The sequence below is a fragment of the Pseudomonas sp. GL-B-26 genome, from assembly GCF_019947405.1.
Taxonomy (GTDB): Bacteria; Pseudomonadota; Gammaproteobacteria; order Pseudomonadales; family Pseudomonadaceae; genus Aquipseudomonas.
This window is the reverse complement of sequence record NZ_JAGYGJ010000002.1, coordinates 1-229,248: the sequence shown is the minus strand read 5'-3', so window position 1 is coordinate 229,248 and position 229,248 is coordinate 1. Positions and strand designations below refer to the sequence as shown.

Sequence of the window (229,248 nt, the reverse complement as noted above, 5' to 3'; positions counted from 1 at the left end):
CGGCGATGCCTCCCTGCGGTTGATCGCCGGCAAGCGTGTGCAGCCGATCAACACGGCGTTGATCCCGAACTGGAAGAGCATTGACCCTCGCCTCAAGGATGGCCCGTGGTACGTCGTCAACAAGCAAACCTACGGCACCCCGTACCAATGGGGCCCGAACGTGTTGATGTACAACACCAATATCTTCAAAACGGCGCCGGACAGCTGGAGTGTGGTGTTCGAAGAACAGACCCTGCCGGACGGCAAGTCCAACAAGGGTCGGGTCCAGGCCTACGACGGCCCGATCTACATCGCCGATGCGGCGCTTTATCTCAAATCGAAACAGCCGGAACTGGGCATCAAAGACCCGTACCAGCTCAACGAAGCGCAATACAAAGCGGCGCTGGAACTGCTTCGCAAGCAACAGCCCTTGATCCACCGCTACTGGCATGACGCAACGGTCCAGATGAGTGACGTCAAAAACGAAGGCGTGGCGGCGTCCAGCACGTGGGGTTACATGGTCAACGGCCTGGTGGCGGACAAGCAGCCGGTTGCCTCGGTGATTCCAAAAGAAGGTGCAACGGGTTGGGCCGACACCACCATGCTCCACGCCGAAGCCAAGCACCCCAACTGCGCTTACAAATGGATGGACTGGTCGCTGCAACCGAAAGTCCAGGGTGACCTAGCGGCATGGTTCGGTTCGTTGCCGGCGGTTCCGGCGGGGTGCAAGGAAAGCGAATTGCTCGGCGCCGAAGGTTGCAAGACCAACGGTTACGACCAATTCGAGAACCTGGCCTTCTGGAAAACCCCGCAGGCTGAAGGCGGAAAATTCGTGCCGTACAGCCGCTGGACCCAGGACTACATCGCGATCATGGGCGGTCGCTGAGCCCACCGTAGCAGCTGCCGAGGCACGAGGCTGCGTTGCGTGTCCGCAGGACCGCCCTCGGGGCCGCTGCGCAGCCCGACGCAGCCTCGTACCTCGACAGCTGCTACGACGCTGTTCATTAAGTTTCAGTTTTTCAGAAGTCCAGGCAGGGGCCGCTGTGAGGCCCTCGCCTTTTTGGAGCACCGCACCATGACGCTTGCAGTCCAGTTCACCAACGTTTCCCGTCAGTTCGGCGAAGTGAAGGCCGTTGACCGGGTTTCCATCGATATCCAGGACGGCGAGTTCTTTTCCATGCTGGGCCCTTCCGGCTCGGGCAAAACCACCTGTCTGCGCCTGATCGCCGGTTTCGAACAGCCGAGTGCAGGCTCTATCCATATTCACGGCGAAGAAGCCACCGGGCTCCCGCCATATCAGCGTGACGTGAACACCGTGTTCCAGGATTACGCGCTGTTCCCGCACATGAACGTACTCGACAACGTCGCTTACGGTTTGAAGGTCAAAGGCGTCGGCAAGTCCGAACGCCAGAAACGCGCCGAAGAAGCCCTCGACATGGTCGCCCTCGGCGGTTACGGCGAGCGTAAACCGGTGCAACTGTCCGGCGGTCAGCGCCAGCGTGTGGCCCTGGCCCGCGCCCTGGTCAATCGTCCGCGCGTGCTGCTGCTCGATGAACCGTTGGGCGCGCTCGACTTGAAGCTGCGCGAGCAAATGCAGGGTGAATTGAAGAAGCTGCAACGCCAGCTCGGCATCACCTTCATCTTCGTCACTCATGACCAGACCGAAGCGCTGTCGATGTCGGATCGTGTGGCAGTGTTCAACAAGGGGCGCATCGAGCAGGTCGACACGCCGCGCAACCTCTACATGAAACCGGCTACAACCTTTGTGGCGGAATTCGTCGGCACCTCCAACGTGATTCGCGGCGACCTGGCGAAACAATTGAGCGGCAATCCACAGCCGTTTTCGATTCGCCCGGAACACGTGCGTTTCGCCGAAGGGCCGCTGGCCAGCCATGAAATCGAAGTCAGCGGTTTGCTCCATGACATTCAGTACCAGGGCAGCGCCACGCGCTATGAACTGAAACTGGAAAACGGCCAGACCCTGAACATCAGCCAGGCCAACGTCCAGTGGCTGGACGTCAGCGCGCAACATCAGACCGGGCAACGCATCAGCGCGCGCTGGGCACGGGAAGCGATGATCCCGCTGCACGACACCGTTGTCGGTGGGGTGTGAGATGAACAGCGTGGCTCTCCCTCAAACCCCGGCCGGCGGCTCGCCGTTGCGCAGGTTTTCCAACCTGCTGTATCGCCGGCCGAACTTTTACCTGTCACTGCTGCTGGTGCCGCCGCTGCTGTGGTTCGGCGCGATCTACCTCGGTTCGCTGCTGGTTCTGCTGTGGCAAGGCTTCTACACCTTCGATGACTTCACCATGGCGGTCACGCCCGACCTGACCCTGGCGAACTTCGCTGCGCTGTTCCAGCCGTCGAACTTCGACATCATCCTGCGCACCTTGAGCATGGCCGTCGTCGTCTCGATCGCCAGCGCCATCGTCGCGTTCCCGATCGCCTACTACATGGCGCGCTATACCACCGGCAAAACCAAGGCGTTTTTCTACATCGCGGTGATGATGCCGATGTGGGCCAGTTACATCGTCAAGGCGTATGCCTGGACCTTGCTGCTGGCCAAGGGCGGTGTGGCGCAGTGGTTCGTTCAACACCTGGGGCTTGAGCCGGTTTTGCAGTTCATTCTGGGCATTCCGGGCGTCGGCGGCAGCACCTTGTCGACCTCGCACCTGGGCCGCTTCATGGTGTTCGTCTACATCTGGCTGCCGTTCATGATCCTGCCGATCCAGGCCTCGCTGGAACGTCTGCCGCCGTCGTTGCTGCAAGCGTCGGCCGACCTCGGTGCCAAGCCACGCCAGACCTTCATGCAAGTGACGCTGCCGCTGTCGATTCCGGGCATCGCGGCCGGTTCGATCTTCACCTTTTCACTGACCCTGGGCGACTTCATCGTGCCGCAACTGGTGGGCCCGCCGGGCTACTTCGTCGGCAGCATGGTGTACGCCCAGCAAGGCGCGATCGGCAACATGCCGATGGCCGCGGCCTTCACGTTGGTGCCGATTGTGTTGATCGCCATTTACCTGACTGTCGTGAAACGACTGGGGGCCTTCGATGCGCTCTGATGCAAAAAAACCAAGGCCAGAAACGCACGGGGAGAAAGCCTCGCTCGGCCTGCGCATCGCCGCCTGGGGCGGGTTGGTGTTTCTGCACTTTCCGATCCTGATCATCTTCCTGTACGCCTTCAACACCGAAGACGCAGCGTTCAGCTTCCCGCCCAAGGGCTTCACCCTGAAGTGGATCGGCGTGGCGTTCTCGCGACCGGACGTGCTGGAAGCAATCAAGCTGTCGCTGCAAATCGCTTCCGTCGCGACGTTGATTGCGTTGGTCCTCGGCACACTGGCATCGGCGGCGTTGTACCGCCGGGATTTCTTCGGCAAGCAAGGCATCTCGCTGATGCTGATCCTGCCGATTGCCTTGCCGGGGATCATCACCGGCATCGCATTGCTGGCGACCTTCAAGACGCTGGGGATCGAGCCGGGAATGTTCACCATCATCGTCGGTCACGCGACCTTCTGTGTGGTGATCGTCTACAACAACGTCATCGCCCGGTTGCGTCGCACTTCTCACAGTTTGATCGAAGCTTCGATGGACCTTGGCGCCGATGGCTGGCAGACCTTCCGCTACATCGTCCTGCCGAACCTCGGCTCGGCGTTGCTGGCCGGCGGCATGTTGGCGTTTGCACTGTCGTTCGACGAAATCATCGTCACCACCTTCACCGCCGGCCATGAACGCACCCTGCCGCTGTGGCTGCTCAACCAGCTCAGCCGCCCACGGGACGTGCCGGTGACCAACGTCGTCGCGATGCTGGTGATGATGGTGACCATGCTGCCGATCCTCGGCGCCTATTACCTGACCCGTGGCGGCGAAAGCGTTGCGGGCAGTGGTGGCAAGTGATTTTCCTGACAATTCCAATAATGAATTTGCGGTAGAAAGAGGACAAAGCCATGCAAACCAAACTCTTGATCAATGGCCAACTGATCGACGGCGAAGGCCCCGCCCAACCGGTGTTCAACCCGGCCCTCGGTCGTGTGTTGGTGGAAATCAACGAAGCCAGTGAAGCCCAGGTCGATGCCGCCGTGCGTGCCGCCGACAGCGCCTTCGAAGGCTGGTCGCAAACCACGCCGAAAGAACGTTCGCTGCTGCTGCTCAAACTCGCCGACGCCATCGAAGCACACGGCGAAGAGCTGGCCAAACTGGAATCGGACAACTGCGGTAAACCTTACAGCGCTGCACTGAACGACGAGATCCCGGCGATTGCCGACGTGTTCCGTTTCTTCGCCGGCGCCAGCCGTTGCATGAGCGGTTCGGCGGGCGGTGAATACCTGCACGGCCACACCTCGATGATCCGCCGCGACCCGGTCGGCGTGATCGCCTCCATCGCACCGTGGAACTACCCATTGATGATGGTCGCCTGGAAAATCGCCCCGGCCCTCGCGGCGGGTAATACCGTGGTGCTCAAGCCGTCGGAACAAACCCCGCTGACCGCGCTGCGTCTGGCAGAACTGGCGTCGGATATTTTCCCGGCCGGTGTGCTTAACCTGGTGTTCGGTCGCGGTCCTACAGTCGGTAGCCCGCTGGTCACACACCCGAAAGTGCGCATGGTCTCGTTGACCGGCTCGATTGCCACCGGGTCGAACATCATTTCCAGCACCGCCGACAGCGTCAAACGCATGCACATGGAACTGGGCGGCAAAGCCCCGGTGATCATCTTCGACGACGCCGACATCGACGCCGCCGTGGAAGGCATCCGTACTTTCGGTTTCTACAACGCCGGCCAGGACTGCACCGCCGCCTGCCGCATCTATGCGCAGGAAGGCATCTACGACAAATTCGTCGAGAAGCTCGGCGAAGCGGTCAGCAGCATCAAGTACGGTTTGCAGGACGATCCGTCGACCGAGCTGGGCCCGTTGATCACCGCGCAACATCGCGACCGCGTGGCCGGATTTGTCGAGCGTGCTTTGGCGCAGCCGCATATCCGATTGATCACCGGCGGCAAAGCGGTTGAAGGCAATGGCTTCTTCTTCGAACCAACGGTGTTGGCCGACGCACAACAGGACGATGAAATCGTCCGTCGTGAAGTGTTCGGGCCGGTGGTATCGGTGACCAAATTCGCCGATGAAGCACAGGTGCTGGGCTGGGCCAACGATTCTAACTACGGCCTGGCCTCGTCGGTCTGGACCTCGGACGTCGGTCGTGCGCATCGCTTGTCCGCACGCTTGCAGTACGGCTGCACCTGGGTGAATACACACTTCATGCTGGTCAGCGAAATGCCGCACGGCGGTCAGAAACTGTCCGGTTATGGCAAGGACATGTCCATGTACGGGCTGGAGGACTACACCGTCGTTCGGCATGTGATGTTCAAGCATTAAAAAAGCTTCGCGAGCAGGCGCATTCCCCTGCTCGCGATGGCCTCACCGCAACACAAAACAATAACCACCGATCCGGGCAGCGCCGTCATGGCCCTGCCACGGTTTCGGACATCCGAAATCTGCCGATTTTCCGGAGCTAACACCATGGATTCAACACCCGAACTCGCTGTACCCGTCGCTGACAGCGACGCCGAGCAACTGCGCAAGCTGGGCTACACCTCGAACTTCAATCGCAGCATGAGCCTATGGGAAAACTTCGCCCTGGGCTTCACTTATCTCTCTCCGGTCGTAGGGGTTTATACCCTGTTCGGCCTGTGCCTCGCCGCCGGTGGGCCACCGATGTTCTGGGCCTATTTGCTGGTCGGCTGCGGCCAGTTGCTGGTGTGCCTGATCTTCGGTGAAGTGGTCTCGCAGTTCCCGATTTCCGGCGGCGTGTACCCGTGGGCTCGTCGCTTGGTGGGCAAGCGCTGGGCGTGGATGGTCGGCTGGATCTACTCCATCGCCCTGTGCGTCACCATCGCGGCTGTTGCGGTGGGCGCCGGTCCATACCTGGCCGCCATGATGGGCTTTGAACCGAGCAACAACACCAACATCGTCATCGCACTGTTCCTGACGTTGTTCGCCACGCTGGTCAACCTCAGCGGCACCAAGGTGCTGGCACGGATCGCCATGTTCGGCTTCCTCTGCGAACTGGTCGGTGCGGTGATCGTCGGCCTTTATTTGCTGATCTTCGAGCGTCATCAATCGATCAGTGTGTTGTTCAACACCTTCGATATCAGCGTCGACGGCTCGTATCTGCCGGCGTTCCTCACCGCCTCGCTGGCGGGGATGTTCCTGTACTACGGCTTCGAGGCCTGCGGCGATGTGGCCGAAGAAACCCCGAACCCGAGCAAACAGATCCCGGTGGCCATGCGCATGACCATCTACATCGGCGGCATCGCGGCGATGTTCGCCTGCCTGGCGCTGATCCTCGCCGTGCCAGACATGCAAGCAGTGATCAACGGCACCGACAAGGATCCGGTCACCACCATTCTCAACAACGCCTTCGGCCCGGTCGGTTCGAAAGTGGTGATGGGCGTGGTCATGATTTCCTTCATCTCCTGCGTCATCAGCCTGCAAGCGGCGGCGAGTCGTCTGCTGTATTCCTACGCTCGGGATGAAATGATCATCGGCAGCTCACTGCTGAAGAAGATTTCCCCTACGACTCAGGTTCCGGTTGCTGCGCTGTTCGTGTCCGGCGTCCTGCCAGCACTGATCATTGTGCTGGGCTTCTTCCTGCAGGATGCGGTGGCAACCATCGTCAGCTTCGCGGCCATCGGTATCTACCTGGCGTTCCAGATGATCGTGCTCGCCGCGTTGTATGCGCGTATGAAGGGCTGGAAACCTAGTGGCAAGTTCACCCTCGGTGCCTGGGGCTGGGCAGTGAACATCGGCGCACTGGTTTATGGCGTCGGCGCGATCATCAACATGGCCTGGCCGCGTACGCCGGATGCGGCGTGGTACATCAACTACGCGATGGTGTTGAGTACTGCGATCGTGATTGGGTTGGGGCTGGTTTACATGTGGCTTGCCAAGCCGTATGACCATGGGACTGCGCCGGCGGGGGATGCTTGGAAGGTTAGTCGATAAGTTTTTTTGCTCCCTCGGCACCGCTAGTGGTGCCGTCGCTGAAATATCCCCTTTCTCACACGCCTAGAGAAAGGGGAGTTAATGACAACTATTGACTGAAGAGAAAACCATCAAAGCAACAGTTCTGCTTGATCGTGCTTCAGCAAAGATATGCGATCGAAAAGCTTGATTTTTTCATCTGCCTTTTGTTTAGCGTAATCCGACATAAACGCAACAAGTTCCTCAAGCTGACTCACATTCCCTACCACCTTAAAAGCTTTTTCTTTATTAACGAAAACGAGAGACTTTTTCTTTCTAGACAACAGCTCAATTACGTTACTCAGTGTTCCAGTACTTTTTGCATCCCATATCATCAAGCCGTAATCCGCGGCCTCGGCCATGACAACATCCTTCGCCGTAAAAAAAGCTCGCGACCCTTTGGAGTGCTTGGTTTCCACTGTTCTAGCCGGCCATTCTCCGAGATTGTTTCGCGGGGCCACGCCACTGCAATAAATAGTAGTTTTAGATCGAGCCAGGCTCAACAGATACTCTTGAATAGAAGTATCGGCTCCGCCTGCGTCACCCACCACGACATCAAACTCTGAATCAACGATATTATTGATACGCTCTTTAACCTTCGGATCAAGGTGTTTGATATTAATAGAGCCCGCAATGAATACAGTTGTCATCTATCTCATTTCCAAGTTAATGCCGCGACGTAGATTTTTCCCACTTTGGGATATTTACGTAAAGCAGCGCAGGCGGCATCCATTGACGCCCCACTGTCAAACAAATCATCAACGACCAAAATATTCCAGCAGCCTGTATTGGTAATTTCATCATTCACACTGAAGCTAGCTCCGATAGCAGCAACCTTTTCAGCCTTAGAATGCAAATCTTTAAGCGATTGCCCCGTAGCGGCCTTTCGGAGTAAATCCGAGAATACAGGCTTCCCTATTATTCGTCCTAACTCCATGGCAACCTCAGTAACGGGTTGTCGTGCACGTACATTCGAAGCCGGCATAGGAACTACGAACCCTACTTGAGTAAGTTTAGGTAAAACATTCGTAGCTACAGCTTGAGCAAGAGGGCCCACTTGACTCCAATCCTTCTGGTATTTGAGCTGGTAGGTTGCCTGTCCTACCTCGGTACGGTGGTTATCGAAACGTGGTTTTCCATGCTCATCTTCCCCTAGAAAGGTACTACTTATCATGTGCTTGTCCAGCACCCATCCCAGGTCCCAAGGACCGTTTATCTGTTTGAGGGATACTTTCAAGGCATTCTCCATTTTTAAACCCTGTCCATAAGCACCGAAATTTCCTTGGCGCTTTTTGACCATAGGCAATGAAAAACAGAGATTCCAGTCAAATGCCGTGTGGCGCTGACTCTCATGCAAAAACAGGAAATTCCTACAGACCGAACTTTCCGGTAAAAGCCCCAATTCCTACAGCATGCGGCGGCAGAGTAGACTTGGCGCCGCGAGCGCCTGAACGATAGGCTTTACCTCGTCGCTGCCAAATCAGCGACCCGGGGTCGAAGCCGGAACACAATCAATATGGCGCAACCGCGCTCCTCTGAGTGGCGGCTCCCTTTTCAACTTGGAGTCGAAAAAATGCTTGAACACACGCTAAATCCGTCTGAAACCCATCCTCATTTCACCCCAACCGTCTTCACCCGCCACAACCGCTTCCTCCACGCCTTCATGCAGGACAACCAAGCCTGGTTCTGCGTCCAGGATCTCGGTCGCTTGATGGGCCGCCCGATGGATCAACGTCTCACCCTAAAACTCGATCCCGATCAGCGTCGATACGTCTGGTTGCTCAAGAATGGGAAAACAGTCGAATCACTGATGGTCCGCGAATCAGGGATGTACGCCCTTTTGGTACACCATTTCGTCCCGGAAAACCGAAACCTGCGCCAATGGCTGAGTAACGTAGTCATCCCAATGCTGCGTGATTCGAAAACGGCTCCTGTGGATAACATTCCAAGCCTGAGTTCATTGCAGTGGGCAGGCATCTCGGTGCCGCTGCTGCATTGGCAGCATCAGGCCTGGATCAAGTGGCGGGACATGCCTGATCTGATGCAGGCACAACGGCCGTTCACGATCGTGGGCACTTGCAGTTGAAGGTAGAGTGAAAAAATGAAAAAGGGGCAGACTTCACAGTCTGCCCCCTTTTGTTAGCCTCCCCCTCAAAACCTCCACGAATAACCATCTCGGCAGGTTTATCCGTTGAGACACAAAGGTCTCAGGCCGGCACTATCAATTCAACCGAAGGAAAATAGCTGCGGTAACGCTTGGCATCCCGAGTCAGTAGCGGCAGCTTTTTCACTGCGGCATGCGCACCGATGAAAAAATCCGCCAAAACGTTACTTTTTCCGCCGCCTACTTTCCGGTAACGAACAAAGGCCTTTCCGGCCAAAAACAAGGCGGGACGCGGGACTTCCCGCATCGCCAAACCGAGCTGTGTAACCGCATCATCCAGCGCTTCAAACGTGGTGAATGTATGGGACAGTTCGGCGTAAATAATCGGATTGATGGCCAATTCATGAATCTGGGATTGAGCACGTAGCTGTTGAATGGACCAGTCAGCCCAGACGGGGTCGTCTTCCAGAACATCAATCAACACATTCGTGTCGACCAATATCATCAGTCCTCACCTCGCAGCAATGCCATCAAATCGTCGGTTCGCCATTTGATATCCGCTTTACCACGCGCAGCCTCAAATCGGTCGAGTGTGGCTGTCTTGTCGGCTACTGCCTTATGGCTGTGCAGCACCACCTCGCCTTGCGCGTTGACACTAAACTCTATGGCCGAACCTGGTGTCAGGTGCAGCGCGTCGCGAATAGGCTTGGGAATAGTGACCTGCCCTTTGCTGGTCATGGTTGTCGTCATGATGCTCTCCTCGAGTATTACTCTGCCGTGAAACGTAATACTTGGCGTGCAAGTCTGCAACCGCCGCTCATCGTAGTCGGGTTCCTACCGCTCTGTAGGATCTGACCGCGACACCTGTGTCACGGCCAAAGCCTTCTCCTTTTCAAAACCGCGAAACACTCCTCATCGCATCCACCAGATATCGCATCGCAATCTGGTCGCTTTCCGACAGCTCCCGATAGCGCTCCAACAACTTCATCTCGTCCGAACTGACCCGACGCCTTCGGCGCACAGTGGTCAGGCAAGGAAGGATTCCCAGCAACTGGGTGATGCCTTGTACTTTCGTCATGGACGATGTCCTTCTATAAGCCCGAGAAAACTTCAAAAACCGCATCGCCCTCTCCTTTTTGTCAGTCGCCGGCCTGAAGGGCAGAAACCGGTCATGACCACAGAATAGAAACTATCCGGGCGCTGAAAAGCGGTTTTTAGAGTAATTAGTCAAAAAAAGCAGAAATGCCCTATAAATCAGAAAGTACTGTCGGAAAACTTAACCGACATTTCTTGTTTCATTGCCACGAAGCCAAAGTGCTACCAATCATTTTTTCTACGCAACCGAACGGTTTAAGCTATTTGTTATCTGTTAAATGACCGTTGCGTTTGGCCGAAGGCATGTCCGAACCTTTTATTTTTGATCCAGCACGTGCCAGGAACGGCGCGGGATTGTTCACGACAGGTTGAACTTATGCACCGCAGGAATTTGCTCAAAGCATCCATGGCCATCGCTGCCTACACCGGATTATCAGCCACCGGTCTGCTGGCTTCGCGGGCCTGGGCCGGTAATGGCGCGGCGGACGGCGAAGCTCAGGCTTTCGACTTTGAAGCGCTGAAAATCCAGGCCAAGCAGCTCGCCGGCAATCGCTATCAGGACACCAAGCAGGTGTTGCCGCCGACCCTGGCGACCATGACGCCGCAAAATTTCAACGCGATCCGCTACGACGGCAACCACTCGCTGTGGAATGACCTCAACGGTCAGCTGGATGTGCAGTTCTTCCACGTCGGCATGGGTTTCAAGCAACCGGTGCGCATGTACAGCGTCGACCCCAAGACGCGTCAGGCGCGAGAGGTGCATTTCCGCCCGTCCCTGTTCAACTATGAGAAAACCACGGTCGATACCAAACAGCTCACGGGCGACCTGGGGTTTTCCGGGTTCAAGCTGTTCAAGGCCCCGGAGCTGGACCAGCACGACGTGCTGTCCTTCCTCGGCGCCAGCTATTTCCGTGCGGTCGATGCCTCGGGCCAATACGGTCTGTCGGCACGCGGCCTGGCGATCGATACCTATGCCAAGAAGCGTGAAGAATTCCCGGACTTCACCAAGTTCTGGTTCGAGACCCCGGACAAGGACAGCACCCGCTTCGTGGTCTACGCCCTGCTGGATTCACCGAGCGCGACCGGCGCTTACCGTTTCGACATCGACTGTCAGGCCAGCCAGGTCGTCATGGGCATCGATGCCCACATCAATGCGCGTACCGCCATCGAACAATTGGGCATCGCGCCGATGACCAGCATGTTCAGCTGCGGCACCCATGAACGGCGCATGTGCGACACGATTCACCCGCAAATCCACGACTCGGATCGCCTGGCCATGTGGCGTGGCAACGGCGAGTGGATCTGCCGCCCGCTGAACAACCCGGCCACCCTGCAATTCAATGCCTTCGCCGACACCGATCCGAAAGGTTTCGGCCTGGTGCAGACCGATCACGAGTTCGACAGCTATCAAGACACCGTCGACTGGTACAGCAAGCGTCCGAGCCTGTGGGTAGAACCTACGACCGCGTGGGGCGAAGGCTCTATCGATCTGCTGGAAATTCCTACAACCGGCGAAACCCTGGATAACATCGTCGCGTTCTGGACCCCGAAGAAACCGGTCGCGGCCGGCGACTCCCTGAACTACGGCTACAAGCTGTACTGGAGCGCACTGCCTCCGGTCGGCACGCCGTTGGCGCGGGTCAACGCCACTCGTTCGGGCATGGGCGGCTTCATCGAAGGCTGGGCGCCGGGCGAACATTACCCGGAGGTCTGGGCGCGACGGTTTGCCGTGGACTTCACGGGCGGCGGTCTGGACCGCTTGCCGGAAGGCGCGGGGATCGAGCCGGTGGTCACGTGCTCGAATGGGCAAGTGAAGGATTTCAACGTGCTGGTGCTGGATGACATCAAGGGTTACCGCATTACCTTTGACTGGTACCCGACCAATGACAGCGTGGCGCCGGTGGAACTGCGGTTGTTCATTCGTACCAATGACCGGACGTTGAGTGAAACCTGGTTGTATCAGTACTTCCCGCCTGCGCCGGATAAGCGTAAGTACACCTGACAGCTGTAGAAACGCAAAAGCCCCGATCACAACGACCGGGGCTTTTTGGTTTTACTGCATCACTCAGTCGCGCAAATCCGACTCATGAATCGGCTGTTCACGATGGGTGGCCCGCTGATACTGCGCCGGCCAGATGGCCTTGCGTCCACCCAGGTCATCATCGGCATGCAGCGGCCAGTACGGATCACGCAGCAGCTCACGGGCGAGAAAGATGATGTCGGCCTGGCAGGTGCGCAGAATGTGCTCGGCCTGCGCCGGCTCGGTAATCATTCCTACCGTGCCCGTGGCAATGCCTGACTCTTTGCGCACACGTTCAGCGAAGCGGGTCTGATAACCGGGACCTGTTGGAATCTCTGCGTTGGCCGCCGTACCGCCCGAAGAGACGTCAATCAGGTCTACGCCCAACGCGTGGAGGCGTCGCGCCAGCTCCACGGTTTCATCCGGGTTCCAGCCGTCTTCCACCCAATCGGTGGCCGACACCCGCACGAACAGCGGCAGCTCTTCAGGCCACACCGCACGCACCGCTTCGGTGACTTGCAGCACCAGCCGGATGCGATTCTCGAACGAACCACCATATTGATCGCGCCGCTGATTGCTCAGGGGCGAAAGAAACTGATGCAACAGGTAACCGTGGGCGGCGTGTATTTCCACCACTTTGAAACCGGCGGTCAGTGCTCGCTGAGCCGAAGCGACAAAGGCCTGAATGACCTCAGCGATCTCGCTTTCATCAAGCGGCTTGGGATGTGTGTGCTGCGGGTCGAAAGCAATCGGCGATGGGCCCACCGGGATCCAGCCACCGTCTTCGGGTTTGACGCTGCCATGTTTACCGATCCACGGCCGATGGGTGCTGGCCTTGCGCCCGGCGTGAGCCAACTGAATGCCGGCCACAGCGCCTTGTGCCGCAATGAAGCGCGTGATGCGTTGCAACGGTTCGATCTGTTCATCGTTCCACAGACCGAGGTCCTCGGCCGTGATGCGCCCGTCGGCGGTGACCGCCGTGGCTTCGGTAAATACCAGGCCGGCGCCGCCGACAGCGCGGCTGCCAAGGTGGACCAGGTGCCAGTCATTGGCCAGTCCATCAACGCTGGAGTACTGGCACATCGGCGACACCGCAATGCGGTTGAGCAGGGTCAATTGACGAAGGGTATAGGGTTCAAGCAGCAGACTCATGGGGCACCTCTCGAATCAGTGGGCAGGCTCCAGGGTTCTGTTTGAAAAGTCGACGAGTGACAGGAAAAAGGTGCAGCACCCGCCCCCGCGGGCAAAAAATTCGACAAGACGTCACAAGGATAATCAAGCAGTGCTTAGAGACTAGTCGACATCGGGGGATGAGGGAGGGTTCAGATGGATTGGGTGCCAGAAGATCGCTTCAACGCGGTTCGATGTGGGCAATCATCAACTGCACCGTCTCGTTGCCACGGAACTCGTTGAGGTCGAGTTTGTAGGCCAATTCCACCCACTTGATGGTCGGATTCGGCCAGATGTCGCGGTCGATTCCGAAGGCAATGCCATCCAGTTTTACCGAACCACATTCACTCTTCAGCACCACTTTGAGGTGTCGCTCGCCGACCACCCGCTGCTCGACCAGCTGGAACACACCGTGGAACAATGGCTCCGGGAAATGTTGCCCCCATGGACCGGCATGGCGCAGGGCGCGGGCCAGTTCCAGGTGGAATTCCTCGACCGCCAGCGTGCCGTCCGACAGCAATCGCCCGGTCAGGTCTTCTTCGCGCATTTGCCTACGCACTTCCGCATCAAAGGCTTCGGCGAACAACGGAAAATTCGCTTCCGGCAGCGTCAGGCCGGCGGCCATTGCATGGCCGCCGTACTTGCTGATCAGGTTCGGATGCTGCGCGGCCACCACGCTCAGCGCGTCGCGAATATGAAAACCCTGAACCGAACGCCCCGAGCCCTTGAGCAAGCCATCGCCGGCATCGGCAAAGGCAATGGTCGGACGGAAATAGCGTTCTTTCATACGCGATGCGAGGATGCCGATGACACCCTGGTGCCACTCGGGATCGAACAGGCACAAGCCGAACGGCATCGACTCGACCGGCAAATCCTTCAGTTGAGCCAGCGCTTCACGCTGCATGCCCTGCTCGATGGATTTGCGGTCCTGGTTCATACCGTCAAGTTGAGCCGCCATTTCACGCGCCAGACCGGCGTCTTCGGTGAGCAGGCATTCGATCCCCAGGCTCATGTCATCCAGACGCCCCGCCGCGTTCAGACGCGGGCCAACAATGAAACCCAGGTCGGTAGAGGTGATGCGCGCGTGGTCACGTTTGGCGACTTCGAGGATCGCCTTGATCCCCGGCCGAGCACGCCCGGCGCGAATCCGTTCCAGGCCTTGGTGCACCAAAATCCGGTTGTTGGCATCCAGCGGTACCACGTCGGCGACGCTGCCCAGGGCCACAAGGTCCAGCAACTCGCCGATGTTCGGCTGCGGCTTGCTCTCGTACCAACCGAGGCTGCGCAAGCGCGCACGCAGGGCCATCAGCACATAGAAAATCACCCCGACGCCGGCCAGCGCCTTGCTCGGGAACTCGCAACCTGGCTGGTTGGGATTGACGATGGCATCGGCCAACGGCAACTCTTCACCGGGCAAGTGGTGATCGGTGACCAACACCTGGAGCCCGGCCTTTTTCGCCGCCGCCACGCCTTCAACGCTGGAGATGCCGTTGTCCACAGTGATCAGCAACTGTGGTGTACGAGTCAGCGCCACTTCAACGATTTCCGGCGTCAGGCCGTAGCCGTACTCGAATCGGTTCGGCACCAAATAGTCGACGTGCGCCGCGCCAAGCAGGCGCAAGCCCAACATGCCCACGGTACTGGCTGTCGCGCCATCGGCGTCGAAGTCACCGACGATCAGAATCCGCTGACGCTGCTCCAGTGCCGTCACCAGCAAATCCACCGCGGAATCGATGCCTTTGAGTTGCTGGTACGGAATCAACCGCGCCAGGCTCTTGTCCAGTTCAGCCTCCGACAGCACGCCCCGCGCCGCGTACAGACGGGTCAGCAGCGGCGGCAGATCACCGAGGAATGGCAGGGTGTCGGGCAACAGGCGAGGTTCGATGCGCATGGGGTGACAGGTGCTTCTCTTGAATACGTAGGATAAAAACGGGTAACGCTGACCAGCAGCGAGTAATCAGCCGCGTTCGCCGCTCAGCCACTGCAACTGGACTTCGTGCTGACCACGGTCGTCGGTGACGAAAATCGTCCCTTCGCTGATCATCACATCCCACTTGATAACCCGCGGCATGTCTTTGGCCAGGGTTTCCAACACTTCCTGCGGAACAGCAGCGATGTGCACGTTTTTCAGGTTCTTGATCGCCGGGATCACTTTGGTCTCCCAGACGCGCAGGCTGCCGTAAGCCAGCAGGCTGGTGCGTTCGGTGCGACGCGAGCACCACGTCAGGCGATCGGCGTCTGGCTGGCCGACTTCGATCCAGTGCAGGACACGGTCGTCCAGGCTCTTTTCCCACAGGGCAGGTTCGTCCACGTCTGACAGACCGCGACCGAACGACAACTGCTCGTTGTACCAGAAGGCGTAGGCCAGCAGCCGCACGGTCATGCGCTCTTCGGTTTCCGAAGGGTGGCGGGCGATGGTCTGCTTCACGCTCTCGTACACGCTGCGATCGAGGTCGGTAAGGTTCAGTTCAAACTTGTAGGTCGTGGACGGCTGGGCCATGAACGGGCTTCTTGATACGGGGAAAGGCGGCAAGTCTAACCGATGCGGTAGGCAATCCACGAATTGAAGGCGATCAACCTTGGTCGTCTGACGTTCGGCTATGTTAAAACCCTGTATCCGCTCAACCTTTGTCCTACAGGATCCAGCATGCCGCTCACCGGAAAACCGCTCTCAGGTCTGAAAGTCATTGAATTGGGAACGCTGATCGCCGGGCCGTTTGCCTCGCGCATTTGCGGCGAGTTCGGTGCCGAGGTGATCAAAATCGAGTCCCCGGATGGCGGCGATCCGTTGCGCAAATGGCGAAAACTGTATGAAGGCACCTCGCTGTGGTGGTTCGTCCAGGCGCGCAACAAAAAATCCCTGACCCTGAACCTCAAACACCCCGAGGGCCTGGCGATCCTGAAAAAACTGCTCAGCGAAGCGGACATTCTGATCGAGAATTTTCGCCCGGGCGTGTTGGAAAAACTCGGTCTGGGCTGGGACGTCTTGCACGCTCTGAACCCGAAACTGGTGATGGTGCGTCTCTCGGGTTTCGGTCAGACCGGACCGATGAAGGATCAGCCAGGCTTTGGTGCCGTCGGTGAATCCATGGGCGGTCTGCGTTACATCACCGGGTTCGAAGACAGACCACCGGTGCGCACCGGGATTTCCATTGGTGACTCGATTGCCGCGCTCTGGGGCGTGATCGGCGCATTAATGGCCCTGCGTCATCGCGAGGTTAACGGTGGCCTCGGCCAAGTCGTGGATGTGGCGCTGTATGAAGCGATCTTCGCCATGATGGAAAGCATGGTCCCCGAGTTCGACGTGTTCGGCTTCATCCGCGAGCGCACCGGCAACATCATGCCGGGCATCACGCCCTCCTCGATCCACACCAGTGCCGACGGCAAACATGTGCAGATCGGCGCCAATGGCGACGCGATCTTCAAACGCTTCATGCTGATCATTGGTCGCGAGGACTTGGCCAATGACCCTGTATTGGCGAGCAACGACGGACGCGATAGCCGTCGCGACGAGATTTATGGGGTGATTGATCGCTGGGTCAATTCGCTGCCGCTGGACACCATCATCGAGCAGTTGAATCAGGCCGACGTACCGGCCAGCCGGATCTTCAGTGCTGAAGATATGTTCAGTGATCCGCAGTACCTGGCTCGGGAAATGTTCCTGAAGGCCAAGTTGCCGGACGGCAAAGATTTCAAGATGCCGGGAATCGTGCCGAAACTATCAGAGACACCCGGCACTTCGGAATGGGTCGGGCCGCAGTTGGGCGAACACAATGCGCAGGTACTCAACGATCTTGGTTACGACAAGGAACAGATCGCAAAACTGCGTGAAGACGGGGCCATCTAAGCTGAGGCGCCTGCTTGCGCGGCCCATCAACCACTGCCTGACACGCGACGGACGAGCATTGTGCGCGTTCGCCTTTTTCCTGTTGCTCGCCGGCCAGGCTCAGCCAACGTTGGCGCAACCGAAGGAAACCCTGGTCTGGCTGTTGCGCGACCTTCCACCGCTGATGATTTTCGAAGGATCGAAAAAGGGCCAGGGCGTCATCGATCAACTGTTACCGCTGCTGATCGCCCGCATGCCGCAATATGAACACTCCCTGATGCGAGTCAATCGCGCTCGTGGCTTGCAAATGCTCCACGAGCCATCCCTCACGTGCGATGCAGCGCTGAACTGGAGCAAGGAGCGCGATAGCTGGATCGCGTTTTCCATTCCAGTGTTTCGGGCCATGAGTAATGGCCTGGCCGTGCGGCGTGTTGATCGCGAGGTGCTGGCGCCCTTTATCAAGGACGGCGAAGTGGACCTGGCGGCCCTGCTGGCCAGTGGCCGCGAGAAACTGGGCATAATTGCCGAGCGCAACTACGGCGAATATCTCGACGCGCTACTCAAACAAGCGCCAGCCAACTCACTGACCCTCCACTACGGTAACGATGCCTTGGGCAGCCTGTTGCAAATGCAACGCCTGGGGCGCTTGCGGATGCTGCTGGGGTACCGCTCGGAGATCCGCTACCAGGCCCAGCAGCAAGGGATCGCGGAAGATGAATTGCAGTTCTACCCGATTAGCGGCACGGGCAAATACCTGTCCGGTTACATCGGCTGTACCGACACCCCCCAGGGCAGGCAGGCAATCATCGAGATCAACCAACTGCTGCGCACCCTGCCCCACGATCATTTGAGCGAGGCATATGCCGCCTGGCTGGACCCCGAAAGTCGCAGCGACTACCTGGAAGCCAGTCGTGCATTTTTCCTGCAGCAGGCCGAGCAATGACAAATCGCAGGCAAAAAGAAACCCCGAGAAGTGGGGAGACGACTCGGGGTTAAACGTGGCCTATATAAAGACCAGTAACAGCAAGCTACAAGCACCGGAGCACAATGCTTGATCCTGCTGTTACATGGTCTGACTGACCTAAGCGCAGGAAGGTTCCCACAAAAAACAATTCAATTTCGGTTGGCCAGGATCTTGTCCTGAGCAGCATTACGTAACGCCGCGATGACGCAGGGCTCCAGCCGACCTTCGGCGATCAGCACGTCGCGATGCAATCCGTCGACGACATCCGTCAACAGACGTTTGCTGGTCAACTGGGCCTGATTGAACGCCCGCTCGACCACGATCGCACCGGTCGCATTCTTAAGTGTCACCAGGCATTCGCCATGGGTCCCCGACGGGGTCAACGTTACCTGATACGGGCTCAGAGCTTCACCGAGCAATAGACTGATACTTTCCATCTCGATCACCACTCAATAGTCCGAAAACAAAGTGCCTGGGGCGTGCCTACAGTAAATGACCACTGGCTCGAGAATAAAGTTCTGGATACCGATTGCTGGTGAACCTGCGCCGCGGGTCAATAGAGCATGCACGGCCAAGATGACAGATAAAAAACAGCCGCGTCACGCCTGCGTCTTACGCTTGCCAATATCGGTCCATCCTCCCAGCAGGCCCCGCAATTGTCCGTCGGCACCGTAAAAAGGCACCGTCCACTGATAGACATGCCTGACGCCGTTGTTGAACATCAATTGACGCTCAGTGAAGCGCGTCTTGCGCGTACCGAGTTGGGCCATGAACTCTGCATGCAGCAGTTCAGCGGTTTCTTTGGGCAAGACGTCCAGCTCAATCAGCTGTCGTCCCTGAACCTGGTCGAAACGGGTCGACAAGCCCTCCTCATAACTTTTGTTGCACATGATCAAACGCCCCTCCAGATCACGAACAAACATCGGATCGGGCATGGCGTCCATCAACGCATGCTGGAAGGCAAGCTGATCACTCAGACTTTTCTCGGCATCCAGGCGCTGCTGGATCAATACCGTGAGCCGTCGGTTCCAGAGCAGGGACATCAGGCCGAACAGACTGACGATTACCATTCCCCAGCAGCCCCACTCGGCGAGTCGGTGCCAGACGCCGGACACCTTGACCGGGGCAATCCCATTGAGCCATTTCAGGCGAATGGCGCGCAATTCGGCAGGATCAAGCGCCTCAAGCGCCTTGTTGAGGATGCTCGACAGCTGAGGCTGACCTTTGCGTACGGCCAAGTGGTCCGCCTCCCATTTGCCCTCCACCGTATACCCGACCTTGAGCTGCCCGGACGGATAGAGTTGTGCTCCGGTTTCGTTTTCGATGGTGGCATAGGCCTCACCGCTCTCGACCAGCGCCCGGGCCTCCGCGTAGGTTTTAACCGAGCGCAGCTCAATGTCGGGATAGTCGCGGCGAATCGTGGCCTCCAGCGCATGCCGGGTTGGCAACACCAGAACCCTTCCCGACAGCTGCTCCAGGGATTGCACCTCTGGCGCCCCGGCCCGCCCAACGAACACCCAGCCAGCGCCACCGAACGCATGACTGAAATCCAGAAACGTCTTGCGTTCGTCATTCATCGCCAGCGTCGTGCTCATGTCCGCTACGCCACTTTCCAGTCGCCCGAGCAACTGATCGGTGGAAAACGATTCTTCGTGAACAAACTGCAATCCCGTCATCACGCTGATGCGGTTGAGCAGATCATTGTTCAAGCCGCTCCATTGGCCGTGCTTATCCTTGAACAGGTACAGCGGGTATTGCACCGATGCGACGATGACTTTTGAATGCTCGGCAATCCATTTCAACTCTTGAGCATCCAGCTCGATCCTTAGGCCAGCAACCGATCCTTTGGAATCGGTCGCCGCCAATTGCGACGCGCTCCCCCATTGAGCAAAGCCCAGGGCGCCGACTAAAAAAAACATCCAGCACGCGGCTGGTTTTAACCCTCTGAAAAACAGCATTGCCACTTCCTTCGTGATCAACTCGCCCGTCCTTCATGGGGCGAAAACCCGACAAGTGTGGCACGCAGAAATGAGAAAGCCCGTCAGGAGACGGGCTTCAAAATGTGACAGTTTTAATCGGTTACAAAGGCTTGCCGCGGTTGCCATGCTTGCTGACAAAGGCCTGCACGGCTTTCAGATCATTTGGCAGCACGGTGCAGCGCTCATCTCGCTCAAACAAATCAGAAAGATGTGCAGGTAGTTCGAGCGCTTTTCCTACGCCAGCTTTTTCCACTGCGTCCGGGAATTTGACCGGATGCGCCGTACCGAGGATCACCATCGGGATATCCAGGCTGCGACGGCACTCGCGCGCCGCCTTCACGCCGATAGCGGTGTGCGGATCCAGCAGTTCGCCGGTTTGCTCAAAAACTTCGGCAATGGTTTCGCAGGTTTGAGCGTCATCCACGGCCAGCGAATCGAACAGCTTGCGGGCTTCGGTCCAGCGCTCCTCTTCGACGCTGAAACCGCCACCTTGCTTGAAGGTGTCCATCAAGCCGGCAATCGCTGCGCCGTTGCGACCGTGCAGGTCGAACAGCAGGCGTTCGAAGTTCGACGACACCATGATGTCCATCGACGGCGACAGCGTGGCGTGCAGGGTGTCCTTGACGTACTGATTGCCGCTCATGAAACGGTGCAGGATGTCGTTGCGGTTGGTGGCGACGATCAACTGGTTGATCGGCAGGCCCATGTTGCGCGCCAGGTAACCGGCGAAAATGTCGCCGAAGTTGCCGGTCGGCACCGAGAACGATACCGAACGTGCCGGGCCGCCCAACTGCAGCGCTGCGTGGAAGTAGTAAACGATCTGGGCCATGATCCGCGCCCAGTTGATCGAGTTCACGGCCACCAGACGCGTGCCTTTGAGGAAGCTCTGGTCGGCGAAGCTGGCCTTGACCATTTCCTGGCAATCATCGAAGTTGCCTTCGATGGCGATGTTATGGATGTTCTCGCCAAAGATGGTGGTCATCTGGCGACGCTGCACTTCGGACACGCGGTTGTGCGGGTGCAGGATGAAGATGTCGACGTTTTCGCAGTGCTTGCAGCCTTCGATGGCCGCCGAACCGGTGTCGCCGGAGGTGGCGCCGACAATCACTACGCGCTCACCGCGTTTTTCCAGCACGTAGTCAAGCAGACGACCCAGCAGCTGCAAAGCGAAGTCTTTGAACGCGAGAGTCGGGCCGTGGAACAGCTCCAGCACCCATTCGTTGCCGTTCAGCTGACGCAGCGGTGCCACGGCGTTGTGGGAAAACACGCCGTGCTCTGAAGAAGAGTAGGTCTCTTCCAGAATCTTTTTGAAATCGGCGTCAGGGATGCTGCCGCCAACGAACGGGCGCATCACCCGGAAGGCCAACTCGTGATACGGCAGGCCGGCCCAGGAGGCGATTTCTTCCTGGGTGAAACGTGGCAGGTTTTCCGGGACGTACAGACCGCCGTCGGTGGCGAGACCGGCCAGCAGGACATCTTCGAAATTCAGGGCCGGTGCCTGGCCGCGGGTACTGATATAACGCATGACTGGCTCCAATAGACAGTGTTCGCAATGCCGGGCCCGCGTGCGAGCCCGGTGAACGATAACGGCTTAGTTCAGGTGCTCGACGCGGATCCGTACGACCGGGCCGACCACGCCTTCCAAGGCCTCCAGGGCGGTGATCGCGTCGTTCATGTGCTGTTCCAGCACACGGTGCGTCAGCAGGATCATCGGCACCAGGCCGTCGTGTTCTTCGACTTCCTTCTGCATGATCGATTCGATGTTGATGCCGCGCTCCGACAGGATGCTCGCCACCTGCGCCAACACGCCCGGATGGTCCTTGGCCTGGATGCGCAGGTAATAGGAGCTTTCGCAGGCCTCGATCGGCAGGATCGGGTGAGCCGACAGCGAATCCGGCTGAAAGGCCAGGTGCGGTACGCGGTTTTCCGGGTCGGAAGTCATGGCGCGAACCACGTCCACCAGGTCGGCGATCACCGACGAAGCGGTCGGCTCCATACCAGCGCCAGCGCCGTAGTACAGGGTCGAACCCGCGGCATCACCGTTGACCATCACCGCGTTCATCACGCCGTTGACGTTGGCGATCAGGCGATCGGCAGGAATCAGCGTCGGGTGCACGCGCAACTCGATACCGGCCGCCGTGCTGCGCGCCACGCCCAGGTGCTTGATGCGATAGCCCAGCGCTTCGGCGTAGTTCACGTCAGCGGTGGTCAGCTTGGTGATGCCTTCGGTGTAGGCCTTGTCGAACTGCAGCGGAATGCCGAACGCGATCGACGCCAGGATCGTCAGCTTGTGGGCCGCGTCGATGCCTTCAACGTCGAAGGTCGGATCGGCCTCGGCGTAACCCAGGGCTTGCGCCTCGGCGAGTACGTCTTCGAAGGTGCGACCCTTCTCACGCATTTCGGTAAGGATGAAGTTACCGGTGCCGTTGATGATGCCGGCGACCCAGTTGATGCGGTTGGCCGACAGGCCTTCACGGATCGCCTTGATCACCGGAATGCCACCGGCCACGGCGGCTTCGAACGCAACAATCACGCCCTTCTCCCGGGCCTTGGCGAAAATTTCATTACCGTGAACGGCGATCAACGCCTTGTTCGCGGTCACAACATGCTTTCCGTTCTCGATCGCTTTGAGTACCAGCTCGCGGGCAACGGTGTAGCCGCCCATCAGCTCTATGACGATGTCGATCTCAGGGTTCGTGGCCACTTCGAAGACATCGTTGGTAATCGCAATACCGGTCGTCTGGAACTGAGGCTTTGGCGTGCGCATGGCAATTTGTGCCACTTCGATTCCACGCCCGGCACGACGAGCAATTTCCTCGGCGTTACGCTGAAGTACGTTGAAGGTACCGCCACCGACGGTCCCTAACCCACAGATGCCTACTTTGACCGGTTTCACTGTGAACTCCCCATAAAACGGCCGACTCAAGGCCGGCCGTGAAAACAACCGCATACTCGCGGTTCTCTATTAATGGCCCGGCGAATGCTGCCGCCGAACCATGATCGTCAATGGCTGACCGTGACGATGCGAATTTACTTCGCGCCCAGTGCCAGTTTGGCGACTTGTGGCGCAGGCTGGTAGCCCGGAATGACTTGGCCGTCGGCCAAAACGATGGCCGGTGTACCGTTCACGCCGATCGACTGACCGAGGGAGAACTGCTTGGAAACCGGGTTATCGCACTTGGCGGCCTTGATTTCCTTGCCGTCGACCATCTTGTCCATGGCGGCTTTCTTGTCTTTCGAGCACCAGACCGCTTGCAGCTGTTCATCACCCGGCGAGCCAAGGCCCTGACGCGGGAATGCGACGTAACGCACTTCGATGCCGCGCTTGTTCAGCTCAGGCACTTCGGCGTGCAGCTTGTGGCAGTACGGGCAGGTGGTATCGGTAAACACGGTGATGTGCGATTTGGTTTCGCCGATCGCCGGGTAGACCACGGTTTCAGCCACTGGAATTTCGTTGATCAGTTTGGAAATGCCCAGGCGTTCGGTCTTTTCGGTCAGGTTGACCGGTTTGCCGTCCTTGAGCTGGAACAGGTAACCCTGAACGACGTACTGGCCGTCGGCACTGGCATAGAGTACGCGACTGCCCTTGAGTTTGACTTCGTACAGACCTGGCAACGGGCTGGCAGTGATGGTTTCTACCGGCACGTCGAGCTGGAGGTTTTCCAGGCTTTTACGAATGGCTTTGTCGGCCGCGTCATCGGCGACGGCAAAGGTGCTGACCAACGCAATGGCTGCGGCGGCGAAAGTCTGGGTCAGACGCATGAGAACTCCTGAAGGCGGACAAATGGGACGATCAGAACGCCCGTGCCGAAACACCGGGTCATAAACGCCCATCGTGCAAACTGGCAAAGCCTACCACATAAGGCCCTCGTGGCGAGGGGGCTTGTCGGAACGCCGCACCGCCCCGTTGGGTTGCGAAGCAGCCCCATTTTGACGATCTCAAGCAGCCAGATAGACCGGGGTGTGAGACTTGACGACTGCTGCGCAGCCGAACGGGGGCAAGCCCCCTCGCCACAGGTCAGCATTTTCATTCCTGGAGCTGCGCTTATCCGCGCGGGTGGTGTTTGGCGTGCAGGTCCTGCAAACGGGCGCGGGCGACGTGGGTGTAGATCTGCGTGGTCGACAGATCGCTGTGGCCGAGCAGCATTTGCACCACCCGCAAGTCCGCGCCATGGTTGAGCAAGTGCGTGGCGAAGGCATGGCGCAAGGTGTGCGGCGAGAGCGACTTGCCGATCCCGGCAACCTTGGCCTGGTGCTTGATGCGATGCCAGAAGGTCTGCCGAGTCATCTGCTCGCCGCGCTGGCTGGGGAACATGACATCGCTGGGACGCCCGCCGAGCAGCTCCTGGCGGCCATCGCGCAGGTAACGCTCGACCCAGACAATCGCCTCCTCGCCCATCGGCACCAGCCGCTCCTTGCTGCCCTTGCCCATCACTCGCAGCACACCTTGGCGCAGATTGACCTGCTCCAGCGTCAGGCTGATCAGCTCCGTCACACGCAAGCCACAGGCATAAAGCACTTCGAGCATGGCGCGGTCGCGTTGGCCGATGGCTTCGCTCAGGTCAGGTGCTTTTAACAAGGCCTCCACATCCGCTTCCGACAAGGACTTAGGCAATGGCCTACCCAGCTGCGGCATGTCGACACGCAAGGTCGGATCGACGGCAATCAGCTTTTCCCGCAGCAAATAGCGATAGAAGCCACGCACGCCGGAGAGAAATCGCGCCGTCGAGCGGGGTTTGTAGTTTTGCTCCAGACGCCAGGCCAAGTGATCGAGGATCAATTCGCGGCCGGCATTGATCAACTCCAGCCCTTTTTCCTGCAGCCAGCCGTTGAACAGGGCCAAGTCGCTGCGATAGGCATCGCGGGTGTTATCGGAAAGACCTTTCTCCAGCCACAGAGCGTCGAGGAATTGGTCTATCAGTGGATGATCGATGGCGGGCATAAAGGCTCAGGCAAGACCGACAGTACGGCCAGGGAAGATAAATCGCAGGCAACAAAAAAGCAGCCCGTAGGCTGCTTTTTTCTGCATCGGAAGCTGGACTTAAGCCAGTTTTTCCTTGATGCGAGCTGCTTTACCGGACAGGTCACGCAGGTAGTACAGCTTGGCTTTACGTACGTCACCGCGACGTTTAACGGCCATGCTGTCGATTTGCGGGCTGTAGGTCTGGAAAGTACGCTCTACGCCAACACCGTTGGAGATTTTACGAACGGTGAAAGCACTGTTTACGCCGCGGTTACGCTTGGCGATAACAACACCTTCGAACGCTTGCAGACGCGAACGGTCGCCTTCCTTCACTTTCACCTGAACGACAATGGTGTCGCCCGGGGCAAAGGTAGGGATCTCTTTGGTCATCTGCTCTGCTTCGAGTGCAAGGATGATTTTGTTAGTCATGCTGTGCTCCTAAGGTAAATCGTCGGATCTACCATCGATACGTTGTTAACTATCGTCCCGCTCGCGGATGTATTCCTCGAGCAGCTTCTTCTCTTCTCCAGAAAGCGAGCGGCTTTCCAGAAGATCGGCGCGTCGTTCAAAGGTCCTACCAAGGGACTGCTGTAAACGCCAACGCCGGATATGCGCGTGATTGCCACTTAGCAACACGTCGGGAACACGCTGATCCGCATACACCTCCGGTCGGGTGTAGTGCGGGCAATCCAGCAAACCATCCGTAAAGGAATCTTCCTCGGCGGAGTCCGCATGCCCTAAAGCTCCAGGCAGCAGTCGTGTAACCGCATCGATCAGGACCATCGCCGGCAGCTCGCCGCCAGACAGTACATAGTCACCAATCGACCACTCTTCATCGACATGAGCCTCTATAAAACGCTCGTCAATGCCTTCATAGCGGCCGGCAATCAGGATCAATGCATCCAGATTCGCCAACTCGCGTACCGCCGACTGAGTCAGTTGACGGCCTTGGGGGGACAGGTAAATTACCTTCGCCGCCTCCCCGGCTGCTGCCTTGGCCTGAACCAACGCATCTTCCAGGGGCTTGATCTTCATCACCATGCCCGGACCACCGCCAAATGGGCGATCGTCCACAGTGTGATGTCGATCCGTCGTGTAGTCTCGCGGATTCCAACAGGTGAGCTGCAAGAGCCCCTGTTTCACCGCACGACTGGTGATGCCGTACTCGCTGATGGCGGAGAACATCTCGGGAAACAAACTGATCACTTCTACGCGCAAGTTAGCCACGCTTAGAAGTCCGCATCCCATTCCACCTTCATCTCGCCTGCGGCAAGGTCGACGGCCAACACGCATTGCTCCGTATAGGGCAACAGGCGTTCGCGATCATCCAGGCTGCCAGCGCAAGGCTTGACCACCATTACATCATTGGCGCCGGTTTCCAGAAGATGATCGATTTTCCCAAGCAATTGCCCGAGTTGATCAATGACCTTCAGACCTTCCAGCTGGTACCAGTAGTACTCGCCGTCGGTCAATTCAGGGAACAGGTTGCGCGGCACGCAGATCTCATAACCGGCCAGAAGACGCGCTTCTTCACGATCATCAAGACCCTTGAGCTTTGCGACCAGGAACTTGTCGTTCCCACGTCCGCTGACCAGCTCAACCTGTTTCACATTACCTTCGCGCTTGAGCGTCCAGGTTTTGTACTGCAACAGGTTTTCAGTCGGATCAGTAAAGGAATACACCTTCACTTCGCCGCGAACGCCATGAACCGAATAAATTTTGCCGATAACGATCAAATCATCAGCAACAGCTGGCGTCGCGTTCATATTGCTCAGGCCGCAGCCTTAGCCGCGTCCTTCAACAACTGAGCAACACGCTCAGATGGTTGTGCACCAACGCTCAGCCAGTAGGCTACGCGCTCTTGGTTCACGGACAGACGGACTTCTTGACCACGAGCAACAGGGTTGAAGAAACCAACCTGTTCTTTGTGCGAACCGTCGCGCGGGTTGCGGCTGTCGGTTACGGTCAAGTGGTAAAACGGGCGCTTTTTGGAGCCGCCAAGGGCAAGACGGATTGTTAGCATGTGAACATCGTTCCTGTAGTCGGTGCTGCAAATCTAAAGGCACAGCGGGCATAGGTGCCCGAAAGGCCGCATATTCTAAGGAATATCCGGACTTTTGCAAATGACTTTTTCCGGCGGCCTTTCAGTCGCCATCAAGATTTGCTATAGAGCCGTCGTTGAAAACGGCCAGTCAGCTCCCGCCAAGCGCGGGTTTGCTGGAGATCCCACTTCCGTGTGAGAGGTGCAAGGGCAAGCCCTTGCGTGAATTCTTTACATTCTCGGCATGCCGCCGCCGGGCAACATACCGCCCATGCCGCGCATCATTTTGGCCATTCCGCCTTTCGCGGAGAACTTCTTCATCATCTTCTGCATCTGCTTGTGCTGCTTGATCAAGCGGCCGATGTCCTGCACCTGAGTGCCGGAACCCATGGCGATCCGGCGTTTGCGCGAACCGCTGATCATCTCAGGGTCGCGGCGCTCGGCCGGGGTCATGGAATTGATGATGGCTTCCATCTGCTTGAATTGTTTCTCTGCCGCGCCTTGGGCGTTGCCCATCTGCGCCAGGTTCATACCGGGCATGTTTGGCAGTTTATCCATGAGGCCGCCGAGGCCGCCCATGTTTTTCATCTGTTGCAGCTGATCGCGGAAGTCTTCGAGGTCGAAGCCCTTGCCCTTCTTCAGCTTCTTGGCCAGTTTGTCGGCCTTGTCCTTGTCGAGGGTCTGCTCGGCCTGCTCGATCAGGCTGAGTACGTCGCCCATACCAAGGATGCGCGAAGCAATACGCTCCGGGTGGAACGGTTCAAGCGCGTCGCTCTTCTCGCCCATACCGATGAACTTGATCGGCTTGCCGGTGATGGCGCGAACCGACAGCGCGGCACCGCCACGGGCATCGCCGTCGACCTTGGTCAGGATCACACCGGTCAGCGGCAGCGCGTCGCCGAAGGCCTTGGCCGTGTTGGCAGCGTCCTGACCGGTCATGGCGTCAACCACGAACAGCGTTTCGACTGGGTTGATCGCGGCATGCAGAGCCTTGATCTCGCCCATCATCTCTTCATCGATGTGCAGGCGACCGGCGGTATCGACGATGACCACGTCGATGAATTTCAGTTTTGCTTCTTTAATAGCTGCTTGCGCGATGTCGACCGGCTTCTGGCTCAGGTCGGACGGGAAGAAGGTAACGCCGACTTCACCCGCGAGCATTTCCAGCTGCTTGATCGCTGCCGGACGGTAAACGTCCGCAGACACGACCATGACCGACTTCTTCTTGCGCTCTTTAAGGAAGCGCGCGAGTTTGCCGGCGGTGGTGGTTTTACCCGCACCCTGCAAACCGGCCATCAGCACGACGGCGGGAGGAACGGCGCTCAGGTTCAAGTCTTCGTTGGCCGCACCCATCAGGCTTTCGAGTTCGGCCTGGACGATCTTCACGAAGGCCTGGCCCGGCGTCAGGCTGCGCGACACCTCGGTGCCGACGGCGCGTTCCTTGACCGAATTGACGAAGTCTTTCACCACCGGCAAGGCGACGTCGGCTTCGAGCAACGCCATGCGCACTTCGCGCAGGGTGTCTTTGATGTTGTCTTCGGTCAGCTTGGCCTTGCCGGTGACATGGCGCAGCGTCTGCGAGAGACGGTCGGTTAAGTTTTCAAACATTGCGCGATCCTTTCAGGCCCTGTGTAGACCGGGATAATGGCGGCCCAGACCGGAATAAACATGTGCTCGGCGAGCCTGCGGCGTGGGCAGGTCGCGGATTATAGCGAAGACTGCGTCTGGCGGACACCTCGTCGTCAGGTTGCATGGTCTTTCGTGCTGCGGGGGTTCTATGCCAAACTCAGCGCCTTTCGGGCTTGCCTAACAGGATTTATGCTCCCCTTGTCACCCAGTTTGCTAGCTACCCTCGCCGCCGCCTGCTTATATGCCGCTGCGACCCTCTATCAGGGCACTCGTCTGGCCACCGGCGCCAAGGCGAACAAACGCCTGCTGGTCACGCTCGGCGTGCTCGCCGTGCTGGCTCATAGCGCCAGTCTGTTCACCCACCTGCTGACACCGATTGGCCTGGGCCTGGATTTTTTCAGCGCCGCCAGCCTGATTGCCGCGGCGGTGATTGCCCTGACCCTGCTGGCCTGCTCGCGGATCCCGGTGGAAAACCTGCTTGTATTGCTGTTCCCGCTCGGCGCCGCCACCGTGCTGCTCGCACAGTTCGCCCCCGCCGGCACCGTGCAGATCATCGACGAAGAACCGGGCATCCTCGCCCACATCCTGCTGTCGATCCTCGCCTATGGCATGTTCACCATCGCGGTATTCCAGGCGTTGCTGCTGCTGGTTCAAGACCATCAGCTCAAGCACAAACACCCGTCGGGCCTGATCAAGAACTTCCCGCCGCTGCAAACCATGGAAAGCCTGCTGTTCGGTTTCCTCTGGGCCGGCTGGACCCTGCTGTCGCTGTCGCTGATCTCCGGCTGGCTGTTCGTCGACAACCTGTTCGCCCAGCACCTGGTGCACAAAACCTTGCTGGCGTGCATCGCCTGGATCGTCTTCAGCGTGCTGCTATGGGGCCGTAATCGCCTCGGCTGGCGCGGACACAAGGCCATTCGCTGGACCCTCGCCGGTTTCTGCCTGCTGATGCTGGCGTATTTCGGCAGTAAGCTGGTTCGTGAATACATCCTGCATATCTGACGGGCGGCATTAATGGACGACTTGCCCATAGGGCCGATGCTCGCGGTAGTGGCCCTGCTGATTTTATGGTCGGGGCTGTTTACCGCCATCGAAGCTGCGCAACAGCACTTGCTCGCCCAGCGAACCGCTTCGCGTTCGAGCGACAAACCGGTGGCAAAGCTGAGCTTTTCGCTCAATAGCCTGATCTTTTGCAACACCCTGTGCCGCGCACTGGTCGTGGTCATCAGCACCTTGCTGGCGATTTTCACTTGGGCGGAAAACGGTCCATGGGTGGCCTGCCTGGGGGCTGGCGCCGTGCTTCTGGTGTTCGCCGACTACCTGCCGCGTACCCTCGCCGTCCGTTATCCGGACGCCGTCCTGGCCCTGGGCAACACCTTGCTTGGCGCACCACTGAAAATCATCTATCCCGCCGCCTGGTTGCTCAATGGCATAAGCCAGCTGCTGATGCGACCGTTCGCCCGCAAAGTCAACGTGGTGCAGCAGAGCGAAGACGAGGCCCCGAACGATCGGCACGACGATCACGAACACGCCGTCTGCCGCCCACACCCGCTGTCAGGCATCCATGCGCTGGACAACATCACGGTCAACGACATTCTGGTGCCACGCAGTGACGTCGACGGGGTCAACCTGGACGACTCCCTCGAGGAAATCATCGAGCAGCTTCGCGCCAATAAACGCACGCGCTTGCCGGTTTTCCACAGCGACATCAATCAGGTCGAGGCGGTACTCAATACCCGGCAGATCCGCCATCTGCTGTCCGACGCCAGCCTGACCCGAGAGGCACTGCTGGCAGCCTGTCACGACCCCTACTTCGTGCCGGAAAGCACCCCGCTGCAACTGCAGCTGTTGAATTTCCACAAACAACAGCGACGCCTGGGCATGGTGGTCGACGAGTATGGCGAAGTGCTCGGTGTCGTGACTCTGGAAGACATTCTCGAAGAAATCGTCGGCGAGTTCGAAAGCCAGCACAGCCTGGACAACCCGCACATCCATCCACAGGCCGATGGCCGCCTGGTGATCGAAGGGGCGGCGTCGATTCGCGAACTGAACAAGAGCCTGGGCTGGCACTTGCCGAGCGACGGTCCGAAAACCCTCAACGGGTTGGTGACCGAGGCGCTGGAAACGATTCCGGACAGTGCGGTATGCCTGAAGATCGGGCGTTATCGGCTGGAGATTCTGGAGACCGAGGAGAATCGCGTTACTCGGGTGTTGATCTGGCATACCAGTTCGACGCCTGCGATTGCTTCTATCCGTTAGACAGTTAAAAGATCGCAGCCTCGCTTCGCTCGACAACTTGTAGGAGCTGTCGAGCGAAGCGAGGCTGCGATCTTTTTCAAAACTATGCCCTTGTTCGATCGATAGCTGCCTTCCTATAATCGAGCCGCTTACCCAAGCCCCGCCGCACCACGTGCTTACCCCGCACGCAGCAGGTTCCGGCCAGACCATCGGCAATATCCGCACCACACCGACGACTGTTCCTACCTTGAACAGCGGCCGCGCCTCACTCCCACATCCCTGGGTGTTCGACCATAATAATTCGCTCCACTGGGGCACATGACTGTCAGGGATAACCGCATGACGACCAGCACGACTTATAACGACACCGCGCCTGCGCATCCGACGAACTCCGCCACCCGCGTGGCGACCGCGAGTTTCATCGGCACCGCCATCGAGTTCTACGACTTCTACGTCTATGCCACTGCCGCTGCACTGGTGATCGGTCCGGTGTTCTTTCCGCAAACCTCCGGCACGGCCCAGATGCTGTCGGCGTTTCTCACCTTCGGCATCGCCTTCCTGGCTCGACCGCTGGGATCGGCGCTTTTCGGCCACTTCGGTGACCGTATCGGGCGCAAATCGACACTGGTTGCCTCGCTGCTGCTGATGGGCGTGTGCACCACACTGATCGGCGTGCTCCCGGGTTACGACAGCATTGGGGCCTGGGCGCCGATCCTGCTCTGCGTGCTGCGCTTCGGCCAAGGCCTGGGACTCGGCGGTGAATGGGGCGGCGCGGCGCTGCTGGCGACGGAGAATGCGCCGAAGGGCAAACGCGCCTGGTTCGGCATGTTCCCGCAGCTTGGCCCCTCGATCGGCTTCCTCGCGGCCAACGGCCTGTTTCTTACGCTGGCAATGACCCTGAACGACGAGCAGTTCCGCTCGTGGGGCTGGCGGATTCCGTTCCTGCTCAGTGCCGCGCTGGTGATGGTCGGTCTGTACGTGCGCCTCAAGCTTCACGAAACCCCGGTGTTTGCCAACGCAATGGCTCGCCAGGAGCGGGTAAAGATCCCGTTGGTCGAGCTGTTCAGCCAATACTGGGCGCCGATGTTGCTGGGTGCCGGGGCGATGGTGGTGTGCTACGCGCTGTTCTATATCTCGACGGTGTTTTCGCTGAGTTATGGCGTAACGACGCTCGGCTACACCCGCGAAACCTTCCTCGCGCTGCTGTGCTTCGCCGTGCTGTTCATGGCCGCCGCTACGCCGCTGTCGGCTTGGGCCAGCGATCGTTACGGGCGTAAACCGGTGCTGATCATCGGCGGTGTACTGGCGATTCTGTCCGGCTTCCTGATGGAGCCGCTGCTGACCCAAGGTTCGACCTGGGGCGTGGCGCTGTTCCTGTGCATCGAGCTGTTTCTGATGGGCGTAACGTTTGCGCCGATGGGCGCGCTGCTGCCGGAGTTGTTTCCAACCCACGTGCGTTATACCGGTGCGTCGGCGGCCTACAACCTGGGCGGCATTGTCGGAGCCTCGGCGGCGCCGTTCTTCGCACAGAAGCTGGTGGCGATGGGTGGCTTGAGTTATGTCGGCGGGTATGTGTCGGGGGCGGCGGTGCTGAGCTTGATTGCCGTGCTGTGCCTGAAGGAAACGCGCGATAACGATCTGAATCGGGTGGCCTGAAGAAAAAGCAAAAACTTCGCGAGCAAGCCCGCTCCCACAGGGGATCGCGTTCTAACAGAAAGAATGCGTTCCAATGTGGGAGCGGGCTTGCTCGCGAATGGCGCGACTCGGTTACAGCTCTACAACAACAGCCTGGGAAGCGCGGGTCGCTTTAGCGCGAGCAGCGTCAATCGACTCATCACGCGCCAACGCCACACCCATCCGACGCTGACCATTGACCTCAGGCTTGCCGAACAGACGCAATGCCGTATCCGGCTCGCTCAACGCAGCACCAAGATTGGCGAAAGCCGTCTGAGTCGACTGCCCTTCCACCAGAATCACCGCCGAAGCCGATGGACCGAACTGACGGATCAATGGAATCGGCAGGCCCAGAATCGCCCGTGCGTGCAGCGCGAACTGCGACAGGTCCTGGGAAATCAACGTCACCAGACCGGTGTCATGTGGACGCGGCGAGACTTCGCTGAACCAGACTTGATCGCCTTTGATGAACAGCTCAACACCAAACAGACCTCGGCCACCCAAGGCTTCAGTGACGGCTTTGGCAACGCGCTCGGATTCGGCCAGGGCAATCGGGCTCATGGCTTGTGGCTGCCAGGATTCCTGATAGTCGCCCTTCTCCTGACGGTGGCCGACTGGCGCGCAGAACGTAGTGCCACCAACGTGACGCACGGTCAACAGGGTGATTTCGTAGTCGAAGTCGATAAAGCCTTCGATGATCACGCGGCCTTTACCGGCACGGCCGCCTTCTTGAGCGTAATCCCAGGCTTTCTGCACGTCATCGATGCTACGCAGCAGGCTCTGGCCTTTACCCGAGGAACTCATCACGGGCTTGACCACGCACGGGAAGCCCAGGTCCTGAACGGCCTTGCTGTAATCCTCGAAGGAGTCGGCGAAGTGGTACGGCGAGGTCGGCAGGTCCAGCTCTTCAGCGGCCAGGCGACGGATGCCTTCACGGTTCATGGTCAACTGCGCGGCGCGAGCAGTCGGGATCACGGTGAAGCCTTCGGCTTCCAGTTCCACGAGGGTCGCGGTGGCAATGGCTTCGATTTCCGGCACGATGAAATGCGGCTTTTCGGCTTCGATTACCGCACGCAGGGCAGCGCCGTCGAGCATGTTGATCACATGGCTGCGATGGGCAACCTGCATGGCAGGCGCATTGGCGTAGCGGTCCACGGCAATCACTTCAACACCCAGCCGTTGCAGCTCGATCACCACTTCCTTGCCCAACTCGCCACAGCCACACAGCAATACGCGGGTCGCGGTTGGCGACAATGGAGTTCCGATACGGGTCATCTCAGGTCCTCAAGAAGCGGATCATCGAGGGTCGCTGCGCCTGGCACGCGCCCCATGGGGAGAAAGCGCGGCATTTTACATGAACCTGCGGGTTTGGCTTCAGCTGACGACGGCCTGTTTGCGTATGCGCCAGGCCATGAGCAACCATACGGCCGTCACGCCGGCGAACTTCGAGCCCATGGCGGTGAGGATCACGCCTGGAGTGAACGCATCGATCATGCCGAAGAAAATGAAGGTATCGAGAGGAATGCTCAGGGCCGAACTTATCCACAAGCGGTCGTGCAAGGGACGCTTGGTGATGCTGAACACCAGCCAATCGATGCATTCGGACACCGCGAACGCCGTAGCGCTGGCCAGCGCGATGGAGGGATCGGACGTCACGTAGGACAACACCAGCGCTGCCAGCATCGCCACGATCGCGCCATGGCCGAAACGGATTTGCACCATGTCGCGCAAAACGAACACCAAACCACCCCAGGCCGACCAGATGATGTCCAGGTGCGGAGCGGTGGAAAAGGCATAGTTGATCAGCACGACGCTGCTGATGTAAGCGATCAGGAAGAGCATGGGGCGGCGGGATACCTGTCAATTTGGCGCACAGGGTACCTACAGGTCTGGTGTTTTGCCTAGCATCCAGAGAATGCCACTCGATTTGGCCCGCTCATGACACAACCCCAACACCTTGCGGCGCTCTTCGTTGTCCATCCGGCTCCAGCGCGTGATCTCTTCCACCGTGCGCTGACACCCGGTGCAAATGTCATCGTCGTCCAACGCGCAAATGTTCACGCAGGGCGATAGCACCGGCCGTTCAGTGGCGCTCATTCTTCCTGCTCAACCAGATCGCGGGCATAGCGCTGCGAGTTATGCACATAGTGACGGGCGCTGGCCTCCAGCATTTTTTTCTGCGGTTCGGTCAGCTCGCGCACCACTTTGCCGGGGGAGCCCATGACCAGCGAACCGTCTGGAATCTCCTTGCCCTCCCCGATCAGTGAGTTGGCGCCGATGATGCAGTTCTTGCCGATTTTCGCGCCGTTGAGGATCACCGCATTAATCCCGATCAAGCTGTAATCGCCCACCGTGCAGCCATGAAGCATGGCGTTATGGCCGATAGTCACGCCGGTGCCGATCGTCAGCGGGTAACCCATGTCGGTGTGCATCACCGTGCCGTCCTGGACGTTGCTGTTCTTGCCGATCAGGATCAGTTCGTTGTCGCCACGCAGCACAGCGTTGAACCAGACGTTGGCGCCCTCCTCCAGTTTGACCTTACCCACCAGCACGGCATTGGGTGCGACCCAGCTCTGCGGATGGGTTTCGACGCGGGCGTCGCCCAGGCGATATTTCATCTTATTGTCCTCAAGGCCAGGCTGGCTCACTTGCAAAAAGCGGGGTTCACGCCATACGGGCGATGGCTTCAGGTGTTGATAAACGTCTTGGGTGGCTGGTGCAGGCTGATTTTGGCGTCATAGAGCAGGTTGATCAACTCGACGATCATAATCGCCGTCAGGCCCCAGATTTTGTACTCGCCATAACGATAGCTCGGCACGTACCAACTGCGACCCTGGTAATCGATGCGATGGGTGTGTTCGCGTGGGTCCTTGCGGAAGAACTCCAGCGGTACGCTGAAGACTGCGGCAATCTCGGCATCGTTGGCCCGGTACTCGACAAAGTCCGGAATCACACCGACATAGGGTGTGACCTTGATGCCGTGCAGGGAGATCAATGGGCTCAGCGGGCCGATCACTTCGACCAGCCCGGGCGGCAGGCCGATTTCTTCTTCGGCTTCGCGCAGGGCGGTGAAAATAAGATCAGGGTCTTCCGGGTCGCGTCGCCCGCCGGGAAAGGCGACTTCGCCGCCATGGGTCGAGAGCCCGCTGGCGCGCAGGGTCAGAACCAGTTCCGGTTCGTCACTGCGAGTGATGGGCACCAGTACCGCGGCTTCAGGGAAACGCTTGTCGGTTTCCAGTGTGCGAGGGGTGTGGTTGCTTACTCGATGCAGTAGCTCGTCCAGCATGAGTCTTCTCGATTTGTTCTCTATCTCGCATCATGCACCAATCGAACCGACCGCCCAACCCCATAACCACTGCATGTCGCTAAACGACAACTTGCCGACAGACACCGCCGCACGCCAAGATAGGCGCAGCATTCAGGAACCCAAGCATGAAATTTTGCAGTCAGTGCGGCAACCCGGTGACCCAGCGTATTCCAGAGGGCGATTCGCGCCTGCGTTTTGTCTGTGACAGCTGTCACGCGATTCACTACCAGAACCCCAATATCGTCGCCGGTTGCGTGGCGACCTGGGGCTCCAGGGTCTTGTTGTGCCGACGCGCCATCGAGCCTCGGCTCGGTTATTGGACCCTGCCCGCCGGCTTCATGGAAAACGGTGAAACCATCGAGCAGGCGGCCATTCGCGAGACGGCCGAAGAAGCCTGCGCGCGGGTGCGTAACCTGAGCATCTATACGTTGATCGACGTGCCGCACATCAGCCAGGTGCATGTGTTCTTCCGCGCCGAGCTGGCGGACCTGGACTTTTGCGCCGGTCCCGAGAGCCTTGAAGTGGCGCTTTTCGACGAAGCCGACATCCCGTGGTCCGAGTTGGCTTTCCGCACAGTGGGCCGTACCTTAGAATGCTTCTTTGCTGACCGGCGGACCGAGGTCTACCCCGTGCGGTCCGAGTCGATCCCGCCGCTTGCGCAGCCTGCCAACACATAAAGCTCCTGGCTCTAAAATCACCTATAACTTAATAGTCGCGACACCTCTTAGGGATATCGTTTCAATGCGCTGGTTGCTTGCCCTGTTTTGCTTGTCGTTCGTCGCTGTCTCCCAGGCTTCCGTTGCGGAAACGCTGGACGGCAAAGTCATCGAAAAAGTTCTGGTGCTCAAGTCCGCCCACCAATTGCAATTGATCAATGACGGCAAGCCGTTCAAGACCTATCGAATCTCCTTGGGCAAACGCCCCATCGGCCCGAAACTCATGGAAGGCGACAAACGCACGCCTGAAGGTTTCTATTGGCTGGACTGGCGCAAGGTCAGCGATAAATTCAATCTGGCGATGCACATCTCCTACCCGAACATCAGTGACTCTGCGCGCTCCCGACGTGAAGGCGTCGAACCCGGCAGCATGATCATGATCCACGGCACCCCGGACACCGAAGAAAACCCCGAAGACCTGTTCCATACGCTGGACTGGACCGACGGTTGCATTGCCATGCGCAACATGGACATGCGCGAGGTTTGGGGTTTGGTGCCGGACGGCACGATGATCGAAATCCGCCCGTAATCCTGTGGCGAGGGAGCTTGCTCCCGCTGGGCTGCGAAGCAGCCCTGAAATCAGCGAATGCGGTGTCAGATCATTTTTGGGGCCGCTTCGCGACCCAGCGGGAGCAAGCGCCCTCGCCACAAAAACACCGAGTAGCTTCTGATCTCTCTCTTCCGAGCGCTACCTTTGGTCGCTCATCAAAAAATAAATTCAAAAGATCGCAGCCTTCGGCAGCTCCTACCGGGTAGATACCACTCCCATCGGTAGGAGCTGCCGCAGGCTGCGATCTTTACTTTCAAAATCCCCATCTCTAATACCACTTCAAACCAGCGACCCTATTACCCATCAATCAGGGCAGGCTTTCCCGCGCCAACAGCAAAGTGGTCTCATTGACATGGTATTTAAGTGGTATTAGGTTTCACCCCACCACCGGGCGACAACACTCCAATATCCGCATCGGAACAAACCTACATGAATGACCTCCAGGCCCTACGTCCTGACGACACCCAGCCCACGCCGTTGTACTTGCAACTGGCGCGCAATCTGGAAGCGGCGATCCATGCCGGCCAGTGGAAAGCTGAACAGGCCATGCCGTCGGAGCGCAACCTCAGCGAAATGCTGGGCATCTCCCGCGTCACCGCCCGCAAGGCGCTGGAAGTTCTGTTCGAGCAAGGCCTGATCCGCCGCAACCAGGGTTCCGGCACCTTCATCACTCCACGCCTGGAACAACCGCTGTCGCGCCTCTCGGGTTTCAGCGAGATGTTGCGGCTGAAGGGCTTCGTCCCCGGCTCGCAATGGCTGGAGCGTGAAATCACTCCGCCAACCCATGAAGAACTGATCCGCCTGGGCCTCTCGCCGAACGACAAGGTCGCGCGGCTCAAACGCCTGCGTAAAGCCGACGACACGGTGATGGCGATCGAGATGAGCACCCTGCCCGCCTCGATCATTCCCAAGCCACAAGCGGTGGGCGACTCCCTGTACGAATACCTCGACGGCATCGGCAAGCCGATCGTCCGTGCCCTGCAGCACATTCAGGCGATCAACGCCTCGGACGAATTCGCCGCCCTGGTGGGCATCGCCCCCGGCACCGCCATGCTGCTGATGACCCGGGTCGGGTACCTGGAAGACAACACGCCGATCGAAGTCACCGACACCTATTGCCGCAACGACTACTACGACTTTGTCGCAGAGCTTCGTCGATAACCTGCTTCGCCGCTAAAGAACCGAGAACCGATCATGTCCGAAGACAACATCCTCACCGCCCGCGGCTGGGTTCGCGGCCGGCTGATTCACGAACACGGCAAGGTCGTGTCGATCGAAGGCCAACCGTGCGATCCGGCCGACAACGACCTGCCTTACCTGCTGCCGGGTTTCATCGACCTGCACGTTCACGGTGGCGGCGGCAAAGACATCATGGAAGGTGCGCCAGCCTTCGAGACCATCACCAAAACCCACGTGCGTTTCGGCACCACGTCGCTGCTGGCGACCACCATGACTGCGCCGAACGAAGAGATTTCGCGAGTACTCAAGGACGTCGGCGAGTTCTGCGAGCAGCGCCCGAAAGGCAGCGCCCGAGTCCTCGGCGTGCACCTCGAGGGCCCGTACATCAACCCCGGCAAACTCGGTGCTCAACCGAATTTCGCCCACACCGCGTTGATGGCCGAAGTCGAAGAATATCTGGCACTGGCGCCGATCCGGGTGATCACCATCGCCCCGGAAATCGCCGGCCACGATGCCTTGATCCGCGCCCTCAGCGCCCGTGGCGTGCGCATGCAAATCGGCCACACCCTCGGCAGTTACGAGGAAGGCGTTGCCGCGCTTGAAGCCGGCGCCAGCAGTTTCACCCACCTCTACAACGCCATGAGCCCGCTGCATCACCGAGAGCCGGGCATCGTCGGCGCAGCTCTGGCTCACGCCAAATACGCCGAACTGATTCCCGACTTGCTGCACGTGCACCCCGGCGCCATCCGTGTGGCCCTGCGCTCGATCCCGTGCCTGTATTGCGTCACCGATTCCACCGCCGCCGCTGGTATGCCCGACGGTGAATACAAACTCGGCAGCCACACGGTGACCAAATGTCTGGGCGGTGTGCGCTTGTCCGACGGCACGCTGGCCGGCAGCACGCTGACCATGGATCAGGCCCTGCGCAATCTGGTGAAGATCGGTTTGCCGATCGCCGAGGCCTCGCAACGTCTTTCGCAATTCCCCGCCGACTACCTCGGTCTCAACGAACGCGGGCGCCTGCAACCCGGCAGCTGGGCCGACTGCGTGCGGCTCGATCGCTCACTCACACTGACCGCCGTCATGGTCGAAGGAGAAGACATTGACTTCAAAAATGCTTGAAGAGGCGCTGTCCTCATTCGAGGCCGTGCAAGCCCAATTGCAGCAACTCGACCCGCAGATGATCGAGATCGCCGGGCGCCTGCGCCGTCAGCCACCGCAAGTGGTGATGACCGTCGCTCGCGGCAGCTCCGATCATGCCGCCAGTTACTTCGCCTACCTGACCATGCAGCAATTGGGCTTCCCGGTGGCGTCGCTGCCGATGTCGGTGGTGACCATGCTGCAAGCGCCGTTGAAGGTCAGCGGCCAAGTGGCGTTCGCCTTCTCGCAGTCCGGGCAAAGTCCCGATCTGGTGAACAGCATGCGTCTGCTGCGCAAGCGTGGCGCCCTGAGCGTCTCGATGGTCAACGCCGAGAGTTCGCCGCTGGAGGCCGCGTGTGAGTTCAGCCTGCCGCTGTGTGCCGGCACCGAAAACAGCGTCGCCGCGACCAAGAGTTTTATCGCCACCCTCAGCGCCAGTGCCCGTCTGATCGCCCACTGGAAAGAGGATGCGCAATTACTGGAGGCCGGTCTCGCACTGCCGGAAGGTTTGCGCGAGGCGGCGAAACAGGACTGGAGCCTGGCCATCGATGCCTTGCGCGATTGCCAACGCCTGATGGTGATTGGCCGTGGCGCGGGTTTCGCCATCGCCCAGGAAGCCGCGTTGAAATTCAAGGAAACCTCGGCGATCCAGGCGGAAGCCTTCAGCAGCGCCGAGGTCCGTCACGGCCCGATGGCGTTGATCGATGAAAATTATCCACTGCTGATCTTCGCCCCGCGCGGCGCCGAGCAGGCGGGTTTGCTGAGCCTCGCCGCCGACATGCGCCAACGCGGTGCCCGCGTATTGCTGGCCGCACCGGATGATGTTGCCGAACGCGACCTCACCCTGACCCGCGCCGAGCACCCGGCCCTCGACCCGATTCTGGCAATCCAGAGTTTCTACGTCATGGCCGCCGGTTTGGCCGTCGCCCGAGGCATGGACCCGGACCAGCCGCGGCACTTGAGCAAAGTGACCCGCACGCACTGAGTGGAGAACCCTGTAGCAGCTGTCGAGTGAAACGAGGCTGCGATCTTTTGATCCTGCGTTGAAAAGATCGCAGCCTCGTTTCACTCGACAGCTGCTACAGGGCGGGTTGATCCGAACCGTAGTTTTTACTGATGAGACCGAGCCATGCACAACAATAATAAAGAGCTGACCCTCAGCGCCCCGCTCAGCGGCCCGGTGCTCACGCTCGCCAAAGTCCCGGACCCGGTGTTCGCCAGCGGCGCCATGGGCGACGGGATCGCCATCGATCCGCTGAACGACACCCTCCACGCCCCATGCGCCGGCATCGTGGTGCACGTCGCGCGCACCGGCCACGCCGTCACCTTGCGTGCCGACAACGGCGCCGAATTGCTGCTGCACCTGGGCCTCGACACGGTCGAGTTGCAGGGCGAAGGCTTCTCGATGCTGGTCAAGGAAGGGGCGCGGGTCAGCAACGGCCAACCGTTGTTGCGCTATGACCTGGACAAGGTCGCGCAGCAGTGCAAAAGCCTGGTCAGCCTGATGATCCTGACCAACAGCCAGGACTTTCAGGCGCGACCGATCACGCTGAAGTCGGTAAAAGTTGGCGAGCCATTGCTGCACATCATTCGTCGGCACGCACCTGGAGCGCAGGCTGAAGCGGAGCTCTCCGGGGAAGAAATTGTCGGCCACATTCGCATCGCCCATCGTGGCGGGCTGCATGCTCGTCCGGCAGCACTGATTCGTCAGACGGCGCAAGGTTTCAAGAGCAAATCGCAGCTGCATTTCGCTGGCAAATCGGCGACCTGCGACAGCTTGATCGGGTTGATGGGCTTGGCCATCGGCGAGCAGGACGAAGTTCAGGTCAGCTGCCAGGGCCCGGACGCCGAAGCAGCGTTGCAGGCGTTGCTGATCGCGTTATCCACAGCGCTGGCCGAAGACAGCCACGCCGCCGCGCCGACACCGATTGCCCGACGCACTCGAGCTGCAGAAGCGGGCGTGCTGCACGGTGTTTGTGCCGCGCCCGGTTTGGTTGGCGGGCCGTTGTTCCGCTTGAGCGCAATCAGCCTGCCGGTGGACGCCGGCAACCATGATCCCGAGCAACAACTGCAAACCCTCGACACCGCGCTGACCGTTGTGCGCAGCGAAATCGACCACACGCTGGCCCAAGCCAGGAAACATAAAAACACCGACGAAGAAGCGATCTTCGCCGCGCACCTCGCCCTGCTCGAAGACCCGGCGCTGCTGAACGCAGCGAACACCTCCATCGACCAGGGCATGGCCGCGACCCACGCCTGGAGCCAATCGATCGACGTGCAGTGCGAGGTGCTCCAGCAACTCGGCAGCCCGTTGTTGGCAGAACGCGCCAACGATCTGCGCGACCTCAAACAACGCGTGCTACGCGCCCTGCTCGGCGAAGCCTGGCACTACGACGTGCCGGCCGGCGCCATCGTCGCCGCGCATGAACTGACGCCATCCGATCTGCTGCAACTCAGTCAGCAAGGTGTTGCCGGGTTGTGCATGGCCGAGGGTGGCGCAACGTCTCACGTCGCCATTCTCGCTCGCGGCAAAGGTTTACCGTGCATGGTCGCGCTAGGTTCTACGCTGCTGGATCAGCAGCAAGGCCAAGCGGTCGTGCTGGATGCCGATGGTGGTCGCCTCGAACTGATGCCAAATGCCGAACGTTTGGCCGAAGTGCATCAGGCACAACTCGATCATCAACAGCGTCGCGCCGAACAACAGGCTCAGGCTCACACACCGGCGCTGACGCTCGACGGTTTGCAGATTGAAGTCGCCGCCAATGTGGCCTCCAGCGCTGAAGCGGCCGAGGCGTTGGGCAATGGTGCAGACGGCGTCGGCTTGCTGCGTACCGAGTTTCTCTTCGTCGACCGCAACACCGCGCCGGACGAGGAGGAACAGCGCGCCGCCTATCAAGCCGTGCTCGACGCCATGGGCGACAAGTCGGTGATCATCCGCACCATCGACGTCGGCGGCGACAAACAACTCGACTATCTGCCGCTGCCGGCTGAGGCCAATCCGGTGCTCGGCCTGCGCGGTATTCGCCTGGCTCAGGTCCGTCCGGAATTGCTGGATCAGCAACTGCGCGCCTTGCTGCATGTCAGCCCGCTGTCGCGTTGCCGGATCCTGTTGCCGATGGTGACCGAGGTCGATGAGTTGCTGCACATCCGCCAGCGTCTCGACGCGTTGTGCACTGAACTCGGTGTGCCTGAGCGCCCGGAGCTGGGCGTGATGATCGAAGTCCCCGCCGCCGCCCTGCTGGCCGAGCAGCTTGCAGAGCATGCGGACTTCCTGTCCATCGGCACCAATGACTTATCGCAATACACCCTGGCCATGGACCGCGACCACGCCGGTCTCGCTTCGCGGGTCGACGCCATGCACCCGGCGCTGCTGCGGTTGATCGCTCAGACCTGCGCCGGCGCTGCGGTGCACAACCGTTGGGTCGGTGTCTGCGGCGCGCTCGCCTCCGATCCGCTGGCCACGCCGGTACTGATTGGCCTGGGCGTCAGCGAGTTGTCGGTCAGCCCGGTGCAGATCGGTGAAATCAAGGACCGCGTCCGTCACCTGGACGCGAGCGAATGCCGACGCCTCAGCCAGGACCTGCTCAAGTTGAGCAGCGCCGCTGCAGTGCGTCACGCCTGTCACCAGCAATGGCCTCTGAACTGAGCTCACAACAACAAAAAAACAAAAATCCAGGGAGTTCCGCCATGTACCAATACTTCATCGAAGGCCTGCAACGCCTCGGCCGCGCGCTGATGCTGCCGATCGCGATCCTGCCGATCGCCGGCCTGTTGCTGCGCCTGGGCGACACCGACCTGCTGAACATCGCGATCATTCACGACGCCGGCCAAGTCATCTTCGCCAACCTGGCAATGATCTTCGCCATCGGCATCGCCGTCGGTTTCGCCAAGGACAACAACGGCACCGCAGGCCTCGCCGGCGTCATTGGCTACCTGGTGATGATCTCCACCCTCAAGGTGCTCGACGCGAGCATCAACATGGGCATGCTCGCCGGGATCGTCAGCGGCTTGATGGCGGGCGCGCTGTACAACCGTTTCAAGGACATCAAGCTCCCGGAGTACCTGGCGTTCTTTGGCGGCCGGCGCTTCGTGCCGATTGTCACCGGGTTCGCCGCCGTCGGCCTGGGCGTGATCTTTGGCTTGATCTGGCCGCCGATCCAACACGGCATCAACAGCTTCGGTGTGTTGATGCTGGAAAGCGGCAGCATCGGGGCCTTCATTTTCGGCGTGCTCAACCGCCTACTGATCGTCACCGGTCTGCACCACATCATCAACAACATGGCGTGGTTCGTCTTCGGCAACTTCACCGACCCGACCACGGGCGCCCTCGTGACCGGCGATATCTCGCGCTACTTTGCCGGCGACCCCAAGGGCGGCCAATTCACCACCGGCATGTTCCCGATGATGCTCTTCGGCCTGCCCGCCGCGTGCCTGGCGATGTACCGCAATGCCCTGCCGGAACGCCGAAAAGTCATGGGCGGGATCTTCCTGTCGATGGCGCTCACCTCGTTCCTCACCGGCGTCACCGAACCCGTCGAATTCGCCTTCATGTTCCTCGCACCGCTGCTCTTTTTACTGCACGCACTGCTGACGGGTTTGTCGATGGCCGTCACCAACCTGTTGAACATCCACCTCGGATTTACCTTCTCCGGTGGCTTTATCGACATGATCCTCGGCTGGGGTAAATCCACCAATGGCTGGCTCGTGGTGCCAGTGGGGCTGGCATATGCGGTGATCTACTACGTGGTGTTTGATTTCTGCATTCGCCGCTTCAACCTCAAGACGCCGGGGCGTGAAGACATTCCTGCGGGCGACAAAGTCGTCGTGACCGACAACGAACGGGCCGGTGCTTACATCAAGGCGCTGGGTGGTGCGCAGAATTTGATCACGGTGGGTGCGTGCACCACTCGGTTGCGGTTGGACATGGTGGATCGCAACAAGGCGAACGATGCGGAGTTGAAAGCACTGGGGGCGATGGCGGTTGTGCGTCCGGGCAAGGGTGGGAGTTTGCAGGTCGTGGTCGGGCCGATGGCAGACAGCATTGCCGATGAGATTCGCTTGGCGATGCCTGCTTTGGGGCGCGCGATCATTTCCTCCCCCGCTGCGGTGATCGATACGCCGAAACCTGCTCCGGTGGCGAATTCAGAAGCACAGCAATGGCTGAAGGCATTGGGTGGCGGTGAGAACGTATTGCAGATGGATTGCATCGCCATGACCCGGATCCGGTTGCAACTGGCGGATGGCAAGGCGTTGTCGGAATGTGATTTGAAGGCGCTGGGTTGCCAGGGTGTCAGTCAGTTGGACGGTGGGATTTGGCATCTGCTGATTGGCGACAAGGCATCGAGTTTGAATGATGCGCTGGATGCGTTGGTGAATCGCAGCGAGGTGAGTGCCAAGGTTTAACCCACGCCCTCTGTAGGGGTGTGTGCATTCATTGATTGTTCAGGCAACAAAAAACCCGCTGAACGCAAATTCAGCGGGTTTTTCATTTCAGCGGCCCGGAAGACTAGAAATCTTCCAACCGCCACACCTCATAAGCCGGCGTCTCATAGGGATGGCTCTGCTTCAAAGCCACCACCACAGAACGAATCAACTCATCCGCCACGACAAACTCAACCTTCCATTCCTCAACCTGCTCGACCTGCCCCGCTTCCCCAATGAATGGCTGACTGCCATCCAACGGGCGAAACTGGCCAAGGCCGAGCACTTGCCAGGCGCAATGGTCGTACGTGCCGATCCGTCCGCCACCGGCGGCGAATACGGCACTTTTGACCTGTTCCACATGACTGGCCGGAACAAAAAAGGAAAGCTTGTACATAGCCTTCAGTTAACCCGCTCTTAGTTAACCCAAACCCGCGCGTTACGGAACATACGCATCCAAGGTGCGTCTTCGTTCCAGTCTTCCGAACGCCACGAGTTCTGCACCGCGCGGAACACACGCTCCGGGTGCGGCATCATGATCGTTACGCGACCGTCGCGGCTGGTCAAACCGGTGATCCCGCGCGGCGAGCCGTTCGGGTTGGCCGGGTAGCTTTCGGTGACCTTGCCGTGGTTGTCGACAAAACGCATCGCCACACAACCCGACAGATCAGCTTCCAGCAACGCTTCTTCGCTGGCGAACTCGGCATGACCTTCACCGTGAGCAATAGCGATCGGCATACGCGAACCGGCCATGCCTTGCAGGAAGATCGAGTTCGATTCCTGAACCTGAACCATCGCCACACGGGCTTCGAACTGCTCGGAACGGTTGCGCACGAAGTGCGGCCAGAACTCGCTGCCCGGGATCAGCTCGTGCAGGTTGGACATCATCTGGCAACCGTTGCACACGCCGAGGGTGAAGCTGTCGTTACGTTCGAAGAAACCCTGGAACGCATCGCGAGCACGGCTGTTGAACAGCGCGGACTTGGCCCAGCCTTCGCCGGCACCCAGTACGTCGCCGTAGGAGAAACCGCCGCAAGCGACCAGACCTTTGAACTCGTTCAGGTCGACACGGCCGGCCAGAATGTCGCTCATGTGCACGTCGATCGCGTTGAAACCGGCGCGGTCGAACGCGGCCGCCATTTCCACCTGACCGTTGACGCCCTGCTCACGCAGCACGGCAACCTGTGGGCGGATGCCTTTCTTGATATAAGGCGCTGCGACGTCCTGGTTGACGTCGTAGCTCAGCTTGACGCTCAGGCCCGGGTTGTCTTCTTCCAGCAGCACGTCGAACTCTTGTTCGGCGCAGTCGGCGTTATCACGCAGACGCTGGATCTGGTAGCTGGTTTCAGCCCACTGACGTTGCAGCAGACGACGCTGACCTTCGAACACGGTTTCGCCGTTGAAGGTAATGCTGATCTGGCCGTTGTTCATCGGCTGACCGATCACCGACACGCAGTCACCCAAACCGGCAGCGCTGAACTGCGCGAGGATGTCTGGAGTAGCGTCCTGGCGAACCTGGATCACGGCGCCCAGTTCTTCGTTGAACAGGATTGCAGCGATGTCGGCAGAGGTTTCTGCCAGACCGTCGAGGTTCAGGCTCAGACCGCAATGACCGGCGAAGGCCATTTCCACGGTGCTGGTCAGCAGACCACCGTCGGAACGGTCGTGGTAAGCCAGCAGGTGACCGTCGGCGTTGAGGCCCTGGATCACGGCGAAGAAGGCTTTGAGGTCTTCGGCGTCGTCGACATCCGGTGCTTGCGAGCCGAGTTTGCCGTGAACCTGGGCGAGGATCGAGGCGCCCATGCGGTTCTGGCCACGGCCCAGATCGATCAGGATCAGGTCGGTGGTGCCCTTGTCCATACGCAGTTCCGGCGTCAGGGTCTGACGGATGTCAGCCACAGGCGCGAAACCGGTCACGATCAGGGACATCGGCGAGGTCACGGTCTTGTCGACGCCTTCGTCGTTCCAGCGCGTGGCCATGGACATGGAGTCCTTGCCCACCGGAATGGTAATACCCAGATCAGGGCACAGTTCCATGCCGACTGCTTTCACGGTGTCGTACAGACGCGCGTCTTCGCCTGGGTGACCGGCAGCGGACATCCAGTTGGCCGACAGTTTGATGTCGGAGATCTTGTTGATGCGCGAAGCCGCGATGTTGGTCAGGGTTTCGCCGATGGCCATGCGGCCCGACGCCGGAGCGTCCAGCAGAGCCAGCGGAGTACGCTCGCCCATGGCCATGGCTTCACCGGTGTAAACGTCGAAGCTGGTGGCGGTGACGGCAACGTCGGCTACCGGAACCTGCCACGGGCCGACCATCTGATCACGGGCCACGAGGCCGGTGATGGTGCGGTCGCCGATGGTGATCAGGAAGCTTTTGCTCGCAACGGCCGGGTGATGCAGAACGCGCTCGACGCAGTCTGCGATCTCCAGGGTCGACGGATCGAAATCGTCGCCCATTTCGTTTTCGCGAACGGCCGAACGGTGCATGCGCGGGGCTTTACCCAGCAGCACTTCCAGTGGCATGTCCACCGGGCTGTTGCCGAAGTGACTGTCGGTGACCGTCAGTTGCGGCTCGGCAGTGGCTTCGCCGACGACGGCAAACGGGCAACGCTCGCGCTCGCAGATCGCCTGGAAGCGTTCGAAGTCAGCCGGGCCGACCGCCAGAACGTAGCGTTCCTGGGATTCGTTACTCCAGATTTCGTGCGGGGCCATGCCCGGCTCGTCGTTTGGAATGTTGCGCAGTTCGAAGCGACCGCCACGGTTGCCATCGTTGACCAGTTCCGGGAAGGCGTTGGACAGACCGCCCGCGCCGACGTCGTGGATGAAGCTGATCGGGTTTTTATCACCCAACTGCCAGCAACGGTCGATGACTTCCTGGCAGCGACGCTCCATTTCCGGGTTTTCGCGCTGTACGGAAGCGAAGTCCAGGTCTGCCGAGCTGGTGCCGGTGGCCATGGAGGAAGCCGCGCCGCCGCCCAGACCGATCAGCATTGCCGGGCCACCGAGTACGATCAGCTTGGAGCCAACGGTGATTTCAGCTTTTTGTACGTGTTCGGCACGGATGTTACCCATACCGCCGGCCAGCATGATTGGCTTGTGGTAACCGCGAACTTCTTCGCCACGCGGGGTGGTGATCGACTGTTCGAAGGTACGGAAGTAACCGGTCAGGGCCGGACGACCGAATTCGTTGTTGAACGCAGCGCCACCCAGTGGGCCTTCGATCATGATGTCCAGCGCAGTGACGATGCGCTCAGGCTTGCCATACGGCACTTCCCACGGCTGTTCGAAGCCCGGGATTTGCAGGTTGGACACGGTGAAACCGGTCAGGCCAGCCTTTGGCTTGGCGCCGCGACCGGTGGCGCCTTCGTCGCGAATCTCGCCACCGGAACCCGTGGATGCACCCGGGAACGGGGCAATCGCGGTCGGGTGGTTGTGCGTTTCGACTTTCATCAGGATGTGCACCGGTTCCTGCACCGCACCGTATTGGCGGGTTTCAGGGTCCGGGAAGAAACGACCGGCGACGTTGCCGACGATCACCGAAGCGTTGTCCTTATAAGCCGACAGAACGCCTTCGCTGTGCATCACGTAGGTGTTCTTGATCATGCCGAACAGGCTTTTTTCCTGGCTCTGACCGTCGATGTCCCAACTGGCGTTGAAGATCTTGTGACGGCAGTGCTCGGAGTTCGCCTGGGCGAACATCATCAGTTCGATGTCGTGCGGGTTGCGCTTCAGGCCGACGAAGGCGTTGACCAGGTAGTCGATTTCGTCTTCGGCCAGGGCCAGGCCCAGCTCGGTGTTGGCTTTTTCCAGCGCGGCGCGGCCGCCACCCAGCACGTCGATCGCGGTCAGCGGTTTCGGCTCGGCGTGGCTGAACAGGCCGGCGGCTTGTTCAAGGTTGGCCAGAACGATCTGCGTCATGCGGTCGTGCAAGGTGTCGGAAATCAACTGTGCTTCGGCGTCGCTGAACTGGCCGGCAACGTAGAAGGCGATGCCGCGTTCAAGACGCTGGATTTTCGTCAGGCCGCAGTTGCGAGCGATGTCGCTGGCTTTACTGGACCATGGCGAGATGGTGCCGAACCGCGGCAACACCAGGAACAGACGACCGGTCGGCTCTTGTACCGGAACACTTGGGCCGTACTTCAGAAGGCGCGCGAGCACCTGCTGTTCGTCGCCGGTCAGGACGCCGGTAACTTCGGCGAAGTGAGCGAATTCAGCATACAAGCCGCTGACAGCCGGGACCTTCTGGCTCAGTTGCTCAAGGAGTTTGCTGTGGCGAAAGGCAGAAAGGGCAGGAGCGCCGCGCAGGATCAACATCTTCGGGACAGCCTCGGGAAGGGGTGTGCTTTGAGGCCGTGCATTCTAGCCTAAACAGGCCGCGACATCACCCGAAACGGTACGGGCGGCTGCACCCGGGCGTCGGGCCGGGTGTTCGGACCTCAAACAGGCGCGCGCCAAGCGTTATTTTTTCTGTCACAAAATGCTGCTCGGGCCCATTCCTGCGGGCTCCGGAGCGGTTTTCAGTTGCCTAGCAGACAAGCCCTTCGCTGTCGAGATATGGCGCTCGTGGTCCTTTGCGTATACTGCGCAGATGTTTTCCCCAACGGCTTTGCGTCCGCGGTTCGCCAAATGGCTGATCGCAACCGGACTCTTCCTGGTGCTCAGTGGCTGTGTTGATAAACCCAACACGCTGGAGCGCGTAAAGGAGGATGGCGTGCTGCGGGTGGTTACCCGTAACAGCCCCGCCACCTACTTTCAGGATCGCAACGGTGAAACCGGCTTCGAATACGAGCTGGTGAAGCGCTTCGCCGACGATCTGGGGGTGGAACTCAAAATCGAAACCGCCGACAACCTCGACGACCTGTTTAACCAGGTGGGCAAGCCCAACGGCCCGGTGATCGCTGCTGCCGGCCTGGTCAGCAGCGAAGCACGTAAAAAGCAGGTGCGGTTTTCCCACTCCTATCTCGAAGTCACCCCACAGATCATCTATCGCAACGGCCAATCGCGGCCGACCGACGCGAAGGATCTGGTGGGCAAGAAGATCATAGTGCTCAAGGGCAGCACCCACGCCGAGCAATTGGCGGAGCTGAAAAAGAAATATCCCGGCATTGATTACGAAGAGTCCGACGCGGTTGAAGTCGTCGACTTGCTGCGGATGGTCGATGAAGGTCAGATCGATCTGACCCTGGTCGATTCAAACGAAGTCGCGATGAACCAGGTCTACTTCCCTAACGTGCGGGTAGCCTTCGACCTCGGTGACGCCAGCAACCAGAGCTGGGCGGTGGCCGCCGGCGACGACAACAGCTTGCTCAACGAGATCAACACCTACCTCGACAAGGTGAAGAAAAACGGCACCCTGCAACGCCTGAAAGACCGCTATTACGGGCACGTCGATGTGCTCGGCTACATGGGCGCCTATACCTTCGCCCAGCACCTGCAGCAACGGCTGCCCAAGTATGAGAAGCATTTCAAGGCTTATGCCAAGGAAGAGAAAGTCGACTGGCGCCTGCTGGCAGCGGTCGGTTATCAGGAATCCCTGTGGCAACCGGCCGTCACGTCGAAGACCGGCGTGCGCGGCCTGATGATGCTGACCCAGAACACCGCGCAGGCCATGGGTGTGTCCAACCGACTGGACCCCAAACAAAGCATCATGGGTGGCGCCAAGTACCTGGCCTACATGAAGGAACAGCTGGATGAGTCGATCCAGGAGCCGGATCGCACATGGTTTGCGCTGGCGGCCTACAACGTTGGCAGCGGTCACCTGGATGATGCGCGCAAACTGGCGGCCAAGGAAGGACTGAACCCGGACAAGTGGCTGGACGTGAAAAAGATCCTGCCGCGCCTGTCCGAGAAGAAGTGGTTCAGCAAAACCCGTTACGGCTATGCCCGTGGCGGCGAACCCGTTCACTTCGTGGCGAACATCCGCCGCTATTACGACATCCTGACGTGGGTGACGCAGCCGCAACTTGAAGGCAATCAGGTCGCCGAAGGCAACCTGCATGTGCCGGGGGTCGACAAGACCAAGCCGAATCAGGAAACCCCTCAACTTTAACAGCCACCACATTTTGGTTTTGTGTTTGGCTTTAGGCTTTTGCGGCGGCCAGGATCAGTGCTTTCATCTCCGACACCGCCGACTTGAACCCGACGAACAACGCATGAGCCACCAGCGCATGACCGATGTTCAGTTCGTTGATGCCCTTGATCGCCGCGACGGCTTCAACGTTGTGATAGTGCAGGCCGTGGCCAGCGTTGACGATCAAACCTTGAGCCAGACCAAACGCCACGCCATCCGCCACACGCTTGAGCTCTTCAGCCACATCGGTCGGCGTCTCGGCATCGGCATAACGACCGGTATGCAACTCAATAGCCGGCGCACCAACACGACGGGACGCTTCGATCTGCCGCTCGTCAGCGTCGATGAACAGCGACACTTCACAGCCGATTTTCGCCAGGCGATCCACCGCCGCCTTGATCCGTGCTTCTTGCCCCGCCACGTCCAGACCACCTTCGGTCGTCAGCTCCTGACGGGTTTCCGGCACCAGGCAAATGTGCGCCGGACGAATGCGTTCGGCGAACGCCATCATCTCTTCGGTGACGCCCATTTCGAAGTTCATGCGGGTTTGCAGCACATCCTTGAGTAGCAACACGTCGCGCTCCTGGATGTGCCGACGGTCTTCGCGCAGGTGCACGGTAATGCCGTCAGCGCCCGCCTCTTCCGCGTCCAGTGCTGCCTTGACCGGATCCGGATAGCGCGTGCCCCGGGCCTGACGCAGGGTGGCAACGTGGTCGATGTTCACGCCAAGAAGAATGCGATTGCTGGTGGTCACGGAAGCGCTCCTGAAAATGGAAAAGTTCGGCGCACAGCATACGGGGTGATCAGGGCTTGCGAAACAACTCGCGACTCACCAAGGGACGACCGCCCAGATGAACGGCCAGTGCCTGGCGCATCAAGCGCTTGGCTGCCGAGAGTGCGCCAGGGGCAGACCAATCTGCATCGGCCATCGCCAGCAGCTCGGTGCCATTGAACAGACCGGGTTGCAGCAGGTAGACCCGCTCGAGCCCCGCATCCACTTGCAGACGGTAGAGACCGTCCGGCGCGATGGGATCGCCATGGATATCGGTGGTCAGAGCGAAGCCGTAACCCAAGTCATCCAGCAGCCGCCATTCGAAGGATCGCAACAAAGGCTCCAGCGGACGACCTTCGGCAAGTGCGAGCAAGGTCGCGGCGTAGTGATCGAAGACGGCGGGATGGGGATCTTCGGAGGGCAGCAGACGGATCAATAACTCGTTGAGGTAGAGACCGCTGAACAGCGCTTCACCGTTGAGCCAGGTTGAAACACCGGCGCTTTCCATGCGACCGACATTCTTCAGCTCACCACGCCCACGGAACTCGACTTCCAGCGGCACGAACGGCCGTGCCAATGTCCCGGCCTTGCCCCGAGCACTGCGCAACACCGCTCGCAGCCGACCTTGCGGCGTGAGGAAATCCACCAGCGCGCTGTTTTCGCGGTAGGCGCGACTGTGGAGCACGAAGGCGGGTTGGCCGATGGGCTGGGACATAAAGCTCTCGATGAAGGATTGCAGTTTTTCAGACAACCCAAAACCAATGTGGGAGCGGGCTTGCTCGCGAAGGCGGTGTGACAGTCAACATCAATGCTGAATGTTACATCCTCTTCGCGAGCAAGCCCGCTCCCACAGTGGATCTATGTGCTGCCAGACGATTTACAGGTCGCCGTAACCCAGTGAACGCAAGGCGCGTTCATCGTCGGACCAGCCGCCTTTCACCTTGACCCAGAGGTTGAGCATGATCTTGGAGTCGAACAGCAACTCCATGTCCTTGCGCGCCTCGGTGCCGATGCGTTTGATCCGCTCGCCCTTGTCGCCAATGATGATTTTCTTCTGGCCGTCGCGCTCGACGAGGATCAAGGCATGAATGTGCAGGGTTTTGCCCTGCTGCTTGAACTCTTCGATTTCGACGGTGATCTGGTACGGCAGCTCGGCGCCCATCTGGCGCATGATTTTCTCGCGTACCAGTTCAGCGGCGAGGAAGCGGCTGCTGCGGTCGGTGATCTGGTCTTCCGGGAAGAAGTGATCGTTTTCCGGCAGGTAACCGGCAATCACGCGCTCCAGCGTTTCGAGGTTATGCCCGTGCTGGGCCGAGATCGGCATGATCTGCGCGTTCGGCAACTGTTCCTGCAACCAGGTCAGGTGCGGCATCAGCTCGGCTTTATCTTCGATGCGGTCAGTCTTGTTCAGCGCCACGATCAGCGGGCCGGTCACGTATTGAACGCGCTCGAGGACCATCTGGTCTTCGTCGGTCCACTTGGTGCGGTCAACCACGAAGATCACCACGTCGACGTCTTTCAACGCCGCCGAAGCGGTCTTGTTCATGTAGCGGTTCAGGGCTTTCTCGCCACCTTTGTGCATGCCGGGGGTGTCGACGTAGATCGCCTGCACGGCGCCTTCGGTCTTGATGCCGAGCATGTTGTGGCGAGTGGTCTGAGGCTTGCGCGAGGTAATCGCCAGCTTCTGACCGAGGATGTGGTTCAGCAGCGTGGACTTGCCCACGTTGGGACGGCCGACGATGGCGACATAGCCACAGCGAGTTGCAGTTGAATCAGTCATGGCCATTCTCCACGCCCAGGGCAATCAGTGCTGCAGCGGCCGCTACCTGTTCGGCAATACGACGGCTCACACCCTGACCTCGGCTTTTTTCGTTCAGTAAGGTGATTTCACATTCGACGAAGAACGTCCGGCAATGCGGCTCACCCTGGATATCCACCACTTCGTAACGCGGCAGTTCACAACCCCGCGACTGCAGGAACTCTTGCAGGCGGGTTTTTGGATCTTTGTTGGTGTCGACCAGCGTCAGGCCTTCGAACTCCCCGGCCAGCCAGGCCAGCACGCGTTCGCGTGCCATGTCCATGCCGGCGTCCAGGTAGATCGCGCCAATCAGCGCTTCAAGGGCATCGGCCAGAATCGACTCGCGACGGAAACCGCCGCTTTTCAATTCACCGGAACCCAGGCGCAGGTATTCGCCCAGATCGAAACCGCGGGCCAGTACGGCCAGGGTCTCGCCTTTCACCAGGCGTGCGCGCAAGCGCGACAACTGACCTTCGCGGGCCAGCGGGAAGCGATCGAACAGCGCCTCGCCAGCGACAAAGTTAAGGATGGCATCACCGAGGAATTCCAGGCGTTCGTTGTTACGCCCGGCAAAGCTGCGGTGAGTCAGGGCCAGGACCATCAGCTCCTGATCCTTGAAGGTGTAGCCGAGCTGACGCTCGAGACGGCTTAAGGAGACGCTCACGGTTTACCCACGCTGAGTTCGTGGTTGGGTTCCACCGCCATCGCCGTGATGCGGCGCAGGCTTGGGACAATTAACGCTGTGTTCAAAAATAACGTCCTGAATATCGTTGTTTTCATGCTTCTGTCGCCGATTATGCCGACTCCAGAAATGCATTCGGCGCTGTGTTCAACAGCGCCGTGTGTGATTACTTGATCAGGCCAACCCGCGAGAAATTCGGCAGGTGACTGAGTTTAGGTTCCGGCCAGCTCATCCAGACTGCGAAGGCCTTGCCGACGATATTCTTGTCGGGAACCATGCCCAGCAGATCCTTGGGAATGCTCGGATCATCCCAGTAGCGACTGTCGTTCGAGTTGTCGCGGTTGTCGCCCATCATGAAGTAGTGCCCGGCAGGCACGGTCCACGAATGGTCCGGCGTTGCGCGGTAACGGCTCATTTCCTTGCGGATCAGGTGCTCGGCGACGCCGAGTTTTTCCTTGTAGAGCTCAGCGCTGCCCAACGTGCCCGGCTCGGAGCCGACCAGTTGTTCGGCAATCGACTCACCGTTGACGAACAGACGCTTGTCGGCGGTGTAACGAATCTGGTCACCCGGCAGGCCCACCACACGTTTAATGTAGTTGACGTTCGGATCGCTCGGGTAGCGGAACACCATCACATCGCCGCGCTGTGGATCACCAACTTTGATGACTTTCTTGTCGATCACCGGCAAGCGGATCCCGTAAGAAAACTTGTTCACCAGAATGAAGTCGCCAACGTCCAGGGTCGGTTTCATCGAGCCGGAAGGAATCTGGAACGGTTCCACCAGGAACGAACGCAGTACCAGCACGATGAACAACACCGGGAAGAACGACTTGCCGTATTCGACCAGCAGCGGCTCTTTATTCAGTTTCTCGACCACCACCCCATCAGGCTGGCTGACGCTGCCCTGATAGGAGGTAATGGCGGCACGCCGACGCGGCGCCAGGAAAACCAGATCGAGCAACGCCAACAGGCCGCAGACGAACACGGCGATGACCAGCAACAGCGGGAAATTTAGTGACATAGGACCTAACTATCCAACCTGAGCACTGCAAGGAAGGCTTCTTGTGGAATTTCCACGTTACCGACTTGCTTCATGCGTTTCTTACCGGCCTTTTGCTTCTCAAGCAGTTTCTTCTTACGGCTAACGTCACCGCCGTAGCATTTGGCCAATACGTTCTTTCTGAGTGCCTTGACGGAGGTTCGCGCAATAATCTGCCCGCCAATGGCGGCCTGGATCGCGACGTCGAACATCTGACGTGGAATCAGTTCTTTCATCTTCTCGGTCAACTGGCGACCTTTGTAGTGCGCGTTATCCTTGTGCACGATCAACGCCAGGGCGTCGACCTTGTCACCGTTGATCAGCACATCCAGTTTCACCAGATTAGCCGATTGATAACGATCGAAATGGTAATCCAGCGAAGCATAACCACGGCTGGTGGATTTCAGACGGTCGAAGAAGTCCAGGACCACTTCGTTCATCGGCAAATCGTAGGTCACTTGAACCTGGGTACCGAGGAACAGCATGTCGTGCTGTACGCCACGCTTCTCGATGCACAGGGTAATGACGTTACCCAGGTGCTCTTGCGGCACAAGAATATTGGCCCGCACGATCGGCTCGCGCATGTCTTCGATCGAGGACAGGTCTGGCAGCTTCGAAGGGTTGTCGACGTAAATCGTTTCACCGGTTTTCAGCAGCAGCTCGAAAATTACCGTCGGCGCCGTGGTGATCAGGTCCAGGTCGTACTCGCGCTCCAGGCGCTCCTGGATGATTTCCATGTGCAGCATGCCGAGGAACCCGCAACGGAAGCCGAAGCCCAGGGCATCGGAGCTTTCCGGGGTGTATTGCAGGGACGAGTCGTTGAGCGTGAGCTTTTGCAAGGCTTCACGGAAATCTTCGAAATCGTCGGAGCTGACCGGGAACAGGCCGGCGTACACCTGCGGCTGAATGCGTTTGAAGCCTGGCAGCACGTCGACGTCCGGCGTGGAGCTCAAGGTCAGGGTGTCACCGACCGGTGCACCGTGAATGTCCTTGATGCCGGCGATGATGAAGCCCACTTCGCCGGCCTTCAGGTCAACGGTGGCGGTGTGTTTCGGGTTGAAGACACCGACGCTGTCCACCAGGTGGATCTTGCCGGTGGACTTGACCAGGATCTTGTCGCCCTTCTTCACACGACCGTGGCGCACGCGAACCAGGGAAACAACGCCCAGGTAGTTGTCGAACCAGGAGTCGATGATCAACGCTTGCAGCGGATCTTCATAGTTGCCGGTCGGCGCAGGAATGGTCTTGACCAGACGCTCCAGCACTTCGTCGACGCCCAGACCGGTCTTGGCACTGCACTCGACCGCATCGGTGGCATCGATGCCGATGATTTTTTCGATTTCTTCTTTCACGCGGTCCGGGTCGGCCTGAGGCAGGTCGATCTTGTTCAGGACCGGCATCACTTCCAGGCCCTGCTCAATCGCGGTGTAGCAGTTGGCTACCGACTGCGCTTCAACGCCCTGACCGGCATCGACCACCAGCAACGCGCCTTCACAGGCCGCCAGTGACCGGCTGACTTCGTAGGTGAAGTCAACGTGGCCCGGGGTGTCAATGAAGTTCAGCTGGTACTTGATGCCATCGCGAGCGGTGTAATACAGGGTGACGCTGTGGGCCTTGATGGTGATCCCGCGTTCACGTTCCAGGTCCATGGAGTCCAGAACCTGGGCTTCCATTTCGCGCTCGGCAAGGCCGCCACACATCTGGATGAAGCGATCGGCCAGCGTCGACTTGCCATGGTCAATGTGGGCGATGATGGAGAAATTGCGGATATGACTCAAATCACTCACGGATCAACACTCAAAAAGGCTGCAGGCATAGCCCGCCGAAAAATAGCCGGGAATTGTACCTGATCCACGGCGCAAGCGTCACGTTCGCAGGTCAGACGGCGCCTACAAAAACGCCCCGGTCTTGCGACAGGGGCGTTTTGAGTGACCTGCAAGGTCAGGAGAAACCCTTGATCAACCGGCCCGGCGCAACAACCAGACCCCGGCCAAGGCACAAACACCCGCCGGAACAAGCACCGCAAACAGTGGCGAGAAACCGAAGACCTGGCTCGAAGGACCGAGTAAATCCTGAACGATACGGAAGGTGAAACCCACCAGCACGCCGGTGAATACTCGCTGACCGAGGGTCACCGAGCGCAATGGACCGAAGATGAAGGAAATCGCCATCAGTACCAGAGCGGCGGTGACCAGCGGTTGCAACACCTTGACCCAAAATGCCAGCCAATAACGACCATTGCTCAGGCCCTGGTCAGCCAGGTAGTGGATGTAACCCCACAGACCGCTAATCGACAGCGTGTCAGGCGACATGACCACCGTACTCAACAGCTGCGGACTCAAGGCGACATTCCAGCGCTCGACCGGGGCGGTGACCACTTCGGTGCTCTTCTCATGGAACAGCGTGGTGGTGACGTCGCTCAACTGCCAGTGATCCTGATCGAACTTCGCCCGTTTGGCGAAGCTGGAAGACAGCATATGACGCTCATTGTCAAAACGATAACGGGTGACGCCGTACAGCAGACCGTCGGGTTGTACCGAGTTGACGTGAATGAACTCATCACCCTGGCGATGCCACAAACCATGCTTGGCGCTCTGCGCATCGCCGCCGCCCTGAGCCAGGGAGCGATTGGCCTGAGCGGTGACTTCGGTGGCCGGCGCGACGTACTCGCCGATCAGCACACCCACCACCATCAGGATCAGCATTGGCTTCATGACCGCCCAGACGATTCGCCCGATCGACACGCCCGCAGCGCGCATGATGGTCAGCTCGCTGTGACTGGCCAGACTGCCGAGGCCGATCAGGCAACCGATCAGTGCCGCCATCGGCAACATGTCGTAAAGACGACGCGGCGCGGTCAGCAGGACATAACTCAACACGTCGACCAGGGTGTAGGTATCGCTGACCTCACTCATTTCATCGATGAACGCGAACAGCGTTGCCAGACCGAGAATGATCCCCAGTACCGCCAGAATGGCCACGAACACGCTGCTACCAATGTACCGATCGAGCTTATCCACGAGCCACCTCCAGTGCGCTACGGCGACTCGCCAGCTTCAACTGAAAGGATTCCCAATAGAGCAAGCCCAGGCCGATGGCCAGGAAGATTGCATGCACCCACCACAACCCCAGAGCTGGCGGGATTTTGCCCTTTTCAAGGGCGCCGCGGGCGGCAATCAGGATGGACAGGTAAGCCATATATAGAAGAATCGCCGGCAGCAGCTTGAGGAAACGGCCCTGACGCGGATTGACCCGCGACAGCGGCACCGCCATCAGGGTCACGATGAAGACCAGCAACGGCAGGGATAGACGCCATTGCAGTTCGGTGCGGGAGCGAATGTCATCACTGCCGATCAGGAAACTGGTGGTCATCGCGTCACGGTCGGTCACTTCGTCGCTGACGTCCGGCTTGGGCAGCAATACGCCGTACTCCTCGTACTTGATCGCCCGGTAGTCGGCCTGACCCGGATTGCCGTCATAGCGATAGCCGTTGTCGAGAATCAGGTAACGGTTACCGTCGGGGCGAATTTCCTGACGGCCCTTCTCGGCCACCAGCACGGAGATCCCGCGATCCTTTTCATCAGACGATACGTTCTTTTGCGAAATGAATACGCCGCCGAGGTTGATGCGGTCATCCGACAGCGTTTCGGTGTAGGTCACCCGCGTTCCGTCACGCAGTGCCTGGAAACGACCCGGCTCGAGGGTGTCGAACTCGGTCAGGGCATCCTGCTTGTTCAACAGCAACTGGAACTGATTGGCACCTTGCGGCGCCAGGCTCAGGCTCAGCCATGCCACCACCAGTGCGACCAGGGTGGCTGGAAAAAGGGTCATGGCAAACAGACGCTGCTGGCTCATGCCGGTGGCAGACAGCACGGTCATTTCGCTTTCAAGGTACAGGCGACCGTAGGACAGCAGGATTCCTAGAAACAGGCCCAAAGGCAAAATCAACTGCAGGAAGCCCGGCAGACGGAAGCCCATGATCAGGAATAGCGAGCCCGGATCCAGGAGGCCAGAGGCCGCCTGGGCGAGGTATTTGATGAAGCGACCGCTCATGATGATGACCAGCAGCACGGCGCTGACGGCGCTCAAGGTCAACAGGACTTCGCGGGATAGATAACGGAAGACGATCAAACCAGACACTCCAGGGTTGTCAGGCTAAGGCGGCCAAACAAGCAAACGTATCAGACAGCCCGCAGGGCAGAGCCGCCGAAAAAGATGGCGCATTATCCTGTGATTGGGTGCGCCTGTCACTGCGCATGCTCAAGCAGGCGGGTAAAGCGCTGAAGATCGTACGACCGAGGGTTGTCAGGCTCAGGGCACGAGGTTCAAACTGCGGCCTTTGTCGCGGGCCGTGACCTGCGTCTTTCTATCTATAAGCAAGTTCGAACGCAAGCCGTCGAACACTTGCGTGTTGACCATTAATTCAGGGACCCGGACATGGAACTGGTTGTAAAAAGCGTTAGCCCAGAAACGTTGAAAACCGCCACTCTGGTAGTCGCCGTCGGCGAAGGCCGCAAGCTCGGCGCCGTCGCCAAACAACTCGACGAACTGAGCGGTGGCGCCATCAGCGCTGTGCTCAAGCGCGGCGACCTGGCTGGCAAAGTCGGTCAGAGCCTGTTGCTGCACAGCCTGCCGAACCTCAAGGCCGAGCGCGTGCTGCTGGTCGGCGTGGGCAAGGACGAAGAGCTGGGCGACCGCCCGTTCCGCAAAATCATCGCCGGCATCCTCAATACCCTTAAAGGCCTGGGCGGCAGCGATGCAGTGCTGGCCCTGGACGAAGTCGTGGTCAAAGGCCGCGACAGCTACGGCAAGACCCGCCTGCTGGCCGAAACCCTGGTGGACGGCGAATACACGTTCGACCAGTTCAAAAGCCAGAAAGCCGAGCCTCGCGCCCTGAAGAAAGTCACCCTGGTGACCATCAAGGCTGCCCAGGCTGAAGTCGAGCGCGCCGTGGCCCACGCCACCGCCATCGCCAACGGCATGGCGTTTACCCGCGACCTGGGTAACCTGCCGCCGAACATCTGCCACCCGACGTTCCTCGGTGAGCAAGCGAAGAACCTGGGCAAAGAATTCAAGAGCCTGAAAGTCGAAGTCCTTGATGAGAAGAAGATCAAGGACCTGGGCATGGGCTCGTTCTACGCCGTCGGCCAGGGCAGCGCCCAGCCGCCGCGTCTGATCGTCATGCAATACAACGGCGGCAAGAAATCCGAGAAGCCGTATGCACTGGTCGGCAAAGGCATCACCTTTGACACGGGTGGCATCAGCCTGAAACCGGGCGCCGGCATGGATGAAATGAAATACGACATGGGCGGCGCTGCCAGCGTATTCGGCACCCTGCGTGCCGTGCTCGAATTGAAACTGCCGATCAACCTGGTGTGCATCCTGGCCTGCGCCGAGAACATGCCGAGCGGCAATGCTTCGCGTCCTGGCGACATCGTCACCACCATGAGCGGCCAGACCGTGGAAATCCTCAACACCGACGCCGAAGGCCGTCTGGTGCTGTGCGACGCCCTGACCTACTCCGAGCGCTTTAAGCCGCAAGCGGTAATCGACATCGCTACCCTGACCGGCGCTTGCGTCGTTGCTCTGGGCTCCCACACGTCGGGCCTGCTGGGCAACAACGACGAACTGATCGGCCAACTGCTGAGCGCCGGCCAATCGGCTGACGATCGCGCCTGGCAACTGCCGCTGTTCGATGAGTACCAGGAACAGCTGGACAGCCCGTTCGCCGACATCGCCAACATTGGCGGCCCGAAAGCCGGCACCATCACCGCTGCCTGCTTCCTGTCGCGCTTCACCAAGAACCTCAACTGGGCGCATCTGGACATCGCCGGCACGGCCTGGACCAGCGGCGGCAAGGACAAGGGCGCCACTGGCCGCCCGGTTCCATTGCTGACCCAATACCTGCTGGACCGCGCCAAAGCCTGAAACCGATGACCTTGGGCGACGTCACTTTCGGGGGACGCCACCCAAGGCTCAGGAACCGCAATGACCAAAGTCGACTTCTATATCCTGCCCAGCGCCGATCCTTCGGCACGGCTGGACTTTGCCTGCAAGCTCACCGAAAAAGCCTGGCGCATGGGCCACCGCATCTACCTGCATTGCAGCGATGCAGCCCAACGCGACGATCTCGATGCGCGCCTGTGGGCCTTCAAGGGCGAAAGCTTTGTGCCTCACGGCCCCGCTGAAAATGAGCCGGACGGTTTGATTGTGTTGGGTCTTGGCGATGACTGCGGCCCGCATCAGGATCTGTTGGTCAATCTCACCCTGAAAGTCCCGGCATTCGCCAAAAAGTTCGCCCGCGTGGCGGAAGTGGTGGTGGAAGATCCGACGATTCGTACGGCTGCGCGGGAGAGTTTCCGTTTCTACCGCGAACAGGGCTATCCTCTGCAAGATCACCGTTTACAGCGACTCTGAGCATTCCGATGGACACTCCAAAACCGCAGCAAAAGTCCGCGCACCTGCTGGATGACCTTGAGTCGATCCGCCAACTGCTCGGCGATGACAACCTGCAACCGCCCTTGCTCACCGACACGGTCGAGGAAGGTGATCAGGAACAGATTCCGATGCTGTTCGATACAGTCGGCGCCAGCCCGCCCATTCTCGAACCGTCGCCACCCGCCCCTGCTGCCCCTGCTACCCAACCGGCACCCGCCGCCAGCAAAGGCCCCGACGACCTGCTGCACCTGGATGACGAACTGCGCGCCGCCGCGCAATTGATCATGCAAGACGTGATCGACGACTTCGCCCCGCACATCGAAACCGAAATCAAACGCCGCCTGGCCGCGCGGATGGAACGGTTGTTGAGCCAGTACGAGTAACCCCGAGCCCGGCGGACTACTGTGGCGAGGGAGCTTGCTCCCGCTCGGTTGCGCAGCAGCCGCAAAGCCGGAACACGCGGCGTCCCTGACAAACCGAACTTGCTGATGTCGGGGCCGCTTCGCACCCCAGCGGGAGCAAGCTCCCTCGCCACAGGTTCATTCCACAGTTTGATTTGCGCCCTGTCCGCCCCTGCTCGCCCTACGCCCCATGCCCCGCTATACTTGCCGGCTTTTCCTGAATAAATGCCAATAGGGTCCCGCCGCGCATGGATAAGACCTACCAGCCGCACGCCATTGAAACTTCCTGGTACAACACCTGGGAGTCAGAGAATTACTTCGCCCCGCAAGGCGCGGGCGAGTCCTACACCATCATGATCCCGCCGCCGAACGTCACCGGCAGCCTGCACATGGGTCACGGCTTCAACAACGCGATCATGGACGCCCTGATCCGTTTCCGCCGCATGCAAGGTCGTAACACCCTGTGGCAGCCGGGTACCGACCACGCCGGTATCGCCACGCAAATGCTGGTGGAGCGTCAACTCGAAGCCCAGGGCCAGAATCGTCACGATCTGGGCCGTGAGAAATTCCTCGAGAAAGTCTGGGAATGGAAGGATCAGTCCGGCGGCAACATCAGCCGTCAAATCCGCCGTCTCGGCTCGTCCGTGGACTGGGGCCGCGAGCGCTTCACCATGGACGACGGCCTCTCGGAAGCCGTTAAAGAAGCCTTTGTGCGCCTGCACGAAGACGGCCTGATCTACCGCGGCAAGCGCCTGGTCAACTGGGACACCAAGTTGCACACGGCGATTTCCGATCTCGAAGTGGAAAACCACGACGAGAAAGGTTTCCTGTGGAATCTGAAATACCCGCTGGCCGACGGCGCCAAGACCGCTGAAGGCAACGATTACCTGATCGTGGCGACCACTCGCCCGGAAACCATGCTCGGCGACGCCGCCGTAGCGGTTAACCCGAACGATGAACGCTACCAGGCCCTGATCGGAAAATTCGTCGAGCTGCCGCTGGTCGGCCGCCGTATCCCGATCATCGCCGACGATTACTGCGACCCTGAATTCGGCACCGGCTGCGTGAAAATCACCCCGGCCCACGATTTCAACGACTACGAAGTCGGCAAGCGCCACAACCTGCCGCTGCTGAACATCTTTGACAAGAACGCTGCCGTATTGCCGGCCTGTCAGGTGTTCAACCTCGACGGCACGCTCAACGAAAGCATCGACGGCAAGATCCCGGCCGAATACGCCGGCCTTGACCGCTTCGAAGCGCGCAAACAGATCGTTGCTGCATTCGATGCTGCCGGCCTGTTGGTCAGCGTCAACGACCACGCGCTGAAAGTGCCGAAAGGCGACCGCTCCGGCACCATCATCGAGCCGTGGTTGACCGACCAGTGGTACGTGTCGACCAAGCCATTGGCTGAACCAGCCATCGCTGCCGTTGAAGACGGCCGCATCGCGTTCGTGCCGAAACAGTACGAAAACATGTACTTCTCGTGGATGCGCGACATCCAGGACTGGTGCATCAGCCGTCAGCTGTGGTGGGGCCACCGGATTCCGGCCTGGTACGACGAGTCGGGCAAGGTCTATGTCGGTCGCGACGAAGCCGAAGTACGCGCCAAGCACAACCTCGGCCCGGACGTTGCGCTGCAACAGGACAACGACGTTCTCGACACCTGGTTCAGTTCGGGCCTGTGGACCTTCTCCACGCTCGGCTGGCCTGAGCAGACCGAATTCCTGAAGAAATTCCACTCCACCGACGTGCTGGTGACTGGCTTCGACATCATTTTCTTCTGGGTTGCCCGGATGATCATGCTCACCATGCACTTGGTGAAGAACGAAGACGGCACGCCGCAGGTTCCGTTCAAGACCGTTTATGTTCATGGCCTGGTGCGAGATGGCCAGGGCCAGAAGATGTCCAAATCCAAGGGCAACGTCCTGGACCCGCTGGACATCATCGACGGCATCGAGCTCGAAGACCTGGTGCAGAAACGCACCTCGGGCATGATGCAGCCGAAACTGGCGAAGAAGATCGAGAAGCAGACCCGCGACGAGTTCGCCGACGGCATTGCCAGCTACGGCACCGACGCCCTGCGTTTCACCTTCTGCTCGCTGGCGTCCACCGGTCGCGACATCAAGTTCGACATGGGCCGCGTCGAGGGCTACCGCAACTTCTGCAACAAGATCTGGAACGCCGCGCGCTACGTGCTGGACAAGGGCGAAGACTGCGGTCAGAACGGCGAAGCTTACGAGCTGTCGCTGGCGGATCGCTGGATCATTTCGCAACTGCAACGCACCGAAGCCGAAGTGACCCGTCAACTCGATCAGTTCCGTTTCGACCTGGCCGCACAAGCCTTGTACGAGTTCATCTGGAACCAGTATTGCGACTGGTACCTGGAGCTCTCCAAGCCTGTGCTGTGGGACGAAAATGCGCCGGTCGAACGTCAGCGCGGCACCCGCCGCACGCTGGTTCGGGTATTGGAAGTCGCGCTACGTCTGGCACATCCGTTCATGCCGTTCATCACCGAAGAAATCTGGCAGCGCATCGCGCCGCTGGCCGGTATCGAAGGCAAGACGATCATGCTGCAACCGTGGCCAGTGGCCAATGAAGAGCGCATCGATCCGGCCGCCGAAAACGATATCGAATGGCTCAAGGGCCTGATGCTCGGCACGCGTAACATCCGTGGCGAAATGAACATCGGTCCAGGCAAGCCGCTGAACCTGTTCCTGAAAAACGTCAGCGCCGAAGATCAGCGTCGCCTGACCGAGAACGAAGCCCTGCTGAAGAAGCTGGCTCGCCTCGAATCGATCACGGTGTTGGCTGCCGGCGAAGAAGCACCGCTGTCTGCCACCGCACTGGTCGGCGAGATGGAAGTGCTGGTGCCGATGGCCGGTCTGATCGACAAAGATGCTGAGTTGGCGCGTCTGGACAAGGAAATCCTGCGTCTGCAGGGCGAAGTTCAGCGCGTGGGCGGCAAGCTGTCCAACGCCGGTTTCGTCGACAAGGCCCCGGCCGAAGTCATCGAGAAGGAACGCGCCAAACTGGCTGAAGCTGAACAGGCTTTGGGCAAATTGGCCGAGCAGCATGCGCGGATTGCCAGCCTGTAACGGCACATCGCAATGAAAGAGGGAGGCCCGAAACGGCCTCCCTTTTTTGTGCCCGACGCTTTATCCCAAACACCTCAAACCTAATGTGGGAGCGGCGGTGCGACGATTCGACTTGCTCGCGAAAGCGGAATGTCAGCCTATATCCATGCTGAATGTTAAACCGCCTTCGCGAGCAAGCCCGCTCCCACATTGGCCCCTCATCGATCATCAGATCGCAGGCAACACCGATCAAGTGTGGGACAATACCCACCACTTTTAGCCATACCCGAATCGACAACGCCCATGAACGCCCCCCGCACACCAAGACCTGCGCGCAAAAAGCCTGATTCCGCGACCCCGGCCAAAGCCGTGGAGCCCCGCGAGAAGGCCAGCCTTCACCCGCGCAACCGCCATCAGGGTCGTTACGACTTCCCGGCGCTGATCAAAACCACGCCGGAACTGGCGAAGTTCGTGATCATCAATCCGTACGGCAAGGAAAGTATCGACTTCGCCAGCCCGGACGCCGTGCGGGTGTTCAACCGTGCGTTGCTCAAGTCGTTCTACGGCGTCGCCCATTGGGACATCCCGGCCGACTACCTCTGCCCACCGGTTCCGGGCCGTGCCGACTACGTGCACTTCCTGGCCGACTTATTGGCCAGCGTCAACGACGGCGAGATCCCGCGCGGCGCGCCGGTCAAGGTGCTCGATATCGGCATGGGCGCCAACTGCGTTTATCCGTTGATCGGCTACAGCGACTACCGCTGGCACTTTCTCGGCTCGGAAATCGACCCGACGGCCGTGGCCGCCGCCAAAGCCATCGTGCAGTCCAACGGGCTGAACAAAGCCATCCAGTTGCGCCAACAAAGCAATCCCAAGCACATTCTGCTGGGCCTGCTCGAACCCGGCGAACGCTTTGACCTGACCATGTGCAACCCGCCGTTCCACGCATCGATGGACGAAGCGACCAAGGGCAGCGAGCGTAAATGGCGCGCCCTGGGCCGCGCCGATCCAAAACGCAAACTGCCAGTGCTGAACTTTGGCGGTCAATCGGCAGAATTGTGGTGTGAAGGTGGCGAAGCACGGTTTGTGACGCAACTGATCGCCGAGAGCGCACATTTCCAACACAAAGTGCTTTGGTTCAGCACCCTGGTCTCGAAAGCCTCAAACCTGCCGGCGATTCAGACGGCCCTGAAAAAGGCCGGTGTATTGGAAAGCCAGGTCGTGGAAATGTCTCAGGGGCAGAAGCAAAGCCGCTTCGTCGCCTGGACCTTCCAGACCAAGTCCGAGCAGCAGGTCTGGCGCGAACGCTGGGCTCGCAAGAGCTGAGTAACTGACCGACACAGATCAAAATGTGGGAGCGGGCTTGCTCGCGAATGCGGTGTGTCAGTCGACTTAAATGGTGACTGATACACCGCATTCGCGAGCAAGCCCGCTCCCACATTGGTTTAGAGGTGTTTTCAGGACAGTCGCTGAATCGCAGACACAAAAAAGCCGTGCCCGGATCACTCCGGAGCACGGCTTTTTTTACTGCGTCTTACTTGTTAACAGCGTCGGTCAGGCCTTTGGCCACAACCAGCTTGATAACTTTCTTGGCAGCGATTTCGATGGCAGCGCCAGTCGAAGGGTTGCGGCCGGTACGGGCAGGACGCTCAGTCACTTTCAGCTTGCCGATACCTGGCAGGGTGATTTCGCCGCCGTTTTCCAGCTGATCAGCAACGATTTGGCCCAGTTGGTCCAGAGCGTTACGCGCGGTGGTTTTTGGCGCGTCGATAGCTTCAGCGATGTCGGCGATCAGTTGGTCTTTAGTAAGAGCCATGTAATGTTCCTTCCCTATCAAATTCATATGGATTGCAGAGTGCAGTGTCAGCCATCGAGCCCGATCTTCTGGATCTGGCACCCTCGGCCATAACCGCGACGAGTCGGGGTTATAGATACCGAAATCAGGGTTTGGTTCGACCTGACAAATGCTGAATGCACGCTTAACGCAGTGACTTCGCGTAAGACCGGGCAAAACTAGCACAGAGACGGGGAAATATCCGCCTCTAGCTACCCATTTGGTCAGCTTTATTGCTCTAAAACTGTAAAAAACAGCATAAGCGCCATCGGACACCTGCGAATTGCCCTTGGTGCCGCGCCAAAACCAGTGGTTGCGGTACACTTGGCACTTTTTGGGGGAGCACGCCCTCCTCTCTTCAATCAGCCGAGAAGCCCATGCCGATCCGTCATTGCATCGTCCACTTGATCGACAAAAAACCCGACGGCACGCCCGCAGTTCTCCACGCTCGCGATTCCGAATTGGCCGAGTCGAGCGCCATCGAGTACATGCTTGCCGACCTCAATGAGAGCTACAACGCCAAACAAGGCAAGGCCTGGGGTTTCTTCCATGCCGAGTCCGGGGCGCATCCGTTCAGCGGCTGGCTGAAGGAATACCTCGATGGCGGCAAGGATTTCACCGCGTTCAGCCGGGTGGCGGTGGAGCATCTGCAAAAGCTGATGGAAGAGTCGAACCTCTCTGTGGGCGGCCACGTGCTGTTTGCGCATTATCAGCAAGGCATGACCGACTACCTGGCGATCGCGCTGCTGCACCACAGTGAAGGCGTTGCAGTGACCGATCAGCTGGACGTGACCCCGTCCCGGCACCTGGACCTGGGCCAACTGCACTTGGCGGCGCGGATCAACGTTTCCGAGTGGCAGAACAACAAGCAGTCCAAGCAGTACATTTCGTTCATCAAAGGCAAGAACGGCAAAAAGGTTTCGGAGTATTTCCGCGACTTCATCGGCTGCCAGGAAGGCGTCGACGGCCCCGGCGAGACCCGCACCCTGCTCAAGGCCTTCAGTGACTTCGTCGAAAGCGAAGACCTGCCGGAAGAGTCCGCCCGCGAGAAGACCAAGACCCTGGTGGATTACGCCAGCAGCCAGGCTAAATTGGGCGAACCCATGGGCCTGGAAGAACTCTCGGAACTGATCGACGAAGAGCGCCCAAAAGCCTTCTACGACCACATCCGCAACAAGGACTACGGCCTGTCGCCGGAGATTCCGGCAGATAAACGTACCCTCAACCAGTTCCGCCGCTTCACCGGTCGCGCCGAAGGCTTGTCCATCAGCTTTGAAGCCCACTTGCTCGGCTCGAAGATCGAATACGACGAAGAAGCCGGCACGCTGATCATCAAAGGTCTGCCGACCCAGCTCACCGATCAGCTCAAGCGACGTAACTGATGCTCGGCGGCGTACTGAAGAAGTTCCTGCTGATCCTGTTGGTGGTCGTGATCTACCAGAACTGGGGCAAGATCGAGCGGGTGATCCATCCGGCACAGGTGGTGTCGGAGCAGACTCAGGCGAAGGCCAATGTTGTGCTCTATGCCACCGAATGGTGTGGCTACTGCAAACTGACCCGGCGCTTTCTCGATCAGAAGGGCATTCCGTACAAGGAGTTCGATATCGAGAAGGATGCCAAGTCGCGCAAGGCCTATGAAGCATTGGGTGGCGGCGGAATTCCGATCATCGATGTGAACGGGACGTTGATTCGCGGGTATGACCCGGATGCCATTCTTGCAGCCCTTAAGTAATCCCTCAGGGTTATCAATACCTGTGGCGAGGGGATTTATCCCCGTTGGACTGCGTAGCAGTCCCTTTTCTTTGGGGCCGCTTCGCAGCCCAACGGGGATAAATCCCCTCGCCACAGGGTGTGTGTTTATCAGCGCTTTTCGATTCGGAAGCCAAATCGCGGAAAGTGCACATGCACCACGCCACCCCGCTCGTCCTCGCGACGCAGAATCAATTCTTCACTGCCCGCAAACAGCAACTCACCCGCCACCGGGTCAACGCCGTAATCGATGGCGGCAATGACCACCTGCTGACCCGCCTCAAAACCATTCGGCTCGTCGAATTGCTCATCCGGCAATGCGGCCGGTGTGGCATTGCGCGCAACCTCCAGCGCCTCTTCGGAGGTCATCTCGCTGAACGCGCCATGACCGAAGCCCAACACGCGACCCAGCCACGCAGAAACCGCTGGATAAGCATCGACCAGCGGCGCAGTGACCGGCGTCGCCTTGAGGAACCACAACGAGTGAGCCAGGGCGAAGTCGGCAATCGACGGCTCGCCGAACAGGAAGTCGCCCTGCTCGCGCTGAAGCTGTTGCTCCAGACGCGTCATGATGGTCGGCCATTGATGCCGGGCCTGCTCTGCCGACAGCCGTGTGGCGCTGCCACCGCTGAACAACTCCGCGCGATCGGCAATGAACGCCTTGATCGCCTCCGGCGGCATATTGCCGAAGCGCACGGCGATCGATTCCGGTTGAAACACCAGGCTGACCGCGTGCTGGAACACCACCGAATCCGCCCACGCGGCGAAGGTCGCAGCGATCATTTCCTGACCTTCCGGGAAGAATGCAGGCAAGGCTTTTTCCTGCTCCAGACGACGGGCGATCAACGACGTGTCGCAATAGATATCCGCGCCAATCTGCAACACCGGCGTCTTGCGGTAGCCGCCGGTCAGCGCGGTCAGATCGGGTTTGGGCATCACCGGCGAGATCTTCACCGAGCGCCAGGACAACCCTTTGAAGCCCAGCAGCAAGCGGGCCTTTTCGGCGAAAAGGGACGTCGGGTAATGATGAAGAATTAACTCTGACATGCTCGGCTCCGCCGCACGGATAAGGAATCCGCAGCTTAGCGCGCATTCCCTGAGCAGCCCAGCCATCTGCCTGATGGGCACTTATCAGTCAGATTGATAAGCCCGCAGCAGCACTCGCCACCAAGCATTCCTTGGCGCTTTTCTTGAGTTTTTTGATCAGCCGTTCCTGACGCAGCGCTTCGCTTTTATCGCGGCAGGCTTCGGTGTAGACCAGTGCCACGGCAGGGCTGGAGAGAAAAAAGCGCGCGCCCTTGCCACTCTGGTGGGTGGCGAAGCGGCGCGCGGGATCATCGCTGATCCCGCAGTAGAGCGAACCATTGGCCGCGCGAACGAGGTAAACGAACCAGGGCTTGCTGACAGGCAGCGTCGGTTCGGCGGCAGTGACGGAAAATTCGCTGGCGGTGTTCACGTGACGATCAAGGCTTGAAAGGAAACAAGCCGCGATCTTATCAGCGACTGGCCTGGAATGCCTTCAGCCCCTTCAAGGCTTGAGCGCGCACGGCGTTTCTCACCGCCGGCGTCCAGCCCAACAACAGCCCTTTGAAACCCAGCGCCTGTCGGGACCAGGCCCACAGATCGAAGCTGTCGTGATGCTCGCAAATCTTGCCGTCGCGAAAAACAAACCGCGCCTGAATGTCGTTGACCACGGTGTTACCGGTCTGGCTGAACAGGTACGTCGCCACCCAATGGGCGCCGCCCGTGCGCTCATCGCTGCGCACGTTATCGAACGTCAGGGAAAAATCCTTGGCCCGGGTGGTGAGCATCCGCCACATGTCGCCGGCCTCTTGACCGCGCAGCTCGCCGAACGCCGGATCACTGAACACCACGTCGTCGGTATAGCAGGCACTCATGGCCTCGGCATCCAGCCGCTGGAAGGCTTGGTAGAACTGGGTGATCAATGCGTTGTGGGCATCACTCATGGACAGGCTCCCTCTGGATGTGCAAATAGATGCGCAAAGTGGTTTCAAAAGATTGCCTGCACGATAGTCAACAAAGGCACGAAACACTATCGGCATTCGTGAGCCGAATACCGACAGTGTGCGGGTGTCAGACCTTTTCGCTTTCGACCTGGACGTACAGCGAACGTCCGGCGCCGAGGCCGGCGATGATCGCCCCCAGGCCGATGATGCCGAAAATCCAGCCCAAGGCGTTCCAGCCGCCGGTCCAGTCATGCACGATGCCGACCGCGAACGGCCCCATGGACGCCAGGGTGTACCCGAAGCCCTGGGCCATGCTCGACAGGTTCGCCGCAACATGGGCGTCCCGCGAACGCAGCACGATCAGGGTCAACGCCAGACTGAACGTGCCGCCCTGCCCCAGACCCAGCAGGATCGCCCAGCCCCACAAGCCTTCGATCGGTGCGTAGAGGCAACCGAACAACCCGCCAAGGGTCAGCAGCATGACGATGACGATCGCCAGACGCTGATCCTTGCCACGCGTCGCCAGCCATGGCGCCGCCAGTGAACTCGCCAACTGAACAATGACCGAGCCTGACAGCACCAGACCCGCCTGGGTCGGCGTCAGGCCGCGACCGATCAGGATCGATGGCAACCAGCCGAACACAATGTAGGCCAGTGAAGATTGCAGGCCCATGTAGAGCGTCACTTGCCAGGCCAGCGGATCACGCAACAGACCGCGAACCCGATACGCGACGTTGTGCGCGCCGTGTTTCTGGCCGACTTGTGGCAACCAGAAAATCGCCGCGACCAATGCCGGAACCACCCAGAAACCGAGGCCCAAGGCCCAGCTCTTGTCGAAATGCTCGCTCAACGGCACGGTCGCGCCCGCAGCCATCGCCGCCCCAAGGCACAGAGCCATGGTGTAGACGCCGGTCATGGTGCCCGCGTGCTTTGCGAAGTCGCGTTTAACGATGCCGGGCAGCAATACGCCGATCACACCGATGCTGGCACCGGCCAATACGCTGCCGGCAAACAGGCCGATCTCGCCGAACGAACTGCGCAGGATGATCCCGCCGGCCAACATCAAGAGAATGCCCAACACCACTCGCTCGGCGCCGAAACGTCGTGCCAGCACGGGCGCCAGCGGTGCAAACAAGCCGAGGCACAGCACCGGCAACGTCGTCAGCAAACCGGCCTGGGCTGCCGACAAACCGAGGGTTTTCGAAACCTCGCTGAGCATCGGCGCCATGCTCGACAGCGCCGGGCGCAGGTTCAGCGCCACCAGAATCAGACCCAGCAACAACAGCCACGGCCGCCGCAGGATCGGGTGACTTTGCTGGACCTGTTCGTCATCCGCCTCGGCGTCGATCAGCAGCTCTTCGAGCTCCGCCGTGCGCTTGGCCTGGGGAATGCTGCTGTTGTTGACCTGCTGGCTGGACATGGGGTTCTCGGTTTCAAGGTTCATTGATCAACTGCCTCGACAGGGCTTTAGCCCGTTCCGGGTCGCGTTGTTCGACTGCATCAAGCAGTGCGATATGAAGGTCGAACACCTCTTGGCGTCGAGGGGAAATGTTCAGGGTCTCGCGCAGTTGCGCACCGATGACGCTGGAAAAATAGCGATACAACTCGCTGAGGGTCGGGTTGTGCGCGGCGTCAACCAGTCGACGGTGAAACACCAGATCGCAGGCGATATAGGTGTCGAGATCGCCGTGGTAGTGACTGCCACTGACACCCAACGCCTCGCGCAATGCCACCAGGTCTTCGTCGGTACGACGCAATGCGGCCAGGCCGATGGCCTCGACTTCCAGAATGTGCCGAGTCTCCCGGGCTTGTTCGTGGGAGCAGCGGGACAACGCCTTCAGGGTGTCGAGCGGATCGACCACCGCCCGCAAATAGCTGCCGTCGCCCTGACGGATTTCGATCAACCCGGAAAACGCCAGTACGCGCATGGCTTCACGCACGGTATTGCGGCTGATGCCCAGCTCGGCGGACAGCTCGGGTTCGGTGGGCAGGCGCTGGCCGACCGTCCACACGCCTTCTGTGATGCGCAGGCGTAACTGGTCCAGTGCCTGGTCGACCAGGGACCGTTTAACTAGCGGAGAAATGTCTGACATAGGATTCGCCCTTTCATCCAATCATAGGATGAATTTTCTGACATGTTAGTCAGCTTCGTCCGAGAGGACAACCGCCTAGGGTTAAAGGGCGGGAAAAGGAGCGGGTTTTTCGATTGTTAAAATTACCCTTTAAGGGTAATTTTTATCTCAGAGTTGAAGTGTCTTATGGAAAAGAACACACCTCATTACGACTTGGCGGTGGTCAAGGCGGAGGTTGCCAGGATGGGGGTCCATGCTTTCACTAACAAAGCGCTGGAGACAGGCAGGAGCATGGGACTCAATTACAAGAGCATGCAAAAGGTCATTTATGCGCTGGAGAGAAGGATGCTCTACAGATCCATGACCACTTATTTGGATCACCGAACCTGGCAGGACGTTTACCACGCAAAACTTAATGATCAGGAGATTTACATTAAAGTGACCTACTGCCCCGGTGGTGGCGCCCCAGTGATCTCCTTCAAGGAGAAAAACCTATGAAGATACGGCAATGCATGAGCTGTGGCGCCCGCGACGGCATGCATCACTTCGTCGATCGCAGTCTCACCGTCAATTACAAGCAAATGTCGCGACTGGTACACGATCTAGCCGGTTGGGAGTGCAAGCTGTGCGGTGAAATCATCTTCGATGACACTACAGACAGCGCCGAACGATACGTCGATGCAGGCGATCAACTGCTGGAAGACTGCTTTCAAGTCATGGGATCCGAGATAAAACGTATCCGCCGCAAATTGCACCTCACGCAGAAAGACGCGGTGAAGCTACTCTCCGGCGGCGGGCACAATGCGTTTTCCCGCTATGAGCGCGGTGAACTTGCCCCTCCTCAACCGCTATTTACCCTGATGCGCTTGCTGGATCGTCACCCGCATCTGATGGCCGAGGTGCATGCGCTCAGCGAGGGCGCCGATTTAAAGCAGCTGTTGGCGACACGTCATCCAGAACAAGAAACCGTTCTGACGCAATAACCTCAGAAAAAAATAAACCCGGAACACTGTCCGGGTTTATTTCACTGCCAAGCGCCAATCAATGCAGGATCTGGCTCAAGAACAGCTTGGTACGCTCATTCTGCGGGTTATCGAAGAAGTCGTTCGGCGCAGCCTGTTCGACGATTTCGCCCTTGTCCATGAAGATCACACGGTTGGCCACGGTGCGGGCGAAGCCCATTTCGTGGGTCACGCAGAGCATGGTCATGCCGTCTTCGGCCAGGCCGATCATGGTGTCCAGCACCTCTTTCACCATTTCCGGGTCGAGTGCCGAGGTCGGTTCGTCGAACAGCATGATTTTCGGTTTCATGCACAGAGCACGGGCAATCGCCACGCGCTGTTGCTGACCGCCGGACAGTTGCCCCGGGAATTTATGCGCCTGCTCTGGAATGCGGACGCGTTCCAGGTAGTGCATGGCGATTTCTTCGGCCTTGCGCTTGGGCATCTTGCGCACCCACATCGGTGCCAGCGTGCAGTTCTGCAGGATGGTCAGGTGCGGGAACAGGTTGAAGTGCTGGAACACCATGCCGACTTCACGGCGGACCGATTCGATCTGCTTGAGGTCGTTGGTCAGCTCCACGCCATCGACCACGATGCGGCCCTGCTGGTGTTCTTCCAGACGGTTGAGGCAACGAATGGTGGTGGATTTGCCGGAACCCGACGGGCCGCAGAGGACGATACGCTCGCCCTGTTTAACGTTCAGGTTGATGTCTTTCAACACGTGGAACTGGCCGTACCACTTGTTCACGCCCTGCATCTGAATAATGCCTTCAGGGCTCACAGGCTTTTTGATTGCTTCGCTCATTACAGAACTCCTAACGCTTGTGGCCAGTGTCGAGCTTGCGTTCCAGATGCATGGAATAGCGCGACATACCAAAACAGAAAATCCAGAACACCAGGGCCGCGAACACATAGCCTTCGGTGGCCATGCCCAACCATTTCGGGTCGGCGGCGGCTTGTTTGACGCTGTTGAGCAAGTCGAACAGGCCGATGATGATCACCAGGCTCGTGTCCTTGAACAGCGCGATGAAGGTGTTGACGATGCCGGGGATCACCAGCTTCAGGGCTTGCGGCAGAATCACCAGACCCATGCTGCGCCAGTAGCCGAGGCCCATCGCTGCAGCCGCTTCGTACTGACCTTTGGGAATCGCTTGCAGACCGCCACGCACCACTTCGGCCACGTAGGCCGACTGGAACAGGATCACGCCGATCAGTGCCCGCAGCAGCTTGTCGAAGTTCATGCCTTCAGGCAGGAACAACGGCAGCATCACCGAGGACATGAACAGCACCGTGATCAACGGCACGCCGCGCCAGAACTCGATGAAGGTCACGCAGACCACTCGAATCGCCGGCATGTTCGAACGACGGCCCAGCGCCAGGACGATACCCAGCGGCAACGCACCGGCAATACCGACGGTGGCGATCACCAGAGTCAGCATCAGCCCGCCCCATTGGCTGGTCGCCACGGTGCTCAGACCGAAGAGGCCGCCATGCAGCAGGAAGTAGGCAATGATCGGGTACAAGAAGAGAAAGCTCAGGCCATACACCGCTTTACGGTGAAAGCGCGAGATAAACAACGGTGCCACGCCGATGACCGCCAGCCACACGGTCAGGTCCACGCGCCAGCGCAGGTCTGCCGGGTAGTAGCCGTACATGAACTGGCCGAATCGCTGTTGGATGAACACCCAGCAGGCGCCCTCCTTCGTGCAGTCGGCGCGCGTGGTGCCGACCCAGTTGGCATCGAGGATCGCCCAGCTCAGGATCGGCGGAACCACCAGGTAAATCAGATAGAACGCGAACAGGGTCAGCAGGGTGTTGAGCCAGCTGGAGAACATGTTCGCGCGCATCCACGCCACCACACCGATGCTTCTGTTCGGTGGAGGCATGTCAGGCTTGAAAGTATGAGTCGTCATGCGCTTTTCCTTACCGCTCGATCAGCGCAATGCGCTTGTTGTACCAGTTCATCAGCAGGGAAATGCTGATACTGATCGCCAGGTACACGCTCATGGTGATGGCAATCACCTCGATCGCCTGCCCGGTCTGGTTCAGCACCGTACCGGCAAACAACGAGACCATTTCCGGATAACCGATACCGGCCGCCAGCGAGGAGTTCTTCGCCAGGTTCAGGTATTGGCTGGTCAGCGGTGGAATGATCACGCGCAGGGCTTGCGGGATGATCACCTTGCGCAGGGTCGGACCGTTGCGCAACCCCAACGAGTGCGCCGCTTCCGTCTGGCCGTGGCTGACCGACTTGATGCCCGAACGCACGATCTCGGCAATGAACGCCGCGGTGTACACCGTCAGGGCCAGGGTCAGCGCCAGCAGTTCCGGGATCAGCACCCAGCCACCGACGAAGTTGAAGCCTTGCAGCTTCGGCATTTCCCAGTGCACGGGCGCGCCAAAGATCAATGCGCACAGCGCAGGGATCGCAAAGAACAGCGCCAGACCGACCCAGAATTTGTGGAACGGTACACCGGTCGCTTCGAAGCGTTTGGTCGCCCAGCGGCTCATCAGCACGATGGCGACAATGGCCACGACGATGCTGACCACAAACGGCCAGAAACCGTCCGCCGTCAACGCGGCCGGCATGTTCAGGCCGCGACTGCTGACAAAGAAGGTGTCACCGAAGTTATGGCTGTTGCGTGGCCCCGGCATGGTCAGGAACACCGCGAAGTACCAGAACAGGATTTGCAGCAGCGGCGGAATGTTACGGAAAACCTCTACATACACCGTCGCCAGCTTGGCAATGATCCAGTTCTTCGACAGCCGTGACACACCAACGATGAACCCGAGGATCGTCGCCAGGATCACGCCGATGAAGGTCACCAGCAGCGTGTTGAGCAGGCCGATGACAAACACCCGGGCATACGTGTCCGATTCGGTGTAGTCGATCAGGTGCTGAGCGATGCCGAAACCGGCACTGCGCTCCAGAAAGCTGAAGCCGGAGGTAATGCCCCGGTGTTGAAGGTTGGTCTGCGTATTGTCGAACAGATACCAGCCCATCGAGACCACCGCCACAATGGTGATGATCTGAAATAGCCACGCACGCACTTTTGGATCGCTGAGGCTGAGCCTCTGCTTTGGTGCGCCGATTGAATTTTGCATGAAGTGCCCCGCAAATAATGGAACAGAACATCACCCGGTGGTTGGCCCACCGGGTGATAGAACCATCAGCGCACTGGTGGTGCGTATTGAATGCCGCCGTTGTTCCACAGGCCGTTCAGCCCGCGGTCGATGGCCAGTGGAGTGCCCTTGCCGAGGTTTTTCTCGAACACTTCACCGTAGTTACCCACTTGCTTGACGATCTGAACGACCCAGTCCTTCTTCACTTTCAGGTCTTTGCCGTATTCACCGTCAGCGCCCAGCAGACGAGCAACGTCCGGGTTCTTGGTGGCTTTGGCTTCAGCTTCAACGTTTTTCTGGGTGATACCCATTTCTTCAGCGTTGAGCATCGCGAACAGGGTCCACTTGACGATGCTGAACCACTCTTCGTCGCCTTTACGCACGACCGGGCCCAGAGGCTCCTTGGAGATGGTTTCCGGCAGAACGACGTAGTCGGTCGGGGTCGCCAGCTTGCTGCGTTGTGCGTAGAGCTGGGATTTGTCGGAGGTCAGCACGTCGCAACGACCGGATTCCAGCGACTTGGCGCTTTCATCGGAGGTGTCGAAGGTGATCGGGGTGTATTTCAGACCGTTGCCGCGGAAGTAGTCGGAAACGTTCAGCTCGGTGGTGGTACCGGCTTGAATGCAGATGGTGGCGCCGTCGAGCTCTTTCGCGCTCTTCACGCCCAGCTTGTTGTTCACCAGGAAGCCGATGCCGTCGTAGTACGTCACGCCGGCAAACACCAGGCCCATGCCCGAATCGCGGGAGCTGGTCCAGGTGGTGTTACGCGACAGCACGTCGATTTCGCCGGACTGCAGCGCGGTGAAGCGCTCTTTGGCGTTCAACTGGCTGAATTTGACCTTGGTCGCATCGCCGAAAACGGCAGCGGCCACAGCGCGGCAGACGTCAGCATCGATGCCGATGATCTTGCCAGTCGAGTCCGGTACCGAGAAGCCAGGCAGACCGTCACTGACGCCGCACTGTACGAAACCTTTCTTCTGCACTGCATCCAGGGTTGCACCCGCCTGAGCGAACCCGCTGACACCGAGTACTGCGGCTGCAGTCACGATAGCCAGGGTGGATTTCAACATCTTCATTCAAACCTCCAGTTTTGCTCTTGTTGTGTCGGAGCTTGAGTCCAGTCGCACCCTTATGAGGCGTTGTTGACCCGTGTTGGCTTTTTTTGGGGTCAACCGACGTAAGACCTGCGCTATGAGTCTAGTAGGAGAAAATCCACATCATGGACAACTCACTTCTCACCAATCGGCCGAACGGGCGGTAGCCCTTTCACGTTCGCGAAGCCCGTAGCGGCCACTGGCGAACATCCATCACCGGATTCTTTGCTATCCCACCGCCAGCAGTACACTGATAGTGTTACCGCAAGGCGCGAGATGGGTTGCACCATTTCCCCATAGCAAAGCCCGTACCAGACCGCTCGCTGAAGCGATTTAGCGACAGGTCAATAGCAAAACTTGTAGCCTTGCGACATCTTATTAACTGATCAACCAGACGTGCACTCGGGCCTCGCACCCAATGAGAGCGTCTGCACAAAATTGGAGCAACCATGACCGAGCCCTTGATTCTTCAGCCCGTCAAGCCCGCAGATGCCTGCGTTATCTGGCTGCACGGCCTGGGCGCCGATCGCTACGACTTCTTGCCGGTGGCCGAAGCGTTGCAGGAAAGCCTGCTGACCACCCGCTTCGTTCTCCCTCAGGCACCGACCTGCGCCGTGACCATCAATGGTGGTTACGAGATGCCGAGCTGGTACGACATATTGGCCATGAGCCCCGCGCGCGCGATCAACCGTGAGCAGCTGGAAACGTCCGCGCAACGGGTCTTTGATTTGATCGAAGAGCAGAAGGCCGGCGGAATAGACGCCTCGCGCATCTTTCTTGCCGGTTTTTCCCAAGGTGGCGCGGTGGTATTGCACACAGCCTTTCTGAAATGGCAGGGGCCGTTGGGTGGCGTACTTGCCCTCTCGACCTATGCACCGACCTTCAGCGATGAACTGGAGCTTTCCGCCAGCCAGCAGCGCATTCCCGTGCTGTCTTTACACGGCCAGTACGATGACGTAGTTCAAAACTCCATGGGCCGCACCGCCTACGAGTATTTAAAGCAGCATGGTGTCACCGTGACATGGCAGGAATACCCAATGGGTCACGAAGTGTTACCCGAGGAAATTCGCGACATTGGTGTCTGGCTCGCCGAGCGCTTGCGTTAACTGTTTAGGTGAAAAGCAGCCCATTGATCCATCCCACTACGCCGCGCCCGATTCTTGCATTACACTGGCCGGCGTATATTCCTTAACCAATTGATGAGATGACCGTGCTCAAAGCACTCAAGAAAATGTTCGGTAAAAGCGAGACTGAGCAGCTCGCGCCAGTCTCCAGCGCTCCGTCTCACCATCCCAGCCACCGCACCGACGGTAATCAGTCTGGCCGGACCGCAACCGTAGCGGTACCGAAGCACGAGCCGATGACCACACCGGCCGTCCAACCCGTTGAGGCTCAGGCCTCTGAAGAACCGAGCAGCGAAGCTGCGAAACCTGCCCGACCGCGTCGCGAACCGAAGCCAAAAGCACCGGTTATCCCCTGGAAACTCGAAGACTTCGCCGTCGAACCCCAGGAAGGCAAAACCCGATTCCACGATTTCAAACTCGCCCCCGAACTGATGCACGCCATCCAGGACCTGGGCTTCCCGTATTGCACGCCGATCCAGGCTCAGGTGTTGGGCTTTACCCTCGCGGGCAAAGACGCCATCGGTCGCGCCCAGACCGGCACCGGCAAAACCGCAGCGTTCCTGATTTCGATCATCACCCAGTTGCTGGAAACCCCGCCGCCGAAAGAGCGTTACATGGGCGAGCCGCGGGCGCTGATCATTGCACCGACCCGTGAACTGGTGGTGCAGATTGCCAAGGACGCAGCCGACCTGACCAAATACACCGGCCTCAACGTCATGACGTTTGTCGGCGGCATGGACTTCGACAAGCAACTCAAGCACCTCGAAGCCCGTCATTGCGACATCCTCGTGGCCACACCGGGCCGCCTGCTCGACTTCAACCAGCGCGGCGACGTGCACCTGGACATGGTCGAAGTCATGGTCCTGGACGAAGCCGACCGGATGCTCGACATGGGTTTCATCCCACAAGTGCGTCAGATCATTCGCCAGACCCCGCCGAAAAACGAGCGTCAGACGCTGCTGTTCTCCGCGACCTTCACCGAAGACGTGATGAACCTGGCCAAGCAATGGACCACCGACCCGTCGATCGTCGAGATCGAGTCGCAGAACGTGGCCAGCGAAAACGTCGAGCAACATATCTACGCCGTCGCCGGTGCCGACAAATACAAACTGCTCTACAACCTGGTCAACGACAACGGTTGGGAGCGGGTGATGGTGTTCGCCAACCGCAAGGATGAAGTGCGGCGCATCGAAGAGCGTCTGGTGCGTGACGGCGTCAACGCCGCGCAACTCTCCGGCGACGTGCCGCAGCACAAGCGCATCAAGACCCTGGAAGGTTTCCGCGAAGGCAAGATCCGCGTCCTGGTCGCCACCGATGTGGCCGGTCGCGGCATTCACATCGACGGCATCAGCCACGTGATCAACTTCACCCTGCCGGAAGTCCCGGACGACTACGTGCATCGCATCGGTCGTACCGGTCGTGCCGGCGCCGATGGTGTGTCCATCAGTTTTGCCGGTGAAGACGACTCCTACCAGCTACCGTCCATCGAGGCGCTGCTGGGTCGCAAGATCAGCTGCGAAACGCCACCGACGCATCTGTTGCGGGCGGTTGAGCGCAAGCGCCCGTAACGCGGGTCGCACTAAAAGAGGCGCAGCCGGAAACGGACTGCGCTTTTTTTTCGTCCGGACATTGATCGAGACAACTAAAAGTCCATAATGGACAAATTAGTTTACTTCCAGCTCCCGGAGCCGACCATGTCCAGTACGCCTTACGTGATCACCCAACCTCAGGCCCGCGAGCTGCTGGCGCAGGTCGACGTGCCGCAGATCCTGCGCAAACTGTTCCGCGACCTGGCCGCCGGGCAAGCCGTGCAACCGGCGCAGCAGCTGGTGGAGTTTCCACAGGGCGCTGGCGATTTCATCAACTACTTGGGCGTGCTGGCCGAAGACGGCGTTTACGGGGTCAAGACTTCGCCATACATCGTGCGTGAACAAGGCCCGCTGGTGACCGCCTGGACGCTGCTGATGTCGATGCAGACCGGCCAGCCGCTGTTGCTCTGCGACGCCGGTGAACTGACCACGGCACGCACCGCCGCAACAACCGCAGTGGCGGTCGACGCCCTCGCCCCGCTCAAGGCCGAACGCCTGGCAATCATCGGCAGCGGCAAGGTCGCCCAGGCGCACCTGCACTACGTCAAAGGTCTGCGCGACTGGCAGAGCATCAGGCTCTACTCGCCGAGCCTGAGCGACAAGAATCCCGAGGTATTGGCGCAGCTCCAAAGTCTCGATCATCGGCTGACCATCGTCGACAGTCGTGAAGCAGCGGTTCAAGACGCCGACGTAATCATGCTCTGCACCTCGTCCGCAGGACCGGTGATCGACCCGTCTAGCTTGAGCAAACCGGCGCTGATCACCTCCATCAGCACCAACGCGCCGCGTGCCCACGAAGTGCCGCCGCAGAGCCTCAATGACATGCAAGTGTTCTGCGATTATCGCCTGACCACCCCGGGCTCGGCCGGCGAGATGCTGATTGCCGGTGAACAACATGGCTGGGACAAAAACGCGATCATCGGCGACCTGCCCGATCTGCTCAGCGAAAAAGTGCAGCGCCCTGGCTACGACCGTCATGTGTTCTTCCGCTCCATTGGTCTGGGCCTGGAAGACATCGCGCTGGCCAATGCCATCTACCGCCTACAGCACTAACACCACAAACCCTGTAGGAGCGGGCTTGCTCGCGAAAGCGGTCTGACATTCACCGATGATGTCGACTGACACACCGCTTTCGCGAGCAAGCCCGCTCCCACAAGGATCATCTACACATTTGGCATTTGCGCCCATCAGGAGACGTTCATGAGCCAGGCAGATTTCATCATCATCGGCGGCGGGATTGCCGGTGCTTCCACCGGTTTCTGGTTGTCGCAGCACGCCCGAGTGATCGTGCTCGAACGCGAATCCCATCCGGCTTACCACTCCACCGGACGTTCAGCCGCACTGTTCACCGCCGCCTATGGCACACCGCAGGTTCGGGCGCTGACCCAAGCCAGCCGCGACTTCTTCGACGCCCCTCCCGCCGGTTTCTGCGAACACCCGCTGCTGACCCCGCGTGGCGAGATGACCGTGGATTTCACCGGCGATCCGGCCGAGCTGAACAATCAATACCTGAGCGCCAAAGCCACGGTGCCGGAGATGCAGCTAATCAGCGCCGACGAGGCCTGCGTGCGCCTGCCGATTCTGCGCCGGGAAAAAGTCCATGGTGCGATTTACGACCCTACCGCCAGCGACATCGACACCGATGCCTTGCACCAGGGTTACCTGCGCGGTATCCGACGCAACAAAGGTGAAGTTCATACCGACAGCGAAGTCCTGAGCCTGACCCGTGACGCCGTAGGTGTGTGGCACGTGCAAACCAGCGGTCAGACCTTCAGCGCCCCGATCATCATCAACGCGGCAGGCGCCTGGGCCGACAAAATCGGCGAGCTGGCCGGTGCCAAACCTCTGGGCCTGCAACCCAAGCGCCGTGCGGCGTTTATCTTCGCCGGCCCCGAAGGCGTGGACATCCACCACTGGCCAATGCTGGTCAGCCTCGATGAATCCTTCTACATGAAGCCCGACGCCGGAATGTTCCTCGGCTCGCCAGCCAACGCCGACCCGGTGGAACCGCACGACGTTCAACCTGAAGAGCTGGACATCGCGATGGGTATCTACCAGATCGAAGAAGCCACCACCCTGACCATCCGCCGTCCGACCCGCACCTGGGCCGGCTTGCGCAGTTTCGTGAGCGACGGTGATTTGCTGTCCGGTTTCGATCCGCAGGTGCCGGGGTTATTCTGGGTAGCGGCACAAGGCGGTTATGGTATTCAGACCTCGCCAGCCATGGGCCAGGCCAGCGCTGCACTGGTGCGCGGTGAAGCCTTGCCCGAGCAACTGACTCGCTTCGGTCTGAACACCCAGATGCTCTCCCCGACACGACTGGGCTGACTTTCGGACCCAGGTGACGTGTCGACACGATTGCGGCAAACTTCCAGCGCCCTTTTTTGACGGGGCGCTGATGCTGTCTGGAGCTCCACTTTATGAACGCCCAAGAACAAGAACCAGCCGGTGATGACTCTGCATTGAAGAGCTCGCCGCTGGACAACTTCCGCGCGATCGCCGATGCCATCGCCACGTTGTTCTTTCCTCACGCCGAGGTGGTGCTGCACGATCTGCGCACACAGAAGGTCGACTACATCGCCAACAACCTGTCCAAACGGGAAATCGGTGACGACTCGGCGCTGGAGGACATGCTCAGCGAAGAGATCAACGAACGAAACATCGGGCCGTACGAAAAGCTCAATTGGGATGGCCAGAAGATTCGCAGCCTGAGCAGTGTGCTGCGCGACAGCGAAGGTCATCCGCTGGCGGTGCTGTGCATTAATCTGAATATTTCGTTGTTCGAAAATGCCAAGGCTGCACTGGATCTATTCCTGTCGCCGAGCAAGTTGATTCCGCAACCGGAATCGCTGTTTCGCGATGACTGGCAGGAGCGGATCAATACCTTCCTCCACGCCTGGCTACGCGAGCGTCAGCTGAGCCTGAACCTGCTGACCCGTGACCATAAGCGCGAACTGGTGCTGGCACTGCACGCCGAAGGCGCCTTCAAAGGTAAAAGCGCCTCCAACTATGTGGCGAACGTGCTGAACATGGGGCGGGCAACGGTGTACAAACATTTGAAAGAACTGAAGGGCTGAAACCTGTGGCGAGGGAGTTTGCTCCCGCTGGACTGCGCAGCAGTCCCCTTCTTTTCAGTTAGAGAGTGGGGCCGCTTCGCGCCCCAGCGGGAGCAAGCTCCCTCGCCACAGCGTTACTCCAGTGCCGAAGCCGGCCCGAAGAATTCGTAACGGCTTTGCTTCTCCGGTACACCCAGCGCTTTCAGGTGACGCTTGACCGCCGCCATGAAGCCTTTAGGTCCGAGGAAGTAAGCGTCCAGGTCGCGTTGCTGCGGCAACCACTCGCCCAGTTGCTCCTGGCTCAACAGGCCAACCTTGTGCGCCGCCGGGCTCACGCCATCATCTTCGTCGTAGCAATAGAAGCGCTTGAGTTGCGGGTGACGCTCGGCCAAGCCATCGATCCAGTCGCGGAAAGCATGAACGCTACCGTTACGCGCGCAGTGGATAAAGTGCACCGGCCGTTCGGTCGCCAGCGCCGCTTCGAGCATCGCCAGCGTCGGAGTGATGCCCACGCCGCCGCTGATCAGCACCAGCGGTTTATCGCTGTCGGTCAGGGTGAATTCGCCCGATGGCGGGAACAACTCAATTTTTGCGCCAACATGCAGTTGATCGTGCAGATGGTTGGAGGCGCGGCCACCGGTTTCACGTTTAACGCTGATCCGGTACTGGCCCTTGTTGGCCAGGGCCGACAGCGAATAGTTACGACGAATCTCTTCGCCATCGAGGATCAGTTTCATACCGATGTACTGGCCAGGTTCTGCCGCCAGAATCGGGCCTTTGTCCGCTGGTTCGAAGTAGAACGAAATAATTTCCGCACTTTCCTCGACCTTGGCCACCACGATGAATTCCCGCGCCCCGCGCCAGCCGCCCGGTGCCTGCTCCTTCTGGTCGTAGATGCTGGTTTCGGCGCCGATCAGGATGTCGGCCAATTGACCGTAAGCAGCCCCCCAGGCGGCCATCACTTCAGGTGTGGCGATCTCGTCGCCCAGCACTTCGGAGATGGCTCGCAGCAGGCAGGCGCCGACAATCGGGTAGTGTTCCGGGAGGATTTGCAGGGCCACGTGCTTGTTGATGATCTTGGCCACCAGGTCGCCCAACTGGTCGAGTTGGTCGATGTGACGCGCATACATCAAAACACCGTTGGCCAAAGCGCGCGGCTGATCACCGCTGGCTTGGTGAGCCTGGTTGAACAGCGGACGGACTTCCGGGTACTCGGACAGCATCATGCGGTAGAAATGAGTGATCAACGCTTCGCCACCGCTTTCCAGCAAGGGCACGGTGGATTTGACGATTGCACGGTCTTGAACGCTAAGCATAAGGCGACTCCTGAACTACTTGGATTGCTAACTGACTACCTTGTACTTATCAGTTTCCGTGCCAGAAAATAAAACCTTATAAATCAATATTTTAAATTCTTTATAGTCATATCGACACACCCTGACTTATAGTCATACCGACTACACGGAGTCACTATGACTGCAAAAGCCTTGCTCACCACCCTGCTGCCACTGGTCGCCGACCTGTCCCGCGAACTCCCCGAAGGCGAGCGTTATCGGCGCTTGCTTGAAGCCATGCGCGCCCTGCTCCCCTGCGATGCTGCCGCACTGCTGCGCCTCGATGGCGAATGGCTGGTGCCACTGGCCGTCGACGGGTTGAGTACCGACACCCTCGGCCGACGCTTCAAAGTCAGCGAACACCCGCGTTTCGAAGCGCTGCTCAGCAGCCACGGTCCGACCCGTTTCGCCGCCGACAGCGACTTGCCCGACCCTTACGACGGACTGGTCGATGGCCTCGATGATCATCTGGAAGTCCACGACTGCATGGGTTGCCCGCTGTTTATCGATGAGCGTCCGTGGGGTTTGCTGACCCTCGACGCACTCGATCCGGAGCGCTTCGAACCGATCGAACTGGACGCCCTGGAAGCCTTCGCCAGCCTCGCCGCCGCAACGGTCAACGCCGCCGAGCGCATCGAACGCCTGGCCAATCGTGTCGAAGACGAACACCAGCGTGCCGAGGTTTACCGACAAGCCAGCGGCCAGCAAAACCGCGAGATGATTGGCCAGAGCAAGGCCCACAAACGGCTGGTGGAAGAAATCAATCTGGTGGGCGGCAGCGATCTGACCGTGCTGATCACCGGCGAAACCGGGGTCGGCAAAGAACTGGTCGCCCAAGCCATCCACGCCGCATCGCCTCGGGCCGACAAGCCGATCATCAGCCTCAACTGCGCCGCGCTACCAGACACGCTGGTGGAGAGCGAACTGTTCGGCCACGTCCGCGGCGCCTTCACCGGTGCGATGAACGATCGACGCGGCAAGTTTGAACTGGCCAATGGCGGCACGCTGTTTCTCGATGAAGTCGGTGAGCTGTCCCTGACCGTCCAGGCCAAATTGCTGCGAGTCCTGCAAAGCGGTCAATTGCAGCGATTGGGCTCGGATAAAGAGCATCTGGTCGACGTACGTCTGATCGCCGCGACCAACCGCGACCTGGCCGAAGAAGTGCGCAGCGGCCGCTACCGTGCCGACTTCTATCACCGCCTGAGCGTTTATCCGTTGCTGGTGCCAGCACTGCGTGACCGTGGGCGGGATGTGCTGTTGCTCAGCGGCTACTTCCTGGAGCAAAACCGCTCCCGCATGGGCCTCAACAGCCTGCGCCTGAACAGCGATGCGCAGGCTGCATTGCTGGCGTATGCATGGCCGGGAAATGTGCGGGAGCTGGAGCATTTGATTGGCCGCAGTGCCTTGAAGGCGCTGGGTAATTGCAAGGAACGGCCGAAGATTCTGAGTTTGAGCGCGGCGGATCTGGATTTGCCCACTGGCAGCGTTGAGCTTACAACCGAGCCAGCCCCTGTCAGCCCTGCTGCTTTGGTCTCGGGAGACTTGCGGGCGGCGACCGAGGATTATCAGCGTCGACTGATCGACGCCTGTCTGGAACGGCACCATAACAATTGGGCGAGCGCGGCGCGTGAGCTAGGCTTGGATCGGGCGAATCTTGGGCGGATGGCCAAACGCCTCGGCATGAAGTAACCCGGTTATTGTGGCGAGGGAGCTTGCTCCCGCTCGGTTGCGCAGCAGCCGCACTACCAGCGATTGCGTACTGCCAGATATAACACGATGCCTATTTTGGGAGTGCTTCGCACTCCAACGGGAGCAAGCTCCCTCGCCACAGGGTTCACCGTTTGACCAGGGGGTAGGCATTTGGCCTAAAGCCTGCCCACAACAAGTCGATAACCCGGCATCGATAGCTGCTGGCGATCCTCGCGGTCGCCCATCACCTTTTTCCACAGAAGGTTTTTATGTCTTCAAACAAAGCCCGCGCAGATTCACTTTCGCTTCTGCTGTTTACCTTGCGCAGCGGCAAGCTGATGGCGATCAACCTGCTGAAAGTCAGTGAAATCATTCCCTGCCCGCCGCTGACCAAGCTGCCGGAGTCGCACCCACACGTCAAAGGCATCGCCACCCTGCGCGGTGCCTCGTTGTCGGTGATCGACCTCAGCCGTGCCATCGGCGAACGACCGCTGGAAGACCCGAACGGTGGCTGCCTGATCGTCACCGATGTCAGCCGCTCCAAGCAGGGTTTGCACGTTCAAGCCGTGAGCAAGATCGTCCACTGCCTGACCACCGACATCCGTCCGCCGCCCTTTGGCTCTGGCGGCGTGCGTTCGTACATCACGGGCGTGACCTCGGTCGACGGCACGTTGGTACAGGTCCTGGACATCGAAAAAGTCATCCATGGCATCGCCCCGGCGCAGATCGAAACGGCCCCGACCGAACTGAGCATGGAAGACGCTGAAGTACTCGGCAACGCGCGGATTCTGGTGGTCGATGACAGCCAGGTGGCGTTGCAGCAATCGGTGCATACCCTGCGCAACCTCGGCCTGCAATGCCACACCGCCCGCAGTGCAAAGGAAGCCATCGACTGCCTGTTGGATCTGCAAGGCACGGCCCAGCAGATCAACCTGATCGTCTCGGACATCGAAATGTCGGAGATGGACGGCTACGCCTTCACCCGAACCTTGCGTGAAACCCCGGATTTCTCGCACCTCTATGTGTTGCTCCACACTTCTTTGGACAGCGCGATGAACAGCGAAAAGGCCCGTCTTGCCGGCGCGAACGCGGTGTTGACCAAGTTCTCCTCGCCAGAACTGACCAAGTGCCTGATCGAAGCGGCCAAGGCGGTCGCTGAACAAGGTCATTGAGGCTTGAGCAAGGACTTCTGCTTTCTGATGCGGCGCAACCTCGCTGAAGTTGTGCCTGCGATCACTTGGCCTCAGGGAATCGTCCTCAGCGACTACCGCCCCGATCTGGCTGAAGCCGTTCATCGTTTGATGGAACTGGGTTATCAGCAAGGTGGCGGTCGCGTGCCGGCACTGGACGTCTGGCAACAGCGTTTTGAAACCGATCCTGAATATGATCCGAGCCTGTGCTTCATTGCCCTGGATGCCGAAGGTATCGTCGGCGTGTGCCAGTGCTGGACCAGTGCCTACATCAAAAACCTGGTGGTGCATCCACGAGCTCAGGGGCAAGGATTAGGACGTGCGTTGCTGCTACATGCTTTCAAGATATTTCAGCAACGACGCGAAGGTTTTGTGGATTTGAAGGTGTTGGAAGACAACCTTCGGGCGCGGCGTTTGTATGAAAACGCCGGAATGCGTGTGATCCGTCGGGAACCGGTTCCGGCCTGACATCGGCCAATCCAAACCTCTTGAGGCATACTCCAACCTCGGCCAACACAAGCCCAAGGATGCCTGTCCCATGAAAGCTGTCACCCTGACTTTCTTCTGCCTCGCCGCCCTCGCCACCCAGGCCCACGCCTCCAGCTCCGACGCCTGGGCCGCTTACGACAAAGCGGTGCTCGCCAGTTGCACCAAGGCGCAGTGACTGGCGCATAACTTGCTTCGATAGCGGCCATTGCGGCGGCATTCTGTCGCCGTTTCATGTCCTTTTATGCGACTGGCCGTTCAATGAATACGACGTTTTCCTGCGTAGGCTGTGGCAAATGCTGCAACGACCACCACGTGCCCCTGACCCTGCCCGAAGCCCGGATGTGGGCGGCTGATGGCGGTCAGGTGATCGTGTTGGTGGAAGGTTTCCTGGGCAATGGCCTGGGCCTGCCAGTGCAGCAACGCGAACACGCCGAACGCCGTTCGGTGAGGGTTCGAAGCGGCGCATCCGAGGCGTACATATCCATCACCTTTGCCGCCTACAACGTCGGTCCTTGCCGGAATCTTGACGAAGACAACCTCTGCCGCATCTACGAACGCCGGCCGCTGGTGTGCCGCATCTACCCGATGGAAATCAATCCGCACATTCCCCTGAACACCGCCGTAAAGGAATGTCCTCCCGAGTCGTGGGAAAAGGGACCGGATCTGATTGTGGGTGGTGAATTGGTGGATCAGGAACTGGTCGGATTAATCCAGCGCTCCCGTCAGGCGGATCGCGATGACATTCGGACCAAGGATGCGATTTGCGCGCTGCTGGGGATTCGGACTACAGCGTTGAAGGGTGATGGGTTCACCGCTTATCTGCCGGACATGACGGCGTTTGCGAGGGTCATCGACCAAGTTGCGACGCAGCCTGTGGTCGGGTCAGGCGCTGACTGGTTGTTTCATGTGTCGGGCGAGGACATCGCCGGGCAAGTGCAGGCGGCCGGTGCGCAAGTGGTGACAGATACGCCAGTGAACTATGCGTTTATTTCGTTGCGGGCAGCCTAAGACGCAAGGCTTCGGAACCACTGCGCAATCCCGTTGCGCAGTGGCTCGTCGTCAAAAGAATTAGCTGGCCGTCACCGCCAGACATTCCACTTCTACCTGCGCGTTCTCGACCAACTTGCCAGCAAACGTTGTACGTGCGGGCAAACGATCCGCTGGAAAGAAACTGCGATACACAGCATTCATGGCGGAAAAATCCCTTATGTCGGCAAGGATGACCGTGCATTTGGCCACTTGAGCCAGGGACGAACCGCTGCGTTGCAGCGCGGTACGCAAGTTCTCCATGACCTGGGTCGTCTGCGGGCCGATGCCGCCCTTCACCAGTTCACCATCAGCCCCCAGGCCGAGCACCCCGGAAAGGTAAATGGTCTCGCCGACCTGCACCGCATCGGAGAATGCCAGACCTTCCTCATTCGGAAAGTAGCGTGGTGAGTCTGGCGCTGCGGGCGGCAAATAACGTTGGGTAATCGCCTGGTACTGGCCATTTTGCTTAAGACGCTCAAGCGCCGCATTCAGGTTATCGCGCAGCAGGGTGTCGGTTTTTCGCACAGCCATGGCCACACCGCTGCCCAGCATGGGGTCCTTGAGCGCCGGACCGACAAAATCGAAACCTTGCCCCTGAGGCTGACTTAAAAGCGCCTGGGTGATTTCAATCGAGTCTTGCAGGGTCGCGTCGAGCTCACCCGCCAGCAGGCTGGCGACCAATTGGTTGTTGAAATTGAAACTGTGCACCGTCACCCCGGCCGCCGCCCAGCGAGCCTTGGCGAAAGCCTCGCGACTTGTGCCCGCAAGGACGCCGACACGCTTGCCCTTGAGTGATTGCGCATCCGGCTGCAGATTCGAGCCCACACGAGCCACCAGACGGTTACTCAAGGGATACAGGTCTTCGGTGAAATCAACCCGCTCGCGACGCGAAGAGGTGGCGGTCATCGGCATGATCACGTCGAAACGGTTGGCTTCAAGGGCATGAATGTTGGTCGCGTAATCCTGATCAACCCAGACACAGCGGGATTTGAGTTCGGCACACAGCGCGTTGCCCAACTCGACGTTCAATCCGACCAGCTCACCCTTGTCGTTACGGCTCTCGAACGGCGGAACCAGCGCTTCGACACCGAAACGGATCTGTGGATCGGGCACAGACGACATGCAGCCAGTGGTCAGGGCCACCAGCGACAGTAGAGAGAGGGTTTTTACCAGAGACATTTTGGCGGCCTTCATCGAAAATTCATGGGCATGAATCTTCGACGAGTGGCCACCGACTTACCCAGAGGACGAATCGCCCATCTTTGTAGGAACTATCTCAATGACAGGAAGAACAATTACCGCTCAACAAAATGCCTGACAGTCAGCGTTTACCCATTGAGCGACGAGTGCCGGGAGGCGCGGCGCCGGGGGTCTTGGTATGGCCATTCTTGGCGCCATTCTTGTACCAGGGCTGGCTGGCGTTCTTCGCTCCAGCCAACTCACCCGGTTTGAACGGGAACTTGAACGCCGGGATCGCGGCCTTGGTTTCGCTGTCTGCGCTGGAGTCGACGCTGTCTGGCAGGTCTGCCTGGTCGTCGCTCAAAGCGTCGGCAACCGGCGGTTGTGTCGGGGAAGTCATGAAAGCTCCGGGTGATGCCATAGAGTCGGGCCCGGTCAGCGAGCCGCGAAAGGCGGCAGTATACCTGTGTCGGAAGCAGCAAGCTTCAAGCCGTAAGCGAGTCCGTCGGGTTTTGTGTCTTGGTCGGCTACCTGTCGCCAAGATCAAAAGATCGCAGCCTCCGGCAGCTCCTACTGGGGATCGACGCCGATCCGCAGAGGTCCAAACTGACAGCGCCGTCAGTTAGCAGTCACCTTCCTGACGGGCGAACAGGTTTATAAAGGAAGGTATAAACCTGAAAAAGCTCCAACCACCCAGCCCCGGCGCCCCACTCGCATGCGAATTCAGAAAAACCCCGCCCTGCTCGCAGCCCTTCTGATCGTTCTGGCAGCGCTGGGCCTGTGGTACGCCATCAAGCCCGCTACCACCAAACTGACCGCGCCCTCTGCGATCCCCGTTCGGGTAGTGAACGTCGTCGAAAAAGACGTCCCCCGCTACGTCAGCGGCATCGGCTCGGTGCTGTCGCTGCACAGCGTGGTAGTGCGTCCGCAAATCGACGGCATCCTCACCAAAATCCTGGTCAAGGAAGGCCAACTGGTGAACAAAGGCGACCTGCTGGCCACCATCGATGACCGCTCGATCCGCGCCAGCCTCGATCAGGCCCGGGCGCAACTCGGCGAAAGTCAGGCGCAATTGCAAGTCGCGTTGGTCAACCTCAAGCGTTACAAGCTATTGAGCGTGGACGACGGCGTTTCCAAACAGACTTATGACCAGCAACAAGCCCTGGTCAACCAACTCAAAGCCACCGCCCAAGGTAACCAGGCCTCGATCGACGCCGCACAGGTGCAGCTCTCCTACACACAGATTCGCTCTCCAGTCACCGGCCGCGTCGGTATTCGCACGGTGGATGAAGGCAACTTCCTGCGCATGACCGACGCTCAAGGCCTGTTCACGGTGACCCAGATCGACCCGATCGCCGTGGAGTTCTCCCTGCCACAGCAAATGCTGCCGACCTTGCAGGGTCTGATCGGCGACCCACAACGTGCACAAGTGAAGGCCTACATCGGCGCCGACACTGACGGCGAAACCGGCAATCTGCTCGGCGAAGGTCATTTGACCCTGATCGACAACCAGATCAACGCCAACACCGGGACCATCCGCGCCAAGGCTGAATTCGCCAACCCCGCACAGAAACTCTGGCCGGGCCTGCTGGTAACGGTAAAGATTCAAACAGCACTGGATAAAGATGCGCTGGTGGTGCCGCCCACTGTCGTACAACGCGGGCTCGATCAACATTTCGTCTACCGGGTCAATGGCGACAAGGTCGAAGCCGTTCAGGTGCAGATGGTTTATCAAGGCAGCGGCCAGGACCTCATCAAAGGCGTGAAACCGGGTGATGTGCTGGTCAGCGACGGCCAGTCGCGGCTCAAACCTGGCTCGACCGTGCAGGTAGTGACCGACCCACCGCAAGTGGTGCAATCGGAGCCGAAACCATGAAGGGACATGGCTCGGTTTCCGCGTGGTGCATCGATCATCCGGTGGCGACGGTCCTGCTGACCTTTGCCTTGGTGCTGCTGGGGGTGATCGCGTTTCCGCGACTGCCGATTGCGCCGCTGCCGGAAGCGGAATTCCCGACCATCCAGGTGGCCGCACAACTGCCCGGCGCCAACCCCGAAACCATGGCCTCGTCGGTGGCCACGCCGCTTGAAGTGCAATTCAGCGCCATCCCCGGCATGACCCAGATGACCTCGAGCAGCGCCTTGGGCTCGACCATTCTGACCCTGCAATTCACCCTCGACAAAAGCATCGACACCGCCGCGCAGGAAGTCCAGGCCGCGATTAACACCGCCGCCGGCAAACTGCCCAAAGACATGCCGAACCTGCCGAACTGGAGGAAGGTCAACCCGGCCGACAGTCCGGTGCTGATCCTCAGCATCAACTCGCCGCAAATGCCCGGCACCGAAGTCAGTGACCTGGTGGAAACTCTGCTCGCCCGTCAAATCAGCCAGATCGACGGCGTAGGCAATATCAACATCACCGGTCAGCAACGTCCGGCGATTCGCGTGCAGGCGTCGGCGGACAAACTCGCCGCCATTGGCCTGACCCTGGCGGACATTCGCCTGGCGATCCAGCAGACCAGCCTCAACCTGGCCAAGGGTGCGCTGTACGGCGAGTCGAGCATTTCGACCTTGTCCACCAACGACCAATTGTTCCACCCCCAGGAATACGGTCAGCTGATTGTTTCCTACAAGGACGGCGCACCGGTTCATCTCAAGGATGTGGCCAAAGTCGTCGACGGTTCGGAAGATGCCTACATCCAGGCCTGGGCTGACGGTCAGCCGGGGGTGAACCTGGTGATTTTCCGGCAACCGGGGGCCAACATCGTCGAGACCGTGGACCGTATTCAAGCGGCCCTGCCGACGCTGGAGGCCATGCTGCCGGCCTCGGTGCAGGTCAAAGTGTTGATCGACCGCACCCAGACCATCCGCGCTTCGCTGCATGAAGTGGAAGTCACCCTGCTGATCGCGATCCTGCTGGTGGTGGCGGTGATGGCGCTGTTCCTGCGGCAGTTGTCGGCGACCCTGATCGTGGCGTCGGTGCTCGGTGTGTCGCTGATCGCCAGTTTTGCCCTGATGTACATCATGGGCTTCAGCCTGAATAACCTGACACTGGTAGCAATCGTGGTGTCCGTCGGGTTTGTGGTGGACGATGCGATTGTGGTGGTGGAAAACATTCACCGTCACCTGGAGGCTGGCGACGGCATGCGCGAGGCGGCGATCAAGGGTGCCGGCGAGATCGGCTTTACCGTGGTCTCGATCAGCTTCTCGCTGGTAGCGGCGTTTATTCCGTTGCTGTTCATGGGTGGCGTGGTCGGGCGGCTGTTCAAGGAGTTCGCCCTGACCGCCACCTCGACCATCATGATTTCCGTGGTGGTGTCCCTGACGCTGGCGCCGACTCTGGCCGCGCTATTCATGCGCGCGCCGGTGCATCACGCCCACGGTAAACCTGGTTTCGGCGAACGCTTGCTGGCGCTGTATGAGAAAGGCTTGCGCCGCGCCCTCGCCCATCAGAAATTGATGATCGGTGTGTTCGGCCTGTCCCTCGGACTGGCGGTCGCCGGGTACATTTTCATTCCGAAGGGTTTCTTCCCGGTACAGGACACCGGTTTCGTCCTTGGCACCACCGAAGCAGCTGCTGATATTTCCTACGGCGACATGGTGAAAAAACACCTGGCGATGGCCGAGATCGTCGCCGCCGATCCCGCCGTCGAGACGTTCTCCCATTCGGTCGGTGTTTCGGGCAGCAACCAGACCATCGCCAACGGCCGCTTCTGGATTTCGCTGAAAAAACGCGGCGACCGCGACGTCTCCGCCAGCCAGTTCATTGATCGGATTCGCCCGCAATTGATGAAAGTCCCGGGCATCGTGCTGTACCTGCGCGCCGGACAAGACATCAACCTCAGCTCCGGCCCGAGTCGCGCGCAGTACCAATACGTGCTCAAGAGCAACGACGGCGCGATCCTCAGCACCTGGACCCAGCGCCTCACGGAAAAACTGCGCGCCAACCCGGCGTTCCGTGACATTTCCAACGACCTGCAACTGGGTGGCAGCATCACCCACATCAGCATTGACCGCAGCGCCGCCGCGCGTTTCGGCCTGACCGCCAGCGATGTCGACGAAGCGTTGTACGACGCCTTCGGCCAGCGGCAGATCAATGAGTTCCAGACCCAGACCAACCAGTACAACGTGATTCTGGAACTGGACACCAAGCAGCGCGGCAAGGCCGAAAGTCTCAATTATTTCTACCTGCGTTCGCCGCTGAGCGGGGAAATGGTGCCACTGTCGGCCCTGGCGAAATTCGATGCGCCAACCATCGGCCCGTTGTCCATCGCTCACGACGGGATGTTCCCGGCGGCCAACCTGTCGTTCAACCTGGCACCCGGCGTCGCGTTGGGCGATGCGGTGATCATGCTCAATCAGGCCAAGACCGACATCGGCATGCCGGCGGCCATCAGCGGTAATTTCCAGGGCGCGGCCCAGGCGTTCCAGAGTTCGCTGGCCAGCCAGCCATGGCTGATTCTGGCGGCACTAGTGGCGGTGTACATCATTCTTGGCGTGCTCTACGAGAGCTTCGTGCATCCGCTGACCATCATCTCGACGCTGCCGTCGGCGGGGCTCGGCGCGGTGATCATGTTGTGGATTTGCGGGCAGGACTTTTCGATCATGGTGCTGATCGGGTTGGTGCTGCTGATCGGCATCGTCAAGAAGAACGGCATCCTGATGATCGACTTCGCGCTGGACGCCCAACGTAACCGTGGCTTGCCTCCCGAAGAGGCGATCTTTGAGGCGTGTATGACGCGGTTCCGGCCGATCATCATGACCACCCTCGCCGCCCTGCTCGGCGCCCTGCCGCTGATGCTCGGTTACGGCACCGGCGCCGAATTGCGCCAGCCCTTGGGGATCGCGGTGGTCGGCGGCTTGCTGGTGAGCCAGGCGCTGACGCTGTTCACCACTCCGGTCATATACTTGTGGCTTGAGCGGCTATTCCATAGGCCCAAACCTGCGCCCGTACCGGCGCTGGCGACCACAGACTGAGGCGGGGTCATGCGCGTTCTGATTATCGAAGACGAGGAAAAAACCGCGGACTATCTGCACCGCGGCCTGACGGAACAGGGTTACACCGTGGACCTGGCGCGCGACGGCGTCGAAGGCCTGCACCTGGCGCTGGAAAGCGACTATGCGGTGATCGTCCTCGACGTCATGCTGCCGGGCCTCGACGGCTTCGGCGTACTGCGCGCATTGCGTGCGCGCAAGCAAACCCCGGTGATCATGCTCACCGCCCGCGAGCGTGTGGAAGATCGCATCAAAGGCCTGCGCGACGGTGCCGACGATTACCTCGGCAAACCGTTTTCCTTTCTCGAACTGGTGGCGCGCCTGCAAGCGCTAACCCGTCGCAGCGGCGGTCACGAACCGGTGCAAGTGAGCATCGCCGACCTGTGGATAGATTTGATCAGCCGCAAAGCCACCCGCGCCGGCACGCGCCTGGACCTGACCGCCAAGGAGTTCTCGCTGCTGAGTGTCCTGGCCCGCCGCCAGGGTGAAATTCTTTCGAAAACCGCCATCGCCGAAATGGTCTGGGACATCAATTTCGACAGCGACGCCAACGTCGTCGAAGTCGCGATCAAACGCTTGCGAGCGAAGCTCGACGGGCCGTTCGACGAGAAACTGCTGCACACGATTCGTGGCATGGGTTATGTGCTGGAGAGCCGTGGTGTCCAGTAACTCGATTGCCCTGCGCCTCAGCGGGATGTTCACGCTGGTGGCGCTTTTGGTGTTTTTGTTGATCGGCTGGGCGTTGTACCAGCAGGTCGATAAAGGCTTGGGTTTGTTGCCCGAGGCTGAACTGGACGCGCGCTACAGCGTGCTCGAATCCACGGTCGGCCGTTATGGCACACCCGAACACTGGGTGAAGATCAACAACAAGCTCAAGCTGCTCGGTGAAGAAGACAAGCGCATCAGTTTCTGGATTATCAGCGGTGATCCGCACTACGAATACGGCAACCTGACGCCGCAGATCCGCGCCTTTGCCGAAGGCCCGCTGGGCATGCGCGACTTGAATCTGCCGGATCAGCCATATCCGCTGAAAGTGCTGGTCAGTCAGTTCCCGGCCAAAGATCAACGCCCGCCGTTGCGCTTCATGATCGGCATCGACACCGAGACGTTTCTGCAGACTCAACATCATCTGCTGATTGCCCTGATCAGCCTGGCAATCATCGGCGTGTTGCTGGCGTCGGCCCTCGGTTATTGGGTGGCACGAATCGGCCTCAAGCCCCTGATCAAGTTGTCCCAGGAAGCCCAGCGGCTGGCACCGCCGTTGTTGTCCGGCCGCCTGCAATTGTCGCCGCTGCCGCCGGAACTGAATCAGTTCGTCAACTCGTTCAATTCGACACTGGCGCGGGTCGAACAGGCTTATTCGCGCCTTGAGTCGTTCAACGCGGACGTGGCCCATGAACTGCGCTCGCCGCTGACCAACCTGATCGGCCAGACCCAAGTTGCGCTGACTCGCGGGCGATCCGCCGAACACTATTTTGAAGTGCTGCAATCGAACCTTGAAGAGCTTGAGCGACTGCGCTCGATCATCAACGACATGCTGTTCCTCGCCAGCGCGGATCAGGGCAGCAAAGCTACCAAACTGACCTCCACCTCGCTGGCCGATGAAGTGGCGACGACGCTGGAGTACCTGGATTTCATTCTTGAAGACGCGCAGGTTCAGGTGCAGGTCAGTGGTGACGCGCAGGTGCGGATCGAGATCGCTCATCTGCGCCGGGCCTTGATTAATCTGCTAAGCAATGCGGTGCAGCACACCGAGCCTGGGCAAGTGATTGAGGTGCGGATCGAAGTTGAGGAGCATCAGGTGAGCATCGGGGTTGCGAACCCTGGATCGCCAATTGCCAGCGAGCATTTGCCGCGATTGTTTGAGCGTTTTTATCGGGTCGATGCGTCGCGCAGCAACAGTGGCAACAACCATGGGTTGGGGTTGGCGATCGTCAAGGCGATTGCGCTGATGCATGGCGGGGATGTGTTTGTGCGCAGTGATCACGGTATGAATACCTTCGGTATCCACCTCCCGGTCTGACGATCTTTGCTCTTTGCGTAACAGTCCTTTCTGCAACCCGCTCTTTTTCCCCTCGCCCAAGCCCCTTATCTTTGCCGCACCAAACAGCACTTGCCAAGCAAGAAGGTTTTAAAGATGTCCAACACTATGGGTATTGCCAGCGCTTTCGTTTTGTCCTCTTTGTTTCTGTCTCCGTTCGCCATCGCTGAAGAGTCGCAGACGTTCGTCGCGCAAAATTCCGCACGCGCTGCTGCATTCGAACAATATCAGAACGAAATGACGGCCAAGGCTCAGGAAGCTGCGCAAACCCCTCAAGCGTCGACCACTCAAGCCCGGTCACGGGTTGAGAAAGACAGCTGATTGCCAAGTATCACTCTGTTTCCCTCGACACTTTTCATCGGCTCTTCCCATTGAAAAGTTGTCTTCAAAGCCGCTGCTATCAGCGGCTTTTTTTCGTTGTGGTTTTAAACAGCTTAAGTTCGTCTTCCCTAACAAGAAACATCCGGAGTCTCAAAACAACGAGGCTCTTAGTTGACCCAAGGCGCTTTACCGCTAGTGCGTTTCCCTCTTGGATTCAGCCCGTTATTCATTGCAATTGCTGCAACGGTGGCGCCTGCTGCTCACGCTGATGGCAAAAACGCCAGGCACTGGGAACGCGACAATCGATCTCAAGTATGTGGTTCAGGGCGGCAAGGCCAAAAACCTGGCGCTGCGCCTGCAATGGGCGTCCAACCGTGGAGGCAACGGCTACGACGCGCTGGATCAGGACACTGATGAATACCGGGTGATCGTCGACTACCCGCTCAATGTCTTCTAAGCTTCAATAAGCAAAAGGCCAGCATGTTTTGCTGGTCTTTTTTTTATCCGGGATTTATACAGGCGCTCCGAACGCAAACGGTTTCTGGGATTCTGCCTGAGTCTTGCAAAACACTTTCATAACGCCTCATTAGCAGAAGTCAGAACCATGAGTGTGAGCAGTCCAACATCTCACCATCCGATCCGGTCGACGCGATCGGAGCGGCTTCTGGTTCTTGGCAGTTTGCTGCTGGTGATTGCGATATTGAGCATCGTGGCGTTCCTGCTCATTCGCGAACGCGCCAATGCTGAACAATCTGCCACTCGCGCAGCAACCAATATCGTGCAACTGATCGACGCAGACGTGTTACGCAACGTCGAACTCTATGACCTGTCCTTGCAAGGCTTGATCGCAGCCTCGCAGCGTGAAGACCTCAAGAACGTTTCCCCTGCCATCCGCCATCTGGCCTTGTTTGACCGTGCCACTGCCGCGCCGTACAAGGGCGACATTTTGTTGCTGGACAACAAGGGCGACGTGATCGCCGACTCGGCCTCGGTGGAGCCTAGAAAGGGCAATTTCGCTGACCGCGAGTACTTTCAGTCACACGTGACCAATCGTGATCCGAGCATGCTCATCAGCCGCCCCTTCCGTTCCAGGCAGGCTGAACATGAATGGCGAATCAGCTTCAGTCGCCGGGTCAGCGGCTCACAGGGCGAATTCCTCGGTGTGGCCGAAGCCGCCATGCGCTTGAGTTATTTCGATCAGCTGTTCAACAGTTTGAGCATCGGGCGTGACAGCTCGGTCAACCTGATCAGCTCGGACGGGATTCTTCTGGCCCAGGAACCCCGCCTGGCCGAAGAGCTGATTGGCAAGGACTTCAGCAACCGTCCCAACTTTCAGCGCATCGTCAAAGAAGGCAACGGCAGCTTCACCGGTGATTCAAGCCGCTATAAGGACAAACGCCTGTACACGTTCTCCAAGGTGGGCAACTTGCCGTTGATCGTCATCGTTGCACTGTCCAGTGATGAAGTATTTGCCTCGTGGAAGCGCACTGCAGTGGTGGTTAGCGTTGCGACTATTGCGCTGTGCATCAGCTTGCTCTGGCTGACTTGGCTGCTCAGCCGGGAATTGCGCCTTCGCCACAATGCCGAACAGGAACTGGCGCAACTGGCGGCCACCGATGCCTTGACCGGCCTGGCCAACCGCCGAACGCTGGATCAGGTCCTGCGTCATGAGTGGTTTCGCGCTCAACGTTCCGGCCAGCCATTGTCGCTGTTGATGATTGATGCCGACCACTTCAAGGCGTTCAACGATCGTCATGGGCATCAGGCTGGCGATGATGCCTTGCGCTCGTTGGCCAAGGTGACCTCCGACAATGTAAGGCGACCAGCCGATCTGGTCGCCCGTTACGGCGGTGAGGAGTTTTCGGTGATTCTCGCGGAAACCGACAGCCAGGGTGCGCAACAGATTGCCGAACACATCCGAGCGACAGTGGAGCAATTGCCGCTGGTTGCAGGTGCCGAGTCGCCGATTACTGTCAGTATCGGTATCAGTACCTGGACCACCTCCGCTGAGATCAGTCTGGAACAGCTATTGTTTGCAGCGGACAAGGCGCTGTATCAGGCCAAGGAAAGTGGGCGTAATCGGGTGGTCGCTGCGGATTGAGGCCTTTCCCGCAGGCATAAAAAAAGGCCACCCGAAGGTAGCCTTTAAAAAACTAGAGAGGTTTTTTACTTACACGGCCGCAACGGGACGCATGTAAGAGATCGGTGCAGTGCTGGCGTCTTCGAAAGTCACGACTTCCCAAGCATCTGTCTGCTCAATCAACTTGCGCAGCAGCTGGTTGTTCAATGCATGTCCGGACTTGAAGCCCTTGAACTCACCAATCAGGCTATTGCCCAGCAGGTAGAGGTCACCAATTGCATCGAGGATCTTGTGCTTCACGAATTCGTCTTCATAGCGAAGGCCGTCTTCGTTCAGTACACCATCCGCGTCGACCACAATAGCGTTTTCAACGCTGCCGCCGAGTGCGAGATTGTGCTTGCGCAGGTACTCGATATCACTCATGAAACCAAAGGTACGGGCGCGGCTGACTTCTTTTACAAACGAAGTGCTGGAAAAATCCACGCTTGCACTTTGTGTGCGGTCACGGAAAACCGGGTGATCGAAATCGATCTCGAAGCTCACTTTGAAACCTTCGAAAGGGACGAAAGTGGCGCGCTTGTCGCCGTCTTCCACTGTCACTTCCCGCAGGATCCGGATGAACTTCTTGGCGGCGTCCTGTTCTTCCAGGCCGGCCGATTGGATCAGGAATACGAAAGGTCCAGCGCTACCATCCATGATCGGAACTTCAGACGCGGAGAGCTCGACGTAGGCGTTATCGATGCCCAGGCCAGCCATGGCCGAGAGCAAGTGCTCCACCGTATCAACTTTGGTGTCACCACTGACCAATGTGGTCGACATCGTGGTTTCACCAACGTTTTCCGCGCGGGCAGGAATCTGCACCACAGGGTCGAGATCGGCACGAACAAACACAATGCCGGTGTCGATAGGTGCGGGCTTGAGGGTCAGGTATACCTTCTCCCCGGAGTGCAGGCCTACACCTGTAGCACGGATAATATTTTTCAGTGTGCGTTGTTTAATCATGGCTTGGGCCGCTTCAGCGCAAATTGCGAACTGGTATCAACAAAGGCTGGCGATGATAGCAGACCAGACCTTTGCTGAACACCAATCACCTTCATAGCCCTGATACATTCCATTAATCGGCCTGACGACGCAGGAAAGCCGGGATGTCCAGGTAGTCCAGATCATCTTGCGGATTCATCTTCGCGGCAGTCGCAGCACCGGCCTGAGCCTGGTTGCGCATGACGGTCGGACGGTCCAGGTCACGGTAGTTTACCGCAGGCGCTTCCTGACGCGAAGGCGCTTGCTGTTGCGGCTGCGATGCCACGGACGTGTGCATGGTGTTGTCGATGACCTTTACAGGCTTCTCGATTTTCGCGCCTAAACCTGTGGCAACCACGGTCACGTGCAGCTCGTCGCGCATGTCCGGATCGATAACGGTACCGACCTTGACCATCGCGTGCTCGGAAGCAAAGGCTTCGATGATGCTACCCACGTCGGAGTACTCACCCAGGGACAGGTCAGGACCGGCGGTGATGTTCACCAGGATGCCGCGTGCACCTTGCAGGTTCACGTCTTCCAGCAACGGGTTGCGAATGGCCGCTTCAGTAGCCTCACGTGCACGGTTCGGACCGCTGGCGCAGCCAGTGCCCATCATCGCCATGCCCATTTCGCTCATCACGGTGCGTACGTCGGCAAAGTCGACGTTGATCATGCCCGGGCGCTTGATGATGTCGGAGATACCGCGAACGGCACCGGCCAGTACATCGTCGGCCTTGGCGAATGCGGACAGCAGGCTTGCGTCCTTGCCAAGGATGGTCAGCAGCTTCTCGTTGGGAATGGTGATCAACGAGTCGACGCTTTCAGACAGCAGACGGATACCTTCGTCGGCGATCTGCATGCGCTTGCGGCCTTCGAACGGGAACGGACGAGTCACCACCGCAACGGTGAGAATCCCCATTTCCTTGGCCACTTCAGCAATGATCGGCGCAGCACCGGTACCGGTACCACCGCCCATGCCGGTGGTGATGAACACCATATTGGTGCCCTGCAGGACTTCGGCAATGCGCTCACGATCTTCGAGAGCGGCCTGACGACCTACTTCAGGGTTGGCGCCAGCGCCAAGACCTTTGGTCACGCCGGTGCCCAGTTGCAGGATGGTCCGCGCGCCGATGGATTTCAGCGCCTGGGCATCAGTGTTGGCGCAGATGAATTCAACGCCTTCAATGTTGCTCTTGACCATGTGGTTGACGGCGTTGCCGCCGCCTCCGCCAACACCGATAACTTTAATAACCGGGCTTGCGGGGATGTTGTCTACGAGTTCGAACATTTTCCCTCTCCTTTCATTTCTCTAGTTTTTTCGCCTACTGCCTGTATCTACAACGGTGCTGCGGTATATCTTTAGAAGTTGCCTTGTACCCAGCTCTTGAAGCGATCGAGCAAGGCGACTTTCGGTTCTTCATTGCTGTAGCTGTCGCGGCTGCTGATGCCCGAGAACGAAATCCCGTCGGACTGCTTTTGCAGGCCGTACATCAACAGGCCAACGCCGGTGGAATAAATCGGGTTGCGAACCACATCGTCCAGGCCCTTGACGCCATGCGGCACGCCCAGGCGGACCGGCATGTGGAAGATTTCTTCGGCCAGTTCGACTGCGCCTTCCATCTTCGACGTACCACCGGTCAGCACGATGCCGGCCGGGATCAGGTCTTCGTAGCCGCTGCGACGCAGTTCGGCCTGGATCAGCGTGAACAGCTCGTCGTAACGCGGCTCGACCACTTCGGCCAGGGCCTGGCGGGACAGCTCGCGCGGTGGACGGTCGCCAACGCTTGGAACCTTGATGGTTTCACCGGCACCGGCCAGTTTGGCCAAGGCGCAGGCGTAGCGAATCTTGATTTCTTCGGCGTACTGGGTCGGGGTGCGCAACGCCATGGCGATGTCGTTGGTTACCTGATCGCCCGCAATCGGGATCACCGCGGTGTGACGGATCGCGCCTTCGGTGAAGATCGCGATGTCGGTGGTGCCGCCACCGATGTCCACCAGGCACACGCCCAGCTCTTTCTCGTCGTCGGTCAGGACCGAATACGCGGAAGCAAGCTGCTCGAGAATGATGTCGTCGATTTCCAGGCCGCAGCGACGCACGCATTTTTCAATGTTCTGTGCGGCGTTGACGGCGCAGGTGACCACGTGAACCTTGGCTTCCAGACGTACGCCCGACATGCCCAGAGGCTCACGAACACCTTCCTGGTTATCGATCACGTAATCCTGCGGCAGGGTGTGCAGAACGCGCTGGTCAGCCGGGATTGCCACGGCCTGGGCGGCGTCGAGCACGCGCTCGAGGTCGGCGGAGCTGACTTCGCGATCACGAATCGCCACGATGCCGTGGGAGTTCAGGCTGCGGATGTGATTGCCGGCCACGCCGACGAACGCCGAGTGAATGCGGCAACCAGCCATCAGCTGCGCCTCTTCGATCGCGCGCTGGATCGATTGCACGGTGGACTCGATGTTCACCACCACGCCTTTCTTCAGGCCACGGGACGGATGGGTACCGATCCCGACGATTTCCAGCGTGCCGTCGTCCGAGACCTCGCCGACCAGCGCCACCACCTTGGAGGTGCCGATATCGAGACCGACGATCATTTTGCCGCTTTGCACGTTTGCCATGGTCCTGCCTCTTCTTAATTCTTCGCGACAGCGGGTTGGGCTGTCGTGGGCGCTACAGGTTCCCGCCAGCCAACAGCGAGGCCGTTGGCGTAGCGCAGATCGATGCGCGCAATGTTCGTAATCTGTTCTTTAAGCGTCTTGTCATAGATGGCAATGAAGCGGCGCATCTTTTCCAGCAGGTTGCCGCGTCCCAGCAACAGTTCGATTCCCGGGCCCGCGCTACCGGCGCCGGTGGTCAGGAACCAGCTACCTCGATCACGCAACTCCAGGCGTGCAATCGAGAAGCCCAACGGCCTGAGCATCTGGCTCAGCACCTGATATTGCTGCATCACTTGCTGTTGGGCCCGTTGTGGGCCGAACAGCTGTGGCAAGTGTTCGTAATTCGCCAACTCACGCGGGGTGAACGCCTGACCCTGGTTGTTCAACAGCGACTCATCGCCCCAACGGGCCACCGGCAGTTGTTCTTCCAGGCGGATCACCACTTGATCCGGCCACACCCGACGCACTTCGGCGTGGGCAATCCATGGCATCGTTTCAAGCTCGGTACGCATGCTCGCAAGATCGATGGTGAAGAAGCTCGACGCCACGTACGGGGCGATCCGCTGCTGCACCGCTTGCTGGCTGATGTAACTCAAGTCGCCCTGCACGTTGATCTTGGTGATCGGCCGGTCGGCGTACGGCAACAAACGCTGCGCGCCTTCGTAAGTACCGAAACCCAGTGCGACCAGCAGCACCGGCCAGAACAGGCTTTTCAGAAAACCAAAATTGGCTTTCGGCAGGCGCGCAGACATCGGCTCTTTGGCCACCATTCGGCTGGCACCCCGCGGTACCGGCTTGCGGCCGGGTGGTGCGGAGGGCTGATGTCTCAGCTGTGCGCCTTGCATGCTCTTAACCTCGCGGCTCGATACTTGCGGCCAGAATCGCCAGAACCAGTTGCTGGAAATCCAGACCGGCAGCACGAGCCGCCATCGGCACCAGACTGTGATCGGTCATGCCCGGTGCGGTATTGACTTCCAGGAACCAGAACTGCCCGTCGGCGTCCTGCATCACGTCAGCCCTGCCCCAACCGGCGATACCCAGCGCCTCACAGGCTTTCGCCGTGAGGTCCATCAGTTCTTTTTCTTTGTTGCTGTCCAGGCCACACGGGATCCGGTACTGGGTATCGGAAGCCACGTACTTGGCGTCGTAGTCGTAGAAACTGTGCGTCGTGCCCAGGGCAATCGGTGGCAACACCTGGTCACGCAGGGTGGCGATGGTGAACTCCGGACCTTGAATCCATTGCTCGACCAACACTTGCGAATCGTAGGTACTGGCCGCTTTCCACGCGTCGATCAACTCCGGCGCGGAGGTCACTTTGGCCATCCCGATACTTGAACCTTCATGGGCCGGTTTGACGATCAAAGGGAAGCCCAGTTCCGTCGCCGCCGAAATACAATCGGCCTCGGAGCTCAGTACGGCATGGCGTGGCGTCGGAATACCGAGGCTGTGCCAGACCTGTTTGGTCCGCAGCTTGTCCATGGCCAGCGCGGAAGCAAGGATGCCGCTGCCGGTGTACGGAATACCCAGGCACTCCAGCAGGCCCTGCATGCTGCCGTCTTCACCGCCACGACCGTGGAGAATGATGAAGGCGCGATCGATTTTTTCGTTCAGCAGACGCTGCAAAAGGTCATCGCCCACGTCGAGACCAAACGCGTCCACACCGGCGCTTAGCAGCGCGTCGAGAACCGCGTTACCCGACTTGAGAGAAACCTCACGCTCGGCACTCTTGCCGCCGAAGAGCACGGCGACGCGGCCGAAATCTTTCGGCGCAATAGTGGAGACGAGGTTGGCGTAAGCAGCAGTCATTTCAACTTCCCCACACTCGGCGCAGCAACGGCGCCTGCGAACAACGGACTTTTCAACAGTTTCGGTGCGAGACCACCGATGTCACCGGCGCCCTGGCACAGCAGGATGTCGCCAGCACGCAGCAGCGGCTTGACCACCGGCGCGAGGTCAACACCGCGCTCGATGTAGATCGGGTCGAGCTGACCGCGCTGACGGATGCTGTTGCACAGCTTGCGGCTGTCGGCCCCAGGGATCGGTTCTTCACCGGCCGGGTAGACTTCCATCAGCAGCAGGACGTTAGCGTCGGCCAATACATTGACGAAATCGTCGTACAGGTCGCGGGTGCGGCTGTAACGGTGCGGCTGGTAGACCATCACCAGACGGCGTTCCGGCCAGCCACCGCGCACGGCCTTGATGACCGCGGCGACTTCGGTCGGGTGGTGACCGTAGTCGTCGACCAGCATCACGCTGCCACCGTCTACCGGCAGTTCGCCGTAGACCTGGAAGCGTCGGCCGACACCCTGGAACCCGGACAGGCCCTGGACGATGGCTTCATCGCTGACACCTTCATCGGTAGCGATGCAGATGGTTGCCAGTGCGTTCAACACGTTGTGGTTGCCCGGCATGTTCACCGAGACATCCAGCGGATCGCGATCAGGGCGCAGCACGGTGAAGAAGGTCTGCATGCCCTGCTGACGCACATTGATCGCGCGCACGTCGCAGTCGTCGCCGAAGCCGTAAGTGACCGTCGGACGTTTCACCTGCGGCAGGATTTCACGCACCACCGGATCGTCCAGGCACACCACCGCCAGACCGTAGAACGGCAGGTTGTGCAGGAACTCGACGAAGGTTTTCTTCAGTTTGTTGAAGTCACCGTCGTAGGTCGCCATGTGGTCGGCGTCAATGTTGGTGACTACGGCCACCAGCGGCTGCAAATGCAGGAAGCTGGCGTCGCTTTCGTCGGCTTCGGCGATCAGGTAACGGCTGGTGCCGAGCTGGGCATTGGTGCCCGCGGCATTCAGACGGCCACCGATGACAAATGTCGGGTCGAGCCCACCGGCGGCAAACACCGAAGCGATCAGGCTGGTGGTGGTGGTTTTGCCATGGGTACCGGCGACGGCGATGCCGTGGCGGTAGCGCATCAGCTCAGCCAGCATTTCAGCGCGAGGCACCACCGGAATGCGGCGTTCCAGGGCGGTGGCGACTTCCGGGTTGGAGGTGTTCACGGCACTGGAGGTGACCAGCACATCGGCGGTCGCGGCGTTCTCGGCACGGTGGCCGATAAAGATCTGGGCACCGAAGGACTCGAGACGCTCGGTCACCGGCGAAGCTTTCAGGTCGGAACCGGACACTTCATAGCCCAGGTTCAACAACACTTCGGCGATACCGCACATGCCCACGCCGCCGATTCCGACGAAGTGGATGCGACGGATGCGGCGCATTTCCGGTTGCGGCATGGCTTTCTGATTCTCAACCATGGGCCACCTCCAGGCAGGTATCGACCACGTTACGGGTTGCATCGGGTTTGGCCAGGCGGCGTGCCGCGGTAGCCATGTCGGTCAGTCGTTGTGGTTGCATCAGGACCTCTGTCAGGCGTGCGGCAAGATCCGCTGCGCCAGTCGTTCTTTGCGGCATCAGGAAGGCAGCGCCTTCACGGGCCAAATAATCGGCGTTGCGGGTCTGGTGATCGTCGATCGCGTGGGGCAAAGGCACCAGCATCGAGGGCAGACCGGCGGCGGCCAGTTCACTGATGGTCAACGCGCCTGCGCGGCACACCACCAGGTCGGCCCAGCCATAGGCTTGGGCCATGTCTTTGATGAAAGGCTGCACTTGCGCCTCGACGCCAGCCGCGCGGTAGCGCTCTGCAGTCACTTCATCGTGGTTTTTACCGGCCTGATGAAACACTTCCGGGCGCAGGTCGGGGGCGACTTGCGACAGGGCTTCAGGCAGCAACTTGTTCAACGGTTCTGCGCCCAGGCTTCCGCCCAGGATCAGCAAACGCGCCTTGCGACCGGCCAGAGCCTGCCGCGGTGTGTCGAGGAACAGCTCGGTGCGCACCGGGTTACCGGTGGTCCGACGGCTGCCCGACAGGGTAAAGGTGTCGGGGAACGCTTCACAGACTCGGGCGGCCAACGGCACCAGCAACCGATTGGCGGTACCGGCCACGGCGTTCTGTTCATGAACGATCACCGGCACGCCGGCCAGTTTGGCTGCAACGCCACCAGGACCGGTCACATAACCACCAAAGCCGACGACACACACCGGCCGCAGCTGACGAATGATCGTCCGCGCCTGCCAGATCGACTTGAGCAACATGAACGGCGCCTTGAGCAGGGACAGCTTGCCCTTGCCACGCAGACCACTGGCATTGATTCGATGCAGTTCGATGCCGGCCACCGGGACCAGATCGTTCTCGATGCCACGCGGTGTCCCGAGCCAATGCACGGTGTAACCACGGGCCTGGAATTCGCGGGCACACGCCAGCGCCGGAAACACGTGACCACCGGTGCCGCCCGCCATGATCAATACGTTAGCGCCCATGGGTCGGCTCCTCGGCGAAGTCGCTTTCATGGAACTCCATCTCTTCGCTGCCCAAGTGGGTTCGACTTTCCCATTCGATGCGCAGCAACAAGCCGAGACAGGCACAGCAGATCACCAACGAGCTACCGCCGTAACTGAGGAACGGCAGAGTCAGACCTTTAGTTGGCAGCAGACCGACGTTCACCCCGATGTTGATCAGGAACTGACCAATCCACAGGAACGACAAGCCGTACGCGATGTAGGCGGCGAAAAATTGCTTGGCCTTCTCGGCCCAATAACCGATGTACATGCCACGAATACAGACAAAGACGAACAGCGCCACCGTGCACAAAGAACCCACGGCACCCAGCTCTTCGGCCAGGACCGAGAACACGAAGTCGGTGTGGGCTTCCGGCAGGTAGAACTGTTTCTGCACGCTGTTGCCCAGGCCAACGCCCAGCCATTCGCCGCGACCAAACGCGATCAACGCTTGAGACAACTGATAGCCGGCACCGAACTGGTCGGCCCACGGATCCGCGAAGTTGGTCAGGCGCGCCATTCGATACGGCTGCACTTGAATCAACAACACCACCGCCGCGACCGCCAGGACAACCATCAAGGAAAAACGGAACAGCCCGACCCCGCCGAGGAACAGCATCGCCGCAGCAGCCCCCATCATCACGACGGTGGCACCGAAGTCCGGCTCCATCAGCAACAGACCCGCCATTGGCAGCAGAACGATGAACGGCTTGAAGAAGCCCATCCAGCTTTCACGCACTTCTTTCTGGCGACGCACCAGGTAACCGGCAAGGTAAATAACGACAAATACCTTGGCAATTTCCGACGGCTGAACGTTGAAGAAACTGAAGCCGATCCAGCGCATCGAACCGTTCACTTCACGGCCGATCCCCGGGATGATCACCATCACCAGCAGACCGAACGCACCGATCAGCATCAGCCAGCCCAGGCGTTGCCAGGTGGCGATCGGAATCATCATGGTGACGATGCAGGCACCCAGGCCCAGCACAACGTAGATAAGGTGGCGAATCATGTAGTACAGGGCGCTGCCCGACTGCACAGCCGCCACTTCGGTCGATGCCGATGCAATCATGACCAGCCCGAGGCCGATCAATGCCAGGCAGCCGGCGAGCATCGGGAAGTCGAGGTCGATGCCGCGCCCGGTGATGATCGGCGACGGATAGGGCTTGATGATGTTCATCAGGCTCATGCCAGATCCTCCACGGCGCGGACGAACTGGTGACCACGGTCTTCGTAATTCTTGAACATGTCGAAACTGGCGCACGCAGGCGACAACAACACGGCGTCGCCCGTCTCTGCGATGGCGCGGCATTGCTCGACCGCTTCGATCAGCGAGTTGACGCGAATCAGTGGCACGGCATCGCCGATGGCCTGAGCGATCAGCTCGGAATCTCGGCCCATCAGCACCACGGCGCGGCAGTTGGCCGCCACCGGATCACGCAGGTCCTTGAACTCGGCACCCTTGCCGTCGCCACCGGCGATCAGCACGAGCTTGCCGTCGATGTCCGCGCCCAGGCCTTCTATGGCAGCCAGTGCGGCGCCGACGTTGGTGGCTTTGGAATCGTTGTAGTAGCTCACGCCATTCAGGTCGCGGACCCACTGGCAGCGATGCTCAAGTCCGGCGAAGGTGCGCAGGCTCGAGAGCATGGCGTCGAACGGCAGGCCGACGGCGTGGCCCAGGGCCAATGCCGCCAGGGCGTTGGACTGGTTGTGGGCGCCGCGAATTTTCAACTCGCGCACCGGCATCAGGTTCTGGAATTCGAAGGCCAGGTACTTCTCGCCGTCTTCTTCGCGGATACCAAAGGCCTTGAAATCGGGCTTGCTCAAACCGAAGGTCCAGCATGGCTGACCTTCGCCTATCAGCGGACGGCTGAGGGCATCCTGACGGTTGACCACAAACTGCTTGGCACCCCGGAAGATCCGGTGCTTGGCCAGGTGATAAGCCGGCAGACCGCTGTAGCGGTCCATGTGGTCTTCGCTGACGTTGAGCACGGTCGCCACTTCGGCGTTGAGCTGATCGGTGGTTTCGAGCTGGAAGCTCGACAGTTCCATCACGTACAGCTCGACGTCGTCGCTGAGCAGGTCCAGCGCCGGCGTACCGAGGTTGCCACCAACGGCGACACGCTTGCCGGCCGCCGCAGCCATCTCGCCGACCAGTGTGGTGACGGTGCTTTTCGCGTTGGAACCGCTGATGGCGACAATCGGCGCCTTCGCGTTACGCGCGAACAGCTCGATGTCGCCGGACAATTTCACGCCACGGGCGGCGGCAGCCTGCAGGGCCGGGGTCGCCAGCGCCAGGCCGGGGCTCACGTAGAGCTCGTCGGCGCGGCACAGGAATTCGACGTCCAGCTCGCCACAACGCACTTCCACGTGCGGATAGTCACGCTTGAGCGTGGCCAGTTCCGGTGGATTTTCCCGCGTATCGGCGACAGCAAACGACGTGCCCCGGTTCGCCAGGAAGCGAACCAGGGACATGCCGCTCTTGCCGAGGCCGACAACGATGCGGAAGTGGTCAGAAGCGATCAGAGACACTCGTTCTACCTCAGCTTCAGGGTGGCAAGGCCAACCAGCACGAGAATCACGGTGATGATCCAGAAACGGACGATCACGCGTGGCTCGGGCCAGCCCTTGAGTTCAAAGTGGTGGTGAATCGGTGCCATGCGGAACACACGGCGACCGGTGAGCTTAAAGGACGCGACCTGAATGACGACTGACAGGGTCTCCATCACGAACACGCCGCCCATGATGAACAGGACGATTTCCTGACGGACGATCACCGCGATGGTGCCCAGTGCCGCGCCCAGCGCCAGTGCGCCGACGTCGCCCATGAACACCTGAGCCGGATACGTGTTGAACCAGAGGAACCCGAGGCCCGCGCCGATCAAGGCGCCGCAGAAAACGATCAACTCGCCTGCGCCCGGTACATACGGGATCAGCAGGTATTCAGCGAATTTCACGTTACCCGACAGGTAGCAGAAGATCCCCAACCCGCCGCCGACCATTACGGTAGGCATGATCGCCAGACCGTCGAGGCCGTCGGTCAGGTTGACCGCGTTGCTCGACCCGACAATCACGAAGTAAGTCAGGACAATGAAACCTATGCCCAGCGGAATGCTGTGGTCCTTGAGCATCGGCAGGATCAGGGTGGTTTCCACCGGCGTCGCTGCGGTCATATAAAGGAAGATCGCCGCGCCCAGGCCGAACACCGATTGCCAGAAGTACTTCCAGCGGCTCGGCAAGCCACGGGAGTTCTTCTCGATCACTTTGCGGTAGTCGTCGACCCAGCCGATGGCGCCGAACAGCAAAGTCACCAGCAACACAGTCCAGACATAACGGTTGGTCAGGTCAGCCCAAAGCAACGTGCTGACGCCGATGGATGACAGAATCAGCGCACCACCCATGGTCGGGGTGCCGGACTTGGACAGGTGCGATTGTGGACCGTCGTTACGAACGGATTGACCGATCTGACGGTTCTGTAAAGTGCGGATCATCCACGGGCCATAGCACAGCGACAAAACCAGCGCGGTCAGCACACCGAGAATCCCGCGCAGGGTCAGGTACTGAAAGACCGCGAAGCCTTTGTAGAACTGTTGCAGATACTCCGCTAGCAGCAGCAGCATTAATGTTTCTCCAGGCTGGTCCCGCACAAAGCGGCGACGATGTTTTCCATCGCAGCGCTGCGCGAGCCCTTGATCAAAATGGTGGTGTTTGTGTCTTGCTCGGCGCCCAAGGCCTTGATCAGCTCAGCCTGAGTGGCAAAGTGATAAGCCTGCTCGCCGAAAGCGTTCACGGCGTGAGCCATCATTGGCCCGACAGCGTAAAGCGCGGAAACCTTGCCGCGGGCGTACTCGCCCACATCGCGGTGCCCCTGCTCCGCCCAATCGCCCAACTCGCCGATATCTCCGAGCACCAGAACGGTGCGGCCGGAAAAGCCGGCGAGTATATCAACGGCGGCGCACATGGAGGTGGGGTTCGCGTTGTATGTGTCATCGATTACGCGCATGCCATTGGTGGCCAGTTGCGCGACGGTGCGGCCCTTGACCGGCTGCACCGCGCCGAGGCCGGTGGCGATGCCGAACAGCGACACGCCCAGCGCGTGGGCAGCGGCGGCGGCGGCCATGGCATTGGCGACGTTATGGGTGCCGAGCAGGTTCAGTTGAACGCGCTCCATACCTTCAGGAGTGTGCAGGTTGAACGCCGGGCAACCGCGAGCGTCGCGGTCCAGATCGCTGCCGTAGAAATCGGCACTGACATTGCTCAGGGCGAAGGTCAGCACTTTGCGACCGGCAGCGCGGGTCTTCCAGATGTCGAACGCTTTGTCGTCAAGATTGAGAACGGCGACGCCATCGGCATCGAGCCCTTCAATAATCTCGCCCTTGGCTTCAACGATTTTTTCCGGCCCGCCGAACTCGCCGACGTGGGCGGTCCCGGCGTTGTTGAGCACGGCCACATGAGGCTTGGTCATACCTACGGTGTAGGCGATTTCGCCGAGACGCGAAGCACCCAGTTCGATCACCGCAGCGGTATGTTCCGGTGCGAGCTCGAGCAGGGTCAGCGGAACGCCGAGATCATTGTTCAGGTTGCCACGGGTCGCCAACACCGGACCGCGCGTGCGCAGGATGCTGGCGAGCATTTCCTTGACCGTGGTCTTGCCGCTGGAACCGGTGATGGCCGCAACGGGATGGGTGTAAGCCGCACGGTTCAACGCGCCGAGTTGCCCCAGCGCCTGACGAGTATCTTTCACCAGCAATTGCGGCAGTGCGCTGTCGGCGACTTCGCGTTCGACCAGCGCTGCAACGGCGCCTTTTGCGGCGACGTCATTGAGATAGTCATGACCATCGAAGCGCGGGCCGGTCAGGGCGATAAAGAGCTGGCCTGGCTTGATCGCGCGGCTGTCGATGCTGACGCCGTCGAAGCTGGCATCGGCAGTGACCAGGCGAGCATTCAGCGCGCCGGTCAGTTCGCTCAGTTTCAAGGCTTTAAGCATGGGCCACCTCCCACGCGGTCAAGGCGTGATCGGCCTCGACCAGATCGGAGAAAGCGTGACGCTGGCCGTTGATTTCCTGATAGTCCTCGTGACCTTTACCGGCCAGGACAATCACGTCATCCGCCGAAGCGCTGGCGATCAATTGCGCAATCGCCTGGCCACGGCCAGCGACGAAGGTGACTTTATCCACAGCGGTAAAACCGGCGCGGATGTCGTCGAAAATCACTGCCGGGTCTTCGGTGCGCGGGTTGTCATCGGTCACCAGCACGCCGTCAGCCAGACGCTCGACCACTTCAGCCATTAGCGGACGTTTGCCGCGATCGCGATCACCACCGCAACCGAACAGGCACAGCAAACGGCCTTTGGCGTGAGGACGCAGGGCCATCAAGACTTTTTCCAGCGCATCCGGCGTGTGGGCGTAATCGACCACGACCAGCGGCTGAGTACCGCCGCCGAGGCGCTGCATGCGTCCGGCCGGGCCTTCGAGTTTCGGCAGCACGTTGAGTATTTCGTCCAGCGCATAGTCCAGACCGAGCAAGGCGCCGACCGCGGCCAACACGTTGCTCAGGTTGAAACGACCGAGCAAGGTGCTGCGCAGATGATGCTCACCCTGCGGCGTGACCAACGTGGCGCGCACACCTTCGTCATCGAACTGCGCTTCACGGCAATAAAGGTAGGCGCTGGCATCTTCCAGGCTGTAGGTGATCAATCGCGACTCGCGTTTATCGGCTGCCAGTTGGCGGCCGAATGCGTCGTCGAGGTTAACCACCCGGCACTTCAAATCGTTCCAGGCAAACAGCTTGGCCTTGGCTTCGCCGTAGGCTTGCATGGTGCCGTGGTAATCCAGGTGATCGCGGGACAGGTTGGTCATCACCGCCACATCGAACGCCAGTGCGGTCACGCGGCCCTGATCCAGACCGTGGGAAGAAACTTCCATGGCGACGGCTTTGGCACCGGCCTTTTTCAGGTCAGCGAGGGTTGCCTGCACGGCGATCGGGTTCGGCGTGGTGTGCAAGCCGCTTTCGAGCGTGCCGTAAAAACCGGTGCCCAACGTGCCGACGATGCCGCAGTGCTGGCCGAGCAAGTCCAATGCTTGCGCAACTAACTGCGTCACGCTGGTTTTGCCGTTAGTGCCGGTCACGCCGATCAGGTTCAGGTGACGACTAGGGTCACCGTAAAAACGCCCGGCGATGTCCGACAGCTGCGCCGCCAGGCCTTTGACCGGAATCAGTGGAACATCGGTAATCGGCAATACGGTCGCGCCTTCGACTTCATACGCCACAGCGGCAGCACCGCGTTGCAGGGCATCGGCAATGTGCGCGCGACCGTCGAACTTGCCGCCAGGGACGGCGAGAAACAGATCGCCAGCCCGCACGTTGCGGCTGTCCAGGGTCAGTTCGCGGATCAACAGATCGCGGCCGGCATGGGCGAAAATCTTGTTCAGACTCAGAGACATCAGCCGCGCCCTCCATTGGCTTTCAGCGGAACGACTGGTGTTGCGTTCGCTTGTTGAGTGGGTGGCAGGTTGTCCGGGGTGATGTTCATCAGACGCAAGGTCCCGGACATCACTTTGCTGAACACCGGGGCCGATACCAGACCACCGAAGTAACCGGCCTTGGTCGGCTCATCGATCACCACCACGATGGCGTAGCGCGGATCGTTCATTGGGCCGAAGCCGGCGAACAGCGAGCGGTAGGAATTCTCGGCGTAGCCTTTGGTGCCGACCGACGTTTTACGTGCGGTACCCGACTTGCCGCCCACGTGATACGCCGGCACTTGCGCACGGAATACACCGCGCGGGGCTTCGATCACTTGTTGCAGCATGGTTTGCATGGTTTTCGCGACAGCTTCCGGCAATACCTGTGTGGTTTGCGGCGCCTTGTCGGTTTTGATCAGGGTCAGCGGCGCGAGGCGACCATTGTTGGCCAGGGCCGAGAAGGCGTGGACCAACTGGATCGCGGTCACCGAGATACCGTAGCCGTAAGACAGCGTGGCGGTTTCAGCCTTGCGCCATTCGCGGTAGTTCGGCAGGTTGCCGACGCGCTCGCCCGGGAAGCCCAGGCCGGTGTCCTGACCGAGGCCGACTTTTTGCGCCAGACGGAAAATCGTTTCGCCGCCGATATCGAACGCGACCTTACTCATGCCGACGTTACTGGAGTTGATCAGGATGCCAGTCAGGTCGAGCACCGGACCTTCGCTCTTGGATACGTCCTTGATGGTGTATTTACCAATCTGCAAAGTGCCCGGGTACACCTCGACGGTATCGGTTGGCTTCCAGCGCCCGGTTTCAATCGCGGCGCTCATGGAAATCGCTTTCATGGTCGAACCCGGTTCGAACACGTCGATCATCGCGCGGTTACGCATCATCGCCGGTTGCAGGTTGCGACGGTTGTTCGGGTTGTAGGTCGGCTGGTTGACCATGGCGAGGATCTCGCCGCTCTTCACGTCCATGATCACCAGACTGCCGGCCTTGGCGCCGTTCTCGATGATCGCGTTACGCAATTCACGGTTGGCGAGGTATTGCAGACGCAGGTCAATGGACAACGCCAAGGGCTTTCCGGCCTTGGCGTTTTTGGTGACCTGAACATCCTTGATAAGTCGGCCACGCCGATCCTTGATCACCTGTCGCTTGCCGGGGACCCCGGCCAGCCATTCGTCGTAGGCCAGCTCGACGCCTTCACGACCGTGGTCATCGATGTCGGTAAAACCGACCATATGGGCAGTGACTTCACCGGCCGGGTAGAAACGCCGGAACTCTTCAATGCCATAAACGCCCGGCACTTTCAGATCGAGCACAGACTGGCCCTGCTCGGGGGTCAGCCCGCGCACCAGATAAATGAATTCTTTGTTGGCCTGGGCCTCGAGACGTTCGGCCAGGGCTTTCGGGTCCTGCCCCAAGGCAGCCGCCAGCGCAGGCCACTTTTCTTTGGCCGTTTGCATTTCCTTGGCATTGGCCCAAAGGGTGGTGACTGGAGTACTCACGGCCAAAGGCTCGCCGTTACGGTCGGTGATCAGACCACGGTGAGCCGGAATCGGGATATGACGAACGCTGCGCGCATCGCCCTGACCTTTTAGAAAGGCACGGTCGACTACTTGCAGATCGATAATGCGCCAGGCAATCGCCGCGACCATGACGCCGAGCAAACCCACCACCAGGCGGAACCGCCATGGAAAGAGTGCGCCCTCGAGTTTCATCATGGCGCCACCATCTGCACTTCAGCGGCGCCAGGAATGCGCATCTTCAGTTGCTCGGTCGCCAGGACTTCGATACGGCTGTGGGCGGTCCAGGTGCTCTGTTCGAGAATCAAGCGGCCCCACTCCGCTTGCGCCTTGTCGCGCACGCTCAACTCGTTGTACAGCGAATTCAGCAGTTGACGGTTCCAGTGGGCGCTGTAGGAAACGCCGATGGCCGACACGAGCACGCCAATAAACAGCAGAAACATGAAAAAGCTTCCGCCGGGAAGTGGCTTGGCGAAAAGCTTGCTCACCGCAGCTTCTCCGCGACGCGCATGACGGCGCTACGGGAACGTGGGTTGGCTTTGAGTTCGGCCTCGGAGGCGGACTGCGCTTTGCCATGGATTTTGATTATTGGTTCGAAGGCGACGTGACGTACCGGCAGGTTACGCGGCAGATTGTCGGCTTCGCCTTTCACCAGTTTGCGCATGAACAGTTTGACGATGCGGTCTTCCAGCGAGTGGAAGCTGATGACAACCAGACGGCCGCCGACTTCCAGGCATTCCAGCGCGGCTTCGAGGCCGGCTTCCAGATCACCCAGTTCGTTGTTGACGTGAATACGCAAGCCCTGGAACGCACGGGTCGCCGGGTTTTTGCCCTTTTCCCATGCCGGGTTGGCGACTTTCAGGACTTCAGCCAGATCGGCAGTGCGCTCGAACGGCTTGATGTCACGACGCTCGGCCACGGCACGGGCCATGCGGCCGGAGAAACGTTCTTCGCCGTATTGCTTGAACACCCGGGCGATTTCTTCCACCGGGGCGGTGTTGACGAATTCGGCAGCGCTGATCCCGCGGGACGGGTCCATGCGCATGTCCAGCGGGCCATCATTGAGGAAACTGAAGCCGCGCTCAGGATCGTCGAGCTGCGGCGAGGACACGCCGAGGTCGAGCAAAACGCCGCTGACCTTGCCGTCCAGGCCACGTTCGGCGACTTCCGAACCGAGCTCGGCAAAGCTGCGCTGCACAACGACAAAGCGGCCGTCTTCGGCCGCTAGCGTTTGCCCGGTGGCAATCGCTTGAGGATCTTTATCGAATCCGAGCACCCGCCCCTCGGGACCGAGCTGGCTGAGGATCAACCGGCTGTGTCCGCCGCGCCCGAACGTACCGTCCAGATAGCAGCCATCAGGGCGTACGGCGAGAGCCTCCACGGCTTCGTCAAGCAGTACGGTGATGTGGTTAAAGCCGCTATCAATAGTCACAGGATCAAATCACGCAGTTCATCAGGCATAGAGCCCGGTTGTTGAATAGCAGCCAGGTCTGCGGCAGAAACCGCATCCCAGGCATCCTCGTCCCACAATTGGAACTTGTTCAGTTGGCCTACCAACATCGCGCGCTTATCCAACCTGGCATATTCACGAAGACGCGGCGGAACCAGAAAACGACCACTGCCATCGAGCTCAAGGTCGACGGCATTACCAATCAGTAAACGTTGCAGGCGGCGGTTCTCTTCGCGAAGCGAAGGCAGTGCGCGCAGTTTGGTTTCAATAATTTCCCACTCATCGAGGGGGTAAACACACAAACACGGATCAACGGCATCAATTGTGACGATTAACTGACCGGAACTACGCGAAACGAGCTCGTCACGGTACCGGCTCGGCATAGCGAGACGGCCCTTTGCGTCGAGACTGATAGCGTTAGCTCCGCGAAACACGTCAGCGCTTCTCCAAATATTAGCGTTTTGAGCTCAAAAAACCCACTTCATGCCACTTTCCGCCACTTGCGCACACTATAGGAATGCGGCCACCGCACCGTCAAGGCGCGGATTAAAGGAAAAGCCTTACAGAACTGAGATTTAGGAGCGCAAAAGGAGGGGTAGCGAGAATCTGACGTGTCATCCTGTTCAATAACTTGAACCAGCACTGAAGGCTGCGCTCGAAAGTTAAAGTAGTTTGTTAAGAGTAAGATTTTTTTGGTATTACGAAAGTGCTTCTGCTGTTGATTCTGTAAGGAGGGAAATTGCTACTACAGGCGCCCTGCTCAATGATTAAAGCAGGGAGGGGAAAAAGGTGGAGAGTCGATCTGTAAGCCGGGTTCTGTCTTGAACAGTCATTCGTCTACGATGGCCATCACTGGACATCTTTAGCAACCTACCCGGTCCCAGCGCGGGCCACGCCTTGGGACCCTATTTGGTCTTGCTCCAAGTGGGGTTTACCTAGCCACGAACTGTTGCCAGACGTGCGGTGCGCTCTTACCGCACCTTTTCACCCTTACCGGCGCCGAAGCGCTTAGGCGGTTATTTTCTGTGGCACTTTCCGTAGGCTCACGCCTCCCAGGCATTACCTGGCACTTCGCCCTATGGAGCCCGGACTTTCCTCCCCCCCCTAATTTTCATAGAGGGCAGCGACTGTCCGATCGACTCTCCGCCGCGAAGATTAACGGCAGAGCGGCCGAAGGACAAGCGCTAAACGCCTTGGGCCACGCCTGCACGTCGGTTTTTACTCGCCCTTCTGTTTATCCAGCGCGACCTGATAGAGCACATTCTTGCGCTCGCCGGTAATTTGCGCCGCCAACGCCGCGGCTCGCTTGAGCGGCATTTCTTCAAGCAACAGATTCAGAATGCGCATCGCTTCACTGCTGACGGCGTCTTCGGTCTCGGGGGCAGACCAACCCGCCACCAACACCACGCACTCACCGCGCTGCTGATTGCTGTCTGACTCGACGAACTCGCGCAACTCGGCCAGCGGCAAGCCTTTAAGGGTTTCGAAAGTCTTGGTCAGCTCGCGCGCCAGCAACGCTGGACGCTCACCACCAAACACCAACTCCATGTCTTGAAGGCACTCAAGGATCCGGTGTGGGGCTTCATAAAAGATCAGCGTGCGCGGCTCTTCTTTTACCAGTTCAAGTCGAGCGCGCCGACCGACAGCCTTGGCCGGCAGAAAGCCTTCGAAGATGAAACGGTCCGACGGCAACCCCGCCGCCGACAACGCTGCGATCAACGCGCAGGCGCCCGGAACCGGCACCACATTGATACCCGCAGCACGAGCCTGACGCACGAGGTGATAACCCGGATCGGAAATCAACGGCGTGCCCGCATCGGAAATCAGCGCCACATCGTCGCCGGCGAGCAAGCGTGTGATAAAGCGGCTACCTTCATCCCGCTCATTGTGTTCATGGCAAGCTGCCAGCGGTGTAGGAATGCCGAAATGCTGCATCAATCGCTGTGAGTGACGGGTGTCTTCGGCGGCGATCAGGGCGACCTCGCGCAGGATTTTCAGCGCACGCGCGCTGATGTCGTCCAGGTTGCCGATGGGCGTCGCCACCACATAAAGCGAGCCAGCAGCGGAATTCAAAGCACCTGGAGCAGTCAAAGCGCACACCTCATGATCGGTAAAAACCGCCATTGTAGCGCGTCGTGAGGTTCGCGATACGCGCAAGCAACCCTCGGTTTTGCAGCCTTTTGTGCAGTGCTGCAACATTTGCACGAGCTAAATTGATCGATTCACACCAGTAACATCGCGCCCCGGCCAGTGCTTGGGTACAATTCCACGCTAATTTGATCGAGTATCAGGAACACTTACATGATCGCTTGCCTGCGGCTGCTCACTGCCCTCTGCCTCGCTGCCTTGCTGGCGGCTTGCGCCAGCTCGCCCTCCTCCAGCCTTGGCGAACTTCCTCGGACCCCGGATGCCAGTATCGAGCAATTGCTCGCACAGGCAGCTCAAAGCAAAGACCCGGAAAAAGCCTCCCTGTTGCGCCTGAGCGCAGCAGACCTGGCCTATCGTCAGGGGAATGCCGGCCAGTCCGCGCAAATCCTGCAACAAGTCCCCGTCGAAACACTCAAGCCTGGCCAACAGGTTTTCGCCAGTACCCTGGCGGCTGAACTGGCCATGGTTCGCAATCAGCCCAAAGCGGCGCTGACAGCCTTGAGTCATCCGAGCCTGCAACGCCTGAGTGAACTGCCGGTCGAGCAACAGGTTCGCACCGGCACCGTCCATGCCCGCGCCCTTGAAGCCGATGGCCAGACGCTGGCCGCCGCACGGGAGCGCATCTTCATCGCGCCAATGCTTGAAGGTGAAGCCGCGAGCAAAAACCACGAAGCTATCTGGACCCTGATCGCCTCGCTGCCGACCGACCAGTTGCAGCCAACCACTACCGACGACCTCGGCGGCTGGATGGGCCTGGCGCTGGCTGTGAAAACTGCCGGCACCCTGGAACAGCAGCAAGCCGCAATCGACAACTGGCGCGCACAGAATCCAAAGCACCCGGCCGCCATTCAATTGCCGCTGCCACTGACCAAGCTCAAGGAACTGGCCAGCCAGCCCCTGAGCAAAATCGCCCTGCTGCTGCCACAGGACGGCCCGCTGGCGTCGGTCGGCAAAGCACTGCGCGAAGGTTTCATGGCTGCTCACTACCAGGCCCAACAAGCCGGGCAGAAGCCGCCAGCCATCGAGTTCTATGACAGCTCGCGCCTGACGTCCCTTGATGAGTTCTATCGCAAGGCTCAGGCCGACGGCGTGCAACTGGTGGTCGGCCCGCTGGAGAAACCGCTGGTCAAACAGCTCAGCGCTCGCCCGCAACTGCCGATCACCACCCTGGCGCTGAATTACAGCGAAGGCGCACAAGGTCCGGCCCAACTGTTCCAGTTCGGTCTTGCGGCTGAAGACGAAGCCCGCGAAGTGTCCCGCCGCGCTCGCGCCGATGGCCTGCATCGCGCAGCCATCATGGTGCCGAAAGGCGAATGGGGCGATCGCGTGTTGAGAGCGTTCAGCCAGGATTGGCAGGCTAACGGTGGCAGCATCGTCGCCACCGAACGCGTCGACCAACCGGTTCAACTGGCCCAGCAAATTGCCGACATGTTCCAGCTGCGTCAGAGCGAAGGTCGTGCCAAGAGCCTGCAAAGCACCGTTGGCGGGCAGGTAGCTGCGCAGCCTTCGCGTCGCCAGGACATCGAGTTCATCTTCCTGGCCGCAACGCCTCAGCAAGCCCAGCAGATCAAGCCGACCCTGAACTTCCAGTACGCCGGCGACGTGCCGGTTTATGCCACCTCCCACGTGTTCAGCGCCAGCGGCGATGTAAATCAGTACAACGACATGAACGGCATTCGCTTCTGCGAAACCCCATGGTTGCTGGAGGCCAATGATCCACTGCGCAAACAGGTCACTGCACAATGGCCACAGGCTGCTGGCAGCCTGGGTCGTCTGTACGCGATGGGTGTTGATGCCTATCGCCTGGCACCACGCCTGGGTCAACTCAAGGCTCTGCCGGACAGCCGCATCGAAGGTCAATCGGGCAGCCTGGGCATGACTCAGAACCAACGTGTGGTCCGCCAGTTGCCGTGGGCACAGTTCGTCAGCGGCCAGGTTCAACGCCTGCCGGACACCCCGCGCTGATGCCCGACAGATCACGCCAGCAAAGCGGTAAAGATGCCGAGCGCCATGCGCTCGAGCATCTTCAACAACAAGGTCTGCGCCTGCTGGCGCAGAACTGGTTGTGTAAACGCGGTGAGCTTGATCTGGTCATGCTTGATGGCGATACAGTAGTATTCGTAGAAGTCCGCTATAGAAAAAACACTCAATGGGGTGGCGCGCTCGATAGCATTGATGAGCGCAAACGGCAGAAGCTGATATTTGCCGCGCAGTATTTTCTTCAGCGCGAGTCGCGCTGGGCCAATTCCCCTTGCCGTTTCGACGTGGTTGCCATCGACAGCAACCTCGATCAGTTGAACTGGTTGCAGAATGCCTTCGACAGCTGATCGCGTGCGCCCCGAACCGGACACTTTCACCCAACACTTTTGCTCTTTGCTTTGCGGGCTGCACATTCATGTGCCGAGTAGCCGCGCTAATTAAGGTCACACAGATGGACATGCAATCCCGAATTCGCCAGCTTTTTCAGGCCAGTATCGATACCAAGCAAATGGCGATGGACGTACTTGCACCGCACATCGAGCAAGCCAGCCAAGTGATGGTCAACGCCCTGCTCAACGAAGGCAAAATGCTGTCCTGCGGCAACGGCGGCTCTGCCGGTGATGCCCAGCACTTCTCGTCCGAGCTGCTCAACCGTTTCGAGCGCGAGCGTCCGAGCCTGCCAGCGATTGCGCTGACCACCGACAGCTCGACGATCACCTCGATCGCCAACGACTACAGCTACAACGAAATCTTCTCCAAACAGATCCGCGCCCTCGGCCAGCCGGGTGACGTATTGCTGGCGATTTCCACCAGCGGCAACTCGGCAAACATTATTCAAGCGATCCAGGCCGCACATGATCGCGAAATGATTGTCGTAGCATTGACCGGTCGCGATGGCGGCGGCATGGCGTCGCTGCTATTGCCCGAGGACGTCGAGATTCGCGTACCGGCCAACGTCACCGCACGTATTCAGGAAGTCCACCTGCTGGCGATCCATTGCCTTTGCGATTTGATCGACAGCCAACTGTTCGGGAGTGAAGAATGACCCCTAATCGCCTAGGCCTTCTGGCCTTGACCCTGTGCCTCGGCATCAGCGGCTGCACCTCGGTGGTTAACGCCAGCCGTGAAGCACCGATTGAAGATGACCGCGGCACCCGCACCTTCGGCAGCAAGATCGACGACTCTCTGATCGACACCAAGGTCGGCGTGAACATCGCCAAGGCCGATCCAGCCCTGGATAACGACTCGCACATCGTCGTCACCAGCTTCAACGGTGTCGTGCTGCTCGCCGGGCAAACCCCGCGCGCCGACCTCAAGGCCAAGGCCGAACAGGCCGCTGCGGCTGTTCAGCGGGTGAAGACAGTCCACAACGAACTGCAAATCTTGCCACCTTCCGGATTCCTTGCCCGCCAGAACGACACCTGGCTGACCTCCAAGATCAAGACCCAGATGCTCACCGATCCGAACATTCCGGGCTCGCGCATCAAGGTTGTCACCGAGAACGGCATCGTCTACCTGCTGGGCCTGCTGACCAAGCAGGAAGCTGCCCAAGCCACCAACCTGGTGCAAGGCGTTTCCGGGGTGCAGAAGATTGTGAAGTTGTTTGAATACATCGACTGACACGCAACACGCAGGCACAAAAAAGGCGATCCTTGCGGATCGCCTTTTTTATTACTTCACCACCTTCAAACTCGGTCGACCGCTGGGACGCGGCGGCTCGCTGTCGGGTGGCGGAATATCGTCATCCGGCTCGATCTCTTCCTCGTCTTCCATAGGCGATTCCAGATCGAACACCATGCCCTGACCGTTCTCCCGGGCGTAAATACCCAGGATCGATGCGATAGGCACGTACAGGGTGTGCGGCACGCCACCGAAGCGCCCTTCGAAGCTGACCGCTTCGTTGTCCATGTGCAGATGACGCACGGCTGCCGGCGATACGTTCAGGACAATCTGTCCGTCACTGGCAAAACCCTGAGGCACCTGCACCGACGGATACTCGGAATTGACCAGCATGTGCGGGGTGCAATCGTTGTCCACAATCCACTCATAGAGCGCGCGGACCAGATAAGGTCGACTGGAGTTCATAGCGGCTCCTTAAGCCTTAGCGCATATCGCGTTCGACACCAGACAGACTCGCCTGGAAAGCCTCACGCGCAAACGAGCGCTCCATGTAATCAAGCAGCGGCTTGGCAGGCCGCGGCAGTTCAATACCCAGAATCGGCAATCGCCAGAGTATTGGCAATAGGCAGCAATCCACCAGACTTTGTTCCTCACTGAGGAAAAACGGCTTGTCGGCGAACAACGGCGACACGCCGGTCAGGCTTTCGCGCAGCTCTTTACGAGCCACGACACGGGCTGCTTCCTTGGACCGGGAATCCAGGATCAGATCCACCAGACCACACCAGTCACGCTGAATACGATGAATCAGCAGACGGCTGTTGGCACGCGCCACTGGATAAACCGGCAGTAAAGGCGGGTGCGGGTAACGCTCATCCAGATATTCCATCACCACGGTCGACTCCCACAACGCCAGGTCACGATCGACCAGGGTGGGCAAGCTGCCGTAAGGGTTCACTTCAATCAGTTTAGGCGGCTGGCGACCAGCCTCCACGTAAATGATCTCGGCGCTGACACCCTTCTCTGCAAGTACGATACGCACTCGGTGGGAATAGTGGTCGGCGGGGTCGGAGTAACAGGCCAACCGATTGGTCACGCCCATGGCGGTCCTCCTCGCTTGTTGAAATTATCGGAAACGGAAAAACGCGCGCGCCCAGAGGGCGCCTCCCGTAACGCCTGGATCACCAGGCTCGTTACACCTTCAGAGACGCCCTTGGGCGCGCGCGATTGACAGCAATTTTACAGCAATATCAATGGACGTCTTTCCAGTATTCACGCTTGAGCAAGTATGCGAATACGAAGAAGAACGCCAGGTACAGCAACACATAGGTACCGATGCGCTGATGCTGCAGCTTCACCGGGTTGGCCGAGTAGGCCAGGAAGGTCACCAGATTCTTGACCTTCTCGTCGAACTGCTCTTCGTTCAGCGTGCCGGTTTTCGGCAGTACGGTCAGCTGGTCGCAGGCTTCATGAGTCAAAGCCGTGCCCGTCAGCGGATCGTATTGCTTCTTGCCGCCTTCGACGATTTGAACTTGTTTACAGCCTACCACCTGACGACCCTGCAGGCCGACCAGAACGTTAGGCATCCCGACGTTCGGGAACACCTTGTTGTTCACGCCCCAAGGACGCGATGGGTCTTCGTAGAAAGACTTCAGGTAACCGTAGAGCCAGTCAGTTCCACGAACGCGGGCGACCAGGGTCAGGTCGGGCGGCGCCGCACCGAACCAGGTCTTGGCGTCAGCCGGCTGCATGCCGATGCTCATGTGGTCGCCAATCTTGGCGCCGGTGAACACCAGCTTCGAGAGCATCAGGTCGTGCGGAATGCCCAAGTCATCGGCGACACGCTCGTAACGCTGGAACTTGGCGCTGTGACAGCCCATGCAGTAGTTGGCGAATGTACGCGCGCCATCCTGCATGGCAGCCTTGTCGGAAACGTCGATGTCGACCTTTTCGAGCTCAGGACCACCGTGTTCGGCCGCGAAGGACAGCACAGGCAAAACAGCAAGAATCAGTACAGCAAATAGCTTTTTCATCAGCCAGTCACCCTTTCCGGAACCGGTTTGGTCTTCTCGAGCCTGGTGTAGAACGGCATCAGAATGAAGTAGGCGAAGTACAGGAAGGTACATACCTGCGACAGCAACGTCCGCTCAGGGGTTGGGGCCAGTACGCCCAGCACGCCCAGGATCACGAACGAGATGCAGAACACCCAGAGCCAGATCTTGCTCATCCACCCTTTGTAGCGCATCGACTTGACCGGACTACGATCGAGCCATGGCAGGACAAACAGCACAGCGATGGCCGCACCCATGGCGATAACGCCCAGGAGCTTGTCCGGAATCGCCCGCAGAATCGCGTAGAACGGTGTGAAGTACCAGACCGGAGCGATGTGCTCTGGTGTCTTGAAGGCGTTCGCCACTTCAAAGTTCGGCTTCTCGAGGAAGTAGCCGCCCATTTCCGGGAAGAAGAACACGATCGAGCAGAAGATGAACAGGAACACCACCACGCCGACGATATCTTTCACGGTGTAGTACGGGTGGAAAGCAATGCCGTCCAGCGGTACGCCGTTTTCGTCTTTGAATTTCTTGATGTCCACGCCGTCCGGGTTGTTCGAACCGACTTCGTGCAGCGCCAGAACGTGCAGCACCACCAGACCGAGGATCACGATCGGCAAGGCCACAACGTGCAGGGCGAAGAAGCGGTTCAGAGTGATACCGGAAATCAGGTAGTCACCACGGATCCACTGAGTCAGATCGTTGCCGATGACCGGGATCGCACCGAACAGCGAGATGATCACCTGGGCACCCCAGTAGGACATCTGCCCCCACGGCAGCAGGTAACCCATGAAGGCTTCAGCCATCAGCGCCAGATAGATCAGCATACCGAAGACCCACACCAGCTCACGCGGCTTCTGGTACGAACCGTAGAGCAAGCCACGGAACATGTGCAGATAGACCACGATGAAGAACGCCGAGGCGCCGGTGGAGTGCAGCAGACGCAGGATCGAGCCGTACTCGACGTCGCGCATGATGTATTCGACGGAAGCAAATGCCTCTTCCGCCGACGGGGTGTAGCTCATGGTCAGCCAGACACCGGTAACGATCTGGTTGACCAGAACGAGCAGTGCGAGGGAACCAAAGAAATAGAAGAAGTTGAAGTTCTTCGGGGCGTAGTACTTGCTGAGATGGTCTTCCCACATTTTGGTCGCGGGAAAGCGCGCATCAACCCAATCCATGAACTTGCTCATCACGCTTTCTCCGTATCGACGCCAATGACAATGATGTCATCGGTCTCATAGGAATGCGGGGGAACTGGCAGGTTCAAAGGCGCAGGTTGCGACTTGTAGACGCGGCCAGCCAGATCGTAGTGGGAACCGTGGCAAGGGCAGAAATAACCACCTACCCAGTCCTTGCCCAGATCCGCAGGTGCCACTTCTGGACGGAAGGTCGGCGAGCAACCCAGGTGCGTGCAGATACCGATCAGCAGCAGAACCTCTGGCTTGATCGACCGCGTTTCTGGATCGACGTAGGTCGGTTGTGTCGAGTTCTTGGAGGTCGGGTCAGACAACTGGCCCTCGATCTTTTTCAGATTCCCCAGGATTTCCTCGGTACGGCGGACAATGAACACCGGCTGACCGCGCCACTCAGCAATCATCTGCTGACCTGGCTCGATTTTGCTGACATTCACCTTCACCGGTGCACCTGCGGCTTTCGCCTTGGCACTGGGAAACCATGACCCCACGAACGGGACCGCAGCCCCCACCGCTCCTGCAGCACCCACCACGGATGTGGCTGCTACCAAGAAGCGACGCCGGCCTGCATTCACGCCGTCATTGCTCATTCAGTCCTCTCCCATCAGCTTTGTGGCCTGTTAAATCAGGCGTCTACTAAGTAAAAATCTGAACTTATAAAAATTTTGCCGAATGGTAATGAAAAGCCCCAATTCTGACAAGGTAATTACCGAGGGGCTCCACTGCCAAGCCTTGCAGTATAGGGCTTCTACGGCTGTGGCAAGTTGTCACAGAGCAATTCTTTGATAAATCGCGCCCATAAAAAAACGCCCAGCTTCGCGAGGAAACTGGGCGTTCTTTTTGAACGTAAAAGCGAATTAACGCTTCGAGTACTGCGGACGCTTACGCGCTTTACGCAGACCAACTTTCTTACGTTCAACTTCACGTGCATCGCGAGTAACGAAGCCAGCTTTGCGCAGAGCGCCACGCAGGGTTTCGTCGTACTGCATCAGTGCGCGAGTGATACCGTGGCGGATTGCGCCAGCTTGACCACTTACACCACCACCGATCACGGTGACGTAGATGTCGAATTTCTCGACAGTCTCAGTCAGTTCCAGCGGCTGACGAACTACCATGCGGGCAGTTTCGCGGCCGAAGAAATTTTCCAGGGTGCGGTTGTTGATGGAGATGTTACCAGTACCCGGACGCAGGAAAACGCGTGCGGTTGCGGTCTTGCGACGGCCAGTGCCGTAATTTTGAGTCGCCGACATAATGAACTATTCCGTTAAAACTTCAGTTCTTGGGGCTGCTGAGCAGTATGAGGGTGTACAGCGCCCGCATAGACTTTCAGCTTACGATACATGTCGCGACCCAGTGGGTTCTTAGGCAGCATGCCTTTAACCGCGGTCTCGATCACGCGCTCAGGGGCTTTAGCGATCAGCTTTTCGAAGTTGATCGACTTGATGCCGCCCGGGAAACCGGAGTGGGAGTAGTAGATTTTGTCGGTGGTTTTAGCACCGGTTACACGAATCTGCTCGGCATTGATAACGACGATGTAATCGCCGGTGTCAACGTGAGGAGTGTACTCAGCTTTATGCTTGCCACGCAGACGGCTCGCGATTTCGGTGGCCAGACGACCCAGGGTCTGACCTGCAGCGTCGACGACAAACCAGTCGCGCTGTACTGTTTCCGGTTTAGCAGTAAAAGTTTTCATTCTTTATAGCCTCAGGGGCCGCCCTGTAAATTAGACGGCGGATCTTACTGAATAGTGCGTACTTTGACAAGTCAAAGGCAGCCGGATACAGACGCTTTCGGGGGCTCGGGTCGGCGCGTCCGTTCAACGGCAAGATTCTTCGGCGGCGGCGCATCACTTCCACTGCAGAAAGAGGTGCGCAATTATGCAGATTGCGAAAAATAATTCAACCTGCTTTTATGATTGTTTTGCCCAAGGAGCACCCGATGGACTATCGCCAGCTAGGCCGAACCAATCTGAACGTGAGCGCCATCTGCCTCGGAACCATGACCTGGGGCGAGCAAAACAGCGAGGCTGAAGCCTTCGCCCAGATTGAACGGGCCAAGAGTGCCGGGATCAATTTCATCGATACCGCCGAGATGTACCCGGTGCCGCCCAAGGCCGAAACCTACGCCACCACCGAGCGCTACATCGGCAATTACTTCAAAAGCCGCGGTGATCGCGCTGACTGGATCCTCGCGAGCAAGATCGCCGGCCCCGGCAACACCATCGACTACATCCGCGACAAAAACCTGCGACACAACCGCCAGCACATCACCGAAGCCGTGGACGCCAGCCTCAAGCGCTTGCAGACCGACTACATCGACCTCTACCAGCTGCATTGGCCGGAGCGCAGCACCAATTTCTTTGGTCAGCTCGGTTACAAACACCAGACCGAAGCCAACCTCACGCCTCTGGAGGACACCCTCGAAGCGCTGGACGAACAGGTCAAGGCCGGCAAGATCCGCCACATCGGCCTGTCCAACGAAACTCCGTGGGGCACCATGCGCTTCCTCGCCCTGGCCGAAGCCCGTGGCTGGCCGCGCGCCGTGTCGATCCAGAACCCGTACAACCTGCTCAACCGCAGCTTCGAAGTCGGACTGGCAGAAATCGCCATCCGCGAACAGTGCGGCCTGCTCGCCTATTCGCCGCTGGCGTTCGGTTTCCTGTCGGGCAAGTACGAAGGTGGCGCGCGTCCGCCCAAAGGCCGCCTGAGCCTCTACAGCCGCTTCAGCCGCTATTTCAACCCGCAGTCGGAAGCCGCGTGCAGTCGTTATGTGGCACTGGCGCGTGAACACGGCCTGGATCCGGCGCAAATGGCGTTGGCGTTTGTCACTCAGCAGCCATTTGTGACCAGCAACATCATTGGCGCGACGACGATGGAGCAACTGGAGAGCAACATCGCCAGTTTTGATCTGAAATTGTCGGAAGAGGTACTGGAAGGGATCGAGGCGATTCACAAGGATCACCCGAATCCTGCACCTTGATTGATTCATAGACCCATTCGCGAGCAAGCCCGCTCCCACATTTAATCGAGTTCTACTGGAAGAATACGGTCGAATGTGGGAGCGGGCTTGCTCGCGAAGGCGTCAACCCAGTCACAGCAAAATCAAAGCGACCGCGCAATAATCTCCTTCATGATTTCATTGGTCCCCGCATAAATTCGCTGCACCCGCGCATCCGCCCACGCCCGGGCGATCGGGTATTCCCACATGAAACCGTAACCGCCATGCAACTGCACGCACTCGTCGAGCACCTTGCATTGCAGGTCAGTGCCCCAGTACTTGGCCATCGCCGCGGTTGGCACGTCGAGCTTGCCTTGCAGGTGCAGTTCCAGACAGCGATCGACGAAGACCCGACCGATCTGAATCTCGGTCGCCATCTCCGCCAGTTTGAAGCGGGTGTTCTGGAAGTCGGCGATCGCCTTGCCGAATGCCTTGCGCTCGCGGGTGTAATCCAGCGTCCATTGCAGCGCAGCTTCAGCCGAAGCAAGCCCGCCGATGGCAACGGTAAGACGCTCTTGAGGCAATTCCTGCATCAGGTACGCGAAGCCCATCCCGGCCTGCCCCAACAGGTTTTCCTTGGGTACCCGAACGTCCTGGAAGAACAGTTCCGAGGTGTCCTGAGCCTTCATGCCGACTTTTTCCAGACGCTTGCCCTTGGCGAAGCCTGGGGTGTTGGCTTCCACCAGAAACAGGCTGGTGCCTTTCGCGCCAGCCTTCGGATCGGTCTTGGCCACGACAATCACCAGGTCAGCGAGAAAGCCGTTGGTGATGAATGTCTTCGAACCGTTGATCACATACTCGTCGCCATCGAGCACCGCGGTGGTTTTCACCCCTTGCAGGTCGGAACCGGCACCCGGCTCGGTCATGGCAATCGCCGTGACCATCTCGCCAGACACCAGTTTCGGCAGGTATTTGTGTTTCAGCGCTTCACTGCCGTAATGCAGGATGTACGGCGCGACGATGTCCGAATGCAGGGAAAAACCGATACCGGTCAGGCCGAGACGACCGATCTCTTCGATCACCACTGTGCTGTAGAGAAAGTCCGCCCCCAGGCCGCCGTACTCTTCCGGCAGATGCGAACACAGCATCCCCGCCTCCCCTGCCTTGTTCCAGAGTTTGCGGTCGATATAGCCTTGTTTTTCCCATTGCCCATGGAACGGCACGGCCTCTTTTTCGAGGAACGTTCGCACGCTGTCGCGAAAAAGTTCGTGCTCGGAGCTGAACAAGGTTCTGGGGATCATGCGGCACCTGTCGTTATTGTTAGCCGGAATTGACCTTCAGAGACTATGCCCCGCACCCGATACAGGACACTGGACACATCAGACAAAAAATAAGACGATCCAGCCGTCTGGTGACCACTTTCCCCTATAAGAATAAAGTTGAATTATGTCTAACCAAGTCTCCACGCCTTTGCGGCGCGTCAGCATCCTGGCTATCGACCGGGTTTTCGCTTCCACCCTCATGCAAGCCAAGGATTTCTTCCACCTGGCCAGCCTGCGTTACGGCAAACAACTGGGCCAAGGCCTGACGCCGGCGTTCGAAACCCGCCTGGTCAGCCCCGACGGCAAACCGGTGAACAGCTTCAGCGATGTAATCATGCCGGTGGACGGCGGCCTGGAAAACGCGGACATCATTGTCCTTCCAGCCTTCTGGGACGATTTCGATACCCTTTGCCAACGTTATCCACAGGTCCTGCCTTGGCTGCGCCAGCAACATGCTCGCGGCGCAGTACTCTGCGGCGAAGCTACCGGGGTGTTCTGGCTGGCCGAGGCCGGGCTGCTCGACGGCAAGGAAGCGACCACTTACTGGCGCTTCTTCAATGCGTTTGCCGAACGCTTCCCGCGGGTTCAGCTCAATCAGGACAAGCACCTGACCGACGCCGACAACCTGTATTGCGCCGGCGGAACCACCTCGGCCTGCGACCTTTACATTTACCTGATCGAACGCTTCTGCGGCGCCAACGTGTCCCAGGCCGTGGCGCGGGACATTCTTTATGAAGTGCAGCGCAGCTACTCGCCAGGACGAATCGGTTTCGGCGGCCAGAAGCTGCACCAGGATGTGATCATCCTGCAGATCCAGCACTGGCTCGAAGAACACTTCGCCGACAAATTCCGCTTCGAAGACGTGGCTCGCGAACACGGCATGAGCATCCGCAATTTCATGCGGCGCTTCCAGACCGCCACCGGCGACAAGCCGCTGCATTACCTGCAACGACTGCGCATCGAAACCGCCAAGGGTCTGCTCTCCGGCAGCCGCAAGAGCATCAAGACCATCAGCTATGAAGTCGGTTACGACGATGCGAGTTTCTTTGCGCGCTTGTTCCGCCAGCACACCGAGCTGTCGCCGAACCAGTATCGGCAGCAGTTTCAACAGGCAGCATAACTGTTGATACACGCGCCGCCACGGAATTGCCAAGCGGCGCCTGTTTCAGAATTAAACTGCAAACACCAACGGTGTTTAAAGATAACGATCGCGTGATTATTTCCCTTACATGAAAAACGGAATACAGAGTACCGAACAAGTCCTTTGTGCTCTTGCGAGCCGCTTACCGAGAACCCCAATATATTCTTCCCGCCAGCTGAACTGCACTTCAGGGAAGATCATCAATGACCACAGAAACAAGTTCCCAGCCTCTCTCATTTAACGACAAGACCGAAAACCTCCAGGCTAAAAATAAATGGTCAGGCCGATTCCCAAATCCGCCGGACTTATGCTTTGACTACCGAGCGTTAATTGAACAGGAACACGGCGTAGCAAAAGCAACTGATCCCACCCATAAAATATGCATCATTGGCGCAGGCGTTACCGGACTCACTGCTGCCCGAGAACTTTATCGTTGCGGTTTTACCGACGTGACACTGATAGAACAATCGACACGCATTGGCGGCAGGCACCTGACCGTCCATGGCCGCCATCCAACAAAAGAAAGTCATACACCTTTCGAGATGGGCGCCATGCGTCTGCCATTTTTCAATAGAGAAAACGAGCCACCCAAAGAGGGGCGATCGCTGATGGCTTACTACGCCAAGGCATTTGACCTCGCGCTATCGGACTTCCCCAATCCGGGAAGTCAGTGGGTGAGTTCGACAGGCATTTATCTTCAGGAAGGCAGCCTGGGTGGTCGCGCGGATCCGCACATGTTGATCTGGACAAATGAAGACGGCTTGACGCCTCCACCCGACGAGGCGCTGCAAACGGTTTATGCCAAGTGGAAAGCCTTTGCCGCCAGGATGACTCGCCAGATTGCGCTGATCTACGCCACACAGGAGTGGGAAGCCGTCTGGGCGGCCATCGTCGACAGGTACGAGCGTGTTTCGTTTCGCGACCTGGTCTGCATGCCGGTGCTGGAAACCTGGAGCAAGGACAAAACTGGAGATTTCGGCGGAGTCGGAATGACCTCGTACGAATCCACCCTGTTCTATTCGATTGGCATCGGCGATGGTAGCTGGGGCGCTTTTTATGACGTGTGCGCGCTCTACCCACTGCGTACCGCCATTTTCGGATTCAGCAGTCGCCTGCAACTGGTTCACGGTCGGGTCGATTCGTGCGGCGAACCGCTTCCCGCGCCTTACTTGCACAACGACGCTGTTCTCGATGCGAAGGGTCTGCCTTTCGACAGCCCTCGCTACATCGGCCTCGCGGCGCTGGACGAATGCCTGCTGTTCATGAACACCGACAGCGCGCACACGTCGTTCTACGAACATTGTCTTGAAAGAGGCGACGGATTTTTCACCGATTCATCCGTCAACAAACTGAAGAAGCTGGACGATCAAAAAGTACGCGTCTACTACACATGGAAATTCAGCCAGCCCTGTCAATCGCAGGAACTGTTCGATGACTTTGACGCTGTCATCATGACCCTGCCTTCATGGCTGATTGAAACAGGTATCCGACTCGAAAACTTCAATCAGCAGATGTTGCCATTCGCGATGATCAACGCTTACAAAACAGCGCACTGGGAAACAAGTTGCAAAGTGTACGCCCCCTTAAACAAATCATTCCTTTCAAGCCAAACCCGAATCCCCCAAGCGATTGTGACCGACAGTTTCATTCATGACGTATACAGCTATCGCTATAACGAGAATTATCCATACGACTGCATATTATTAAGTTACACATGGGAGGATGACGCCACCAAACTGGCGTTGTTTAACGACCAGGAACTGGTGGCGAAGTGCGTAGAGGAACTCGACCGGATACTGATGAATTCCGCCAATATCCAACAGAAGATTTCTCCCTACATTCAAACTGAACAGGCCGTGGTCCAACGCTGGATGACGGACAGAAACGCTTTGGGCTGTGCAAAGTTATACAGGCCCGGCACTTATTACGACGCGGTGAGCCTGATGAAGTACAACCGGGATTTCTCGCCTGTGTCCGGTCTGTATTTCTCCGGCGAATCGTTTTCAGTCGATGCCGGCTGGACAGAGCCCTGCTTTCGCGGCGCCGTGGATGCCGTAATTCATATCTGCAATAAAACCGCAGCGGTATTCAACGGCGGATTCTGCATGAGCGACTACCCGCAATACCGCGTCCGCAACTGACATCCGGCGCCATCTCCCAGAACCAATGCGCCCTGCGCATTGGTTCTGTCTCTGCGCAACCGCTCTATTACGCCATCTTGCGCCCCGACAGAAGCATTCGGGCGCCCTGCCCTGCGCGATCTTCGGACACGGACTACAGCTCAAACGGAAGCCGCTGACTTACGCAAAAACGCCATTTCAACTCTCATAAACACGCAGCTAAACAGCGTGAATAACAATAAAAAGAGGTCATCGAAAATGAGCGAGCCAACAAGTCCTGTTCGTATAGCAGTCGTGCAATTCGATCCACAAGTCGGCAAAGAGAAACGTGCAGGTAATCTGCGTCATGGTCTGGAGTTGGCCCTGGAGGCGGTAAACGGCGGCGCGAATCTCATCGTGCTGCCCGAGCTTTGCAGCACAGGTTATTTCTTCAGCAATCGGCAAGACGCGTTCGACCATTCGGAGGTGATTCCCGACGGGCCAAGTGTGCAAATCTGGGTGGACTTCGCCCGTCAGTACAAGGTTTACCTGGTGGCTGGCTTGACTGAGCGCGATGGCATGCGGCTGTTCAACACCGGCGTTCTGGTCGGGCCTGACGGTTTTATCGGCAAGTATCGCAAAGCCCATTTGTGGAACCTGGAGAAGCTGTGGTTCACGCCGGGAGATTTGGGCTTTCCGGTTTTCGACACGCCTATTGGCCGTATCGGATTGTTGATCTGCTGGGATATCTGGTTCCCGGAAGTGCCGCGAATCCTCAGTCAGCAAGGCGCAGACATCATTTGCAGCCTGAACAACTGGGTGTGGACGCCTCCGCCGCTGTTCGATGACGCCGGCAAGTGCATGGCGTCGTACCTGACCATGACGGCTGCCCACGTAAACAACGTGTTCATCGCCGCCGCCAGCCGGATCGGCGAAGAGCGAGGGGCTCGTTACCTGGGTTGTTCACTGATTGCCGGCACCAATGGCTGGCCGATTGGCGCGGTGGCTTCAGCGGACCAGGAAGAAATCCTGTTTGCCGATATTGACCTGACCAGCTCCCGCAGTGCGCCGATCTGGAACAGCCTGAACGATCTGCATCGCGATCGTCGCACCGATCTCTACGATCAAATGCTCGGTTACACCCAACACCCTTGTCTGCCGCGCTGATAAGGGGACATGACTGATGGAAACCACAACCGAAAGAAACCGGCTTGCCGGCAGGTCGCCGCTGGATCTTGCGATCATCCTGCTGATGATCGGCACGACACTGCTGATTGTCTGGCTTTCATTCACCTACCGTTCCGCCTGGGAAGCGCATTGGCCAAGTTACAGTGACATGGTCTCGAGTCTCCCCGAACCCAGTGCCTGGTTGCGCTGGGTACTGGGCGACATCAGCGAAGTTGCGTTCTACAAACACGAGTTCGCTTCAATAGGGCTGTTGGCCGGCGCCTATCTGGCTTATTGGGCGAATCGAACGGGAAAAGCCTGGCAAGGCTTTGCCATCTCCTACGGGACGGGATTATGGCCGTGGCTGGTGACCAGTTCGTTGCTTGGGCTGTTGTTGAGCAACCTGCTGTGGGGCTGGACGGTCACGGCCTCCAGTTGGCAACCGACGTTTGCGGCGTTTGTTTCGTTGCCGGCGGCGATGGTGCTGATGTTTGGCGGCGGCTGGAAGGTCACAATCAATGGCGCAATCATGGGCGCCGTGTTCGTCACTCCGATGTGCTTGTTGATCGTCAATTACGTCTGCAACCCCCTCGGATTGCCGGCGGTGATCGGCAATGTCACGGGCATGGCGGTCGCCAGCGTCGGCGCTTTTCTGCTCTGTCGTTACCTGCCGAGCCTGGTGAAATCCGACCCACCCAAGAAACCGCCCTCCCCTGTGCCCGTACCCGCCATCACCAAAACGCCCGATTATGGTGTCGTGTGGAGCCTGCGCCGGGTGTTGGCCGACTTTTCGGAAGCGCCGTTCTTTGGCAATGAATGGGCCAGTCTCGGTTTGATCGCGGGCGCCTTGATGGCTTACACCTTGAACCCCACAAGCCCGGTGTATGGCACGGGCTTGCTGCCCCAACTGATCGCCGCGCAAGCGTTGACCTCGGCGTTAGGCGTAGTGATCTGGCGTCAGCAATGGATATTGCGCGGCTGGTATCCCACCTACGTTCCGTTGGTGTCAGTCGTACCGGCGGCCGTTCTGACGTACGGCGGCAGCTGGCAGGTGATCACCGCGAGCGCACTGCTGGGCGCACTGATTGCGCCACCCCTGGCCTGCGCCATTGCCCAGCGGGTGCCGGCCTACATGCATGCCTACATCGGTAATGTCCTGTCCATGGCCATCAGCACCTTGCTGATCATTCCGATTATCGGACTCCTGATAGCCAACTGACGCACGCTGTCATCCGGCTGTGGCCAAGCAAACGGGGTTTTTTCAGCGCACAAAAAAGGCCTGCAATGCAGGCCTTTCTCATTTACCGAAATGTCCTACGGCTTATGCGCCCGGGACAGGAATTCGTGGGACTGCATTTCCAGCAGACGACTCAGGGTGCGCTGGAACTCGAAGTTCAGGCGACCGCCAGTGTAGAGGTCTTTGAGCTCGACTTCAGCGGAAATGATCAGCTTCACGTTGCGGTCGTAGAACTCGTCGACCATGTTGATAAAGCGTCGGGCGATGTCGTCGGTGGTGACGCTCATCTGCTCGACACCGCTGAGCAACACGGCGTGGAAGATCTTGCCCAGTTCGATGTAATCGTTCTGGCTGCGCGGGCCGTCGCAGAGTTCGCGGAAGTCGAACCAGGCCACGTCATCGCAGGTGCGCACGGCACGGATTTCGCGGTTCTCGATCATCAGCACGTCGTTCTCGATGGCTGCCGTGCATTCCGGCGTCAGGGCGCGGAAGCTCTTGCGCAGACTTTCGTGGGACGCATCATCCAGCGGAAAGTGGAACAGCTCCGCTTGCTCAAGGTGACGCAGACGATAATCGACGCCGCTGTCGACGTTGACGATCTCGGTGTTCTGCTTGATCAGCGCAATGGCTGGCAGGAAGCGCGCACGTTGCAGACCGTCCTTGTACAGACCGTCCGGGACGATGTTCGAGGTCGCGACCAGGGTCACGCCGTTCTTGAACAGCTCTTCCATCAGCGTGCCGAGGATCATCGCGTCGGTGATGTCGGACACGAAGAACTCATCGAAACAAATCACCCGGGCTTCATCGGAGAAGCGCTTGGCGATGATGGTCAGCGGGTTTTTCTCGCCGCCGAGGGTCTTCATCTCTTCGTGCACGCGCTTCATGAAGCGGTGGAAGTGAGTGCGGACCTTTTCCTTGAACGGCAGCGCTTCGAAGAAGGTGTCGACCAGATAGGTCTTGCCCCGGCCGACGCCGCCCCAGAAGTACAGACCCTTGACCGGTGCCGCGTCTTTCTTGCCAAACAGTTTGCCGAACAGACCCGGTTTGCTGTGCGAGGCCGCGACCAGATCGTCGTACAGGCGCTGCAAATGGCGCACCGCAGTTTCCTGCGCGGCGTCATGAAAGAATTCCGGGCGTTTCAGATCAGCTTGATATCGTTCTAGGGGCGTCATAATTCGTTAGCAAGGCAACAAAAACGGGCCGTCACTGTAGCGACGGCCCGTGGGAATGGCAATCGGCCCTTGGTCGGGCCGAGCCGTTGATTTATTCCTGAACCGGCGTCAGAGCAACCCGCAGGGTCTCGATGGCAGCATCGCGAGCGGCGCTGTCAGCAAAGGCCGGGCTGTCGGCAACGCACTCGCCTTCCAGCCAGACGCTGAAGCTCAGGTCTTCGTTGCGCACGTCCAATGGCTGACCCGATTGCAATTGCTTGGTCACCTGGCCTGCGGTTTTACCGTCGGCGAAGTTGCGCGACAGCAGCAGTTGATCGCCGTCGGCCGCCAGCAGACGGAAGCGAAAACTGCCGTCGTCTTCACGAAAGCTGACGAAACGCGCGGCTTTCGCGGCTTTCTTCTTGGTGGTGGTCGCGACCTGAGCCTGAGCGACGAAAGAGCGCAGGCCAACCGCTTCACGCAGTTCATGGAGGAACGGTGTCGCTACCGAGCGGGCCTTTTTGGCGCCGATCTGCAGGATGTCTTCCAGGTCTGCAGGGCGTTCGATCAGTTGGTGATAACGCTCGCGGGACTCGCCCAGCTCGCTGTCCAGCAGCTGGAACAGACGATTCTTCGCCTCGCCCCAGCCCAGGCCTTGCAACAGTTCGCTGCGGAATTCGTCGGACTGCGCCGGGGTGGCGAAGGCCTGGAACAAGGTGAACAGGTGCGAGTTGTCTGGATCTTTCGCCTCGCCCGGTGCACGGGAGTCGGTAACGATCCGCGAAATGGCGTCCTTCATTTCCTTGGCGCTGCTGAACAACGGAATGGTGTTGTCGTAGCTCTTCGACATCTTGCGACCGTCGAGGCCTGGCAGCGTGGCAACGCTTTCTTCAATCAGCGCCTCGGGCATGGTGAAGAATTCTTTGCCCTGGCCGAACAGGTGGTTGAAGCGCTGGCCGATGTCACGGGCCATTTCCACGTGCTGGATCTGATCACGACCGACCGGCACCTTGTGGGCGTTGAACATCAGAATGTCCGCGGCCATCAGCACCGGGTAGCTGTACAAGCCCATGGTGATGCCGGCGTCCGGGTCTTCGCCGGTTTCGACGTTCTTGTCCACCGAGGCCTTGTAGGCGTGGGCGCGATTGAGCAGGCCCTTGGCGGCGACGCAGGTCAGCAGCCAGGTCAGCTCGGGGATTTCCGGGATGTCGGACTGGCGATAGAAGGTTACACGGTCCACATCCAGGCCACCGGCCAGCCAGGTCGCGGCGATTTCCAGACGCGAGCGCTGGATGCGCAGCGGGTCATCGCATTTGATCAGGGCGTGGTAGTCGGCCAGGAAGTAGAACGAATCGGCATTGCTGTCACGGCTGGCGATGATCGCCGGGCGGATGGCGCCGGCGTAGTTGCCAAGGTGCGGCGTGCCGGTGGTGGTGATGCCGGTGAGGATACGGGTACGAGTCGTCATGGGTAATCGCTTGTCAGACTGCAATCAATTCGAAAGACGCGGCAGGATCAGATCCTTGAGATCGGTCAGCTTGCCATGAAAAAAGTGTCCGCATTCTGCCACTTTCAGCAGCTCATGGGGGCGCTCGAGTTTCGAGGACCAGTCGTAGACGGCTTGCGGATCGATGACTTCGTCGGTTTCCGGCTGGATCAGGGTCAACGGGCAGTTGACCGGCAACAGGTCATAACCATTGAGGCGAGTGACAGCAGCCGCGACCATGAACAAATGTTTCAGCTGTTCGCTCTTCGCTTCCAGGCGTCCGCCGAGACTGGCGGCAACAAAACCGCCGAAGGAGAAACCGAACAGCGTCAGCGGCAAGTCCGGGTGTTTGGCCCGCAGCCACTCGGCGGCCGCTTGAGCATCGTCGACTTCGCCAGTGCCCATGTCGTGGCTGCCTTCGCTGGCGCCGACGCCACGATAATTGAAACGCAAAGTAATCAAACCGGCATCGCGCGCGGTGCGCTGCAGGGTCGAGACCACTTTGTTGAGCATGGTGCCGCCCTGCACCGGGTTCGGATGGCAGATCAGCGCAATGCCGCGTGGCTGCTCATTGTCCAGGCCCTTGTTTTCCAAATACAGGGCTTCCAGTTGGCCGACCGGGCCATCAATCACTACAGGGGTTTCGCGCATAAGCAAGGAAGGAACTCCGTGACCTCAAATCGGGTCGACTCGTCTAGCAAATTGTCTGTGCCAATCTATTGCGAGTGAATCGCGGTATACAGCGCAGGTTCGAGCCGTTAACGTAAAGCAAAGCCGTTTATAGAGGAAGGACTCGTGGAACACTCGCTCTTAGTTTGGTTGTTGCCGACTCTTGCCCTGGTTGTGGGTGTCGCCATTGGTTTCCTGATCGCTCGCCTGGTGCCGAATGCCGCGCCTAGCAGCACACAACGTCAGCTGGATGACATTCAGGAACGTTTCGACAGTTATCAGAACGAGGTGGTTACCCACTTCAACAGCACTGCAACACTGGTCAAGAAGCTGACTGCGAGCTATCAGGAAGTGCAGGATCATCTCGCCGAGGGTGCCAACCGCCTGGCCCTGGACGAGCAAACCCGCCAACGCCTGCTGGCCTCGCTGCACGCCGATGCGGCAACCGCCCCACGGGAACGCCTGACGCCACCGCGCAATCAGGAGCCGCCTCGCGACTACGCCCCCAAAGCCCCGAACGCGCCGGGCATGCTCGATGAGCATTACGGCCTGAAAAAGTAATCAGGTTTCGCGCGACACAAAAAGCCCCCGGATGAGTGATTATCCGGGGGCTTTTTAATTGCTGATGGTTTTTTGTTGCCTAGGGTTCAGTCAGGCTATTACTGGTACTGCTGAGTCGGTTGCTCATACTGCTGACCGGGAATCGCCTTCAGGTTGACCTCGACCCGACGGTTCTGCGCCCGACCATTGACGTCACCGTTGCTGGCAATCGGGTTATCCGGCCCGGCACCGCGAGCCGACAGGTTGGCACCGCTCACTCCCTGAGAGGTCAGGTAAGTTGCCACGCTCTGGGCGCGACGCTGCGACAGGTCCATGTTGTGCTGGCGGCTGCCGGTGCTGTCGGTGTAGCCGACGATCTCGATCTGGTTCTGGCTGAACTCCTTGAGCGAGCCCGCCAGATTGTTCAGCGGCTGATAGAAACCCGACGCGATGTTCGCCGAATCGGTGGCGAAGGTGATGTTACCCGGCATGATCAGTTTGATCTGATCACCCTGGCGCTGCACTTCCACCCCGGTGTTGGCCATGCTGGCGCGCAGCTTTTTCTCTTGCTGGTCGGCGTAATAACCGTAACCGGCAGCCGAAGCACCCACCACCGCAGCGCCAATCAGCGCGCCCTTGCCACGGTTATCGTGACTGATGGCGGCACCGGCCAAAGCACCGGCCAGCGCGCCGAGGCCACCGTATTTAGCGGTTTTGCTCATGCCCGTGGAACCACCGTCGGCCTGACCCTGGTTGTCGTAAGGGTTAGGCGAGGCACAGCCAGACAGCAAGGCCACAGCCGTAGCGACAATAATCAAACGCTGCTTGGTGAACATGAAGAGCTCCTACTTTTTGCATTCTGTGGTGCAACGGACCAAGGCATTAAACCTTTGCGGGCGTTGGATCATTGCGGATGAAAATAATTCCGCCACGCCCCTCACAACGTTAGATATCACGCCCGCACAAAAGGGTTCTCGCGCATTTCATCACCCAGACGTGTGTCCGGACCATGCCCGGTCACCACCGTCGCCTCTTCATCGAGGGTGTACAGCCGCTGCTTTATCGACCGCACGATGGTCGCCTGATCGCCACCCCACAAATCCGTGCGCCCTACCCCGCGACGAAACAACGTGTCACCGGCAATCAGCAGCTTAGCCTCTGAAAACCAAAAGCTCATGGAACCCGGCGTATGACCCGGCGTGTGCAACGCCACGCCGCAGCCGCAGGCCAGTTCTTCATCATCGGCCAACCAGCGATCCGGCGGCGGCACCGGCGTGTAGGGCACACCGAACATCTGGCACTGCATCTCCAGGTTGTCCCACAAAAATTGATCTTCTTTATGCAGATGCAGGGTTGCGCCAGTTTTCTCCTTCAACTGACCGGAAGCCAGGAAGTGATCGAGGTGCGCATGGGTATGAATGATGCTGACCACCTTCAGGCCCAGTGCGTCGAGCCGCGCGAGGATCAGTTCGTGATTACCGCCCGGATCGACCACGATGGCCTTTTTGGTGATCGGATCGCCAATGATCGTGCAGTTGCACTGCAACGGACCTACGGGGAAGGTTTCGCGGATCAGCGCTGGGCTTGGGGCATTCATGGGAGGTCCTGACGAGTCGATTTTGAACAGGATACCAGCCGCCTTTTCTTCAGGTTCAACGCGGCGAGCCGATACACCTCTGCATGCCAGTTATTTGACGTCAATCGCACAAAAAACAGTGGCCCTATGATATCAATTGGCGCTATTTCTAGTGCAAAATCGCCTTCTTGTAGCGACCACTTTCAGGACGGTCGCATTCCACTCAGGATATCCAGATGTCGTCTCCTCTTGGTTACGTGTTAACAAAGCCTTCCTTTTTTACCGGTAACCACCAGATCGACAGTCTGATCGACGGCACCTCCTGGTTGAGTCCTGACTGGGGCAATGACATCTTCGCGACACGGTTGACCTATAGTTTCGTCAATCCTGGCCAGTCGTACTTCGCCATCAAGTACAGCGCCGAAAATGAGTACCTGAATAGTTTCGCCCTGACCTCAGCCCAACAAAACGCCGTGACCAGCGCACTGGGCGCGTGGAGCGCCGTGGCCAATATCAAGTTCACCCAGGTCGGTGACAATGACAGCAGCGCGGGCGACTTGCGTTTCGGCGGCTATTGGGACATGGATGCCGGAGCCGCTGCCTGGGCGTACTCCCCAGACACAACGCCGCTGGGCGGAGATGTCTGGATCTCGCCGACGACGAATAACCCGACGCCCGTCAAAGGCACCTACGACTTCATGACGTTTGTGCATGAAATCGGTCATGCCCTGGGTCTCAAGCATCCTTTCGAGGCAAGCAACTCCAACACCCAGGTGATCGCTCCCGAGTTCGACGATTCGCATTACACGATCATGAGTTACCACAACGCGTATTCCTACCAGCCGACGACGCCGATGCTGCTGGATATTCTCGCCATGCAACAGCTCTACGGAGCCAACAATCTCTGGCAAACCGGCAACAACATCTATAGCTGGGCACCTGACAAATCAATATTCGAGACAATCTGGGATGCTGGCGGCAACGATACAATTAATGCCAGCAACCAGCTGGACTCGGTCCTGCTGGACCTCAACGAGGGCGCGTTCAGCAATATCGGCAAGGCATTCATCGATGGAGCCAATCAGACGCTCATCAATAACGGATTGGCGATTGCCTATGGCGCAAAAATCGAGAACGCAACAGGCTCGGCCTTTGACGATGTGCTGATCGGCAACGCGCTGAACAACGTGCTGAACGGCATGGGCGGCGCTGACACAATGGCTGCTGGCGCAGGCAACGATGTCTATGTGGTGGACAACGTCGGCGATGACGTCATCGAACTCGGTACGTCGCTGAGCGAGATCGACACCGTCGTGTCGTCCATCGACTACACCCTGGGCGACAAAGTCGAGTACCTGACCCTCACCGGTACGGCCAACCTCAACGGCACCGGCAATGCCCTGAACAACCGCCTCGTCGGCAACACCGGCAACAACGTCCTCGACGGCGGCCTTGGCGCCGACGTGATGATCGGTGGCACCGGAAACGACACCTACATCGTCGAGAACTTCAGCGACGTCGTCACCGAGACCAGCACCCTGATCACCGAGATCGATACCGTGATGTCCTCACGCAGCTATATCCTCGGCGCCAACCTGGAAAACCTGACGCTCACCGGTACCGACAGCCTCAGCGGCACCGGTAATGCGCTGCGCAACGTACTGACCGGTAACGACGCCGGCAACACCCTCAACGGGGGGGCGGGTGTCGACACCCTGATCGGAGGGGGTGGCAATGACACTTATATCCTTGATCAGGCCGGGGAACTGGCCCTGCTGCAAGAAGACGCCGACAAGGGCACCGACCTGCTCAACATCACCTACGCCGCCACTGCGCTGACCGGCGTGGTCGATCTGAGGCTGACCAATCTGGCCAACGTGGAGAACGTCACCCTTACCGGGGCCGGCACCTTCAGCGTGATCGGCAACGATCTGGACAACAGCGTGATCGGCAACGCCGTCGCCAACACCCTGCAAGGCGGCGCCGGCAATGACGTGCTGAACGGCGGCGGCGGCGCCGACACCCTGAACGGGGGCTTGGGCGACGACACCTACATCGTCGACAACGTCGGCGACAACGTTGTCGAAGCGGCCGATGAAGGCCACGACCTGATCAAGACCTCGGTCAGCTATACCCTGTCGGACAACGTCGAAGATGCGCTGTTGCTGGGTGTGGCGGCACTGAATCTGACCGGCAATAGCCTGGGCAACACCTTGACCGGTAACGCTGCCGCCAACGTGCTGAACGGCATGGCCGGCGCTGACACAATGGCTGCTGGCGCAGGCAACGATGTCTATGTGGTGGACAACGTCGGCGATGACGTCATCGAACTCGGTACGTCGCTGAGCGAGATCGACACCGTCATGTCGTCCATCGACTACACCCTGGGCAACAACGTCGAGTACCTGACTCTCACCGGCACCGCCAACCTCAACGGTACCGGCAACGCCCTGAACAACCGCCTCATCGGCAACGCCGGCAACAACGTCCTCGACGGCGGTCTCGGCGCCGACACCCTGATCGGCGGCACCGGCAACGACACCTACCTCGTCGATAACATCAAAGACATCGTCAGCGAAACCAGCACGGTGGCCGGCGAAATTGACACCGTGGTGTCCTCGATCAACTACGCCCTGAGTGCCAACGTCGAAAAACTGACCCTGGCCGGCACTGCCAACCTCAACGGGACCGGCAATACCCTGAACAACGTGCTGACCGGCAACGACGGCAACAACCTGCTGGACGGCGGCATCGGCGCAGATACCTTGAGCGGTGGCTTGGGTGACGACGTTTACATCGTCGACAACATCGGCGACAACGTTATCGAAGCGGTGGACGAAGGCCGCGACCTGATCAAGACCTCGGTCAGCTACACCCTGTCGGACAACGTCGAAGATGCGCTGTTGCTGGGTGTGGCGGCACTGAACCTGACCGGCAATAGCCTGGGCAATACCTTGACCGGTAACACTGCCGCCAACGTACTGAACGGCATGGCCGGCGCGGACACCCTGAACGGTGGTGCCGGTAACGACACTTATATCGTCGACAATATCGGCGATAGCGTCATCGAAAGCGGCACATCGCTGAGCGAGATCGACACCGTCGTGTCGTCCATCGATTACACCCTGGGCAACAATGTCGAGTACCTGACCCTCGCCGGCACCGCTAATCTCAACGGCACCGGTAATGCCCTGAACAACCGCCTCGTCGGCAATGCCGGCGACAACATCCTCAACGGTGGCGTCGGCGCCGACACCCTGATCGGTGGCAGCGGTAACGACACCTACATCGTCGACAACGTGAAAGACGTCGTCACCGAGACCAGCACCGTGGCCAGCGAAATCGACACCGTGGTGTCCTCGCTCAATTACACCCTCGGTGCGAATCTGGAAAACCTGACCCTCACCGGCGCAGCCCACCTCAGTGCCACCGGTAACGCCCTGAACAACGTGCTGACCGGTAACGACGGCAACAACCTGCTCAACGGTGGTGCCGGGGTCGACACGCTGATCGGTGGTGCAGGCAATGACACTTATATCCTTGATCAGGCCGGGGAACTGGCCCTGCTGCAAGAAGACGCCGACAAGGGCACCGACCTGCTCAACATCACCTACGCCGCCACAGTGCTGACCAACGTGGTCGATCTGAGCCAGCCCAATCTGGCCAACATGGAAAACGTCACCCTCACCGGGGTCGGCACCTTCAGCGTGATCGGCAACGATCTGGACAACAACCTGATCGGCAACGCCGTCGCCAACACCCTGCAAGGCGGCGCCGGCAATGACGTGCTGAACGGCGGCGCCGGCGCCGACACCCTGATCGGTGGAGAGGGCAATGACGCCTACATCCTTGATCAATTTGCTGAGTTGGCCCTGGTGCAAGAAGACACCGACAAGGGCACTGACCTGCTCAACATCACCTACGCCGCCACTGCGCTGACCGGCGTGGTCGATCTGAGGCTGACCAATCTGGCCAACGTGGAAAACGTCACCCTCACCGGGGCCGGTGCCTTCAGCGTGATCGGCAACGATCTGGACAACAGCCTGATCGGCAATGCCTTCGCCAACACCCTGCAAGGCGGGGCCGGCAATGACGTGCTGGACGGCGGCGTCGGCACAGACACCCTCACCGGTAACACCGGCGACGACACCTACACCGTCGACAACATCGGCGACAAAGTCATCGAACAAGCCGGCGAAGGCCACGACCGGGTCAATACGTCCATCAGCTACACCCTTGGCGCCAACGTCGAGGATGCTCGACTGACAGGTATTGCAGCGCTCAATCTCACCGGCAACGAGCTGGACAATGTGCTCACCGGCAATGCCGGCGCGAACGTGCTCAATGGTGGCACCGGGGCGGACACGCTGGACGGCGGCGCCGGCAACGACACCTATGTCGTCGACAATATCGGCGATACGGTGACCGAAAGCGGCACATCGCTGACCGAGATCGACACCGTCATGGCCTCGATCAACTACACCCTGGGCAACAACGTCGAGTACCTGACCCTCACGGGTACGGCCGGTATTAACGGCACCGGTAACGCCCTGAACAACCGCCTCGTCGGCAACGCTGGCAACAACATCCTCGACGGCGGCCTCGGCGCCGACGTAATGATCGGCGGCACCGGCAACGACACCTACATCGTCGATAACATCAAAGACGTCGTCACCGAGACCAGCATTCTGGCCAGCGAAATTGACACCGTGGTCGCCTCGTTCAATTACACCCTCGGTGCGAATCTGGAAAACCTGACCCTCACCGGCAGCGGCAATCTGATTGGCACCGGCAATGCCCTGCGCAACGTGCTGATCGGCAACGATGGCAACAACCTGCTGGATGGCGGCGTCGGCGCAGACACCCTGAGCGGTGGTCTCGGCGATGATATTTATATCGTCGATAACGTTGCCGACACCATCATCGAACGGGCCGATGAAGGCCTCGATTTGATCAAGACGTCGGTCAGCTACACCTTGTCGAGCCATGTCGAAGACGCGCAGTTGTTGGGGGTGGCGGCATTGAACCTGACCGGTAACGAGCTGAACAACACCCTGACCGGTAACGCAGCGGCCAACACCCTGAATGGCGGCACGGGCGCGGACGTCATGATTGGCGGTGCAGGCAATGATGTTTACGTCGTCGATAACGTCAATGACCTGGTCACAGAAACCAGCGCCCTGGCCACCGAGATCGACACCGTGATGTCGTCCATCGACTACATCCTGGGCACCAACCTTGAGTACCTGAGCCTGACCGGGACGGCTGGCATCAACGGCACCGGTAACGCCCTGAACAACCGCCTCGTCGGTAACGCCGGCGACAACATTCTCGACGGTGGTATCGGGGCGGACACCCTGATCGGTGGCAGCGGTAACGACACTTACATCGTCGACAACGTGAAAGACGTCGTCACCGAGACCAGCACCCTGTCCAGCGAAATCGACACCGTGGTGTCCTCGCTCAGCTACACCTTGGGTGCGAATCTGGAAAACTTGACCCTCACCGGCAGCGGCAATCTCATTGGCACCGGTAATGCCCTGAACAACGCGCTGACCGGTAACGACGGCAATAACCTGCTCAACGGTGGTGCCGGGGACGATTTACTGGACGGCGGTGCTGGTAATGACACGCTGATCGGCGGGCTGGGGACCGACACCCTGACGGGTGGTGCGGGCGCCGATCTGTTCGTGTTCAACGCTCTGAACGAACTGGGTAAAGGCGGTTTGCGCGACATCATCACCGACTTCAGCACCCTGGACGGCGATAAAATCGACTTCTCGAAATTCGATGCCAATCTCTTGAATGCCGGGATAAACAAGTTCAGCTTCATTGACTCGAACGACTTCACGGCGGCAGGACAATTGCGCTTCGTCGACCATGTGCTCTATGGCAACGTCAATGGCGACTTGGGCGCGGACTTCGAAATCCAGTTGGTGGGCGTCAACAGCTTCAGCACCCACGATTTGGTCGCGTGACAACGACAACACAATGAAAAACGCCCCGACTGGTTCGGGGCGTTTTGCTGTGGTGAGCGCAGTCGGGTTTCAGCTACCCCAACACCCCCAACTCCTTCGCCCGCGCCACCGCCTGCGTGCGCCGTTCAACCCCAAGCTTGCTGTTGATATGGCTGGCATGGGTTTTCACCGTGTGCAGCGAGATAAACAGCTGATCACTGATTTCCTGATTCGAGCAGCCTTGGGCGATCAGGCGCAGGACTGCCATTTCCCGAGTACTCAGTTGTTCCGCCACGGCAGTTGACTCCACTGCAGGACGGGCTGCCACTGTCGGAAGTTTTTCTGCAAGGCTCTGAGACACAGGCGTCGGCGCACCGAATTGAAGTTGGTTACGCAGCCAGTCCGAATGTTCAGCCAACAACCTGTCAAACGGTTGCAGCACTCCACCGGCCGCCGCTTCCAGCGCCTGACTCAGGGCCTTGCGGGCCTCGGGTTCGCGTCCGCACCCCAGCAATAACGTCACTTTCTGAGTCAGTGCCATCACGCTGAGCAGCTGCCTGCCGGTTTGCTGCCCATGCTCAAGCAACGCGTTCAATCGTCCTTCGGCCAGCATCGGCTGCCCCTGAATGACCTCCAGCAAGGCTTGCTGCAACTCGATATGCAGCGGCAGTTGCGGATGGAACTCCGGAGGGGCTGCCGCGTGTTCGCCGTTGTAGGTCTGGCCCAAGCGAGCGAGCCAGGCTTCGGCCAGATCGGTACGCCCCTGAGCCAGCCAAAGTTCACATTTGACCAGGGTGATCATCGCCAGGTAGTAGATCGGTGGCACGTCCCAGATGTGCATCAGGCGCTCGGCTTCGGCGAGTTCAGCGAAGGCTTTGGCGAATTCGCCGCTGATGCCCTCAAGCCTGGCGATCACACAGTGGCCGATCAATACGCTGATATCGCGACAGGCGCGTGCTTCATTCAAACCGGCTTGCAAGCGTGCCCGTGCGGCTTGGGGCTGCAAGCGCAGGGCTAACAAAAAGCCTTCGTACAAGGTCAGTCGGGCGCGTACCGCATAGAGCCGTTGCGGGGATAACGGTTGCAGGCGTTGCAGCCCCTGGCGCACTTCATCCAGCGCACGAAGGATTTCCCCTCGCGCTTGCAGCACGCGAGCGCGGTCGTAATGGGCCAGCGCTTCGAACAGCGGGTTGCCAACCCGTTGCGCCAACTCCAGAGATTCACGGTTCAACCCGCGGGCACGCCACAAGTCGCCGTCGGCAATGGCCAGGTTGGACAGGGTCGAGAGGCACATCAGGCGTTGCCCGTAGCGTTTGGCGGGCAGGCTCTGCTGCGCTTCAGTGCAATAGAGCAGCGTCAGCTCGCGATTGCCGCGCCCGCGAGCGATGATCCCGCTCAGGGCCAGCCATTGCGCCAGCATGGATTTCTGCGCAGTGGCCGATGGGGCCGGCAGGAAGCGACTCAAATGACTGGCCAGCTCCTCGGCGGCATCCAGCTGACAGGCCAGCCCCAACGCCCAGCTGTACAGCACGATCAGCCGTGGCGTGCTGATCAGCAGGCTGTCGGGCAAGTCCATTTTCCAGCGCAGCAACATGCCGACGTTCTGTTCGGCCAGCAGTTGTTCTTCGGACAGGTTCTGCACCAGGTTCGCCGCGACGTCCAGGTGCCCGGCACGCAATGCCTGCTCAACCGCCTCGTCGAGCAGCCCCTGGGCATTGAACCAGCGACAGGCGCGCAGGTGCAGGCTGGCCGCCGGTACCATCGCTTGCGCGGTGGGCCGGGTGCGCAACAGGTCGGAAAACAAATGGTGGTAGCGATACCAGTGACCGTTTTCATCCAGTGGTACCAGGAACACCTGATGGGCCAGCAGAAAACGCAGGATCTCGGCACTGTCATGGGCTTCGCGAACGGCGTCGCACAGTTCGCTGCAAAAGCGTTCCTGAGGTGCTGTGTCGTAAAGGAATGACTGCACCTCGGCGGGCAGACAATCGATGACTTCTTCGAGCAGATAATCGCGGATCAGCCCTTCCCCGCCATGCAAGGCCTGCGGCAAAGCACCCTGGGAGCCCGCTTCAGACGCCGCCAGCAGCCAGAAACGCAGCCCGGCAACCCAACCTTCGCTGCGCTGGATGAGGCTCTCCAGCGCTTCGCCACGCAAGGAGCTGCTGTGCCGATCAAGCAGGGTCAGGGCTTCGTCGTGAGTCAGGCGCAAGTCCTGTTCATTCAACTCGAGCAGTTGCCGCGACAGCCGCAGGCGCGCCAGATGCCAGTCCGGCCGCTGCCGACTGGTGACCATGACCAGCAAGCCGTCAGGCAGGTGATTGAGGAAAAATTGCAGGCAGCGATCGAGAACCGGACCCTGCGCCAGATGGTAGTCATCCAGCACCAACAGCAGGGGCGTACTCGCGGACAGGTGCACGGCCAACTCATCGAGCAAACCGTCCAGCCATTCTTCAAAGGCAAACGGCTGGTGCCGCTGGCGCATTTTCAGCAGGCCCAGGGACTTGCTGCCCAATTGCGGAAAAAAGTCCTGCAGGCCTTCGAGCAACCGCTCGAGAAAACGTCCGGGATCGCTGTCTCTCGGACTCAACCCCAGCCACAGACTTTGCCAGTGAGCCGGCAAGCCCTGACAGAACTCCACCGCCAACGAACTCTTGCCAAACCCCGCCGGTGCGCTGACCAGCAACAGCCTGCCACCGAGACCCGCACTCAGGCGCTCGCACAGACGAGGCCGCAGCACATGGCCGTCGGGCAACGGAGGCCGAAAAAAACGCCCGTCCAGTGCCGCGACGGCAACGCTTGCAGGGCCCGGGGGTGGGGACAGATCAGTCATGGCCGGCTCTTGTTTGAATGGCGGTTGGCGGCGTTGCAGATGTCCGCAGCCTAGCGGTAAACGAAGAGGGATTGAAGGTTATTGCTACAAATGGCTACAAAAAGAATACAAGCAAAGGTGTCCGCCTGATCTGAGCTCACCTTGTAGCAGCTGTCGAGCTTGCGAGGCTGCGTCCGGCTGCGCAGCAGTCGTAAAACCTGAATGCAAGGTTGTCCTGAAACATCGCTGCGTTTGACTTCACGACTGCTGCGCAGCCGGACGCAGCCTCGCAGGCTCGACAGCTGCTACAACGGATTGTTATGGCCAAAAAAAAAACGCCCCGAACCAGTCGGGGCGTTTCTCGAGGATGCGGCCTCTGTTCAGGGCAGCTTAGCGAACACCATCCTGGCGCAGAGCGGCCGGAGTGAAGTCGCTGGTGGTGGCGGTGAAGCCGAAGTCATACGCCGATTTCTCTTCGTTCTTCATGCCCAGCGCCAGGTAGCGGCCCGATTGCAGGTCGTACAAGGTTTCCAGGGTGTACCACGGCACTTGAACGTTGTAGTAGTTCTGGGCGTGAGCTTCCGCCACACGCCACAGTTGATTACGACCGTCGTAGTGGTCGATCACGGCCGCTTGCCAGGTATCTTCGTCGATGTAGAAGTCACGCTTGGCATAGATGTGGCGCTGACCTTCCTTCAAGGTAGCCACCACATGCCAGACCCGGCGCAGCTCGTAACGCGCCAGGTCCTGGTTGATGTGACCGGCCTTGATGATGTCGTCGTACTTGAGTTGCGGCGAGTCGAGTTTGTAGGCGTCGGAGGCGATGTACATCTCTTTCTTGCCTTCGAGCTTCCAGTCGTAACGATCCGGTGCACCGTTGTACATGTCCAGGTTGTCAGAGGTACGCAGGCCATCGGCTGCGGTACCCGGCCCGTCATAGGACACTTGTGGTGCGCGACGCACACGACGCTGACCAGCGTTGTAGACCCACGCCGAACGTGGTTCTTTCACCTGGTCGAGGGTTTCGTGCACCAGCAGCACACCACCGGCCAGACGTGCCGGCGCGGTCACTTTCTGCTTGAAGTAGAACAGGATGTTGCCCGGGTTCGCCGGATCGTAATCCTTCATCTTGTCGCGGAACACGAACTGATCCTGGAAGTACACCAGGCTGTACGAGCCGTTCGGCTGCGGCGTGGCCTGGGTCACCAGACGGGTCACGCTGCCACCGCGATAGCGGGTGATGTGGTTCCAGATGACTTCGACGCCGGTCTTCGGAATCGGGAATGGGATTGCGGTTTCGAAGTTCTCCAGACCGTTGCCGCCGGACACCAGGTTAGTGGCGGTGGCGTTTTTCTTGATGGAGGCAAACACGGCATCCGGCACGGTCGCGCCGCGATGGGACGGGTAGACCAGCATCTTGAAGGTTTCCGGGTAGCGCTTGAACATCGCGTACTGGCCCGGTGCGAGTTTGTCCTTGTACTGGTCGACGTTCTGCGCCGTGATGGTGAACAGTGGTTTTTCACTGGCGAACGGGTCGGACAGGAAACCTTTGCTGTCGACGGTGCCGGCGTTTTTCGCCATCGGCTTCCAGGCCGGGATCGATCCGTCAGCGTTGCCCGCCATCTCGGCGCCCATCGGGGTCAGGCTCTTGCCCAGTTTGTCCGCTTCGGCCGCAGGGACCGCCGCCATGACGCCGGTCGCCAGCAGCGAAAGCCCCAGAACACCGACGTGGAACAGACTCTTTGTTATTTTCATAGGTGTGTTCGTCCTGATAATGCAGTGCTTAGAAGTTCACGCCGAAGCTGAGCGCAACGAAATCGCGGTCATCGACGGTGGTGTACTTGCCATCAAAGAAGTTGGTGTAAGCCAGGCTCGCGGTGTAGGTGTTCTGGTACTCGGCATCGACGCCCAGGCTCACCGCTTTGCGACCTTCCTCGAAGTTGCCGCCAGGGCCAGGCGAGTAGCCTTCCACGTCATGAGACCAGGCGACGTTCGGTTTGAGGTTCACACCGGCGAATACGTCGTTGTATTCCCAGATGGCACGACCGCGGTAACCCCAGGAGTTTGCAGTGGTGAACCCGTCGTTTTCGCAGTAGCGACTGACGTTGTTTTGCGGTCCGCCTGCCAGGGTTGAGGTGTTCAATGCCACGCACTGGCCACTCGGCAATGGGCCAGGGCCGTAGCTCGGGTCACGGCCGTAACGCGCTTTGTTACTGCTTTCCAGACCGCCAACGTGAGTAAAGCCGACCTCGCCAACCAGCGTCAGTCGCTCGGCGCCCATCACCTGGTCGAAGAAGTGAGTAAGGGTGGTCTGGAGCTGGGTCACTTCCTTGCGGCGATAGCCTTGTTGATCCTGCCCTGGCGTCCCCTGGAGCACGGAAACGTTACGGTTCAGAGGCGTCAGACCGGAAAACAGGATGTCGGTGGTGTTGAGCTGAACCGGAGCATTCGGCCGATAGCTGACTTCACCACTCCACGCAGTACCTGTAGGTAACGTGGTGGAGAAGCTCAAGCCATACAGGCGAATATCTTCAGGGTACTCGACGTAGTAGCTGGAGTTACCCGCCACCACCAACGGCAGCAAGGTCGGGGCCAGGCCTGCCGCGACACCGGCCGGAACACCCGCAGCCCTCAGTGAACCCACCAGGCCCGCCGCGCTGTAAGCGCTCGCCGGAGCACCTTGGCCGCTGAAAATCGGCGCACGGCTGTGGTAGTTCATGAAGTAGGCACCGAACTCGGTGTCCAGCGGATCGAACATGTATTTGAAGGACACGCCGAATTGACCGCTGTCACGGGCATCGCGATCCGGACCGCGACGAACGATTACACCTTCATCCGGGTTGCCCCAGGTCACGCCTTTGGCAGCCAGGGTGTTGATGCTGGCGTTACGCAGCGAAGCCGGCAGCCCCGCAGCCGTCAATGCGCTGTTGAGTCCGTTACGGGTGCGCAGTACGGCCAGGTTGTTGTCGCAACCATCGGCAATCACGTCCGGTTGCGAGAAGAAGGTGCCGCAGTTGTCGACAACGGTCTGGTCCCATTCGAGCTGGTAGAAGGCTTCGGTCGAGAGGTTCTCGGTGAGGCTCTGGGACACGTAGAACATGTTGACCGGGATCAGGCCTTCCTTGATCTCGGCACCGGGACGACGGAACGCGGACACGTCGATCGGGTTGATCGAGTTGATGCCGCCGCCGATGAAGGTACTTTCGCCCCAACTCACTACTTGCTTGCCCAGACGCACGGAGCCCGGCTGATCGGCAACGGAATAGTTGTGGTAGACGAAGGCGTCGAGGATCTGGCCGCCGGAGGACTTGGCGCCTTCCTTGCGGTTGCTGTCGCTGATGTCCTTGAACGGACGACTTTCGTCCTTGAGTTCGAAGTCGTACCAGTATTTGCCTCGGACGAAAACACCGGTGTCGCCATATTTCAATTCAAGGTCATGGATGCCCTTGAAGATCTTGGAGAACGTTTCGCCGCTCTTGAAGTTCAGATGACCGTCGTCGGAAGTCTGGGACAGTCCGCGGCCGCCGTTGTTGACGCCGATGAGGTTCTTGTTGGCATTTTCAGTAGACCAACTGGCACCGATCGACAGGGACGAGTCGAACTGACCTTCGATTTCACCAACGTTGAAACTGACGCCGAATGCTGGCCCGGCGAGCGTAGAGGCAAGACTGACCGCCAGGGGCAGTTTTGCCCGGCGCCAGAACTGGTTTACTGATGTCATCGACGCTACTCCATGTGCATTATTGTTATGGCAGTGAGTACTTCTAAAAACGCTGTGGATGACTGGGAGCCAAGGTGTCCCTAAGTCATGCCAAAGTTGCATCGCCCCGGTGTGTGCGTTTGCTCCGTTCTTAAAAATCCTTGAGCGGACTATAGCCAGCAGGTAGTACTGCTTGATCCCTCTAAAGTGTGATTTGTAGCTGCCAGCCACTCTGGAACAGTCCTTTGCCAAGCCGACACCCGTCGGCCCGTCTAGGATGGCTGAAAATTCGGATTTGACAAGCCAAGCGCTTGCTTGGTGGGGCTGGCGTGCCCTTTTGGGCACGCCAGGTGACGCTTAAAGCGTCGAGAGGAAAGTGCTGTTGTTGGCTTGCCATTCGGTGATGTCGACGCGAATGCGCTTCTTGTCGAGTTTGCCGACACTGGTCTTGGGAATTTCAGTAACAAGGGCGATCTGGCTCGGGATGGCCCACTTGCTCAGGTGCCCCAGTTCCACGAACGGCTTGAGGTGTTCCTTCAGTTCCTTGGCCCCGATCACATGGCCTTCGCGGACCACCAGCAATGCGAACGGACGTTCGCCCCACTGCGGATCGGCGATGCCCACAACTGCTACTTCGCGTACCGCAGGGTGGCGGCTGATCAAGTCTTCAAGGTCCAGGGAGGAGATCCACTCGCCGCCGGTCTTGATCACATCCTTGATCCGGTCGCGAATGTCGATCACACCCATGCTGTCCAGGGTCGCTACGTCACCGGTGTGCAGCCAACCCCCGGCCCAGAGCTCGGCGCCCTTTTGCGGTTCGTTGAAATAGCCCTCGGTGAGCCACGGCGCACGCAGCACCAGTTCGCCCTGGGTCTCGCCATCGGCGGGCAGGAAGTTGCCGTCGGTGTCGACGATCGCCGCCTCCACCAATGGTCCCGGCACACCGGCCTTGATCCGGTACGTGGTGCGTTCGTCTTCGGTGCCGGCCATCAGCTCATCGTTGAGGTGGGCACACGACACCAACGGCCCGGTTTCCGACATGCCGTAAGCGGCGGTCAGTTGAATGCCCTTGGCCTTGGCCGCGTCGTACAGCGCACGGTTCAGCGCACTGCCGCCGATGACGATTTTCCAGCCACCGAAATCCGTGCCTTGCGCTGCTTTGGAATTGAGGACCATTTGCAGGATGGTCGGCACGCAATGGGAAAAGGTGACCTTCTCCTTGCGCCACAGCTCCACAAGGTACTCAGGGTCATAGCGACCGGGATAGACCTGCTTGAGCCCGAGCATGGTCGCCACATACGGCAAGCCCCAGGCGTGCACATGGAACATCGGGGTGATCGGCATGTACACGTCGTTGGTGCCCAACAACCGCACGCTGTCGATGGCGCCCATGATGGTCGACACACCCATGGTGTGCAGCACCAGTTGCCGATGGGTGAAGTACACACCTTTGGGATTACCGGTGGTGCCGGTGGTGTAGAACGTGGTCGCGACCGAGTTTTCGTCGAAGTCCTGGAAGTCGTACTGCGTGCTCGCCGCCGCCAGCAACTGCTCGTACTCGCCGATGAGGTTCGGCAAGTCGGCGGTTTTTTCCGGCAGGTCGGTCAGCAGCAGGGTTTTCTCCACCGTGGTCAGGTGCCCGGCAATGGCCTGGTACAACCCGACGAACTCGCTGTTGACCAGCACAAAGCGGTCCTCGGCGTGGTTCATGGTGTAGAGGATCTGTTCCGGCGACAGGCGCACGTTGATGGTGTGGATCACCGCGCCGATCATCGGGATGGCGAACATGCATTCCAGATAACGATGGCTGTCCCAGTCCATCACCGCCACGGTATCCCCGGCCTTGACGCCGGCCGCCGTGAGCACGTTGGCCAGCCTGGCGACCCGTTCGATCAGGGTCGGGTAGCTGTAGCGCAACTGGTCGCGGTAAATGATCTCGCGGGTTTTTTCATAACGAGCGCCGGACATCAGCAGCCGTTTAATCAGCAGCGGATACTGGTAAGCGCCTTCGGCTGGGGGGATAACGCGAGTCTGCAACATAAGAGTCCCTTTTCTGACTGCACGGTCGTGGCTGAAAGTAAGCACTTTAGTGCCCTTGGACGCCAGCCAAATCAGCCAAAGGAATGATTTGCAGAACCGGACAAATGCTAGCTTTGCGCCACTACCCGGCGTGTTTCGTCGGGAATTCGGGATCTGCGCTGTAAAACTTTGAAACGCATGCACGCAACACTTGTCTGTGACCCTACATACGATACGGACACGATGAGCCGATCGGTTGGCAGCCAAACAGTTGCCCAGGTCGCCCAACCCTCCACCTCATCTTCAAGAGAAGGATCTTGTCACTGGACCTGTCTGGTCACACGCCATCGGTATCGCATACAACTATGAGTATTGAACTGACCGCCCCCGAGAACTCCCCATCGACACAAGCGCCCCTGGTTTCCATCGTGGCGCCCTGCTTCAACATGCAAAGATTTCTGGAAGACGCCATCAAGAGCATCTTCGCCCAGGACTACCCGAACTTCGAAGTCATCATCGTGGATGACGGGTCCAGCGACGACAGCCGCGCCATACTCAAGCGATTACAACAAACCTATGACTTCCAGCTGTATTCGCAACCGAACCGGGGCGTGAGCGCGGCGCTCAACCACGGCTTGCGATACGCCAAAGGCACCTATGTGTCGACGCCGGACCTGGATGACATCATGCTGCCGGAGTCAGTGCGTATTCGCGCCGAATACCTGGGCAAGCACCCGAATGTCGGCTGCGTGGGTGCGCTGATCAGCTACATGGACAGCGATGGCAACACCATCAAGCAGCAACAACGCGACAAGATCCACACCTACAACTTCGATCAGGTCCTCAGAGGTGCCGTCGTGATCGGCGCCCCTGTTGCGCTCTATCGCATGAAAGCGATGCGAAGTGCCGACTTCTACGCGCCGAAGCTGCGGGTTCAGGACTTTCAGATGACGTTGCGGATTGCCTGGCTGGGTTATGAGATCCATGAATTGCCGATCTGCATGACCCGCTATCGCCGCCATGCCAACAACCTGTCGAGAAAATACCGGATGTTGCTCCAGGCGGACCTTGCGGCCATCGAACCGTACGTGAACCATCCCGGCTATCAGAGCGCCCGCACCAAACTGGTAAACAAGGCCCTCAAATATGCCGTGGTCGAAGACAAGAAAGAAGCCTGGCAGCTGTTGCGCTCGATTCCCTGGCGGCACCTCAATAGAACCAGCTTCAAACGCTTCAAGCGGCTGGTACTACATCGCTAGCCGCCTCACAGGGCCTCAGTGCATCTCGGTAAACGCGAGTTTCACACCGATGGCGATCAGTACCGCACCCATCGTCCGATCGAACCAGTGGCCCATCCGGGCAAAACCTGCGCGCACGCGCTGCTGGCTGAACAGCATCGCCACCAGGCAGAACCACACAGCGGTGGCCACCGCGAGGTAGATGCCGTAGCCCGCCTGTACCGCCAGCGGCGTGTGCGGATTGATCACCACGGTGAACAGCGAAAGGAAGAACAGCGTCGCTTTCGGGTTCAGGCCGTTGGTCACGAAACCCGAAGTGAAAGCGCCGCGAGCAGTGCGCTCGCCCGCTTCCTTGTGCAGATCGTCAGCCGCAGGTTGGGCCGGCTGTGCTCGCAAGGCCTTGAAGCCGATGTATAGCAGGTACGCGGCGGCCGCCCATTTCAGGGCATTAAACAACACGATCGACTGGGACACGATCAGGCCAATGCCGAGCAACGAATAGCCGACGTGCAGGAAAATCGCCGTGCCGACACCCAGCGCCGTCCAGGTGCCAGCGCGACGACCATGGGTCACGCTCTCACGCACTACCACCGCAAAGTCCGGGCCGGGGCTGGCCACGGCCAGCAAGTGAATCAGGGCAACGGTCAAAAACTCTGTCCAGTACATGGGGGATCCTTTTTGGGCAGGGCGATCAATAAAAAGCTCTGAGGTCGACTTCACTTCTGTGCCAACTCTCAAATCTGTGGCATCCGCCAAACATGTGGCGAGGGAGCTTGCTCCCGCTGGGCTGCGCAGCGGCCCCAACCCAGGCGACCACGTTTTGCCAGACATACCGTGTCATCCGGTTTACGACTGCTTCGCAGCCGAGCGGGAGCAAGCTCCCTCGCCACAGGTGTTTCATCTGGTAGGCTCGGCAGATTACGCCTTCAGTTCATTGCACAAAAGGTACAGTTGATGACGAACACTCACCGCGCCGTTTTCCTCGACCACCCGTCCCTGGACCTGGGCGACCTCGACCTCAGCCCGCTGCAAGAGTGTTTCAGCAACTTACAGCTTTTCGCCCAGACCACGCCGGACCAGGTGATCGAACGCCTCAAGGGCGCCACCGTTGCCATCAGCAACAAAATCCTGATCGACGCCGCCGCCATCGCTGCCAGCCCCGAGCTGAAGCTGATCCTGATCACCGCCACCGGCACCAACAACGTTGACCTCGCCGCCGCCCGCGCCCACGGGATTACCGTCTGCAACTGCCAGGGTTACGGTACGCCGTCGGTGGCGCAGCACACGATCATGTTGCTGCTCAATCTGGCAACGCGCCTGGCCGATTATCAAAAGGCTGTCGGCGAAGGTCGCTGGCAGCAGGCGAAACAGTTCTGCCTGCTGGATTACCCGATTGTCGAACTGGAAGGCAAAACCCTCGGCCTGCTCGGTCACGGCGAACTGGGCGGCGCGGTCGCACGACTCGCCGAAGCCTTTGGCATGCGTGTACTGCTCGGTCAGATTCCCGGGCGCCCTGCCCGGCCGGATCGTTTGCCACTGGAGGAGCTGCTGCCGCAGATCGACGCGCTGACCCTGCACTGTCCGCTCAACGAACACACCCGCCACTTTATCGGAGCCCGTGAGCTGGCCTCGATGAAACCCGGTGCGTTCGTGGTCAACACCGCACGCGGCGGCCTGATCGACGAACAGGCCCTGGCCGACGCCTTGCGCAACGGTCACCTGGGTGGCGCGGCCACCGACGTGTTGAGTGTCGAACCACCGACCGCTGGCAATCCGCTGCTGGCCCATGACATTCCACGGTTGATTGTCACCCCGCACAACGCCTGGGGCAGTCGCGAGGCACGCCAGCGGATCGTGGGCCAGTTGACCGAAAACGCGCAGGGATACTTCGGTGGTAAAGCGCTGCGGGTCGTCAGTTGATAGACTGCGGCACTTTTTTTCACAGGAGCAGAGTATGGATCCGCGCAGTGAAGTACTGCTTCGTCAGGCCGAGTTATTCCAGGGTTCGGTGCTGCTGGCCGGTTTGCCCGCCGATGACCTGCTGGGCCGTCTGCCCGACGCTCATGGCTGGTGCTGGCATGCCGGCGATCAAGCAGCGCTGGACGCCCGCTTCGCCGAGCGCAGCCATTTCGGTGTGACTGTAACGGAGCGCGCGTTCGACACCGCCGTGGTGTTTCTGCCCAAGTCCAAGGACCTGACCGACTACATCCTCAACGCCCTCGCCTCCAGACTGGCCGGTCGTGAACTGTATCTGGTGGGTGAAAAACGCAGCGGCATTGAAGGCGCAGCCAAGCAACTGAACCCCTTCGGCAAACCGCGCAAGCTCGACAGCGCGCGTCATTGCCAACTCTGGCTGGTTACCGTCGCCACTGCGCCAGAAGCCAAGTCGCTGGAAAGCCTGGCCCAGACGTATGAGTTGCCGCTGGCCGAAGGTCCGCTAAAAGTCATCAGTCTGCCGGGCGTGTTCAGCCACGGTCGGCTGGATCGCGGCAGCGCGCTGTTGCTGGAGCATCTGGACAAATTGCCGAGCGGCCATTTGCTGGACTTCGGTTGCGGCGCCGGTGTGTTGGGAGCAGCGGTGAAACGTCGTTATCCACACAACCAGGTCACCTTGCTTGATGTGGATGCGTTTGCCGCTGCCAGTAGTCGCCTGACATTGGCTGCCAACGGTCTGGAAGCTGATGTGATTACCGGTGACGGCATCGACGCAGCACCGATGGGTTTGAGTGCGATTTTGAGCAACCCACCGTTCCATGTCGGCGTACACACCGATTACTTCGCCACCGAGAACTTGCTGCGAAAAGCAGCCAAACATCTGAAAAACGGCGGCGAACTTCGCCTGGTGGCGAACAGCTTCCTGAAGTATCAACCGCTGATCGAAGAGCACCTCGGCGTGTGTGCAATCAAGGCCGAAGGACAGGGTTTCAGAATCTATCGGGCCAAACGCGGCTGATAAATAAGTGCTTGCCTAACGGATTTTGCCTAGGCAGAATCCGCTCCGTCCTAGGGGAGTAGTCTCCCACGAGCGCCATGCTCGTCCGGCATACGTCAACATACTTGGTCAACAGACCATGGCGTATGCGACCCAAGCGTCCGCATCAGACGGATCGCAGGGTTTGACAAGACCTATGACACGAACACCTTACCCGGGGCGGGAAGGCTGTACGTGTCATAGCCGTGTCGACCCGCCCCTTAGGAAAACCCTGATGCTGGATTCACTTCTCGTTCCCACCGCAATCGTTGCCTTGGCCGAAATCGGCGACAAGACGCAACTGCTCGCGCTCATTCTCGCCGCTCGCTTTCGCAAACCCTGGCCGATCATCGCCGGTATCGTCGCTGCAACCCTGGCCAACCACGCTGCAGCCGGCGCGGTAGGCGCCTGGGTCGGTAGTTTCTTCTCGAATGCGACGCTGCACTGGATCCTCGCCGCGAGCTTCACCGCGACCGCATTGTGGACCCTGGTGCCAGACAAGATGGATGACGACGAAGCCAGCACCGCCCGCAAGTTCGGACCGTTCCTGACCACGCTGATTGCGTTTTTCCTTGCAGAGATGGGCGACAAGACTCAAGTCGCCACGGTGATGCTCGCTGCGCAGTACCCGGAGTTGTGGCTGGTGATCATCGGCACTACCGCCGGCATGTTGATTGCCAACGTGCCAGTGGTTTTGGCGGGTAACTTTGCCGCGGATAAATTGCCGTTGACGTTAATTCGTCGCCTGGCGGCATCGGCATTCTTCATCCTCGCCATTGTCGCGGTGTACAAGGCGATGCAGAGCAGCGGGTGGGTTTGATGGTGTAGGTCGGTAGACCGCGTTATCGTTCTTCGCGAGCAAGCCCGCTCCCACATTCGACCGCATATGCTCTGGAAGAACTCGGTCAAATGTGGGAGCGGGCTTGCTCCGGGCGGCGTTCCGACGAAGGCGTCAGTGGCAGCACCGCATGTGCATCAGGATTTCCTGGCTTTCTCGTACAACGGCATGACTTTCGGAATCGCCGCCTGCAACGAAGCAATACGACTCGACGACGCCGGGTGAGTGCTCATGAACTCTGGCGGCGAGCCTTCCGAGGCCTTGGTCATCTTGTTCCACAGGGTGATCGCGGCGTTCGGGTTGTAACCGGCGCGAGCGGCCAGTTCCAGACCGATCAGGTCCGCCTCGTTTTCATTGGCGCGACTGTTGGGCAAGGTCATGCCGTAGTTGGCCACGGTATCCGCCAGCGCCAGACTGTCCTGACCCAGACCGAACAAGGCACCGGCGCCCTGCTTGGCCATTTCGATGCCGTAAGCCTTGGACATCGCTTCACGACCATGCTCGCGCAGGGCGTGGGCGATTTCGTGACCCATGATCGCGGCGATTTCGTCATCGGTCAGTTGCAGGCTGTCGATCAGCCCCGTGTAGAAAATGATCTTGCCGCCAGGCCCGCAGTTGGCGTTGAGTTCATCGCTCTTGATCAGGTTGACTTCCCACTTCCATTGGGCCGAATCCGGACGGAAAATCGGCGCCTGGGCAATCAGCCGGTCGGCAATGACCTGGACACGTTTGGCCTCGTTACTGGTCTTGTCCAGCACGCCTTTGGTGTTCGCCTCGCCGACAGTCTTTTGATAAGACTGGGCGTACATCTGGTTGACCTCGTCGGTCGACAACATACTGAACATGTACTGCTTGCGCTCAACGCCCACCGCGCCGCCGCTGGTGGTATTGACCGACTGACAACCGGCGAGCAGCAGACCTGCGCTCAGTGCACACACAACCAATGTCTTGTTCATCAAAAAAACCCCTGAAAACATGCCGCGTATCCTAGGCGTGGAATTGTATCGACGCCAGATACCACAGAGGTGTAGACGCTCATTTCAGATAAAGCTCTCATGGACGTAGGAAAAAATTCACATAACGGTGCCCACTGTGGTCGATAACGGCCCGCAGTGATTTGTTTGCGACATCAATCCCTCCAAAACAGCCAATTCGCCAACCTCCACTCATGGCCATCGCCCCCCCTGCCGATACAGCACCGCAGACGTCCTCTTGCGTGCGGAGCACCCATGAAATTCAAGTCGATCCAGTTTTCCGTGGCGGCCCTCGCCGGCGCCATCGTTCTTAGTGTCGTGGCAGCCCTGGTGCTGTACGCACTGTTTTCCGGCGCACGGACACAAGACATGGTCCAGCAGCGGACCCAGGCACAATTCGAGCAAGTCATCGAACAACGCCTGACATCACTGGCGCAAACCCAGGTCAGCCAGATCCAGCGTGAGCTTGAAGCGCCACTGCTGATTGCCGGCGGACTGGTGCGAGTCAACGCATTGATCGGCACACCGGGTGCCGATGGCCAGCCACAGTTGAACCTGAGCCGTGAGCAATTGATCAGTCTGATCAAGGAAAACGTCGTCAAGAACCCGAAAATTCTCGGCACCTATATTGGCTGGGAAAAAAACGCCCTCGATCACAACGACGCGGCCTACGTCGACACCCAGGTAGTCGGCATCGACGCCAGCAACGGCCGCTTCCTGCCGTGGTGGTTCCGCAACGAAGACGGCAGCCTGGGCCTGGACAAACTGGTGGACGTCGACGACCAGAAAACCCTGTCCACCGGCGTACGCGCCAGCGAGTACTATCTGTGTTCGAAAGAAACCAAAAAATCCTGCGTGATCGATCCGGCGCCCTACAAGGTCGGCGACAAGATCGTCATGCTCGCCTCCTTTATAGAGCCGATCATGCTCAACGGGGCCTTCCAGGGCATCGTCGGCGCCGACCTCTCGGTGAACTTCATCCAGGAGATGCTCCTCGGCGCGAATCAGAAGTTGTACCGCGGCGCTGGTGAAATGGCCTTGATCGGCGGTAATGGCCGGATCGTTGCCTACACCAAGGACCCGAGCAAATTCGGCGAGAAGGTCAGTGACATCCTCGACAGCCAGCAAATCGCCAACATGGCCAATCTCAAGCGAGGCGAAGTCACCTACACCGTCGACAAGGCCCAGGGCCGGATCGAGTTGTACCTGCCGTTCGGCATCGGCCAGACCGACGCTCGCTGGACCCTCATGCTGCAATTGCCGCTGAACGCAGTGATGGCCGATCTGCAAAAACTTCAGGGCGATCTGGACGCCCAGCGCAAGTCCGACACCTTCGGCATGGCCATGGTCGGCTTGTTGATTGCCGGTATCGGCTTGCTGGTGATCTGGCTGGTGGGCCACGGCATTGCCCGGCCGCTGAAGCAGATGGTCGCGATGCTCGACGACATCGCTCAGGGCGAAGGTGACCTGACTCGCCGCCTGACCAGCGACCGCACCGACGAACTGGGCTCGATCGCCAAGGGCTTCAACACCTTCCTGGCCAAGTTGCAGGTGATGATCACCCAGGTGGTGACTTCGGTGCAGAGCGTCAGTGATTCATCGGAACACACTGCCGACATCGCCATCCGCACCAACATCGGCGTGCACAAGCAAATGGCCGAGATTGATCAAGTCGCCACGGCAGTGCATGAAATGACCGCCACCGCCCAGGACGTGGCGCGCAACGCGACCCAGGCTGCGCAAGCCGCCAGTCATGCGGATCAGGCAGCGGCGCAAGGCATGCAAATCGTCCGCGATACGTCTAACTCGATTGGCGTGCTAGCGATCGAAATCGGCAAGGCTGTCGGCGTGGTGCAGACCTTGGCCAAGGACAGCGAGAACATCAATGCGATCCTGACGGCCATTCGCGGGATCGCCGAACAGACCAACCTGCTGGCCTTGAACGCGGCCATCGAAGCGGCCCGCGCCGGCGAACAGGGGCGCGGTTTTGCGGTGGTAGCCGATGAAGTGCGCAACCTGGCGCAGAAGACTCAGAAAGCCACTGAAGAAATTCAGACCATGATTCAGCAACTGCAACAAGGCACGCGCGATGTGGTGCGTGTGATGGAGGACAGTCAGAACCGTACCGATGAAAGCGTGCAGCATGCGGCGAAAGCGGCCGAGGCACTGGAGACGATTACGCAGGCGGTGTCGGTGATCAACGACATGAACACGCAGATTGCCAGTGCGGCTGAGGAACAGAGTGCGGTGGCTGATGACATCAATCGTAACGTGATCAACATTGGGCAAGTGGCCAATGAAGTGGCGGGCGGGGCGGATGAGTCGAGTGCGGCGAGTGCGGATTTGACCAAGTTGGCGGAACAGCAGCGGCGGTTGATCAATCAGTTCAAGGTCTGAAGAGACCCCTCACCCTAACCCTCCCGAAACGTCGGACCGCCCGTAGGGAGAGGGGACTGATCGAGGTGCTCTTAGAGCTACATCGACCTGAATTACCGAGTCGAACTCAGGTTCTGAAAGCAACCGAGATCGGCTCCCTTTCCCCTCTCCCCTGTGGGGAGAGGGCTGGGGTGAGGGGTGGCTTTTAAACAACACCAAGGTCTCAACCCGGAGTAAGACACTCCGGCCCATTGAGCTTCGGATCATTCACCAGATTCGCCAACACCCGCTCGCGCAACGCCGCGGGTTCACTGGCGAGCAATGCCTGCAAGGCATGCAACGGTGTCTCGGGATTGAGCCACGCATCCTGCCCCGCCGCATCGAGAATCAACGGCCGGCGCTGACTCGCCGCCGGCTGCGTGATCACTGCCGTGCTCAGCCACACCTGCTCCTGCACCGGATACGCTTCCCAAATCGCCGCAAAGAACAGCGTCGAGCCCTCCCCCGGCGTCAGCCAGTACGGCCGTTTGCGCGTCGTGCCGCGCCATTCGTAAAAACCGTTGGCCGGCAGCAGGCAACGGCGTTCGCGCAGAGCCTGGCGAAACATCGGTTGTTCCGCGACGGTTTCGGCCCGGGCATGGGCTGGCGTACGGGACAAGTCGGTCAGCCACGGCGGCGTCAACCCCCAACGCGCGCGGGCCAACTCACGCTGGCCATCGACACCTGCACGCAGCATCAACACCGAATCATTGGGAGAAATATTCCACTGGGCCTGCTGATCGGCGGGGAAGCCAGGCAGGGCCGCGAAGGCGGGGTTCCAGCGAAACAGGGCATAACGTCCACACATGGGGCAACACGACTCTAGATAAAACGAACGTCAGCCTAACAGACCAGCGTGCCGGGAAAACTCTCCGGTTCATCACCGGGCATCGGCAGCGCGGCATTGTACGCGGTGATCAACTCGCGGGCGTAATCGGCCTCGTCGTTATCGACCGACAGGCCCAACAGGCCAAAGATCGGCAATTCGCCGCTGCCACCGAGCAAATCGCGCCCCACCAAATGCGCTTCGATGCCCTCGCTGGCCAACATGCTTTGCAGCAACTCACCTTCCATGAGGTTTTCCGGCTCGTAGATTCGCTGCATGGGGCGCCCCTTTCATTCGTTTTCGCTGTGAACTTCGAGCAACCATTCCTGACCGTCAGTCTGCAGAACAAACGTGATGGGGCGACAACACACCGGACAGTCTTCGATATAGGTCTGATCGCCACCGGACAAGTCCAGAACGGCCTCAGCCTCTTCACCACAATACGGACATTCGTAGCGCTCGGTTTCCAGCATCGCGGTCTCCCAGGTGACTTGTGCGTATAATCGCCGGTCTATTTGCAGGGCTATTTTTGTCTGGCTAACTCTTCAGACCGTGCCCCGTTGGTTTTCGATCAAAACCTTTACTTACCCTAGCCGTTTCTAACAAGAGAGCATGATGGGCGAATTCGATGCCATCCGACCTTACGACGACAGCGAAGTCCCAGCGGTACTGGACAGGCTGCTCGGCGACAAGGCGTTTCTAGATATCCTCACCCACTTCCGCTTCCCGCGCTTTGCCGGTGCTTTCGGCTGGATGCTTAAACCTCTTATAGCTCATCGGCTGCGCCGTGAGTTCGCCGGCGTTCACTCGGTGGCCACGTTGCAGGACAAGGTCGAAATGTACGTCGACCACACCATCGAACGCGCAACCGACGGCGTCACGTACACCGGCGTCGAGCAGTTCAAGTCCGGCAGCGCCTACCTTTTCATCGCCAACCACCGCGACATCGTGATGGACCCGGCCTTCGTCAACTACGCCGTGTACCACGCGGGCCTGCCGACACCGCGCATCGCGATCGGCGACAACCTGCTGCAAAAGCCCTTCGTCAGCGATCTGATGCGCCTGAACAAGAGCTTCATCGTGCACCGTTCGATCACCGGTCGCCGCGAGAAGATGGCCGCGTATCAACTGCTGTCGGCCTACATCAACCACTCTATCCGCAACGATTGCGCCTCGATCTGGATCGCCCAGGCCGAGGGCCGGGCGAAAGACGGCGACGACCGCACCGAGTCGGCCATCCTCAAAATGTTCCACATGAGCCGCAAGGACGAGCCGTTCGGCGAAGTCATTCAGTCGTTGAACCTCACCCCTGTGTCGATCAGCTACGAATATGACCCGTGCGATCAAGCCAAGGCTCGCGAGCTGTTCATCCGCGCCACCACCGGCAGCTACACCAAAGTACCGGGCGAGGACGATGCGAGCATCGCCAAGGGCATCACCGGCTACAAGGGCCGAGTGCATGTGAACTTCGCCTCGCCGATCACCGAGCTGTTCGATGACACCAAACAATTGGCGATCGAGATGGACCGGCAGATCCTCGGCGGCTACCGCCTGTTCCCGGTGCACTACCTGGCCTACGCCCAGTGGAAAGACGCCGACCCGCAATTGCAGGTGCCGAAAGCCGCTGAGGTGTTTGCGGCCGACGAACTGGCCAAGGCTCAGGAGCAATGGCAACAGCGTCTGGACGCGTGCCCTGAGGAGCATCGTCCGTTCATGGTCCTGCAATACGCGACGCCGGTGCGCAATCAGTACCGTGTGAAAGCAGGTTTGCCGTTGTAAGGTTTTTTTGAAGCAAGATCAAAAGATCGCAGCCTCGTTTCACTCGACAGCTCCTACAGGGCGAACGCTATCCCCTGTAGGAGCTGTCGAGTGAAACGAGGCTGCGATCTTTTGCTTTTTAGCGATTCAAACCCGAGTGCTGATCCACGACACCAGCAGCGCCAACCCCAGGCAGGCAAAACCGAATCCATAGAAAAACCGGTTCATGCGCAAGGTCGCCCCATCCAGCATCAACGTCGGTTCATCGATACGACGGCTCTGGCTTTGCGCTTCGAGAGTGGCCAACGCGCGCTGTTCGCGGCGACGAGTGGCATGCAGCAACCAGCCGCCCGGAAAGGCAAACAACAAGGCCAACAGGTTGATCAACTTGGCGGGATGGTTGGTAAACAGCGAAATCAAATGCAACGACATCACGGACCTCAGCAAAACAGGTGTGGCAGACGCCGAACCGGCGACCGCGGCGCGGATTCTACCGAAAGCCTCGCCACCTGCCCTTGCTTTCCGACAAATAACGATTCGCAAGCGGCATGAAAAAGCCCGGGGCCATTGCTGGCACCGGGCTTTTTGTATCCAGCGAAGGCTTATTCGCCGAGAATCTGACCAATCGTCGGATCCTTGAACAGACGCGTCAACGCATCGCTCAGCACATCACTGACCAGCTTGGTATTGGTTTCCTGATTCGGCGCCATACCAAAACGCTGATCCAGGGACGCACCATAACGACCGCTGTAACGACGATTGGCATTCTGCACATCGGAGCGGAATGTCGCGCCAATGGTGGCCTCAGTCACATACATGCCTTCTTTAGGCGACTGATACTTCAGCTCGGCCAGGGTCACGGTTATTTGCGGTGCATTCGGTGCATTGTTGGTTGGCGTAAAACCCAGCAACCGCACGGCCGCTTCGGCCTGAGCCTGCAACTTCGGCAGAATCTGCGCGCCCTGCACGGTGATCGCGCTGGTCTCAGGGTACAGGCCACCACGGGTGCCCAGCGTTGGCGATGGACGACCGTCCACCACCCGCACCACCACCGGTTGACCATGACCGACCGGTGCCAGCTGAGCCGTCAGCTTGGGTTCCGGGTTCAGTTGTTGCGGGCTGTGGGCGCAGCCAACCAGGGTCAAACTGGTCACAGTGATCAAACCGAACAACAGGCGTTGCAACATGCTCTTCTCTCCAGAATCAGGCACAAACAGGCCCGCAGTATAGCGGTGGGCCACTGTGGGTAACTAGCACCTCACAGTGATTACTGAAATCTCTGACAAACCCTTCAGACCGCGGCTCCTGTCACAGAGATGTCACCACCCATACACTTGCTCGTCACGGCTCGCTGGCAACCTTCACTGCAGTCACCCCACAAGGTACTTCGCCATGCGCTATCTCATCTCGCTGTTCAACCCACGTCCTCTGCATCGCTGCTTCGCCCTGCTCGACCGCAACGGCCATTGCCAGGCATTCAAACAGTGCAGCCTCCAGCCGATGGGTGATGACTGGGTCGAAATCGAAGAAATCCGTCTCAACTGGTTACACCATCCCCTGCCCCCTAGCGCCCGTGTCAGCCAGCGCCAGCCACGTGCGCGGGCTCAACACCTGTTGACCACCTGACCGAACACCTAATAAAAGTCATTAAACACGACCATTTCCCTGCGTTTCTTCGCTACAATCTCCCCCCGATTATAAGGACGTCTCCTGATCGGGCCTCGCAGCATCGTCAATGCGCTTGTATTGACACCCCGCACCGCCCACAGAGAGCCGCCCACACAGATCGAGTGAAGCTGGCGCGCTTGCTGTTCCTTGAGCAAAACCCCCACTTTTCGCGAATCTGCAGAGCTGTCATTACGCTCGGTCACTGAGCTGTTTGCCCGTTTTGCCTGTCATGTATCCCATGGCGGCAATCCATCCGGGCACAGTGCCAGGCTGGGGCAGCCCTTTTTTGAGGTTCACGTCTTCAAAAGAGCGTGAAAAAAACGGGTTTTCACAACTTCACAAGAGTGTGGCGAGCAAATGAATAGTTTTGCGTCTGAATATGCACCATTAGCGTCTGAAACAGCCCAACGACACAGGCCCGAGTACGCCTCGAACACCGGAGCCTGAAGCCTGTCCTCTACGGATTTGGTTGCACAAACGGATGTATCGACCATAAGTCGAATTGCCAGCCGCGCGTTGAAGTGAGTTCATGTAACTCTTTTAGACCCGGCCGGTAGCGTCCGTCGAAGTTGCGAAAAATTGCGAAGATTCGGACATGGCGATTACTGCCATGGGTACTTGGGGCATCACTGACACGCCCCTGAACGCCTGGCAGCCATGCCGACAATTTGGTGCTGCAGATTTTGGAGACGCGTTAAATGGCGCATAACGAAGCAGTCGACGTAGTACTGGTTGGGGCCGGCATCATGAGTGCCACCCTCGCTGTACTGCTCAAAGAGCTCGACCCCGCGATCAAGCTGGAAGTCGTCGAGCTGATGGATTCCGGTGCCGCGGAGAGTTCGAACCCGTGGAACAACGCCGGTACCGGTCACGCCGGGCTGTGTGAGCTCAACTACACGCCGCAGGCCGCCGACGGCACCGTCGACATCAAGAAAGCCGTGCACATCAACACCCAGTTCGAGGTGTCGAAGCAGTTCTGGTCCTACCTGACCAGGAAAAGCACCTTCGGCTCGTGCAAGACGTTCATCAGCCCGGTGCCGCACCTGAGCTTCGTCCAGAGTGACGATGGCGTTTCCTTCCTCAAGGAACGCTTCAAGACGCTGAGCAAGCACCACGCCTTCTCGGACATGGAATACACCGAAGACAAGGCCACCATGGCCGAGTGGATGCCGCTGATGATGCCTGGCCGGCCGGCCGACGAAGTCGTCGCCGCCACCCGCGTCATGAACGGCACCGACGTCAACTTCGGCGCCCTGACCAATCAACTGCTCAAGCACCTGACCAGCGCACCCGATGCACAGGTCAAGTACTGCAAGCGCGTGACCGGCCTCAAGCGTAACGGCAGCGGCTGGACCGTCAGCATCAAGGACGTCAACAGCGGCAATTCCCGTGACGTCGACGCGAAATTCGTGTTCCTCGGCGCTGGCGGCGCGGCACTGCCGCTGCTGCAAGCTTCGGGCATCGAAGAAAGCAAAGGCTTCGGCGGTTTCCCGATCAGCGGCCAGTGGCTGCGTTGCGACAACCCGGAAGTGGTCAAACACCACCAGGCCAAGGTTTACAGCCAGGCGGCCGTGGGTTCGCCACCGATGTCGGTGCCGCACCTGGACACCCGCGTAGTCGATGGCAAGAAGTCCCTGCTGTTCGGACCTTACGCCGGCTTCACCACCAAGTTCCTCAAGCACGGCTCCTTCATGGACCTGCCGATGTCGGTTCGCGCCGGCAACATCGGCCCGATGCTGGCCGTGGCGAAAAACAACATGGACCTGACCAAGTATCTGGTCAGCGAAGTGATGCAGTCGATGGAGCAGCGCCTGGATTCCCTGCGTCGCTTCTACCCTGAAGCGAAAGCCGAAGACTGGCGCCTGGAAGTGGCCGGCCAACGGGTGCAGATCATCAAGAAAGACCCGAAAAAGGGCGGCGTTCTGCAGTTCGGTACCGAACTGGTCGCGGCCAAGGACGGTACCCTTGCTGCTCTGCTCGGCGCTTCGCCAGGTGCGTCGGTGACTGTTTCGATCATGCTTGAGCTGATCGAGAAATGCTTCCCGAACAAAACTTCTGGTGAATGGGCTGCCAAGCTCGCGGAAATTTTCCCGGCCCGCGAAAAGGTTCTGGAAACCGACGCTGCGCTGTATCGCAAGATCAATGTGCAGAACAACGTCGCGCTGGAACTGGTTGAAGCCAGCAACGAGACCGAAAGCTACGCTTGATTCGGCCGCATAAAAAACGCCCCGTTCTCATTGAGAGCGGGGCGTTTTTTTGTGTGCGGTGAAACAATCTTTGTGGCGAGGGAGCTTGCTCCCGCTGGGCTGCGCAGCGGCCCCAAAATTCTGCGAACGGCGGAGATTTTTGTGAGCGCTGCGCACTCAAGCGGGAGCAAGCTCCCTCGCCACAAATGCCTACGTTAGCCGCGAGCCTTTTCGATCAGTTCGATGTACTCGGCCGCGTTGCGCTGATCCTTGATCAGGGCGACGAAGTCATTGCCGTGCTCATCCTTGCCGTCCAGATCCAGACCGGCTTCGACGAAGAACGTCAGAAAGCGCCCGAAGTCATCGATGCGCAGGCCGCGATAGGCCTTGATCAGTTTGTGCAGCGACGGCGACGTGGCGTCGACCGGTTCGAAATCGAGGAACAGCTTGATCTGCTCATCGCCGATCTCGTCACCAATCACTTGCTTCTTATCTTTACGCATTGCCGACTCCAGCTCGCAGACATTTCACGGGGCGGGCAGTTTACCCCTCCCTTGCCACCGGGCTCAACGCGGACGAACGCTGCCGGTGTGCAGATCGGCCCAGACATGGCCGTTGGCGTAGCTGAGGAACTGGCAATACACCGTGTCATTGCGCAACAAGTCGATCACCACCCGGTACTGGGCCATCGGGTAAAACAGCGTCAGGGTTTTGTTCTTGTCGTCGTAGATCGGCTTTTTCAGGCTTTTGCTTTCGCCATCGAAATTGACCAGCACCTGGCTGATGGTCGCGCCCTTGTTCAAGGATTTGCCCTTGAGACGGATCAGCAACGGTGAGGTCACCGGAATCGGCTGCTGGTTGGACTGGCGCTGGCTGCCGACCACCACCGAGTACTCGGTAACCTGCAACAGCTGTTGCTGCTCGGGTTCCGCGTCACGCAGGGTCAGGTCATCCGGGGGCAGGAACTGCGCGTGCATCGGCGCCGGGGCGGCAGCCAGAGGCAGGCTGACGGTCAGCAACAGGGCGGCGCAGCTGCGGATCAAAAGGCTCATGACAGGCTCCCAAGGCGAGGCCGAGCACTGTAGCAGCTGCCGAAGGCTGCGTCCGGCTGCGAAGCAGTCGTAAAACAGGCGATGCGGCTTTTCAGTTAAACCGCGGGGCAGGGTTTACGACTGCTGCGCAGCCGGACGCAGGCTGCGCCAGCTGCTACAGATTGTGTCCGGCTTACATGCCTTTAACAGCAAAAATCCCGTTGGCGTTACGCCAGTAGCCTTTGTAGTCCATGCCGTAACCGAAGATGTAACGGTCGATGCATGGCAGGCCGACGAAATCGGCTTTCAGGTCCGGGCGAGCCTTGCGGTCGTGGTCCTTGTCGATCAGCACGGCGGTGTGCACAGCACGGGCGCCGGCGTGTTTGCAGAAGTCGATGATCGCGCCCAGGGTGTGACCCTCGTCGAGGATGTCGTCGATGATCAGCACGTCACGGTCGATGAACGACACTTCCGGCTTGGCTTTCCAGAACAGGTCGCCGCCGCTGGTTTCGTTGCGATAACGGGTGGCGTGCAGGTAGGACGCTTCCAGCGGGAAGTTCAGATAGGTCAGCAGCTTGCCGGAGAAAATCAGCCCGCCGTTCATCACGCAGAACACCACCGGATTGCTTTCAGCCAGCTGGTCGTTGATTTGTGCACCGACGCGGGCGATGGCCGCCTCGACTTCAGCTTCGGTGTACAGGCAGTCAGCCTCTCGCATGATTTGACGGATATGCTCGAGATCAGCGGACATAGCGCTCTCCAGGGGGTGGCGGATTCAGGAAAAGCGGGCAAAGGTACGCATCAAGCGAGGCCAGATCAAGCGTTTGTGGACTAACGTACTTCATGTCTATAGGACAACACCCTCGGATAGATTAATCTAGGCCGGTTTTTTTGCCCGCCGCCGGAGCCTTTCCCATGCCCATCCTCGAGATCCGCCATCCGCTGATCCGCCATAAACTCGGCCTTATGCGCCGCGCCGACATCAGCACGAAGAATTTCCGTGAGCTCGCTCAGGAAGTCGGTGCCCTGCTGACCTATGAAGCCACCAAAGACCTGCCGCTGGAAAGCTACGACATCGAAGGCTGGTGCGGCACGGTGTCGGTCGAGAAAATCGCCGGCAAGAAAATTACTGTAGTACCGATCCTGCGCGCCGGTATCGGCATGCTCGAAGGCGTGCTGAGCCTGATCCCGGGCGCCAAAGTCAGCGCCGTCGGTGTAGCCCGCAACGAACAGACCCTGCAGGCCCACACCTACCTGGAAAAACTGGTTCCGGAAATCAACGAGCGCCTGGCGATGATCATCGACCCGATGCTCGCTACCGGCAGCTCCATGGTCGCTACCATCGACCTGCTGAAAAAGGCCGGTTGCCGGGATATCCGCGCGATGGTGCTGGTGGCGGCCCCTGAAGGCATTGCCGCCGTAGAGAAGGCTCACCCGGACGTGACCATCTACACCGCTTCCATTGACGAGAAACTCAACGAACACGGTTACATCATCCCAGGCCTGGGCGATGCCGGTGACAAGATCTTCGGCACCAAGCAGAAGGACGCTTGAGCATGCAGCAAGAGTTCAACGATCCGCTCTGGCGCACGGTGCTGTCGGGTGCGCAGATGCTGTTCGTGGCCTTCGGCGCCCTGGTGTTGATGCCGCTGATTACCGGCCTCGACCCGAACGTGGCGCTGTTCACCGCTGGCCTGGGGACGATTCTGTTCCAGATTGTCACCGGGCGTCAGGTGCCGGTGTTCCTGGCGTCGAGCTTTGCCTTCATCACCCCGATCATTCTCGCCAAAGGCCAGTTCGGCCTCGCGGCGACCATGGGCGGCGTGATGGCGGCGGGTTTCGTCTACACCTTCCTCGGCCTTGCCGTGAAGATCAAAGGCACCGGTTTCATTGACCGCCTGCTGCCACCGGTGGTGATTGGCCCGGTGATCATCTCCATCGGCCTGGCCATGGCGCCAATCGCCGCCAACATGGCGATGGGCAAGGCTGGCGACGGCACCGAGCTGATTCATTATCAGACGGCGATGCTGATCTCGATGCCAGCGCTGCTGACCACCCTGATCGTCGCGGTGTTCGGTAAAGGTATCTTCCGCCTGGTGCCAATCATCTCCGGTGTGCTGGTGGGTTTTGCGATGGCGTTCTACTTTGGCGTCGTTGATACCGCGAAAATCGCCGCCGCACCGTGGTTTGCGATCCCGCACTTCACCGCGCCGGAATTCAACTGGCAGGCGATTCTGTTCATCGTTCCGGTGGCCCTGGCTCCGGCCATCGAGCACATCGGCGGCGTGATCGCTGTCGGTAGCGTGACCGGTCGCGATTACCTGAAGAAACCCGGCCTGCACCGCACCCTGCTCGGCGATGGCATTGCCACTACCGCCGCAGGCCTGTTTGGCGGCCCACCCAACACCACCTATGCCGAAGTGACGGGCGCGGTGATGCTGACCAAGAACTACAACCCGAAGATCATGACCTGGGCGGCGATTTTCGCCATCACCCTGGCGTTCATCGGCAAGTTCGGCGCGCTGCTGCAAAGCATTCCGGTACCGGTGATGGGCGGGATTCTGTGCCTGTTGTTCGGTTCGATTGCGGCGGTGGGCATGAACACGCTGATTCGCCACAAGATCGACCTGGGCGAAGCGCGCAATCTGGTGATCGTCTCGGTGACCCTGGTGTTCGGGATTGGCGGCGTACTGGTCGGCACCGGCACTGGGCCGGACGACTTCGGCCTCAAAGGCATCGCGCTGTGCGCGGTGACGGCGATTGCGCTGAACCTATTGCTGCCGGGTAATGACAGCTGGAAGCACAAGAAGGCGAATGAGCCGGTGCTGTAACAGACGACTCAACCCCCTGTGGCGAGGGAGCTTGCTCCCGCTTGAGTGCGCAGCACTCACAAAATATTCATCGACTGCAAAGATTTTGGGGCCGCTTCGCGCCCCAGCGGGAGCAAGCTCCCTCGCCACAACAAGCCCACCTTCACTTCAAGGTGTATTCCTACAGCGCCAACGGCGCTCTTTCGCACAAGGTGCTCAACGCCCGCGCCCACTGCGGATCGTCGTTGAGGCACGGCACCAGCACCAACTCCTCCCCTCCCGCCTCGCGGAACAGCTCTTTGCCGCGATCCCCGATCTCTTCCAGCGTCTCGATGCAATCGGCAACGAACGCCGGGCACATCACCAGCACTTTCTTCACGCCCATTCCAGCCAACTCATCAAGGCGCGCTTCGGTGTAGGGTTCGATCCATTTGGCCCGCCCCAGACGCGACTGAAACGACACCGACCACTTGCCGTCCGGCAAGCCCATGCGTTTGGAAAACTCCGCCGCAGTTCGCAGACACTGACCGCGATAACAGGTCGCGACCACTTCCGGTGGTGCACCCGCGCAGCAATCGCCGCCGCCCTCAAAACTGTGACCCGGATTGAGCTTCTTCAAGTGCCGTTCCGGCAAACCGTGGAAGCTCAACAGCAAGTGATCGTAATCCTGCTGCAAATGCGGCTTGGCGCTGGCCACCAGCGCATCGAGGTATTCCGGTTCATCGTAGAACGGCTGGAGAATCGAAAACTGCACATCCAGCTGCTTATCGCGCACCACCCGTTTGGCCTCCTCGATCACTGTGGTCACAGTGCTGTCAGCGAACTGTGGATAGAGCGGCGCGATCGTGATCCTCTTGTGACCCTGAGCCGCCAGGCGCACCAGCGCCGATTCAATAGACGGCTCACCGTAACGCATCGCCAACTCCACCGGACCGTGGGTCCACTGGGCCGTCATGGCCTGTTGCAAGCGACGGCTGAGCACCACCAACGGCGAGCCCTCCTCCCACCAGATCGAGGCGTAGGCATGGGCAGACTGCTCCGGGCGCCTGAACAGGATCAGCGACACCAGCAAACGTCGCACCGGCCATGGCAGGTCGATCACATACGGGTCCATCAGAAATTGATTGAGGTAACTGCGCACATCCGCCACCGAGGTGGAGGCCGGAGAGCCCAGATTGACCAGAAGCAATGCGTGATCGGTCATGCAACGTCCTATTTCAAAGGCGGCTGGAAAGGTCGTCCAGAGCCGCGCGCAAATCAGTGAACTGGAAAGTGAAACCCGCTTCCAGCAAGCGAACCGGTACGGCCTTCTGGCCGCCCAGCAACAGCAATGACAATTCGCCCAGACACACCTTCAACGCAAGGGCCGGCATGGGCATGAACGTCGGGCGGTGCAGCACGCTGCCCAATGTCTTGGCAAACTCGCGGTTGCGCACAGGCTTGGGTGCGCAGGCATTATAAGGACCACTGGCGTCTTCCTGACGCAGAAGAAAATCAATCAGGGCGATTTGATCGTTGATATGGATCCACGGCATCCACTGCCGGCCACTGCCAATAGGCCCGCCCAGCCCCACTTTGAACGGCAACAACAGCCGCGACAAAAAGCCGCCCTCGGCCGATAACACCAGCCCGGTACGAATGAAGATCACGCGAATGCCCATGCCTTCGGCACGCTGGGCGGTTTCTTCCCAGGCGATGCACAACTGGCTGGCGAAATCATCGATAACCGGTGGAGACTTCTCGGTCAATTCCCGTTCGCCCCCGTCACCGTACCAACCGACCGCAGACCCGGAAATCAACACCTGCGGTTTTTGTTCGCGGGCTTCGAGCCAGGCCAGCAGGGTTTCGGTCAGGGTGATGCGGCTGCTCCACAACAGCGCTTTGCGTCTGGTTGTCCAGGGACGATCGGCAATCGGTGCACCTGCGAGGTTGATAATCGCATCCACTGGCTCCTGGCCGATGTCCTCGAGGCGGGCCACTCCGCGCACTTGGGCACCACAGATTTTCGCGACTTTTTCAGGCTTGCGACTCCAGACCGTCAGGCGATGACCCTGACTCAACCAGAGGCGGCAGAGTTGACGTCCTATCAAACCAGTACCGCCGGTCAGCAATATGTGCATGACTACTTCCTCGCGTAGCGTTTTACCCTGATCACTAGTCTATTTTTATAAGCAGGGATCTTTGGTATCGGGCAGGCTCTGTGATTAACAATAGGCCAAGCTGTCAGAACGAGAACGCTAAAAGTTATACCAAAAAACAATATTGTACAGGTTTCAACCACGGCGTAGTCTGTACAGAAAGGTAAACGAGGCCCCTATGACTGTACCTATCGCGATCATCGGCACCGGCATCGCCGGACTCTCCGCCGCCCAGGCCCTGACAGAGGTCGGGCATGTCGTTCAACTTTTCGATAAAAGCCGCGGCAGTGGCGGACGCATGTCAAGCAAGCGCAGCGATGCGGGTGCTCTGGACTTGGGCGCGCAATATTTCACCGCCCGCGATCGCCGCTTCGTCACTGAAGTCCAGCGCTGGCAAGGCAACGGCTGGGTCGCCGAGTGGATGCCGCAGCTCTACACCTACCACGGTGGCCAGCTCAGCCTGTCGCCGGACGAACAGACGCGCTGGGTCGGCACGCCGCGCATGAGCGCCATCACCCGCGGCCTGCTCGGCGACCTGGAAGTGCATTTCGCCTGCCGCATTACCGAGGTCTATCGCGGCGAGGAGCACTGGCATCTGCAAGACGCCGAAGGCTTCACCCACGGCCCGTTCAGTCATGTGATTATTGCCACGCCAGCGCCTCAGGCGACTGCATTGCTGGCCTCCGCGCCGAAACTCGCCGGTGCCGCCGCCGGGGTGAAAATGGACCCGACCTGGGCTGTCGCGCTGGCGTTCGAGACACCGCTGGATACGCCCATGGAAGGCTGCTTCGTACAGGACAGCCCGCTCGACTGGCTGGCTCGCAACCGCAGCAAACCGGGACGTGACAACACGCTGGACACTTGGGTCCTGCACGCCACCAGCGCCTGGAGCCGGCAACATATCGACTTGTCCAAGGAAGCAGTGATCGAGCAATTGCACGGCGCATTTGCCGAGTTGCTGCACGACGCCATGCCCGCCCCGACCTTCAGCCTCGCCCACCGCTGGCTCTACGCCCGGCCCGCCAGCAGCCATGAATGGGGAGCCCTGGCCGATGCCGATCTGGGCCTCTATGTGTGTGGCGACTGGTGCTTGTCCGGTCGTGTCGAAGGCGCCTGGCTCAGCGGCCAGGAAGCCGCCCGCCGCTTGCATGCGCATCTGCAGTGAACCGCATCGATCCGGTAGAAGGCCGACGATAAAACCTATACAAATAATTTGACTTGTATACCTTTGAATCTATGATGAAGTTATGTTGTACAGACCGAGCAGTCTGTACAGGTTTAGATTCGAGGTGCTCCGATGCCCCACGTCACCGTGAAACCGAAGATCGCCATCAGCGCCTGCCTGATGGGCGCAGAAGTGCGTTTTAACGGCGGGCACAAGGCGTCGCGGCTGTGCAGTCGCACCCTCACGGACTATTTCGATTTCATCCCGGTCTGCCCGGAAGTCGCCATCGGTCTCGGCATTCCCCGTGAACCGATCCGTCTGGTGGGCGATCCACAACATCCAGAAGCCATCGGTACCGTTAACCCAACACTCAATGTCACCCGGCCGCTGACCGAGTACGGTCAGAAAATGGCCGCGGAACTGGGCGATCTCTGCGGCTACATCTTCATGCAGAAATCCCCGTCATGCGGCCTGGATCGGGTCAAGGTCTACCACGCCAACGGGGCGCCGGTGGACGGTGGTGGCCGTGGCATCTACGCGCAGGCGTTCTGCGCGCTGCATCCGGATTTACCGGTGGAAGAAGACGGCCGACTCAACGACCCGGTGCTGCGAGAAAACTTCCTCACCCGCGTGTTCGCCTATAGCGCCTGGCAGCAGTTGCTGCGCGACGGCCTGACTCGCCGTGGCCTCACGGACTTTCACTCGCGCTACAAATACCTGCTGATGGCTCACAACCCGGTGCAATACAAAACCCTGGGCAACCTGTTGGGCAACAGGGGGCAGACCGATCCGAATGAACTCGGCCCACGCTATTTCAGCGAGCTGATGGCGGCCTTGAAAAAATGCGCCACACGCCGCACCCACACCAACGTCCTGCAACACATCAGTGGCTATCTCAAACAGACGATCAGCCCTGAAGACAAACAGGAAGTGCAGCACGTCATCGGTCAGTACCGCCATGGCATCGTGCCGCTGGTGGTGCCGTTGACGCTGCTCAAACACTACTTCCGTCAACACCCGGATCCGTACATTGCGCAACAGGTTTACCTGCAACCGCATCCGGAAAATCTCAGTCTGCGAAACGCGATCTAATGAAAACCCTACTCGACACCAGCGCCAGCGAAGACCTCGGCGCCGACTTCAAGAAAGCCCTCGACGAAGGCTGGCTGCCGATCCGCGAGGTCGCGCGGCAGACCGGCGTCAACGCCGTCACCTTGCGGGCCTGGGAACGGCGTTATGGCCTGATCGTGCCGCAACGCACGCCCAAGGGGCATCGGCTGTTCTCTGCCGAACACGTTCAACGCATCCTGACGATTCTCACCTGGCTCAACCGTGGCGTGGCCGTCAGTCAGGTCAAGCAACTGCTCAACACCCCGCAGGCCTTTACCGAATCTGTCGAAAACGATTGGCAAGTGATGCGTCATACGCTGCTGCAAGCGGTCACTCAACTGAACGAACGCACCCTCGATGACACCATCAATCAGGCCATGGCGTTGTATCCACCACGGACCTTGTGCGCACAACTGCTGATGCCATTGCTGGCTGAACTGGAGCAACGCTGGCAAGGCCAGTTCGGTGCGCAGATGGAGCGGGTGTTTTTTTACTCCTGGTTACGCAGCAAATTTGGCGCACGCATCTACCATAACAACCGTCAGTTACGCACCGCGCCACTGTTGTTGATCAATCAATCGGACCTGCCACTGGAACCTCACCTGTGGCTGACCGCCTGGCTGATCAGCAGCGCCGATTGCCCGGTTGAAGTGTTCGACTGGCCACTCCCCGCCGGCGAACTCGCGCTGGCGGTCGATCATCTGCAAGCCCGCGTCGTACTGCTGTATTCCAGCAAAGCCATGAACCTTTCGCAGCTGCCGAAACTTTTGAATGGTGTCAGTTGCCCAAAAATGATTGCCGGCCCCACGGTATGCATCCACCACGCCGAGTTGTCCGCACGAACGTTCAAGATTACTGATTTGTTCCTGGCTGAAGATCCGTTAGCGGCGCATCAGGGCCTGGTTCAACGTGGGCTCATTTAATGGCGAATTTTTAATGAATCGTGCGGACTCCTCTCTGCAATTGATCTGGTTGCGCAGCGACTTGCGCCTCCATGACAACACCGCCCTCTCGGCCGCCGCAGCCCGCGGCCCGACTGTGGCGGTGTATCTGCTAAGCCCGGAGCAATGGCTGGAGCACGATGACGCGCCGTGCAAAGTGGATTTCTGGCTGCGCAACCTGAGCGAGTTACGCAGCGCGTTGGATGAGCTGAACATTCCCTTGTTGATCCGCAAGGCATCTCGCTGGGAGGACGCACCCAAGGTGCTGCTCGATCTTTGCCAACAGTTGAAGATCGACGCGGTGCACGTCAACGAGGAGTACGGCATTCATGAAAGCCGTCGTGATACCGCGGTGGCTCAAGCCCTGAAAGCCCAAGGCATAGACTTTTACCGCTACCTCGATCAACTGCTGTTCAAGCCTGGCACCGTGCTGACCAGAACCGGCACCTATTACCAGGTTTTCAGCCAGTTCCGCAAGGTCTGCTACGAACGCTTGCATGCATCATTGCCGAGATTGGTTACCGCCCCCGCCATCCAGGCTCCGCTGGGTATCGCCAGTGACGAACCGCCCTCTCGCGCCGAGGGTTTCGACACGCCCAGCGATAGTTTGCGTGCTCTCTGGCCGGCCGGCGAAGCCGAAGCCCGACGCCGCCTTGAGACCTTTACCGACGCACAGATCGACTATTACCACAGCGAGCGCGATTTCCCGGCAAAACCCGGCACCAGCCGGCTCTCGGCCTATCTCACCGCCGGGGTCATCTCCCCTCGTCAGTGTCTGCACGCCGCGCTGCAAAGCAATCAGAGCGAGTTTGAAAGTGGCAAGGTCGGCGCCGTCACCTGGATCAACGAATTGCTGTGGCGCGAATTCTACAAACACATTCTGGTGGGCTACCCACGGGTCTCGCGTCATCGCGCCTTCCGCCCGGAAACCGAAGCCCTCGCCTGGCGCGATGCACCCGAAGATCTCCTGGCCTGGCAAGAAGCCCGTACCGGCCTGCCGATCATCGACGCGGCCATGCGCCAATTGCTCGAAACCGGCTGGATGCATAATCGCCTGCGCATGGTGGTGGCGATGTTCCTGACCAAGAACCTTTTGATCGACTGGCGTGAAGGTGAGCGTTTTTTCATGCGTCATCTGATCGATGGCGACCTGGCGGCGAACAACGGTGGCTGGCAGTGGAGTTCCTCCACTGGCACCGATTCGGCGCCCTACTTCCGGATTTTCAACCCACTGAGCCAGTCGGAAAAGTTCGACGCCGAAGGGGTTTTCATCAGGCATTGGTTGCCGCAGATCAATGGAATGAACAAAAAAGACCTGCACAATCGCGCGAGACTCGACGGATTATTCGGTGTGATGGATTATCCATCGCCGATCGTCAACCTGAGCACTTCCCGCGAACGGGCCTTGGCCGCGTTCAAGAACCTGCCATCCCGACAGGGTTTATCCCCCCCGGAATTAAATTGATGCCGCCGCATGCGTTATAAATACGGTATTGAGCCGGGAAATTATCTGGTTAAAAAGGGAATTTGGATGAGTCGTACACCCCCAAGGCGATACTGGTTGACCGGCGCCAGCAACGGCATTGGTGCCGCTTTGGCCGAAGAAATACTGAAAAACGGTGCCCACCTGGCTGTCAGCTCCCGCTCATTGGCGCCATTGAAAGCCTTATCTCAGCGCTATCCCGGACAAGTGCTGGTGGTCGCGGGTGATTTGACCAACGGCCAGCGGGTGCGCGAAATCGGCGAGCAGATTGCCAAGGAGTGGGGTTCTCTGGACACCATGATCCTCAACGCGGGTACCTGCGAATACGTCGACCCCAATCAGTTCGACTCGTCAATCATCGAGCACATCGTGCGTACCAACCTGCTTGCCAGCAGCTATTGCATCGAAGCCGCCCGGCCCCTGCTGCAGGCGGGCACTGCGCCGCATCTGGTGGGCATGGCCAGCTCGGTGACCTACCTGCCCCTGCCACGGGCCGAATCCTATGGCGACTCAAAGGCCGGGTTGCGTCACCTTTTCGAGTCCTTGCGCATCGACGTGGCGCCGGAAAACATCGAAATGACCATAGTCAGCCCAGGACTTATCGATATACCCCTGAGCAATGACGTTGCAGAACACCTCGACTGGTCGGCGGACAAAGCTGCGCGATACCTCTTCGACATGCTCAAGCATCGTCCCCTGGAGCTCCCTTTACCGGAACTGCTCATGCCTGTCCTTTGGCCTCTGCCACAAAAGCCCGGCCAGACGGGACTGGAAATTGGCAAGCGCATGGAGCGAAACAATCCGCCGACCGAGGATCTGCCGTGAAGCCTGAGCGTCCGTCAGACCTTTCACACAGCGTGGGCCTACTGCCTTACACTGAGCGCCATGAAAACCATTCCCCATACGCAAATCGCCGAGCCTGCGGTCACATGCTCGACCTGCGCAGCTTGCTGCTGTCAGCTCGAAGTCATGCTGATCACGGACACGGGCGTGCCCGAACGTTTTATCGATACCGATGACTGGGGCGGGGAAGTCATGCTGCGTCTGGATGACGGCTGGTGCGCCGCACTGGATCGCAACACGATGATGTGCACCATCTACGAAAAACGCCCGTTGATCTGCCGGGAGTTCGAGATGGGCGCACCGGAGTGCATCGACGAACGCCAAGGGATTACCACGGCGTATCGCTGATCGAGAAAACACCGAAGATCTAATGTGGGATCGCCGCACCGCCGCTCCCACATTTACCAAGTGCAGGCTTACAACGGCATCGTGTAGTGCAGCGCGTAACTTTCTACACCATCGTTCGAGCTGCTGATTCCGGCATTGGAATAGTGCGTCGCACGAATCCCGACTTCATGCCCGCCCGTAAAGCGCAGCCCAAAACCGAACCGGTCTTCAAACTGAAAGGCATTGCCGAGATTGTTGTTTTCGACTTCGGTATTGGCGAACACCGCGACGCCAACCCCCAACTCCAGGTAGGGTTTGACGGTCTGCCCGGCAAACTCGTAAACCAGCACCGGCGCGAACGACAGGCTGTGGTTGCTAGAGGTCTTGTCGCCGTCCCAATAGGTGTAGGCACCGCTCCAGTAACCAGTCAAACGACCGATATCACTCTGCAGCCAGCTCTTGTCCCAATCGAATTGCATGCCCAGTCGATAGGTCATGGTCGACTCGCTAGTCTGACCGACCGCGAACTCCACGCCTGCCGCCTGTGCGGTAAAACTGTGCCCCATTAGTGCGGCCGCAATCGCGGCCAAGCAGAATAGTCGCTTCACTAGAAACATCCTTTTCCGAACGATTTCGTATGGTTTTTTTGTCGCTTGATGCTATAGAAGTCGACACTTAATCAGAAGTTCACCCCAATTACTCGCTTGCCCCGAGTTTTGTTTACTCCTTGAAGCTTCGCACAACGCCAGCGGTATTCCACAGTATCGGCAAGATATTTTTGAAATGCTCCGGATCGGCACTCGTCCAGAACTGTGCAGCACGAGCAGGCTCCTCGGCGAGCAATTCACGCTCGGCCAATAAACGCTGAAGTTGCCGCGCTACAGCGGCGCCGGTGTCGATCAAGCTGATGTCATCGGGGATCATCTGCTTTAGCAACGGCTTTAGGAAGGGGTAATGCGTGCAGCCAAGAATTATCGTGTCGCACCCGGCACCGAGCAGCGGTTCGACATACCTGGCCAGCAACTCGCGCAGAGCCGGACTGTGCAGATCACCGTTTTCAATCAGCTCCACCAGACCGGGACACGGCTGGGTGATGACTCGCACATCGGTGGCGAAACGGTCGAGCAACGCGGCGAACTTGGCACTCTGCAAGGTGCCGGTGGTGGCGAGAACGCCGACCACACCGCTGCGGGTGGCGGCAGCGGCCGGTTTGACCGCAGGCTCCATGCCGACGATGGGCCACTCGGGATAATCGCGCCGCAAATCTGCAACCCCAGCGACCGTCGCCGTGTTACAGGCCAGCACCAAGGCCTTGGCGCCCTGCTGCTGAAAAAAATCGGCCATCACGCTACAGCGATAACGGATGAATTCCGGGGTTTTCTCGCCGTAGGGAATATTCCCGCAATCGGCGACATACAACAGTGACTCGTTGGGCAGCAAACGCTGGATCTCGGCCAGCACCGAAAGCCCACCGACACCGGAGTCGAACACGCCAATCGGCGCTTCACGCATGCTTCGAACCACAGACGCTGCAGCCCGGATCACGCTTGACCCGCAATTCGCGAAAGCGCGAGCCCAAGGCATCGATCAACAACAGGCGCCCCACCAGCGGCTCGCCGAAACCCACCAGCAACTTCATGGCCTCCAGCGCCTGAAGGCTGCCCACCAGCCCAACCAAAGGGCCTACGACGCCGGCTTCGCTGCAGGTCAGTTCGGCTTCGCTGCCGTGACCATATAAACAGTGGTAGCACGGGCTTTCCGGACGACGCGGGTCAAACACTGACAACTGACCTTCGAGCCGAATCGCTGCACCGCTGACCAGAGGTTTGCCGGCGGCGACACACGCAGCGTTGACCGCTTCGCGGGTGGAGAAATTGTCGGAACAGTCCAGCACCAGATCCACCGCGGCCACGGCGGCGGCCAGGGAATCTTCGTCCAGCGCGGTGCGATGGGCGATCAACTGAATCTCGGGATTGATCGCGCTCAGTCGGCGTATAGCCGAATCGACCTTGCTCAGGCCAACGCTGTCGGTGTCGTGAACGATCTGGCGTTGCAGGTTGGTCAGATCGACAGTGTCGAAATCCGCCAAATGCAACTCGCCGACGCCGGCAGCTGCCAGATACAGCGCAACCGGCGAGCCGAGGCCGCCGAGACCGACAATCAATACGCGGCTTTCTTTCAGTCGCAACTGGCCGTCGATATCGACGTGTTGCAACAGAATCTGCCGACTGTAGCGCAACAATTCCTGATCATTCAGCACGGCAGGCGCCCCAGGCTGATACGTTCGTGACCGCCCAGATCGGTGCGGCTGTGGACTTCTTCAAAGCCGCGGGTCAGCAGCAAATCGCGTACCGCAGTGGCTTGATCATAACCGTGTTCAAGCATCAGCCAACCGCCCGCCTCCAGATAATCCGGCGCCTGGGCGACGATCAGACGCAGATCGTCGAGTCCGTCGATGCCGGCCACCAAGGCACTGGCCGGTTCGAAGCGCACGTCGCCTTCCACCAGATGCGGATCGGCTGAGGCGATGTAAGGCGGGTTGCTGATGATCAGCTGAAAACGCTGACCTTCCAGCGCACTGAACCAATGACTGCTCAGCACGGTGGCGTTGTTCAGGTGCAAGCGCTGGCGATTGCGCTCGGCCAGGGCCACGGCTTCGAGCACACGATCCACGGCGGTCACCTTCCAGGCCGGACGCTCGCTGGCCAGGGCCAACGCAATGGCGCCGCTGCCGGTGCCGAGATCGAGGACCTTGGCAGGTGTGGCTGACAGCAGTTCAAGTGCGGTTTCCACCAACAACTCGGTGTCCGGGCGCGGGATTAGCGTATGCGGCGCCACTTCCAGATCAAGCTTCCAGAAACCTTGCTGACCGAGGATGTAGGCCACTGGCTCACCGCCACGGCGGCGCTGCAAATACTCGGCAAATTTAAGCGCCGCTTCGCTCGGAACGATGCGCTCGGGCCAGGTGTGCAGAAAACTGCGGGACTTGCCCAACGCAGCGGCCAGCAACAATTCGGCATCCAGGCGCGCGGAGGGCGAATCCGGCAAGTCGGCGGCGCGTAACAAACTGGCAATGATCGTCATTTACTCACCTATCGCTGCCAATTGGTCGGCCTGATATTCGGCCAGCAACGGCTCGATCACCGCATCGACGCCACCCGCGAGGATTTCGTCGAGGGAATACAGCGTCAGGTTGACCCGATGGTCGGTGACCCGCCCCTGGGCAAAGTTATACGTGCGGATCCGCTCCGAGCGATCACCCGAACCGACCAGCAATTTTCGCTCGCTGGCGATAGCGTTCGCGGCGGCGCTGGTCTGCTGATCGTTGAGCTTGGCCGACAGCCAGGACATCGCCCGGGCGCGGTTCTTGTGCTGGGAACGTTCTTCCTGGCACTCGACGACAATACCGGACGGCAAGTGCGTGATGCGGATCGCCGAGTCCGTCTTGTTGACGTGCTGACCACCGGCACCGGAGGATTTGTAGGTATCGATGCGCAAATCCGAGGGGTTGATCTCGATCGCTTCCTGCTCGTCCGGCTCGGGCAACACCGCTACGGTGCAGGCCGAGGTGTGGATGCGGCCCTGGGATTCGGTAGCGGGAACCCGTTGTACGCGGTGCGCACCAGATTCGAATTTCAGCTTGCCGTAGACGTTGTCGCCTTCGACGCGGGCGATGACTTCTTTAAAGCCGCCGTGTTCACCAATGTTCTCCGAGAGGATTTCCACCCGCCAGCCGCGACGCTCGGCGTAACGCGAATACATGCGGAACAGGTCGCCGGAGAAAATCGCTGCCTCGTCACCGCCGGTGCCGGCGCGGATTTCGAGGAACACGTTACGCCCATCGTTCGGATCCTTGGGCAGCAGCATGCGTTGCAGGCCGGCTTCGATGTCGATCAGTTGCTCTTTGGCTTCGCGGACTTCTTCCACGGCCATTTCGCGCATGTCCGGGTCGCTGTCCTTGAGCAGCGCCTGGGCACCCTCGAGATCGCTTTGTACCTTGAGCAACTGTTTATAGGTTTCGACAATCGGTTCGACTTCCGCGTATTCCTTGGAATAGGTGCGGAATTTGTTCTGATCGGAAATGACTTCGCCGTCGCCAAGCAAGGCGGTCAATTCCTCGAAACGGTCCTGGAGGATGTCCAGCTTATTGAGCAGTGACGCTTTCATTGCGGTTTTTTATCCGAAAAGCTATCCGATGAGCCCTCATTCAGGGCAAAGAGTTCCTGGGCCATGGCCAACGCATCGAGGCGGCCTTCGGCAGAGAGCTTTTTCAACTGCACGCTCGGTGCGTGCAAGAGTTTGTTGGTCAGGCCCCGCGCCAGTTGCACCAGCACGTCTTCGGCGCTGCTGCCGTTGGCCAGCATGCGCTGGGCCTTCTGCAATTCTTCGTCGCGCATGCGTTCGCTTTGTTGGCGATAAGCCTTGAGCACATCCACCGCAGCCAGTTCACGCAGGCGGACCATGAAATCTTCGGCACCGATCGAGACCATCTCTTCCGCCGCCTGGGCTGCGCCCTGCCGACTCTTGAGGTTCTCGGCGACCACTTCGTGGAGATCGTCGACGCTATAGAGGTAAACGTCGTCCAGTTCGCCGACTTCCGGCTCGATATCCCGGGGGACAGCGATATCTACCATGAAGATCGGCTTGTGCTTGCGCAGTTTCAAGGCGCTTTCCACCGCGCCCTTACCCAGGATCGGCAACTGGCTGGCGGTGGAGCTGATGACGATGTCGCTGCGCACCAGTTCCGCCGGGATGTCCGAAAGCAACACCGCGTGGGCGCCGAACTGCTCGGCCAGAATGCTCGCGCGCTCCAGGGTGCGGTTGGCAACGACGATGCGCTTTACACCCAGTTCGTGCAGATGGCGGGCGACCAGGGTGATGGTCTCGCCAGCGCCGATCAGCAAGGCCTGGCTGCGTTGCAGGTCGCTGAAAATCTGTTTCGCCAGACTGACCGCGGCAAACGCCACGGACACCGGGTTCTCGCCAATGGCAGTGTCGGTGCGCACCTGTTTGGCCGCATTGAAGGTGGCCTGGAACAGCCGCCCGAGCAACGGACCGATGGTGCCGGCCTCGCGGGCCACGGCGTAGGCCGATTTCATCTGACCGAGAATCTGCGGTTCGCCCAACACCAGCGAATCGAGCCCGGAGGCCACCCGCATCATGTGACGAACTGCCGCATCATCTTCGTGCACATAAGCACACGCGCGCAGCTCTTCGAGGCTCAAATGGTGATAATCGGCCAGCCAGCGCAATATGATGTCAGCCGAAAGGTGATCCTGTTCTATATAGAGTTCACTGCGATTGCAGGTGGAGAGGATCGCAGCTTCGCGGCTGTCGGTGAGTCGGCAGAGCTGCTGCAAGGCCTCCACCAGCTGCTCAGGGGTAAAGGCCACGCGCTCGCGGACGTCTACTGAAGCAGTCTTGTGGTTAATACCGAGTGCAAGGAAGGCCATTCAAAGTCGCTGATGGTGACGTGAAGCCGGCAATTGTCCTACTTCGACAGAGCCAGAACAACTACCGCTGACTATTGTCCCAATGACCTGCCTCTATAAAGGCGCCAATTGAGACTCGGTTATGTTTGGCCGAAGGCTTGTGTCATGATGATCCGACCGCAGGTTAGTCGTCCTCTTCCTATATGAATAGATCTTCCGCGTTGCTTCTCGCTTTTGTCTTCCTCAGCGGCTGCCAGGCCTTGGCACCCGTTTCGTCGGACGGTACGCCGCCGGTCGAAGACAGCACTCCGGCCCCTGAAAAGCCCAAGGTTTACAGCTCATTCAGTGAAGAAACCATCTTCAGTCTGTTGAGCGCCGAACTGGCTGGCCAGCGCAATCGCTTCGACATTGCCCTGGACAACTACGTGACCCAGGCGATCAATACTCAGGATCCGGGTATCTCCGAGCGGGCATTCCGTATCGCCGAATACCTGGGCGCCGATCAGGCGGCCCTGGACACCTCGTTGATCTGGGCGAAAAATGCCCCGCAAGACCTTGAGGCGCAACGGGCCGCTGCCGTGCAACTGGCTCGTGCCGGGCGTTATGACGACTCCATGGTCTATATGGAGAAAGTCCTGCAAGGCAAGGGCGATACGCATTTCGACTTCCTCGCCCTGTCTGCGGCCGATACCGACCAGGACACGCGCAACGGCTTGATGAAAAGTTTTGACCGCTTGTTGCAGCGCCATCCGAACAACGGCCAGCTGATTTTCGGCAAAGCCTTACTGCTGCAACAGGACGGTGACGCCAAGGGTGCGCTGGGCCTGCTGGAAGACAATCCGCCGGACGAAGGCGAAATAGCGCCCATCCTGCTGCGCGCACGCCTGCTGCAGACGCTCAGTCGTGGCGATGAAGCCTTGCCGCTGCTGCAAAAAAGCATCAAGAAATACCCGGACGACAAACGCCTGCGCCTGACTTACGCGCGCATGCTGGTTGAACAGGACCGCATGGACGACGCCAAAGCCGAGTTCTCGAGCCTGGTTCAGCAGTACCCGGAAGACGACGAACTGCGTTACTCCCTGGCGTTGGTCTGCCTGGAAGCCAAGGCCTGGAATGAGGCCAAGGGCTATCTGGAAGACCTGATTGCCCGAGAAAGCCACGTCGATTCGGCGCACTTGAACCTCGGTCGTATCGCTGAAGAGCGCAACGACCCTCAAGGCGCGCTGATCGAGTACGCCCAGGTCGGCCCGGGCAACGATTACCTGCCGGCGCAATTGCGTCAGGCCGATATCCTGATGAGCAATGGCAAGACCGCCGAAGCCCAAAGTCGTCTGGCTGCGGAGCGCGATGAGCAGCCTGATTACGCGATTCAGTTGTATTTGATCGAAGCCGAAACCTTGTCGGCAAATAAACAGCCCGACAAGGCCTGGAATGTATTGAAGCAAGCCTTGCAGCAATACCCGGACGATCTGAATCTGCTGTACACCCGCGCCATGCAAGCGGAAAAACGCAATGACCTGGCGCAGATGGAAAAAGACCTGCGCCTGATCATCAAGCGCGACCCGGACAATGCGATGGCGCTGAACGCCCTCGGTTACACTCTGTCCGACCGTACGACGCGCTACGCCGAAGCCAAGGCCTTGATCGAACAGGCGCACCGAATCAATCCGGAAGACCCGGCGGTACTCGACAGTCTCGGCTGGGTGAACTTCCGCATGGGCAATCTCGACGAAGCCGAACGCCTGCTGCGCCAGGCGCTGGAGCGCTTCCCCGATCAGGAAGTCGCCGCGCACCTGGGCGAAGTCCTGTGGGCCAATGGCAAGCAACGGGAAGCCAAGCAAATCTGGAACAAGTTCCTCAAGGAGCAGCCCGACAGCCCCATCCTGCGCAGCACCATCAAGCGCCTGACCGGATCAGAGACTCTTTAAGATTATGTTTTTGCGCCACCTCATTGTTTTCAGTTTCATCGCCCTGCTCGCCGGTTGCGCGGGCTTCGGTGCCCGCGAATCGGTCCAGGGTCAAGGCAACCCGGCCCAATGGCGCGTGTATAAACAGCAACTGACCAGCCTCGACGGCTGGCAGATCAACGGCAAGATCGGCATTCGCGCCCCGAAAGACTCGGGCAGCGGCACACTGTTCTGGCTGCAGCGACAGGATTACTACGACATTCGCCTCTCCGGCCCCCTGGGCCGCGGTGCAGCACGCCTGACCGGTCGCCCCGGCAAGGTCTCGCTGGAAGTCGCCAACCAGGGCCGCTATGAAGCGCCGACGCCTGAAGTGTTGGTCGAAGAACAGCTGGGCTGGAAGTTACCGGTGTCCAATCTGGCCTGGTGGGTTCGCGGGCTCCCGGCCCCGGACAGCAAAAGCCGTCTGACGCTGGATGCCGACAGCCGCCTGGCCAATCTTGAGCAGGATGGCTGGCAAGTCGAATACCTCAGCTATGCCGAGCAAAACGGCTTTTGGCTACCCGAGCGGATCAAACTGCACGGCACCGACCTTGATGTCACGCTGGTGATCAAGGAATGGCAACCTCGCAAATTGGGGCAGTGAACATGACCGCTCCGCGCTTGACCCTGCCCTCCCCGGCCAAACTCAATCTGATGCTGCACATCCTCGGTCGCCGTGAAGACGGTTATCACGAGTTGCAGACTATTTTTCAGTTTCTCGATTACGGCGATGAAATCACGTTCGCCGTTCGCGATGACGGTGTGATTCGACTGCATACCGAATTCGATGGCGTTCCTCACGACAGCAATCTGATTGTTCGAGCTGCAAAAAAACTTCAGGAGCAATCCGGTTGTTCGCTCGGTATCGACATCTGGATCGAAAAAATTCTGCCCATGGGCGGTGGAATCGGTGGCGGCAGTTCAAATGCCGCGACGACTTTGCTCGGCCTCAATCATCTTTGGCAACTGGGTTGGGATGAGGATCGACTGGCCGTGTTGGGCCTGACACTTGGCGCCGACGTCCCGGTTTTCGTGCGTGGGCACGCGGCTTTTGCCGAAGGCGTGGGGGAGAAACTGACCCCTGTAGACCCCGAAGAACCGTGGTATCTCGTACTTGTGCCGCAAGTCTCTGTAAGTACAGCAGAAATTTTTTCAGATCCGTTGTTGACACGTAACTCTTCTCCCATTAAAGTGCGCCCCGTTCCCAAGGGAAACAGTCGAAATGACTGCTTACCGGTGGTAGCAAGGCGTTACCCAGATGTACGTAACGCATTGAATTTGTTAGGTAAATTTACCGAAGCAAAACTCACCGGAACTGGAAGTTGTGTGTTTGGGGGCTTCCCAAACAAAGCTGAAGCTGATAAAGTCTCGGCCCTTCTTACAGAGACCCTTACAGGGTTTGTAGCAAAGGGAAGCAACATTTCGATGTTGCATCGCAAGCTGCAAAGTCTGCTCTAAAAGGAACCGAGTACTGGGTACTCGTTGCAACAGATACAGGGGCGTCGCCAAGCGGTAAGGCAGCAGGTTTTGATCCTGCCATGCGTTGGTTCGAATCCAGCCGCCCCTGCCATTTTCTATACTCATCCAGGTTACCCTCAGCCTCTAGGTACTGCGCGTGTCCAAGATGATGGTCTTTACGGGGAACGCTAACCCCGATCTGGCTCGGCGTGTTGTACGTCAGCTGCATATCCCTCTCGGTGACATCTCTGTCGGTAAGTTCTCCGACGGCGAAATTACTGCCGAGATCAATGAAAACGTCCGCGGTAAAGATGTCTTCATTATTCAGCCGACTTGCGCTCCGACTAACGATAACCTGATGGAACTGGTAGTGATGGCTGATGCCTTCCGCCGCTCCTCGGCTACTCGTATCACTGCTGTTATTCCTTACTTTGGTTATGCCCGTCAGGATCGCCGTCCGCGTTCCGCACGTGTGGCTATCAGCGCGAAAGTCGTTGCTGACATGCTTACCGTAGTCGGCATCGACCGTGTTCTCACGGTTGATCTGCATGCTGACCAAATCCAGGGTTTCTTCGATATTCCGGTAGATAACATCTACGGCTCCCCAGTATTGGTGGATGACATTGAAGATCAGCGCTTCGAAAACCTGATGATCGTGTCCCCGGACATTGGTGGCGTCGTGCGTGCACGTGCTGTTGCCAAATCCCTGGGCGTGGATCTCGGGATCATCGACAAACGCCGTGAGAAAGCCAATCACTCTGAAGTGATGCATATCATCGGTGATGTCGAAGGGCGTACCTGTATTCTGGTCGATGACATGGTCGATACCGCCGGCACTCTGTGCCACGCGGCCAAGGCCCTGAAAGAGCATGGCGCTGCCAAGGTTTTCGCCTACTGCACACACCCTGTGCTGTCCGGTCGGGCGATCGAAAACATCGAAAATTCCATGCTGGACGAACTGGTGGTGACTAACACCATCCCGTTGTCCGCTGCTGCTCAAGCCTGCTCGCGTATCCGTCAACTGGATATCGCGCCGGTAGTTGCCGAAGCGGTTCGCCGCATCAGCAACGAAGAATCGATCAGCGCGATGTTCCGTTAAGGGCCCTGCCCTTCTCGAATATCTCGTTGACGAAAAGCGCCCCGCCCCGGCATTCCTGTCGGGGCGGGGCTTTTTTGCCCATATCGCCTTTAGCGCTGGTCGCAAACGCTAGGGCGAATGTGGTTATTTTGGAGATACAACATGAACGAATTTACTCTGAAAGCTGAAGTGCGTTCCGACCTGGGGAAAGGTGCGAGCCGCCGCCTGCGTCGTCTCGCAAGCCTGGTTCCAGCTGTAGTTTACGGTGGCGAAAAAGCCCCTGAATCCATCAGCATGCTGGCTAAAGAAGTTGCCAAACTGCTCGAAAACGAAGCGGCTTACAGCCACATCATTGAGCTGAACGTTGGCGGCACCAAGCAAAACGTAATCATCAAAGCTCTGCAGCGTCACCCGGCCAAAGGCCACGTGTTGCACGCTGACTTCGTACGCGTTGTAGCTGGCCAGAAACTGACCGCTATCGTGCCTGTACACTTCGTTGGCGAAGAAGCTCCGATCAAGAAAGGCGGCGAAGTTTCGCACGTTGTTGCTGAAATCGAAGTGACCTGCCTGCCAAAAGACCTGCCTGAGTTCATCGAAGTCGACCTGGCTAACGCCGAAATCGGTTCGATCATTCACCTGTCCGACATCACCGCCCCTAAAGGCGTTGAATTTGTTGCTCTGGCTCACGGTAACGACCTGGCTGTTGCCAACGTTCACGCTCCACGTGTTGCTCCAGAAGCTGCAGAAGGCGCTGCAGAGTAATTCACTCTGTACGCCGGAGTGACCGGTAACATCGCGGACTAGAGCGTAGCGAGAAAGCGGGCGAGAACGCGGAGTTTACATAATGGTAAATGAGCACTTGTCGTCCACTTTCGCCGCACTTTCTGAATGCGGCGATGTTATCCACCACTCCAAGGAAGGGCCCCTATCGTGACTGCCATCAAACTGATCGTTGGCCTGGGAAATCCAGGCGCTGAATACGAACAGACCCGGCATAACGCAGGGGCCCTTTTTGTTGAGCGCATCGCGAACGCACAAGGCGTAAAGCTTGTGGCGGATCGCAAATATTTCGGCCTGACCGGGCGCTATTCGCATCAGGGTCAGGATGTTCGTCTGCTGATTCCCACCACCTACATGAACCGCAGCGGCCAGGCCGTCGCGGCACTTGCCGGCTTCTTCCGCATTACGCCTGAAGAAATCCTGGTGGCGCATGACGAACTCGACCTGCCACCGGGCGTTGCCAAGCTCAAACAGGGCGGCGGCCATGGCGGTCACAACGGGTTGCGCGACATCATCGCGCAACTGGGCAATCAGAATACCTTTCACCGCTTGCGGCTTGGCATTGGCCACCCGGGCGTTGCCAGTATGGTTTCAAATTTCGTCCTGGGTCGTGCGCCACGCGCCGAACAGGAAAAACTCGATGCCAGCATCGACTTTGCCCTCGGCGTGCTGCCGGATATCCTCGCCGGTGAATGGAACCGCGCGATGAAAAACCTGCACAGCCAGAAGGCCTGACTCTACTCCTCGGGGAAAACACCATGGGATTCAATTGCGGCATCGTCGGCCTGCCTAACGTCGGCAAGTCCACCCTGTTCAACGCCCTGACCAAATCCGGGATCGCGGCCGAGAACTTCCCCTTCTGCACCATCGAACCGAACACCGGTATCGTGCCGATGCCGGATCCGCGTCTGGAAGCCCTGGCGGCCATCGTCAATCCCAAGCGCATCCTGCCGACCACCATGGAATTCGTCGACATCGCTGGCCTGGTGGCCGGCGCCTCGAAAGGTGAAGGCCTGGGCAACAAGTTCCTGGCCAACATCCGTGAAACCGACGCCATCGCGCACGTAGTCCGCTGCTTCGAAGACGAGAACGTGATTCACGTCTCCAACAGCGTCGACCCGAAACGCGACATCGAAATCATCGACCTGGAACTGATCTTTGCCGACCTCGACAGCTGCGAGAAGCAACTGCAGAAAGTCGCCCGCAACGCCAAGGGTGGTGACAAGGACGCCGTGGTCCAGAAAGGCCTGTTGGAGCAACTGATCGCTCACTTCACCCTCGGTAAGCCTGCGCGTACGCTGATGAAGAACATGGGTGCCGACGACAAGGCGGTGATTCGTGGCTTCCATCTGCTGACCACCAAGCCGGTTATGTACATCGCCAACGTCGCTGAAGACGGTTTCGAGAACAACCCGCTGCTGGACATCGTCAAGGCCATCGCCGAAGAAGAAGGCGCCATGGTGGTTCCGGTCTGCAACAAGATCGAAGCCGAAATCGCCGAACTGGAAGACGGCGAAGAGAAAGACATGTTCCTCGAAGCCCTGGGCCTCGAAGAGCCTGGCCTGAACCGCGTAATCCGCGCCGGCTACGAAATGCTGCACCTGCAGACCTACTTCACCGCCGGTGTCGAAGAAGTCCGCGCCTGGACCGTCCGCGTCGGTGCCACCGCACCACAAGCCGCTGGCGTGATCCATACCGACTTCGAAAAAGGCTTCATCCGCGCTGAAGTCATCGCCTATGACGACTTCATCCAGTACAAGGGCGAAGCCGGCACCAAAGAAGCCGGTAAATGGCGCCTGGAAGGCAAGGACTACATCGTTAAAGACGGCGACGTGATGCACTTCCGCTTCAACGTGTAACGGTGACCGTGGATTTACACGGACCTCGATAAATACAAAATCCCCGTAATCACTCGCTGATACGGGGATTTTGCTTTTTGGGATCGCCATCCTCAGGGACGCTGGGAATAACTGGATATCACGACTGTTTCCGCTAGCGGCAGAGCGGCAAACGCTTCTCCAATGAGCCGCAAGGCGCTTCACTCAAGCGGTGCTTGTCGCGCAACTCTCTCACAGGCGCTCTGCTAGACTAAAAGCGGCTCATCCGTGATCTGGAGAACCGTCATGCTGGAGAAATTTGAACGCTATCCACTCATGTTCGGCCCAACGCCGATCGAGAAACTGAATCGCCTATCGGCATGTCTCGGTGGAAATATCGAGCTCTATGCCAAACGAGAGGATTGCAACTCCGGACTTGCGTTTGGCGGCAACAAGATCAGAAAGCTGGAATACATCATTCCCGATGCCATTGCCTCGCAGGCAGATACGCTGGTTTCCATCGGTGGCGTTCAGTCAAACCACACGCGCCAGGTCGCGGCTGTCGCTGCCAAACTCGGCATGAAGTGCCGTCTCGTTCAAGAAAGCTGGGTTCCATTCCCGGATGCGGTCTACGACCGGGTCGGGAATATCCTGATGAGTCGTGTGCTGGGAGCGGAGATTGAATTCGTCGACGAAGGTTTCGATATCGGTATCCGCGAGAGCTGGGAGCGGGCGCTAGAAGACGTTAAGGCGAAAGGAGGCAAACCGTATGCAATTCCCGCCGGCGCTTCCATGCACAAATATGGAGGTCTCGGCTATGTCGGCTTCGCCGAAGAAGTACGCGAGCAAGAGGCCAGGATGGGGATCAGATTTGATTACATCATCGTCTGCACTGTGACCGGCTCCACGCATGCGGGCATGTTGGTGGGATTCGCCAAGGATGGTCGTGCGCGCAATGTGATTGGTATCGACGCCTCCGCCACACCTGAACAAACCAGGGCACAAGTGTTGGCAATCGCTCAGCATACAGCCAGGCTTATCGGGCTTGGCCAGGAAGTCACTGATGACGATGTTGTCCTTAAAGAAGAATATGCCTATCCGGCCTATGGTATTCCATCAGAAGAGACCAATGCAGCCATTCGGTTGTGCGCTCGCATGGAAGGCATGATGACGGACCCGGTCTATGAGGGAAAATCCATGCAAGGCCTCATTGATCTCGTCCGCCAGGGTTTTTTCCCGGATGGGTCGAAGGTGCTCTATGCACATCTCGGTGGCGTACCAGCGATTAACGCGTATAGCTATATCTATCGAAACGGCTGATTTTTGTAGAAGGTCGCAAGCTGCGATCGAGGAGTTAACGCACGCAGTAAGGCCGTACTAACTCCTCTTCGTCATCCGCGCCAGTGTGCCACTACCGCTATTGTCACACCCGGTACTTTGTCCGATTGAAGAACATCGAAGCCCCCGCCCCCACTACCGCGATTGCAAAGATCCCGACATCGATACTGCCAATGTAGGGCGGCAGTACAAACATCACGCCAAAGGCCATACCGACCAGAGCAGTACCCAGCCATTTCCTGAGTACATAGCTCCTTACGCAAGTGTACAGCAGCATCATCCCCACGCAGGCCAACGCATACTGACTGTAGAGATTCATGGGATGATCGCCAACGTGATAGGTCAGTAGCTTGCTCTTCGCCAACTCTCGGCCAAAATAGCCTGCCGCCGGTCCGGCTCAGACTTTTTTGGTCCGTGGCAGAAAGATCGCCAACACCCCAAGCAGCGGCAGGAACGAACACAGGAAGTACACGTATTCGATGCCGTGTATGTCCGCCAAATGCCCGAGCAACGCCGCACCAATCCCGCCAAAGCCGAACATCAGTCCGAAGAACACCCCGGCAATCATCCCGACATTGCCCGGCACCAGTTCCTGCGCATACACCACGATCGCCGAGAATGCTGACGCCAGGATGAAGCCGATCACAACGCTGAGGATGCTGGTCCAGAACAGGTCCACATGAGGCAGGATCAGGGTGAACGGCGCTACGCCGAGGATCGAAAACCAGATCACCGCCTTACGCCCGATCTTGTCGCCGATCGGCCCACCGAAGAATGTCCCCGCCGCTACCGCTCCGAGAAACAGGAACAGGTGCAACTGTGAACTCGCCACCGACAGGTCGAATTTCTCGATCAGGTAAAAGGTGAAGTAACTGGTGAAGCTGGCCATGTAGAAATATTTGGAGAACACCAGCAGCCCGAGTACCACCAGTGCACTGATCACGCGGTTCTTCGACAAGCCATGCGTCGCCGCCTGGCCTTGCTTGAGTTTGAACAGGCTCAAGTGATTGGCGTACCAGCGGCTGATCCGATAGAGCACGAACAGCGCAAACACCGCGAACAGTCCGAACCAGGCCACATGGCCCTGACCGAACGGAATGATGATCGCCGCAGCCAGCAACGGACCGAAGGCCGAACCCGCATTGCCGCCGACCTGAAAGGTCGATTGCGCCAGGCCAAAGCGCCCACCCGAGGCCAGCCGCGCCACGCGAGAAGCTTCCGGGTGAAAGGTCGAGGAGCCGATACCGATCAACCCTGCCGCCAGCAGAATCATCGGGAAGCTGCCGACCACCGACATCATCAAAATGCCGATCAACGTGCAGACAGTTCCGGCCGGTAGCAGCCAGGGTTTGGGGTGCCGATCGGTGTAGTAACCGACCCACGGCTGCAACAGCGAAGCCGTCAGCTGGAACGTCAAAGTGATCAAGCCAACCTGGGTGAAGGTCAGGCCATAGTTGGCCTTGAGCATCGGATAAATCGACGGCAGCACCGACTGGATCAAGTCGTTGATCAAATGCGCCAGCGCCACGGCGCCGATGATGCGCATGACCAAAGGGCTGCTTTGTGAAGTCGCGGATGCCGGCTGCGCGCCGGTCTGGACATTGCTGATAGCCATAAGAGTTTCCGTACAACAGATGGGTGCACACGGGCAGGTGCGTCAATGTGCCATTTTTCGGGGCAGCAGCGCCATCCCCTTAGCCTGCTAACGACTTCGATTTTCATCACTGAAAAGGTGATAGCGCAACGCCATGGTCTGAATCTTGCCTTGGTTATCTGCTTCAACGCGGCCCCTTACAAAGGGGACCGAGAATGGGAAGTTTCGCTACAGAGTCGGCCTACAGAGCTGACGAGGGTGAACTTTCGAGGCCTTTTAAAAGGGCACAGGTCGCCGCCGCAACGGTTGCGACGCACGCCAATGGCGCGTGGTGTCCAGAGGAGTTTTGGGGCATGCAGGCTTTTTTATCACCGGGGATCGGGTTGCTGGGGCGTTTTGGCTTCGCACGCAAATTTCAGTTGTTGTTTCTGCTGTTTATCCTGCCGTTGACGGGCAGTCTGTGGATGATCGGTCAGGACTATCGCGACAAATTGAACCTGATCTCCGGCGAACGTGCCGGGGTTCGGCAACTCCTCGCCCTCGATGCTCTGGATAACCTGCTCGCCGCCCAGCGTGACCGCGCGGCTCGCTGGCGCGCCACGGAAACGAATCGCCAGCCGACACCCGCGACGATCGCAGCGATGGCTGCTTTCGATACGGTTCAGCCAGCCGTCGCCCAAGCCACCTCGGACCTCGGCAACGCACTGCAAACCGAAGGCGCCGAGGGCGAAACCCTGGCCCGTTATCAAGCCCTGCAAACCGCCCTCAACGGCCTCGACTCTAAAAGCCTGAGCAGCGTCGGTTGGTGGCCGGACGGTTACGATCGTTTCACCAATGCCTTGAGTGCCCTGCAAGCCTTGCGCGAGCAGATCGCCATGGACAATCGCCTGACGCTGGCGCCGTGGCTGGAAACCTATTTGCTAACGCAGATCTCCACGCAGCACGCGCCAGACCTGATTGAACGAGTCGGCCGTCTCGCCAGCGTCGGCCAGGCATCAGTGGTGTCCGGGCAGTTCACCCTGCAAAGCCGCCTGCAATTGCGCGACTTGCGCAGCCGGATCGGCGATGCCCGGGAGCAGCTGGTCAAAACCGCAAGCCTGCTGGAAGCGCGGCTGCCCAGCGCGTTGCAAGCCTGGGCCGGGCAATACCATGACAGCCTCAAGCACCTGGACGCCGAGTTGAAAGTCCTCGATGACGGCGTGTTCGGTGGCAGCATCAAGCTCAAGCCGGAAGAGTTTGAACGCAGCCTCGACACCCTGCTCTCCGACCTCGCTTCGCTGCGTCAGCAGTCGTTGGTGTCGCTGGATCAGCGTCTGGACTATTACCACGGCTCTGCCATCCGCCAGTTCATCCTGGTAGCGACCATTTTTGGCTGCCTGCTGCTGGCCGCGCTGTACCTGTTCATCTGCTTGCAGGCCTCGATCCGTCGCAGCGCCAGCGGCATTACCCTGCTGGCTGAAGCCCTGCGCGACGGCAATCTGAGCCTGCAAGTACCGGTGGAAGGCCGCGACGAACTGGCCGCCATCAGCACCGCCCTCAACGTCGCGGTGGTGCAACTGCGCAACAGCCTGTTGGGGGTCGATCATGAAACCTTGCAGCTGAGCAACGCGGTGCGCACCCTCAACCATCACTCCAGCGGCGCCCTTGGGGAAGTCGAAGCTCAGCAGTTGCAGATCAGCCAGATCGCCGCAGCGGCCACGCAATTGGCCGCCACCTCGCAAGGGGTCGCCCAGAGTTGCGAACAGGCCTCCGGCAGCGCTCAGCACACCCAGCGCATCGCCGCCGACAGCAGCCGTGACAGCCAGCGCACGACGGCGAGCATTCAGCAACTCAATCAGCGCTTGAACGACACCGCTGCGGCACTGGGCCGGGTCAGTGAGCAAGGGCAGCAGATTCAATTGGTGGTGGACACCATTCGCGGGGTTGCCGAGCAGACCAACCTGTTGGCACTTAACGCCGCCATCGAGGCCGCTCGCGCGGGTGAGCAAGGTCGCGGCTTTGCGGTGGTGGCCGATGAAGTGCGCAGCCTGTCGCAACGCACCCAGTCCTCCACCGCGCAGATTGCCGGCACTGTCGACAGCCTGCGCAGCACCGTGAACGAAGCGGTGAGCCTGATGGAAGCCGCTTGTGGCCAGGCTCAGTCCGACGCCCAAGCCGTCACTGGCCTCGGCGAACGCCTGGGGGAAATTGCCAGTGCCGTGCAAAGTGTCACCGACACCCTGGCGCAGATCGCCACAGCGGTCGACGAGCAAGCGACCACCGCCGACGAGGTCAGCGGCAACATCCAGCAAGTCGATCAGGCGGCGGTACGCTTGCTCGAAGGCGCGCGGGCGGTGAATCTGGCGGCGGACACTTTGAGCCAGGGCAGCAAGGCCTTGAGTGCCAATACCGGGAGATTTCAGCTCAGTTGACGCCCTCCCCTGACCCGTTTTTTCGGGTCAGGCGGATAAGCGGTTGAAAGCGTAGAGAAATATTTTAGATTTACGCTTGACACTTCTCTGTTACGAGCCAATAATGCGCGCCACTTGGCTACATAGCTCAGTTGGTTAGAGCATAGCATTCATAATGCTGGGGTCCGGGGTTCAAGTCCCTGTGTAGCCACCAAGTACTAAAAACGGCTTACCGAAAGGTAGGCCGTTTTTTTATGCCTCGAGAAAAGTGCTCCCGGCCCAAGGGGGTTAATGCCCGCTCTTCGCGGTTCTCTCCTACAGTTAATGCCAAAGCTTGAACACAGAGAGACCACCCTATGCACTGGGGCCTGGACGAGATCATTGTGTTTTTCATCGTGGTCGCCATCTTCTGCGTGGTGCTGGAACTCGCTTTTCGTCTCGGCCGTCATCACCGAACTCACATCAGTGATTCGAACCGATCCCACCTCACCGTTTTGCAAACCGCCCTCCTCGGTCTGCTCGCGTTGTTGCTGGGTTTCAACTTCGCCATGGCCACCTCACGTTTCGAAGCGCGCAAAACACTGATTCAAGATGAAGTCACGGTGATCGGCTCGACCTATTTACGAGCGAAGTTGCTGCCGTCTGATCTGCGCGGGAAGGTGACAGCGCTGCTCAAGGATTATGTCTCGGCGCGAATTGAGTTCATGCGCGCCGGCACGGACGAGAAACTGCTGAAGGCGGCTAGCGAATCGTCCCGGACGATCGAGGACCAGCTATGGAATCTGGCTGCCGCCGCCGAGGCCCAGGGCGAAGCGACAGCCGCCATGAACCTGGTGATCCAGTCGTTGACCGACGTCTACAACGTCAATGAAAAGCGCCGCGCCGAGCAGGACGATCATGTCCCGGCAACCGTCATCAATCTGCTGTTCGTCGTGGCCATCGGTGCGTTGGGTTTCATCGCCTACAGCTATGGCTTGGGCCACCGTCGACGGCACGGCTCGACGGCCATCTTCGCGATCTTGATTGCCATGGTCTTCACCATCATCCTCGACCTGGATCAGCCCCGCAGCGGCTTCATCCGCGTCGGCGAAGAAAGCATGCTGCGGTTGCAGGAAGATTTGAACCGCATGAGTTCGGGCAACGAGAGGCCACGTCCCCGTAAACCACGTCAGGAACGAATTGCCGGCAATGCTGACAACGCCCGCTCCCAAATCTGCCAGGTACGCAGCCAGACCATCGCCTGCCAGTCGCTGTCGGCGGGATAGAACTGCTCAAGCAGATTCAGTTTGATCCCGCGCCCCACTGCATCACTCGGATTGCCGTGCAGATGCAGCCAGTGATCATCGCGCAGATGACGATGAACCTCCGCGCCGGGATACGTCCCGCACTCGATCACAAACGGCATCAACCGCACGTGCGGCAGCGCGTTAATCAACGCTTGCGAGGTGTAGCCGGTGGCGGTGGCGGCAACGCCGGTTTCGCTCAGCGTGTCGGCGCCCGTGTGCAAGGTATAGAGCCAAGGACCATAAATCGCCTGCGCATCCGCAAGCGCTGGATACTCCGCCTCGGTAATGGTCAGCAACATCGGATGCCCGTACTCCCCGGCACCGGTGTGCAAGTCGAAACACATGGCCACTTCGGCATGGGAAACATGTTTTTGAATGATCTGATGCAACGTGCGGTTCGACCAGCTCGGTGCCAATCCGCCGTAAAACAAACCCTCGGGATGACGGTGCTGGCCGCCCTCGACAATCGACATCACCGCTGGCCAGCCGTGTTCAGCGATTTGCTCATCGAGCAAGGCATCGGCGCGATCACGCTCCGGACCCTGCAACTGCGTGCAGGCATAAATTTCATGCAGCGCTGCGTAGGCCCGATTATCTGGCAATGCGTGGTCGAAGTTCAGGTGATTGCGGTTCAAGTCGATGTTGTCTTCGTTGACCCGACGCAGCCACGCAGTGCCCCACGGATTGATCAGGTGGATCATCACCACCGCGACATCGGTCGGCAGCGAACGCTTGCCCAACTCCTGCAACCACTTGATCTGACATCCCGAACCATAGAAGCCTTCGACCCCATGGGTACCGCTGAGCGCAATCATCAGCCGCTTCGCGCCCGGATCACCCAGCACAGCCACATCGGTGCTCAACGGCTCACCGAACGGCCCTTTGAGTGGATGCGGGTACTCGGTCAGCGTCGCGCCGGCCGCGGTCGCGACGGCCAGGAATTGATCACGCTGGGTACGGTAACTTGGCTGGGGGGGGAACTCGGTCTGCATGTCTGCCTCTTGTTGATCTTCTGGCCAGTCTGTTGCCCTCGACCCTACAGAAAATCCATGGAGTGATGAAGGGCAAAAGCATCTTTACTGTAGGCCTTGGTTTGCGTCACCTCCTTTCGGCCGATAAAGTCCCCTGATCTTTCCCACGGACGGAGTGCCCCCCACGTGTTCTCAGCCTTCCACTTGAGCCACTATCGCCTGTCAGCCTTTTCGCTGATCGCTGCCGCTTTAACCCTCGCAGCCTGTAGTGCCCCGACCTCTTCGACGTTGCCTGTTGCGCCGGAAGTCGCGTCGGGTTATCGCGCTGACCTGCAAACCCAATACGCCTCAAAACACATGGCGGCCGCGGCCAATCCGCTGGCGGCCGAGGCCGGGCGGGAGATGTTGCGCCTGGGCGGTTCGGCAATCGATGCCGCGATTGCGATGCAGGCCGTGCTGACCCTGGTCGAGCCACAATCCTCGGGCATTGGCGGTGGCGCGTTGATCGTGCTGTGGGATGGCAAGGCTGTGCGCACTTATGACGGTCGCGAAACCGCTCCGGCCGGCGCCACCGAGAAGCTTTTCCTGCAAGCCGACGGCAAACCGATGCCGTTCACCCAGGCGCAGATTGGCGGTCGTTCAGTCGGGACACCGGGCGTGTTGCGGGCGCTTGAGTTGGCCCATCAGAAACACGGTCATCTGCCGTGGGCGCGGCTGTTCGAACCGGCGATCAAACTCGCGGAGCAAGGCTTCGCCATCTCGCCGCGCCTTCACCAGTTGATAGCCTCGGACTCGTCCATTCGACGCTCGCCGGACATGGCGGCCTACTTCCTGAATGCCGATGGCAGCCCGAAAGCCGCAGGCACGCAACTGAAAAACCCGGCACTGGCCGCGGTGTTCAAACGCATCGCCAAAGAAGGGCCTGACGCACTTTACAAAGGCCCCGTCGCACAGGAAATCGTCGCCAAGGTTCAAGGCCACGCCAACCCCGGCAGCCTGTCGCTGAACGACCTCAAAGGCTACAGCGCCAAGGAGCGCGCGCCGCTGTGCACCGACTACAAACGCTGGCAGGTCTGCGGCATGCCGCCACCGTCATCAGGCGGGATCGCCGTGGCGCAGATCCTCGGCACCTTGCAGGCTCTGGAAACCCGTGACCCGCGTTTTGCCCTGGCGCCGCTCAAACCGGTCAAAACCACCCAACCTGCGGGCGTTGAGCCGGCGCCTGAAGCCGTGCACCTGATCTCCGAAGCCGAACGCCTGGCCTACGCCGACCGCGCGCTGTACGTGGCCGACGCAGATTTCGTGCCCGTCCCCGTCAAAGGTCTGGTGGACCCTGCGTATCTGGCCAACCGCGCCGCCCTGATCGGCGATCGCAGCATGGGCATGGCCAAACCCGGCACCCCGCCGGGCATTCAGGTCGCCTACGCACCGGACCGTTCGCCGCTGCGCATTTCCACCTCGCAAGTAGTGGCGGTGGATGACAAAGGCGGCGCCGTGTCCATGACCACCACCGTGGAATCCGCGTTTGGCTCGCACCTGATGGTTCAGGGTTTTCTGCTGAACAACCAGATGACCGACTTCTCGTTCATCCCCGAAGAGAATGGCCAGAAGGTTGCCAACCGCGTCGAACCCGGCAAACGCCCACGCTCGTCCATGGCACCGACCCTGATCTTCGACCGCCAGAGCGGCGAATTCCTCGCCACCATCGGCTCCCCCGGCGGCTCGCAGATCATCGAATACGTCGCCAAATCCACCATCGGCCTGCTCGACTGGAACCTCGACCCACAAGCCGCCATCAGCCTGCCCAACTTCGGCAGCCGCAACGGCCCGACGGAGCTGGAACAAGGGCAGTTCAGCCCGACACTGATTCAGGCGCTGAAGGACAAGGGGCACAGCGTGAACGAGATCGACATGACCAGCGGGACCCAGGCGATTGTCCGGGTGAAGGATGCGCAGGGGAAACCGTCGTTGGCGGGTGGGGCCGATCCGCGGCGTGAGGGGGCAGCGTTGGGGGATTGAGTCGTACGCAGGAATGAGCAAGGGCTTACCGGGAGGTAGGCCCTTTTTTATAGGTAACCTGAAATCAGCGCGGCACACCCAAAATGATATGCGACGCCTTGATCACCGCCGTCGCGCTCACCCCCGGCGCCAGGCCCAGTTCTGCCACAGCCTGGCGTGTCACGATCGAATAGACTTCGGTGCCGCCGTCGAGCTGGATGACCACTTCGGAGTTCACGGCGCCTTCGATGACACTGGTGACCTTGCCTTCCAGGCAGTTGCGCGCCGACAGGCGAATGTCGCTGGATTCGGTCATCAACATCACCCACGGCGCCTTCACCAGCGCGACCGCTTCCTTGCCGACCGCCAGGCCGAGGTTCTTCACGCTCTCCATGGTCACCACGGCCACCAGTTCATTGCCGCCCGACAGTTTCAGTGAGACTTCGGCGTTGACCGCGCCGGGCTGCAATTGACTGATGGTGCCTTTGAATACGTTACGTGCGCTGACTTTCATGACGTGTCCCCTCGAATAATTATTGTTGGATTAAGCCTAGCGAGAGATCTTCAGCGCCTGTCTCGCCTGATGCTTCTCCAGCGCCAGCTCGATCAAACGGCTGACCAGCTCGCTGTAAGTCATACCGGCGGCCTGCCATAACTTGGGGTACATGCTGATGCGGGTGAAGCCGGGCAACGAGTTGATCTCATTGATCAGCACTTCGCCGCAGTCGGTCAGGAACACGTCGACCCGCGCCAGCCCGGAACAGCCCAACACCTGAAACGCCTCGACGGCCAGGGCACGGATGCGCTCACTGGCCTCGAGGCTGATGTTAGCCGGGACGACCACTTCAGCCGCTTGAGCGTCGATGTATTTGCTGTCGTAGGAATAGAACCCGCTGCTCACCACGATCTCGCCACAACCGCTGGCGATGGCGTCTTCGTTGCCGAGCACTGCGCATTCAATCTCGCGACCACTGACGGCGGACTCGACCAGGACTTTCTCATCGAAACCCAAGGCCAGCTCTACTGCTGCCGCGTACTCGGCTTCGTCATTCACCTTGCTGACGCCCACGGAGGATCCCTGGTTCGCCGGTTTGACGAACAACGGCAGACCGAGTTTGCCTTGCACCTCAGCGAACCCGGTACGCGCTGCGGTGGCGCGGGTCAGGGTGACGAACGGCGTGACCGCCAACCCGGCGTCACGCAGCAGGCGCTTGCTGATGTCCTTGTCCATGCAGACGGCGGAACCGAGCACGTCGGAGCCGACAAACGGCAGATCGGCCATGCGCAGCAGCCCTTGCAGGCAACCGTCTTCACCCAGGGTGCCGTGGACGATCGGGAAGATCACGTCGACGTGCCCCAGCATTTCCTGACTGGAGGTTTCCACCAATTGCTGACTGACCTTGCCCGGCACGACAGCCAGTTCACGGTTGGATTGGTTAAGGGCAATCAGCGCCGGGTTTTCCTGATTGAGCAGGAAGTTTGAAGGGTCATTAAGGTGCCAGCGACCTTGCTTATCGATGCCGATCAGCACCGGCTCGAAGCGCGAACGATCCAGCGCATCGACGATGTTTTTCGCCGATTGCAGCGACACTTCGTGTTCAGCCGAACGGCCGCCAAAAATAATGCCTACCCGCAGCTTGCTCATTCAGAACTCCTCAACGATTGGCCACCAGATGCGCGCCGAACAGCAGATAACAACTGCCGGCGAAGCGATCCAGCCATTTACGCGAACGATCGTAGGCACCCGCGACCCTCCGGCTGGCGAACAGCAGTGCCACGCTGCAATACCAACTGAATGACAAGGTCGCCATGGTCAGCACGGCCAGCGCCAACAACATCGGTGGCGGCGAGGCTGGCATGGCCGTGGCGAAAATCGTTGCAACGAATAGCGCGGCCTTGGGATTGGTCATGTTGCCGACAAAGCCCCGGCCATACGCCGATAGCAGCGTGCGACCTGCGCCATTCAGCGAGTGGCTATCGCCCGGCACACTCGGTGGTTTGCGTTTGAACTGCTTCAATCCCAGATAGATCAGGTAACAACCGCCGGCAATCTTGAAGCTCAGATAGAGCGTCGGCGCTGCGCTGAACAGCGACTTGATGCCCAGGCCACCCGCCAATCCCCAAAGCACCGTGCCCGTAGCCACGCCCAGTGCGGCGACGACACCGTGGCGCCGGGAGCAACTGGCAGCCAATTGCGCGGTATTGAAGAAGTTCGGCCCCGGCGTCACCACCGCAACCGTCCACAACAGCGCCAACGACAACAACGGAGCGGCGTAACTCAGGTGGGATATTTCCATGATGTGGGGCGCCTTCGTGGCTTAAAAAATATTCAACACCTTGCAACATTAGTCGGGGATTTTCTACCAGCCGGGTGATTCGAACGGCAGCAGACAGGCGGTTGCTCCGTGGGGTAACGTGTTCAGCATCGAGTTCAAGGCAACACCACCATGGCCAAGCACACGCCTCCCATCGACTGGTTCCACCGCGCGCCCGACGTCGGCGGGCTTCAGCGTTTCGAGGCGTTTTTTGCAGGCCACGGCTATGACCTTCACCGCCACGACACCTATGCCATCGGCCACACGCTGGCTGGCGTGCAGAGTTTTCAATACCGCGGTGGCTGGCGCCACAGTCTGCCGGGCGGGACCATGGTGCTGCACCCGGACGAAGTTCACGATGGCGAAGCCGGCACCGAGACCGGGTTCCAGTACCGAATGATGTACATCGAGCCGGCGCTGATCCAGCAGATGCTCGGCGGCCAGCCGTTGCCGTTTATCAAGACCGGCCTGTCGAACGATCCACGTTTGTTCGCCGCGACCGCCGTGCTGCTGCGAAGCCTCGATTGCCCCCTCGAGCCTCTGGAAGAGCAGGATGCGCTGTTCGATCTGGCGCAAGCCTTGAACAGCGTTTGCGGAGTGCCTGCCACCCGCCAGAGCTTCGACTACGTGGCCGCCGAACGCGCGCGGGAATTCATCCACAGCGCCCTGGATCGCACCGTGACGCTGGAAGAACTGGCGCAACACAGCGGTCGAGATCGCTGGAGCCTGTCACGGGATTTTCGCCTGTTGTTCGGCACCAGCCCTTATCGATACCTGACCATGCGCCGCCTCGACCTGGTCCGCTCGCTGCTGATTCAGGGCCAGACATTGGTCAGCGCCGCGCTGATCGCCGGCTTCACCGATCAGAGCCACATGACCCGGCAGTTCAGCAAAACCTACGGCCTGTCGCCGGCCCGGTGGATGAAAATGCATCGCCGCTGAGCCACGCACAATCGTTCAAGAAGTACGCCGATGCGCCGGCTATCGTGGATTTACGATCAACCACGAGAGCTGCTTCATGAAAGCTTACGAAAGCCTGAATTTCGCTGAAAAAATCGCCAGGATCGACCCGTACTGGACGCCTAGGGTCATCGCCGAAATGAACGACTACCAGTTCAAGGTGGTGAAACTGCTGGGGGATTTCATCTGGCACGATCACCTTGATACCGACGAAACCTTCATCGTCCTCGAAGGGCAACTGCGCATCGACTTTCGCGATGGTCACGTGCTGGTGAACGCCGGTGAAATGTATGTGGTGTCAAAAGGTGTCGAGCACAAACCGTTCGCCGAGCAGGAGGTGAAACTCCTGCTGATCGAGCCCAAGGGTGTGCTGAACACGGGTAACGAAGGTGGCGAGCGCACGGCGCAGAATGACGTCTGGGTGTGAAAGGCCGGCTGCTTATGGCTGCAAGGTTTTGCCGTCCACTGGATCGCCGATTTTCAGGAAATGCCCGCCAGCCACATGGTGCAAGGTGCGCAACGCGTCTTGCCCTTCGAAGTGCCAGCGACCGTCACTGAACACGCGCTCGTCTGCCTGAGCGGCAATCACTTCAGCCAGGAACAGATCGTACTGCTGGTGATTGCCCGGCTCCGGCAGCAATCGGCATTCCAGCCAGGCGACGCAGCCTTCGAGCATCGGCGCCTCGATCAATTCAGCGCTGAAGGTCGGCAAGCCATAGACCTGGAACTTGTCCCGGCCTTGGTCCCGGGTCAACTCCAGGCCGGACGTCGAACCTACGGTCTGGACAATGTCGGCCTGGGCGGCGCAGGGAACGTTCAGCACAAACGTGCCCGAAGCCTCCAGCAATTGCCGTGTCCAGGTGGACTTGTCCAGCACCACGGCAATTTTCGGCGGCTCGAAATCCAGCGGCATGGCCCAGGCCGCCGCCATGATGTTGCGCTGGCCGTCATGGGCCGCGCTGACCAGCACGGTCGGGCCGTGATTGAGCAGACGATAAGCCTTGGCCAAGGGAACCGGACGGCGGTGAGAAACGCTCATGATGGCTGCTCCTGGGGAAAACGCCGATTGTAGCGATTTACGCCGCGATGGCAGGCATCAAGTCGCCAACTGATTGGCAAACTGCCCGACCGCGTTCACCACTTTCTGTGCGCCGTCCTGAATCTCGACAATCACCGTCCCCGCCTCTGCCGCCAGCGCCAGCCCCTGCTCAGCCTGGAGTTTGCCCTCGGTCATCAGCGCCACGGCGTTGCGCGCCATGTCCTGGTTCTGACGCACTACGCCGACAATCTCATCGGTTGCCTGGCTGGTGCGCGAAGCTAATTGCCGGACCTCATCCGCCACCACCGCGAAACCACGCCCCTGTTCCCCGGCCCGAGCCGCTTCGATGGCCGCGTTGAGCGCCAGCAGGTTGGTCTGTTCGGCAATCCCGCTGATGGTTTTGACGATGGTGCCGATCACCAGCGACTGCTCGTTCAGCGCTTCGATGCCTTCGCCGGCGGTCTGCATGTGCTTGGCAAGGTCACGCATCACGTTGACCGCCTGAGTCACCACGGCGTTACCGCGCTGCGCGCTGCTGTCGGTTTGCTGCGAGGTGCTGTAGGCAATGTTGGCCGCTTCGGCGACGGCTTGCTCCTGATTGACTTGATCGGTGATCACCGTGGCGAACTTCACCACTTTGTAGAGCTTGTTGTTGGCATCGACCACCGGGTTGTAGGAAGCCTCCAGCCAGACCACGCGACCGTGGCTGTCGATGCGTTTGAAACGGGCGGCGATGAACTCGCCTGCATTCAAGCGGCGCCAGAAGTCCTGGTACTGGGTGCTGTTGTATTCCTCCGGTTCGCAGAAGGTGCGGTGATGTTTGCCCTTGATCTGCGCCAGGCTGTAACCCATGCCGCTGAGGAACCGGTCGTTGGCCGCCAACACATTGCCATTGAGATCGAACTCGATCACCGCCGTGGAGCGCACGAGGGCGCCAATCAGGTTCTCATGTTCACGAGACGCTTCGATGGTGCGGGTCAGGTCGCTGGAATAAATCGAGAAGTTCTTGATCTGGCCGCCCGCGGACCGGACCGGCTGCACGATCGAACGCAGCCAGGCTTCCTGACCATTGCCGCGCAACAAACGCACCGTGCCGGCAAAGTGCTCGCCACGGGTCAACGCGACCTTGAAGCGCTGGTGGAATTCGTCCGACTTCACATGGGCCGGGACGATGTCTTCGATGTGTCGCCCTATCAGGTCGCTGCTTTTGTAGAGCATCTCGCCGATGAAGTTCTGGTTGACCGATTGAATCCGCCCATCGGCATCGAGGGTCAGGACCAGCATCTCGCTTTCCAGACTTTCCTTCACTTGCTGGAGGCTGGAGAGTTCTTCGCGAAGAGCCGACAGCTCCTGCTTCAAGCGTTTGTTGAACATGGGGATACACCGATGGACAGGGATAGAAAGCGGCATGCAGCCTAACCATCGGCCTCAGGGATATTTTCTGAAGAGTGTTTCAGGGTTGCCCTACAAAAATAGTTAGGCATCTTGATGCGCGTCTTGTCGCCAGAAGCCGAATGGTTCTCGAAACATCGTTTCTTCCCAACATTTCCGGAAATTAAACACCGCTCGACAGCACGTGTTGAAAACGGCTCAAGGTTACTTCCTGCAAGCTACAACACCTTGCGTCGTTGCCTACAGCTACGCCAGAATCTGCCGGCTTGTGCGCCTTGGGGGCGGTCGGTAACTTGGTTCCTGTCACTGCCCATCAGTGATCGGGTTTAGTAGCCCGTCGATGTCAAGACGCACAACGTCTCTATCTAGCAGGCAGCCCATGCCCGCACTTGATGGCGGTTGTGTGCAGGGCGCTTCGGCGCGCCGATTTCTTGGCTCATCGGTCTACTAACCTGTGCACAGCTGCCACCCTTACGTTTAGTAGCGAACGGGTTGCAGCCTCACTCATATGAGGATTGAGCCAATGTTCAAGGTCACACCAAATCCGCCGGAAACCGATCCGGCATCGCCCTACGAATCACTCGACTCCAACAAGCTCCACGAAGCCGCCGAGCGCGCCCTCGACCATCACTTTCCGCCAGCCGACCCCAAACCACCAAAACGCAACGGTCAGCTCTTCAGCGTCTGCCCGGGTATCAACCCTGAAACCCTTCTCGCCAATGCCTCGGAAGATTTGCTGTCCATCAGCGCCATCGCCGCCAACCTCGCCGACGATGTGGACGGTTCCCGCCGCTCCGTAGCCTTGGCGCTCAGCCGCATGGCTGACGGCGTGCATTTGTTGGTGGAGCGAATGCTGGATCATCTGGATGAACCCGAGATAGCGGCGATTTTCGCCAAGCAACAAAGCCGCGTCATCTAATCCGCCACCCCCATAAAAAAATGGGCACCCAACCTGGTTGGCGTGCCCATTCTTTTTTCCGCTCCGCGCCACGCGGGACATAGATGCCTGTTACGGATTAACGCAGTCTTTCAACGATTTGCCCTGGCTTGAAGCCACGCTACGGCTCCCGACATTAGGCATCCGCGTCCCGAAATACGCGGCACAGCTCACACCCACAGCCCCCATCACCGCGCAGAAAATCACGCAGATCCATGGGCTCCACGGCATCAGACCGATCAGCAACAACGGTGTGATACTCGCCCAGACGGCGTAGGCAATGTTGTAGGTGAAGGAAATCCCCGAGACACGAATCCGCGCCGGGAACAGGCTGACCATCACCGACGGCACCGCGCCGACCACCCCGCAACCAAGGCCGGCCACCGCGTACGCCAGACCGATCCAGCTGCCACCGATGATCAGGCAGGTATAGAGCACGCCAATGCCCAATGGCAGCAGCAGGCTATAGAGCATCACCGTGCGCCAGGCGCCAATGCGGTCGACCAGCAGGCCGGCGAGTACACAGCCGATATTCAGAAAAACAATGCCCAAGGCACTCAGGGCGAAGGTGTGGCTGGCGGTCATACCGAAGGTTTTCTGCATCATGGTCGGTGTGATCACCACGAACACCACCACCGCCGAGGTCAGTACGCAGGTGAGGATCATCGCCGGCAGCATGGCCAGGCGATGTTCACGCAAGACCGTGCGCAGCGGCAGTTCGACAGCTGCATCACGTTGCGCCTGCATGGCCATGAACACCGGGGTCTCGCTGAGCCAGCGGCGTAGCCACACGCCGATTACGCCGAACACGCCGCCCAGCAGGAACGGGTAACGCCAGGCGTAATCAAGGATTTCTGCCGGGGTGAACGCCTGAGCCAGAAAAGTCGCCGTCAGTGCACCGATCAGGTAACCAAACGTTAGCCCGGCCTGCAGGAATCCGAGGGCATAACCGCGATGCCCGGCGGGTGCATGTTCGGCGACGAACACCCAGGCGCTCGGCACTTCACCGCCCACTGCCGCGCCCTGGAGGATTCGCAGGGCCAACAGCAACAGCGGTGCGAAATAACCGATTTGGGCGTAGGTCGGCATGATGCCGATCAGCAGACAGGGCAGCGCCATCATCAGGATGCTCAGGCTGAAGACCTTCTTGCGGCCCAGTCGGTCGGCGAAATGCGCCATCAGAATCCCGCCCAACGGCCGCGCCAAATAGCCGGTAGCGAAGATCCCGAAGCTTTGCAGCAGTCGCAGCCACTCAGGCATTTCCGGCGGGAAGAACAGCTGGCTGAGGGTCAGGGCAAAAAATACGAAAATGATGAAATCGTAGATTTCCAGCGCGCCGCCCAGGGCCGCAAGGCCGAGGGTCTTGTAATCCGAACGGGTGAACGGCGCCGGGTGCAAGTGGGGGTTGGCAGTCATTAAAAGAACTCTGGCATAGGCAAAAAACCAAGGCGCCCATGGTCTACGCAAACGCGCCAACGGACAACCCGTTAGACCAAAGTCCTAGACGCGTAAAACTTCGTCACAAAATAGAACCGATTGTTTTACTGTTGGCACCTGTCTAGACGGGCCTTTGCGGCCCCAAAGACCACAACAAACATAAAAATTCGAGGTACACCCGTGGCCGCTGATATCGAAGATACCCGCTCTGCCCGCTTTGCCCTGCGCTGCTCAAGTTTTGCCGAACGCTGGTTCCCCGACTCCTGGGTGTTTGCCGCACTGGCGGTGATTATCGTCGCCGTGGCCACCCTGTTCATGGGCGCCAAACCCACCGACGCCGCCATGGCCTTCGGTGACGGCTTCTGGAGCCTGATCCCGTTCACCATGCAGATGGCTTTCGTGGTGATCGGCGGTTATGTGGTTGCCAGCTCGCCACCGGCGGTGAAACTGATCGACCGGCTGGCGCGGATCCCGAAAAACGGCCGCTCGGCCGTGGCCTGGGTTGCGTTGATCTCCATGGTCGCTTCGCTGCTGAACTGGGGGTTGTCGCTGGTGTTTGGCGGTTTGCTGGTGCGTGCCCTCGCCCGCCGTACCGATCTGAAAATGGACTACCGCGCCGCCGGTGCTGCCGCCTATCTGGGTCTCGGCGCGGTGTGGGCCTTGGGCTTGTCCTCGTCCGCCGCGCAATTGCAGGCCAACCCGGCCAGCCTGCCGCCATCGATTCTGTCGATCACTGGGGTGATTCCTTTCACGCAAACGATCTTTCTCTGGCAGTCCGGTGTGATGTTGCTGGCGCTGATCGTGATCTCGCTGATCATTGCCTACGCCACCGCCCCCGGCCCGAACTCGGCCCGTGATGCCAAGGCTTGCGGCATCGATCCAAGCTTCAACCTGCCGCCGCTGCAACCGCGCACCCGCCCCGGCGAATGGCTGGAGCACAGCCCGGTGCTGACGATTTTGCTGGTGCTGCTGGCGGCCGGATGGCTGTTCCACGAATTCTCGACCAAACCGGCGATCAGTGCGATTTCCGGGCTGAACACCTACAACTTCCTGTTCATCATGCTCGGAGCCCTGCTGCACTGGCGCCCGCGCAGCTTCCTTGACGCGGTGAGCCGTGCGGTGCCGACCACCACGGGCGTACTGATTCAGTTCCCGTTGTACGGCTCGATCGCCGCGCTGATGACCACCGTCAAAGGGACTGACGCTCAGACGCTGGCTCACCACATCTCGACATTTTTCGTACAAATCGCGTCACACGACACCTACGCGCTGCTGATGGGCGTGTACTCGGCGATCCTCGGTTTCTTCATCCCGTCCGGCGGGGGCAAGTGGATCATCGAAGCGCCGTACGTCATGCAAGTGGCCACCGACCTGAACTACCACCTGGGCTGGGCCGTGCAGATCTACAACGCCGCCGAAGCCCTGCCGAACCTGATCAACCCGTTCTACATGCTGCCGCTGCTGGGCGTGCTCGGGTTGAAGGCGCGGGACTTGATCGGGTTTTCGTTCGTGCAACTGCTGGTGCACACGCCGCTGGTGCTGTTTCTGCTGTGGGCGTTGGGGACGACGCTGACGTATACGGCGCCGGTGATGCCATAACACGTAAGTGGTTGCACCTGCTGCGGGCAGGTGCAATCAGTTCACCCTGCTTGAGCATGAAACAAACGCCTGGATTTATCCTACAAACAGGCTCGATTGCGCCTGACATGAAACCCGGAGAGTTCTTATCTCCAACCTATAAATCACTGCGTAAACTCCGACAGCTCACAAACTTTTTAAAGCAAGACAGCACTGACCAAGGATGAACAAACACATGTCTTTAATTTCGAAAACGCTGGAAGAGATGATTAACGAGATTTACCAGGACGGTAGGGTTTCAGTCGTTGAATATAAAAAGCTGCGTGATGATGCAGATCGCCGTATGGACGCTGTCGTCCGCGAGTTCGGCCAGCACAACAATTTGACGGCCCTTCAAAAAGCAATGGATGTAGTCATGCAATTAACGCAAACGTCCATCATTGATGCCAAAAAAGCCAAACTGACCGATACAGGAGAGGCCATCGTCAAGGATGCTGTATTTGCACAGGTCGAGTACTTGCGCGCCGGTACTCATCTGGCACTAAAGCTGTTGTAACGCTTCAACCTCCGTCCGGCCCATAGACATCAAGCCCGGGCCGGACTCCATAACCCAGAGTTCCTGGCATACACACCGCAGGCTCTACGCAAAAAAACTACACGCAGACACTGTTCTGTGTAACGCCGCTGATCCAGTATGGCGCGTAGCCCAATCAACGGGACCACGCTGAAAAGGATCTGAGCATGTTCAAATTCGCAGGATTCACCCTCGCGGCCCTCACCCTGAGTGCCGCCGCCCATGCCGATGTCGACCTGAAGCTGGGCAGTACCGAACGCGTCACCCGCCTGTTCGCCTATCCCAACAACTGCAACGTGATCTGCTTTCGCAACTGGACGCTGGAGCAAACGGTCGAGCATTACCTGACCCAAAGCGTGCAGCGCGATGGTTACAGCGCGGCGAAAGTGCTGGTCAAAACCGATAACAATCAGCTCTACGCCGAAATCAGCGGCGTACCCCGTGGCTATGAAAAACCGCTGGCGGCGTTGCTCGATGCCGGTGATCTGGCCTACACCGGCGCCAGCAAGCTGAATGCCGACGGCAAGTGGGCTTACAGCTGGTATCTGTTCCTGCCACTGGGCATGGCCCTGGAAAACCGCAAAAGCGTTGAACTGTTGCACTTCCCACCCGACTATTCGTTGACCCAGGCTCAGGATTACCTGCGATCCGCCACCACCGATCGCTGGGCCACACTGCTGACTGTCAACGGAATCCCGACCGACCAGACGCCGGGCTACCAGACCATCATCGACATCGCACCGATTGCCGCACCGTCCAACGCCGGCAAGGATCTGGAAGGCGTCTACGACTACTTCAAGGACTACCAGACCACCATGGTCAAGCAACTCAGCCAGAACGCCAGTGGTGCGGCGTTGCCGATGGTCGCCTTCGGCGCGCCAGTGCGTAACTGGATCAAGCAGCAATACGGGCCGACCGTGAACGTGCTGGGTCTGGTCAGCATCAGTCCGAGCGACGGGGTGAAAGTGCCAGTGCTGGGTTCCAACCACCCAAGCTACATTTGGTACGCCGCCGACCCGGAAAGCTATACCGGCAGCGATGCCCAGGCCAAGGCCGATGCCGCTGGCCTTAAAGTCATGGGCCAGGATTTGAGTGCCGCGTGCTGGCAGGCCGCCATGGGCCGCCAACCGGACAGTAATCCCGACATTGAACTGAGAAGCTGCACCCAAACCTGGCAAGTGGCCCAAGCAGATAAAACCTGCGAGCTGTTCTATACCTCGATCCGCAACCTGACGCCCGAAAAAGCCGTGGCCAAGTGCGCGACGGCACCGATCAAATCTCAGCTCAAACAGCTGAAAGCTCCGGTACCCGCGACGGCGATCCCTGTCCCGGCGCTGTAAAACGATGAACGGCGGGTCTACTGTCATAACTGACAGTAGACCCGCCGTTTCATTTGCGAGAGGCTTGAGTCGTACCCATGTGTTGCAGAGCTGACAGGATCGTCAGCTGATGGAGGTCGCAGCACCCAGCCGACAAGGATCGTTATGAAAACCCAGACCCTGCACGGGACGCTTGCGCAACCACCCGATGGGATTTATCCATTTAAGGAGTTGCCCGTTCGCCTTGGATTCCCCTCCAGGGCCGACTTCGAGATTATCGACAACACCAACGGATCGGCGGCAGCCGTCGCAGTACTTCGGGACTTTCCACGCATCAGCCGAATTTGTCGGGCTTCGGGGCATCTGCTGCCTTATCGGTGTCGGCATACCCGGCAACTGGCCCGTGGCATCCATGTCTACGACCCGCGCTTCTGCGGGCTGCTGCGACACTCCTGCGACCCAAACGTATTTCTCGACATGAGCGAGCTGTGGTTGTGGGCGCTGAAGGACATCAAAAAAGGCGACCGACTGACGATGGACTACGCTTCCACCGAAGACAAACTCCTGCGTCAGTTCGCCTGCCAGTGTGGCTCGTTCGACTGCCGTGGCTGGATCACCGGCTACGATGAATCGCCGAACGCCGACGGCCAGTTGTTTCTGCAGCACTGGCGCCGGCGAAGTCTCTGCTGAAGGGCGTTACAACGCCTCGACCGGACGCAGACGGTACTGCGGCGGCAATTGCTCGAAACCACTGATGGTGGCGTTCAGGCTTTTCCAGCGACCGTCCTTGATGCCATAGATGCAGCCGTGAACAGACAGGCTCTGCCCGCGGTGCCAGGCGTTTTGCACAATGCTGGTGTGCCCGACATTGGCCACTTGCTGGATCACGTTGTATTCGCAGAGGCGGTCGACCCGCTCTTCTTCAGTGGGCAATTTGGCGAGTTCTTCGCGTTTTTCATAATAGAGATCGCGAATCGAGCGCAGCCAGCCGTCGATCAGGCCCAGCTGACGGTCCTGCATCGAGGCGCGCACGCCGCCGCAGCCATAGTGGCCGGTAACGAGGATGTGTTTGACCTTCAGCACGTCGACCGCGTACTGAATCACCGACAGGCAGTTGAGGTCGGTGTGCAGCACCACGTTGGCCACGTTGCGGTGTACAAACAAATCACCGGGCAGCATGCCGACGATCTCGTTCGCCGGCACCCGGGCGTCGGAGCAACCGATCCACAGGTATTCCGGGGTTTGCTGACGGGCCAGCTTGGCGAAGAAATCAGGATCTTCTTTGGTGATCGCGTCAGCCCAGCGCTCGTTGTTATCAATCAGATCTTGTAATTCGTTCATGCAATGAAGCCTCGAGAATGATGCGCTTCTATGACAGACAACCATCTGTCGGGGTCACGCGCCAGATGCAGATACCCGGTTTTCCATGCCGGAGGAATTCTCAGCAGCCCAGGGGGTCCACCGTAGTAAGGCCTACAGTATGAGGAATTGCCATGACTGAATCACGACGTCCGTACGATGCGGTGCAACCCGAGCCCATCGATGACAACGAAGACCGCATGGGTTCGATGCATGAGCTGGACTTCGACGAGGAAGAACCCAGCGCCAAAATCGGCGACGAGCTGCCGCAAACGGAGCGTGAACGCCTGATGCCTCGGGAACGCGTACGTGAAGCCGGCATGACAGGGGCCTCGACCGATGACCATGAGTCCACCGACGACGACATGAGCCCGGAAACCCTGATCCGTGAAGACGGCGCACGGGACGCCCACGAAGCGGGTGAAGGTGGTCAGGCCGATTGGGATTTGAGCATTGTCGATGAAGACGATATCGGCGGGGGCAATGGGCTGGATGAAGAGGAGCTGGCGCGGCAGGATCCGATGGACGGTAATCGTTGATTCTCTGGCGCCTGACAAGCCGCCTTCGCGAGCAAGCCCGCTCCCACATTGAATCGGTGTCGTACACAAATGCTGTGATCGACTGGAATCAATGTGGGAGCGGGCTTGCTCGCGAAGCTTTTAAAACAGCTCAGTCAACGAGGGTGCAGGCCATCACCACCGCATCTTCACGCCCACCTACCGCTGGGTAGTAATCGCGCCGCCGACCGATCTCGTTAAACCCATAACGCTCATACAACTTAAACGCGCCACGGTTGCTGTCGCGCACTTCCAGAAAACACTCCCGCGCCTTGGCGTCATACGCCCGGGACATCAAATGCTCCAGCAACGTCAAGCCCAGGCCACGGCCCTGGTTCTCCGGTTTGACGGTGATGTTCAGCAGATGCGCTTCATCAAGGATGATCTGCACCACCCCGTGGCCAACCTGCTGCTGGCCTTCAAACATCAGCCATATCTGATATTTACCCAGCCCATCGAGAAAAATCCCGCGAGTCCAGGGATGGCTGTAAGCCGCATATTCGATTTTCAGTACAGCGTCCAGGTCCGCCTCGGTCATCGGGCGGAACGATACAGCGTCACTCATTCGATTCTTTCCAGCGCGCCATCAGCCGACGCATGGCTTGCCAGACATCAGCCTTACGCTGTGGCTCTTCCATTAATAATTCCAGACCCGGCAGGGCCCAGACCGAGCCCAGGCCTTCGACCTGGAGTTCACGGTTGAAGGATTCGGCGCTCGCCTCACCGGCGAAACGCACCGCCGGCAGGCCGATCAGCCACACGCAGACACACGGTGCGTCTTCCAGCCGGGCCGAGAGAAAACCTTGCACGAAGTCGCGAGCCGCTTCCGGGCCTTGATCCATGGTGCCACGAGACAACAGCGGCCAACGCACCGGCTCGCCGACGATCTGCGGGCTGTCCGGCAGGCCGGCGGCGCGCAGCATGTCTTTAAGCAATAGATAGGCAGGGTCGCGGGTCTGGAAAGATTCGCCTGTGGGTAACTCCACCAGCAGCAGGCAACGCCCGGCCCGCAGCAATTGCAGAGCGAAACGCGGTGGCGGCACGACTGGCGCCTTGGCCACAACCGGAGCGGTCTCTTCTTCAACCTTGGCATTCGTGCGCGTGCTGGCCAGCGATGGCCGTGGCACCTCGATTTTCACCCGTTCGGCCGGTTTGACCAGCGGTTCCACGGGCGAATCAGCCACAGGTACGGGCGCAACCGGAGCAACTGGCGCGACGACCAACGGCTCGGGCATCTCCAGCAGTTCGGGGCGCGAGGGCGCAGCAAAGGGCAATTCGGTGCGCGGCAGCCAGTTGACCACCTGCATGGCGGTCAAATAAGCGCGGCGACGGGACTCGATAAGCAAAGGTCGGCCACTTGTGGATAACTAAAGTGCGGTGATTCTACCGCCCTTCGCTCAAGATCGCCCACGCTTGATCGATAGAAAGCCAACTGTCCGTCCCGAGAGTGAATCGCAACGGGCGTGATGCAGTACAATCGCGACTTTTAATCGCCAACCAGCCGGCCATTCCGATGATCGAACCCAAGCGCGTCTTGCGCGCCCTCGCTGAACACTGGGCACTTCTGGAGCCACTGTGCGAGCACTTCGACCAAGGCACCTTGAGCCTCAACGAACTGCGTTCACAGTTGGCCGCCCAGCAACTGGACAGTACGCCGCAGGACATCACCAGCCTGCTGGATGTGTGGATCCGCCTCGACATTCTGGTTCCCGTGGCGAAAAGCCCGAACCGTTTCGAGCTCAATGCGCAGATCCACGACTTCCTCGCTTACCTGCGCCGTGAGCACCGTCTGGGCCTGTGCCTGGAGATCGAAGCCTATTTGCGTCACCTCGAGCGTCTGGCCGGTTATATCCAGGACGCTTTCGACATCCGCGACGGCCACGACCTGGCGCGCCAGTTGCGCCTGCTCGACATGCGCGTACGGGACGTATTGAAGAAACTCGCCAACGACGAACAGGCCCTGGTGGCCGTCGCCGAGCGGGCCAAGACCAGCGACCGGCAGATTCCCCTGCGTCAGCGTTACGCTGAAGTGCTGGCGACCTGGGACGAATACGTCGAGCCGATGATTCAGTTGGTGAACGCCGACGGCGCCTTCGAACAAGGCGTGCGCAAGGTCGAGAACGTGCTGCTGAAGATGCTCACCGAGCAGCAGCGCCTCGGCCATCTGGTCGATGACGACATGCTGCTGCGCACCCACGCGCGCATCCTCGAAATGCAGACCAGCGCCCAGTTGACGCTGCGTCACGCTCGCGAGCTATTGCTGCCACTGCGTGAAGAAGCCCGTCGGCACAACGCCGTGACCCGTGGCGCGGCGCTGGCCTTGTCGGCCATCCGTCGTAAAGGCATCGATGCGGTGCCACAAGCGGCGATGCCGATGTTCACCCGACCGCAAAGCACCTTCCTCGGCAGTGCCAGTCAGGTCGAAGCCTACGTTTACGCGTTGGCCCGTTTCGAGCCGAAACCGGCGCGCTTCCCCAAGGCCCACAAGACTCAGAAAGGCGAAGCGCCGCGCGCGCCACGCACGGTTCGGGAAATGCTCGAACGCTGCGAAGACGCCCTGCCGATGCCGGACCTGATGACCTGGCTGCTGGAGCAGGAGCCGGACGGCGCTACCGACGAATTGCTTTATTGGTTCTCGCGCCTGTCGCGGGAAAAGCGCTTCACACGCGAGCGTCTGGAACGCCGCGATTACCACACTCACGAGCATCAGGTCAGCCTGCGCTCCTTCGCCCTGCTCTCGGCCCGCGACACCGCCGCCGAGGATTCTGCGAGCACCCCACATGCATCTTGATCTAAACGAACTATCCCAGCTGGCGCCGATCTTTCGCGAGCTGTTCAAGGGCTATCACGTCAGCCGCCGCGACCCTGAGCTGTACGCGCAATTGTCGAACTTCCAGGACCAGTACCGCACGCTGTTCAAGGCGTTGGGCTTTGAACTGGTCTGCGACACCCGGGGTTTCTACTACTTCGTGCCGGACCTCGCCGCTGCAGCAGTGAACAAGACCGCACAACGTCTGGCGCTGTTCACCTTCATTCTCGTCGAACATCTGGCCGATCAGGGCCGCGATCCGGTTGCCGTACTCGACGGTGGCAGCCTCGGCCGCGACGAGTTGCCATCGTTGCTGGAAAAGTACCGCGACTTGTTCATCCAGGCCGAAGTGCAGACCGTCGAAGAACTCGAAGAAAAAATCATGCGCCGCATGACTCAGCTCGGTTTCGCCGGCGAAGAAAACGGCATCTACCGTTTCCTGCCGCCGATGCACCGCTTCCTCGATGTCTGCCTGTCGGTCCAGCAGGATCGCGACCTGGCGGCCAGCCTGCACAGCGTGCTGCCATTGCCGGTGCCAGTGCTGATCGATGACGACAGCGACGAAAAACTACTGGAAACCGATGACCCGCTGGATTTGAGTGACTTCGAAGAAGAAAGCGAAGAAGACGCCATGGCCCGCGCCATTGCCGAAGAACAGGAGACCGACGCATGAGCAAGGAACGCTACGGCATTCGCCGCTTTGCCCTTTTGAACACCGCCGGTTACAGCCTCGGCCTGTTCCCGCTGGAAGAACCGCTGTCGGTTTACGGCGCGAACAACCTCGGCAAATCCGCCTCGATCAACGCCTTGCAGTTCCCGATCCTGGCGCGCATGTCGGACATGAGTTTCGGCAAGTACAGCCTGGAACAATCCCGGCGCTTCTACTTCGCCTCGGATACCAGTTACATCCTGGTCGAAGTCTCGCTGCCTCACGGTCCGCATGTGATTGGTGTGGTCGGTCGCGGCCCGGGCGGTGGTTTCGGTCACCAGTTCTTTGCCTACGCCGGCAAACTGGATCTGACCCATTACCAGAAAAACGACACCTGCCTGCGGCAGAAAGAATTGTTCACCAACCTTGAGCGCGAAGGCCTGAAAGCCTACGAGTTGAAGCCTGATGAGCTGCGTCGTTTGCTGGTCGGCGGTCACACCTCGATCCCGCTGGACCTGACGCTGATCCCGCTGCGCTCCACCAGCGAGCAGAGCCTGAAGACCTTCCGCGCACTGTTCATCAACCTGCTGCACATGCGCGAAATCACCGCGGCCAAGCTCAAGCAGCTGTTTCTCGATGCGTTCGAACACAGCCTGCGTTCCGGCAGCGTCGACTACATCGCCGCGTGCGAAGAAGCGTTCCGCGATGTACGACGCATGGAGCAGGACTACAACTCGCTGGTCACTGCCGGCCCATTGGTCGAAGCCCTTGCGGCAGGCGTGACCCAGCGCAATATCCTGCGCGGCAAATTGCACCGCATCTCGCCGCTGCTCGATTCCCTGCTCGGCACCTGGTCGGACTACGCCAGTGCGCGCAAGGAAGAGCTGACGATTCAGGCCGAGCACTACCGCAACGAACAAGACGCACTGCAAAACGATCAGCGCGGCGGCACTCAGGAGCTGATGCGCCTGGAGCGGGAAATTACCGGCATCCAGCGCTGGCTCGGCGAACTGTCGGTGCTCAAGCATCGCTTCGCGCTGGTCGATGACGTCAAAGTGCTTGAGCAGCAACTGCTCGCCGCCAAGGACGCGCACGATGAACTGGCCGGTGCGCTGGCGCAGTCGCGGCAGTTCAGCGCCGAAGATCTGGAAGAGCGTCTGCGGGATCTGGAAAAGCGTCTGAAGTCGGTGAAACAGCAACTCGATCACGCCGACAACAATAGCTACGCCCGTCTGCGCGAGGAATTCTCGCAACAGGACGTCGAGCGTCTGATGCGCCTGTTCAACAGCGCGTTGTTCAGCCTGCCGCTGGGTGAGCACGGTATTACGCTGGACGAGGGCGGTCAGTGGGTCAAATCCATGGAACTGATCCTCGATGGTTTCAAAGGCGAGCGCTTCGAAGTACCGGGCCTGTCCATCGACATCTCGCACATCGAACCTCCAGCGCTGCAAGCCTTGGCTGACCGCGCGGCGTTGCGAGATCAGAAAGAGCGTCTGGACAAAGAACTCAAGCAACTGAAAACCCAGCAAGCCGTGGCCGCCGACCGCGCCGCGAGCAAGACCCAGACCGAAGCGCTGTACCAGCAAGTGCTGGATGCGCAGAAAGCGCTGGAGGATTTCCGCCGCGCGCAAACCCTGAGCGCCGAGGAAGGCGACAAGCTGGAACAGCTGGCGCAGATGGAAGCGGCGCAGGACGAGTTGAAGCGTTCCAGCGACGCTTTCACCGAACGCGTCCAGCAACTGTCGGCCAAACTGCAACTGGTCGGCCGGCAGATCGGCGACATGGAAGCCAAGCAACGCACCCTCGACGACGCCCTGCGCCGCCGTCAGCTGTTGCCCGCAGACCTGCCGTTCGGTACGCCGTTCATGGACCCGATCGACGATTCCATGGACAACCTGTTGCCGCTGCTCAATGACTATCAGGACAGCTGGCAGGGTTTGCAGCGCAGCGATGGTCAGATCGAGGCGCTGTATGCGCAGGTCCGCCTCAAGGGCGTGGCCAAGTTCGACAGCGAAGACGATATGGAACGTCGCCTGCAACTGTTGATCAACGCTTACGCGCACCGCACTGACGAAGCACTGACCCTTGGCAAGGCGCGTCGTGCCGCCGTTACCGACATCGCCCGGACCCTGCGCAACATCCGCAGCGACTACGACAGCCTTGAGCATCAACTGGCGTTGTTCAACCGCGAGATCAACAAGCGTCAGGTCTCCAACCTGCAAAGCTTCCGCATCGTGCTCGCGCCGAACAAGGAAGCGCTCAAGCACATCGACCAGATCATCCACAGCGCCGGCCAGTACGAGGAAGGCGAAACCCTTTCCGTCTTCGACCTGAGCCAAAGCGCCGATCAGGACAACAAGAACGAAGAAGCCAAGGAATATCTGGCGCGCCTGGTAGCAGCGAACCACAACCAGCTCGGCCTCAAGGATTTGTTCGAGTTGGCGTTCGAGATCACCAAGGTCAACGGTCAGCCGGTTATCCATACTGACATCGATGGCGCCGCTTCCAACGGTACGACCATGACCATCAAGGCGCTGACCAACATGTACTTGTTGCTGCACTTGATGGACCGTGACCAGGCCGGTCGCGTGCGCCTGCCGTACTACCTCGACGAGGCAGCGGACATTGACGAGAAGAACCAGGCAGCGTTGCTGGAAACCAGTCTGCAACTGGGCTTCGTACCGATCCTGGCGAGTGTGAAACCGCAGGTCTGCGCCAGTGTCGCCATCGACCTGGAAGGCGGCAGCGGGCCGAACGGGATCTACATCGACGAGGCGGACTGGAAGTACATCCGTCGTCACGATGAGGTGAAGGCTGCCGTTCCCGTTGAAGCAGATGAACCGGAGCTGGATGCGGTCTGACTTGCATTAATTGACAGCCATAAAAAAGGCCGCGATCCAATGGATCGCGGCCTTTTTCATGCCTGTGTTTTGGGCTTACTTGCCGATTGAAATCTTCGGTGCCCAGGTCAGCCATTCGTCTTCGAACTTATCGAACAGCGGGAACGTTTGCTCAGCTCGCGCCGGACTGCCCATGCGTTCGCCGTCCGGCGTGGCGAAAGCGATGCCGCCCTGAATCAGCGTCTCCAGTGATTCAGTACGCATCGTCGCACCTTTGAACAAGCCATAATCAAAGCCAAAACCACTGGAGTTCCAGAAGCGCGTGCCGCTGCGCACCAACGGCGCGTACTTCGGTTCGATCAGGATGTGCACCAACACACGATCCGCCGTCTCGCCGAGTTCATAGCCTGTCACCTTGCCCACGGTGATTTCGCGATAAGTGACCGGCACACCCGTTTTCAGCGAACCACGACGGGCAGCGCTCAACACCAGACTCAAACCGGCTTCTTGTTTGGCGGTTTCCGGCGGATTGGTCAGGGCCACAAAGTTTTTTTGCGGGCCGAGGTTTTTTGCGGCCGGTTGCACTTCGATGTATTGGCCGGTGACCAGCGTTTCGAGGTTGGATGTCTTGATCAGACCCAGTTCAGGCTTGACGACCCAGAACTGACTACCGACCCGAGCGATACGCTCCGGCACTTCGGTGATTCGCGCGGTCAGCAACACCGATTGCAGGTCATCACTCAGATCGACGTCTTCAATTTTGCCGACATCCAGGCCTTTGAATCGAATCGGCGTGCCGCTGCGCAAACCATCGGCGCGATCAACCCTGATTGTTACCACGGCGCCTTTTTGCGTCGCCTCATCATGACCGGCGAACAAACGGAAACGCGGAATCCGCTTCTGCAATGGAGCCTTGGCTTCCGGGGTTTCGAAGGCAATGCCGCCAGCCATCAGGCTTTGCAGCGACTCACTTTTGACCTGGATTCCACCGGTCAACCCGCCGGTCAGCGTGATGCCGCTGGCATTCCAGAACCGTGTCGAGGCATTGACCAGCCCTTCGTATTCCTTCTCGATGTGTACACCAATCACCAACTGCTTTTTGGTGCGAGAGAACTGATAGCTCTGGACCGAACCGACCTTGACCTGTTTGTAGAGAATCGGGCTGCCGACTTCCAGCGAACCCAGGTTCTCTGTGAACAACACCAGGTGCAATCCTGGCGCACGCAAGTCGAGCGGCGGTGCCTTCGGCCGTGCCACAAACTCGCGCTGCGGTGCGGCGCCTTTGTCTCCTGGACGCACGGCGATGTAGTTACCTTTGACCAACGCTTCGAGACCGGTGATACCGGCAAGCGAGATCGACGGTTTGACCACCCAGAACTGGGTGCCTTCGACCAGGTAATCCTCAGCCAGAGGATCGAGGGTCAATTCGGCGGTGGCACTGGATAGATCAGGATCGATCTTGAGCGCTTTCAGATTGCCGACCTGGATGCCTTTGTACATAACCGGTGTGCGACCAGCCTGCATTCCTTCGAAGTCGCTGAGTTTGACCTTGACCCGAATACCGGCGGCGGCCGCATCAAAATCTTCGTAGAGACGGAATGGCAGACTCGGATCGGTAGGCGGACTGTCCTTGCGATTCTCCGGCGTGGCGAATGCGATACCGCCGGCGACGATGCTCGCCAGCGACTCGCTGCGCACTTTCACACCCGACAGGTTGGCGTCAATGCTGATGCCGCTGGCGTTCCAGAAACGCGTGTGTTTGCGCACCAGTTTGGCGTAGGTGGGCTCGATGAAGACTTTGAGTTCAACGGTGCTTTGGTCCTCGGAGAGCAAGTAGCTTTTTATCTGGCCAACCTTGATCTGCTTGTAGAACACCGGACTGCCGCGATTCAGTGAGCCAAGGCGATCAGCCTTGATGGTCAGGTGCAAACCGGGCTGGGCGTCCGACAGCGGCGGCTCTTCGGCCAGGGCTTTGAACTTGCGCGTCGGCTCACCCTCGCCCGGGCTTATCGCGACGTAGTTCCCCGAGACCAGCGTCTCCAGGCCAGTGATGCCGGCCAGCGTCACACTCGGTTTGATCAGCCAGAAACGGGTGCTGGTCCGCAGGTATGGCTCCACGTCCTTGTTCATTTCGACGGTGGCGATCACGCCTTTGGAGCTGCCTTCGTCATCAAGTTTGAGGGTCTTTACCTTACCCACCGACATGCCTTTGTAGACGACTTCGGTCTTGTTGGCCTGAATGCCTTCACCACTTTCGAAACGCACCTGAATCTCGATGCCGGTCTCGTTGTAGGCACGCCAGCCGAGCCAGCCGCCGATGATCAGGGCGATCAGGGGCAACACCCAAATGGCTGACCAGTTCGAGGCCGGCCGGGTTTTTGCTGTAGGCAAATCAGTCATGGTCGTCGTCCGACTCCGTGTTATCCCAAATCAGTCGGGGATCGAAAGTTACTGCGGCAAGCATCGTCAGAATCACCACACTGGAGAAAGCGATGGCGCCAAGATTGGCTTCGACGCTGGCAAGCCGTCCGAAATTCACAACCGCCACCAGGATGGCGATCACAAAAATATCGAGCATCGACCAGCGGCCAATGAACTCAATAAAGCGGTACATCCAGATGCGTTGGCGCGCCGACAGTGGCTGGCGACGTTGCACGGAAAACAGCAGCAGTGCGATGCCCACCAATTTGAACGTTGGTACCAGGATACTGGCGATAAAAACCACGGCGGCGATTGGAATCATGCCGTGTTGAACCAGTTGGATCACACCGGACATGATGGTGCTGGGATCGCCCTGCCCCAGTGAACTGACGGTCATGATCGGCAACACGTTGGCCGGGATGTAGAGAACCGCGGCGGTCACCAGCAACGCCCAGGTACGCATCACACTGTTCGGACGACGGGCGTGAACCAGCGCACCGCAACGGGTGCAGACCTGCTCGTCGGTATCCGCTTCCTGCTTGTTCAATTCATGGCATTCGGCGCAAATCAGAATGCCTGCATCAATCGCCCGCATGGACATCCTCTCCTGATAAAGCCTGCCAGATCTGATGGGGCGACATCACAACCTCCAACCAGACCTGGACCAACAACAAACCGATAAAGCACGCCAGACCAAGACCGACGGTAATTGCTGCCATATCTGCCAGTTTGACGATCGCCACCAGTACGCCCATGAGGTAGACCTCGAGCATCCCCCAATCGCGTAAATGGTGATAAATGCGGTAGAGCAACAGGCCGTAACTGCGTCCGATATCAAAACGAATACTCAGCAGTACAACCAATTGGCAAAGCAACTTGAGCAGCGGGATTCCCATGCTGCAGAGAAACACCACGACTGCAACGCCCTGCATTCCGGTATCGAACAGGCCAACAACACCGCTCCAGACGGTGTCGTGCGATGACTGCCCGAGTAGATGGAGCTGCATGATGGGTAAAAAGTTCGCCGGGATATACAACAACAGAGCGGCGAGAACCAACGCGAGACTGCGCTGTACGACGTTATGCCGATGGGCATAGAGCTCGTAGCCGCAGCGCGGACAGAGCGCTTTCTCGCCATGGGCGAGTTCGGGCTTGCGCATCAGCAAGTCGCACTCATGACACGCAACCAAGTCGTCCAGCGGTAATTCTGACAGCCCAGGGGCGTCAACCGGATCTGGCATAAAGGCTCTGGCTCCGAAAAAGTTGGACCTATTCTAGTGTCATGGATCGAAAATAACTGTTCAAATTTGTGCTTTAACTGAAAGCCACTTTCTTGCGGACAAAACAAAACCCCTACCTGCATACGCAGATAGGGGTTTCGGAATTTAATCTTGACGATGACCTACTCTCACATGGGGAAACCCCACACTACCATCGGCGATGCATCGTTTCACTGCTGAGTTCGGGATGGGATCAGGTGGTTCCAATGCTCTATGGTCGTCAAGAAATTCGGGTACTGAACCGTCTTTCGACGTTTCAGCAAATTGGGTATGCAATAGATTTGTGTGTTGCGTTGCGAATTTTCGACTTGTGTCGTCTTCACACACCGCAATCTGGTGCCCTTTCAGGTCAGCAAATTGCTTGGGTGTTATATGGTCAAGCCTCACGGGCAATTAGTATTGGTTAGCTCAACGCCTCACAGCGCTTACACACCCAACCTATCAACGTCGTAGTCTTCGACGGCCCTTCA

At 59.2% G+C, this 229,248-nt stretch carries 208 protein-coding genes, 2 tRNA genes, 2 rRNA genes, 1 other RNA gene, 4 pseudogenes and 1 riboswitch (1 of these 218 only partly in view); of the genes and pseudogenes, 99 read left to right on the top strand and 118 right to left on the bottom strand.

All coding sequences use genetic code 11. The annotated features are described in order from the left end of the window. The 6 genes from ydcS to KGB23_RS02425 all read left to right on the top strand — a co-directional run. On the top strand, positions 1-865 hold the 3' portion of the coding sequence (gene ydcS / locus KGB23_RS02450; protein WP_150654784.1) for a putative ABC transporter substrate-binding protein YdcS. Its footprint begins 287 nt before the window's first position; only the last 865 of its 1,152 coding nucleotides appear in the window; its start codon lies beyond the left edge, outside the window; it ends in the stop codon at positions 863-865. Positions 866-1,054: 189 nt separating this feature from the next. Further along, positions 1,055-2,092 (top strand): ABC transporter ATP-binding protein, encoded by a 1,038-nt coding sequence (locus KGB23_RS02445; protein ID WP_223429734.1) that lies wholly within the window; start codon positions 1,055-1,057, stop codon positions 2,090-2,092. Position 2,093: 1 nt separating this feature from the next. Then, the gene (locus KGB23_RS02440; protein ID WP_223429733.1) at positions 2,094-3,041 is read left to right on the top strand and encodes an ABC transporter permease; all 948 of its coding nucleotides are present in this window, start codon (positions 2,094-2,096) and stop codon (positions 3,039-3,041) included. Then, a complete protein-coding gene (locus KGB23_RS02435) occupies positions 3,031-3,873 on the top strand; it encodes an ABC transporter permease (RefSeq protein ID WP_223429732.1) in 843 nt (280 codons plus the stop codon). Before KGB23_RS02440 ends, KGB23_RS02435 begins: the two co-directional genes overlap by 11 nt. 50 nt (positions 3,874-3,923) lie before the next feature. Beyond that, positions 3,924-5,348: a gamma-aminobutyraldehyde dehydrogenase gene (locus KGB23_RS02430; protein ID WP_223429731.1), complete on the top strand. Its 1,425-nt coding sequence runs from the start codon at positions 3,924-3,926 to the stop codon at positions 5,346-5,348. Positions 5,349-5,492: 144 nt separating this feature from the next. After that, positions 5,493-6,977: an APC family permease gene (locus KGB23_RS02425; protein WP_223429730.1), complete on the top strand. Its 1,485-nt coding sequence runs from the start codon at positions 5,493-5,495 to the stop codon at positions 6,975-6,977. Between the two features lie 110 nt (positions 6,978-7,087). Here the strand turns inward: KGB23_RS02425 and KGB23_RS02420 are convergent, their stop codons facing one another. Further along, a complete protein-coding gene (locus tag KGB23_RS02420; protein WP_223429729.1) occupies positions 7,088-7,645 on the bottom strand; it encodes a hypothetical protein in 558 nt (185 codons plus the stop codon). A gap of 5 nt (positions 7,646-7,650) precedes the next feature. Beyond that, entirely contained in the window at positions 7,651-8,352 is a 702-nt protein-coding gene (locus tag KGB23_RS02415) for a ComF family protein (RefSeq protein ID WP_223429728.1), read from the bottom strand. A 216-nt stretch (positions 8,353-8,568) separates the two neighbouring features. Here KGB23_RS02415 and KGB23_RS02410 point away from each other — a divergent pair, with 216 nt between their 5' ends. Next, a complete protein-coding gene (locus KGB23_RS02410) occupies positions 8,569-9,081 on the top strand; it encodes a Bro-N domain-containing protein (protein WP_223429727.1) in 513 nt (170 codons plus the stop codon). A gap of 121 nt (positions 9,082-9,202) precedes the next feature. On the opposite strand, the gene KGB23_RS02405 is transcribed toward KGB23_RS02410, so the two are convergent. The 3 genes from KGB23_RS02405 to KGB23_RS02395 all read right to left on the bottom strand — a co-directional run bounded on the left by KGB23_RS02405 (position 9,203) and on the right by KGB23_RS02395 (position 10,177). Beyond that, positions 9,203-9,604, bottom strand: coding sequence for a type II toxin-antitoxin system VapC family toxin (locus tag KGB23_RS02405; RefSeq protein ID WP_140677731.1), 402 nt, complete (start codon positions 9,602-9,604; stop codon positions 9,203-9,205). Next, positions 9,604-9,849, bottom strand: coding sequence for an AbrB/MazE/SpoVT family DNA-binding domain-containing protein (locus KGB23_RS02400; protein WP_223429726.1), 246 nt, complete (start codon positions 9,847-9,849; stop codon positions 9,604-9,606). The genes KGB23_RS02405 and KGB23_RS02400 overlap by 1 nt, the downstream gene beginning before the upstream one ends. A 142-nt stretch (positions 9,850-9,991) precedes the next feature. Then, entirely contained in the window at positions 9,992-10,177 is a 186-nt protein-coding gene (locus KGB23_RS02395) for a hypothetical protein (RefSeq protein WP_008151642.1), read from the bottom strand. 393 nt (positions 10,178-10,570) lie between these two features. Between KGB23_RS02395 and KGB23_RS02390 the strand changes: the two genes are divergently transcribed. Beyond that, entirely contained in the window at positions 10,571-12,196 is a 1,626-nt protein-coding gene (locus KGB23_RS02390; protein ID WP_223429725.1) for a glucan biosynthesis protein D, read from the top strand. A gap of 63 nt (positions 12,197-12,259) precedes the next feature. Here the strand turns inward: KGB23_RS02390 and KGB23_RS02385 are convergent, their stop codons facing one another. The 3 genes from KGB23_RS02385 to KGB23_RS02375 form a co-directional block, all read right to left on the bottom strand. Beyond that, positions 12,260-13,366, bottom strand: a complete 1,107-nt coding sequence (locus KGB23_RS02385) for an NADH:flavin oxidoreductase/NADH oxidase (protein ID WP_223429724.1) — start codon at positions 13,364-13,366, stop codon at positions 12,260-12,262. A 199-nt stretch (positions 13,367-13,565) separates the two neighbouring features. Beyond that, a complete protein-coding gene (gene recJ / locus KGB23_RS02380; protein ID WP_223429723.1) occupies positions 13,566-15,275 on the bottom strand; it encodes a single-stranded-DNA-specific exonuclease RecJ in 1,710 nt (569 codons plus the stop codon). Positions 15,276-15,341: 66 nt separating this feature from the next. Continuing rightward, on the bottom strand, positions 15,342-15,884 hold the full coding sequence (locus KGB23_RS02375; protein WP_007897614.1) for a YaeQ family protein: 543 nt from the start codon (positions 15,882-15,884) through the stop codon (positions 15,342-15,344). 147 nt (positions 15,885-16,031) lie between these two features. Between KGB23_RS02375 and KGB23_RS02370 the strand changes: the two genes are divergently transcribed. Then, positions 16,032-17,231, top strand: coding sequence for a CaiB/BaiF CoA transferase family protein (locus tag KGB23_RS02370; RefSeq protein ID WP_223429722.1), 1,200 nt, complete (start codon positions 16,032-16,034; stop codon positions 17,229-17,231). Continuing rightward, positions 17,158-18,153: a TIGR02285 family protein gene (locus KGB23_RS02365; RefSeq protein WP_223429721.1), complete on the top strand. Its 996-nt coding sequence runs from the start codon at positions 17,158-17,160 to the stop codon at positions 18,151-18,153. The genes KGB23_RS02370 and KGB23_RS02365 overlap by 74 nt, the downstream gene beginning before the upstream one ends. Positions 18,154-18,323: 170 nt before the next feature. On the opposite strand, the gene KGB23_RS02360 is transcribed toward KGB23_RS02365, so the two are convergent. The 11 genes from KGB23_RS02360 to ffh form a co-directional block, all read right to left on the bottom strand. Beyond that, on the bottom strand, positions 18,324-18,611 hold the full coding sequence (locus KGB23_RS02360) for a DUF3509 domain-containing protein (protein ID WP_033056390.1): 288 nt from the start codon (positions 18,609-18,611) through the stop codon (positions 18,324-18,326). Between the two features lie 162 nt (positions 18,612-18,773). Further along, on the bottom strand, positions 18,774-20,132 hold the full coding sequence (locus KGB23_RS02355) for a transporter substrate-binding domain-containing protein (protein ID WP_223429720.1): 1,359 nt from the start codon (positions 20,130-20,132) through the stop codon (positions 18,774-18,776). A gap of 121 nt (positions 20,133-20,253) precedes the next feature. Further along, positions 20,254-21,678, bottom strand: a complete 1,425-nt coding sequence (thrC, locus tag KGB23_RS02350) for a threonine synthase (RefSeq protein WP_223429719.1) — start codon at positions 21,676-21,678, stop codon at positions 20,254-20,256. 66 nt (positions 21,679-21,744) lie between these two features. Next, on the bottom strand, positions 21,745-23,049 hold the full coding sequence (locus KGB23_RS02345; RefSeq protein WP_150654769.1) for a homoserine dehydrogenase: 1,305 nt from the start codon (positions 23,047-23,049) through the stop codon (positions 21,745-21,747). Positions 23,050-23,183: 134 nt separating this feature from the next. Continuing rightward, positions 23,184-23,915, bottom strand: a complete 732-nt coding sequence (locus KGB23_RS02340; protein ID WP_223429718.1) for a DsbC family protein — start codon at positions 23,913-23,915, stop codon at positions 23,184-23,186. A 283-nt stretch (positions 23,916-24,198) separates the two neighbouring features. After that, complete coding sequence (xerD, locus tag KGB23_RS02335; protein ID WP_008151625.1) at positions 24,199-25,095, bottom strand: site-specific tyrosine recombinase XerD; 897 nt, start codon at positions 25,093-25,095, stop codon at positions 24,199-24,201. A gap of 99 nt (positions 25,096-25,194) precedes the next feature. Then, on the bottom strand, positions 25,195-25,545 hold the full coding sequence (rplS, locus tag KGB23_RS02330) for a 50S ribosomal protein L19 (RefSeq protein WP_003175895.1): 351 nt from the start codon (positions 25,543-25,545) through the stop codon (positions 25,195-25,197). Between the two features lie 45 nt (positions 25,546-25,590). Then, positions 25,591-26,364 (bottom strand): tRNA (guanosine(37)-N1)-methyltransferase TrmD, encoded by a 774-nt coding sequence (trmD, locus tag KGB23_RS02325; RefSeq protein WP_154503229.1) that lies wholly within the window; start codon positions 26,362-26,364, stop codon positions 25,591-25,593. Then, positions 26,346-26,882, bottom strand: coding sequence for a ribosome maturation factor RimM (gene rimM, locus KGB23_RS02320; RefSeq protein ID WP_008014731.1), 537 nt, complete (start codon positions 26,880-26,882; stop codon positions 26,346-26,348). The genes trmD and rimM overlap by 19 nt, the downstream gene beginning before the upstream one ends. A gap of 5 nt (positions 26,883-26,887) precedes the next feature. Next, positions 26,888-27,139 carry a 30S ribosomal protein S16 gene (rpsP, locus tag KGB23_RS02315; RefSeq protein ID WP_007944872.1) on the bottom strand — a complete coding sequence of 84 codons (252 nt, stop codon included), beginning with the start codon at positions 27,137-27,139 and terminating at the stop codon, positions 26,888-26,890. A gap of 249 nt (positions 27,140-27,388) precedes the next feature. Next, on the bottom strand, positions 27,389-28,765 hold the full coding sequence (ffh, locus tag KGB23_RS02310) for a signal recognition particle protein (protein ID WP_033056394.1): 1,377 nt from the start codon (positions 28,763-28,765) through the stop codon (positions 27,389-27,391). A 210-nt stretch (positions 28,766-28,975) separates the two neighbouring features. Here ffh and KGB23_RS02305 point away from each other — a divergent pair, with 210 nt between their 5' ends. The 3 genes from KGB23_RS02305 (at position 28,976) to KGB23_RS02295 (ending at position 32,680) form a co-directional block, all read left to right on the top strand. Beyond that, positions 28,976-29,788, top strand: a complete 813-nt coding sequence (locus tag KGB23_RS02305) for an inner membrane protein YpjD (protein ID WP_150654766.1) — start codon at positions 28,976-28,978, stop codon at positions 29,786-29,788. 12 nt (positions 29,789-29,800) lie between these two features. Continuing rightward, positions 29,801-31,045: a transporter associated domain-containing protein gene (locus KGB23_RS02300; protein ID WP_223429717.1), complete on the top strand. Its 1,245-nt coding sequence runs from the start codon at positions 29,801-29,803 to the stop codon at positions 31,043-31,045. A 318-nt stretch (positions 31,046-31,363) separates the two neighbouring features. After that, positions 31,364-32,680: an MFS transporter gene (locus KGB23_RS02295; RefSeq protein WP_223429716.1), complete on the top strand. Its 1,317-nt coding sequence runs from the start codon at positions 31,364-31,366 to the stop codon at positions 32,678-32,680. Positions 32,681-32,791: 111 nt separating this feature from the next. Here the strand turns inward: KGB23_RS02295 and purT are convergent, their stop codons facing one another. The 5 genes from purT to KGB23_RS02270 form a co-directional block, all read right to left on the bottom strand. Next, positions 32,792-33,973 (bottom strand): formate-dependent phosphoribosylglycinamide formyltransferase, encoded by a 1,182-nt coding sequence (gene purT, locus KGB23_RS02290; RefSeq protein ID WP_223429715.1) that lies wholly within the window; start codon positions 33,971-33,973, stop codon positions 32,792-32,794. A gap of 99 nt (positions 33,974-34,072) precedes the next feature. Next, the gene (locus KGB23_RS02285) at positions 34,073-34,540 is read right to left on the bottom strand and encodes a VUT family protein (RefSeq protein WP_223429714.1); all 468 of its coding nucleotides are present in this window, start codon (positions 34,538-34,540) and stop codon (positions 34,073-34,075) included. A gap of 39 nt (positions 34,541-34,579) precedes the next feature. Beyond that, positions 34,580-34,795 carry a DUF1289 domain-containing protein gene (locus KGB23_RS02280; RefSeq protein ID WP_223429713.1) on the bottom strand — a complete coding sequence of 72 codons (216 nt, stop codon included), beginning with the start codon at positions 34,793-34,795 and terminating at the stop codon, positions 34,580-34,582. Then, positions 34,792-35,316, bottom strand: a complete 525-nt coding sequence (locus KGB23_RS02275) for a gamma carbonic anhydrase family protein (RefSeq protein ID WP_095132309.1) — start codon at positions 35,314-35,316, stop codon at positions 34,792-34,794. Before KGB23_RS02275 ends, KGB23_RS02280 begins: the two co-directional genes overlap by 4 nt. A gap of 68 nt (positions 35,317-35,384) precedes the next feature. Beyond that, the gene (locus KGB23_RS02270) at positions 35,385-35,984 is read right to left on the bottom strand and encodes a CoA pyrophosphatase (protein WP_056743377.1); all 600 of its coding nucleotides are present in this window, start codon (positions 35,982-35,984) and stop codon (positions 35,385-35,387) included. A gap of 146 nt (positions 35,985-36,130) precedes the next feature. Between KGB23_RS02270 and KGB23_RS02265 the strand changes: the two genes are divergently transcribed. The 7 genes from KGB23_RS02265 (at position 36,131) to nagE (ending at position 44,993) form a co-directional block, all read left to right on the top strand. Further along, the gene (locus KGB23_RS02265; protein ID WP_223429712.1) at positions 36,131-36,682 is read left to right on the top strand and encodes an NUDIX hydrolase; all 552 of its coding nucleotides are present in this window, start codon (positions 36,131-36,133) and stop codon (positions 36,680-36,682) included. Between the two features lie 64 nt (positions 36,683-36,746). Further along, the gene (locus tag KGB23_RS02260) at positions 36,747-37,250 is read left to right on the top strand and encodes a murein L,D-transpeptidase family protein (protein ID WP_223429711.1); all 504 of its coding nucleotides are present in this window, start codon (positions 36,747-36,749) and stop codon (positions 37,248-37,250) included. Positions 37,251-37,700: 450 nt separating this feature from the next. Beyond that, positions 37,701-38,432, top strand: coding sequence for a GntR family transcriptional regulator (locus KGB23_RS02255; protein WP_008151596.1), 732 nt, complete (start codon positions 37,701-37,703; stop codon positions 38,430-38,432). Positions 38,433-38,465: 33 nt separating this feature from the next. Then, complete coding sequence (nagA, locus tag KGB23_RS02250; protein WP_223429710.1) at positions 38,466-39,572, top strand: N-acetylglucosamine-6-phosphate deacetylase; 1,107 nt, start codon at positions 38,466-38,468, stop codon at positions 39,570-39,572. Continuing rightward, the gene (locus KGB23_RS02245) at positions 39,553-40,575 is read left to right on the top strand and encodes an SIS domain-containing protein (protein WP_223429709.1); all 1,023 of its coding nucleotides are present in this window, start codon (positions 39,553-39,555) and stop codon (positions 40,573-40,575) included. Before nagA ends, KGB23_RS02245 begins: the two co-directional genes overlap by 20 nt. 144 nt (positions 40,576-40,719) lie before the next feature. Beyond that, on the top strand, positions 40,720-43,236 hold the full coding sequence (ptsP, locus tag KGB23_RS02240) for a phosphoenolpyruvate--protein phosphotransferase (protein ID WP_223429708.1): 2,517 nt from the start codon (positions 40,720-40,722) through the stop codon (positions 43,234-43,236). Positions 43,237-43,277: 41 nt separating this feature from the next. Next, on the top strand, positions 43,278-44,993 hold the full coding sequence (gene nagE, locus KGB23_RS02235; protein ID WP_223429707.1) for an N-acetylglucosamine-specific PTS transporter subunit IIBC: 1,716 nt from the start codon (positions 43,278-43,280) through the stop codon (positions 44,991-44,993). Positions 44,994-45,096: 103 nt separating this feature from the next. Here the strand turns inward: nagE and KGB23_RS02230 are convergent, their stop codons facing one another. Then, on the bottom strand, positions 45,097-45,408 hold the full coding sequence (locus tag KGB23_RS02230) for a YqfO family protein (RefSeq protein WP_223429706.1): 312 nt from the start codon (positions 45,406-45,408) through the stop codon (positions 45,097-45,099). 20 nt (positions 45,409-45,428) lie between these two features. Further along, on the bottom strand, positions 45,429-49,325 hold the full coding sequence (purL, locus tag KGB23_RS02225) for a phosphoribosylformylglycinamidine synthase (RefSeq protein ID WP_223429705.1): 3,897 nt from the start codon (positions 49,323-49,325) through the stop codon (positions 45,429-45,431). Between the two features lie 274 nt (positions 49,326-49,599). Here purL and mltF point away from each other — a divergent pair, with 274 nt between their 5' ends. Next, positions 49,600-51,060: a membrane-bound lytic murein transglycosylase MltF gene (mltF, locus tag KGB23_RS02220; RefSeq protein ID WP_223429704.1), complete on the top strand. Its 1,461-nt coding sequence runs from the start codon at positions 49,600-49,602 to the stop codon at positions 51,058-51,060. A 31-nt stretch (positions 51,061-51,091) separates the two neighbouring features. On the opposite strand, the gene pdxJ is transcribed toward mltF, so the two are convergent. The 8 genes from pdxJ to lptF form a co-directional block, all read right to left on the bottom strand. Next, complete coding sequence (gene pdxJ, locus KGB23_RS02215; protein ID WP_150654752.1) at positions 51,092-51,835, bottom strand: pyridoxine 5'-phosphate synthase; 744 nt, start codon at positions 51,833-51,835, stop codon at positions 51,092-51,094. Between the two features lie 49 nt (positions 51,836-51,884). Beyond that, entirely contained in the window at positions 51,885-52,568 is a 684-nt protein-coding gene (recO, locus tag KGB23_RS02210; RefSeq protein WP_140677777.1) for a DNA repair protein RecO, read from the bottom strand. A 162-nt stretch (positions 52,569-52,730) separates the two neighbouring features. Then, on the bottom strand, positions 52,731-53,633 hold the full coding sequence (gene era / locus KGB23_RS02205) for a GTPase Era (protein WP_008151577.1): 903 nt from the start codon (positions 53,631-53,633) through the stop codon (positions 52,731-52,733). Continuing rightward, positions 53,626-54,315, bottom strand: a complete 690-nt coding sequence (rnc, locus tag KGB23_RS02200; protein ID WP_033053426.1) for a ribonuclease III — start codon at positions 54,313-54,315, stop codon at positions 53,626-53,628. Before rnc ends, era begins: the two co-directional genes overlap by 8 nt. Positions 54,316-54,499: 184 nt before the next feature. Next, positions 54,500-55,354: a signal peptidase I gene (gene lepB / locus KGB23_RS02195; RefSeq protein ID WP_223429703.1), complete on the bottom strand. Its 855-nt coding sequence runs from the start codon at positions 55,352-55,354 to the stop codon at positions 54,500-54,502. Positions 55,355-55,359: 5 nt separating this feature from the next. Beyond that, positions 55,360-57,159: a translation elongation factor 4 gene (lepA, locus tag KGB23_RS02190; RefSeq protein WP_008151572.1), complete on the bottom strand. Its 1,800-nt coding sequence runs from the start codon at positions 57,157-57,159 to the stop codon at positions 55,360-55,362. 171 nt (positions 57,160-57,330) lie between these two features. Then, positions 57,331-58,392 (bottom strand): LPS export ABC transporter permease LptG, encoded by a 1,062-nt coding sequence (gene lptG / locus KGB23_RS02185; protein ID WP_223429702.1) that lies wholly within the window; start codon positions 58,390-58,392, stop codon positions 57,331-57,333. After that, the gene (lptF, locus tag KGB23_RS02180; protein WP_223429701.1) at positions 58,385-59,503 is read right to left on the bottom strand and encodes an LPS export ABC transporter permease LptF; all 1,119 of its coding nucleotides are present in this window, start codon (positions 59,501-59,503) and stop codon (positions 58,385-58,387) included. The genes lptG and lptF overlap by 8 nt, the downstream gene beginning before the upstream one ends. A 306-nt stretch (positions 59,504-59,809) precedes the next feature. Here lptF and KGB23_RS02175 point away from each other — a divergent pair, with 306 nt between their 5' ends. The 5 genes from KGB23_RS02175 to rlmF all read left to right on the top strand — a co-directional run bounded on the left by KGB23_RS02175 (position 59,810) and on the right by rlmF (position 66,611). After that, the gene (locus KGB23_RS02175; RefSeq protein WP_223429700.1) at positions 59,810-61,300 is read left to right on the top strand and encodes a leucyl aminopeptidase; all 1,491 of its coding nucleotides are present in this window, start codon (positions 59,810-59,812) and stop codon (positions 61,298-61,300) included. 60 nt (positions 61,301-61,360) lie between these two features. Then, positions 61,361-61,789: a DNA polymerase III subunit chi gene (locus KGB23_RS02170; RefSeq protein ID WP_223429699.1), complete on the top strand. Its 429-nt coding sequence runs from the start codon at positions 61,361-61,363 to the stop codon at positions 61,787-61,789. A gap of 8 nt (positions 61,790-61,797) precedes the next feature. Continuing rightward, positions 61,798-62,193 (top strand): DNA polymerase III subunit chi, encoded by a 396-nt coding sequence (locus KGB23_RS02165; RefSeq protein ID WP_223429698.1) that lies wholly within the window; start codon positions 61,798-61,800, stop codon positions 62,191-62,193. Positions 62,194-62,459: 266 nt separating this feature from the next. Then, a complete protein-coding gene (locus KGB23_RS02160; RefSeq protein WP_201185831.1) occupies positions 62,460-65,306 on the top strand; it encodes a valine--tRNA ligase in 2,847 nt (948 codons plus the stop codon). 282 nt (positions 65,307-65,588) lie between these two features. Continuing rightward, positions 65,589-66,611 carry a 23S rRNA (adenine(1618)-N(6))-methyltransferase RlmF gene (gene rlmF / locus KGB23_RS02155; RefSeq protein WP_056743581.1) on the top strand — a complete coding sequence of 341 codons (1,023 nt, stop codon included), beginning with the start codon at positions 65,589-65,591 and terminating at the stop codon, positions 66,609-66,611. Between the two features lie 208 nt (positions 66,612-66,819). Here rlmF and KGB23_RS02150 read toward each other — a convergent pair whose 3' ends face one another. Next, positions 66,820-67,101 carry an HU family DNA-binding protein gene (locus KGB23_RS02150; RefSeq protein WP_007905514.1) on the bottom strand — a complete coding sequence of 94 codons (282 nt, stop codon included), beginning with the start codon at positions 67,099-67,101 and terminating at the stop codon, positions 66,820-66,822. 395 nt (positions 67,102-67,496) lie between these two features. Between KGB23_RS02150 and yejK the strand changes: the two genes are divergently transcribed. Together yejK and KGB23_RS02140 are read left to right on the top strand one after the other, a co-directional pair. Then, positions 67,497-68,501 carry a nucleoid-associated protein YejK gene (gene yejK / locus KGB23_RS02145; RefSeq protein WP_008147593.1) on the top strand — a complete coding sequence of 335 codons (1,005 nt, stop codon included), beginning with the start codon at positions 67,497-67,499 and terminating at the stop codon, positions 68,499-68,501. Next, positions 68,501-68,851, top strand: coding sequence for a glutaredoxin family protein (locus tag KGB23_RS02140; protein WP_223429697.1), 351 nt, complete (start codon positions 68,501-68,503; stop codon positions 68,849-68,851). Before yejK ends, KGB23_RS02140 begins: the two co-directional genes overlap by 1 nt. Before the next feature lie 128 nt (positions 68,852-68,979). Here KGB23_RS02140 and KGB23_RS02135 read toward each other — a convergent pair whose 3' ends face one another. From KGB23_RS02135 to KGB23_RS02115, 5 genes are all read right to left on the bottom strand, one after another. Further along, the gene (locus KGB23_RS02135; protein WP_223429696.1) at positions 68,980-69,915 is read right to left on the bottom strand and encodes a glutathione S-transferase family protein; all 936 of its coding nucleotides are present in this window, start codon (positions 69,913-69,915) and stop codon (positions 68,980-68,982) included. An 88-nt stretch (positions 69,916-70,003) separates the two neighbouring features. Beyond that, the gene (locus KGB23_RS02130) at positions 70,004-70,324 is read right to left on the bottom strand and encodes a GIY-YIG nuclease family protein (RefSeq protein WP_223429695.1); all 321 of its coding nucleotides are present in this window, start codon (positions 70,322-70,324) and stop codon (positions 70,004-70,006) included. A gap of 40 nt (positions 70,325-70,364) precedes the next feature. After that, entirely contained in the window at positions 70,365-70,835 is a 471-nt protein-coding gene (locus tag KGB23_RS02125; protein ID WP_223429694.1) for a nuclear transport factor 2 family protein, read from the bottom strand. Between the two features lie 127 nt (positions 70,836-70,962). After that, positions 70,963-72,279 carry a CynX/NimT family MFS transporter gene (locus tag KGB23_RS02120; RefSeq protein WP_223429693.1) on the bottom strand — a complete coding sequence of 439 codons (1,317 nt, stop codon included), beginning with the start codon at positions 72,277-72,279 and terminating at the stop codon, positions 70,963-70,965. Continuing rightward, a complete protein-coding gene (locus KGB23_RS02115; RefSeq protein ID WP_223429692.1) occupies positions 72,269-72,928 on the bottom strand; it encodes a FadR/GntR family transcriptional regulator in 660 nt (219 codons plus the stop codon). The genes KGB23_RS02120 and KGB23_RS02115 overlap by 11 nt, the downstream gene beginning before the upstream one ends. Positions 72,929-73,093: 165 nt before the next feature. Here KGB23_RS02115 and KGB23_RS02110 point away from each other — a divergent pair, with 165 nt between their 5' ends. Next, positions 73,094-73,405: a type II toxin-antitoxin system MqsR family toxin gene (locus tag KGB23_RS02110; RefSeq protein ID WP_223429691.1), complete on the top strand. Its 312-nt coding sequence runs from the start codon at positions 73,094-73,096 to the stop codon at positions 73,403-73,405. Next, the gene (locus KGB23_RS02105) at positions 73,402-73,890 is read left to right on the top strand and encodes a type II toxin-antitoxin system MqsA family antitoxin (protein ID WP_223429690.1); all 489 of its coding nucleotides are present in this window, start codon (positions 73,402-73,404) and stop codon (positions 73,888-73,890) included. The genes KGB23_RS02110 and KGB23_RS02105 overlap by 4 nt, the downstream gene beginning before the upstream one ends. Before the next feature lie 58 nt (positions 73,891-73,948). Here KGB23_RS02105 and KGB23_RS02100 read toward each other — a convergent pair whose 3' ends face one another. The 4 genes from KGB23_RS02100 to KGB23_RS02085 form a co-directional block, all read right to left on the bottom strand. Next, on the bottom strand, positions 73,949-74,713 hold the full coding sequence (locus tag KGB23_RS02100) for an amino acid ABC transporter ATP-binding protein (RefSeq protein ID WP_008147575.1): 765 nt from the start codon (positions 74,711-74,713) through the stop codon (positions 73,949-73,951). A gap of 10 nt (positions 74,714-74,723) precedes the next feature. Next, the gene (locus tag KGB23_RS02095; RefSeq protein WP_223429689.1) at positions 74,724-75,821 is read right to left on the bottom strand and encodes an amino acid ABC transporter permease; all 1,098 of its coding nucleotides are present in this window, start codon (positions 75,819-75,821) and stop codon (positions 74,724-74,726) included. 10 nt (positions 75,822-75,831) lie between these two features. Continuing rightward, positions 75,832-77,013 (bottom strand): amino acid ABC transporter permease, encoded by a 1,182-nt coding sequence (locus tag KGB23_RS02090; protein ID WP_223429688.1) that lies wholly within the window; start codon positions 77,011-77,013, stop codon positions 75,832-75,834. Between the two features lie 65 nt (positions 77,014-77,078). Beyond that, the gene (locus KGB23_RS02085; RefSeq protein WP_223429687.1) at positions 77,079-78,107 is read right to left on the bottom strand and encodes an amino acid ABC transporter substrate-binding protein; all 1,029 of its coding nucleotides are present in this window, start codon (positions 78,105-78,107) and stop codon (positions 77,079-77,081) included. Between the two features lie 467 nt (positions 78,108-78,574). Between KGB23_RS02085 and KGB23_RS02080 the strand changes: the two genes are divergently transcribed. From KGB23_RS02080 to KGB23_RS02060, 5 genes are all read left to right on the top strand, one after another. Continuing rightward, the gene (locus KGB23_RS02080) at positions 78,575-79,231 is read left to right on the top strand and encodes an alpha/beta hydrolase (protein WP_223429686.1); all 657 of its coding nucleotides are present in this window, start codon (positions 78,575-78,577) and stop codon (positions 79,229-79,231) included. 98 nt (positions 79,232-79,329) lie between these two features. Continuing rightward, the gene (gene rhlB / locus KGB23_RS02075; protein ID WP_095130527.1) at positions 79,330-80,817 is read left to right on the top strand and encodes an ATP-dependent RNA helicase RhlB; all 1,488 of its coding nucleotides are present in this window, start codon (positions 79,330-79,332) and stop codon (positions 80,815-80,817) included. Between the two features lie 126 nt (positions 80,818-80,943). Beyond that, positions 80,944-81,891 carry an ornithine cyclodeaminase family protein gene (locus KGB23_RS02070; protein WP_223429685.1) on the top strand — a complete coding sequence of 316 codons (948 nt, stop codon included), beginning with the start codon at positions 80,944-80,946 and terminating at the stop codon, positions 81,889-81,891. A gap of 147 nt (positions 81,892-82,038) precedes the next feature. Continuing rightward, the gene (locus tag KGB23_RS02065; RefSeq protein ID WP_223429684.1) at positions 82,039-83,166 is read left to right on the top strand and encodes an NAD(P)/FAD-dependent oxidoreductase; all 1,128 of its coding nucleotides are present in this window, start codon (positions 82,039-82,041) and stop codon (positions 83,164-83,166) included. A 92-nt stretch (positions 83,167-83,258) separates the two neighbouring features. Further along, positions 83,259-83,915 (top strand): transcriptional regulator, encoded by a 657-nt coding sequence (locus tag KGB23_RS02060; RefSeq protein WP_223429683.1) that lies wholly within the window; start codon positions 83,259-83,261, stop codon positions 83,913-83,915. Positions 83,916-84,028: 113 nt separating this feature from the next. Here the strand turns inward: KGB23_RS02060 and hmpA are convergent, their stop codons facing one another. Next, a complete protein-coding gene (gene hmpA, locus KGB23_RS02055; protein WP_223429682.1) occupies positions 84,029-85,210 on the bottom strand; it encodes an NO-inducible flavohemoprotein in 1,182 nt (393 codons plus the stop codon). Between the two features lie 156 nt (positions 85,211-85,366). On the opposite strand from hmpA, the gene norR reads away from it, so the two are divergent. The 5 genes from norR (at position 85,367) to KGB23_RS02035 (ending at position 89,604) form a co-directional block, all read left to right on the top strand. Beyond that, positions 85,367-86,917 (top strand): nitric oxide reductase transcriptional regulator NorR, encoded by a 1,551-nt coding sequence (gene norR / locus KGB23_RS02050; RefSeq protein WP_150654727.1) that lies wholly within the window; start codon positions 85,367-85,369, stop codon positions 86,915-86,917. A gap of 269 nt (positions 86,918-87,186) precedes the next feature. Further along, positions 87,187-88,089 (top strand): chemotaxis protein CheV, encoded by a 903-nt coding sequence (locus tag KGB23_RS02045; RefSeq protein ID WP_008147551.1) that lies wholly within the window; start codon positions 87,187-87,189, stop codon positions 88,087-88,089. Positions 88,090-88,116: 27 nt separating this feature from the next. After that, a complete protein-coding gene (locus tag KGB23_RS02040) occupies positions 88,117-88,575 on the top strand; it encodes a GNAT family N-acetyltransferase (protein ID WP_223429681.1) in 459 nt (152 codons plus the stop codon). Between the two features lie 70 nt (positions 88,576-88,645). Then, positions 88,646-88,771: a hypothetical protein gene (locus tag KGB23_RS30115; RefSeq protein ID WP_263288517.1), complete on the top strand. Its 126-nt coding sequence runs from the start codon at positions 88,646-88,648 to the stop codon at positions 88,769-88,771. Positions 88,772-88,854: 83 nt separating this feature from the next. Further along, entirely contained in the window at positions 88,855-89,604 is a 750-nt protein-coding gene (locus KGB23_RS02035) for a YkgJ family cysteine cluster protein (RefSeq protein ID WP_223429680.1), read from the top strand. Between the two features lie 60 nt (positions 89,605-89,664). On the opposite strand, the gene KGB23_RS02030 is transcribed toward KGB23_RS02035, so the two are convergent. Continuing rightward, positions 89,665-90,804: a transporter substrate-binding domain-containing protein gene (locus tag KGB23_RS02030; RefSeq protein WP_223429753.1), complete on the bottom strand. Its 1,140-nt coding sequence runs from the start codon at positions 90,802-90,804 to the stop codon at positions 89,665-89,667. A 142-nt stretch (positions 90,805-90,946) separates the two neighbouring features. Next, complete coding sequence (locus tag KGB23_RS02025) at positions 90,947-91,204, bottom strand: hypothetical protein (protein WP_150654724.1); 258 nt, start codon at positions 91,202-91,204, stop codon at positions 90,947-90,949. A gap of 315 nt (positions 91,205-91,519) precedes the next feature. On the opposite strand from KGB23_RS02025, the gene KGB23_RS02020 reads away from it, so the two are divergent. From KGB23_RS02020 to KGB23_RS01990, 7 genes and pseudogenes are all read left to right on the top strand, one after another. Continuing rightward, the gene (locus tag KGB23_RS02020; protein ID WP_223429679.1) at positions 91,520-92,680 is read left to right on the top strand and encodes an efflux RND transporter periplasmic adaptor subunit; all 1,161 of its coding nucleotides are present in this window, start codon (positions 91,520-91,522) and stop codon (positions 92,678-92,680) included. Beyond that, a complete protein-coding gene (locus KGB23_RS02015; RefSeq protein ID WP_223429678.1) occupies positions 92,677-95,778 on the top strand; it encodes a multidrug efflux RND transporter permease subunit in 3,102 nt (1,033 codons plus the stop codon). The genes KGB23_RS02020 and KGB23_RS02015 overlap by 4 nt, the downstream gene beginning before the upstream one ends. 9 nt (positions 95,779-95,787) lie before the next feature. Beyond that, positions 95,788-96,465: a heavy metal response regulator transcription factor gene (locus tag KGB23_RS02010; protein ID WP_007916978.1), complete on the top strand. Its 678-nt coding sequence runs from the start codon at positions 95,788-95,790 to the stop codon at positions 96,463-96,465. Further along, the gene (locus KGB23_RS02005) at positions 96,455-97,819 is read left to right on the top strand and encodes a heavy metal sensor histidine kinase (protein WP_223429677.1); all 1,365 of its coding nucleotides are present in this window, start codon (positions 96,455-96,457) and stop codon (positions 97,817-97,819) included. The genes KGB23_RS02010 and KGB23_RS02005 overlap by 11 nt, the downstream gene beginning before the upstream one ends. Positions 97,820-97,933: 114 nt before the next feature. Continuing rightward, positions 97,934-98,158, top strand: coding sequence for a hypothetical protein (locus KGB23_RS02000; RefSeq protein ID WP_223429676.1), 225 nt, complete (start codon positions 97,934-97,936; stop codon positions 98,156-98,158). Between the two features lie 264 nt (positions 98,159-98,422). Further along, positions 98,423-98,615: pseudogene (locus tag KGB23_RS01995) on the top strand (OprD family outer membrane porin); the annotation flags it as partial. Positions 98,616-98,762: 147 nt separating this feature from the next. Further along, complete coding sequence (locus KGB23_RS01990; RefSeq protein ID WP_223429675.1) at positions 98,763-100,259, top strand: sensor domain-containing diguanylate cyclase; 1,497 nt, start codon at positions 98,763-98,765, stop codon at positions 100,257-100,259. Between the two features lie 69 nt (positions 100,260-100,328). Here KGB23_RS01990 and lpxC read toward each other — a convergent pair whose 3' ends face one another. From lpxC to rsmI, 18 genes are all read right to left on the bottom strand, one after another. Then, entirely contained in the window at positions 100,329-101,240 is a 912-nt protein-coding gene (gene lpxC, locus KGB23_RS01985) for a UDP-3-O-acyl-N-acetylglucosamine deacetylase (RefSeq protein WP_095130494.1), read from the bottom strand. Positions 101,241-101,352: 112 nt separating this feature from the next. Next, entirely contained in the window at positions 101,353-102,546 is a 1,194-nt protein-coding gene (ftsZ, locus tag KGB23_RS01980; RefSeq protein WP_033061342.1) for a cell division protein FtsZ, read from the bottom strand. A gap of 71 nt (positions 102,547-102,617) precedes the next feature. Next, positions 102,618-103,877 carry a cell division protein FtsA gene (gene ftsA, locus KGB23_RS01975; RefSeq protein WP_033061341.1) on the bottom strand — a complete coding sequence of 420 codons (1,260 nt, stop codon included), beginning with the start codon at positions 103,875-103,877 and terminating at the stop codon, positions 102,618-102,620. A 14-nt stretch (positions 103,878-103,891) separates the two neighbouring features. Then, positions 103,892-104,761 carry a cell division protein FtsQ/DivIB gene (locus KGB23_RS01970; RefSeq protein WP_008147517.1) on the bottom strand — a complete coding sequence of 290 codons (870 nt, stop codon included), beginning with the start codon at positions 104,759-104,761 and terminating at the stop codon, positions 103,892-103,894. A gap of 4 nt (positions 104,762-104,765) precedes the next feature. Further along, positions 104,766-105,722, bottom strand: coding sequence for a D-alanine--D-alanine ligase (locus KGB23_RS01965; protein ID WP_223429674.1), 957 nt, complete (start codon positions 105,720-105,722; stop codon positions 104,766-104,768). Further along, positions 105,719-107,179 (bottom strand): UDP-N-acetylmuramate--L-alanine ligase, encoded by a 1,461-nt coding sequence (gene murC, locus KGB23_RS01960; RefSeq protein ID WP_150659101.1) that lies wholly within the window; start codon positions 107,177-107,179, stop codon positions 105,719-105,721. Before murC ends, KGB23_RS01965 begins: the two co-directional genes overlap by 4 nt. Further along, a complete protein-coding gene (murG, locus tag KGB23_RS01955; RefSeq protein ID WP_223429673.1) occupies positions 107,172-108,242 on the bottom strand; it encodes an undecaprenyldiphospho-muramoylpentapeptide beta-N-acetylglucosaminyltransferase in 1,071 nt (356 codons plus the stop codon). Before murG ends, murC begins: the two co-directional genes overlap by 8 nt. After that, complete coding sequence (ftsW, locus tag KGB23_RS01950) at positions 108,232-109,449, bottom strand: putative lipid II flippase FtsW (RefSeq protein WP_008147508.1); 1,218 nt, start codon at positions 109,447-109,449, stop codon at positions 108,232-108,234. Before ftsW ends, murG begins: the two co-directional genes overlap by 11 nt. After that, a complete protein-coding gene (gene murD / locus KGB23_RS01945) occupies positions 109,446-110,792 on the bottom strand; it encodes a UDP-N-acetylmuramoyl-L-alanine--D-glutamate ligase (RefSeq protein WP_223429672.1) in 1,347 nt (448 codons plus the stop codon). The genes ftsW and murD overlap by 4 nt, the downstream gene beginning before the upstream one ends. A gap of 5 nt (positions 110,793-110,797) precedes the next feature. Continuing rightward, positions 110,798-111,880 (bottom strand): phospho-N-acetylmuramoyl-pentapeptide-transferase, encoded by a 1,083-nt coding sequence (mraY, locus tag KGB23_RS01940; protein ID WP_223429671.1) that lies wholly within the window; start codon positions 111,878-111,880, stop codon positions 110,798-110,800. Continuing rightward, positions 111,880-113,247 carry a UDP-N-acetylmuramoyl-tripeptide--D-alanyl-D-alanine ligase gene (locus KGB23_RS01935; RefSeq protein ID WP_223429670.1) on the bottom strand — a complete coding sequence of 456 codons (1,368 nt, stop codon included), beginning with the start codon at positions 113,245-113,247 and terminating at the stop codon, positions 111,880-111,882. Before KGB23_RS01935 ends, mraY begins: the two co-directional genes overlap by 1 nt. Beyond that, positions 113,240-114,703, bottom strand: a complete 1,464-nt coding sequence (locus KGB23_RS01930; protein WP_223429669.1) for a UDP-N-acetylmuramoyl-L-alanyl-D-glutamate--2,6-diaminopimelate ligase — start codon at positions 114,701-114,703, stop codon at positions 113,240-113,242. The genes KGB23_RS01935 and KGB23_RS01930 overlap by 8 nt, the downstream gene beginning before the upstream one ends. Further along, positions 114,703-116,442, bottom strand: a complete 1,740-nt coding sequence (locus KGB23_RS01925; RefSeq protein WP_191623629.1) for a peptidoglycan D,D-transpeptidase FtsI family protein — start codon at positions 116,440-116,442, stop codon at positions 114,703-114,705. The genes KGB23_RS01930 and KGB23_RS01925 overlap by 1 nt, the downstream gene beginning before the upstream one ends. Further along, on the bottom strand, positions 116,442-116,735 hold the full coding sequence (gene ftsL, locus KGB23_RS01920) for a cell division protein FtsL (RefSeq protein ID WP_033053422.1): 294 nt from the start codon (positions 116,733-116,735) through the stop codon (positions 116,442-116,444). The genes KGB23_RS01925 and ftsL overlap by 1 nt, the downstream gene beginning before the upstream one ends. Beyond that, entirely contained in the window at positions 116,732-117,679 is a 948-nt protein-coding gene (gene rsmH / locus KGB23_RS01915; protein WP_411741480.1) for a 16S rRNA (cytosine(1402)-N(4))-methyltransferase RsmH, read from the bottom strand. Before rsmH ends, ftsL begins: the two co-directional genes overlap by 4 nt. Continuing rightward, positions 117,676-118,131 carry a division/cell wall cluster transcriptional repressor MraZ gene (gene mraZ / locus KGB23_RS01910; RefSeq protein ID WP_064675969.1) on the bottom strand — a complete coding sequence of 152 codons (456 nt, stop codon included), beginning with the start codon at positions 118,129-118,131 and terminating at the stop codon, positions 117,676-117,678. Before mraZ ends, rsmH begins: the two co-directional genes overlap by 4 nt. A 355-nt stretch (positions 118,132-118,486) precedes the next feature. Then, positions 118,487-118,840, bottom strand: an RNA gene (gene rnpB, locus KGB23_RS01905) — RNase P RNA component class A. Positions 118,841-118,915: 75 nt separating this feature from the next. Beyond that, complete coding sequence (gene rsmI, locus KGB23_RS01900; RefSeq protein WP_223429668.1) at positions 118,916-119,821, bottom strand: 16S rRNA (cytidine(1402)-2'-O)-methyltransferase; 906 nt, start codon at positions 119,819-119,821, stop codon at positions 118,916-118,918. Positions 119,822-119,998: 177 nt separating this feature from the next. Between rsmI and KGB23_RS01895 the strand changes: the two genes are divergently transcribed. The 4 genes from KGB23_RS01895 (at position 119,999) to KGB23_RS01880 (ending at position 123,445) form a co-directional block, all read left to right on the top strand. Continuing rightward, positions 119,999-121,810 (top strand): penicillin-binding protein activator, encoded by a 1,812-nt coding sequence (locus KGB23_RS01895; protein WP_150659108.1) that lies wholly within the window; start codon positions 119,999-120,001, stop codon positions 121,808-121,810. Beyond that, entirely contained in the window at positions 121,810-122,172 is a 363-nt protein-coding gene (locus KGB23_RS01890; RefSeq protein ID WP_019582357.1) for a YraN family protein, read from the top strand. Before KGB23_RS01895 ends, KGB23_RS01890 begins: the two co-directional genes overlap by 1 nt. A 104-nt stretch (positions 122,173-122,276) precedes the next feature. Continuing rightward, the gene (locus tag KGB23_RS01885; RefSeq protein ID WP_008025961.1) at positions 122,277-122,870 is read left to right on the top strand and encodes a phosphoheptose isomerase; all 594 of its coding nucleotides are present in this window, start codon (positions 122,277-122,279) and stop codon (positions 122,868-122,870) included. Next, positions 122,867-123,445 carry a BON domain-containing protein gene (locus tag KGB23_RS01880; protein WP_056853208.1) on the top strand — a complete coding sequence of 193 codons (579 nt, stop codon included), beginning with the start codon at positions 122,867-122,869 and terminating at the stop codon, positions 123,443-123,445. The genes KGB23_RS01885 and KGB23_RS01880 overlap by 4 nt, the downstream gene beginning before the upstream one ends. Positions 123,446-123,496: 51 nt before the next feature. On the opposite strand, the gene KGB23_RS01875 is transcribed toward KGB23_RS01880, so the two are convergent. The 7 genes from KGB23_RS01875 to rplM form a co-directional block, all read right to left on the bottom strand. Beyond that, a complete protein-coding gene (locus KGB23_RS01875; RefSeq protein ID WP_008155980.1) occupies positions 123,497-123,910 on the bottom strand; it encodes a ClpXP protease specificity-enhancing factor in 414 nt (137 codons plus the stop codon). Positions 123,911-123,926: 16 nt separating this feature from the next. Further along, a complete protein-coding gene (locus tag KGB23_RS01870; protein WP_008155978.1) occupies positions 123,927-124,544 on the bottom strand; it encodes a glutathione S-transferase N-terminal domain-containing protein in 618 nt (205 codons plus the stop codon). A 148-nt stretch (positions 124,545-124,692) separates the two neighbouring features. Beyond that, complete coding sequence (locus KGB23_RS01865) at positions 124,693-125,475, bottom strand: cytochrome c1 (protein ID WP_223429667.1); 783 nt, start codon at positions 125,473-125,475, stop codon at positions 124,693-124,695. Further along, entirely contained in the window at positions 125,475-126,686 is a 1,212-nt protein-coding gene (locus tag KGB23_RS01860; RefSeq protein WP_223429666.1) for a cytochrome b, read from the bottom strand. Before KGB23_RS01860 ends, KGB23_RS01865 begins: the two co-directional genes overlap by 1 nt. After that, the gene (gene petA / locus KGB23_RS01855) at positions 126,686-127,279 is read right to left on the bottom strand and encodes a ubiquinol-cytochrome c reductase iron-sulfur subunit (RefSeq protein ID WP_007905300.1); all 594 of its coding nucleotides are present in this window, start codon (positions 127,277-127,279) and stop codon (positions 126,686-126,688) included. Before petA ends, KGB23_RS01860 begins: the two co-directional genes overlap by 1 nt. Before the next feature lie 267 nt (positions 127,280-127,546). Further along, entirely contained in the window at positions 127,547-127,939 is a 393-nt protein-coding gene (gene rpsI, locus KGB23_RS01850) for a 30S ribosomal protein S9 (RefSeq protein WP_003216038.1), read from the bottom strand. A gap of 14 nt (positions 127,940-127,953) precedes the next feature. Continuing rightward, positions 127,954-128,382, bottom strand: coding sequence for a 50S ribosomal protein L13 (gene rplM / locus KGB23_RS01845; RefSeq protein ID WP_007905295.1), 429 nt, complete (start codon positions 128,380-128,382; stop codon positions 127,954-127,956). Positions 128,383-128,627: 245 nt separating this feature from the next. On the opposite strand from rplM, the gene KGB23_RS01840 reads away from it, so the two are divergent. Continuing rightward, complete coding sequence (locus KGB23_RS01840; protein ID WP_046048263.1) at positions 128,628-129,668, top strand: NADP(H)-dependent aldo-keto reductase; 1,041 nt, start codon at positions 128,628-128,630, stop codon at positions 129,666-129,668. Positions 129,669-129,790: 122 nt separating this feature from the next. Here KGB23_RS01840 and KGB23_RS01835 read toward each other — a convergent pair whose 3' ends face one another. Next, entirely contained in the window at positions 129,791-130,927 is a 1,137-nt protein-coding gene (locus tag KGB23_RS01835) for an acyl-CoA dehydrogenase family protein (protein WP_046048264.1), read from the bottom strand. Positions 130,928-131,171: 244 nt separating this feature from the next. Here KGB23_RS01835 and KGB23_RS01830 point away from each other — a divergent pair, with 244 nt between their 5' ends. The 4 genes from KGB23_RS01830 to KGB23_RS01815 all read left to right on the top strand — a co-directional run bounded on the left by KGB23_RS01830 (position 131,172) and on the right by KGB23_RS01815 (position 136,574). Then, positions 131,172-132,068: a GlxA family transcriptional regulator gene (locus KGB23_RS01830; protein ID WP_173860460.1), complete on the top strand. Its 897-nt coding sequence runs from the start codon at positions 131,172-131,174 to the stop codon at positions 132,066-132,068. A 224-nt stretch (positions 132,069-132,292) separates the two neighbouring features. Beyond that, positions 132,293-134,230, top strand: a complete 1,938-nt coding sequence (locus KGB23_RS01825) for a flavin monoamine oxidase family protein (RefSeq protein ID WP_223429665.1) — start codon at positions 132,293-132,295, stop codon at positions 134,228-134,230. A gap of 237 nt (positions 134,231-134,467) precedes the next feature. Then, complete coding sequence (locus KGB23_RS01820) at positions 134,468-135,355, top strand: nitrilase family protein (protein ID WP_223429664.1); 888 nt, start codon at positions 134,468-134,470, stop codon at positions 135,353-135,355. Positions 135,356-135,371: 16 nt separating this feature from the next. Further along, complete coding sequence (locus KGB23_RS01815) at positions 135,372-136,574, top strand: hypothetical protein (protein ID WP_223429663.1); 1,203 nt, start codon at positions 135,372-135,374, stop codon at positions 136,572-136,574. Between the two features lie 95 nt (positions 136,575-136,669). Here the strand turns inward: KGB23_RS01815 and zapE are convergent, their stop codons facing one another. The 3 genes from zapE to KGB23_RS01800 form a co-directional block, all read right to left on the bottom strand. Then, positions 136,670-137,764: a cell division protein ZapE gene (gene zapE / locus KGB23_RS01810; protein WP_046048269.1), complete on the bottom strand. Its 1,095-nt coding sequence runs from the start codon at positions 137,762-137,764 to the stop codon at positions 136,670-136,672. Between the two features lie 91 nt (positions 137,765-137,855). Next, positions 137,856-139,211 (bottom strand): tryptophan--tRNA ligase, encoded by a 1,356-nt coding sequence (locus tag KGB23_RS01805; protein WP_223429662.1) that lies wholly within the window; start codon positions 139,209-139,211, stop codon positions 137,856-137,858. A gap of 24 nt (positions 139,212-139,235) precedes the next feature. Beyond that, positions 139,236-139,880: an alpha/beta hydrolase gene (locus KGB23_RS01800; protein ID WP_223429661.1), complete on the bottom strand. Its 645-nt coding sequence runs from the start codon at positions 139,878-139,880 to the stop codon at positions 139,236-139,238. A gap of 144 nt (positions 139,881-140,024) precedes the next feature. On the opposite strand from KGB23_RS01800, the gene KGB23_RS01795 reads away from it, so the two are divergent. Beyond that, a complete protein-coding gene (locus KGB23_RS01795; protein WP_223429660.1) occupies positions 140,025-140,459 on the top strand; it encodes a YhcB family protein in 435 nt (144 codons plus the stop codon). 98 nt (positions 140,460-140,557) lie between these two features. Here KGB23_RS01795 and KGB23_RS01790 read toward each other — a convergent pair whose 3' ends face one another. Together KGB23_RS01790 and KGB23_RS01785 are read right to left on the bottom strand one after the other, a co-directional pair. Next, positions 140,558-141,274 carry an OmpA family protein gene (locus KGB23_RS01790; RefSeq protein WP_223429659.1) on the bottom strand — a complete coding sequence of 239 codons (717 nt, stop codon included), beginning with the start codon at positions 141,272-141,274 and terminating at the stop codon, positions 140,558-140,560. Between the two features lie 116 nt (positions 141,275-141,390). Then, positions 141,391-142,035 carry an MBL fold metallo-hydrolase gene (locus tag KGB23_RS01785; RefSeq protein ID WP_008155953.1) on the bottom strand — a complete coding sequence of 215 codons (645 nt, stop codon included), beginning with the start codon at positions 142,033-142,035 and terminating at the stop codon, positions 141,391-141,393. A gap of 215 nt (positions 142,036-142,250) precedes the next feature. On the opposite strand from KGB23_RS01785, the gene KGB23_RS30205 reads away from it, so the two are divergent. Further along, a complete protein-coding gene (locus KGB23_RS30205; RefSeq protein WP_317851604.1) occupies positions 142,251-147,992 on the top strand; it encodes a M10 family metallopeptidase C-terminal domain-containing protein in 5,742 nt (1,913 codons plus the stop codon). Between the two features lie 73 nt (positions 147,993-148,065). Here KGB23_RS30205 and KGB23_RS01765 read toward each other — a convergent pair whose 3' ends face one another. From KGB23_RS01765 to KGB23_RS01750, 4 genes are all read right to left on the bottom strand, one after another. Beyond that, positions 148,066-150,804 carry a LuxR C-terminal-related transcriptional regulator gene (locus KGB23_RS01765; RefSeq protein ID WP_223429658.1) on the bottom strand — a complete coding sequence of 913 codons (2,739 nt, stop codon included), beginning with the start codon at positions 150,802-150,804 and terminating at the stop codon, positions 148,066-148,068. 369 nt (positions 150,805-151,173) lie between these two features. Beyond that, on the bottom strand, positions 151,174-152,538 hold the full coding sequence (locus KGB23_RS01760) for a DUF1329 domain-containing protein (protein ID WP_223429657.1): 1,365 nt from the start codon (positions 152,536-152,538) through the stop codon (positions 151,174-151,176). A gap of 28 nt (positions 152,539-152,566) precedes the next feature. After that, positions 152,567-154,504: a DUF1302 domain-containing protein gene (locus KGB23_RS01755; protein WP_223429656.1), complete on the bottom strand. Its 1,938-nt coding sequence runs from the start codon at positions 154,502-154,504 to the stop codon at positions 152,567-152,569. Between the two features lie 336 nt (positions 154,505-154,840). Then, on the bottom strand, positions 154,841-156,523 hold the full coding sequence (locus tag KGB23_RS01750; RefSeq protein ID WP_033061300.1) for a fatty acid--CoA ligase: 1,683 nt from the start codon (positions 156,521-156,523) through the stop codon (positions 154,841-154,843). Positions 156,524-156,867: 344 nt separating this feature from the next. Here KGB23_RS01750 and KGB23_RS01745 point away from each other — a divergent pair, with 344 nt between their 5' ends. Continuing rightward, positions 156,868-157,761 carry a glycosyltransferase family 2 protein gene (locus tag KGB23_RS01745; RefSeq protein WP_223429655.1) on the top strand — a complete coding sequence of 298 codons (894 nt, stop codon included), beginning with the start codon at positions 156,868-156,870 and terminating at the stop codon, positions 157,759-157,761. Between the two features lie 15 nt (positions 157,762-157,776). Here the strand turns inward: KGB23_RS01745 and KGB23_RS01740 are convergent, their stop codons facing one another. Next, positions 157,777-158,406, bottom strand: coding sequence for a LysE family translocator (locus KGB23_RS01740; protein WP_046048281.1), 630 nt, complete (start codon positions 158,404-158,406; stop codon positions 157,777-157,779). Between the two features lie 288 nt (positions 158,407-158,694). On the opposite strand from KGB23_RS01740, the gene KGB23_RS01735 reads away from it, so the two are divergent. The 3 genes from KGB23_RS01735 (at position 158,695) to KGB23_RS01725 (ending at position 161,531) form a co-directional block, all read left to right on the top strand. After that, on the top strand, positions 158,695-159,660 hold the full coding sequence (locus KGB23_RS01735) for a 2-hydroxyacid dehydrogenase (RefSeq protein ID WP_223429654.1): 966 nt from the start codon (positions 158,695-158,697) through the stop codon (positions 159,658-159,660). A gap of 34 nt (positions 159,661-159,694) precedes the next feature. Then, the gene (locus tag KGB23_RS01730) at positions 159,695-160,693 is read left to right on the top strand and encodes a class I SAM-dependent methyltransferase (RefSeq protein ID WP_223429653.1); all 999 of its coding nucleotides are present in this window, start codon (positions 159,695-159,697) and stop codon (positions 160,691-160,693) included. Positions 160,694-160,734: 41 nt separating this feature from the next. Then, positions 160,735-160,857: riboswitch (yybP-ykoY riboswitch) on the top strand. Positions 160,858-160,946: 89 nt separating this feature from the next. Beyond that, positions 160,947-161,531 carry a TMEM165/GDT1 family protein gene (locus KGB23_RS01725; RefSeq protein ID WP_008155932.1) on the top strand — a complete coding sequence of 195 codons (585 nt, stop codon included), beginning with the start codon at positions 160,947-160,949 and terminating at the stop codon, positions 161,529-161,531. Between the two features lie 155 nt (positions 161,532-161,686). On the opposite strand, the gene KGB23_RS01720 is transcribed toward KGB23_RS01725, so the two are convergent. After that, positions 161,687-162,505, bottom strand: coding sequence for a M48 family metallopeptidase (locus tag KGB23_RS01720; protein ID WP_223429652.1), 819 nt, complete (start codon positions 162,503-162,505; stop codon positions 161,687-161,689). Positions 162,506-162,778: 273 nt separating this feature from the next. Between KGB23_RS01720 and KGB23_RS30320 the strand changes: the two are divergent. Both KGB23_RS30320 and KGB23_RS30315 read left to right on the top strand, forming a co-directional pair. Continuing rightward, positions 162,779-164,062: pseudogene (locus KGB23_RS30320) on the top strand (HAMP domain-containing protein); the annotation flags it as partial. A gap of 15 nt (positions 164,063-164,077) precedes the next feature. Beyond that, entirely contained in the window at positions 164,078-164,920 is an 843-nt protein-coding gene (locus KGB23_RS30315) for a methyl-accepting chemotaxis protein (RefSeq protein WP_370695251.1), read from the top strand. 202 nt (positions 164,921-165,122) lie between these two features. Here the strand turns inward: KGB23_RS30315 and KGB23_RS01710 are convergent, their stop codons facing one another. The 3 genes from KGB23_RS01710 to KGB23_RS01700 are packed head-to-tail and all read right to left on the bottom strand — an operon-like array spanning position 165,123 to position 166,237. Then, complete coding sequence (locus KGB23_RS01710; RefSeq protein ID WP_223429650.1) at positions 165,123-165,746, bottom strand: SOS response-associated peptidase; 624 nt, start codon at positions 165,744-165,746, stop codon at positions 165,123-165,125. A 35-nt stretch (positions 165,747-165,781) separates the two neighbouring features. Beyond that, on the bottom strand, positions 165,782-166,042 hold the full coding sequence (locus tag KGB23_RS01705) for a putative signal transducing protein (protein WP_150658972.1): 261 nt from the start codon (positions 166,040-166,042) through the stop codon (positions 165,782-165,784). Between the two features lie 12 nt (positions 166,043-166,054). Next, positions 166,055-166,237 (bottom strand): CPXCG motif-containing cysteine-rich protein, encoded by a 183-nt coding sequence (locus tag KGB23_RS01700; RefSeq protein WP_008153387.1) that lies wholly within the window; start codon positions 166,235-166,237, stop codon positions 166,055-166,057. 142 nt (positions 166,238-166,379) lie between these two features. Between KGB23_RS01700 and KGB23_RS01695 the strand changes: the two genes are divergently transcribed. Then, on the top strand, positions 166,380-167,543 hold the full coding sequence (locus KGB23_RS01695; protein ID WP_191623625.1) for a 1-acyl-sn-glycerol-3-phosphate acyltransferase: 1,164 nt from the start codon (positions 166,380-166,382) through the stop codon (positions 167,541-167,543). A 126-nt stretch (positions 167,544-167,669) separates the two neighbouring features. On the opposite strand, the gene KGB23_RS01690 is transcribed toward KGB23_RS01695, so the two are convergent. Continuing rightward, a complete protein-coding gene (locus KGB23_RS01690; protein ID WP_150658974.1) occupies positions 167,670-167,954 on the bottom strand; it encodes a hypothetical protein in 285 nt (94 codons plus the stop codon). 170 nt (positions 167,955-168,124) lie between these two features. Next, positions 168,125-168,709 (bottom strand): YajG family lipoprotein, encoded by a 585-nt coding sequence (locus tag KGB23_RS01685; protein ID WP_008153392.1) that lies wholly within the window; start codon positions 168,707-168,709, stop codon positions 168,125-168,127. A gap of 205 nt (positions 168,710-168,914) precedes the next feature. On the opposite strand from KGB23_RS01685, the gene KGB23_RS01680 reads away from it, so the two are divergent. Further along, positions 168,915-169,148 (top strand): hypothetical protein, encoded by a 234-nt coding sequence (locus KGB23_RS01680; protein ID WP_150658978.1) that lies wholly within the window; start codon positions 168,915-168,917, stop codon positions 169,146-169,148. Positions 169,149-169,888: 740 nt separating this feature from the next. Beyond that, positions 169,889-171,397, top strand: coding sequence for a malate dehydrogenase (quinone) (mqo, locus tag KGB23_RS01675; protein ID WP_223429649.1), 1,509 nt, complete (start codon positions 169,889-169,891; stop codon positions 171,395-171,397). Between the two features lie 194 nt (positions 171,398-171,591). On the opposite strand, the gene KGB23_RS01670 is transcribed toward mqo, so the two are convergent. The 3 genes from KGB23_RS01670 to KGB23_RS01660 all read right to left on the bottom strand — a co-directional run bounded on the left by KGB23_RS01670 (position 171,592) and on the right by KGB23_RS01660 (position 173,158). Continuing rightward, positions 171,592-171,879 (bottom strand): PA4642 family protein, encoded by a 288-nt coding sequence (locus tag KGB23_RS01670; protein ID WP_008153397.1) that lies wholly within the window; start codon positions 171,877-171,879, stop codon positions 171,592-171,594. 63 nt (positions 171,880-171,942) lie between these two features. Then, positions 171,943-172,428, bottom strand: a complete 486-nt coding sequence (locus tag KGB23_RS01665; protein ID WP_223429648.1) for a hypothetical protein — start codon at positions 172,426-172,428, stop codon at positions 171,943-171,945. 172 nt (positions 172,429-172,600) lie between these two features. Further along, positions 172,601-173,158 (bottom strand): hypoxanthine-guanine phosphoribosyltransferase, encoded by a 558-nt coding sequence (locus KGB23_RS01660; protein ID WP_033061274.1) that lies wholly within the window; start codon positions 173,156-173,158, stop codon positions 172,601-172,603. A gap of 164 nt (positions 173,159-173,322) precedes the next feature. Here KGB23_RS01660 and upp point away from each other — a divergent pair, with 164 nt between their 5' ends. Both upp and KGB23_RS01650 read left to right on the top strand, forming a co-directional pair. Beyond that, positions 173,323-173,961, top strand: a complete 639-nt coding sequence (upp, locus tag KGB23_RS01655) for a uracil phosphoribosyltransferase (protein ID WP_008025893.1) — start codon at positions 173,323-173,325, stop codon at positions 173,959-173,961. A 2-nt stretch (positions 173,962-173,963) separates the two neighbouring features. Continuing rightward, positions 173,964-175,238, top strand: a complete 1,275-nt coding sequence (locus tag KGB23_RS01650) for a uracil-xanthine permease family protein (RefSeq protein ID WP_223429647.1) — start codon at positions 173,964-173,966, stop codon at positions 175,236-175,238. 160 nt (positions 175,239-175,398) lie between these two features. Here the strand turns inward: KGB23_RS01650 and hemH are convergent, their stop codons facing one another. Further along, a complete protein-coding gene (gene hemH / locus KGB23_RS01645; RefSeq protein ID WP_223429646.1) occupies positions 175,399-176,421 on the bottom strand; it encodes a ferrochelatase in 1,023 nt (340 codons plus the stop codon). 13 nt (positions 176,422-176,434) lie between these two features. Then, complete coding sequence (locus KGB23_RS01640) at positions 176,435-177,337, bottom strand: TIGR01777 family oxidoreductase (RefSeq protein ID WP_150658985.1); 903 nt, start codon at positions 177,335-177,337, stop codon at positions 176,435-176,437. A 196-nt stretch (positions 177,338-177,533) separates the two neighbouring features. Here KGB23_RS01640 and KGB23_RS01635 point away from each other — a divergent pair, with 196 nt between their 5' ends. From KGB23_RS01635 to KGB23_RS01610, 6 genes are all read left to right on the top strand, one after another. Then, positions 177,534-178,520 carry an NAD(P)/FAD-dependent oxidoreductase gene (locus KGB23_RS01635; protein ID WP_095130402.1) on the top strand — a complete coding sequence of 329 codons (987 nt, stop codon included), beginning with the start codon at positions 177,534-177,536 and terminating at the stop codon, positions 178,518-178,520. A 132-nt stretch (positions 178,521-178,652) separates the two neighbouring features. Then, the gene (locus KGB23_RS01630) at positions 178,653-179,612 is read left to right on the top strand and encodes a YbgA family protein (RefSeq protein ID WP_223429645.1); all 960 of its coding nucleotides are present in this window, start codon (positions 178,653-178,655) and stop codon (positions 179,610-179,612) included. Beyond that, entirely contained in the window at positions 179,612-180,553 is a 942-nt protein-coding gene (locus KGB23_RS01625) for a MerR family transcriptional regulator (protein WP_223429644.1), read from the top strand. Before KGB23_RS01630 ends, KGB23_RS01625 begins: the two co-directional genes overlap by 1 nt. Before the next feature lie 34 nt (positions 180,554-180,587). Then, complete coding sequence (gene phrB, locus KGB23_RS01620) at positions 180,588-182,036, top strand: deoxyribodipyrimidine photo-lyase (RefSeq protein ID WP_223429751.1); 1,449 nt, start codon at positions 180,588-180,590, stop codon at positions 182,034-182,036. Between the two features lie 66 nt (positions 182,037-182,102). Beyond that, a complete protein-coding gene (locus KGB23_RS01615; RefSeq protein WP_223429643.1) occupies positions 182,103-182,879 on the top strand; it encodes an SDR family NAD(P)-dependent oxidoreductase in 777 nt (258 codons plus the stop codon). A 60-nt stretch (positions 182,880-182,939) separates the two neighbouring features. Continuing rightward, positions 182,940-183,245 (top strand): YkgJ family cysteine cluster protein, encoded by a 306-nt coding sequence (locus KGB23_RS01610; RefSeq protein ID WP_008153413.1) that lies wholly within the window; start codon positions 182,940-182,942, stop codon positions 183,243-183,245. 68 nt (positions 183,246-183,313) lie between these two features. Here the strand turns inward: KGB23_RS01610 and KGB23_RS01605 are convergent, their stop codons facing one another. The 6 genes from KGB23_RS01605 to hemA form a co-directional block, all read right to left on the bottom strand. Then, a complete protein-coding gene (locus KGB23_RS01605) occupies positions 183,314-183,832 on the bottom strand; it encodes an acyloxyacyl hydrolase (RefSeq protein ID WP_150658989.1) in 519 nt (172 codons plus the stop codon). 112 nt (positions 183,833-183,944) lie between these two features. Beyond that, positions 183,945-184,736, bottom strand: a complete 792-nt coding sequence (gene murI, locus KGB23_RS01600; RefSeq protein ID WP_223429642.1) for a glutamate racemase — start codon at positions 184,734-184,736, stop codon at positions 183,945-183,947. Continuing rightward, the gene (locus KGB23_RS01595; RefSeq protein WP_074880238.1) at positions 184,729-185,484 is read right to left on the bottom strand and encodes a molybdopterin-synthase adenylyltransferase MoeB; all 756 of its coding nucleotides are present in this window, start codon (positions 185,482-185,484) and stop codon (positions 184,729-184,731) included. Before KGB23_RS01595 ends, murI begins: the two co-directional genes overlap by 8 nt. Beyond that, positions 185,478-186,308: a peptide chain release factor N(5)-glutamine methyltransferase gene (prmC, locus tag KGB23_RS01590; RefSeq protein WP_223429641.1), complete on the bottom strand. Its 831-nt coding sequence runs from the start codon at positions 186,306-186,308 to the stop codon at positions 185,478-185,480. Before prmC ends, KGB23_RS01595 begins: the two co-directional genes overlap by 7 nt. Continuing rightward, on the bottom strand, positions 186,309-187,391 hold the full coding sequence (gene prfA, locus KGB23_RS01585; RefSeq protein ID WP_223429640.1) for a peptide chain release factor 1: 1,083 nt from the start codon (positions 187,389-187,391) through the stop codon (positions 186,309-186,311). Then, positions 187,388-188,677 carry a glutamyl-tRNA reductase gene (gene hemA / locus KGB23_RS01580; protein ID WP_095130383.1) on the bottom strand — a complete coding sequence of 430 codons (1,290 nt, stop codon included), beginning with the start codon at positions 188,675-188,677 and terminating at the stop codon, positions 187,388-187,390. The genes prfA and hemA overlap by 4 nt, the downstream gene beginning before the upstream one ends. A 182-nt stretch (positions 188,678-188,859) precedes the next feature. Between hemA and KGB23_RS01575 the strand changes: the two genes are divergently transcribed. The 9 genes from KGB23_RS01575 (at position 188,860) to KGB23_RS01535 (ending at position 197,055) form a co-directional block, all read left to right on the top strand. Beyond that, the gene (locus KGB23_RS01575; RefSeq protein WP_223429639.1) at positions 188,860-190,584 is read left to right on the top strand and encodes a tetratricopeptide repeat protein; all 1,725 of its coding nucleotides are present in this window, start codon (positions 188,860-188,862) and stop codon (positions 190,582-190,584) included. A 4-nt stretch (positions 190,585-190,588) separates the two neighbouring features. Beyond that, positions 190,589-191,206 (top strand): lipoprotein insertase outer membrane protein LolB, encoded by a 618-nt coding sequence (lolB, locus tag KGB23_RS01570; protein WP_223429638.1) that lies wholly within the window; start codon positions 190,589-190,591, stop codon positions 191,204-191,206. A gap of 2 nt (positions 191,207-191,208) precedes the next feature. Beyond that, positions 191,209-192,060 carry a 4-(cytidine 5'-diphospho)-2-C-methyl-D-erythritol kinase gene (gene ispE, locus KGB23_RS01565; protein WP_150659020.1) on the top strand — a complete coding sequence of 284 codons (852 nt, stop codon included), beginning with the start codon at positions 191,209-191,211 and terminating at the stop codon, positions 192,058-192,060. A 37-nt stretch (positions 192,061-192,097) separates the two neighbouring features. Next, positions 192,098-192,172: transfer RNA gene (locus KGB23_RS01560), tRNA-Gln, on the top strand. A 45-nt stretch (positions 192,173-192,217) separates the two neighbouring features. Then, on the top strand, positions 192,218-193,159 hold the full coding sequence (locus KGB23_RS01555) for a ribose-phosphate pyrophosphokinase (RefSeq protein ID WP_003208392.1): 942 nt from the start codon (positions 192,218-192,220) through the stop codon (positions 193,157-193,159). Positions 193,160-193,300: 141 nt separating this feature from the next. Then, positions 193,301-193,900 carry a 50S ribosomal protein L25/general stress protein Ctc gene (locus tag KGB23_RS01550; protein ID WP_223429637.1) on the top strand — a complete coding sequence of 200 codons (600 nt, stop codon included), beginning with the start codon at positions 193,301-193,303 and terminating at the stop codon, positions 193,898-193,900. A 168-nt stretch (positions 193,901-194,068) separates the two neighbouring features. Further along, positions 194,069-194,653, top strand: coding sequence for an aminoacyl-tRNA hydrolase (gene pth, locus KGB23_RS01545; RefSeq protein WP_223429636.1), 585 nt, complete (start codon positions 194,069-194,071; stop codon positions 194,651-194,653). 23 nt (positions 194,654-194,676) lie between these two features. Continuing rightward, positions 194,677-195,777: a redox-regulated ATPase YchF gene (gene ychF / locus KGB23_RS01540; RefSeq protein WP_008011955.1), complete on the top strand. Its 1,101-nt coding sequence runs from the start codon at positions 194,677-194,679 to the stop codon at positions 195,775-195,777. A 264-nt stretch (positions 195,778-196,041) separates the two neighbouring features. Then, a complete protein-coding gene (locus KGB23_RS01535; protein WP_223429635.1) occupies positions 196,042-197,055 on the top strand; it encodes a 1-aminocyclopropane-1-carboxylate deaminase in 1,014 nt (337 codons plus the stop codon). Between the two features lie 103 nt (positions 197,056-197,158). Here KGB23_RS01535 and KGB23_RS01530 read toward each other — a convergent pair whose 3' ends face one another. Beyond that, positions 197,159-197,392: a hypothetical protein gene (locus KGB23_RS01530; RefSeq protein ID WP_223429634.1), complete on the bottom strand. Its 234-nt coding sequence runs from the start codon at positions 197,390-197,392 to the stop codon at positions 197,159-197,161. A gap of 78 nt (positions 197,393-197,470) precedes the next feature. Further along, a complete protein-coding gene (locus KGB23_RS01525) occupies positions 197,471-198,688 on the bottom strand; it encodes an MFS transporter (protein ID WP_223429633.1) in 1,218 nt (405 codons plus the stop codon). A gap of 332 nt (positions 198,689-199,020) precedes the next feature. Between KGB23_RS01525 and KGB23_RS01520 the strand changes: the two genes are divergently transcribed. The 3 genes from KGB23_RS01520 to KGB23_RS01510 all read left to right on the top strand — a co-directional run bounded on the left by KGB23_RS01520 (position 199,021) and on the right by KGB23_RS01510 (position 202,322). After that, entirely contained in the window at positions 199,021-201,078 is a 2,058-nt protein-coding gene (locus KGB23_RS01520; RefSeq protein ID WP_223429632.1) for a methyl-accepting chemotaxis protein, read from the top strand. A 116-nt stretch (positions 201,079-201,194) separates the two neighbouring features. Further along, a tRNA-Met gene (locus tag KGB23_RS01515) sits at positions 201,195-201,271 on the top strand. A gap of 142 nt (positions 201,272-201,413) precedes the next feature. Next, on the top strand, positions 201,414-202,322 hold the full coding sequence (locus tag KGB23_RS01510) for a hypothetical protein (protein ID WP_223429631.1): 909 nt from the start codon (positions 201,414-201,416) through the stop codon (positions 202,320-202,322). Here KGB23_RS01510 and KGB23_RS01505 read toward each other — a convergent pair. Next, on the bottom strand, positions 202,226-203,335 hold the full coding sequence (locus tag KGB23_RS01505) for a DUF2817 domain-containing protein (RefSeq protein ID WP_223429630.1): 1,110 nt from the start codon (positions 203,333-203,335) through the stop codon (positions 202,226-202,228). The two genes, KGB23_RS01510 and KGB23_RS01505, sit on opposite strands and share 97 nt — an antisense overlap. A 165-nt stretch (positions 203,336-203,500) precedes the next feature. Here KGB23_RS01505 and ggt point away from each other — a divergent pair, with 165 nt between their 5' ends. Continuing rightward, positions 203,501-205,333, top strand: coding sequence for a gamma-glutamyltransferase (gene ggt / locus KGB23_RS01500; protein WP_223429629.1), 1,833 nt, complete (start codon positions 203,501-203,503; stop codon positions 205,331-205,333). A 64-nt stretch (positions 205,334-205,397) separates the two neighbouring features. On the opposite strand, the gene KGB23_RS01495 is transcribed toward ggt, so the two are convergent. From KGB23_RS01495 to KGB23_RS01485, 3 genes are read right to left on the bottom strand one after another with little or no spacing between them, the layout of a single operon-like run. Next, positions 205,398-205,826 carry a molybdopterin-binding protein gene (locus KGB23_RS01495; protein ID WP_223429628.1) on the bottom strand — a complete coding sequence of 143 codons (429 nt, stop codon included), beginning with the start codon at positions 205,824-205,826 and terminating at the stop codon, positions 205,398-205,400. A 36-nt stretch (positions 205,827-205,862) separates the two neighbouring features. Next, on the bottom strand, positions 205,863-206,957 hold the full coding sequence (gene ddlA, locus KGB23_RS01490; protein ID WP_223429627.1) for a D-alanine--D-alanine ligase: 1,095 nt from the start codon (positions 206,955-206,957) through the stop codon (positions 205,863-205,865). A gap of 10 nt (positions 206,958-206,967) precedes the next feature. Continuing rightward, entirely contained in the window at positions 206,968-207,609 is a 642-nt protein-coding gene (locus KGB23_RS01485; RefSeq protein WP_150659006.1) for a LysE family translocator, read from the bottom strand. Positions 207,610-207,759: 150 nt separating this feature from the next. Here KGB23_RS01485 and KGB23_RS01480 point away from each other — a divergent pair, with 150 nt between their 5' ends. Both KGB23_RS01480 and KGB23_RS01475 read left to right on the top strand, forming a co-directional pair. Next, positions 207,760-208,569: an AraC family transcriptional regulator gene (locus KGB23_RS01480; protein ID WP_223429626.1), complete on the top strand. Its 810-nt coding sequence runs from the start codon at positions 207,760-207,762 to the stop codon at positions 208,567-208,569. A gap of 76 nt (positions 208,570-208,645) precedes the next feature. After that, positions 208,646-209,014 carry a cupin domain-containing protein gene (locus KGB23_RS01475; RefSeq protein ID WP_046048322.1) on the top strand — a complete coding sequence of 123 codons (369 nt, stop codon included), beginning with the start codon at positions 208,646-208,648 and terminating at the stop codon, positions 209,012-209,014. A gap of 12 nt (positions 209,015-209,026) precedes the next feature. Here KGB23_RS01475 and KGB23_RS01470 read toward each other — a convergent pair whose 3' ends face one another. From KGB23_RS01470 to KGB23_RS30305, 3 genes and pseudogenes are all read right to left on the bottom strand, one after another. After that, positions 209,027-209,626, bottom strand: coding sequence for a flavin reductase family protein (locus KGB23_RS01470; protein WP_223429625.1), 600 nt, complete (start codon positions 209,624-209,626; stop codon positions 209,027-209,029). Between the two features lie 57 nt (positions 209,627-209,683). Next, positions 209,684-210,121, bottom strand: a pseudogene (locus KGB23_RS30310) (methyl-accepting chemotaxis protein); the annotation flags it as partial. A gap of 150 nt (positions 210,122-210,271) precedes the next feature. Beyond that, a pseudogene (locus KGB23_RS30305) lies at positions 210,272-210,910 on the bottom strand (PAS domain-containing protein); the annotation flags it as partial. Between the two features lie 631 nt (positions 210,911-211,541). Between KGB23_RS30305 and KGB23_RS01455 the strand changes: the two are divergent. Beyond that, positions 211,542-211,937 carry a DUF6124 family protein gene (locus KGB23_RS01455; protein WP_095130347.1) on the top strand — a complete coding sequence of 132 codons (396 nt, stop codon included), beginning with the start codon at positions 211,542-211,544 and terminating at the stop codon, positions 211,935-211,937. A 90-nt stretch (positions 211,938-212,027) separates the two neighbouring features. Here the strand turns inward: KGB23_RS01455 and KGB23_RS01450 are convergent, their stop codons facing one another. Continuing rightward, complete coding sequence (locus KGB23_RS01450) at positions 212,028-213,371, bottom strand: MFS transporter (protein ID WP_223429624.1); 1,344 nt, start codon at positions 213,369-213,371, stop codon at positions 212,028-212,030. 201 nt (positions 213,372-213,572) lie between these two features. Here KGB23_RS01450 and KGB23_RS01445 point away from each other — a divergent pair, with 201 nt between their 5' ends. The 4 genes from KGB23_RS01445 (at position 213,573) to KGB23_RS01430 (ending at position 217,553) form a co-directional block, all read left to right on the top strand. Continuing rightward, positions 213,573-214,991: a short-chain fatty acid transporter gene (locus KGB23_RS01445; RefSeq protein WP_223429623.1), complete on the top strand. Its 1,419-nt coding sequence runs from the start codon at positions 213,573-213,575 to the stop codon at positions 214,989-214,991. Between the two features lie 214 nt (positions 214,992-215,205). After that, on the top strand, positions 215,206-215,526 hold the full coding sequence (locus KGB23_RS01440) for a hypothetical protein (protein ID WP_008153466.1): 321 nt from the start codon (positions 215,206-215,208) through the stop codon (positions 215,524-215,526). Between the two features lie 185 nt (positions 215,527-215,711). Continuing rightward, entirely contained in the window at positions 215,712-216,884 is a 1,173-nt protein-coding gene (locus KGB23_RS01435; RefSeq protein ID WP_223429622.1) for a hypothetical protein, read from the top strand. A gap of 144 nt (positions 216,885-217,028) precedes the next feature. After that, positions 217,029-217,553, top strand: coding sequence for an SET domain-containing protein-lysine N-methyltransferase (locus KGB23_RS01430; RefSeq protein WP_223429621.1), 525 nt, complete (start codon positions 217,029-217,031; stop codon positions 217,551-217,553). 6 nt (positions 217,554-217,559) lie between these two features. Here the strand turns inward: KGB23_RS01430 and can are convergent, their stop codons facing one another. After that, positions 217,560-218,204: a carbonate dehydratase gene (gene can, locus KGB23_RS01425; RefSeq protein ID WP_008145531.1), complete on the bottom strand. Its 645-nt coding sequence runs from the start codon at positions 218,202-218,204 to the stop codon at positions 217,560-217,562. A 152-nt stretch (positions 218,205-218,356) separates the two neighbouring features. Between can and KGB23_RS01420 the strand changes: the two genes are divergently transcribed. After that, a complete protein-coding gene (locus tag KGB23_RS01420) occupies positions 218,357-218,761 on the top strand; it encodes a serine kinase/phosphatase (RefSeq protein WP_223429620.1) in 405 nt (134 codons plus the stop codon). Positions 218,762-218,891: 130 nt separating this feature from the next. On the opposite strand, the gene rimI is transcribed toward KGB23_RS01420, so the two are convergent. Continuing rightward, a complete protein-coding gene (rimI, locus tag KGB23_RS01415; protein ID WP_008145534.1) occupies positions 218,892-219,344 on the bottom strand; it encodes a ribosomal protein S18-alanine N-acetyltransferase in 453 nt (150 codons plus the stop codon). Further along, positions 219,337-220,086: an energy transducer TonB gene (locus tag KGB23_RS01410; protein ID WP_223429749.1), complete on the bottom strand. Its 750-nt coding sequence runs from the start codon at positions 220,084-220,086 to the stop codon at positions 219,337-219,339. The genes rimI and KGB23_RS01410 overlap by 8 nt, the downstream gene beginning before the upstream one ends. A 206-nt stretch (positions 220,087-220,292) precedes the next feature. On the opposite strand from KGB23_RS01410, the gene mksB reads away from it, so the two are divergent. The 3 genes from mksB to mksF are packed head-to-tail and all read left to right on the top strand — an operon-like array spanning position 220,293 to position 225,098. Then, entirely contained in the window at positions 220,293-221,570 is a 1,278-nt protein-coding gene (gene mksB / locus KGB23_RS01405) for an Mks condensin complex protein MksB (protein ID WP_162556247.1), read from the top strand. Continuing rightward, complete coding sequence (gene mksE / locus KGB23_RS01400) at positions 221,560-222,261, top strand: Mks condensin complex protein MksE (RefSeq protein WP_027925914.1); 702 nt, start codon at positions 221,560-221,562, stop codon at positions 222,259-222,261. Before mksB ends, mksE begins: the two co-directional genes overlap by 11 nt. Beyond that, positions 222,258-225,098 (top strand): Mks condensin complex protein MksF, encoded by a 2,841-nt coding sequence (mksF, locus tag KGB23_RS01395; protein WP_223429619.1) that lies wholly within the window; start codon positions 222,258-222,260, stop codon positions 225,096-225,098. The genes mksE and mksF overlap by 4 nt, the downstream gene beginning before the upstream one ends. A gap of 75 nt (positions 225,099-225,173) precedes the next feature. On the opposite strand, the gene KGB23_RS01390 is transcribed toward mksF, so the two are convergent. From KGB23_RS01390 to KGB23_RS01370, 5 genes are all read right to left on the bottom strand, one after another. Beyond that, on the bottom strand, positions 225,174-227,477 hold the full coding sequence (locus tag KGB23_RS01390) for an intermembrane transport protein PqiB (protein WP_223429618.1): 2,304 nt from the start codon (positions 227,475-227,477) through the stop codon (positions 225,174-225,176). Next, positions 227,470-228,093, bottom strand: a complete 624-nt coding sequence (locus KGB23_RS01385) for a paraquat-inducible protein A (protein ID WP_223429617.1) — start codon at positions 228,091-228,093, stop codon at positions 227,470-227,472. The genes KGB23_RS01390 and KGB23_RS01385 overlap by 8 nt, the downstream gene beginning before the upstream one ends. Then, positions 228,080-228,739: a paraquat-inducible protein A gene (locus KGB23_RS01380; RefSeq protein ID WP_223429616.1), complete on the bottom strand. Its 660-nt coding sequence runs from the start codon at positions 228,737-228,739 to the stop codon at positions 228,080-228,082. The genes KGB23_RS01385 and KGB23_RS01380 overlap by 14 nt, the downstream gene beginning before the upstream one ends. 148 nt (positions 228,740-228,887) lie before the next feature. Next, a 5S ribosomal RNA gene (rrf, locus tag KGB23_RS01375) occupies positions 228,888-229,003 on the bottom strand. A 147-nt stretch (positions 229,004-229,150) separates the two neighbouring features. Continuing rightward, positions 229,151-229,248 (bottom strand): 23S ribosomal RNA (locus KGB23_RS01370); the annotation flags it as partial.

Excerpts from the sequence above, each read along its gene's own strand:
- KGB23_RS02445 (WP_223429734.1), top strand. The coding sequence starts at position 1,055 with ATGACGCTTGCAGTCCAGTTCACCAACGTTTCCCGTCAGTTCGGCGAA.
- KGB23_RS02440 (WP_223429733.1), top strand. The coding sequence starts at position 2,094 with ATGAACAGCGTGGCTCTCCCTCAAACCCCGGCCGGCGGCTCGCCGTTG.
- KGB23_RS02435 (WP_223429732.1), top strand. The coding sequence starts at position 3,031 with ATGCGCTCTGATGCAAAAAAACCAAGGCCAGAAACGCACGGGGAGAAA.
- KGB23_RS02430 (WP_223429731.1), top strand. The coding sequence starts at position 3,924 with ATGCAAACCAAACTCTTGATCAATGGCCAACTGATCGACGGCGAAGGC.
- KGB23_RS02425 (WP_223429730.1), top strand. The coding sequence starts at position 5,493 with ATGGATTCAACACCCGAACTCGCTGTACCCGTCGCTGACAGCGACGCC.
- KGB23_RS02420 (WP_223429729.1), bottom strand. The coding sequence starts at position 7,645 with ATGACAACTGTATTCATTGCGGGCTCTATTAATATCAAACACCTTGAT.
- KGB23_RS02410 (WP_223429727.1), top strand. The coding sequence starts at position 8,569 with ATGCTTGAACACACGCTAAATCCGTCTGAAACCCATCCTCATTTCACC.
- KGB23_RS02405 (WP_140677731.1), bottom strand. The coding sequence starts at position 9,604 with ATGATATTGGTCGACACGAATGTGTTGATTGATGTTCTGGAAGACGAC.
- KGB23_RS02400 (WP_223429726.1), bottom strand. The coding sequence starts at position 9,849 with ATGACGACAACCATGACCAGCAAAGGGCAGGTCACTATTCCCAAGCCT.
- KGB23_RS02395 (WP_008151642.1), bottom strand. The coding sequence starts at position 10,177 with ATGACGAAAGTACAAGGCATCACCCAGTTGCTGGGAATCCTTCCTTGC.
- KGB23_RS02390 (WP_223429725.1), top strand. The coding sequence starts at position 10,571 with ATGCACCGCAGGAATTTGCTCAAAGCATCCATGGCCATCGCTGCCTAC.
- KGB23_RS02385 (WP_223429724.1), bottom strand. The coding sequence starts at position 13,366 with ATGAGTCTGCTGCTTGAACCCTATACCCTTCGTCAATTGACCCTGCTC.
- recJ (WP_223429723.1), bottom strand. The coding sequence starts at position 15,275 with ATGCGCATCGAACCTCGCCTGTTGCCCGACACCCTGCCATTCCTCGGT.
- KGB23_RS02375 (WP_007897614.1), bottom strand. The coding sequence starts at position 15,884 with ATGGCCCAGCCGTCCACGACCTACAAGTTTGAACTGAACCTTACCGAC.
- KGB23_RS02370 (WP_223429722.1), top strand. The coding sequence starts at position 16,032 with ATGCCGCTCACCGGAAAACCGCTCTCAGGTCTGAAAGTCATTGAATTG.
- KGB23_RS02365 (WP_223429721.1), top strand. The coding sequence starts at position 17,158 with ATGCGCAGGTACTCAACGATCTTGGTTACGACAAGGAACAGATCGCAA.
- KGB23_RS02360 (WP_033056390.1), bottom strand. The coding sequence starts at position 18,611 with ATGGAAAGTATCAGTCTATTGCTCGGTGAAGCTCTGAGCCCGTATCAG.
- KGB23_RS02355 (WP_223429720.1), bottom strand. The coding sequence starts at position 20,132 with ATGCTGTTTTTCAGAGGGTTAAAACCAGCCGCGTGCTGGATGTTTTTT.
- thrC (WP_223429719.1), bottom strand. The coding sequence starts at position 21,678 with ATGCGTTATATCAGTACCCGCGGCCAGGCACCGGCCCTGAATTTCGAA.
- KGB23_RS02340 (WP_223429718.1), bottom strand. The coding sequence starts at position 23,915 with ATGCGTCTGACCCAGACTTTCGCCGCCGCAGCCATTGCGTTGGTCAGC.
- xerD (WP_008151625.1), bottom strand. The coding sequence starts at position 25,095 with ATGCCCGCCATCGATCATCCACTGATAGACCAATTCCTCGACGCTCTG.
- rplS (WP_003175895.1), bottom strand. The coding sequence starts at position 25,545 with ATGACTAACAAAATCATCCTTGCACTCGAAGCAGAGCAGATGACCAAA.
- trmD (WP_154503229.1), bottom strand. The coding sequence starts at position 26,364 with ATGGGATGCGGACTTCTAAGCGTGGCTAACTTGCGCGTAGAAGTGATC.
- rimM (WP_008014731.1), bottom strand. The coding sequence starts at position 26,882 with ATGAACGCGACGCCAGCTGTTGCTGATGATTTGATCGTTATCGGCAAA.
- rpsP (WP_007944872.1), bottom strand. The coding sequence starts at position 27,139 with ATGCTAACAATCCGTCTTGCCCTTGGCGGCTCCAAAAAGCGCCCGTTT.
- ffh (WP_033056394.1), bottom strand. The coding sequence starts at position 28,765 with ATGTTTGAAAACTTAACCGACCGTCTCTCGCAGACGCTGCGCCATGTC.
- KGB23_RS02305 (WP_150654766.1), top strand. The coding sequence starts at position 28,976 with ATGCTCCCCTTGTCACCCAGTTTGCTAGCTACCCTCGCCGCCGCCTGC.
- KGB23_RS02300 (WP_223429717.1), top strand. The coding sequence starts at position 29,801 with ATGGACGACTTGCCCATAGGGCCGATGCTCGCGGTAGTGGCCCTGCTG.
- KGB23_RS02295 (WP_223429716.1), top strand. The coding sequence starts at position 31,364 with ATGACGACCAGCACGACTTATAACGACACCGCGCCTGCGCATCCGACG.
- purT (WP_223429715.1), bottom strand. The coding sequence starts at position 33,973 with ATGACCCGTATCGGAACTCCATTGTCGCCAACCGCGACCCGCGTATTG.
- KGB23_RS02285 (WP_223429714.1), bottom strand. The coding sequence starts at position 34,540 with ATGCTCTTCCTGATCGCTTACATCAGCAGCGTCGTGCTGATCAACTAT.
- KGB23_RS02280 (WP_223429713.1), bottom strand. The coding sequence starts at position 34,795 with ATGAGCGCCACTGAACGGCCGGTGCTATCGCCCTGCGTGAACATTTGC.
- KGB23_RS02275 (WP_095132309.1), bottom strand. The coding sequence starts at position 35,316 with ATGAAATATCGCCTGGGCGACGCCCGCGTCGAAACCCATCCGCAGAGC.
- KGB23_RS02270 (WP_056743377.1), bottom strand. The coding sequence starts at position 35,984 with ATGCTGGACGAGCTACTGCATCGAGTAAGCAACCACACCCCTCGCACA.
- KGB23_RS02265 (WP_223429712.1), top strand. The coding sequence starts at position 36,131 with ATGAAATTTTGCAGTCAGTGCGGCAACCCGGTGACCCAGCGTATTCCA.
- KGB23_RS02260 (WP_223429711.1), top strand. The coding sequence starts at position 36,747 with ATGCGCTGGTTGCTTGCCCTGTTTTGCTTGTCGTTCGTCGCTGTCTCC.
- KGB23_RS02255 (WP_008151596.1), top strand. The coding sequence starts at position 37,701 with ATGAATGACCTCCAGGCCCTACGTCCTGACGACACCCAGCCCACGCCG.
- nagA (WP_223429710.1), top strand. The coding sequence starts at position 38,466 with ATGTCCGAAGACAACATCCTCACCGCCCGCGGCTGGGTTCGCGGCCGG.
- ptsP (WP_223429708.1), top strand. The coding sequence starts at position 40,720 with ATGCACAACAATAATAAAGAGCTGACCCTCAGCGCCCCGCTCAGCGGC.
- nagE (WP_223429707.1), top strand. The coding sequence starts at position 43,278 with ATGTACCAATACTTCATCGAAGGCCTGCAACGCCTCGGCCGCGCGCTG.
- KGB23_RS02230 (WP_223429706.1), bottom strand. The coding sequence starts at position 45,408 with ATGTACAAGCTTTCCTTTTTTGTTCCGGCCAGTCATGTGGAACAGGTC.
- purL (WP_223429705.1), bottom strand. The coding sequence starts at position 49,325 with ATGTTGATCCTGCGCGGCGCTCCTGCCCTTTCTGCCTTTCGCCACAGC.
- mltF (WP_223429704.1), top strand. The coding sequence starts at position 49,600 with ATGTTTTCCCCAACGGCTTTGCGTCCGCGGTTCGCCAAATGGCTGATC.
- recO (WP_140677777.1), bottom strand. The coding sequence starts at position 52,568 with ATGTCCCAGCCCATCGGCCAACCCGCCTTCGTGCTCCACAGTCGCGCC.
- era (WP_008151577.1), bottom strand. The coding sequence starts at position 53,633 with ATGACTGATTCAACTGCAACTCGCTGTGGCTATGTCGCCATCGTCGGC.
- lepB (WP_223429703.1), bottom strand. The coding sequence starts at position 55,354 with ATGTCACTAAATTTCCCGCTGTTGCTGGTCATCGCCGTGTTCGTCTGC.
- KGB23_RS02175 (WP_223429700.1), top strand. The coding sequence starts at position 59,810 with ATGGAACTGGTTGTAAAAAGCGTTAGCCCAGAAACGTTGAAAACCGCC.
- KGB23_RS02170 (WP_223429699.1), top strand. The coding sequence starts at position 61,361 with ATGACCAAAGTCGACTTCTATATCCTGCCCAGCGCCGATCCTTCGGCA.
- KGB23_RS02165 (WP_223429698.1), top strand. The coding sequence starts at position 61,798 with ATGGACACTCCAAAACCGCAGCAAAAGTCCGCGCACCTGCTGGATGAC.
- KGB23_RS02160 (WP_201185831.1), top strand. The coding sequence starts at position 62,460 with ATGGATAAGACCTACCAGCCGCACGCCATTGAAACTTCCTGGTACAAC.
- rlmF (WP_056743581.1), top strand. The coding sequence starts at position 65,589 with ATGAACGCCCCCCGCACACCAAGACCTGCGCGCAAAAAGCCTGATTCC.
- KGB23_RS02150 (WP_007905514.1), bottom strand. The coding sequence starts at position 67,101 with ATGGCTCTTACTAAAGACCAACTGATCGCCGACATCGCTGAAGCTATC.
- yejK (WP_008147593.1), top strand. The coding sequence starts at position 67,497 with ATGCCGATCCGTCATTGCATCGTCCACTTGATCGACAAAAAACCCGAC.
- KGB23_RS02140 (WP_223429697.1), top strand. The coding sequence starts at position 68,501 with ATGCTCGGCGGCGTACTGAAGAAGTTCCTGCTGATCCTGTTGGTGGTC.
- KGB23_RS02135 (WP_223429696.1), bottom strand. The coding sequence starts at position 69,915 with ATGTCAGAGTTAATTCTTCATCATTACCCGACGTCCCTTTTCGCCGAA.
- KGB23_RS02125 (WP_223429694.1), bottom strand. The coding sequence starts at position 70,835 with ATGAGTGATGCCCACAACGCATTGATCACCCAGTTCTACCAAGCCTTC.
- KGB23_RS02120 (WP_223429693.1), bottom strand. The coding sequence starts at position 72,279 with ATGAACCTTGAAACCGAGAACCCCATGTCCAGCCAGCAGGTCAACAAC.
- KGB23_RS02115 (WP_223429692.1), bottom strand. The coding sequence starts at position 72,928 with ATGTCAGACATTTCTCCGCTAGTTAAACGGTCCCTGGTCGACCAGGCA.
- KGB23_RS02110 (WP_223429691.1), top strand. The coding sequence starts at position 73,094 with ATGGAAAAGAACACACCTCATTACGACTTGGCGGTGGTCAAGGCGGAG.
- KGB23_RS02105 (WP_223429690.1), top strand. The coding sequence starts at position 73,402 with ATGAAGATACGGCAATGCATGAGCTGTGGCGCCCGCGACGGCATGCAT.
- KGB23_RS02100 (WP_008147575.1), bottom strand. The coding sequence starts at position 74,713 with ATGAGCGAAGCAATCAAAAAGCCTGTGAGCCCTGAAGGCATTATTCAG.
- KGB23_RS02095 (WP_223429689.1), bottom strand. The coding sequence starts at position 75,821 with ATGACGACTCATACTTTCAAGCCTGACATGCCTCCACCGAACAGAAGC.
- KGB23_RS02090 (WP_223429688.1), bottom strand. The coding sequence starts at position 77,013 with ATGCAAAATTCAATCGGCGCACCAAAGCAGAGGCTCAGCCTCAGCGAT.
- KGB23_RS02085 (WP_223429687.1), bottom strand. The coding sequence starts at position 78,107 with ATGAAGATGTTGAAATCCACCCTGGCTATCGTGACTGCAGCCGCAGTA.
- KGB23_RS02080 (WP_223429686.1), top strand. The coding sequence starts at position 78,575 with ATGACCGAGCCCTTGATTCTTCAGCCCGTCAAGCCCGCAGATGCCTGC.
- rhlB (WP_095130527.1), top strand. The coding sequence starts at position 79,330 with ATGACCGTGCTCAAAGCACTCAAGAAAATGTTCGGTAAAAGCGAGACT.
- KGB23_RS02070 (WP_223429685.1), top strand. The coding sequence starts at position 80,944 with ATGTCCAGTACGCCTTACGTGATCACCCAACCTCAGGCCCGCGAGCTG.
- KGB23_RS02065 (WP_223429684.1), top strand. The coding sequence starts at position 82,039 with ATGAGCCAGGCAGATTTCATCATCATCGGCGGCGGGATTGCCGGTGCT.
- KGB23_RS02060 (WP_223429683.1), top strand. The coding sequence starts at position 83,259 with ATGAACGCCCAAGAACAAGAACCAGCCGGTGATGACTCTGCATTGAAG.
- hmpA (WP_223429682.1), bottom strand. The coding sequence starts at position 85,210 with ATGCTTAGCGTTCAAGACCGTGCAATCGTCAAATCCACCGTGCCCTTG.
- norR (WP_150654727.1), top strand. The coding sequence starts at position 85,367 with ATGACTGCAAAAGCCTTGCTCACCACCCTGCTGCCACTGGTCGCCGAC.
- KGB23_RS02045 (WP_008147551.1), top strand. The coding sequence starts at position 87,187 with ATGTCTTCAAACAAAGCCCGCGCAGATTCACTTTCGCTTCTGCTGTTT.
- KGB23_RS02040 (WP_223429681.1), top strand. The coding sequence starts at position 88,117 with ATGCGGCGCAACCTCGCTGAAGTTGTGCCTGCGATCACTTGGCCTCAG.
- KGB23_RS30115 (WP_263288517.1), top strand. The coding sequence starts at position 88,646 with ATGAAAGCTGTCACCCTGACTTTCTTCTGCCTCGCCGCCCTCGCCACC.
- KGB23_RS02035 (WP_223429680.1), top strand. The coding sequence starts at position 88,855 with ATGAATACGACGTTTTCCTGCGTAGGCTGTGGCAAATGCTGCAACGAC.
- KGB23_RS02030 (WP_223429753.1), bottom strand. The coding sequence starts at position 90,804 with ATGTCTCTGGTAAAAACCCTCTCTCTACTGTCGCTGGTGGCCCTGACC.
- KGB23_RS02025 (WP_150654724.1), bottom strand. The coding sequence starts at position 91,204 with ATGACTTCCCCGACACAACCGCCGGTTGCCGACGCTTTGAGCGACGAC.
- KGB23_RS02020 (WP_223429679.1), top strand. The coding sequence starts at position 91,520 with ATGCGAATTCAGAAAAACCCCGCCCTGCTCGCAGCCCTTCTGATCGTT.
- KGB23_RS02015 (WP_223429678.1), top strand. The coding sequence starts at position 92,677 with ATGAAGGGACATGGCTCGGTTTCCGCGTGGTGCATCGATCATCCGGTG.
- KGB23_RS02010 (WP_007916978.1), top strand. The coding sequence starts at position 95,788 with ATGCGCGTTCTGATTATCGAAGACGAGGAAAAAACCGCGGACTATCTG.
- KGB23_RS02000 (WP_223429676.1), top strand. The coding sequence starts at position 97,934 with ATGTCCAACACTATGGGTATTGCCAGCGCTTTCGTTTTGTCCTCTTTG.
- KGB23_RS01990 (WP_223429675.1), top strand. The coding sequence starts at position 98,763 with ATGAGTGTGAGCAGTCCAACATCTCACCATCCGATCCGGTCGACGCGA.
- lpxC (WP_095130494.1), bottom strand. The coding sequence starts at position 101,240 with ATGATTAAACAACGCACACTGAAAAATATTATCCGTGCTACAGGTGTA.
- ftsZ (WP_033061342.1), bottom strand. The coding sequence starts at position 102,546 with ATGTTCGAACTCGTAGACAACATCCCCGCAAGCCCGGTTATTAAAGTT.
- ftsA (WP_033061341.1), bottom strand. The coding sequence starts at position 103,877 with ATGGCAAACGTGCAAAGCGGCAAAATGATCGTCGGTCTCGATATCGGC.
- KGB23_RS01970 (WP_008147517.1), bottom strand. The coding sequence starts at position 104,761 with ATGCAAGGCGCACAGCTGAGACATCAGCCCTCCGCACCACCCGGCCGC.
- KGB23_RS01965 (WP_223429674.1), bottom strand. The coding sequence starts at position 105,722 with ATGACTGCTGCTTACGCCAACCTCGTCTCCACTATTGCGCCGAAAGAT.
- murC (WP_150659101.1), bottom strand. The coding sequence starts at position 107,179 with ATGGTTGAGAATCAGAAAGCCATGCCGCAACCGGAAATGCGCCGCATC.
- murG (WP_223429673.1), bottom strand. The coding sequence starts at position 108,242 with ATGGGCGCTAACGTATTGATCATGGCGGGCGGCACCGGTGGTCACGTG.
- ftsW (WP_008147508.1), bottom strand. The coding sequence starts at position 109,449 with ATGAGCCTGATGAACATCATCAAGCCCTATCCGTCGCCGATCATCACC.
- mraY (WP_223429671.1), bottom strand. The coding sequence starts at position 111,880 with ATGCTGCTGCTGCTAGCGGAGTATCTGCAACAGTTCTACAAAGGCTTC.
- KGB23_RS01935 (WP_223429670.1), bottom strand. The coding sequence starts at position 113,247 with ATGCTTAAAGCCTTGAAACTGAGCGAACTGACCGGCGCGCTGAATGCT.
- KGB23_RS01930 (WP_223429669.1), bottom strand. The coding sequence starts at position 114,703 with ATGTCTCTGAGTCTGAACAAGATTTTCGCCCATGCCGGCCGCGATCTG.
- KGB23_RS01925 (WP_191623629.1), bottom strand. The coding sequence starts at position 116,442 with ATGAAACTCGAGGGCGCACTCTTTCCATGGCGGTTCCGCCTGGTGGTG.
- rsmI (WP_223429668.1), bottom strand. The coding sequence starts at position 119,821 with ATGGCGGTTTTTACCGATCATGAGGTGTGCGCTTTGACTGCTCCAGGT.
- KGB23_RS01895 (WP_150659108.1), top strand. The coding sequence starts at position 119,999 with ATGATCGCTTGCCTGCGGCTGCTCACTGCCCTCTGCCTCGCTGCCTTG.
- KGB23_RS01890 (WP_019582357.1), top strand. The coding sequence starts at position 121,810 with ATGCCCGACAGATCACGCCAGCAAAGCGGTAAAGATGCCGAGCGCCAT.
- KGB23_RS01885 (WP_008025961.1), top strand. The coding sequence starts at position 122,277 with ATGGACATGCAATCCCGAATTCGCCAGCTTTTTCAGGCCAGTATCGAT.
- KGB23_RS01880 (WP_056853208.1), top strand. The coding sequence starts at position 122,867 with ATGACCCCTAATCGCCTAGGCCTTCTGGCCTTGACCCTGTGCCTCGGC.
- KGB23_RS01875 (WP_008155980.1), bottom strand. The coding sequence starts at position 123,910 with ATGAACTCCAGTCGACCTTATCTGGTCCGCGCGCTCTATGAGTGGATT.
- KGB23_RS01870 (WP_008155978.1), bottom strand. The coding sequence starts at position 124,544 with ATGGGCGTGACCAATCGGTTGGCCTGTTACTCCGACCCCGCCGACCAC.
- KGB23_RS01865 (WP_223429667.1), bottom strand. The coding sequence starts at position 125,475 with ATGAAAAAGCTATTTGCTGTACTGATTCTTGCTGTTTTGCCTGTGCTG.
- KGB23_RS01860 (WP_223429666.1), bottom strand. The coding sequence starts at position 126,686 with ATGAGCAAGTTCATGGATTGGGTTGATGCGCGCTTTCCCGCGACCAAA.
- petA (WP_007905300.1), bottom strand. The coding sequence starts at position 127,279 with ATGAGCAATGACGGCGTGAATGCAGGCCGGCGTCGCTTCTTGGTAGCA.
- rpsI (WP_003216038.1), bottom strand. The coding sequence starts at position 127,939 with ATGTCGGCGACTCAAAATTACGGCACTGGCCGTCGCAAGACCGCAACC.
- rplM (WP_007905295.1), bottom strand. The coding sequence starts at position 128,382 with ATGAAAACTTTTACTGCTAAACCGGAAACAGTACAGCGCGACTGGTTT.
- KGB23_RS01840 (WP_046048263.1), top strand. The coding sequence starts at position 128,628 with ATGGACTATCGCCAGCTAGGCCGAACCAATCTGAACGTGAGCGCCATC.
- KGB23_RS01835 (WP_046048264.1), bottom strand. The coding sequence starts at position 130,927 with ATGATCCCCAGAACCTTGTTCAGCTCCGAGCACGAACTTTTTCGCGAC.
- KGB23_RS01825 (WP_223429665.1), top strand. The coding sequence starts at position 132,293 with ATGACCACAGAAACAAGTTCCCAGCCTCTCTCATTTAACGACAAGACC.
- KGB23_RS01820 (WP_223429664.1), top strand. The coding sequence starts at position 134,468 with ATGAGCGAGCCAACAAGTCCTGTTCGTATAGCAGTCGTGCAATTCGAT.
- KGB23_RS01815 (WP_223429663.1), top strand. The coding sequence starts at position 135,372 with ATGGAAACCACAACCGAAAGAAACCGGCTTGCCGGCAGGTCGCCGCTG.
- zapE (WP_046048269.1), bottom strand. The coding sequence starts at position 137,764 with ATGACGCCCCTAGAACGATATCAAGCTGATCTGAAACGCCCGGAATTC.
- KGB23_RS01805 (WP_223429662.1), bottom strand. The coding sequence starts at position 139,211 with ATGACGACTCGTACCCGTATCCTCACCGGCATCACCACCACCGGCACG.
- KGB23_RS01800 (WP_223429661.1), bottom strand. The coding sequence starts at position 139,880 with ATGCGCGAAACCCCTGTAGTGATTGATGGCCCGGTCGGCCAACTGGAA.
- KGB23_RS01790 (WP_223429659.1), bottom strand. The coding sequence starts at position 141,274 with ATGTTCACCAAGCAGCGTTTGATTATTGTCGCTACGGCTGTGGCCTTG.
- KGB23_RS01785 (WP_008155953.1), bottom strand. The coding sequence starts at position 142,035 with ATGAATGCCCCAAGCCCAGCGCTGATCCGCGAAACCTTCCCCGTAGGT.
- KGB23_RS30205 (WP_317851604.1), top strand. The coding sequence starts at position 142,251 with ATGTCGTCTCCTCTTGGTTACGTGTTAACAAAGCCTTCCTTTTTTACC.
- KGB23_RS01765 (WP_223429658.1), bottom strand. The coding sequence starts at position 150,804 with ATGACTGATCTGTCCCCACCCCCGGGCCCTGCAAGCGTTGCCGTCGCG.
- KGB23_RS01760 (WP_223429657.1), bottom strand. The coding sequence starts at position 152,538 with ATGAAAATAACAAAGAGTCTGTTCCACGTCGGTGTTCTGGGGCTTTCG.
- KGB23_RS01755 (WP_223429656.1), bottom strand. The coding sequence starts at position 154,504 with ATGACATCAGTAAACCAGTTCTGGCGCCGGGCAAAACTGCCCCTGGCG.
- KGB23_RS01750 (WP_033061300.1), bottom strand. The coding sequence starts at position 156,523 with ATGTTGCAGACTCGCGTTATCCCCCCAGCCGAAGGCGCTTACCAGTAT.
- KGB23_RS01745 (WP_223429655.1), top strand. The coding sequence starts at position 156,868 with ATGAGTATTGAACTGACCGCCCCCGAGAACTCCCCATCGACACAAGCG.
- KGB23_RS01740 (WP_046048281.1), bottom strand. The coding sequence starts at position 158,406 with ATGTACTGGACAGAGTTTTTGACCGTTGCCCTGATTCACTTGCTGGCC.
- KGB23_RS01735 (WP_223429654.1), top strand. The coding sequence starts at position 158,695 with ATGACGAACACTCACCGCGCCGTTTTCCTCGACCACCCGTCCCTGGAC.
- KGB23_RS01730 (WP_223429653.1), top strand. The coding sequence starts at position 159,695 with ATGGATCCGCGCAGTGAAGTACTGCTTCGTCAGGCCGAGTTATTCCAG.
- KGB23_RS01725 (WP_008155932.1), top strand. The coding sequence starts at position 160,947 with ATGCTGGATTCACTTCTCGTTCCCACCGCAATCGTTGCCTTGGCCGAA.
- KGB23_RS01720 (WP_223429652.1), bottom strand. The coding sequence starts at position 162,505 with ATGAACAAGACATTGGTTGTGTGTGCACTGAGCGCAGGTCTGCTGCTC.
- KGB23_RS30315 (WP_370695251.1), top strand. The coding sequence starts at position 164,078 with ATGATCACCCAGGTGGTGACTTCGGTGCAGAGCGTCAGTGATTCATCG.
- KGB23_RS01710 (WP_223429650.1), bottom strand. The coding sequence starts at position 165,746 with ATGTGTGGACGTTATGCCCTGTTTCGCTGGAACCCCGCCTTCGCGGCC.
- KGB23_RS01705 (WP_150658972.1), bottom strand. The coding sequence starts at position 166,042 with ATGCAGCGAATCTACGAGCCGGAAAACCTCATGGAAGGTGAGTTGCTG.
- KGB23_RS01700 (WP_008153387.1), bottom strand. The coding sequence starts at position 166,237 with ATGCTGGAAACCGAGCGCTACGAATGTCCGTATTGTGGTGAAGAGGCT.
- KGB23_RS01695 (WP_191623625.1), top strand. The coding sequence starts at position 166,380 with ATGGGCGAATTCGATGCCATCCGACCTTACGACGACAGCGAAGTCCCA.
- KGB23_RS01690 (WP_150658974.1), bottom strand. The coding sequence starts at position 167,954 with ATGTCGTTGCATTTGATTTCGCTGTTTACCAACCATCCCGCCAAGTTG.
- KGB23_RS01685 (WP_008153392.1), bottom strand. The coding sequence starts at position 168,709 with ATGTTGCAACGCCTGTTGTTCGGTTTGATCACTGTGACCAGTTTGACC.
- KGB23_RS01680 (WP_150658978.1), top strand. The coding sequence starts at position 168,915 with ATGCGCTATCTCATCTCGCTGTTCAACCCACGTCCTCTGCATCGCTGC.
- mqo (WP_223429649.1), top strand. The coding sequence starts at position 169,889 with ATGGCGCATAACGAAGCAGTCGACGTAGTACTGGTTGGGGCCGGCATC.
- KGB23_RS01670 (WP_008153397.1), bottom strand. The coding sequence starts at position 171,879 with ATGCGTAAAGATAAGAAGCAAGTGATTGGTGACGAGATCGGCGATGAG.
- KGB23_RS01665 (WP_223429648.1), bottom strand. The coding sequence starts at position 172,428 with ATGAGCCTTTTGATCCGCAGCTGCGCCGCCCTGTTGCTGACCGTCAGC.
- KGB23_RS01660 (WP_033061274.1), bottom strand. The coding sequence starts at position 173,158 with ATGTCCGCTGATCTCGAGCATATCCGTCAAATCATGCGAGAGGCTGAC.
- upp (WP_008025893.1), top strand. The coding sequence starts at position 173,323 with ATGCCCATCCTCGAGATCCGCCATCCGCTGATCCGCCATAAACTCGGC.
- KGB23_RS01650 (WP_223429647.1), top strand. The coding sequence starts at position 173,964 with ATGCAGCAAGAGTTCAACGATCCGCTCTGGCGCACGGTGCTGTCGGGT.
- hemH (WP_223429646.1), bottom strand. The coding sequence starts at position 176,421 with ATGACCGATCACGCATTGCTTCTGGTCAATCTGGGCTCTCCGGCCTCC.
- KGB23_RS01640 (WP_150658985.1), bottom strand. The coding sequence starts at position 177,337 with ATGCACATATTGCTGACCGGCGGTACTGGTTTGATAGGACGTCAACTC.
- KGB23_RS01635 (WP_095130402.1), top strand. The coding sequence starts at position 177,534 with ATGACTGTACCTATCGCGATCATCGGCACCGGCATCGCCGGACTCTCC.
- KGB23_RS01630 (WP_223429645.1), top strand. The coding sequence starts at position 178,653 with ATGCCCCACGTCACCGTGAAACCGAAGATCGCCATCAGCGCCTGCCTG.
- KGB23_RS01625 (WP_223429644.1), top strand. The coding sequence starts at position 179,612 with ATGAAAACCCTACTCGACACCAGCGCCAGCGAAGACCTCGGCGCCGAC.
- KGB23_RS01615 (WP_223429643.1), top strand. The coding sequence starts at position 182,103 with ATGAGTCGTACACCCCCAAGGCGATACTGGTTGACCGGCGCCAGCAAC.
- KGB23_RS01610 (WP_008153413.1), top strand. The coding sequence starts at position 182,940 with ATGAAAACCATTCCCCATACGCAAATCGCCGAGCCTGCGGTCACATGC.
- murI (WP_223429642.1), bottom strand. The coding sequence starts at position 184,736 with ATGCGTGAAGCGCCGATTGGCGTGTTCGACTCCGGTGTCGGTGGGCTT.
- prmC (WP_223429641.1), bottom strand. The coding sequence starts at position 186,308 with ATGACGATCATTGCCAGTTTGTTACGCGCCGCCGACTTGCCGGATTCG.
- prfA (WP_223429640.1), bottom strand. The coding sequence starts at position 187,391 with ATGAAAGCGTCACTGCTCAATAAGCTGGACATCCTCCAGGACCGTTTC.
- hemA (WP_095130383.1), bottom strand. The coding sequence starts at position 188,677 with ATGGCCTTCCTTGCACTCGGTATTAACCACAAGACTGCTTCAGTAGAC.
- KGB23_RS01575 (WP_223429639.1), top strand. The coding sequence starts at position 188,860 with ATGAATAGATCTTCCGCGTTGCTTCTCGCTTTTGTCTTCCTCAGCGGC.
- lolB (WP_223429638.1), top strand. The coding sequence starts at position 190,589 with ATGTTTTTGCGCCACCTCATTGTTTTCAGTTTCATCGCCCTGCTCGCC.
- ispE (WP_150659020.1), top strand. The coding sequence starts at position 191,209 with ATGACCGCTCCGCGCTTGACCCTGCCCTCCCCGGCCAAACTCAATCTG.
- KGB23_RS01550 (WP_223429637.1), top strand. The coding sequence starts at position 193,301 with ATGAACGAATTTACTCTGAAAGCTGAAGTGCGTTCCGACCTGGGGAAA.
- ychF (WP_008011955.1), top strand. The coding sequence starts at position 194,677 with ATGGGATTCAATTGCGGCATCGTCGGCCTGCCTAACGTCGGCAAGTCC.
- KGB23_RS01535 (WP_223429635.1), top strand. The coding sequence starts at position 196,042 with ATGCTGGAGAAATTTGAACGCTATCCACTCATGTTCGGCCCAACGCCG.
- KGB23_RS01530 (WP_223429634.1), bottom strand. The coding sequence starts at position 197,392 with ATGAATCTCTACAGTCAGTATGCGTTGGCCTGCGTGGGGATGATGCTG.
- KGB23_RS01525 (WP_223429633.1), bottom strand. The coding sequence starts at position 198,688 with ATGGCTATCAGCAATGTCCAGACCGGCGCGCAGCCGGCATCCGCGACT.
- KGB23_RS01520 (WP_223429632.1), top strand. The coding sequence starts at position 199,021 with ATGCAGGCTTTTTTATCACCGGGGATCGGGTTGCTGGGGCGTTTTGGC.
- KGB23_RS01510 (WP_223429631.1), top strand. The coding sequence starts at position 201,414 with ATGCACTGGGGCCTGGACGAGATCATTGTGTTTTTCATCGTGGTCGCC.
- KGB23_RS01505 (WP_223429630.1), bottom strand. The coding sequence starts at position 203,335 with ATGCAGACCGAGTTCCCCCCCCAGCCAAGTTACCGTACCCAGCGTGAT.
- KGB23_RS01495 (WP_223429628.1), bottom strand. The coding sequence starts at position 205,826 with ATGAAAGTCAGCGCACGTAACGTATTCAAAGGCACCATCAGTCAATTG.
- ddlA (WP_223429627.1), bottom strand. The coding sequence starts at position 206,957 with ATGAGCAAGCTGCGGGTAGGCATTATTTTTGGCGGCCGTTCGGCTGAA.
- KGB23_RS01485 (WP_150659006.1), bottom strand. The coding sequence starts at position 207,609 with ATGGAAATATCCCACCTGAGTTACGCCGCTCCGTTGTTGTCGTTGGCG.
- KGB23_RS01480 (WP_223429626.1), top strand. The coding sequence starts at position 207,760 with ATGGCCAAGCACACGCCTCCCATCGACTGGTTCCACCGCGCGCCCGAC.
- KGB23_RS01475 (WP_046048322.1), top strand. The coding sequence starts at position 208,646 with ATGAAAGCTTACGAAAGCCTGAATTTCGCTGAAAAAATCGCCAGGATC.
- KGB23_RS01470 (WP_223429625.1), bottom strand. The coding sequence starts at position 209,626 with ATGAGCGTTTCTCACCGCCGTCCGGTTCCCTTGGCCAAGGCTTATCGT.
- KGB23_RS01455 (WP_095130347.1), top strand. The coding sequence starts at position 211,542 with ATGTTCAAGGTCACACCAAATCCGCCGGAAACCGATCCGGCATCGCCC.
- KGB23_RS01450 (WP_223429624.1), bottom strand. The coding sequence starts at position 213,371 with ATGACTGCCAACCCCCACTTGCACCCGGCGCCGTTCACCCGTTCGGAT.
- KGB23_RS01440 (WP_008153466.1), top strand. The coding sequence starts at position 215,206 with ATGTCTTTAATTTCGAAAACGCTGGAAGAGATGATTAACGAGATTTAC.
- KGB23_RS01435 (WP_223429622.1), top strand. The coding sequence starts at position 215,712 with ATGTTCAAATTCGCAGGATTCACCCTCGCGGCCCTCACCCTGAGTGCC.
- KGB23_RS01430 (WP_223429621.1), top strand. The coding sequence starts at position 217,029 with ATGAAAACCCAGACCCTGCACGGGACGCTTGCGCAACCACCCGATGGG.
- can (WP_008145531.1), bottom strand. The coding sequence starts at position 218,204 with ATGAACGAATTACAAGATCTGATTGATAACAACGAGCGCTGGGCTGAC.
- KGB23_RS01420 (WP_223429620.1), top strand. The coding sequence starts at position 218,357 with ATGACTGAATCACGACGTCCGTACGATGCGGTGCAACCCGAGCCCATC.
- rimI (WP_008145534.1), bottom strand. The coding sequence starts at position 219,344 with ATGAGTGACGCTGTATCGTTCCGCCCGATGACCGAGGCGGACCTGGAC.
- KGB23_RS01410 (WP_223429749.1), bottom strand. The coding sequence starts at position 220,086 with ATGCAGGTGGTCAACTGGCTGCCGCGCACCGAATTGCCCTTTGCTGCG.
- mksB (WP_162556247.1), top strand. The coding sequence starts at position 220,293 with ATGATCGAACCCAAGCGCGTCTTGCGCGCCCTCGCTGAACACTGGGCA.
- mksE (WP_027925914.1), top strand. The coding sequence starts at position 221,560 with ATGCATCTTGATCTAAACGAACTATCCCAGCTGGCGCCGATCTTTCGC.
- mksF (WP_223429619.1), top strand. The coding sequence starts at position 222,258 with ATGAGCAAGGAACGCTACGGCATTCGCCGCTTTGCCCTTTTGAACACC.
- KGB23_RS01390 (WP_223429618.1), bottom strand. The coding sequence starts at position 227,477 with ATGACTGATTTGCCTACAGCAAAAACCCGGCCGGCCTCGAACTGGTCA.
- KGB23_RS01385 (WP_223429617.1), bottom strand. The coding sequence starts at position 228,093 with ATGCGGGCGATTGATGCAGGCATTCTGATTTGCGCCGAATGCCATGAA.
- KGB23_RS01380 (WP_223429616.1), bottom strand. The coding sequence starts at position 228,739 with ATGCCAGATCCGGTTGACGCCCCTGGGCTGTCAGAATTACCGCTGGAC.